Origin of the sequence: Spirosoma pollinicola, from assembly GCF_002831565.1 — a bacterium.
Classification (GTDB): Bacteria; Bacteroidota; Bacteroidia; order Cytophagales; family Spirosomataceae; genus Spirosoma; species Spirosoma pollinicola.
Map to the genome: position 1 here is coordinate 2,364,529 of NZ_CP025096.1, position 230,686 is coordinate 2,595,214.

The following is a 230,686-nucleotide window of genomic DNA, read 5'->3' on the forward strand; positions in this document are numbered from 1 at the left end:
GCGCATAATGGATACAATGTTCCGTCAATCTTCGACCAATACCCAAACCTCTATAATCGGGGTCTACTCCAAGTAAACGGATATAACTCCAATCGGCGGGAAAGATAGTAGTCGGATTCCCGCTAGGCATTAAGAAGATGACCCCCGCTAATTGATTACCGATTTCACAAACAAAGGCAGCGGCTTTGTCCAGTAACTCGACAAACAAGTGCTCCTGGGCTAGATTGGTTTCCATCTTTGTCCAATCAGCAGGCGCTAGAACCGCTTTATAATCGTGATAAGCACGTAACGTCAACCGAACGATATTGGGCGCGTCAGCAGGGTTTGCCCGACGGTACATCAAGGGATGATTGAGCATCTTAAGGGTTGTATAAGCACAAGTATATTACCCAATATACGAAAGTAAGGGCTATGTGCTCGTACATTATCATCTCTTTAAATGCTGGATTAATAAGGATAAGTGCTAGTAGATATTTTTGTATAGGTATGCAACCAACTGATTACTTGCTGCATCTCCTCAAAAAACAATAATAAAGACCATGACTAGCCAATCAAATCTATCCTTATCAGTACTCCTTTGCGTTACACTTTTGGCTGCTGTTAGTTCAAGTTCACTTGCTCAAAGTGGACTTAATGGGGGTAAACCCATCATTACCTATAATACGTATGGCCCTTTACCTACCATTAAAACACAGACTCCGCCTTCATTTCCAGGCGGAGAAGATAAGCTAAATGCATTTGTTCTCTGGCAAATTGAGGAAGCGGAAACGTCTTTAAAACTTGGTCGAAAAACTTGGTTGACAGCTACCCTTGATGGAACAGGTAAAGTTACCGAATTAGTCCCGACATATGATTCTGATCCAACATTGAAAAAAGAGGTGGCAGAAGTGGTAACCTCGATGCCACGTTGGAATCCAGGTACGATTAATGGCAAAGGGGTAGAGACAAAGTTCCAATTCCTACTTCGGCGATAATCCGAATTAGTTTCTCCTATTGCATATTCTCAATAAATGCTCCCATTTGAGACGAAGGAGCGTTTATATATCTGCTTTAAGAAACGGGTATTGGTAATGGCTGAATTGTGTTGGTGCGCCAACTTATCAATTGGGGTTTTGCAATTGGCTATATAACCATCAACTATTGATTACAAAACTCTTACTCTCTAATGTTGTTGATTCCTTTCCATGACTAATTAACATCAGCACAGTTCAACCACTACCCAAAATCCTATTCAAATGAAATTCCCTTCATATTTCATGCCTATTTGGCCGAGTTGTTTGCTTTCAATCGACCCAGCTGTTTTTACAAGCGATCCGTCTTCACGGTTTGTCCAGTCATTCAGGGGGTTAAGACAATGATGATCCGTAGGCCGAAAATAAGGCCGATAGGGTGTCTGAACAAGATGAGAAATCTTTTTGGCAACGGCTATTTAACGAAAGAACAGTAGTGACACCAGCTGATAAGGAAGATTTAAGAAAGGTAGGACGTTTATTAGGTCGGATGGGTCTATTGCTGTGCGTTAATGTGTTTGCCTGTTATTTTGTTCCTTTCTTTCTCGCGTATGCTCATGAGTACTTAAATGGGTTCTTTATTCCGGACTCTTTGCGCTGGGAAAATGAGCATATTCGAAAAGAGCTGACTCAATTTTACCAAGTATCTGGCTTTGTTATTTTGGTCGAATGGCTTGGTTGGCTGTATGTGCTTTATCGATATAACAGGTGGTACAGTTCTTTTCTTCCTTATCCTCAATCGTTGGCCACCACTTTATTAGCCACATTCATAACCGGCGTTTTGATAACGGCTTCTAGCTTAAAGTGGTTTGGCTACTTCTTTCAACACCTTTAATGGACGTATGCGACTAACTAGAATTTACAGTTATTAAAAAATAATCGTCTCAAAATACGCTCGTTCTAAGTAAGAACATACAAAAACTGATAAGGCCGCTAAAACCGTTTATAGCGCTCCATTTAAAGTCTCTATTGGAGTGCAATGCATTCAACCGAAATTAAAATACCAGCTGGAAAAGGCATCACCTGAGGGGTACTACGTGCAGGGGGATTAGCAGGAAAAAACTCAGTGTACACTTTATTGATAACACTAAAGTCATTACCGGCCACCATAAAGATGGTGGTCTTCACCACTTTGCTTAAGTCGCTTCCCGCTTCTTCTAAAATGATTTTGATATTTTGAAAACATTGTCGGGTTTGCTGTTCAAAATCATCACTAATGACTTGGCCGGAGCTAAGATCAAAACCAGGCGTTCCAGATAAAAAAATAAAGTTGTCAGCAACAACTGCTTGGGGAAACACGTGGCTCATCCGTGGAGCTTTAGGGGTGTTAAAATTTCGCCTTTCTGCCATGTTTTTTTGTCATTTGGCCACCGAGGTTACCGCTAACCCGCTGATTGATACAGTTTGCATATAAAAATAGGCGACGTCTACTTTCTACTATCTGTACTGAGGGAAACTAATAAATGTCGTTTTGGTGCTTTAAGAAGTAAAGTACGAAGAGGAAATTAGTCTGTTAATAAGCAAACAGTCTTTACCTGAATCTTATTTAACCCTCCTATATGAGACGAACGAGTCTTCATCTATCTGCTTCTTAAATGGGGCGTTTCAAGAGGCAGTTAATTAAGTGATGTTTTAAACGCCAGCAGGAAGTGCGACAGGTTAAATCGTTTTTACCACAAGCAAAATTGCTTACTTATTAAGGCTCACTAGCCCGAATTTCAGCCAGGTTTTTTCTAAGCGCTAACAGTCCGCTTGTACGATTTAAAATCGCAACGGCGTATCGGCGATAATTTTCGTAGTGCGTTGTTGTGTCCCGTTTCCACCTAAAATCATTAGTAGCATCTGATACACATACCTTTCTAATAAACGGATTCATTCCAACCAATGGGAGTAGAGTTGGGTCTTCCTGTTCAATTCGTAAAGTATTTAGTTATAACGATGTTTTCTGCCCTACTAATTTCCAGTTTATTGAGCTTGATTCAAGTAGGCGATGAGCCGAAGGTCAACTTTTCTTCAGGAAGTTTTCGTCAGATTTTGGCGCAAGCCACTCTTACACATAGGCCTGTTTTCATTGACGTATCAACCAGTTGGTGCGTTCCTTGTAAAAAAATGGAGAAAGAGGCCTTCAATACGCCATCCATTGCCAAGAAGATAAATGACCATTTTATCGCCTATAAAATCGATGCCGAAAAAGGAGAAGGAGAATCAATAACCAGAAAATATCACGTAACGGCTTATCCGACCTTATTAGTTCTAAACGAGGATGGCACCCTACGGCAGAAAACGGTAGGCTATACCACGATCGCGACGCTAGCCAGTCAACTCGATGCGGCTCTAAAATTGCCTCGGCAGGGGCTCACCTTAACGCAATTGGCCGCCAGCTATAAACGGGGCAATCGAGAGGCATCTTTTCTATATGCCTATTTAGAGGCCTTACGCCAAGTAGATCTTGATGGGGCCGATGTGATTGACGCCTATATCGCCACGCTTCCCTGTGATCGCGTGTATGCTCCGCCCACGTTAAGACTCATGACTCAGATGGTATCGACGTCCCATTCCCAAACGTATGATTTGTTGCAAACGTATTTACGGAGCCAGGGAAAGTTACCCATTGATGCAGACCGAAACAGTCAACTCATTGGTAGCTTTTCGACCGCCTTACGCCATGATCTACAGGAGGCTATTGAACGAAACGATGAGGATTTATTTCGGATTGTTCTTCACCGAAAGCTTCAATTCAGCAAGTTGCTGGAAAGCATTACCCCCGAACGGGAAACCCAAATCATCCAAAACGAAACGATCAACTTTTATAAACGAACGGGTAATTTTCCGCCCTATAAAGTGGCGATCAGACCGTATCTAACGCACCTCCTCACCCTACCCGATGAGTCATCTCGAAAAATGGATTCGCTGAATTTCACCCGGTACTTAACGGAAATAGCCTCCTTGCCTGACTCGATTCGAAAACAGCACTATGCGGCCTATCTAACCGATCGAACGGATACCCAAGCGTATTATACCGCGCTCGAAATAAGTGATATAGCACGCATGTATTTAACCTATGCGACGGATCGGGGGGATTTACTCGAAGCGATCAATTGGTCCCAAAGGGCCATTGCCTTAACCCCACACCCTGATTTTCTGATCACCTATGCGGGTTTGTTAGCCAAAACGGGTCAGGTAGAGCAAGCTAGCCTGATTCAGAAAAAGGCACTGGCTGAGGCTAAAAAACGAGGGTTAGCTAGCCAGCCTTATCAAGCGGCCCTCGACCAATTCAATCGATCTTTACGCAACCGGTAAACAGAGCAGGGGTTCGGAAGGGGAATGATGTGTATTTACGTTTGAGGCTTACCTTATCAATAACCTATTCACCATGAGTACATTAAGGTACTTTATCTATCCACTTTTCTTTTGTTTAGGGCTTAGTTTGACGAGTAGTCAAGGCGCTGATACCCTGATCATAACGCTCCATCGAACGTTTCTGACCGCGCCGAAGATTAATCTAACCTCGGTTGACATGATTTCCTCGGAATCAATTCCCATTGGCCATGTCCTGCACCAGGAAACAAACCGAGTGGTTCTAGAAGTAGTCATTCCTGGTCCACAATTCGCTCTCCTGGAGATGGATGGGACTTACCTGCCCCTTTATTTAGAGCCAAGGCGCGATTTACAACTCTACATGGGTATCGCCGACCCCGCATCCACTCGATTCGAGGGGCATAACGCCATCGCTAATGGGTATCTGGCGAAAGCTAATGCGATTCGCCAACAGGCCGAGCAGTCAGCTGGTAGGCATTACACTCAGTTATCGCTGACTGAATTTACGACTCATTTGAAAGCCGTTAGGGGACAGTATGAGCGGCTTGATCAAACGGTTTTAGCCAAAACCAACCTGGCCGACTCGCTAAAAGAAGTACTGGGCGCTCGTAACCAAGTCGGTTTGATATTTATACAACAGAATTATGTGCTCGCTCATTATGGGGAAAAACTAACCCAAGTTCCTGACCTGCTGAAAGCAGTTGTTCAATCCCCGCTCTTTAATTCCCGATTTGTTCGGTTTAAGATGTCGGAGTATGCGGATGTCGCCCATGTCTATGTTAGTTACATTCTCCGTAGCCTGCTTTCTACGCCTGAGATGATAAGTGATTCGACTACTTCAGCCGTCGATCGATTCATTCAAAAGGCCTACTATTCTTTGGCTGAAAAAGACTATTTAAGGGCTAAAAATTGCTACAACTGGTTAACTATCAAGGGGATTACGCCCGCTACTGACCAACTCATCATTCAGTATAAAGCCAGTTTCCCGCATTCGTTATACCTTTCTACTCTGGCCCAACTTTATCAAAAATGGTCAGCTCTGGCGTCGGGTCAACCAGCTCCGGATTTTTATGGCGTGACGCCCAGGGGGATACCCTAGCGCTAAGTTCGTTGAAAGGAAAAGTGGTGTACGTGGATGTGTGGGCTACCTAGTGTTTGCCCTGCCGCGCGGAGTTTCCCCAGGCGAAGCAATTGCAACAGCAATTCTCGAGTACTTCGGGGGTGGTATTTTTGTATGTATCCATTGATCAGAATCAGGTAGCCTGGAAAAAATTGCTTCAGGACGATACTCACCCGACAGGTGTTCATATTAATCAGGCCTCGGTGGAACAGGCGGGTTCGCTGTGGAAACCTTATTTACTGATGGGCATCCCCCGTTATATACTAATTGATCAAAAAGGCCGAATAGTCCAGGCCAATGCGGATCACCCCTCCTCGGGGAAAGTAGCGGCCGCCATTCAAAAGTTACTGCTCTAAATGTACTGCCAATCTTGGTAATATGTCTTGTAATAATGGTACTACCCTTAAACTTGAACAAATTTAAACGAACTATAAACCTCAGACTATGAGCATACGAGTATTGGCTATCCTGTTACTGTGTGGGTTGGCCCAATCGAGTTTCGGCCAAGCCAAACCCGTCCGGACCAAAACCAATCTAGCCAAAGAAATTACTGGCGTGTGGGCACTGGTGGACAAGCCCACGGATACCGCTTCGGCCGGGAGTCGCCTTAAATTTATCATTAATGGCCATTGGAGCATGACTCAAGCGGATACAATGAGTCATGTTACCACTTTCCATCATGGGGGCAGCTATACACTGGCGGACAGCACCTATAGTGAAACAATAGGGTACGCCAATGGCAATACGGCTAATTACATTGGTACAACGACAGTGTTCTCGGTTCGACTAAAAGGGAATACCTTGTACTTAAAAGGGATTGGGAACCCCTGGAATGAGGTTTGGAAACGTCTTCGTTGAATCGTTTTCCCTAACCGTTGAGAGTCAGGTTAACAAAGCGGCTAAAGGGAAAAGGACTATGGAACTACAGTAAATCAAGACAGCAAATCCGAACCTGTTTTACTATACTCCATAGTCCCTCGATCCCATGTCATTTAATCTCCCCAAACGGTTCAATGAGCCAACAGGAATGACAGGCATCTACAACGTTACTGGGCTTTCAGAAAGACGCTTATCTAGTAGACGAATTTACCGTTAATAGCGCTAGCACAACTCACCGCTCTGGGAAGATAGGTTAGAACGGCATCTTTGCAAAAGCAAACGGCCTTCCCTTAGCGTGTAAATACTGGGGTACCGATGAAAAACCGGCTCTCTTGGCAACTGTCTCTTTTGCTTGTTTTCTAAGAAAGCCAATTCATTGACCAAAAATCGCTACTAACTTATTTCTAAGTTTATCCCGTCTCAGATTTTTTCCAACGATTTTACCATTGGAATCAATCAAAAAGTTTGAGGGCATTCCCGGTACGTTGTAAATAAGTACGCCTCGATTGTAAGCTCCCTTTAAATCCGATACCTGAGGCCAGGGCAATTGGTCTTGTTCAACGGCTTTCTGCCATCTTTCTCGATCGGTATCTAGGGAAACGCCAACAATTTCAAGTCCCTGAGGGTGGTACTGCTTATATAACTTAACCAGCTCCGGATTCTCCGCTCGACAGGGTATACAACCCGATCCCCAGAATTCTAAAAGGATATATTTTCCTTTGAAGTCAGAGAGCTTAACCGGTTGACCTCCTAAAGTAATCTGGCCGAAATCAACATAGTGATCGCCAAGGCCAATGTTGGAACTATGTTGTAGATATTCTTGGATGCGCTCCCCAATGCTTGAGCGTTGTAACTTCGTAGACAAACCCTTATAAAGCCGTTGAATGGTTGGTTTAGTTAACTCTTTTGTCAGCGTAAAGAGACGAAGAAACTCAACACTCACAAAAGAGTCAGGGTATTGCTCAATGAAGTTGACTTTGGTTGCTTGAACTTGCTTTTCTAACTCGACAAAACTGTCTTCAACACCTTGTCGAGCCGTCGAATCCTTGAATTGTAGTTTTCTTTTTACCGCCGCCAGGCTATCGCGCTTGTGCTGGATAGGCAGTAGAAGCGCTTTATACTGAAGGTTTTCATCTTCCGTTTTCGACCCCTTTAGAACTGCCTGTTTGAACGTATTTACATTTCCCGTTAGATACACACTATCACGATCAACCCAGAAGAAACCTACTGCACGATAGTTTGGATAAGCAGTAGCGATCGCTAGTTGTTTAGGCTCATTGAAATTGCCTTGTAGAACAAATTTATTTCCTTGAGATAGAGCTGAATCAATAACCATTTGGGTATCATAGTCAAATAAGGAAAGTTTGGTATTGTTTTCTAATCCGTCAATGATACCAATTATTACAAAGTGGTGCTTCTTTGGATCATCACCCCGATTTTGACCAATGCAGATGCAGGTCAGTGTCTGACAGATTAGTACCGTAAGTATAGTTTTCAAGATCATGTTGCTCTCCATGTTTGTTAGAAGACCCGTACTAGGATAAATCGTTGGATTTACTGTTCTATAAGTGTCATGGCTGTGGCCCCGCACCGGCGGACCGGCCGCTTCTATGTTAACAAGTCAGTGAATGAGGGTAAACCCTAACCAATCTAGAGCATGTTCATATTCGGCTAGTAACATCTTTTCAAGCACCTTATTTCGACTCATTAATTCACGCATGGCTGGCCGGACAACCTGACGCCTATCATCTGGGGTGGTCAATTGGGCTGTCCTTGCTTCTAAGCTCTTAACTTCGGCATAAAAGTCCGGATCATAAGGAAACGAGATCCATTCGTTGGTGAATGACCAGTTTATGATAGCTTCACTGCAAAAGGCTTCGATTAAGGGTTGATTTTGCACTGTTGGGTTATAGTTCGACTGAGCTATATCCCGTTGATTCAAGTGCCAGATAATAAGGCCATTAGGTACAGTTTCTGATCGTTCAAAGAAGCGACTGGCGATCTGCATTAAGGCAGGCATCGTCAAAACGGGTTTAGCAGGAGGGATGAATCCATTTATGATTATGCCCTGGCCTTGTAAGTAATAAGCCGCCATTGTCAAAAAATGGCGATTGAACACGGTATCATTGGCTATAGCTTGATGATAGGCTTCATTGGCTTGGCTAAGAGACATTCCTGGAGTAATTAAGCTACTAGGCTTGACGGACGAATAATTAGCTGACAAATAGTTTATGTACTGGCTGTGGTTATTAATAAGCTTCGCTAGAGAATAAGTTGGTGCTATTGTATCGATTGTCGCCATCAATTGAGACCTGTTTTGACCGATAGGAAACTCGACGACCTTGAAGACATGGGGAATCTGTCTCTTAACGTCCATCACAGTGCTAGGCTGACCAAGCACCATTGCACCGTGAAGAAAAGTCAATCCAAAACATCCGAACCACTTATTCATAGCGAACTAGGGGCTATACAATTAAATGTTATGGTAACTCAGAAGCCGTTTTAAAGAGTATTTTATTCGTAACTAATGAGTCCAATTTATGAATAATAGATTAACATAATACCGGACTTTTTTTCCGCGCAACGGCCGCCCACTCCAAAAGACTAACCAGCCTGTTCTCACGGTTCCTATAGGGAGGTTGATCTTAGTGGAGCTGCTACATTTGACTGGACATTAAGTTAAGGACGATCTAACTTAGTGGACCATGAAAACAAGGAGACAGTACGACGACGAATTCAAAAAGATGGCCGTGGAGCTTTCAGAGGCAAAAGGTTCTTTAAAAGCAACCGCTGAAGAGTTAGGCATAACCCCACAAATTCTAACCCGATGGCGCAGAGAACGAGTGGTGACTCCAGGTACTCCAGCCGTTAGCCGGGCCCAAGTGAGCCAAGAGCAACAAGAAATAGCACGCCTGAAAAAGGAGCTTAAACAGGCCGAATTAGATCGGATCGCCGAAGCGACGCGATATTTTAAAATCCCTGTACAGCGCATCCGCTGTTGAATAGCCTCAACAACTTACGTTCCCGCCAGAAACCCTATTTTTGGTTGACTTTCTGAACCAAGCCCCCCGCTTTTACTGGTACTTCCTAAAGTCCTTCTTAAAATCTGGGCTGGAGCGTATGATGCCTTTCTACTCGGAAGGCATTTGGTGAATTCATTGGTGATCGCTTCGGCGAATCCCGTACAGAAAACTCTTACGATCCCGATACGCTCCCGGAAGTCATTAACTACTAATGCCTTATGGAAAGCAGCCAAACTTCATTCAAGATTATCCATCCCCGTGCGGCAGGTATCGACGTGGGTTCACGCAGCCATTTCTTGGCTATTGACCAGAATAAAGACAATGTGCGTGAATTTGGGGTATATACCAAAGACCATCAGGAGATGATCAGTCATCTGCACCAGCATGGAGTGACCACGATCGCTATGGAAAGCACGGGCAGTTATTGGCAGACTTTGTTCAATGCCCTTCAGCAAGCTGGTTTTGACGTATTACTGGTTGGGGGAAACCAGACCAAGAATGTAAAGGGTAGAAAAACCGATGTAATTGATTGCATCTGGATCCAGAAGCTACACTCGCTGGGACTCTTATCAGGCAGCCTATTGTTAAGTGACACCTTCCAGCAGTTACGCACCTACTATTACCATCACCTGCATTTGGTCCAACAGTCGGCCCGCTATAGCAACAAAATGCAGAAGGCATTGCGGTTGATGAACATTCGTCTGGATGTGGTGCTTAACGACATCACTGGCCAGTCAGGCATGGCCGTCATTGAGGCCATTCTGGCCGGACAGCGTGAGCCCGAACACTTAGTATCACTGGTTAGCCATCGGGTCAAAAAGTCTCGTCAGGAGATTGCCGATGCCTTACAGGGTTGGTGGCGGGAAGAACTGCTCTTCGAATTACAGGCTTCTCTCGATTTTTACCGGCTGTATGAAAGTAAGATCAAAGCTTGCGATCAGGTCATTGAAACATTTCTGGTGAAGTATGCTCCCCAAGTCGAGGTGTCGGTGGATGAAAAGAAACAATTGAAAACCAACCGTAAGAGGGCCGGCAAACACGCGCCTGGTTTCAATCTATCGCATCTGGCCTACCAATATTTCCGAACCGATCTGTTTGCCATATCGGGTATCAGCTACAATACCGTTTTGTGTTTATTAACCAGCATGGGGCATGATATTCATAAATTCCCAACGGCCAAAAGTTTTGCCTGCTGGTTAGGTCTCGTGCCCAATAACAAAATCAGCGGAGGGAAGGTCATTGGCAATCGAACGCCTTCGGGGAAGAATTATATCGCCAAAGCCCTGCGCCATGCGGCCAATTCAATTGGAAATCAGAAAGATCACGAGATGACTCCTTTCTTTAAACGAATCGCGTTCAAAAAAGGTAGGCTGGCGGCTATTATCGCGACGGCCAGAAAGTTGGCTGTTATTATTTGGAATATGATCGTCAAAGCCGAGCCCTATCAAAAGAACCAAGCGGAATTAAGCAATGAGAAGCAGAAGGCGATGAAGTTAAAGTACTTGGACAAGAAATTACATGCCCTTCAACTAACCAAAGAGGAACTGGAGAAGCTGTTTTTAAAGCATTCATTATCAGTGATATAATAATGAGTTGTACAGAAAAGGCGGTCGGCATCTTCTCCAGGAGCGACGGGAAATATTCGGATTTATAAAGGCTCACCAACGTGAGTTCCCCGTTGAGACCGGTCCGCCGGTGCGGATGTGTAAAGTCCTGCTAGTGAGCCGCAGTAGCTATTATTATTGGCTAGCCCAACGACCTACCAAACGGGCAAGTGAAAATGAAGCTATCACTCAATTAATCAGCAGCTTATTCACGGCTAGTAAAGGCCGGTATGGGAGCCCCAAAATCACGCGGGATCTGAAGGCCAAGGGCGTAAAGGTATCCCGGCCCCGGGTGGCCAGACTCATGAAGCAGGCTAATCTGAAAAGTATCATTCAGAAGAAGTATGTGGTCACCACTACGGATTCAAAGCATACCTACCCAGTGGCCGAAAATCATTTGAACCGCCAATTTAATCCGGTCAAACCGGGCCAGGCATGGGTTTCTGATCTAACGTATATCCGGACTGGTGAAGGCTGGCTCTATCTGACCATCATCATGGATTTGTATGATCGAAAAGTGATTGGCTGGGCCTTGAGTACGTCCATGAAAGCTACTGAGACAACTATACCGGCTTGGCAGATGGCGATAAAAAACCGGCCAATCGAGCGGGACTTAATCTTTCACTCTGATCGAGGAGTGCAGTATGCTTGTCATGCTTTTACAAAACTGCTGAAAAAACACCCGCTGGTATTGCAAAGTATGAGTGGGAAAGGGAACTGTTGGGACAATGCCGTAGCCGAAAGCTTTTTCAAAAGCCTCAAGTCGGAGTTGGTGTATCAGCAAGAATTCCCAACGCAAGCCATGGCTAAACAGGCAGTCTTTGAATATATTGAAGTCTGCGGGGCCGCCCTTTAGGTTTGTGGCGTGGTAAGATTCTAAGATTTGGTAGCTTGCCAACAAGTGAACAGGGTGGGCTACCCTAGGGGGCCGCAGAGTTCCAGCTCTATGCGCGGATTCAGGACCCACCCTGTTTTACTTGCTTAAAGGCTCGAATGGAAATTCGGGGATACTGCCCCATTAGCAAGGGTTTGAGCATTGAAGCAAGGACTTGTTGAACACGGCACCGGCCGGCCTAAATTACTATCTCTTATGGACATTTGCTATTTCATCGGTGTTGACGTTTCGAAAGCCACACCTAGCTAGCTAGGGGTGCATTTCAAATTGTCGCTACGCGGCCATTGCGTAATTGAAGGGTTCGATATGTTTTCTAACCAACTCCCAGCGTTCGCTCATAAAGCAAGTGCGTAGATTTAGCACATGTTGAGCACCGGCCACACTCCAGCGTTGGCCCGATCGCTTCAGCCTTTTTTGGACCACCGTCCGGTGGGCTGATTCAATGGCTCCCGAACCGATTAACAGACCCCGCTTTTGATAACCCGCATAGTCCATCCGGTCGCGATTGGACTCCAGATAAGAACAAACTGAATCCCGTAAGCTCCTCTTAATACGTAAGGCTTTAATGTGCGCCAGGACTGAGTCTAAATCACTGTTTAATAGTAACTTACGTTGCCCCTCTATCCACTCGGACTGGCTCTTTTGAGTACGGTAAGCCGCCATACCTACCGTACCGATGTAACTCATGAGGTGCCAAAAGTCTAAGATCAACGTAGCCTGTGGGTAATGCGTGTTCATCAGTTGCCGAAGCCAAACCGCCCCGTCACTGATGAAGATCAGGTCCGCTCCCAAGGGCTTATAGCCATCCAAATGCGCCCGAAACTTAGGCGTAAAGTCGGTGGCAGTACCCAAATGAGCGGTAAAAAGTGACAAATCAATATGACCACCCCGATCGGCTACCGGACTCTGTTTGAGGGAAGTAGCCTCAAAAATACGCGATAGTTTGTTCTCTTTATACCCATTATCAGTCAGCAACATGGCCCCATCAGCTTGCACATAGACAATGCCTGTGAGCGGTTGGTCAGTAACTACAGGCTGATCTAAATCCGCTTCGATGACCCCGCCATAGTGGTTGGTAAGTCGGTAAATCTGAGTGGATGCAATCTTAAGCCCTAACAGCGTTTGGGCCACTTGGGCGGCTTGGTCGTACACCTCTAACTGGCCGAGGAAAACCAGCTTTTCCTGTAGGTAGGGACTGATGCCAAATCCGTTGGGGTGTTGGCTAAATAATTCACTGTTAGCAATTTGTATCTGTCCGTAACGCGTTGTCATCTTTTTTTTTACGTCGGTCAGTTGGCACATCACTCAGGCTTTTTTCCAAGACTTGCCGACCCAATTCCTGCCAAATTTCATCGAACGACTTTTCATAGTCGTAGAAAGTTGGCTTGCTTTTAAGTTGTTGCAGGTCTTGATATTTTTGGCGGGCCAAGGCTATGTATTCATCTTCAGTCATGCCCTAAGCTAACGACATCAGGCGACAATTTGAAATGCACCCGTTGCAAACGCTGCAAAAGATGTACCGCCATAGCAGTATCATTACCACAATGGGCTATCAGTCGAACTTCACGACACAAGATTTAGATGATGCCCTTGATAAAGTTCTAAATAATAGGCCTTAAAATATATTATATTGACATAGTAGTGTGCGCGGTGTATAGATTTATATGTATTCCTAACTTTACTAGTTAGATCGTGGAGTGTTTCAATGAACAAATCTATAAAAGAGAAAACCAAAATAAAAAGAACATACTACGGAGATAAACAGCTAAAATCAGAGACACGAATCGTTAGTAATCTCGAGCACGGTGTTTGTCGAGTTTGGTACCCGAATGGACAAATTAAAGATGAGCGAATTTATACGTATGGCAAAATGAACGGTAAATGGAAAGAGTGGCATGAAAATGGACAATTAAGCTGGGAGTCGGATCAAACAAACGGGGAAAGCTATAATAGTATAGATAGGGGCTGGAACGAAGATGGTGTCCTAGTATACAGTTGTCCGTATAAAGAAGGAAAGATCCACGGAAAATACTATAAGCGTGACAGCACCGGTAAAGAAATTAGAGAATATTGGTTACACGATAAAAAACTAAAATATAACTCAGAGCACACTGAGCTTATGATCGATTTTCTGTCAAATTTAGGGTACGAGATTAAACCAATTAATAAAGCTGCTCCTACGCCAGGATGAATTTTTGGTCTCTCAAGTATCTTTGCTTACCAGCTTAATTTGATACTGAGTTGCATGATTTTTAAAGTAATTAATAATTGCTCGGGTAAGATCATTTCGTTTTTCTCTGTCTGTTAAATTAATTTTGACAGACACTTTTCTCTTAGAATTGTTCAAACGTCTTTTTATAATTAAGGCTCTGAAACTAAGAGGGTCATTTTTTGAATCGCTTAATCCCGAAATTATTCCTTCAAAATAATCATAACTATTAAATATCTCAAATGCTTTATCGTCAGCGCAGTTAGGAATTTTAAAGTTTAATAATATAAAGTTTCCAGAAGTTGATTTGTCTCTGTATTTTATTGATACATATTTTTCTTGTTCGCAAAAGACTTGAACTGTCGAATTCTCCCTAGCTATTTTTCCTCTAAAAATACTTTGAGTGAATATCTTTTTTGACTGAATATGCGTATCCTGCGTAAAGTGTTTATAGGTTGCATTAAATGCCACCGCATCGTCGTCGTAGTCAATATCTAAAGTATCAATTCGTATAAATTTTGCTATTTCATCTTCAAGTGAATTATCCTCTAGTGGTGCGCCTTTCTGCTGATTTTCAGTCAGTTTAGTAAGGTTAATAGCTTCGCCATAGAAGTAGCAAACATAGTATTTATCGACGCATGCGAGAAGCTTCTTGTCTTGATATATTGCAGCAACGCGTTCTTCAACCCAACCATGTAGCGACCTATCTTTATCATTGGGATTATCTAGATTTGATAGACCTCTTAGGGGTAAATTTAATCTATTATGTATCCTACTATATAAAAAACGCCTGATCGAAATAGGTATTGTTGTGAATTTATTATCGGCGTTTACCAAGTCTTCAGGTGAAAATGATTTATCAACTTTGTGCCATATGACAGTTTTAGTGATGAACCTTTCAAAGTGTATCGAGTAGTTTATGTAGTGACCAATAAGTAGTGATTGATTTTCAGGATCACGAACACGCATTACAAAAAACGAATTAGTCTCTGGGGTATCATTTTTTATCTTTGCATGTCGAATTAATTGTGCAATTAAATATTTACTATTTTTGTCATACGTAACTATTCCACTGCTTTCATATTCTTCTTCATTGTATTTTGACTTAAATAATATAGACGTGAAACCACGCTCATTTTGTTGGCTAATATAAATATGACTTTTTGCTATACCCCAGCTAGCTTTTGGGTTTTTGTTAGCATCTGTTCTTTCATAGGATTTCCAGTGAGAATCAGTAAAGGGATCTGGAATTGTATTGTTGCTTGCTTGACGCCAAAAACGAAGGTGATCATCAATTAATTTTAAATCTATATCTGCTGGTTTATTCTTTTCAGGCTTCGTTGGTAATTTGTCGATAATCTCCAATATCCGATTTATTTCTTCTACATCGTCGACATTATCTTTACAGGCAGATTTGGCCATGAGGCATAGGCAAATTGCTATTAAATCAGACACAGTAGAGTGTTCACCTATAGGCACTCCTGATTTAGATAGCGGGCTATTAACCTTCTCTTGTAATATAGTTCTTTCAGTAGCTGATTTTCCCCGGAAAGCTTTTAGGTAGTACTCTTTTATCCTTTCACCTAATACTACGTCAGTTTTACCAAGATCATGCCAGAGTTTGGGTATGATTAAACATATCTGGCTAATTGCTCCCGTTCGAATGTTGTATGCGAATTCATAATGAACGTTTGCCTTTTTTATAAAATTGCTTTCCTCAGTTGATAAATTAATTTTTTCAATATCAGTCTTTTCGATGGGTTCACTACGCAACCCACGTCTTATTCCTTTAATCTCATCTTTCCAGTATTGGGACTTATTAATTTGAGTTGGAGTGTATCGCAAAAGTACATACCAGGGTTTACGTAGATAGAATACAGGAACGTCCTTCATTGAGATAGGGTGGATGGTTAAGGTATTTCATTTGAAAGATAGATTAGGTGAAATGCATTCGCAAATTTTAAAAAAGAGAAAATAATAATATCGCCCCTCACTATTTCTCTTGTGCACTATATCCTTCATTTCAAGTAAAGTTTTTCTCCAAATGAAACTTAACGTTCCTATGAAACGCGATATGCTTCAATTTGTATCGTCGGAGCGCAAGTTGTTGAAGCAGCATCGGCCAGCATCAATATATGTATTAACCCGCACAAAATAACACCACTTATGATATACACATTCGTCGGTTCTTTTGCGCAGTCTTGCTCAAACGAACCAATTCTCATCAATCGCCCGAGGCCCATTATCTTTTTCGGAATGCCAAGAATGTATAACAATGAAACGCAAAACGACGATGAATTATGAATAACATCAAGATTATCCATAATCCCTACGGACTGCCCGACGCTGGGCGTGTCATTGAGTGGCGCGGCAACCAGCCAAGCCGTATCCAGCTGGCAACTGGACTGACTCTGCGGTTGAGCGAGGCAACCGGCCTCTACGTCCCAGAGGACTAACAGCATTGTCAAAAAAGATCATCCGGCAACCGATGACGGTTGCCGGATACACTCAGAGAAATAGCGGGCTAACGCCCCTACCATACTCGCCTGTGCACGGGTGGTCAGGCCACGTTGAAAAGCCTGAATGCTTCCAATTTTCAACCCCAACTTTCAAATATCTAAAATCATGACTGAAGAAAAAGATGCCAACAACGGTGGCTGGTCTCGCAACAGCGATGAAACGATGAGCAACCCGGACAGCGGTAGCAAGTTAGTCACCTACACAGGCGACACAGGCCAACTGTATGTCAAGCGTTTGGGTGAGGATGATGTCTATCAGCCTTACGATCCAAACAAGCATTAAGGTCGCATTCCTGATCAGACGTCATAGAGTCTGATCCTGGCTTCATGCCGGTTAAGTTCGAAGATGGGCTGGGCTGGCCACCCACCCGCTTTGGACAATAAATTCATAATTAGTATCATCAATTACTCATTTCACTCATGGATCGATACGATTTAGACACGCCCCTTATCGTCATGCCGTCTCCGTACGGCACCGACGTTTGGACGATCCGTCATGCCTGCTCCGGCGTGGCCGTATTCGGGGCAACATCCAGCGGAAAATCCAGCGGATCGGGGCGGCTGCTAGCCCTAAAATATCTTACAGCGGGGTTTGGCGGTTTGGTTCTTACAGTCAAACCAGATGAGGTAGAAACATGGCGTTCGTATTGTGTGATGACAGGACGGATAGATGATTTGGTGGTCATCGAACCGGGTGCCAAACACGTTTTCAACATACTCGATCATGCCGCTGGTCATGGCGGGGACGGGCTGGCCGCGACAGACAACATCGTAGAATTGCTTACTCAAGTGATCGAAGCAGGTCAGACGCAAGATAGCAGTAGAGGGGACGACTCCTTTTGGAACGATCAATTACGCTTACTGATTATTTTCACCATCGATTTAATAAAACTGGCTTATAACCGCGTGTCGGTACAGGATATTTACGACATCATCCAAACGATTCCGCATGCAGACGATGCACTGCAAAACACCGATGGTAAAACCAAGGCGTTTCATAAAGCCTTTGAAGCGGCTCAAATCAACGTCAACAAGCAGATCGAAAGCTGGGCCGCAAATCATACTAATGCTCAAAAAAACGCTTATCAGGATGAGGCTGTTTTTGAAAGCGCCTTGCTTGATGCCATACCAGATGCGCGGCTTCTCAAGTTCGTCGATGGCTATTTTATTGACGAGTTTATTCCGCTTGCTGGAAAAACGAGAAGCATCATCACCGTGTCCGTAAGTGCGTTCATGTTCAAGCTGTTGCGCGAACCGTTCTACTCACTGTTTTGCCGTACTGTCTCGACCATAACGCCCGAAAATTGTTATGAAGGTAAAATCGTCATCATCAATTTGCCGACAAAAGAGTATCATAAGGTTGGTCGGGACATACAAATGGCCGCCAAGTTATTGTTCGTCAGAGCATGGGAACAACGGGACGTTCGTATTAATCCTCGCGTCTGTTTCATTTTTATTGACGAGGCCCAAGAATTTCTGACCGAATTCGACGCAAAGTTTTTGACGACGGCTCGCAGTAGCCGGATCGCAACCGTTTATTTGTCGCAATCGCTGTCCAACTTTTACGCAGTTATGGGCGGTCAAAAAGCAGAGTATCGCGTCCGTAGCCTCATGGGAAATTTTGGAACAAAGATTTTTCATGCCAACACAGACGAGGCTACAGGGGAATATGCCAGCAAACTCATTGGAGACGCCTATTTCGAAGATCAAACCGAGTCCGTTACGGTCGCGCAAAACTTTTCGCAGACACGGGGACGGTCGCTGAAACTGGAACGGGTCGTTCGCCCCGAAGCCTTCACAAAACTGTTGACCGGCGGCCCCAGTAACAATCTGTGCGTCGAAGGCTACATTCACAGACAGGGACAAAGCTTCTCGAACGACTGGAGTCATCGAAAAATGATTTTCAGACAGGATTACAAACCCAAATAGTTTATCAGTTTCACTTTATCAATTTATCTCAAATGAAAAAGTCAGCTTATTTCCAAACTATGTACCGACGTCATAACGTCATTAAAGAAGCTCTGTTAAACTTTACGCTAGGGCTCAGTTCATGGCCACGCATGTTGCTGGAGGTAACGATCCGGCGCAATTTCGGCGAACGGTACTTCCAGGCGGCAACAGCCGTTAGTATCACGGTGTTACTGGCCGTGCTGCCGATGTTTCTAACCGGAGCAACGTCAAGCTTTGGAGGACACATCAGCATGTCGGATTTTCTCGAACGATTTTTAACGTGGTACATTTATCTGGTGGTATTCATGTACTACGCCTCTTTGCGGCAAGACGAGATTAAGCGTTTGCCAGGCGTGTTTGATTTTGCCCGCTTTAGCCTCTCGAAGGGCATCATTCATCCTCGTTTCAGGAACTTTGTCTTCAACGGCCAACGACTTGATGAGCGCACCATTGCAACTGTAGTGGAACCTGCCTTCTTCTTTTTTATAGGCCTGTTTCTCATGCTTATCGGTCAGCCTATTGGCTACGTGCTGTTAATAAGCAGCTTGTTTTATTCGTTCAGTTACGTTGCGGATTACCACGCTGGCGACAATTACTTGATGGATAAAATTGACGAGCAAATCTGCAACGAAGAGTTAGTGAAGACGTTCGTTGACGACGCTGAACCTGCCCATTCAAGAGGGTTCAACTTCTACGGCCGTCGTCCTGCCGACACAGATGCACGGCGTCGCGTCGCCGAAATGTTTCAGACAGACGAAGAAACTGTTGAGGCTTTCTGACCCTCTAGCAGTGCTAAGGGCAGATGCCTGATGTTAAATGTATAAACTTGCATGTGTTGATGCGTTGCACTGCCCGACACTCTTTATTGCTGACGCATGGCCGCTAACAGGGCGTGAAAGATGCGTCCGGTTGGCCGGGCCGGGTGTAAACTTTCGGTCATGATACGGATGATAGCCTCAAACAGCGCGGGTCATGCAAAGCAGTACTTCTCTGAAGCACTGTTGAAATCCGACTACTATCTGGATGACCAGGAACTGGCCGGACGGATGCAGGGCAAGCTGGCGGAACGGATGGGGCTTGCCGGGCTGGTCAACAAGGAAGTGTTTCATGATTTATGTGACAACATCGATCCGAACACTGGCAAGCCGCTGACGCCCCGCACGAAAGAAAACCGGATTACCGGGTATGACATTTCGTTTTCGTGTCCAAAGTCAGTCTCGATTCTGCATGGCCTCTCGAACGACGACCGTATCCTGACGGCCTTTCAAGAGTCGGTACGGCAGACCATGCAGGACATCGAGCGCGACAGTAAAACACGTGTTCGGCAGAACGGGGTGAGCGAGGACCGTGAGACCGGCGAATTGATCTGGTCGGAGTTTGTCCACCAGACCGCGCGGCCTCTAGATGGTAGCTTGCCAGACCCGCAGCTTCACGCCCATTGCTTTGTGCAAAATGCAACCTGGGACTCTGCCGAACAGCGCATAAAGGCTGCCCGGTTCACGGACATCAAGCGGGACATGCCGTATTATCAGGAGATGTTTTTCAAGCGGCTGTCCGACAGGCTGATGGATGGGGGCTATCAGATCCGGCGGACGGAGAAGAGCTTTGAAGTCGAGGGCGTGCCACAAAATGTGATTGATCTTTTCTCCAAGCGCACAGACGAGATCAACCGCGTCGCCAAAGAAAAAGGCATCGTTGATCCGAAAGAGGTCAGCGAACTGGGCGCACGGACACGCTCGAAAAAGCAGCGCGGTCATTCGATGAACGAGCTTAAGGAAAACTGGCGACAACAGATTATGGACCTTGGGCCACTCAAGGATGGTGAAGGGAAACGAACCCTCCGTCACGCGGCACCTGTCCAGGACAAAAGCGGTATTACCCCGCAGATATGCGTCGATCATGCAATTGACCACGGCTTTGAACGAGCGTCTGTACAAGGGGAACGCCGGTTGTTGGCATCGGCGTATCGGCACAGCATTGGCAATCGCTCGGTGTCATTGGATCAGATCACAGCGGATTTGAAAGACGATGCACGGCTGGTGCATGTTGAAGAAAAAGGCCGGACGTTTTCCACGACGAAGCAGGTTCTGTCCGAAGAACAACGGATGGTCACCCTTGCCCGTCAGGGACAGGGTAAGTTGAAGCCTCTTTACGACAAAGTGCCAGATCTGAAACTGGACGGCCAACAGGCGGAAGCTGTTCGGCACGTCCTCACCACCCCGCACCGCGTATCGATCATCCGGGGTGCTGCCGGGACCGGCAAGACCACGCTGATGAAGGAGGCCGTTGGCTTGATGGAACAGGCCGGTAAAAAAGTGACGGTTGTAGCGCCCTCCTCCCAGGCTTCACGGGGCGTGTTGCGTGAAGAGGGTTTCCAGGAAGCTGAAACCGTCGCCCGGTTGCTGGTCGATGAGAAGATGCAGGCGAATTTGCAGGGTCAAGTCATCTGGTGTGACGAAGCCGGGCTTTTGGGGACGAAGGATATGACGGCTTTGTTGGAGATTGCCACTAAGCAGAACGCCCGGTTGATTTTGGGGGGAGATACCAGGCAGCACTCAAGCGTCGTGCGCGGAGACGCTCTGCGTATATTAAATACCGTTGGCGGTATCAAGACGGCGGAGGTTAGCCGGATTTACCGGCAGCGTAACGCGGATTATCGCTCAACGGTCGAAGATTTGGCACAGGGCGACGTGGCAAAAGCGTTTCAAAAGCTGGATGGCATGGAGGCCATTCAGTCAATCGACCCGTTACAGCCAAATAGCCAGCTTGTGAAAGACTATGTCGATACGGTCAAAAAGGGCAAGTCGGCGCTCGTTGTCTCGCCAACCCATGCACAGGGTGAAGCGGTAACGGGCGATATCCGCCGGACGTTGCAGGAGCGCGGTCTGCTCTCGAAAAAAGAGGTGACAGCTTCCCGGCTAGTCAATCTCAATTTGACGGAAGCCGAGCGGGGCGACTGGCGCAATTTCAAGCCCGGTCAGGTGATACAGTTCAATCAGAATTTGACCGGTATCAAGCGCGGGAGTGTGTGGACGGTCGAAATAGCGACTGACAAAGGGGTGACCATAAAAGACGATCAGGGCCACGCCCTGCCCCTGCCAACCGTCAGGAGTCGCGACTATGACGTGTACCATCAAAGTGAAATTAGCCTTGCCAAAGGTGATGCCGTGCGTATCACGCGCAACGGCTTTGATCGTGATGGAACGCGAATGAATAATGGCCAGACGCTGGACGTACTGAAAGTGTCGAAACAAGGGGACGTGATTTTACGCAACGCACAGAGCAAAGTCGAATACCGGTTGGATAAGGAGTTCGGCCATATCGCACATAATTATTGTGTCACATCTCATGCCTCGCAGGGCAAGACTGTTGACGAAGTATTCATTTCGCAACCGGCTTCTACGTTCTCGGCAACGAACGCGAAACAGTTCTATGTTTCGGTTTCAAGAGGCCGCGATCGTGTCAGAATTTATACGGATGATAAGGAACAGTTGATGTTGCAGGCGTCCCAAATGGGCGACCGTCAATCAGCCCTTGAACTGGTCGGACGTAAAAACAGAACGACAGACCTCGTACAGCAACGCATCCGTGACGAACTAAACCGTCAGCCGGTCAATCGGGACAAGCCGAAAGACGTTGCAAAACCACCTCGCTTTAAAGATCGTGATTATGAACCAGGGCTTTAAACTCCGATTTGATCAGTTGCGCGAAAATGACCCAACCGAGCCAGCGGATGGGTCCGGTTTACTATTGATCGAGAATTACCCCGTGCAGGGTCATACGCGGAATGTCTGTCTGGTCTGGCCGGATGGCCGGAAGGCTTTTCTGAATTACGCCTATCTTGTCGTTGCAGACTTTGAGCCAAACAACGAAAAGAATGTTATCAAGCTGGGATTCTCATCGCACAACGTCACTTTACAGGGTTATAGTCTTGAAACGCTCTTTATTGCGTTGCTTGACCACCTGCCCCGCATCATCACTGCTATCGATCCGCGCTACGTGCTTGATGAGGATAAACAGAAAAGCGTGGTCATAGAAATTGTCCTGGAAAAAAGCGATAGCTAACCCTTGCCGTTCGGGAATAGCGGCAATAGAAAAGCCGGGCAAACTTACGTCTGCCCGGCTACGGGTTTATTCAGTTTTTGGCTTGTTGGGCCGAATTGTCAGGTTCACATCCTGGCCCAAGAGGTTAAGGATAAGATTTAGACCCTCCCCATCGCTATGCGCCCATGCGGCACCGACTTTAATCCACACTGCTTTGTCGGAACCGTCTTTCTGTTTGACACTGTATACGAAATGTGAGGGGGCTTTTGAGCTTGGGTTTTGGGTGGTGGTGGTCATCATCAAATCTCCTTTTCTGTGTTGTTGATGATGTCAGCAATTAAAACCGCCAACCTTGCGACCGCTCCCCGAAGGCAAAAAATCGATGCGAAGTGAAGCGGAGTGTCTATTTTTTGCCGAAGTCACAGAGCCTTTTTGCGTTAGCAAAAAGGAGGGATAAGCGTCGGAGCAAGGTTAGCGGTTAAGCTGACAGCATCAATCAACGGACACAGAAAAGCGGGAGTTGAAACCGGACGGAACATTACTCAATGCGTCCCGCCCGGCAAGTCGTCAATCAGGATGGTTGGAGCTTATGCAGATATTCAACGGCTTTCTGTGCATGGGATGCTGCTGAAAAGATCAGGCGTTGTTATTATTATATATAATCTTTATCCGAGAATGGATAAAGATCGGCATGTTTGGTTCCCGGCGTAGACTCAAAGCTAGGGTCTACTGCTAAAAATTAGGCACCATTGCTGTTTTTAATCAAAACGGCAGCGGTTTTATTTGAACCCTTGGGCTACACCAAGACAAAATTACTTTCAAATCTTGCACTGCCCACGTAGTTGACACGAGTAGAAGTTACTTAGTTAGCAGAGTCTCCAAGTTTTTTCTGCATTACAATAACTTCATTTAAGCTGTAGCCTATCGCTTCATAAAATTTAAGAACGGTATCGTTTTCTGGACGGATCATAAGCAATAGTTTCGGGACACCATGCTTAACAAGCCAGTTTTCAGCGGCTTGCATCATTGCTGCTCCAAATCCCCGTCCACGATGGGCGTCCTCTACTGCGAGATAGTAAACCCAACCACGATGACCATCAAATCCCACCATAACTGTAGCAATAACTGCTCCATCTAAACGGCCTGCTAGTACTGTAGATGATGGCGTGGCAAGTGCGAATTTAATATCAGCTTGAGGATCATTCCAAGGTCTTGTTAGACCTGCCGATGTCCATAAAGCAGTGGCGGAATCAATTTCTGATAAAGTTAAAGCAGATATTTCCATTTATGTCGAATCTTATATAGTAGATGTAGCGGGACGCGAAAAGGCTGACGGTGCAAATTCAGAGGTAATATAATTCCAAGTTTCTGAGAATTTGTGGTCTCTAAGTAAACCATATTTTTCAGTTAATCGCTTTCTTTCGGGACCGTATCTTATACTGAAGCATGTAACAGTCCAAAGTTCTATCTCTGAAGGTGAAAGTTGGACAATTAAAGCATCAATATACTCTTGTGATGAATCAGAGGTCATTGCATCTGCATATTTCATAAGAAGATCTAGGTTTCTGATGAGTACTCCCAAAACTGGTGCTTTACTTCGCGCATTTATTACAATTAAACGAGCCGTTTCTTTAGATAATGCTTGAGAGGATAGCGCCTCATGTGCATCTGTTAGGGCTCTTTCAATTGCATTCCTTCCATAAATTATATTGTTGGTTACTGCATCATTGTACCTAACGGAATCAACCATCCGATTATAATGATGAAGTAAATTGAAGAACATTACACCTGCTTGTTGTAGTCGAGCGGTAGTTACTTGTTCCTCCATGGCTTTCCTTTGCCCATGCATTTCGCGTCTAGATGCTCGGAGCTCCTGTCGCTGCAAATCAAGATCCATCTCTTGTAAGAGTAATTGTCTTCGTTGACCTAGAAAGGCAGCATACACAAGAGCGAATCCAGCGGCAGACCAAATAGAACTTACGGCTCCTCCGAGAAATGTTCCAAGATCAGCCATCTGAGATTTCTCTGTACCAAATATCATCCATCCAGCAGCGTACAAAACAAATCCTGATATAAACCCCGTCCACCCTAAAACTGGAGCCCAACGAAGTTGCCGGTCGATACGGCTAATTGATATATCACGCTGTAATCGTATATGCTTTCGGCGAGCAATCGTTACATGTGACGCTGTGGTTGCAGATTCAGCCATAACTACAAAATTATTCGAGCAGCCAGCTAAATGGATTACAAAATGTCGATCCATCCATCGCACGCAATATATATAATTAACAATTATATATACTTTATAAATCCAAGTTTAGAACGCAGAATGTACTAGTGAACGTCAAAAATTTTTATTAACTATATAATATTTGGTTAATTGAATATTAGATAGCATAATTTTACGACCCTATTAAGGCTTACCCACCCGCTCTTACAAGTACCTAGTTAGACTATAGGACGACTTTTCAAACGATTACTCTCATATTACACAAGAAGATTGCAGACTATACAGGTATTCGACGGCTTTCTGCGCATGAGATGCTGCTGAAAAGATCAGGCGTTTGTCGTTCTGCAAAGCCTGTAGCCAGGACTGGATATAGGCGGCATGTTTGGCCTCCGGCATCGGCTCAAAGCCAAGGTCAGCTGCTAAGAAACAGGCTCCCAATTCGGCAACCAGTTCTTCTCTGGCGTAACCGGCATCGCCATACACCTTGCGGCCTAAATCCCGGTCAAGACGGGTCGGGTGCCGCGTCCAATGAGTAATTTCATGGGCTAAAATCGCGTAGTAGCTCTCAACGCTTACAAAACTTTCGAACGGTGGCATCTGAACGCGGTCGGTCGAAATGGCATAAGAGGCTTCGCGTCCGGTATAGATGTCGGCTTTTGTTTCCGCAAAGAAGGTTTCAAGTTGCTGGTTACGTGACTTTGTATCAACAACCGCCGGTCCGGACCGTTTGTAAAAACGGTCGTCTAAACCGTCGATCTGGGCAGCGTTAAATACAGCATAGGGTTTGAGAAACGGGATCTGACTGGTTACGATTTCGTTGTTATCGGTCTTGTCTTCGACCGTGAATTTATCAGCATAGACAATCTGCGTTGCCTTCTCGCCTTTGCAAACGTTGGCCTTAAGCTCAACTGCCTGTTTATAGGTCATCCAGTAAGGCGAAGCGTAGCCCTGCTCGGCGGCTGTTCCCCACAGCAGGAGGGTATTGATACCCTGATAGGGAATGCCATTCCAGCGAAGCGGACGCATCACCTGACCGGCGAGATGGTCAGAATGCCACGGCTTGCGCCATGTCAGATTGCCAGCCTCAAGATCGGTGATGATTTTGCCTGTCACGCGGCTATAGACATCATTGTGCGTAGGCGATTCCGGCGCTGGTGTTGTTGTTTTGGTTTTAGAGTTCGTGCGGTGTTTATGGGTGGTGGTCGGCATGGTCTGTTCTCCACGGGTCAGGGTTACGGGGATGGCAAAACCCGGCTTTAAGCAAATAAACCGGCAAGAATTTTGGTTGGCGGGGAAGCGTGAAACGCTGGCGAAAATTCTTGTTGGTGGCGTGAGCGGGCCGGGTACAGTCCCGTCCTTAAGCCTGTTCTGTGGTGAATGACCACGCTCAATGGCTTCCACCGCAAACGCTCAGGAAACAACGAAAATAACAGCCTCAACTTGGCATCAGGCCGTCGTCTGCAAAGGAGCAATAGCTCCGGGGTGTTATGATCAGGTGATCGAGTACGGCAATATCAAGCAGCTTGCCACCCTCCTTCAGCTTGCGCGTCAGGGACTTGTCAGCTTCGGAGGGTTGCAGATTCCCGCTCGGGTGGTTGTGCGCCAGAATGATGGCGGACGCGCCAACCTTTAAAGCCGTTGCAAAAATGATCTTTGGATCGGCCGTACAGGATGAGATGCTACCTGAAGAGATGCCGGAAACGGCAAGGCAATTGTTCTTTTGATCGAGCAGCAGGATTTTAAACTGTTCGACCAGTTCCAAACGGTTTTCATCCCATGACGCCAGCAGAATTTCGTAAGCCGTTGACGACGAGGTGATCTGTAACCGATCCTGATACGGTATTTTGTTACGATAAACGATTTCGACTTCGTTGACTTTGAAGAGATGTTGCAACGTAAGCTGTTCCATGTTCCGCACTCCTACAGGGTTAGATCAAGCGTGTGCATGTGCCACGCGTTTACATCCTTGTGTGGCGCGTAAAGGCGGTTCATGCGCTGGTGCGTAAGGTCATTTTGCGTTGTGAGGAAGTCGGCAAGTGATGCTGTCGCCGTATCACCGGCCTTGTCGTTGTCAAACCACGAATAGGCAATCCGGTATCCATAGCCTTGAATGTATGGCGCGATCTGTTTCAGGTTCGACACAGAGTTGAGAACTATTGTATCGCCCTTGAAGCCCTCGCCCTGTAAACGCGCAATCGCAGACAGGTAGTCAAAATACCCCTCGAACAGATGGATGCTGTCGGGCTTCGGCTCTTTGCCGCGAATGAAAGAAATGGTTTTGGGGCCAAGAGATCCTTTAAAAAAAGGATTGCGCAGTTCGTAACCCCCCTCCTCATTGTCAAAGCCAAGCGCGAAAAAGCTTTTGCCGGAGCGCTGGTTCTTAACGTGAACTTCTTTTGAATGCTGACGGGCCAGCTCTAATGGAATGCCGCGCTTTTCGAGATAATGGATCAAACCTAAATGCTGAAGGGGCTTTGCCTTTTTCAATATCAGGCCCGGTTCTTCCGGTTCTGTAGGTTCTCGATGGACAGGCGTAAACTTATATGGTCCTAGCCCGATATTCTTGATCCAGCGCAACGCATCGGCGGTGGTGTCGGCCTCACGCGTGAATTTGAGAAAGGCACGGGCCAGGTCAACCGGATCTCCGCCCCGTCCATCGCCAAAGTCGTGCCAGCGGTTGGTTTTGAGATAGACATAGAAGCTCGGCGTTTTCTCCTCCCGGACGGGGGATAGGTAAAGGTGCTTGCCGGGGCTGGTCTTTTTGGGATGAATGTCCAACCGGCTCAAAATTTCGACAATAGGGATCTCTTTCGCGTCATGAATGTTCATGGCGATCTCCTCAGTTCAGGAATGGAAAAAGTTGTGTGGCCTCTTAAATACGCAAGGCCATTATCTGGCTATGATTTCCAAAGTCGGTCTTCGATAAACTTGTCTAGGCTGGAACGACGGTAGCGGACGGCGCGGCCAATCTTTATCGGTTCGAGGTTGTAGCGTTTGGTGCAGTCCCAGACGGCTAACGTGCCAGGCGAAACCCGAAGATACTTGGCAGCTGTTTTTCTGTCGAGTAAAGGTTCTTGATCAGTTTTCATTTTTTCCTCCTCTAACTTAAATATTAGCTATAAATGAGCATTAGGAATATATTCAGTATATGCATATTCATATCTAAGTGTATAGGAAAATCGTCCCATTAATGAGGAATAATTAATATGTATCTGGGATGGCTTGGGTTTAAAAATGAGCTTTACACTACTGAAGATCGTTCGCGCGTAGTCGCACCAGTAATGTTATCAAATTATTATTGCGCGGAAGCATCATGATTCTAGGTAGCACTTGAGTAGCACTAGAAAAAATCTATAATAATATAGATAAATTAAGTATCTGAAAAATTGGTGGGTGTAACAGGGATTGAACCTGTGACCTCTTCCATGTCAATTGGCGTAATTCATACGTACCGGTTTTAACCGTGATGTATCACGATTAATAGATCATTGATTTATATCGAAATAATACGAGCGATTATTAATCGCCATGTACTAAGTTGTACCCACAAAGTAGCAGTCTGGTAGCACTGTACAGTAGCAATTACACTGATTTAAAACCGGTTTGGCGCGTTTAACATCACGCCAGTCATACCTATTTCCAACGATCATAAACCAGTTTGGCGACTTGGGCGATGACAGCCTCGCGCTCTTTCGTCGACGCTGCCGAGTCTTTAATGAACACAGCGAGTGCAATGTGTTTATGTTCGTCGACTGTAATCAGGCCAATGTCGTTGGTCGCAGCTGTCACACCATTAGTGGTTTGCGAGGTACCCGTTTTGTGAGCGACCTTGACGCCTTGAGGGAGTTGACCTTTTAGACGGTTCAGCCCCGTTTCAGTTTCTGTCATTAACCGTAGCAAATAAGACCGGCTGGAAGCCGACAGACCAACCCCTTGTTGGAGCAGGCCTAACAACTTGACCGCTTCGACTGGCTTGGCCCAGTTACGGTACTGGCTGGTCGCATCAAGACCCAGCGTTCTCTCGGTATCTGCTACTTTGATATCCCGAACCCCTATGCTGTTCAGATAGGACATAACGACCGCTGGTCCGCCGGCCTGTGCCATCACGATATCACTGGCAGAACCGTCACTTTCAGAGACAGCATACCGCAGCAGTTCACTGATGGATATTACGGTTCCGTCTTGATACTCGTCCCGGATTGGACTGTGTTGTGGCTTAGCGATGTAATTGACTTTTTCAACATTGACTCGCTGGTCGAACTTCAGACGTCCCTCATCAACCTGATTCAGGACTGCCATGGCGATAGGTAGTTTATAGACGCTTTGCATGGGAAACTCGGCATTACCCTGCCATTGCACAACTTCACCAGTTTCAACGACGCTAGCCGCCACACCGACTCTGCCAGGTATGGATTTAGCAATGGTTGCAATCTGTTTTTGCAGGTCACCACCTATAGCAACAGACTGAGATGATGCAGGGCTTTGGTTAACCAGCATAAATATTACTCCGGATATAATGGTACTGAGACGTGTCATTGTTAGATCATTTCCTTTTGCAGTAGTGCTTATGCCTCGTTCTTTACAATCAATCGTATCTGAGCGATTAGCACACAATTGGCTAGCGAACATCATACTTTTTTTTGAAGCCCGAATAAGCTATTATTTATTCACCATTCAATTTATTAAGTTTAATTTCTGGACATCACACCATATGAAAACTATTGGCCCACTGCATCTGGAAGACTTGGAACCGCATCGCTTTGAAGATCTGGTTCGTCAACTTCTTTATGATTTTCGGACTTGGGCCCAAATTGAGGCTATCGGTAGATCTGGCTCAGATCATGGCTTCGATGTTCGGGCACAGGAAGTAACCACCCTAGACTTTGAACAAGTAGACAACCTCGATGACGAACCAGAGCAACCTGACCTGCAAGCTGCTGAAACCGGTCGAAACTGGGTTGTTCAGTGCAAACGGGAAAAGAGCATTACTCCCAAAAAGCTTGCCACGTATATGGATGAGCTTCCAGACGCTCAAGAGCATGAACTTTACGGTGTGGTCTTCGTTGCAGCCTGTGATTTCTCATTTGCAGCAAGAGATGTGTTTCGGCGCGCTGCACAAGAAAAAGGGTTTTCAGAAGCCCACTTGTGGGGCAAAGGTGAACTGGAAGACATGCTCTTTCAGCCGAAGAACGATTATCTGCTTTTTGCCTATTTCGGCATTTCTTTGCAAATCAAGAAGCGGAGTATCGCAACGTCAGTCAGGGCCAGACTGGCAACTAAACGAAAGGTCATCAGAATTCTGGAGAAAAACCATGTAGGTCGATACATATTGATCAGAGATGCAAGTGATGATCGGTATCCTTATGGAGGCGGAAGCCGAGAACAACCGATAAGAGGCCGCTGGCGTTTTGCGCAATATGAGCAAGCTATTGCGCAGGGAGTGTGGGTTAAGCTTGCCGAGAAGTTTGCCTATCTAGCTGATGATCGAGTGTCATGGGATTACATGGATAGCCTGAATATGAGTGTTCCTTCATCTCATGAAGACTATTGGACACCTGACACAGACGATCTTGATTCTTCTAAGCCGTCGCAGTTCGATTACTGGGAAGTGTGGAATGCACTACCTGACAACAACAAAGCTAATTATAAAGAATATGGTATAATACCCTACGAGAATATCATCGACATTGATGAAGCTGGTGATCAATACTTTGAGGGACCTCATCTTTATCTCATGCCATACGATGGTGCCAAAGGTCCTTTCAAAGATGGTAAACGACTTCGGGTTGAATTAGATCAGAGTTGGGATAACGTCAACATATATGCCAAATTAGAACATCGAATAACGTGGTTCAAGAATATTAAAGAGCTAGCCGAGAAGATTCTTCTTGAGCGGCAAGAAGAACGTCCGCAAAATTAATCATACAAGAAAGATATTTTCCGTTTGATAGCTTGGCATCAATAGCGCAAATACACCTTTTGTATTTTTATGTACTGATATACCCGCATTAGATAAAGAAGTTCTGTCGCTAGTTCAATAAGAAAAAGCGATTAGCACATTTACAAATAGATATAAATCAGATATTTATTTCATATATTGTACCAACCACACCATAGAATAAGTCATGAGTTATTTTGAAGAGAACTACGCAAATATTAGACTTGCTGTAGATAAAAGCACAGAAGAAACAAAAGGGCTTCGTAGAGCTCAACTCGGAGCGATTCACGCAATTGCTTCACATTTCACCTTACGTAACGACCCCGCCCTTGTTGTCATGCCAACCGGCTCAGGAAAGACAGCAGTTCTAATGATTTCGGCTTATATGTTACAGGCAAAGCGTGTCCTATGTGTAACACCCAGTAGACTCGTTAGAAATGACATTGCTCTTGGATTTCGTAATTTGACTACACTTATAAAGCTAAATGTCGTTGCGGAAACTATAGATCGACCTAATGTTCATGAACAGACGGACAAAATCTCATCTTTCGAAACTTGGGAAGATCTAAGAGCATACGACGTAGTTGTAGCAAGTCCATCAAGCATCAGTCCAGCTATAGATGGCATTCCTTCCCCACCTGATGATTTATTTGATCTTATTTTAGTTGATGAGGCTCATCACAGTCCAGCACGAACTTGGGATGAATTATTCAACGCCTTTCCAAATGCTAAACGTATACTCGTCACGGCTACTCCGTTCCGACAAGATAGACGTGAAATCAAGGGAAAGTTTGTATACGTTTATCCATTGAAGGAAGCTTATAAAGATGAGATCTTTGGCCGAATACAATTCGTGCCGGTTGACGCAGTGGGTGAGAACGGAGACGTTGCTATTGCTAAAAGAGCAGAGGAAGTTTTTAATTTAGATCGAGCTTCCGGTCTACATCATGCCCTCATGGTACGGACTGACTCTCGTAAAAGAGCAGATGCACTTAAGACAATATACGCAGATCATACAACTCTAAATCTTCGAACAATTCACAGTGATCATTCTTATAGTTTTATACAAGCAACTATTAGGTTACTCCGTGAAGGTGCTTTAGATGGTGTCATCTGTGTTAATATGATGGGCGAAGGTTTTGATTTCCCAAACCTAAAAATTGCAGCTGTCCATTCTCCCCATAGATCACTTGCAGTCACACTTCAGTTCATCGGTCGCTTTGCTCGTACAAATGCTGGCAACATAGATGTAGCAAAGTTTATAGCTATCCCTGCGGAAATCGAAATTGAGAGCACTAAGCTCTATAATCAAGATGCTATTTGGCAAGAAATGATTATTGATTTGTCGCGCAGTCGCATTGATGAAGAAGTCTTCGTGCAAGAAAGCATTCAGAACCTCCAAACACGTGAGCATGTTGCCTCAGATACATCTGACGTTTCAATTTACACTCTGAAACCTTATGTACATGTCAAAATATATAAAATAAAAGGAGATGTAGATTTAAGTAGAAAAATAAATCTCCCTACTAATTTTGAGATTGTGAATGCATGGGACGATAATGATTCGAACGTAACGGTCTTAATCGCAAAAGAAACAAGTCGCCCTAAATGGACTACCAGCGATAAATTCTTAAGTTCGGCTTATCAATTATTTGTATTTTACTATGATACTGAAAGTCAGCTTCTATTTATTAATTCCACTCTCAAGCAAGTTGAAATATACGAAGATCTAGCCCAGTCGTTTACAGATCAAACTCCTAGAATTTTACCACTCAATCAAGTTAATAAGGTTCTTTTAAGTCTTCGAGACCCATCTTTTTATAATGTTGGAATGAAGAACCGCCTGCAAAGCGCGAACGCGGAGTCGTACCGAAATGTAACTGGTCCAGCAGCTCAGAAATCCATTACTGAAAGCGACGGACAGCTTTATCATAGAGGGCATGTTTTTGGAGGAGACGAAAATTCAACTATTGGATTTAGCAGCTCCTCAAAAGTTTGGAGTAACGCCCGACTGTTAGTACCGAATCTAGTCAGATGGTGCCAAGATATTGCAAATCACCTCACCAGCAACTCTGAAGTACAAACACGGTCACCGCTAGATTACCTTAATGTTGGACAGGACATAGATACTTTTCCCGAAGGAGTAATAGGGGTGATCTGGAATCAAACGGTTTATAAAAATCCGCCCCGTATCCAGATCATTGAGGATGGAACCATTCGAGAAGCAAATCTACTTGATATTGATCTAGCTGTTGATCCAGCAGCATCTTCAGCCAACAACATACGTATTGTTGCTACATATGGGAGCTCAGCCAGGATTGAACTTGATTACCGGCTTGATGCGGATAATTTCTTTAATCCTATTGATCAAAATCAGCTTAACCAGATAACTGTTCTTAGAAGTCATAAAAATGTAACTATCGACAAATACCTGAACGCTAATTTACCTGAATTTTTCTTCAGTGATTTTTCTCGTCTCAATGGTTATGAGTTATTTCCAGGTCCAGGCGGCACTATGCCTTCCTTGAATGCAGAGCAACTAATCTTGATCGATTGGCTAAACAAAAATGTAGATATTACAAAAGAATTTGGCGATTGTGGAGATGGTAGAGTTTCTATTCATACTTGCTTAGAACAAGATTTGTTAGCTTTGGCTGATATAGTTTTTTACGATCATGGCTCGGGCGAGATTGCTGATTTTATCACGTTCGGCATTGAGGATGATCAGGTAATTATAGCTTTTTATCACTGTAAAGGATCTAGCGCTGACGAACCAGGTGCGCGTGTAAAAGACTACTACGAAGTATGCATGCAAGTAATAAAGTCGCTAAAATGGATAGAAAATAATCAGCGTCTGTTTAAGCAAATTCAATATAGAGAAAATAATACTGCTGCTCGTTTTATCAAAGGTAACCTTCAAGAATTAAACGGCTTTTTGATAGATACTCTTTACCTTAAAACAAACTTCAAATTGGTTGTTGTCCAACCCGGTATCTCAGCAGATGAAATGGATAATCTTTCAGTGCTATTAGCCTCGACAGGGCATTATATTGCTAAATCACGTGGACAACACTTTGAAGTGTGGTGTTCTTAGATGGATTGAAAATTTCATATCCCAATTAAACACGGTACAATATAGTATCACTACAGTACTGTCGTATTAGACTAATAGCTTCAATTAGATTATTTAAGTCATTGAAAGTATTGGTGGGTGTAACAGGGATTGAACCTGTGACCTCTTCCATGTCAATTGGCTCAATTGGCATTAATCAGTTTTACCCGCATTTGATTTACATTAATAAAACACTGTATTTGCTTGAATTTCTGATCATTCACGTTATTCTTGATGTATTGAATTATACCCACAAAGTAGCGATCCAGTAGCAACAGGAGTAGGCCGTGGCTGAGTATATTAATTTCACCAAGACGTATCTCGACAGCTTGTCGATTAGTGACAAACCTTTCGAAGTCGCTGATACAAAGGTTCCCGGTCTGCGTTTACGGCTCAATGCCAACGGCACCAAGACTTACTTTCTTTACCGCAAGGTGCTTGGACGCCCGCAACGGATCACGGTGGGCCGTTACTCGGACCTCACCCTGGAACAGGCGCGTAAGGAAGCACTCCGGCTCAACTCGGTGATTGCCCTGGGCGGCAACCCGCTGACCGACCGAAAAGAAAAACGGGCCGAACTTACCTTTAAACAGCTCTATGATCACTATTATCAGGAGTACGCCCTGCACCAGACCAAACGGCCTCTTGATAACAAAAAGACCGTAGACCACCACATCATGCCCGTGTTCGGCAATATGCGCCTGAGCGAAATCAGCCCTGAGAAAATTCAGCGGTTTCATACCAAACTCGGAGTAACCAAGAAATCGACAGCCAACCGTGTCATTCATGTGGTCAGCGCGGCTTTCAACTTTGGGATCCGTCAGGGCTACCATAAAGGTTTGAACCCCTGTGTAGGTATCCAGAAGTACAAGCTGGTCAGCCGGGATCGCTTTCTAAGTCGCGACGAGTTGAAAGAATTCTTTGCTGCGGTGTCAACAGAGAGACCGCTCTTTCGGGATTACTTTCTACTAGCTCTCTACACAGGAGCCAGAAAGTCAAATGTGCTCTCGATGCGCTGGACAGACATCGACTTCGATAATAAACGTTGGCGCATTCCAGCGTTCGAGGCCAAGAATGGCGACGTTAACATCGTGGTCTTGTCAAATACGGCTCTAGCTATCTTGCAGGAGCGACAAACTGCAAATCAAAAACTCGACACACCATTTTTGTACGTGTTTCCCGGCGATAATGACGCCGAGACACATCTGAAAGATCCCAAGCGGGCCTTTGAACGCATAAAAAACCGTATGGGCATATCGGACATCCGTATCCATGATCTACGGCGAACATTGGCCAGCTATATGGCTATTAATGGAGCCAGCTTGCCTATGATTGGCCAAGCTCTTAATCACAAAAGTCAAGTCTCGACCGCTATCTATGCCAGGCTATCACAAAACCCTGTCCTTGATGCTGTTAATGGAGCCGCTCATTTAATGTCGAAATGAATGAAAATTATATCAGCTTATTCTTTCATTTTCGTACGCGCCCGGCAAGCGATCTAATGATGGTAAAACAAATAAATGGGCAATCAAGTCTTTGCTTGATTGCCCATTTTAAAGATGCGATTCTATGAATCAAACAAAGCTGTTTACACTGACTGAAAGCCTGTCGCCATTCAAATCAGTTGCTTCAACAATCTGTCATTACAGACAAGAATCATAGCATATCAGTCGATCATTAGTAACCTAATTTCTCTCACAGGTTATGATATGGTATCTCTACCTATCTTGTACTCAAATTAGTTAATCTCAGTATACCTTGGATTGCAATCAACTGCCTTCATATCGATATATTTTTGAAATATATATTCTGGAATAAGCATAGATTTGGCTATGTCATTCACAGTTAAATTAACTGGCTGTTGCCCAATTTGTAATACCATCTTCATAACCTCTTCGCGATCATAAATTGGAATTATTAATTCGGTAGCTAAAAGTACTATGCACATTTCTTCATCCATATCATAAAGGTCCTCAAGTGAAGAAAAATCGAAATCCTTGAATTTAATGGTCTCCTCAAAAACCTTCTCAAGCGAGATGCGATAATTATGTTCTCTAACTATTTTGACATTCCGGCTTATTTCATCGTTGAAATCCATATACACATGAAAGAGTTCTTTCAAAACTGTAAATTTCTTCCAGCAATAATTCATTGTTGCATTAATGACAATATATATAGAGTTGTTATGTGGATATGTAGCATACATACCATTAATTGACCTGTCCTCAATGCCTGCGTCTTCCATGATAATAACTTTCATGACCTTTCCCTGTCCGTATTTTTTTGAAATTCTATCTACAAGCTCTTGGATGATTACGTCTTCATCTAAATGTTTAAAAGCTGGAGCATTTGTATATATATTATTTACTGTACTATAAGCTTTTTCACGCCCAACTATATCAACTATATCTTTTACAATTAATCGTAATTCATTTAAGGGTGTAGAATTTGCCATATTTTGTGAAAAAAAAAAGGGGTACAACCCACTATTAAAAATGGATTGTACCCCCAATGAAAGAATAATTTATCTATTTGTTGGAGTATAAGTCTTGATAGAGGTATACCGATGATCAATACCGTCTATCGAATTATTATTTTCAACAAATAGTTTTAATCTCTTTAACATACCATCTGCGCTTCCCATACAATCTTGAAGACTATACTGGGAGTCAAGAGCAAGCAAATACTTGACATTGGCAGGCCGGAAACTTTCTGATAAGTTATCCAAGCTTTCTGCACTCGCTTTAGATGGAATATTAATCTCACTCATCGTCGTTCTTTCGTTATAGGATGTGGTACTTAAATCGAGCCCGCGAAGGTAGTAAACTCCCTTCACTTTTACAACATTGAAAGCAAAAGAATGTTCAACTATTTTTAAATTGTAATCCAAGCTTGGTCAAGCCATTTTTCTTTTAAAGGAAAACAATGAATGCTTAAAGTTCCAAATTTGGGTATTCAAAATTATCTAATGGTACTTTTGAATTTTTCTTGCAAAAAATGTGCCAATATTGGTATAATTCATAAGATTATTAGTAAAGTAAAAACTGGTCGCTATAAATAGTAAACAAAATATGCCTAAAAGTAACATAATAATTTTCCTTAACAGAGACCCACATTAGTCAAGAACAGATACGTAGCGGAAAATCTCTTTGATAATTTGGTTGTCTTGAAAGTATGAGCTTTTGTACGTTTATTGAATTATCTTTTCTCTATTACATAATACTTATCCACTTTTACTCGCCGATGTACAGGTATACCTAGAAAACCATTTTAGGTTACGCTCATAAATAATTCTATTATTGTAAATATCCCGACAACTAACTTTCAGCGTTATGCGACTTAGTTGCTCTTTGACATGATTAAGGTCAATTTCATTCGCTTGATCGCCAAAATTTTTCTCAAAAATCGCTAAATGAGAATTAGGAAGAACAACCCGTTCGGCCAGATCATCCATAGCAATATGCATATAGGAACGAGCATCAAGATCTAGGCAATTCTTAATACTGGCATGGATAGCATTCCCCTTAATAAAGATGAGTTGGTCGATTATCAGCGGTCCTAAACCGTTATTGTAGAGATAGACTCCGATTATATTGCTATGATCGCTGAGGGTAACCTGTCCTAACGGTTTCAGGGACTTTTCGTTATGAAGCCGTTGTAGATGTAACTGAAAGAAGGTTGCCAGCAAGGCCAGCAACGGGATCAAGATTGAAATTGTGGCAACCAAGAGAGACCCACCATTCCTGAATAGAGAAAAGAGACGCTACATCATCCCGTAATACTGAAGCACTTTCAACCGCTCTCTGGCTTGCAACTCGTAAATCAGGGGAATGACCTTGTGATAAAGACCGCAGTGAGGGTCTTTGCCATTGATACGGTACACAGCACAGCCACTCGTACAAACCGATTTATACCGGCAGGACAGGCAATCAGGTGACTTCATGTCCTCATAGTGACTACCCTGCTCGATCATGTCTACCAGATCAAGGCCCGTTTCGAAAATGCTATGCGATAGCTGGGTTTCGTCGCCAAAATGAACATGGCAATAATTTAACGTCCCGTCGACATAGATTGCCCCGCCGGAGAAGCCAGATGCACAGGTCTGAAAACCCAGTTCATTTGGCTTGAGGTCACAGAATTGATGCCGGCTGGAGAAGCGCCAGCCGCCTTGAATAGCCTCGCCCATGATGGCATAGGATGTCAGCAAACACGTTTCCAACAACTCTGAGTCGATGGCTTCGCCCTTCACAATGGAATAACGGAATGGAATGTCCAAGCCGATCAGATAACGGGTCAGGCCGGGTAAACCCTCAAGATTGCAGTTGGTGACCACTGTGTTCGTGGAGACCGGAATGTTATGTGCTATAAGGGTACGAAGATTTCTATCAACAATGTTGAAGCTCCCTGTCCCGGACCGGAATGTCCGGGTCGCATCATGATCCGATGCCAGCCCGTCCAGGGATACCCCATAACTGATGTTGTGCTCTTTGGAAAAATCAACCATCTCGTCCGTCAGAATGGTCAGGTTCGAGATAAACGAAAATGTTAGGTCGCATCTTAACGCGTTTAAGGCGTTTCGGGCCTCGGGAATAAACGCCTGCCATGATTTGAACTGGGTTAAAGGTTCACCTCCGGCAAGCCTGAGTTTAATGCTGCTGAGTTCTCGTTTTGTGACGGTTTCTACCAGCTTGTTGAGCAATTGCCTCCGAGTGGTATCAATCATCCCACTGGTGGTATTCAGGGTTGAGATATAGCAGTAGCTACAACTGAGATTACAACGGTTAGTCGTGTGAATCCAGAAATTCAGTGATTTCGGGCTGGCTGGTTTTTTCGGTTCGCTGAACTGGTCGTCAAACCTGATGATCTCGGTTTGCGACAGCAGCCTCAGAAAACCATTCAAGGTATCGGTCGGGATGGAAAGTTGCTTACCAAGCGCTTTTACACTGGTCCGGTTGTCAATTGCCCTGATGATGTCGTACTGGGCCCTGTTCAGAACCCGTAAAGAGTTCGGATAGGCACAATTGACTGCATAAAAATAATTCTCATCAATGGGCCTGATCAACAGATGAGGAGACTTGAATGGTATCAACATCTTGAAGGTTTGCTGTTGAGGGATGACTTGTACAATCGCAGTCTATTGCGGGCGATGAGAGGTTGAAGACCTTCTGATCTACCAGTTTCGTCAGAATTGAAAAATCATCAAACAGAATGTCAGACTTGTGAATCGCTGTCATAATCGAGAGTTTTTAAGATCTTGTCTGCGATAAAGTTACCCGTTCAAACAGGGTCTATGATCATAACGCTGGTTGTATCGCACAAGACTTCTGCTTGTTTTTTACCAGAGTGATTTCACTTAGATTTGTGCATGGACACAAATTCAGTACATCACGGTCGCAACGTCAAACGAATTCGGGAAATGCTTGGAATCAAGCAGGATGTTCTTGCGAATACGCTGGGCCTTAGCCAGCAGGCCATATCTCAACTGGAGCGGAAAGAGATACTGGATACGACGGTTCTGGAAAAGGTGTCTAAAGCCTTGGGGATACCTGAAGAAGCAATAAGGAATTTTACCGAGGATGCTGCCGTGACAATTATTTCCAGTACCCTGCATGACAACAGTGGTAGCGTGAATTATTTTCCGACTTTCAACCCGGCCGATAAATGGCTTGAAGCGATTGAGGAAAACAAGAAACTTTATGAACGGCTCCTCCAATCCGAACGGGAGAAAAACGAGTTGTTGCAGAAACTTCTGAATTCAAAAGAATAATAAGCTACTGATATTACTGTAGATTTCAAAGTGACAAAAGCACTGAAACACATTTGAAAGATACTAAAAAAACCTTCAAAAACTACCTTTGGCTCACCACATTACGTTGAGAATTGACTAAGTAATCTAGCTTGGTTCAGGCCTTTTTAATATTAGGATAACTTACCTTTAACAAGTTCAAAAAGGTCTGAATACTTTATTAGAGTTCTACGTATTTCAATGCATCTTTCATAATCAAATTCTTCATTAGATCCTTTCAGAGTAGTTTTACCAGCTTCCTTTACTTCTTTAGCGTGCGCGAAAACATTACGAATTTTAATTACTTCTTTCGAGTAATTATCTGTAAAGTTCTTCAGTTCATCAATAACTTTAATTTTGCCAATTTTATTTAGTGCCTTTGATCTTACGATAGCACTAAATAATACCGTATCTTCAAGTAAACCTTCTATATTGAATTGTTCTTTGTACGCTGTGAAATCATCGGATTTCTCTTTTAAAGAATTTTCTATTGTCTTAAATATATATTCAACAACTGCGGATGAAGCCTCAGTACCTTCATTTATGAATGTACTAGTTATATCTAAAGATTTGTCATCTAGAATACTCGTTTCTGCCATTATTAACCCACGCATCGTATTTACTTCTTGAATTTTTTTTATTGTTGTCTTTACAACTTTTTCAAATTTATCTTCAATTCCATCTCTCCCAGAAGTATACACGCCTTCTAAACCTAATTCTTTAACACTGCTTCTTACATTATCTATATCTTGTGAATAAAAAAGCACATCTGTATAAATTTCGCTTTCTCGAAGTTTTTCAATTATTGTGTTGCCAGTCTGCGAATTCTGAAGATTGAAGTCTACTAGTATTAAATCAAAATCAGCAAATCCATTGTGTACAACTAATTCATCAATTTTATCTCCATCTTTGAAAGAAGTTGGATTTAAACGAAAACCAAGATCATCAATGCTTTCCTCGAAAAGCTTTTTTGTAGTGTCTAGCCACTCATGATCATCTTCAATCCAAAGAATATTGTAATCTAATCTCATTTTGGTAAATTTATAACAAGTTCAAATCCTTCCTTAAAAGCAGTATTAACAGAAATACTACCTTTCATATCTTTTATGATTTTGTTTACGTGAGAAAGTCCTAAGCCTGAACCATTTGTAGTTGTAACCCCTTCTTCAAAAATCGTTTTCCAATCAACGATAGCAGAATCAAGCGGTTTCCCAAAATCTCTAAAAATAATCACTAAACTATCGTCGTTTTTGATAAATTCAATTTGTAACTTAGTAGCTTTCTTTTTTCTAGAATTACTTACTAAGTTGTCTAACACAACTGAAATTTCAATTGGTTTAAAGTGAGTAATAAATTCAACTCTTGGATTTATGAAACTTACATTGAAGTCATCAAATAAATACTGGTAAATATTTTCAAAATACTCAACTATAAAATTTACAATATCTCCGTTTGTATCACTAGCGGCTTTTAAGAAATTACCCTTAGTAGTGAAAGTAGCAATAGCTCTTATTTTGTCGTTTGCTAAACTAATACTTTTTATAAAATCTAGCACATCTGATTTAGAGATGTCGGAGTTTTTATCATATTTCCTTTTAAAAAGAAGCAGTCTTTTTCTAATATTATCAGAATTAATTCCAATTATATGATTTAAGTCTCTAATATCATCGTATTCAATTGCCTTAACTGATTGAAGAAATCTAACTTGATTTTCTTTTACTTCTTTAGCCTTTTCAGCATATTTTCGAGCTTCTTCTTCTAATATTCTCTTTTTTTCGGCTTCAATTGCCCTTTGTTCAGCCTCCTTTCTTTTTAACTCTTCTTCTCTCCTTTGTAATTCTTTTTCCTTGGCTTCTAATTCTGCTCTCTGCTTATCTTTTTCTGCCTGTTGTCTTTCCCTCTGTGCTTCTTCCTTATCTTGTTTAGCCTGTTCTGCCTCTGCTTCTGCTTCCTTTCGCTTTCTCCTTTCTTCTTCAGCTTCCCTATCTGATCTTTCTTTTTCTTGTTTTAATTTATTATACTTTTCCTCTGCCGTTAATACTTGTAATTTGAATGTATTATCTTCCGTCTTGTCAGCTATCTTAATTAAAGATTTAAATACTTTATCAGAGACCTTTCCAATATCTCCTTCAAGCACATTTATTAAATCTTTATTATAGGATATAATTTCAACTTCTTTATTATCAGCTAACCTTTTAATAATTTCTATGATTTGAGTACGACCACCTAATGAAGATTCTATTATGTTGGTGTCTTCTTGATCCTTGTCGTCTCCTAGATTGCGATCTAACTTATAATTCCATTGAACATCAACAACGTACCTCTCTAAACGCTTCAGACATTTATCGAAAAAAGACGAGACAAGCTGTTCATACGCTTCGGTTTCTATTAAACCTCCATCCCTACTTGAAACTTCCTTAAACTGTTCGGGGTCGTCAGTAAAGATCTCAATTCTACCTAAAAGATCTCTTGTTCCTAAAAATCTTGCATATCCTTGTTGCTTTCTATGATCCATTCCAAGCTCATCGTCACCTGGATCACCAAAAGGGTAAACCCTGAAACCATTTTTAAATAAGAATACAGAGCCAAATTTAATAGGCTCAAGGCCCATCTGGCGAGTAAAATTATTTTTAGCGGCAGTATTCAGAAAGAAAAGTTGGTACCTCACATCCTCTAAATAATTATAATATAAATTGGGTTCCCTTATCTCGTATACTGGCGTGCCCCTATCAATTAATTTAGTTGTTATAAAGTTTTTATCAATAACACTGTTTATTTGTGTCGTTTTAACGTTTAAAGTTTCAAATATAAAGTTTTCTATAGGCCCATTGATTTTATCTCTGGCTATTTTTTCTTTTTTGTCTGTTTCTAGTTCTCTTTTACATTCAATAGATATAGAGAAATCGCTCTCAGAATTAGCAAAGGGATTTATTAATTTTTCTAATGAATGTCTTAGTTGTTTAATTTTGATACGATCCCAAGACGAACGTAATTCAGTTATTTCGATTGTAGTTCCATGTCCGAAATCGCTGTAAAATTCTTTCGGTAAGGTTTTGTGATCTACTTTAATATCTGCAAATTCTTCTGAGGAATCTTCCTCAAAATCTCCCCAATCTATATCAAGCTGTTCTATAGTATCACTACCTTTTTGCTTTGTAATAAGTCTTAGTCTTGACCCAAGTTTATCTGAAGAAAATCTGCCAATTCCTTTAGCACCTGCATAATATCGTTTATTGAGCTTATCTCGATAGTTACTGTCTTTAATTTCTATTTCTTTATCTTCAGTTCCGTCAATTTTTGCGGAATATGCAACAAATAACCATTTGTTTTTAAGATCCTCTAACGACATACCCTTCCCATTATCTTTTATGATTAAATAGTCGTTATTAAAAATAATATTTACATTTTTTGCGTAAGCGTCATAAGAATTTTTCACTAATTCAAAGACGGCTATAAAATCGTCTGTAATTAGATCCCTACCAATAATTTTTTTTAATCCTGTGCTTATTTTAAACGTAAGTTGATCTAACTGATTCATCAAAAAATATTTTTTAAAATTGCTCCAATTTGTTCAGCAAATAATGGTGGTATAGCATTTCCTATTTGAGTATACCTTGGCACTTCCCGTATTCTTCTTTCACCACCTGTAGTGTATTTCCCTTTGAATTCATACCAATCCGGAAAGGTTTGAATTCTAGCATATTCTCTTACTGTTAAAATCCTTGGTTCACTATAGTGTATATAGTCATCTGGCAGCGATGTAATAGTTGGAGATTTATGCATTCTATCTAAAACTACAATTCTGTGTTTTTTTATTGAAAACATTTCCCTAATCACTTCATCAATATGTTTGTTTTTTGCTGAATTGTTCAATATAAAGTCGAATTTATCAATTATATCTTGCCTATGGTTCACAAACCTGTGACTATCAATATTTGATGTTTCAGCATTTCCGCGCATTAAAGCTTGGAAACTGCCACTAATAGGACCATAAATTCCAGCTTTAAAGTTTTTACTATCTGGTGAATCTATAACACCATAATTTTTATTTAGATCTGATATTGCATCTCCCAAATTTGTTTCTAAAGTTATATTTAGTGTTTCAAGAAAAGATTGTTTTTGCTCATTAATAATCTTAAAAAAACCATTAATAAGTTCAGGTTTTGATCTCCCAATATCTTCTCTTATCCCGACTAGCAAAAATCGCACTCTTTTTTGAGGCACACCGAAATCACCAAAATTAGTTAGATTTTTGCTTATATAATATCCTGCTTTGTGAAGTTCACTAACGACGTACTCTGAATAGGCGATTCCTTTATCTTTGTTTTTTACAAAATCCATGGTAAATCCTTTAACATTTTCAAAAAAAATGATTTTGGGTTGTACCAATTTTATAAACTCGATATATGACTTAATGAGATTATTCCTAATATCATTTTCCTGTCTACGTCCTGCTATAGAAAATCCTTGGCACGGCGGCCCTCCTGCAACTAAATCTATTTCACCTCTTAAGGCTTTTAGTTCTTTTTTATAATTTTGAATTAAATTATCAATTTCTAAATTCGTTTTCGGTAGCCACTCTGGCCAATTAAAATGTTTTTTGTTTTCAATCAAATTATGTTTCAAAGTTAAAAAAGCATCTAAACTTTTTTCTACTGCGAAAACACCTCTCCACCCTGCGTTATGTAGCCCTAATGAAAGGCCTCCACAACCTGCAAACAGATCAATATAGTTATATTTCTTCTCTAACATTCCCTTTGTAAAAATTACAAAAATTTTTCGCTATCAAATTTTAAATAGTTGCCGATCGCATATCATCCTCCTGAACCCAAAAATGACGGATAAGAGAGCGGTTCACTTTCTGTTCGGCATGCCATACTTCATAATTTTTTTGTAGGTTTACCCAAAACTGCGTTGTGTTTCCGAACGCTTCGGATAGTTTCACAGCCAACTCTGGGCTAATACCAGCCCGCTCATTGAGAATGGCCGATAGATTCGGACGGGGTACTCCCAAGCCTTTAGCGACTTCGGTAATCGTCAAACCGCGCTCTTTGATATAGTCTTCTCGTAAAATTTCGCCTGGATGTACAGGCGGTAAAGCTCGTTTTACCATGGTTTTACCCTCCTAATGATAGTCCAAATAATTAATGTCGCTTACTTCGCCGTTGTCGAAACGGAAAATAATGCGGTAATTAGGGGACACTTTGATCGACCAAAAATTAGCCATATCCCCATTCAATTTATGGATGCCTGAACCCATCTGCTGGATATCACTAATTGACGTTATAGCATCTAACTGGTCAAGAATCCGATTGATTTTGCGTAAGTATTGGGGGGTAACTTTGCGCCACTGCCTTCCTCGTAATACTGCTGCAACCCCTTATGCTGGAAACTTACAATCATAATATTATTGTAGCATGTAATATTACATGCTACAAGTTATAAATCAAGTTTGACAGCAATTTTATATTATCGGCGCAGCGGTCATCGTGCAAAAAGGGTAATCTTGCCCGGGCTGGTCAGATAATTTACGACTATTGCCGTTGTTTTAAAGCTGCTGTGGCAATCATATCTGTTAAAAGTGGCGATTTATCAGCCTCGGCCTGTCCATCTTTTAACAGGAATTCGCGGTATTTAATGAGCGTCAAAGCTCGAATGTCATCCGGCGTCATTTCTTCTGGCAGATGGTAAGTATCATCGGCCATAATGTCCCGCATCCACATTTCAGCGATCAGCGAATGCTCAAGTTGCGGCACGTAACCTAAAAATCTGGTTAGCCGGTCCTTTACAGCATAACCGTAGGTCGAGAATGTCTTGTTGTAATTTTTATAGATGGCGTCGTCATACACTGGACTGACATTGTGTTTCATATCGGCATTGCGGATAATCTTAATGTGATGTTCCACCTGCTGAAAAAAATCGTCTTCGGCAATTGTGCCTTGCCAATAGCCTTGTACCAGAGCACGCAGGTAGGGCTCGTAGGGCAACATCACGTCATCAGGTGGCAAATAGCCAAGATTGATTTCGATCAGCCCCCTCCCCGTTTCCCTCAAATGGGTCAGGGTCGTGGCGTCGGCTATAAAGTCGTCCCAATGGATGGCATGCAAGCGACCTTCTGTGACGGCCTCGGCAAAATCACTCGGTTTACTGCTATACTGTATCTCTCCGGCATCTTGCAACCAAGCCATCTTACATCCTGTGGCAAATTATCTAACTGTTTATTATCTTAGCAGAATCACAAAGAAATTACAATCAAAACCAGCCAAAAACATGAACAAGGCGGATGAAAAAAAGCCCGTTTTTCCGGCGGGATATGAACATGTTGAAGAGAGTCTGGATGACACAATTCAACATGTGCAACAGCTCGAAGATCAGATAAATAATATCCCAAAAGAACAGGGACCAACGATCAAGTATAATCCTCCTTATTCGATTGGGCGTGTCGTACCAGGTACACGCGACCGAACCCGTTTGTTCCTAAAAGACCGGCAGCATGAAATTAAAATGGACACACTGTCGAAAACAGAAGACGCGACGCGTGATACGGATGGTCAGACAGGGCGTGTCGTACGGGATACTGTTCGGGAAAAGCTGTTTCCGAATCCATACCGTCAAGTTAGCCGGGAAGAAAGACTAGATGACAGGGATGCGCTCAAAGATATTGAGCAATCTCAGGATTACATGGATGCTGAACTGGTGGAGCGAGCGACTAAACGCAAGGATGCACCGAAGCCGGAAAAACCGGCAAAATCAGAAATGTCGATGTCAGCCCGTTACTCTCTATCGCTTGGTTACACGAAGGCAAGAGAAAACATTGAGAAATCACCTGCCCCTGTGCGGGACCGGCAACAGGATAAGGACCGGGACTAAACGTTACTCTCTGTCGGGTTCGATGTCCCGACCTTTTGTTTTGTCTGTCTTGCCCTGTTCTCTGGTTGAACGGTCGCCCTTTAACCAGGACGGCAAGCGCTCTCGCATCTGTTCTTTCTGAAATTGTTCCCGACCGGCTTTAAAGCCAACCAGACGAATAAAATCACTGTCGATGCTGGCCAGTTTCTCGGCCAGTTCCGGCTTGTGCTGGGCGATTGTGTAGCCTTCGTTGAACCCTTTCAGGTATTCCGGCTCAACCGTGTCCTGTTCTTCCATCGTTAGAAAGTGTTACGGGCGTTCTGTTCAAGATAGGTATTAATCGAATCCCGGTCATACAAAATGATTTTCTTTTGCGGCTGGGAGAAGCGGATTTTTCCCTCGTCACGTAATGTTTGCAACGTCGTCTTTGATTTGATGTTGAGGAGTTGCATGGCCTGTTCACCAGACACCCACTTATCCAGCTCTTGCCCCTGCTTCTCTTTCAACCGCGCAACGACCTCATCAATCAAGGCATAAAAGGCTTTATCTTCGAGACAGATAACTTGCATACTCAGGTGAATATTTTTATTCAGCGCAGTTTAAGTTGCAATAAATATAGATCATCTTCCTCACGACTGAAACAGATCTGGTTGAATTCATTAAGACACAACAGATATTCCGAAGTGACCAACCCAAGTATTTCAAGCTGCCATCCTAAGTTTAGTCTTTCTTGGAACGTTTAAATGACGGATGGTCAACCTTGTCAAATCCGACAAGGTAATAGTGAAAGATGATTTCAAGTGCAGTGTCAAAGTAAGTCTCGTCATCAGGTGTCTTTTCTCTCGTTCGCCACGATTCTCCCATGCTATAAGCACGGTTCGGCATATAGGGAGCAGTAACGATATGCCTGTAACCTTCATCGGTAAGTTCGAACATGCACTTATTGTACTTATCAAATGGATACACCCGACGAAAAGGGCAATGCAGGCTTGTCGTATTTGGTTGCTGTGGAAGAGTTCTAACAACAGACATTAATTCTGCATTCTGTTCAAATTTGGGAATTTCAGAATTAAGGTAATCCACCCACTTGAGTCGCACAAATTTGTTGGCTGCCGAATTGTATTTCTGTTCTTTTATCCAAAGATTTATAAAAGTGATGTGCTCCCTGATAAATTGCTGGTGTTCATTTATCATGTAACGTACCGTTGGATCAACCTCCTCAAAAAGAGGTAGTCTGGTCACATCTATCCGGAGCGGCACATCGTTCGAATGAGAAGATGTATCTTCATCTATCTTTTTAGACGTAAAAAAGTCTGCCAGTTTCTTGAGGAACATAAAAGTCGCTGTTTTAAAAACAGATATTTTACATGTCGATTCAGAATCTCAACCTTTGGGATGCGCGGAGCATCAAAGGCCCGTCTGACTAGTTACTGTTATAACCATGCTGTTTTGTTAGAAAAGCTTCCTTCCAGAAATTTTCACGGATGATGATCGTCTTATCATCCGTCTTGAACGGCCAGCATTCGATAAGCGTAATTTTGAAATTTGTTCGTGCGTAGGATGGGTCATTACTCGTCAATTTGACCAGTTCCTTATTCCAACCGTGGCCTGTATTCACGTAGCAGGCCCACCGCGCCCATATACCTGTATCACCATACGCCGAACCAACGTACTGTTTACCTGTTAGTTTGTCCGCAATGAGATAAATACCTTTCACACTTTCAAGTGCGGTCTTCCAGTCAGTGCGATTGTTTTTATAAATAATCTCTAACATAGACAAATCCAGAGATACCTTTTCGTACCCATCAAAAACCTTACCGGCGTATGGCGTTCTCAATAGCTCCGAGATTTTGAAGTTATCGTAAAAGGTTTCAAGTTTAAACGCTCGACCGCGTGGTAATGAACCGGTCAGTTTAAGTCTTCCAATTAAATCTTGTCCGTGATCTAAAAGTTTCACCACATAGCTATGGGCGTTTTTCTCAGGGCCACGTTCCTGCACCTCATATATGCCACCGAATAGCCATTCACCGTGTTCAGGATAGAAGTCGATCAGCGACAGGATCCTGTCGCGGTTAAACTCGTTCTTGTTTCTCTGCCAGCTATTCCATTGGTGCCATTCGCTTCGATCACGAAGAAAAGCGATTAAAGGTTCTACAGTGCCGCTCTTCCGCGCAGCGTGTAGCTTGTATTTGCTAAAGTCCGAGAGATGGAGGATAGAGCTTAATTCCATATTGATGGTTTCGAAGGGGTTTCATCGGTATGCTATCACCATTCAATGTTAAGTCTATTCAGTAATCATTATCGTTTTCGGAAGTACTAAAATAACATGCGCGTGCCCTTGTTCGGATTACCATGCGTTGTATCTTTTGTTGATGGGAAAAATAGTATGTGTACATACTAATGTTGGATTTTTATACTATACAGTAGATATTGCACTTTAATTTTATTCGTAATTAATGCAGAAGTATAGAGAGTCAGGTAGTTGAAAGTAGAATTGATGTAACACACAAAATGTAGTTACAACTTTGGCCGTAACCACCTGTTTTTAGTGAAGGTGATGAATGGTATTAGACTAACGATGAAAATTTTTGAGAATCTATTTTATCGCTTAATTTGACATTGTACTGTATAGCTTCCTTGATTATTCCCCAAGTCTGTATCATTAACCACTAAGTACAATGTACCTTCTGTTTGTACATCCAACTCATGCTCAGAGCCAACTAGAAACCACTCTCCATAACCAATTCGGCCGATAAGAGCACCGTGTTTAAATGATGGAATTTTACTATATGATTCATATCCATCATCAATGCCGTCTGGCCCGCCCGTTCCCGCAAACATGCCTAACTTAATTTGACCATTTGCTTGCAGACTGAGGTGGTCACCGGCTAATAATTTAATTGGGGTTATATTACTTGATGAATTCACTTCAACAGTTTCACTTATCGAAACCCCACCTGTCAATGAGTCCCAAATTCTTCCTAGCCAACTTCTTGAAGTATGTGTGGAAGAGGTCTTCACTGAAGCTTGTATTTTAGTGTGCGTGTGCAACTGCACATCATACAAATCGTGTCCTTCCTGTATTTGTCCGTCCACTAATTTAATTGTATTGAGGTCAAATGGATTAAGATCTGAAGAATTATCACATCTAAATGCATAGTTCACTTTAATCGGATCTCCACTATCATTCACAATGACGCCCCATATGTGGAAAAATAAATAATCAATCCAATTAGTCGTGTTGGGAACAATATGAGCAGTTCGGTTTAAATGCAGCTGCTGATTTGAAAATTGGCCAAATACAGAATTATAGGCGCTTAGTTGGATCATTCCTCTTTGATGGAAGCCATCTGATAATCCATCTTTAATGAAAGGTATCTCAGTTGGATCTGCTCCGCCTATGGTGGCAATTATACCTTTATTTGGATTGCTGTACGTTAGCACATCAGTAATTTGTGCTTCTTTTTTGCCCGATCCAATATTAAATGTACTTATGAGATCATGAGCTAAATCATTCGAAAAGCTATCTTTATTATTATCTGAGCAACTCAAAATGCTAAACCAACCTATGCTACAAACTCCGATAAGTGTTAGAATTTTAAATGTATTCATAGTTAAATGGTAATCAGAGAAAATGAAACTGAACAAGGTAACAGACTATATGTAATTGAAAAGTTTTCTCGTTGAATGGAAATTATATTCGCTTAAGTCGAGTAAACGAATTTATAAAGGCCACTTCAAATTAAGAAGTGGCCTTAGAATTTACACGATAAAATTACTTATGGAACAAGTCATGGTTACCATGGACATTATTTGCACAGTAACGAACACAAGCCAATGAGGACTTAGGATCGCCATCGCCAAGTATCCAGTTTGTCTCAATAGTATTCAGTAATGCAGAGCCTTTCTTTTCAGGCTTGATTGTTTGTACTCGACTAGCAACGTCGGTGTACTCAACCAGTACTTCATCGCTGGCGAGGTCGAAGTGCTTGTGCAAGAGCGTCACTCCAAATCGTTCTTGCCTACCATGCTTTTTGAGCACGTCACGGACTTCGGCTAAACAATTGTAGTCGCTGTCGTTTAAGGGCTCTACATCGTGGATGTCAGTCAATTCGCTTAACTGCGTAGCAGTTGCTTCTAAGGTTAATGGGTTCATTGGATTATAGTTAAACATGATCACTATTATGGTTTCCGTGTACATCTTTCCAGCAACGGGTATTACAGATAGTCATTGCAATTCTTTCACCATCACCTAGTACCCAGCTTGTCTCAATGGTGTTCAGTAATGCAGAGCCTTTCTTTTCAGGCTTGATTGTTTGTACTCGACTAGCAACGTCGGTGTACTCAACCAGTACTTCATCGCTGGCGAGGTCGAAGTGCTTGTGCAAGAGCGTCACTCCAAATCGTTCTTGCCTACCATGCTTTTTGAGCACGTCACGGACTTCGGCTAAACAATTGTAGTCGCTGTCGTTTAAGGGCTCTACATCGTGGATGTCAGTCAATTCGCTTAACTGAGCGGCAAACATGGATACGGTTGTTTCTAACTTCAGGGCTTCCATAAAAAGGATTTAAATTAAAAATTAAAAGAAATTTACTTTTCCGTTAGGTGATTATACCAGTTACTTTAATCTCTTTAAAGAACTTCCTTTTCCCAACACTTTACCAGTAAAATGGGAGGTAACGGCTGTTGTGACTACAGGCCCTACCAGTTCCAGTAAATCGCCAGCGGTGTCACCAACCTTGCTACTTACTGACATTTTTGTTTTAGCGGCATTTTCTTTTGCAGTTTGATTATCCTCCTTGTTTATCAGCGTTCTATATCTGTATTCTGTTGCACCTGCAACTGAACCAACAGCTGTGCCTATGGCAGATCCCATTTTTTTGAAAAGACTCATTGGAGTTAGAAGTTAGAAGTTAATACAAGACAAGTAGCTAGCAAATCCATATGCTTTATCGCTTGTTAAAGTTGTTACAAAAAATCAGCGTTCATTTTTTGAATTGTCCTTCGCACGGTGTTGAACATTGTGATGGCTATTGTTTATGGACTAAACTCATCTCTTAGAGCGACGAACCGGCATAATGTTAAGCATGATGAAAAAGATGTGGATAGTAAGTGAATAGTTGAACTGAAAACCAATCAAAAATCAGCTTTAGAATGTATTTAGAACTCCCTAGCTTAGGGAGAAAAATATTTCTTTTTTGTATAGTACTCTCCTTAAATCAATAAATTTGCTTTTACACACCTATTATCTATCCATCTGATTATGAGTTATACAGGTGACAAATCAAATGTTGAACAGGAGTTTCAGCAACTCAAAACCTTTGTTAGTAACTTATTTCCAGCTTCGAAAAACTTAGTGTTAAAAGTGACACGGGAACGGCAACAGCAGGAATTAGACACGTTGAGAATTGGTCGAAGGCCCGAACAATTTTTTTTTATAGTTGACTTCATTAATCTGTCAATCGTTGAGGCCGTTGGCTTAGAAGAGATTGGCTTTAACTCCGAGCGTTTCAGTTTTCGACAATATTTAGCGACTATTCCTGGAGGCAGTATGCGGCAATTCATCACACTACTAGGGAAACAAACCTTCATCCTATCGCATCAAGCTATACTCAGCTTCTTAAAGCCACAGTTTGTTGCGAACGTCCCAATTACCTGTGCTGATGGTCGGGTGTTGTTAACCAAACGAACTATTTCCCCATGGCAAATCAGTGAATCAGGGCTGATTACTGCTTACCTTTCTGAGTTTATCATTCTCAAGACCTATGAGGACGAGCCGATAAATCCGCGTTTTGTTCATCTTGATCCAGCTATCGAAATGGCTCTGAACCGTATGGCGTCACGTACCTTTGCTACCCTACCTAAGCAAAATAATTTGTTCACACCAAAAGAAATTATACTTATTAAATTATATGCTGAGACGAGTGAAGCAAATGTCAACGCAAATGTGTTAGCAAAGCAAGCTGAAATAGCCCTTAGTACTTTGCATTCTTATAATAAGAGTATTTTAATGAAAGCCAAAGAGATGTTTGGTGAGGCATTGCCCACAAAAACGGCTCGTGATGTGGCTATATATCTAAAGAAATGTGGTTTGCTTGGTTAATGTGACCTCTGCATAAAGCTCATTTTGGCTTTGTCATGGAGCCTGTATGCAGTGTTCAAGGTGCTAGCGATTCAAAAGCTTATTCATTACGTTTTTTAAAAACTTTGGCAAGAATAGTTTTATCAACACTACAACCACTCGCAAGCGAATGTGCTTCACAGGCGACATATAGAGTTTTAACAATGGCATTTCTTTCTTCACAAGTGATTGATGATCAGTACTGATAGGGCCATTATAAATAACTTGAGAAAGTAGCATTTGTTGAATTTTTTTAACGGGCTTTATAACTGACCCGCCCAAAAGAAGATGTTTGTTGAGTTGTTTTGCATGATTGGTTGCTTGCTCAATCATCTTAGCGTAATAGTATATTGTTTCGGGTATACTCAAGATTGAAGACTTCCAGTTTCCTGTAATTTCGAGGATATCAGACTCTTTTATATCTTCCTCAATTAGAAGTTGCTTATAGACCGGCTTATCGAGGTAAAAAAAGTATCGCAACGGATTCTGTTCAATCGTGTTAAAAATAAACCCGGCAACAGGTTCACCGCCTTTGTAGAACTGATAAACAAAAGCATTAGTAAGATAGGAGTTTGGTAGTGCGTTCCCTGACACATCAGCGTAGTGATCGATAAACTGCTTCAGTGCATGGTTATGTTGTATTTGCTCGCAATGAAGACGCCTGTCAGTTTCTGACTGAGGAATTTGATTAGACAGCATACGATTGAATATCGGTGGATGTGATCCGATAGCCCAAAGGGAATATTTACTGCTGTCCTCAAAAAATGAACTATTAGAATCCTATCAATGGTAACTCAAACATCCTGTTATAAGGCATAACTTGGTCAGATCAAAAAATAAAGAGTTCAAAATAGCTCACTAGGTTCGTGTTTAATAAGTAGGTGTTTAGAGTAAATTATGGATAGTTTAGATGATTGACTCTTTATCTAACCGCCTTGCATATAGTTTTGGCATATCAAGTGAAAACTACATTTACTGAAGACAACAAACTTACTGAATTACTTATGTGGCGGGCAGCAGTACGGATACTACATTTAAAGAGCAATAGATACTTATTTATAGGCATAATAGCTTTATTGTTTTTAACAGCATATACATTCGATGACTTCAGTACTAAAGAAATCATACCACTTTTATACATTATTCCGTTGGCATGTATATTTATGTTGGCAAGCGTCGTTTATGTATGCTTTTTTACTTTTGATGTGGTCCCACTACTACAGAAAAAAGAATACAAAGAATTTTTTAAAAATAAAATTAATTATCCTTTCTTGTGGATTTTTGTATGCTATGTGATGTGGATGGTTGTAATGACGGATAATACTATAAATACACATTCGTTAAAGCGGATAAATAATGATCCTCTCGTAAAACAATTAATTGCTTTATTACCTACTGAAATTGGAAATAATTTAAAGAAAGATATATTTAATAAGGATAAATACGAATATAGATTTGTATTCTCCTCATTTTTTCTTAATGATTTGATAGTGATTTTGATATTGTCGTTATTTAGTTTTTTGTATGGGATACGAAAACAAGTTGTTGGCCGCCCAGAATGGTTACAAAAAGGGATTAGTAAGTTATTCTACTATCAGCATAAACTTGTAGAATGGTTGACCATTCACAGAGATAAATTAGTTCACAGTTTTTTTTGGTTTGTATTAATTACCTATCTATGGGATGAATTTATTATTATTCACTCTATAATGTTGGCTACTATTCTCATTGGTGTTACTCTACTCTCTTTTTATATTAACATGGCAGTATTGATATATATATTGAATAGAAGAGGTAAACATATATCTATAATAATAATGGGACTAGTATTTTTCGATGGGGTGTTATCAGTCATTTTAATTGATACAGATATATTTGTTAAAGATCCAAATTCCCTGCTTAAGATACATACTTTATTTGAACAATTACTCTTGCCTCTATTTATAGGCGCTGGTGTTGCTGCGTTTGCCGAGAGAACGAATGGAATAAATCGTGACAAGACTAACGAAATTATAATGAAGCAACAGGCTGAGATTCAAGCCTTAACTTACCAGATCGATCCTCATTTTTTATTTAACAGCCTCACATTTATTTACTCTAAAAGCCAACAACATTCAGAAGACTTAGCGGAAGCAGTTTTGTTATTAAGCGAGATGATGCGTTATAAGCTACCAAAAGCCAACAATAACTATAATGTTGCATTGATTGATGAAGTTGAGCATTTACAGGATTATATACGTTTCGATCAATTAATTCATCCCCTTAATCATGTTGACTTCAAGCCACAAGGATCCTTCGAAAATTTAGAAATTGCCCCTAATTTATTGGATATTTTTGTGGAAAACGCTCTAAAATACGGCGATATTGAAAATGAGAATAGTCCCTTAAATATACGGTTAACGACAATTGACACTAGAATTACTTTTCGAGTTTATAACAAAAAGAGGAAGCGGGTAGTGGGATCAAGGGCTTCAACTCAGATGGGCTTACGAAATGCTCGTAACCGGTTGAACTTAATTTATTCAGGACGCTATGAATTATCTATTCTGGACGAACCTACTTCATACACTGTCTTACTGACAATTGACTTATAAAAATATGACTCTCAGTGTAGCTATTATCGATGACGAACAACATGCGATTGATAGTGTAGTTAGGTTAATCGAAGGATTACCTTACCTGCATTTAAAACAGATCTTCAAAGATCCACTACTTGCTCTTCAAGATGGAAGCTTGGATGGCATAGATTTGATATTTTTGGACATTAGGATGCCTGCCTTCCCTTACGATGGTTATGATCTAATCGATATGTTTGGCGGGAGATTCAAGATAATCGTTATGACTGCCCATGAGGAATATGCTCTTAAAGGATATGAATACGACATTGTTACATTACTACATAAGCCAATTACTCCTAAACGTTTCATCAGAGCAGTTCATAAAGCTTACCAGTTACCTGAGCCGTCATTTCAACCGGATGATCGCCCATCTGCTGCTACTCAATTGAAAGATTCTATTTTTCTAAAAATAGCTGCTACAGGAGGAAATTATTCATTCCGGCAAATTAAATTTTCAGATATTAGATTCATTCGAAGCCAATCACAGGCGATAGAAATATATCTTAAAGATAGTAGCAAAATAGTGCCAGCTGGTGATTTACCATTGACTAAATTTTACGAGGATGAGCTTCCACAAGATATATTTATACGGGTTCATAAAAGTTATATTGTATCAAAGTTATATATATATGAAGTCGCTGGCAATGAGATACTTATAAATCGGTACCCACTTGAAAAAGATTATGATAAAATTCCTATAGGAGATACCCATCGGGAAAATCTTATGGCTTTCATCAAAAATAACAGATCATAGTGCAATAGAGGAGTCAATCAGTAATTTATTATTTTAGTTTTGTAATAAATATTCTGCTACAATTACCTGACTTTTATAATATTGCTGATTTATAAATTCTCCATAACAGTAGACATCTGTTACTACTGCAAAATTATATACTGTTAAAGAGCTATAAAACAGTTGATATGGTTTTAGCTTGTCCACGTATAAACGTTCATCTTTATTTCATCGCAAGATATCCTATTATTCAATCCGTTTCGATCACGAAGGAAAGTGACTAACGGTTCTGCTAGTCCGCGTAGCCTGTAGTTTATATTTACTAAAGTCCGAGAGATGGCGGATATAGCTTAATTCCATGTTGGCACTTTAGAAGGGATTTCATCGGTATGCTATTACCAGTTGAATTTGGGTCTATTCAGTAATCATTACACTTCTAAGAAGTGCTAAAATAGCATATATTCTTCTTGTTCCGATTTGTATCAGTTGTATCTTTGCTGACGAAAAAATTAGTATGCATGCATACTAACAGCAAAGTTCAATAGTTTTACTGTATATGCTCACCTTTGATTTTATTCATCATTAACGCGAAACGTTCAAAAGGTAGATGGTTGAAAGTTGTAGTATTGTTGTAGCAATAAAAAAGGCAGCTACAACATTGAGTTGTAACTGCCTCTGTTCAAGGTGGTGATGGACGGAATCGAACCGCCGACACAAGGATTTTCAGTCCTTTGCTCTACCAACTGAGCTACATCACCCTGAAACGTGGGTGCAAAAGTACTTAAACATTGGCTTTTTGCAACACTTACCTACAAAATATTTTTAGTGCAGTATTGATGCCTGTAACAATTCATTGATTATCAGGTAAAATAAGTCCCCTAAACGAATGGAAATTTTTCAGCAAATTTTATTTGTCGCGGCTTTAGCGGCCGTGGCCTGGTTTATAACCCAGCGAATTCGGCTCATTTCCCGCGCTATTAACCTCGGTCGACCCGAAAACCGCTTCGATCATGCCGACGAGCGGCTGAAGACAATGCTGCTGGTGGCCTTCGGGCAGAAGAAAATGTTCACCAATTTATTGGTAGGAGTTATGCACTTTGTCATCTATGCCGGGTTCATCATTATCAATCTCGAAATTCTGGAAATTATTCTTGACGGTGTTTTGGGGACACATCGGTTGTTTGCTCCATACATTACTCCCGTTTATCCAATTCTGATCGATGTATTCGAAGTACTGGCCTTTGGTGTGCTGGCGGTTTGCGTTGTCTTTTTATGCCGTCGGTTTGTCGCAAAAGTGAGCCGGTTTCAGCAAGAACGTCACCGAGAAATGACTCGCTGGCCCCGAACTGATGCCGCTGTTATTTTGATCGCCGAGATTTTGCTCATGATTGCTTTTCTGACCTGGAATGCGTCTGACAGTGTTTTGCGTGATCGTGGGGTTGGCCATTATGGCGAGTTGCAGGGAATTGTGCCCGACTTTATCATCAGCCAATACCTCAAACCGCTCTTTACGAATTTTAGCGACACCGCTTTAATCGCTTACGAACGCACTGCCTGGTGGCTCCACATTCTGGGTATTCTGGCATTTGCGGTTTACGTAACCTACTCCAAACACCTGCACATTGCCCTCGGTTTTCCAAACGTCTACTTCTCGGATCTGCAACCGAAAGGCGAAATGCAGAATATGCCCGAAATTACCAAAGAGGTGCAACTGGCGCTTGGTTTACCGGTTACAACCGACGCCGATGGCTCACAGGCAAATGACAATGGCGAGCAGCCCGCTGAAATTGGCCGATTTGGCGCGAAAGACGTGCAGGATTTGAAGTGGATAAACCTGATGAACGCCTATAGTTGTACCGAATGCGGTCGCTGTACATCGGCTTGTCCTGCTAATATTACGGGTAAGAAGTTATCGCCCCGCAAGGTCATGATGGACACCCGCGACCGGCTCGAAGAAATTCAACAGGGCTGGAAAACCAATGGACCAGACTATCGCGACGATAAATCATTGTTAAACGATTACATCACCGCCGAAGAACTCAATGCCTGCACCACCTGTCAGGCCTGCGTAAATGCCTGTCCCATCAACATCAATCCGTTGGATATAATCCTCCAGTTACGCAGGTACCGGGTTATGGAAGAGTCCGACGCACCAGCCTCCTGGAATGCCATGTTCAGCAATATTGAAAATAATATGGCCCCCTGGAAATTCTCACCCAGCGACCGGTTTAACTGGGCTGAACAGGTGAATGACGATAAATAAGGTTGTGCCAAAGCAAAAATTAATCGAATGACACAGGAAGTAAAAACATACAAAGTACCAACGATGGCCGACATGGCGGCATCGGGTGAGGAACCAGAAATTCTGTTTTGGGTTGGTTGTGCGGGTTCGTTCGATGATCGCTACAAACGAGTCACGATCGCTTTTGTTCGTATCCTGAACCATGTGGGCATTAAGTTCGCCGTGTTGGGTCCGGAAGAGGGCTGTACCGGCGATCCGGCGCGTCGGGCGGGGAACGAGTTTTTGTTTCAGATGCAGGCAATGTCCAATATTCAGGTGCTGAACGGCTATAACGTTAAGAAAATCGTTACAGCCTGTCCCCATTGCTTTAATACACTTAAGAACGAATACCCTGAACTGGGCGGCAACTACGAAGTCATTCACCATTCCCAATTTTTACAGGGACTGATTAACGAAGGCCGCGTTCGGGTTAAAGATGGTGAATCGTTTAAAGGCCGCAGGATAACGTTTCATGACTCTTGTTATCTAGGTCGTGCTAACAAAGTATACGAAGCTCCCCGCGACGTACTGGCAGCCCTGGACGCTGATCTGGTTGAGATGAAGCGCGTTCGGGCCAATGGATTATGTTGTGGCGCGGGTGGCGGGCAGTATTTCAAAGAGCCTGAACCTGGTAAAAAAGATGTAAACGTCGAACGGGTTGAGGAAGCCCTCAGCACGGGTGCCGATACGATTGCTGTTGCCTGTCCGTTTTGTATGACAATGATGTCGGATGGTGTGAAGAACAAGAACAAAGAGGATTCCGTCCGCGTCTATGACATCTCGGAACTCATCGCCCAGGGGCAGGGGTTGTAGGATTAATGAATGATGTATAATGAATAGTGGTTGCTCAAGTTTAGCTATTCTACATTATTCATTCTACATTATTCATTAGACATGTACATAGATTTTGACAAATTGCCCGACACAGCCCGCGTTTGGGTATATCAGGCAGACCGCTCGTTGACAGACGGTGAGGTGAAAACGATTCAGGAAGCCTTTCAGCCCGCTTTGGGTCAATGGACAGCGCATGGGCAACCGTTATTAGCTTCGGCGAAAGTGGTTGAAAATCGCTTTGTGATCGTTGGTGTTGATGAAGATTACACCTTGCCAAGCGGCTGTTCGATAGATGCGTCTGTACGAACTGTGCAGGAAATTGGCCGTCAGATATTGGTAGATTTCTTTGATCGGTCTGCGGCTATTCAGTTTGCCGATGGTTCTGTACAAACATTTGCTTTGCCCGCGATCAAATCTGCCGTTGCAGACGGTATACTGACACCAGAAACCCCGGTCTTCAATACGCTGGTGAAAATAAAAGCAGAGCTTTTGTCAGATTGGCGCATTCGTGCTGCCGACACCTGGTTGAAGCGTTATTTTAAATCTGTAATCGTTTAAACAGCGTTTCCGCTGGATTAAGCCGGTCGTTTGCCATTACTGTTTAATGGCAAACGACCGGCTTTAACGTTGTCAGTAGTTGAAACGTTCACTGCCAAATAGTCATATTAGCCTGATTTTAAACCTTTTTTTGAACAAAGGATTGATTTTTGTAGTCACTCTCAGATACAGTCCAACGAATTGGTTTTTTCATAATTATTGAATTCGTTGGGGCCTGCCGACGGTAAACGGCAATTTACTCTTACTTTTATGGCGACTATACCCGAAGTTATGTCAGATACGCCAACTCGTGACGACCAGGACCGCTCCGGCGGACCGGCTGGACCAGACCAAATATTACCAGACGGCGACCCCGTTGAACAGCCCTCGGCTGATACACCCGCGCGTCGGTATACCGACGAGCAGAAATATCAGGTTTTCAATAAGGAGTTCATGCCACACATTGACTCCATGTACAACTTTGCCTTTCGCCTGACGACCGATGAGGACGACGCCAATGATTTGGTGCAGGATACATATTTAAAGGCATTCCGGTTTATTTCATCGTTTGAGCAAGGAACTAACGCAAAAGCATGGCTGTTTCGGATACTGAAGAACAGCTTCATAAACGATTATAGAAAGAAAAGTAAGGAGCCGGCTAAAGTAGATTATCAGGACGTTGAAACGACTTATAATTCTGAAGATGCTGAATCTGAACACACCGTCGACCTTCGGGCCGAGTCTGTTTCTGACTTAATTGGCGATGAAGTGGCAACGGCGCTAAACTCGTTGCCGGTTGATTTCAGAACGGTTATTATTCTCTGTGATATTGAAGGATTCACATATGAAGAGATGGCCAAGATTCTGGATATTCCGATAGGAACAGTACGATCTCGTTTGCACCGGGCTCGTAACCTTTTGAAAGAAAAATTGCGTGATTACGCATCATCAATGGGTTATAAAGAAGAAAGTGAAGAATAAACCGAACTTTTTCTAAGTCTATTTTGGTTCTGCTAATAACTTAACGGTATTATTATTCTTGGAATAAATAAAATTTTTCCAATGCAAACGTCGTCATCACTATCATCTTCTTCATCAGACTCCAAGCCACAGATGAAAGAACATTGCGACCATCAGGTCGACTGCTTGAAGATGATCCAGTTGATTCTGGATGGAGAAGCTACAGATCAGCAACTCGCCCGATTAAAAGCTAATCTGGTATCCTGTCAACCATGTATCCAAATGTATCACCTCGAACAAGAGGTAAAAGAGTTATTAACGAAGCGAATGGAGAAGAAATGCTGCCCCGAGAAATTAGTGGCAACGATCAAATCCAAAATCCTGACGTTTAGCTAATTCACGAAGACATTTGATTGGGGTAATTAAGGTGATGCTGTCAAAAGCCAACCTTGATTACCCCAATTTTATTATAGATCCAACCAATCGATATCCTGCCGTGGACGGTAAACTGATCATTTTTTCTGCCCCTTCTGGTTCGGGCAAAACGACCATCGTTAAACATTTGCTGGCCGAGAACAACAATCTCGGCTTTTCTATTTCGGCCTGCACCCGCGACCGTCGGGGCCGGGCCGAAGAGAATGGTAAAGATTATTATTTTTTAACACCCGAAGTATTCAAACAGCGAATTGATAACGACGAATTTGTTGAATGGGAAGAAGTCTACGTTGGCGCTTTTTATGGAACGCTTAAATCTGAAATCCAGCGTCTTTGGGATAGTGGCAAACATGTTTTGTTCGATGTGGACGTACAGGGCGGTCTGAAATTAAAAGAATATTACGGCGAAAAAGCGCTGGCCGTTTTTGTAAAAGTACCTGATGAAGAAACATTACGTCAACGCCTGATTGGTCGTGGTTCCGAATCCGAAGAAAGCCTATCGAAACGGTTATTCAAAGTCCATTTTGAAATGAGCTTTCAGAATCGTTTTGATGTCATTTTGGTAAATGACGATCTGGAAACATCGCTTCAAAAAGCGCAAACGCTTGTCGATGACTTTGTGAACGAAAATAAAGTGCCTGCTAAGGGAGAAATTATTTGATTGCTATTAATAAGCTTATGTAAAGCTATCAGTCACACATTTAGTTGGTGTGAAAGATTTTTAACCACAGAGGCACAAAGGTCTAATAACGTACTCTCTTCCTCATTAGACCTATGTGCCTCTGTGGTTAAAAATCTTAATCAAATAAAATGAGCTGGATTGAGAATAGAATCAATTATTCCCCTTGTTTAACTGTGCCAAAATTGGGAGTAACTGATTCCATTCTCAATCCTCGCACTGCACTATTATGAAGATTGGTTTATTTTTCGGCTCTTTCAATCCCATTCACATTGGCCATTTGATTATTGCCAATACGATGGCTACCTCGACGGATTTGGAGCAGGTGTGGTTTGTGGTGTCGCCCCAGAATCCGTTTAAGAAGACCAAGAGCCTGTTGCATGAATTCGACCGGCTCGACATGGTCGAACGCGCTATCGCCGACAATAACCGCTTAAAAGCCACAAATATTGAGTTTTCGATGCCAAAACCCAGCTACACAATCGACACGCTGACTCGTTTGGGCGAAAAGTACCCGCAGCATACATTTCGGCTTATAATGGGCGAAGACAATCTGGAGCAGTTTGCTAACTGGAAGAACTACGACAAGATTCTGGAATACTACGGCCTATACGTTTACCCGCGCCCTAAAAGTAAAGAGAGTGAGTTCAAGCTACATCCGAACGTTCGCCTGGTCGAAGCGCCGTTACTGGATATTTCGGCGACGTTTATTCGTGATAGTATACGGGCTAACCGCTCCATACGCTATATGGTGCCCGACGTGGTAGAAGAAATGATTGAGCGGAAGAAGTTTTATCTGTAGTGCCGACCGTCCCGGTCGGGTGTACTCTGTGGTTTTCACCCGACCGGGACGGTCGGCACTACACTACTCACGGAATGCCATTCTGAAACGTAATCTCTGTTGCCAGCCCAATAGCGCTCATGCGAATGGCTACCGAGCGACTCATGGATTTGCCAACCGGATAATTACACTGTGGTCCTTTTTCCAGGAAATAGATGTAAAATTTCTGATTTCGGTCGGCAATCTGGTTCACATCCGGTCGGCCTAGTAGATCGCCGATGGTGTTGGCTGTTTTGCCTTTCAGGTTTTGAATCTCGGCTTTAAAGGCTGGCTCAAGTGTAGCCCGAACGCCATTACAGCCGCCCCGGTCTCCGCGCCACTTTTTTAGATTAAGCTTACCGAACTGGTCGGGAGACGAATAACAACTGCTAACCAAAACAGCCACAAAGGCGGCATACAAAAATTTCATACTCAATTGATTTCAACCAAAAGCCCCGATCAAGCGGGGCTTTTGTGTGTATTATTGCTCGTTATAAAGCACTTGTAGTAACGTTTGACCAACGGCTTTCAACGTGCCCCGATCAATGTAGCGCATGTCGTCGGAAATGGTATGGTGAGCAGCAAAAAAGCTGCCCGTAACTGTATTAAGCTGAATTATGTCAATTGTTGGAATTTTAGCAATCAGGTTTGGGGCGACATGGTCGTCTGTAATTTGCCCGCCGGGCGTATCAATAAAATATTGACTATAACCTAATCGACTGGCTGTTTGCCAGACATTATTAACAATGCTCGGAGCAAACTGCATGGAATACCCTTCTTTGGGGAAAGTAGCTCCTTTCGCGCCAACCATATCCAAAAGAACGCCATAGTAGGCTGAGTAACCGGGTTTGTGTAGGTTTTTCGCCCAGTAGCGAGAGCCAAGGCCAAAACCTACATAATCAACATCCCCGCTTTCCTTTTCAAAGTCTTTATTTGCCTTTTCGCCATTTCCTAAGTCCTCCACGTCGAAGCAGATAAAATCAATACCAACGTTGGGCTTGGTTGCCGACTGGTGAATGGCTCTCGCTAATTCGAGCATTACCCCAACGCCACTGGCACCGTCATTAGCGGATGGTACCGGTTTTGTTCGGTTTGCGGGCAGACTGTCTGAATCGGCAATCGGGCGCGAATCCCAGTGCGAGGAAATGAAAATACGTTTGGTTGCTTTGGGGTTAATGCTGCCTATAATGTTTCGGGCATTAATTTTCTTGCCGTCCCAGGTCGTTGCCACAAACGTTTGTTCGGTTACCTCACAGCCAAATTGTTTGAACTTATTAACAATGTAGTTGCCCGTTTGAACATGAGCGGGGGTGTTGGGTACACGAGGCCCAAACGCTACCTGCCGATCAACATAGCTATACGCAGAATCAGCATTGAAAGCTGGTGCAGAAACTGTTGCTGGTTGTTCTGTAGTCTGGGTAGTGTCGCTTTGTGATTGCTTCGTGCGGCAAGCGCCCGCCGTTACTAACAATAGAGCCGGAACAAAGAGTATTGAATAGTTGGTCATTCTGATGCGTTTGGGCTAATCTCCAGATTGGCCCTATTCTTTATACTTTTTTATGGCTAGGCTGGAGCCTGGCCCAGACATTATTCTTCGTATGCCCAATCGATCTGATGCTTCATGTCTTTGATGGCCAGCCCCTGCGCCTTGAAGTACGAACGAATCTGGTCTACCTTGTCGTATTGCCGCTGCTCTTTATACTCGCGGTAAAGGGTCAATAAGCCTTCCAGTACAGGTTGGTTGTCATTTCCTTCTTCCAACAGGCCAAGTACCTCCTGCATAAAAGTCACAAACGACTCTTTTAGCAGGTTAAATACCTCTTCGCCCAGAGCAGATGCCTGAAGTTGGTGGAGGTAAAGCATGTTGATGTACTTCAGCAATGTAAACAACTGTGCAATGCCGACGGCGGTGTTGAGGTCGTCGTTCATGGCTTCGTAAAACTGCTGAACCGCCTGCCGGATATCCTGCTGTTTAGCTTCATCAACAGCACCTTCACCACCCTGATAGGTCAAGGTTTTAATGACGCGTAAACCATTTGCTAACCGACGATAGCCTTTTTGAGCCGCTTTAAGCGCATCATTCGAAAAATCGAGCGTACTGCGGTAGTGCGACTGCAACATGAAGAAACGTACCGTCATTGGGCTGTACGCCTGTTCGAGCAGGGAGTGGCTTCCGGCAAAGAGTTCGGCAGGTAAGAATGAATTACCCAGCGATTTTGACATCTTTTGGCCATTCACCGTCAGCATGTTGGAGTGCATCCAGTAGCGAACCGGATCAATGCCGGTCAGACCATCGCCCTGTGCAATTTCGCATTCGTGGTGAGGAAATTTTAAGTCCATGCCGCCCCCGTGAATGTCAAATTGTTTGCCTAAATACTTCGTACTCATGCAGGTACATTCGAGGTGCCAGCCGGGGAAACCTTCGCCCCAGGGCGAGTTCCAGCGCATCAGGTGCTCGGGCGAGGCATTTTTCCAGATAGCAAAATCGAGTGGGCTACGCTTTTCCGACTGGCCGTCCAGTTCGCGGGTTTCGTTCAGCAGGTCGTCCAGAATCCGTCCGGAAAGTTTGCCGTAATTGCCGCCCCGCTTGTTATATTCGTCAATGTTAAAATAAACCGAGCCATTCGATTCATAGGCCAGTCCTTTCGCTAAAAGCGACTGAACCGCTTCGATCTGCTCGACCATATGGCCCGTTGCCGTTGGTTCAATACTCGGCGAAATTGTGTTGAACTGCGCCATCACGGTATGAAAATCGTTTGTGAAGCGCTGCACAATTTCCATTGGCTCAACCTTTTCGAGCTTCGCCATCCGACCAATTTTATCTTCGCCCTCATCGCCATCGCCCACTAAATGGCCTACGTCGGTAAGGTTGCGAACGTACCGAACTTTATAGCCGATAAAAGTCAAATACCGATACAGCGTATCGAAGGTCAGGAATGTGCGGACATTGCCCAGGTGAACGTAATTATAAACCGTGGGGCCGCAAACGTACATACCAACATAGGGCGCGTTGAGCGGCTCAAATAGTTCTTTTTTGCGAGATAGGGTATTGTAAACCTGAAGTGGCTGCATTCTAGTTGTCGTCATATCTCCAGTCGGCCAATTTGGCGCAGGAGGAGTCTTTTTGTCCTGAATTGGCTGTTGCCGACGGTTTCTTATTAGGTAAACCCGCTTCCTGTCTATCTACCAAAAACAGTGCCCAAAGTTAGGGATTGTTCGCCGGAAAACGGTAGCCCGACGGGTTTTGGCTATATTCGCATTTTGTTTTCAAAATAGACCCGCTCAGGTTCTGAAATGCAGGTAGTTGAGGTAGGCGAAAACGCCCGGTATAAGAAAGAGTTCATTCAGTTTCCCGTACGGCTCTATCGTACTGATTCATGCTGGATTAGGCCATTGGACACCGATGTCGAAGAGATATTCGATCCAACGCGTAATAAGCGGTTCGAACATGGCGAGTGCGTCCGGTATCTGTTGTTAAGCGACAAAGGCGAAACCATTGGCCGGGTAGCCGCTTTCATTGACCATGAAATTGCGAACCTCGACAACGACCAGCCCACGGGCGGACTAGGTTTTTTTGAGTGTATCGAGGACCAATCGGCCGCTTTTGCGCTGTTCGATGCGGGTAAAACCTGGCTGCAAAGCCGGGGTATGGAAGCTATGGACGGCCCAATAAACTTCGGCGACCGCGACCGCTGGTGGGGTTTACTCGTGGATGGTTTCGACCGGGAGCCTAACTATTGCATGCCATATACCAAGCCGTATTATATTCCCTTCTTCGAAAATTACGGTTTCAAGGATTATTTCAAACAGTACACCTTCGGTATTCCAACAACCTGGTCGAAACTGACGGAGATGTCACAGGCGGTGAAAGACCGCGCCCAACGCATTTTCCAAAATCCGGATTATACCTTTCGGACGATCGACAAAAAACAGCTTCCCGCAGCCGCTGAGCAATTCCGGCATATTTATAACGCAGCCTGGGGGGGGCACAGTGGTGTAAAAGAAATGTCGGCGTCCCAGGCGCAGTTGCTTATGCAGAAGCTGAAACCGGTTATCGACGAGAAAATTATTTATTTCGCCTATTACCACGACGAGCCGGTCGCGTTTTTTGTGTGTTTGCCGGAGTTGAATCAGGTATTCAAGTATGTGAACGGCAAACTTGATCTGATTGGTAAACTCAAGTTTCTATGGCACATGCTTCTCAAGACGAACCGTAAAGCCTTTGGCGTCGTGTTTGGCGTAGCCCCCGAACATCAGGGAAAGGGCGTTGAGGCCGCTATTGCCCTCCGGATGCCGCACGAGGCCGAAAACAATCCTAATTTTCAATATACTGAACTGGAAATGAACTGGGTAGGGGATTTTAATCCAATTATGGTACGGTTCGTGAGTCAGTTAGGGTCGAAGATCGTGAAAACACACATTACTTACCGCAAGCTGTTTGACGAAACCAAACCATTTAAACGTTGCCCGGTCATTGGGCGGAAGAAATAGGGTTACGGTTTTCGGTTTATGGTATTCGGCTGGGTGGCGCATATGTTGCTTTCGCCGATCCGCTAGAGTGGTTAGCCAACCGAATACCGTAAACTGAAAACCGTAATCGTGCCCAAAAATATCATAAACCAAATTTAAAATGAGCTTACTTACCGTTGGTTCCGTAGCGTTCGATGCGCTGGAGACCCCGTTCGGCAAAACCGACAAAATTATTGGCGGTGCCGCTACCTACATCACGCTGTCGGCTTCGTACTTCACGAAAGAAAATAACTTGGTTGCCGTTGTGGGTGACGATTTTCCACAAACCATGATTGACGATCTCAATCAGCACGGAATCAATACGGACGGACTGGAAATTCGCGTGGGAGAGAAGACCTTTTTCTGGTCGGGTAAGTACCACAACGACATGAACAGCCGCGATACGGTAGAGGTGCAGTTGAATGTGATGGAGAACTTCGATCCAATCATTCCTGCGTCTTATCAGGATTGTGACTACCTGATGCTGGGTAATACGGCACCGGCTATTCAGCAAATGGTGATTAAGCGGCTGACCAAACGTCCTAAACTCATCGTACTGGACACGATGAACCTCTGGATCGAAATTGCCAACCCCGACTTGATGGGTTTACTCAAACTGGTTGATGTATTGGTTGTCAATGACGAAGAAGCCCGCCAACTGACGCGTGAATATTCGCTGGTAAAGGCAGCGGCTAAGATCCGGGCGATGGGGCCCCAAACGGTCATCATCAAAAAAGGCGAACATGGTGCACTATTGTTCAGCGAAGGTAAAATCTTCTTTGCTCCGGCGCTCCCGCTCGAAGAAGTATTCGACCCAACCGGCGCTGGCGATACGTTTGCCGGTGGATTTATTGGCCATCTGGCCCAAACTGACGATATCTCTTTCGACAATATGAAACGGGCAATTATTTACGGTTCGGCTATGGCGTCGTTTTGTGTCGAAAAATTTGGTGCCGAGCGTATTATGAATTTGACGCAGGAGGAGATTCAATCGCGGGTAAGCGAGTTTGTAACGCTATCGGCCTTCGGCTTGTAGCAGATCTCTATTTTTTATACATAAAGAAGCCGCTGGTAAAATTTACCAGCGGCTTCTTTATGTATAAAACAGGGATTCTGTTTTTCTTAGGCGAAGAATGGCGCCACAATAGCCAGAACCTGATCTTTATTCAGTGGTTCATCAAAGGCTTGAGAAACCATGTCCGCTGTGATGCGGCTATCGCCCGCTAATGCCGAAGCTAAATTAACACCAGCCTGGGTCAGGTTTTCTTCACCAGCATAACTAGCATTCACAACGGCAGGAAGACCCTGCATAGCGGCAGTACCACCTGTAATCCAGCCTTTTTGGCCACGCATATACCGAACGTTAGCTGCATGAGCGGCTTCTGTTGCGTGAATTTGTAAAGCCACCTGCAAAATAGCTGGCGCCACCATCAAATTAGCCGCTTGTCCTTTGTAGGCGCGAACACCAGTATCTTCAAACGTTTGGGCTACAGCCGAAAACGTACCAAAGTTGGTGAAGGTGTCTGTAAAGGTACCTTTTGCTGAGAAATCGAATTTAGGCATCGGAATAGCATCAGAGCCAAGTACCGACTTCAGCAATTTGACGTGCACTTCTTCATGCTGACGAATTACTTCAAAAGCGGCCTTGTAACTATCTGGAATCATAGCCAGATTATGGCCATAATCGTAGAATGTGTATTCTAAGTACTCTAATGCGAGTGCAAAATTGAGAACATCCTTTACGCCTTGTGGCAGTGAACTGGACTGGCCATAAGCTGTTGTCAGTGCAGAAGCCATAATGGCTGGCGCTGCCACGGCAATCGTTTTCTTGGTCAACGAGCTAAATAAGCTCCGACGTGAGACGTGTGCTAAGCGGTCAAAAATTTCGCCGTCCACTTTCTCAATTTCGCTAAATAGATTCTGTAAGTTCATTGGAGTTGAGTAGTTTAAGACAGGCTACCGGCTAATGCGCTGGCGTCGAGTGTTTCAAGAATATATTTCTGTGCGATTGGTAATACAAACGTTGGTTCGTAAGCAAGGTGTAATCCAGTATCGCTCGTTACGATGGTTGGGCCGGCAAAAGCATCTGAATGCGGGTATTGTAATTCACGCAGAATAGAGTGGTGACGCGTTTCGACTGATACAATTTTACCTGCCAGAGTTAGATAGTCAGCATTTTTGATGTACTTACCTGCACCGTTGTAAGCCCCTACACCTGTTTTTTCAAACGCTTCAGCGCTACTGATTACATCAGCCCGGTTGCTAAAGTCGATACTTGAGAAATCAAAAGTCAAGTCAGGAACTGCACTGCCCACAGCGGCTTTGAAAAGCGCACGGTGAATAATTTCATGGCCACGAATATCAGCCCACAGCATTTGATCGGCCGAAGACATATTTGGGTAAGGTTTTGCCAGCACCATTTCGTAGAAAGCAGCCTCAAGCTGTTCCAGTACATAAGCAAAAGCAAGAATACCAACATCACCTGTGGGTAATGAAACCACGGTACCAGCAGCACGGGCACCACTAGGTTGAACACGAATCTCATCCGCGTTCGAGCAAGCTGTTAGCAAGCCACCTGTTACAGCTGCTGCTCCCGCTACTCGTAGAAACGACCGGCGGCTGGCGGCCTCCGAAATCATCGCTTCTGGTCGATTTGTAACGTTTTTCATTGAGTAAAGATAGTTAAGTGATTGTCCCTGATTATTTGTCAACCAAGATGATGTATCTACGCTAATAAAAGAAAGGTAGATTTTTGTTAACTAAAATACCTTTATAAATGCTAAACTCATTTAGGATAAATGTCTGTAAATTAACAGATTAGAATATTTTTCTAATAGAAAATAAGAGGAAAAGTACAAAACTATAACGTATTTTTACAACACAGAAATGCCACGCACTCTATGCAAGCTGTGTAATAGGCGACCAACTAGAGTTGTAGAATTTACTGGCTAAAATGCATTTACCTACCTGGTGGTTTTATCCGGTGATTTCAGCGAAAAGAACAATAAACCACAGAATAGTCTTATTTTGGAGTCGGAGCAGAATTAGCCGAAATAGCATGTCGAATTTTACGAATCAGATTGCATTCATTACAGGAGCCGGATCAGGTATCGGGCGGGCAACAGCTCTTGCCTTTTCAACGTCAGGTGCGAAGGTGGTAGTCGCCGAAATTAATGAAGCTAATGGCTGTGAAACCGTTAACCAAATACAACAACTGGGAGGTGATGCCCTGTTTGTGCGCTGTGATGTGGCTGATCCTGCTCAAATCGAATCAGCGATTCGGCAAACCGTCGATACCTATGGACGGCTGGATATTGCCATTAACAACGCGGGTATAGGTGGAAAATTTGGGCGATTTATTGACCAAACGCCTGATGATTTCGACCAGATCATGGCCATAAACGTTGGGGGCGTATTTTACGGGATGCAAGCCCAGATCAGGCAGATGTTGCTACAGCAACAAACGGATCATTCAGCTCCTGATGGGACTCCAGCCGGGACCGGCCATTCTGCTGGGCGCATCCACGCGGGGGGGCGCATTGTGAATATATCGAGTATTGCGGGTGTTCGTGGCATGCCTATGGGGGCTCCCTATAGTGCATCGAAGCATGCTGTAATTGGATTGACCAAAACAGCTGCGTTGGAGTACGCCCGACAAAATATTCGTATCAATGCTGTTTGCCCGGTTTATACACACTCAGCTATGGTCGACGAACTCATTAATACGGCTCCCGGTATGGAAGAGCGTATGCGCCGAATGATTCCAATGGGCCGATTTGGAGAGCCTGACGAAATAGCCCAGACTATTTTATGGCTTTGTGCCGACGAAAATGCCTTCTGTACAGGGCAGGCCATCCAGTTAGACGGCGGCATGACAGCAGGCTAAAAAGGGCTTTTATTTAACGGGGATAGCTAATCTGCTTAACCATTCGTCTTCTTTGGCTCTCATCTGTGCAACTTCCTCGTCGGTTTTGTCGCCGTAGCCACAGAGATGTAACAGGCCGTGCGCAAGAACTCGACGCATTTCCTGTTCGGCAGTGATGGCTAATTGGCTGGCGTTGTCTAGTACGCGATCAACGCTAACGAAAATATCGCCCTCTATTTTTCCTTCCTCTTCGCTCTGGTCGAACGTAATAATGTCTGTGTAGTAATCATGCTGGAGGTAATCCCGGTTTACCTGCAGCACGTGCTCATCAGAACAAAAAATATAATTTAAGTCCCCAACTACATACCCCTCCACTTCAGCTTGTTGCTTTAGCCATTGGCGGGTTGCCTGCTTCTGAGGAAGTTTGTAAGGAACATCTTCATTAAAAAAACGAATCATAAAATTACACTATTAATAGGTTGCTGTGGAGTTGGTCGACCAGACCATCCTCAGCATATTACTTATCTTAAATTAACGTCTTTATATCCTGCCAAACGTACCGGTAAGCACCTGAATACCCACCGTCCGGGCTTTCCAGTGACATCAATTCATGATTAACGGCACCTAACTTCTCGTAGAATATTCGGGCATTTCGGTTTTCTGGCAACACCCATAAATAGAAGCCCGATGCTGTACTTTTACTGTAAGCCCAGTTAGCGGCCAACTTGATAAGCTGAGTGCCTATACCCTGTCCGTTCTGGTTCTTCAGAACATGCAGGTTGTCGAGTAACGTTCCCCAAACGGGGTCTTTATCGGCGTAGGTACAGGCAAAGCCACAAATGACCCCAGCCGATTCGGCGACAAGTACGTATTGATTGGTATCTGGCTGTTGCAGGCGTTTTCGCCAAACATCGCGTCTATTTTCGAGAACATGACCGTTCAAAAACTCATCTCTCCAAATACCTCTGTAGTTTTGTTGCCAGCTAAGGCTGTGTAACTGGGCAATTGGTTCGGCATCGTTGGCCGTTGCCTCTCTGTAATGTGTCATAGCCTACTGTTATTCATTGTCGCAAAGGTAAATTTACTTATGAGTTCCTTACTACCTAACCTGTATTTAAACACCAGTTCATGAAAGCCATCCAGTTAACCGAAAAAAAACAACCAGTGCAGCTGATCGACGCGCCTATGCCCACCGCCGGGCCGGGCGACGTGCTCATAAAAGTCGATGCTGCAGCTCTTAACCACCGCGATGTATTTGTTCAGCAGGGTATGTATCCGGGTATCAAGCTCCCGGCTATTTTGGGATCAGATGGGGCGGGTGTAGTGGTTGCGGTAGGAGAAGGGGTCGATACCGCCTGGCGCGGGCAGGCGGTTATTATTAATCCGGGGCTTAACTGGGGCGATAACCCCAGGTTTTACGGGCCGGATTTTCGGATTTTAGGTATGCCCGACAATGGCACGTTTGCTGAGTATGTAGTAGTCAATAAAAATTACATCCATCATAAGCCCGCCCACCTTTCGTTCGAGCAGGCAGCCGCGCTACCATTGGCGGGCCTAACTGCCTGGCGGGCACTTATGACCCGTGCGGCCTTACACACATCTGGCACACCAGAAAAAGTTCTGATTACGGGTATTGGTGGAGGAGCCGCCCTGTTCGCCCTTCAATTTGCAGTGGCTGCCGGAGCCGAAGTATGGGTAACATCTGGCTCTGAGGAGAAATTAGCCAGAGCTAAAGCCTTAGGAGCAACCGGAGGCATCAATTATAGAGATGCGGATTGGGCTAAAACGCTCATAACCGAAGCAGACGGTGGTCGCGTTGGTAATCCGGCCCGGGGTTATTTCGATGTTATTATAGATAGTGCGGGCGGGCCTGGATTTGCCAAATTAATTGATTTGGCAGCACCGGGTGGTCGCATCGCCTTCTTTGGGGGTACAACCGGTACTATCACTGATATTATTCCGCCGAAAGTGTTCTTTAAACAGTTGTCGATTTTTGGTACAACGATGGGCACCGAACACGAATTCGCGGCTATGCTTTCGTTTGTAGATACCCATAAAATTGTGCCTGTGCTGGATGAGGTTTTCCCTTTATTTGACATAGAACAGGCTATGAAAAAGATGGATGGTGGGAAACAGTTTGGGAAAATAGTTCTTAAAATAAATGGCTGACAGACCAGTTTGTTAGTTTATGGAGGGTATTTATACCTCATTCATACACTTTTATCGGCAAATGTATCCTTGAACGATAGTTATCCACATTGCAAATGTGGATAACTAGGTACTTACGCACATTTTAGCAATTGATGGTAAATTACCATTAACCAATCTGCTTCTGCGCTTTACCTTTGTTAATATGTTTACAGTAACACGCTCAGTAACCCAAACACTGGCCAACCGGTTGGCTGCTTATAAGCAGGAAGGCTTGTTGCGGCAACTCCGAACGGCCAATGACTCCGTGGATTTTTGTTCAAATGATTACCTCGGTTTTGCCCGTTCCGCGACGCTTAAAAGTGCTATTCAGCAAGCCGACTTGACTCTGACAAATGCCCGAACAGGGGCAACGGGTTCCCGTTTGCTGGCCGGACAAACAGCGCTGGCAGATGAGGTAGAACAGGAGTTGGCGAAGTTTTATAAAGCAGAAGCTGCGTTGGTATTTAACTCCGGTTACGATGCTAATATTGGCTTATTGGCCTGCCTGCCCAAAGCAGGTGACACACTCCTGACGGATGAGCTGATTCATGCGAGTATGATTGATGGGGCGCGGCTTAGTTATGCCACCCGCCATCGGTTCCGGCACAATGATTTGGCCGATTTAACAAGTAAACTTCAGCAGGCATCACAACAGGAGGGGCAAATTTTTGTAGCCGTAGAGTCCGTTTATTCGATGGATGGCGACATGGCTCCGCTTGTTGAGTTGGTTGATCTCTGCGACGAATACGGGGCCGCTCTGATCGTCGATGAAGCGCATGCTACGGGCGTGTATGGTTCCGGCCCAAATGGTCAGCAGGGCGAGGGGTTAGTCGTTTCGCTGGGTTTACAGGATCGAGTACTGGCCAGAGTGCATACGTTCGGAAAAGCGTTGGGCGTTCATGGGGCCGCTATTGTTGGCCCGGCTGTGCTTCGTGATTACTTAATTAATTTTGCCCGCCCTTTTATTTATACAACAGCGTTGCCTCCGCATAGTCTGGTGGCAATTCGTTGCGCTCATGAATACATAAAACAGAGTCCGGAGGCTTCGTACCAGCTTCACAGGCTACTTACTTACTTCCGTAATCAGGTACTTGATTTGTTGCCCGCCACAAACTGGTCAAATAGCCAGTCGCCAATTCAGTGTCTGCTCGTTCCGGGTAATGCTAACGCTCGGGCAGTGGCTATAGAAGCACAACGAATGGGGTTGGATGTACGCGCTATTTTGAGCCCGACAGTCCCGGCAGGGCAGGAGCGTTTACGGCTGTGCATCCATGCATTTAATACAACCGAAGAAATAGACAGGCTAATAACCATTTTACAGACTTCTTTAGGGAGCCATTCTACCCAATGAATCAGGTAAAATTAATTGTTGCCGGCATCGGCACAGAAATTGGCAAAACGGTTGCGTCGGCGGTTCTGGTCGAAGCGTTACAGGCCGATTACTGGAAACCCATTCAGTCGGGCGGTCTGGATGATTCCGATACAGATACCGTTCGGCGGTTAATTAGTAATTCAGCATCCTGCTTTCATACGGAAGCGTACCGACTTACCCAACCGCTATCGCCACATGCTGCCGCCGAAATAGACGGGATTACGATTGAGTTAGATGCGTTTGAAGTCCCTCAGACCCGGAGTAACCTGGTGATCGAACTGGCGGGAGGGCTTATGGTGCCCCTCAACAACCAGGATCTCACCATTGATCTGGTGAAAAAACTGAACTTGCCGGTAGTGTTGGTGTCGCGAAACTATCTGGGCAGTATCAACCACACCTTGCTATCGGTCGATGCCTGCCGTAGCCGCAATATTCCATTAATGGGAATTCTGTTTAATGGCCCTACTGTACCATCTACAGAAACGCTTATTTTAAATTATACGGGCTTGCCCTGTCTGGGTCGAATTGGTCAGGAGGAGGCTGTAACGAAGGCTGTAATAATAAAATATGCCGCAGGTATTTTACCACGACTGCACCAACTCATCGAAGCGTTCCAGCAAAAATTTTGATTTGGGGCCAACATGGCCGTTGCCGATAGTCAACTCGCCGACTTGAGTAATGGGTAGTACTTTTTTGGTTGAGCTGGTGGTAAATGCCTCATCGGCATCGTACAGGTCAGAAAGAAGCACGCTGCGCTCCTCAACCTGAAAATCGCTCTGGGCTAATTGAATGACTGTTTTCCGGGTAATGCCGTGCAAAATATGTTTATCGGGCGTTATCAACCGTTCTCCTTTAACAATGAAGAAATTGCTTCGGCTCAATTCGCTTATTTCGCCCCCTTTCTGATACAGCAAATCCGACGCACGCGCAGCCCTTATGGCTTCGGCCATTAAAATAACACGCTTGTAATCGGTGCTTTTAACCTCGGCCATATCCCGGACATAATCGTCCAGAATTACTTTAATACCCTGCTCATATTGCACCGCTGGCACCGGGTGAATCATCTCGGTCAGAATGAGCAGATTGGGTTTTTCAATGCTGATGCTATCGGCAGAATAACCACCCGTCAGAATAAACCGAAACGCTACATCAATAGGTGTGGCCAGTCCATTTTTACGACTCGCTTCATTACTTCTCTCCACAAGCTTCATAACGATAGCGTAGGTTTCGTCTTTGCTCAATGGTAGCCGCAAGTGCATGCGGGATGCTGAATTTTGAAATCGCTCCCAATACCAGTCCCATTGAAACGGCCGCCCATTGTAGGTCAGGAAATAGTCGAACAGCCCATACCCCCGAAGCAGGCTAAGGTCCGTAACGCCAACTGTAAGCTGGTCTGTAGAGGCAATAGTGCCATTGAAATAACCGTGGTACATAGGAGGAAGTGCAATGGGTAAAGGCATACTCAAAGATACACGAAATGAATAGAATGCCCTTTATACCGGCAGTAATGGACTTTTCTAGCTCACATCTTTAACAACAAGCTGTACGGTGTACCGGCTTTTTTGTTCCAGCAATAATTTCTTGTTGGGGAGCACCCGGTCTATCGTTCCCTGATCGTAATACCGAATTGTAATTAATTCAAGACCGTCGTTATAGCTTACCCGAAAATCCTCTTTCAATAACGCTAACAGGGCAGGCACCCGATCCGGGTTATTATCGACAACAACCGAGAAACTGATCGCCGTATTTTGCATCAAGTTAATTTTGACGCCCGCCTGAGCAAACCGACCAAAAATCCGGCTCAGATTATCCTCGGCAATAAACGAAAAGTCATTTGGATGAAGTGAAATTAAGACCTGATTGACTTTGAAAATAAAGGACGGAATGGTAAGATGACGCTCGTGATTGCCAATAACTGTTCCGGGTGCATCGGGTTTCAGAAATGACTTGACGTAAAGTGGGATACCTTTGTTCTGGAGTGGTTTAATGGTTTTCGGGTGAATGACCGTAGCTCCGTAATAAGCCAGTTCAATGGCGTCCTGATAGGTTAACCGCTCTAGAAGGACCGTTTCGTCAAACCACTTCGGATCGGCGTTCAGAACGCCCGGTACGTCTTTCCAGATCGTAACATTCGCGGCATTCAGGCAGTAAGCAAAAATAGCGGCCGTATAATCCGACCCTTCGCGACCAAGCGTCGTTGTCCGGTTGTCGGCCGACTGACCGATGAATCCCTGGGTTATATAAACTCCGCTCTTGGTTACAGCAGCCTTTATTTGATGGCTGGTTGTCTCCCAATCGACCCGGCCTTCCCGAAACGTTGTATCGGTTCGGATCAATTGTCGGGCATCGAGCCAGCGTGCAGCAAGACCGGTTTGGGTAAGATAGGCCGCAATAATCTGAGTTGACAGCAATTCGCCAACCGAAACAATTTGGTCGTAAACCTCATCGTAGAAAGCACTCGCCGGGCTTTTTAGGTGGATTTCAAGCTGAGTCAATGTCTGATGAACGAGGCTGAAGTCGCCTGTCAGTTCACTCATGATATTGGAATGATAGGCTAGTAGGCCAGCCAGATGTGTCCGGATACTATCTGGCTGTTGATCGACATAAGCCCGAACGAGGCTCTCAAGGGCATTTGTTGTCTTGCCCATTGCCGATACGACGATCACCGCGTCCTGCCCCTGCGTTCTGACTATTTCGGCCAGATTTCGGACCCCGTCTGCATCTTTCACCGAGGCACCACCAAATTTGAAAACTTTCATAGACTCTAAATGAAGAGAACGCGGATTAAACAGATTTGACAGACTTTAACAGATTATTTATCCGTTAAAATCTGCTCAATCTGTTTAATCCGCGTTCCTGTATTTTTAGACTGTAACTGCGCGGCCTGTGAATAGCAATTCACGAACGGCATCGGCAATACCTTGGGGGTCAAAGCCACATTCATGATGCAGCTCAAGCTGTTCGCCGTGTTCAATGACGGCATCGGGAATGCCCAAGCGCTTAACGCGGGCCATATAGCCATGATCGGACATGAATTCCAGAACAGCGCTGCCAAAGCCACCCATCACACACCCATCTTCAACGGTCAGGACACGATCAAAGCGACTGAAAATCTGATGCAGAAGCTCCTCATCCAGCGGTTTCACATAGCGCATGTCGAAATGGGCTGGGCGAATGCCTTCTTTAGCCAGCATGTTTGTGGCTTGAACGGCGTAATTACCAATATGACCAATAGTCAGAATAGCGACATCTTCGCCATCAGAAATCAGGCGGCCTTTACCAACTACCTGTTGTTCGAGTGGTGTACGCCAACTAGGCATAACACCCTCGCCACGGGGATAACGGATTGTAAAGGCATGTTTCCCCTGCTGAATTTCGTCAGATTGCGCTGTAAACATCATATTGCGCAATTCCTGCTCGTTCATTGGAGCCGCTACGATCATGTTTGGGATACACCGCATAAAAGCCAAGTCATAAGCCCCGTGGTGTGTTGGCCCGTCGGCACCGGCAAAACCGGCTCGGTCAAGACAAAAAATGACCGGCAGCTCCTGAATACAGACATCATGAATAACCTGATCGTAGGCCCGCTGCATAAATGTCGAGTAAATATTGCAGAACACGACTTCACCCTGCGTAGCCATACCCGCCGAGAACGTAACCGCATGTTGTTCAGCAATGCCCACATCGAAGGCACGGGTTGGCATCGCCTTCATCATCAGGTTCATCGACGAACCTGATGGCATGGCGGGTGTTACACCAACGATGCGTGGGTTCTTTTCGGCCAGCTCAACCAATGTATTCCCAAACACATCCTGGTATTTGGGCGGCTGGGGTGAATCGTAAATTTTCTTTTGAATAACGCCCGTTACTTTATCGAACAAACCAGGGGCGTGCCACTTGGTCTGGTCTTTCTCGGCGGGTGCATATCCCTTTCCTTTTACCGTCAGAACATGCAGCAGTTTCGGACCGGGAATGTGTTTTAAATCATCCAGCACACTAACCAGATGATCGATGTCATGCCCATCGATAGGACCAAAATAACGCAGGTTAAGTGACTCAAAAAGGTTACTTTGATCAAGCAGTGAACTCTTAATGCCCGATTGTACCTGCGATACCAGCTCCTGAGCAGTTTTGCCAAGCTTATTCATCTTGCCCAGCAAATTCCAGACTTCGTCTTTTACCCGGTTATAGGTTTGTGATGTAGTGATGTCAGTCAGGTATTCGCGCAGAGCACCCACATTGGGATCAATACTCATGCAATTGTCATTGAGAACAATGAGCAGATTGCTATCAGTAGCACCAGCATGATTCATACCCTCAAAGGCTTCACCCGCTGTCAAAGCCCCATCGCCAATTACGGCAATGTGATTCCGCTGCAAGTTGCCCTGTAACTGTGACGCTACGGCCATCCCTAAAGCGGCCGAAATAGACGTAGAGGAGTGTCCAACACCAAATGAGTCATATTCGCTTTCCTTGCGTTTTGGGAAGCCGGAAAGCCCTTTGTAGAAGCGATTTGTGTGAAACTTTTCGCGCCGACCCGTAAGGATTTTGTGTCCATAAGCCTGATGGCCAACGTCCCAAACCAATTGATCGTCGGGGGTATTGAAAACGTAATGAAGAGCGACAGTTAATTCAACTACACCCAGGCTGGCACCGAAGTGGCCGCCGTAAACCGATACATCGTCGATGATAAACTGACGCAATTCATCGGCGACCTGGGGTAAGCGGGATTTATCGAGTTTACGAAGATCTTCGGGGGTATTAATAGTGGCAAGAAGGTTGCCAGGGGTAATCAGCATGATGGTAGCAGATAAGCGTCTGTCTTACAACAACACACGTACAGAAACCTTTGTTCTACTGACAACTTGTCAATAGGTTTTGAAAAGCGAAGCTACTACAAATTTCAGTAATTATAAAAAATCTAAGCCTTCAGTTGCCTACATATATACGTGGGCACTAAAGGCTTAGATTTTTAAAGGAATTAATAAGTACTGCTCTACGCCATTCCAGTATGAATAAATCAGTAAATGACATTGATAAAGGGTGATAACCAGTTAATTCCGCTGGCTGGCACGGAAAAGTTTTTGCTTTTCCTCGCGGGTTAGACTCTCGTAACCGGAGCGAGAAATTTTGTCAAGAATCATATCGACTTCGTCCTGATCCGGTGTTGATGCCGAAGTAGCGGCTGCCCCCGCCGAGGCTACATAAGGGCTGGTTTGGGCGCTGGCGTTGCTCCGTTGACGGTAAGACACCTTAATGGCAGGCTTCGGTTTGAGTAAATTGCTCCACCCATCAAAAAGCCAGTAAATAGGCCGACCAAGATCGGTACCATTTTGCAGGAGCTTAACGTAGGCAAATCCCATCAACGCTCCCCCAAGGTGAGCTAGATGACCACCGGCATTGGTGCCAGCCGATTGAGCTACGGAAAGGATAATAAAGAAGAAAACGATGTATTTAATTCGAACCGGACCAAAGAATAACAGATGAAACGTGTAGTTTGGCAACAGGGTAGCAGCACCAACGGCTACCGAAAATGCGGCTGCCGATGCACCTAACATTTGAGCGGTACCAACTTGGTTCTGAAAATAAGGCACCAGGTTATACATTGCCAAATACAGCAGACCACCCGCAACACCGCCCATAATGTACAGCCCCATAAGCCGACGATTTCCCAGATACTCGTCAATCAATCGACCAAACCAGTACAGGAACAGCATGTTATAGAGAATATGGAAAATCTCTTCATGCGTAAAGAAATAAGTAAACAGTGTCCAGGGCTTATGCAGAAACGCATTTATTTCGCCTGGAATTGTTAACTGATCCTGAATAAAATCATACACCACAATGTTCTGGGCCATTGTCAGGCCGACCTTCGTCAGTAACAGCACCAGAAATATGACGACATTAACTAATATCAATTGCACCAACGTATTGTTGGGCTTATTGAATTCGCTCCGAAAATCATCGAACAATCCGCTCATCCCTAATAAAACGTTTTTCGTTGTGAACCCCAGTACTTCACCAGTATAAATGCAAACAACATACCGCCGATATGGGCGAAATGAGCAACGTTATCGGATTGCGCCCGATAAACACCCGAGTAAAGTTCAAGGGCTCCGTAAAAGATAACGAGGTACTTGGCCTTTACTGGTATAGGTGGAAACAATAAAAACAGTTGAGTGTTCGGAAACAATAATCCAAAACCCATTATTACGCCAAAAATTGCTCCAGATGCGCCAACCATGGGCTCATCAACCTGATTGGTAAAAATACGATTGACGATCGTAACACTGTCCTGAATGTTATTGCTATCATTCGGGAACGCTTTAAATTTTTCAATAAATGGTACCAGACCATCGTAGTAAGAACCTGCATGAAGATCAACAAAACTTAGAAACTCCTCGTAACCAGGATGAAGTCGATAATTTTGAATTGTTTCATATACGTCATGCATCTCAAAATAGTTTATTCCGGAGAATAAGAATGCAGCACCCAGGCCGGTAAAAAAGTAAAAAAACGTAAACCGACGAGGTCCCCAAAACTGTTCCAGCATAGGGCCAAACACCACCAACCCAATCATGTTACTGAATATGTGGTTAAAACCACCGTGCAGAAACATGTGTGTTAATAATTGAATTGGGTTGAATTTATCAGATAAAAACGAGTGTAGTCCAAATTGATCAATTATTGACTCATTCGTAACCAGAAAAACCAAAACGTTTATTATTAACAGAACGCGAACAACAGGAGAAAGTGAAAACATCTTATATTGACAAGTTATGCTGATTAACTCAATTATCAGCGAAATAGTCCCGCAATTTTATCCAACGATAATACAACCGTTACGGGTTCACCGGTGGGCGTATAACTGGGATTTACCGATGCAAATAATTGGTTTACTAATGCCTTTCGCTCCGTTGTGCTTAAACGGTTCACGTAACGCATAGCCGACCGTCGAGCCAGCGATCGAGCCATTGATTCAATCCGGTCTAATTTCAGTCGGCCCGTATCTGCCCGCAACTGTGCCAGCAGATTGGCAAATAGTTCTTCTTCATTTTCCCCCATAACCAGGGCCGGTACACCCCGAATAACGAAGGTATTGGCTCCCAACTCATCAAACTCAAAGCCTAGGTTCACCAGATCTTCACGCAGGTCGAGAGCCAGTTGAAAATCGACGGGCATCAGCGTAATTGTTTTTGGAAACAATAGTTGCTGAGAGGAGCCATTTCGTTTTGTCAGGGCTGTATGAAACTGGTCATACAGAATTCGTTCGTGGGCACGCCGTTGGTCAATCAGTAACATTCCTGACTTTATTGGCGCTAAAAGGTAACGATTTTGTACTTGAATAATCGTGTCATCATCAACCAACACCGGCAGGGCTTGTTCCTCCGCAGACTCTAAACCAACTTGTAGTTGATTCGCGCGGCTCCCCATAGTGATAGGTTCACTGTCCATTGACAGTTGGTCTACGACAGATGGCGATGGCTGTTTTGCCTCCCCCAACCAGTCACCTTCTTTGTCCGATGTGCCACCTGGGGTCACCGGCCGGGCGATTGATTCGGTGGGAGCTACACCTTCATATAAGGCCTGCCAATTGTTGACCGACGCTTTTTTAGGAATATCGAAACTACTGCCTGCCGCTTTATCCAGTGAATCATTCCGGGTTGAGCCCCGCTCATTCACCGGTTGCGTTGCGCCCGATGCCCATGATGGTGAAATGGGCCGTGCGCCATTTCGCTCAGGCAATGGTTGTTGTACGTCAGATTTTACGTCTGCCGTCGATGATTTTCCCGGACCCGGACGAACACCCGCCAGAAAGTTAACGTCTGAATCAAAATCGAGTGATGGCGAGAGGTTATAGAGCCCTACCGCTTTTCGAACGGCGGCCATCATAATCGCGTAAACAGACCGTTCGTCGTCGAATTTAATTTCTGTCTTGGTAGGGTGAATATTGATATCGATGTGCGACGGGTCGATGTCGATAAACAGCACATAAAACGGGTGGCTACCTTCGGGCAGGGTTCCTTCATACGCCCCTACTACCGCATGATGCAGATAGTTATGTTTTATGAACCGGTTGTTAACAAAGAAAAACTGCTCATTGCGGGCTTTCTTTGCCGACTCCGGCTTGCCTATGTAGCCATGCACAGTCACATAGGGTGTTTGCTCCTCGCAGAAATTCAGTTGCTCGCGGTAGCTCTTGCCAAACATATCAACGATACGACGACTCAACTTACCCGATGGCAGATTATAAATTTCCTGATCGTTATGAAAGAGGGAGAAGGCAACTTCCGGATTGGCGAGCGCTACGCGCTGAAACTCGTCAATAATATGACGCATTTCAACCGAGTTCGATTTCAGAAAGTTGCGACGGGCCGGTACGTTGAAAAATAGATTTTTAATGAGCAGGTTGGTGCCCGGCAGGCACGAAATGGACTCTTGAGCTTTAATGTCAGACCCTTCAATCCGAATGAGCGTACCCAATTCCTCTTCGGCCCGGCGTGTTCGCATTTCGATTTGCGCTACAGCCGCAATGGAGGCCAGTGCTTCGCCCCGAAAGCCCATAGTGCGGATACGGAACAGATCATCGGAGGTACGAATTTTAGAGGTAGCATGGCGTTCAAAACTCATGCGGGCATCTGTTTCTGTCATGCCCAGGCCATCGTCGACAATTTGAATCAAATTCCGACCTGCCTCGCGAATAATTACCTGTACGGATTTCGCTTTGGCATCTACCGAATTTTCCAGCAACTCCTTCACCACCGAAGCTGGTCGTTGAACGACCTCACCAGCGGCTATCTGGTTTGCAATCGAATCGGGTAGTAGCTGAATGACGTTTAACATAACGGATAAAATCTCCCTAAATGGCTATGTGCCGTAACGTACAATATACAAAAATAACCCGGTAAAAGCGCTTATAATTCATCGGTATGGTAAGGAAATTAGGCTTGATGCAAAATGCCGCAAGTTCGAAACGGGTCAGGTCTCGTACTTGCGGCATTTTTAGCCTTTAGCAGAAAATCGTTAGACTTTGATTTCTACATCAACGCCACTTGGTAGTTCGAGCTTCATCAGCGCGTCTACGGTTTTGGCACTGCTGCTGTAGATATCGACCAGCCGCTTGTAGGTACAAAGTTGGAATTGTTCCCGCGCCTTTTTGTTGACGTGGGGCGACCGCAGTACGGTATAAATTTCCTTGTTTGTTGGCAGAGGGATAGGGCCGCTTACGATGGCACCTGTCGATTTAACCGCTTTCACGATTTTCTCAGCCGACTTGTCAACCAGCATGTGGTCGAACGACTTTAGCTTAATGCGAATTTTTTGGCTCATTGTGTTTTGGTTCGTTATATGATAGTGCGTCGAAAGAACCATTTACTCCGACTGCACAAAAAATGGGCAGTCGGTCAAATTGACCCACTGCCCAATATTTTAGAGAGGCTTACGCCTTCACTGTACCTTTTTCTTTTGCTACAACAGTCTCGGCAAGGTTGTTTGGAACAACTTCGAAGTGCGCGAAGGTCAAGTTGGCCGTAGCACGACCCGACGACATCGTCCGCAAATCCGTAACGTAACCAAACAATTCTGAAAGAGGAACGTCAGCTTTGATCACCTGCGACCCTGCTTTTGTATCCATACCTTTCATTACACCACGACGACGGTTCAGGTCACCTGTGATTGGACCGGTATATTCTTCGGGTGTCAAGACCTCAACAGCCATGATCGGTTCGAGTAATTTCGGACCAGCCTGACGAGCTGCTTCACGGAAACCGATACGAGCGGCCATTTCGAACGATAGCGCATCGGAGTCAACGTCATGGTATGAACCGTGGAATATCCGAACTTTCATGCTTTCGAGCGGGAAGCCAGCCAGAGGACCGTTTTTCAACGATTCTTTGAAGCCTTTTTCGATGGCAGGGATAAATTCGCGAGGAATTACACCACCAACAATACCGTTTACGAATTCTAAGCCTGATGGAATTACACCAGTTTCGTCTTCGCCACGTGGTCCAAGTTCGAATACGATGTCGGCAAATTTACCGCGACCACCCGTTTGCTTTTTGTAAACCTCACGGTGTTCAACGTTCTTGGTAAGCTTCTCTTTATAAGCAACCTGAGGAGCACCCTGATTTACTTCTACCTTGAATTCACGACGCATACGGTCGATGATGATTTCGAGGTGAAGTTCGCCCATACCACGGATAATGGTTTGGCCGGTTTCTTCGTTCGACTCAACTTTAAGGGTTGGGTCCTCTTCAATCAGTTTACCAATAGCTTTCGAGAAGTTGTCCTGATCAGCCGATTTTTTAGGCTCGATAGCGTACCCGATAACTGGCTCTGGGAATACCATTGATTCCAGAATAATTGGGTGCTTCTCATCCGACAGTGTATCGCCGGTTTTAATATCTTTAAAACCAACTACGGCACCGATGTCGCCAGCTTCCAGACGCTCAATCTGGTTTTGCTTGTTGGCGTGCATCTGGAAAATACGCGAAATACGCTCTTTGTTGCCCGACCGGTTGTTCAGGATATAAGAACCCGACTCCAGCACACCTGAGTAAGAACGAACAAAGCACAAACGGCCTACGTATGGGTCGGTTGCAATTTTGAACGCCAAACCAGCAAATGGCTCGGAGGTGGATGGTTTACGCGAAATTTCTTCGCCTGTGTCTGGGTTCGTACCAATGATGCTTTCTTTGTCCAACGGCGAAGGCAATAAGGCCATCACATAGTCGAGCATCGTTTGTACGCCTTTGTTTTTGAACGACGAACCGCAAAGCATCGGTACGATTTTCATGGCGATGGTTGCTTTACGCAAAGCCGCCAGAATTTCGTCTTCCGAGATCGATGCAGGATCTTCGAAATATTTTTCCATCAGCGAGTCGTCAAATTCAGCAACAGCTTCAAGAAGTTTTTCACGCCATTCAGTTGCTTCATCCAGCATGTCCGCTGGAATGGGAACCTCCTGGAATGTCATTCCCTTATCGTCTTCATTCCACTGGATACCGCGGAAGTTAACCAGGTCAACTACACCTTTGAAGTTTTCTTCTTCGCCGATTGGCAACTGAAGGGGAACGGCGTAGCTACCCAGCATTTCCTTCACCTGCTTGCACACGTTCAGGAAGTCGGCGCCGGAGCGGTCCATTTTATTAACGAAGCCCAAACGAGCTACGTTGTAATTGTTGGCCAGACGCCAGTTGGTTTCTGACTGAGGCTCAACGCCGTCAACAGCACTAAACAGGAATACCAGACCATCAAGAACACGAAGCGAACGGTTAACTTCAACCGTGAAGTCAACGTGGCCGGGCGTATCAATGATGTTGATATGATACTTATTTTCGCGGTAGGTCCAGTCAACAGTTGTAGCGGCTGAGGTAATGGTAATACCCCGCTCTTGCTCCTGTTCCATCCAGTCCATCGTTGCGGCACCATCGTGTACCTCACCAATCTTGTGGCTTACCCCTGCGTAATAGAGAATTCGTTCGGTTGTGGTCGTCTTACCCGCATCAATGTGGGCAGCGATACCGATGTTTCTCGTGAAATTTAAATCGCGAGCCATTAGCTTGTTATACTGAGAGTTATGTAATTCTAGAGTCGAAGGAAGAAACCTCTTGCAATTGGCAGAAGGCTCCTTTGCAAATCAGGACGCAAAATTACTGAAAGTCAACGATAAAAGCAACCGATAAGCAAAGAATATAGAAGAAACTATTCGCCTTTTCTGACCATTTTAACAGGTAAATGCGTTAGGGAAATTAAGATCCTAACCTGGAATCATGCAAAACCCATACATTGCTCTGCTGCGGATCGCCTGGACCTATGCCCGGCACGAAAAGCGGCAGTATATACTTGTTTATTGTCTGTTTATTCTGGCCAATGTCGTATCTGCCCTGCGGCCCTTGCTGTACGGCTGGTTCGTTGGACAGCTCCAGCAACAGGGAACAGACGTTTTCAAACTGGTCTGGCTTTTTGTTGGTGCCTACATGGGTCTTGAGTTGCTGGAATGGGGGTTTCATGGCCCGGCGCGCATTATGGAACGACGGCTGGCGTTCAATCTAAGCCGTAACTTTCTGGATGAGCTATTCCACCAAACACTGCATTTGCCCGTTGGCTGGCATAAAGATCACCATAGCGGAGCCACCATCAACCGGATTCGGAAAGCCTATGACGCCCTGAAAAAGTTTTTTCAGGATGGCTTTATGTACCTTCAGGCCATCTCGAAGTTTGTCTTTTCGTTCGGGGCGATGTTGTATTTTTCCCCTGTTTTTGGTCTGGTTAGTGTTGCTCTTGGAGCCTTGACCATTTGGGTTATTCTACGATTCGATAGGCCGTTTATTAAGGCGCTCGATGAGACAAACGAGGGTGAACACGTCGTTTCGGCTACGCTGTTCGATAGTTTATCCAATATTATTACGGTTATCACGCTTCGGCTGGAAGAGCGCATACGAGCAGGGTTGGCTAGTAAAGTGGCGGCTGTTTTCCCGCCGTTTATGCGTCAGGTGAAAATTAACGAATGGAAGTGGTTTGCCGCTACGATCCTCGTAAGCGTGATTTACATCGTTATGACGATGGGTTATGTGTACCAGCATTATGTGCCCGGACAGGTTTTTTTGATTGGTGGATTAGTGACGTTATTGGGTTATGTTAACCAGTTTACAAGCGTCTTTCACGATGTAGCTTACCAATACACAGAAATCGTACAGTTTAATACCGATGTGCAGACGGCCCGTAGCATTAGTTATGCTTACGCAAAACACGAGCGCCCCGTACACGAAACACTACCCGATAAGTGGCAAACAATAGACATTGCCGGACTTAATTTCTCTCATGGACGATTAACAGGAAGAGACGAAAAAGTAGCCAACATACATGATTTGCAAATTAGTCTGAGCCGGGGCAAACGAATCGCTTTTATTGGGGAGAGTGGTTCCGGCAAAAGCACGCTGTTAACACTCTTAAGGGGTTTATATCTGCCCGAACCCGGTTTGTCTGTTCGGGTAGACGATCATGTTTTTTTCGATTTGAACGCGGTTGCCAACACCGTCACGCTGTTTCCGCAGGAGCCGGAGATTTTTGAGAATACAATTGCCTACAATATTACCCTCGGCCTACCTTTTGACGGTGAGACTATTCATGAGGTTTGCCAGATTGCTCATTTCAATGATGTCGTGAACCAATTGCCTAATGGTCTGGAAACGAATATTCAGGAAAAAGGTGTAAATCTATCGGGTGGGCAACGGCAACGACTAGCGCTGGCGCGGGGGGTGTTGGCAGCCCGTTCCAGCGATATTGTGTTGCTCGACGAACCGACTAGCAGCATCGACCCCAAAACTGAACTGGCTATTTACCGCAAATTATTAAATGAGTTTGCGGACAAGGCAGTTGTCTCCACGTTGCACCGCTTGCACTTACTGCCCCTGTTCGACTACATTTATATCATGCAGGACGGCAAGATCATTGACAAAGGCAGCTTCGCGGAACTACAAGTGCGGAGTGATGTATTTCAGGAGATGTGGGCCCACCAGAAAGATGTGATGGAAAAGCCAGTGCCGGTGTAACAAAAAAAAGAAGCGGATGAAACAGTCTGTTTTTGTCAATCCTCCGCGAAAGGCACGGGAAACAGGCTGTTCTGTTCTATTTAATTAATGCTTGCGTTTATGGTAAATGAATAGGCCAGTATACAGGTTAACTGACTGGTTTATACTATCAAAAATTGCATTTGGCGCAGACTCGCCGGTCGTTTAATTAGGACGTTTACTTTCATTAAATCGTTTAGTTAGCTCTACAATTTCATCTTGTGTTGCATACCCTGAATTTACTAAAAACTTAAAGGCCGATTCATCAGAATCTAGCTGTAAATTAATCATTTCGGCAATTGCTTTCTTTTTGTCTTTGGCCTTATTATAGTACGCTTTGCAAATTTGATTACCCATGAAATACCCGATGTCTCTTACTTTCTTGCCGTTAAATTCCTTATCAGCATAAAACCATTGTTTATTATCGGTTAGCGGAGAAAACAATTCCTGTTTGAATCTCTCCCAGATCAACTTTTCATGTTTATAGCCAAATTCATTATAATGGTTGGGATAAAAATTTTCTAATGGTCTGCCATATACCTTTTCTGCCATAAAATCAGCATTACCTTCCCAGATTGCATTGGCCAGAATTTGTGTTAACTGCAGGGGTTGTTTAGAAAAAATTTTATCAATATTCTTAAAAATCCATTGTTGGGTATGTGTATATTCGTGTAGCACGATAGGTAATGCCCACTCCCTGTTTTCACTGGCCATAACTTCGGCCCCGATAAGTAAATCTTTTCCGTTAGACTTTCCAACTATTATTTCTCTTCCAATTACGAAAACGATATTCCCGTCTACGAATTCAGGATAAAGTGTTTTGTATAGTTTAATCTTTTTTTCAATTATCTTCTTCTGACTGTCAATTGTGGAAGTGATCCACTGTCGCTTTCGAATATATAAGTCTTTATTTTTAGCAATATGCCGTAAAAGTGTTTTTGCACTTAGTTTTTCATTGTTCCGGTCAATGTCTAATTCAATAAATTTTTTTAACCCGGTACTTGCTTTGTCAAAATAATACGTTTGTAAATAGCTTTGTTGCTTAAGGGTATCTGTAGTTGTTTGTATACTGTCGAATGCAACATAAAAATTCGTAAGATCTACAGTATAAATGTTTACTTGTGCACTCATACGGTGAGTGACCAAGAGCATGAGGATAACTGAGATAAGCCGCATTGATAAGTTTTATGTAGAAGGCAAGCTTGTTACCGAAGGTCGCAGATTTGATAGCAGGTGCCAGAGTAAGAGCGCGTCTCTGAGACTTTACGCTCCTGCCCGGTTGGCCCGTATGTTGTCCGTTGGAATAGGCTGCCTGCTTTACTCTACCGGAGCTTCAACAATAGCTACAATTTTCCAAAGCCCCCGTATATCCTGCAAAGGAACGGTTACGTTGCCGCCATTGGGATTATCAGAGTGAAGTGTCAGGTATTTACGGGTTAAGAGCTCGTTGTCCCGAATGCGCTTCACAACGAAATAATCCCGATACATAACGGCATAGACCCCGCCCGACTGGTATTCCCAGTTGTTTTCGCTAACGGGTATGGCCAGCACTTTGGCACCATGAGCCAGTTGCGGGCTCATGCTACTCCCCGAAATTTCCAGGACAACGGCGTTTTTGTGCCCCTTCATAATGGGCTTCCGCACGCGGAAAGACTCCACATCAGTAGCACTAATACCATCACTGAAACTTTCAACGAACGTAGCATAGAATTTTACCGGCACAAAAGGCACCTCAATGGTATCCTCGTCGGAGGTCATCATGCGGGCGTTGGCCTGGGGCGAGTTCAATATCGGCGTAATACCCCGAATCAGGTAGTCAGCACTGATTTGAGGGTAGCAGGCCAATAAACTCATGATGGTATCGTATGAAGGCTTGGCCCGGCCGTTCAGGATGTTGTAAAATTTAGATGGGTTTTCGCCTAGCTCCTTGGCAATCTGATAAATAGTAATGCCTAAGGCATCGAAAACCTGCTTCAGTCGTTCTTGGACAGTCACGGGGGATGAATTTATTTTTAGACAATTTTCAACCATTGTCGTATGGATAGTTGGTAAATATAATACAAGTAAAATATATTGCGCTTGTATTACAGCAAACATAGTCAAAATATAGACGAGTTGCTGTCTTAAAAGATACTTTGTTATCCTAAAATTAATGAACCACAATCGACTTTCTACTGATACACGCTCAACGATTCTGTTTGTCGATATGAACAGCTTCTTTGCGTCCTGCGAACAGCAGGATAACTATTGGCTGCGGGGGCGGCCTGTGGGGGTTTGTGTTTATACGGGTCGAAAGGGGTGCGTTATAGCCCCTTCGGTAGAAGCCAAGTTGCGGGGTATAAAAACGGGTATGCGTCTGGATGAAGCGATGGTCCTCTGCCCGGAGCTGGTACCTATTGAAACTCATCCCGCTCGGTATAGAGAGTATCACGTCAAAATAATTGAGGTATTACGGACATTTTCGGACGATGTTGTGCCCAAGGGTATTGACGAAGCCGTTGTGGATTTGACTAATTATCAGTTGGTCTACAAAGACATGCAGCAAACGGCGACAGCCATTAAGCAGGCTATTCGCCAGAAAGTGGGCGATTGGCTGCGTTGCTCGATTGGGATTGCGCCAAATGTGTTTCTGGCTAAACTGGCATCGAACATAAAAAAACCGGACGGTCTGGCCATTATTACACCCGATACAATAGATAGTGTGTTACAAACCATGACGCTTACCGACTTGCCCGGTATTGGACATCGCATGGCGGCCCGACTACAGGCGGGTGGCATACATACACCGCTCCAGTTGCGGTATGCTTCCCCCGACCATCTGAAGGCAGTTTGCAAAAGTATTATTGGCTGGCACTGGCACCTGCGTCTGAACTTTGGGGGTGAAGTCGACCTGGAAACGAATGCCAGCAACAAAAGCATGTCGGCGATGCGCACGATCTCCTCAGACCAGCGCAGTACTCCCGAACGGCTGGAGGAGTTGTTGCAATCACTTTGCCTGACCCTCGAACGGCGAATGGTGCAGCAGGGCGTATTTTGTCAGGATATGTCGTTTTCCTGCCGATACCAAAATGGCAAGACCTACAACTATGAAGCCAGTTTTTCGGAGCCAAAGCAGGATGGTCCTGAACTGTATCGAATTATAAAAGAGCGTTTGGATAAATTTCAGGTAGCACACAAATGCGAGCCTGTCCTGAATGAACAGTTACGAAGCATGTGTGTCGCCGTTTTTCGGTTCATTCCAACGGAAGTTGTCCCGTTAAGCCTGTTTGGGAGCGATGATCGGAAGGGAAAGTTCCGGCAAACGCTGTATGATCTGAAAGCAAAATTTGGCGCAGACAAGCTCATTCGCGCCACCGAATTGCGCGATAATCCAGCGTATCGGGATGTTATCGGCTTCGGCAATATTAAAGATTTGTGAGAAGTTGTGGTAAGTAAATGGACAATATAAAATTGATAATGAATAACGCGAACAGCCCCAAATGATGAAAATCTGATTTGCAGACAACATTCTATCGTTCATTTTTCATTCTACATTGTCCATTTATTTAGACTGTAAGATTGAATAAACCCTACGTTCTACCACAGAAGCGATTAACTCAGCGAACCCATTCGGCCGGCCTGAAAATCGCTGAAGGCTTCCATGATTTCCTCCCTTGTGTTCATCACAAAAGGGCCATATACGGCTAATGGCTCCCGAATAGGCTCGCCGGATAAGATAAGAAACTTCGCTCCCGATGCAGTCGAAAGGGTAACAGTATCGCCATCAACATTCGTGAGGGCAAGCTGACCACGCTCAATGGGTTCTCCATTAATCGTTGCCTGACCACTTAGGACGTATACCATCAGGGAATGATCGGCAGGAACAGTAATCGTTTCTGACTGGCCGCCCGTCAATGTCAAATCGGCGACGGTTATCGGGCTGAAGGTGTTTGCCGGGCCATGTAGTCCAGCCAGGTCACCCGCTATAACGCGCAATTGACCGCCACCGGGTAGTGTACCCGTGGGGATTTTGGCAGACGCAATATCCTGATAGCGTGGTGGGCTCATTTTGTCTTTTGCCCGCAGGTTAACCCACAACTGGACAAAGTCGAGTTGACCACCTTGCCGGGAAAATTCCTGTTCGTGTTTTTCTTCGTGAATAATACCCGATGCGGCCGTCATCCACTGCACATCGCCGGAAAAAAGTTTACCATGGTTCCCGGCCGAATCGCGGTGCTCCAGGGCACCTTCGTAAACAATTGTTACGGTCTCGAAGCCTCTATGCGGATGCTGATCGACTCCTTTCGGCTTGTTGGTTGGCTGCACCTGCATAGGGCCATGATGGTCCAGTAATAAGAACGGATTGAATGGCCGGGCACCCTGCGGATGGAAAGCGTTCAACCCAATAAAGCCATCGCCTACGCTATTGGGTGTAGCGGTGCGTATATCGGAAATAGTACGTTGCGTTGTCATAATACGTGTAGATACATGTATTATGACAACGGACTAATTCGCGTACTAGTTCAATCCGTTGTATAACAAAATGAACTAGTGGGTATTTTGCTCTTTCGGGCATAAGAACGTTGTGCGACCACCCACAACGGAGCGTTCGATGCGGGTGTGGCAGCGAGGGCAAAACTTATGGGCTTCCACATCGTCGTAAGGAGAATCGTCCCACTCACGAACATGAATCAGAAAGCTATTCGGGAAATCGCGATAAGTAGCTTCATAGCGAATGGCCGTTTCCAGTACGAGCCGGATAGCACTGTGGAGTTCGCTCAGTTGATTGTCGGTGAGCGTATCGGCACGTTGTTCGGGGTGGATAAATGCTTGGAACAGCACTTCGTCGACAATCCAGTTTCCCAATCCGGCTACAACACTCTGATCAAGCAAAACGGGTTTAATGAACGCCTTTTTCCGTCGTACCCGCTCTGTCAGGGTGGCGAGTGAAATAGCAAGCCCATCGTCACCAATCTTTTTCCGCTGTAAAAACGCATCTATATTATCAATTAAACCAACCCGTTCAAACTTACGGGGGCATAGAAAGCCCAAGTTGAAGCCATTGGTAAACTCAAAAACAATTCGGGCAAAGCGGGGCCGGTCAAGCGATGCGTGGTAATATTCCAGGTCGCCGGTCATGCCAAAATGCATATGAACGATTACATCGGGCGCATCGGTCAGCACAAATAAGTTTTTGCCTACCCGCTGTGTGCCCGTAAACTGCTTCCCGATCAATAAGTTTTGTAAAGTTGCATAATCGGTGGTGAGAAGCTTTTTATCTTCAACCTCAATATGGCTTATTGGCTGATTGAGTGAGGATGTTTCTAGATATTGGCGTCTTATTTCAACTTCTGGCAGCTCTGGCATTGCTAATGAGTTTAGCTAACAACAGTTGGTCTATCCGGGTTGTTTTTCACCATTAGTTTGCTCGTTCAAGTAGGGTAGTTGGTTCTTTTAGAAAAAAGTATTTATTTTGCGGTACATTTAGCTAATAGTCAGCTAGCATTATTAGCATAATTACCAGCTACATTAAAAACATTTTAAGATAGCTACACGTTGAAGAGTGCAATAGGTTAGGGCATCGAACGTTCAGCTACTAGCCTATTCGCATCTCAAGCTGCCTTTGCCGAGTCGGATTTCATTTTCTTATTCACTAAAAAACCTCAGATGTAACAACCTCTACACAACCGCGAAAGCGGCTTTTTTTACAAGTCTGTGCATGTTCAATTGTTAAACTGAAAATTTTCAATGGAAAATAATTCGCAAAAGTCCAAAACAAACGGCGCTCTACTGGCCGCCCTCATTATTATGACAGGCCTGGCCGGCGTATCGAGTTATCTGTACTTCGATCAGAAAAAAGTCTCTGAGAATCAAGAAGTAACAATCTCTGAACGTGTTGAGGAACTCTCAACGACCCGCGTTAAGTTAGATTCGATCTCGACAGCACTGGACGCAAAGATTGCTGAAGTCCAGAAACTGGGTGGTGATGTTTCGGAATTAGAAAAAATGAAAGTGCAACTGGAGCAGGACAAGGCTTCATTACGGAAAGGCAACCGTATTTCAATTGCAAAATACGACGCAAAAATCAAGCAGTACGAAGCGTTTTTGGTTGAGAAAGATACACTCATAGCCAATCTGCAACGTGAAAACGTAACCCTGGCCAGCAACGTTAAGGTGCTGGACGAAGAAAATACGGGCTTGAAAGTAAAAGGCCAACAGTTTCGCGATTCGGTAACGACCGTTGTATCGCAAGTGCAGTCTCAAAATCAGGAATTAAGTACTAAGGTTACACGGGCTGCAGCTTTGAAAGCGCAAAACGTAAAAATATTTGCCGTTAATGCGAAAGGGAAAGTGAAAGATGACGATTCCTATAAAGCAAAACGCTTAGACAAAATCAAGTTGGTTTATACCCTGTTGGATAATCCACTGACGAAAGAAGAACCTAAAGACGTGTTTGTACGGGTACTTGACCCATCAGGAGCTGTTGTTTCAGATATGGCTAATGGTTCAGGCACGTTCACTGTAGATGGCAACGAAACCATTTACACCACAAAACAAACGGTGAATTATACAAGCAACGGTCAAAACGTTGAACTGCTTTATACACGTGGTCTTCCTTACAAACCCGGTAAATACACGGTAGAGCTTTATTCGGAAGGCTTCCGGATCGGTTCTGGTGAATTTGCGGTTCGCTAAGAACCTTGTAGCATATAAAACAAAAGCGCGGTACCTAACGGTATCGCGCTTTTGTTTTATATCCTGATGTAATTTTACTGCTTTATACCAGCAAAATATAAGAAATTCTCTGGCTCATTCTGAACATTGATCCGTAGTAGTTTACCCTGCTTTTCCATACCATTATCGGTAAAAATCCGGTCTGTCTGCATGCTGCCAATACTCGAATTGCCAACGCGCAGTTGAACGCCACCAGACTCACGAGTTAAGCTGACATTCTCAATAGAACGGCTTGTTTTCGTAGGGGATAATCGGGTATAAACGAGTGTAACTGTACTATCCGATTGTGCTTTCACCTCAGCATAAGGCATTTGACCGGCGGAAATAGCAACACAGGAAGGATCGAGATAAAAATTAGTTCGGTATGTACCAACTACTTCACTCGCTATTGAGGTCGAATTTGGTTGAATATCGCTCTCATGCTGGCATGCCGTTAGTATTCCTACTAACGAGCAGAAAAGCAGTCGTTGTTTCATGGTTAATTTGTTGTTTGATTCGTAGACCCGGCTGAGTTTGTAAGGGTTGGAGCCTCATCAGCTTTTTTTTCACTTTCATTTTGGCTGTTCTGAGCATCGTCAACCCAAACTTTCATCTCGTTGAGCGTCATCGAGCCAAATTGGGTTGTGAAAGCAACATCGGCGGCATCGCGTCCATAAGCGACCGTGATGCGGTTGCCAAGCGGCTTTGCCTGCGTGGCATCAAACGTAAACCAGCGGCCATCTACATAGGCTTCAAACCAGGCATGAAGATCCATTGGGTCAAGCTTATATAAGTAACCGACTACCATCCGGGCCGGGATATTTAGTGCCCGACAAAGAGATATTCCCAGGTGTGTAAAATCCCGGCAAACGCCAATTCGGCTGGCGGCTGTATCAACGGCCGATGTACTGGCATCGCTGGTACCATACTGATAAGTTACATTCTCCTGAATCCATTTGCGGATAGCTTCTGCCTGGTCGTAACCTGGTTCTGTATTCTCCGTAATTTGAGCCGCTAATTGGCCCAGCTGATCAGACTGGCAGTATCGGCTCGGAAGCGTATAGTGTAGTACGTCGTCGGGTAATTCTTCAACAGGCGTATAAGGCGCACCGGGAGCGGTATCGATTAGGTCAGCCGTTTGAACCGTAGCCGAGAAATGAATGGAAAAAGGACCTTCCAGGGCCACAACCCGTTGACAAAGATTACCGTACATGTCGGTAAACTCGGTAACGTTAACAGGGGGTGTAATTTGGTATTCTTCCCGAATGATCCACTGCCCGGCACCCGACCGGGGACGTAGCATTAAAATGAGCGGAGTTGGCGTTTCGGCGAAAAAAGAAAGTTCACAGCCAGCATTGAGTTGCATCTCTAGATATAAATAAGGGAAAATTGGGAGTTCGTTTAACTAGTAGATTAACAAGGGTTGACGCTGATAGTTAGTAAATAGTGATCTTTTTTAGCTCACAGATCAAAGACTTATTTTTTCACAATTACGAATTCTACCCGCCGGTTTTGCTGGCGCCCTTCGTCGGTATCGTTTGTGGCAACAGGTTTCGATTCACCAAAACCTTTACTGGCAACGCGGTCAGGCTCAATACCTTTGCTGATAAAATACTCGCGAACGGAATCTGCCCGGTCCTGCGAAAGTTTGGCATTTATCTCGTTCGAACCGGTATTGTCTGTATGCCCGCGAACTTCAATAACCATCTTGGGTGCTTCATTCAGAGTCGTAACCAATCGGTCGAGTTCGGGACCTGACTCTGGTCGAAGTTCAGATTTTCCGGTATCGAAGAAGATGTTGTTCAGGCGTACAATACCACCAACTTCAATAGGTGTCATTTTTAACTGTTTCCCCGTAATCTGCTGAAATCCTTTTGGTTGAGTCAAATCAATATTATCGCCTTCGGCAATGAAATCTTTGGCAACCGCCCGCATTGTGTATTTCTGGCCATAAGGCAACACAATTTTGTATTCGCCCGTGATGGGGTCAGAGGTTGCTTCGCCTGCTTCGGCACCATCGGGCAGGGTTTGATAAATGATTCGGGCTTCTACGGGCTTACCGGTTGTTTGATTAATGACCTTACCGCTAATTAGCGCTACTGGGTCGGGACGGGTGATATCGGGATTTGTCGCGACATCATTGCCACCACCCAATTTTCCGGGCTGGTTGGTAGGTTGGTCGTCGGCGAGTTTAACGCGGACAATATCACCTTTGCCGAGTGTATTTTTAAACGTTGTCAGATAAGCGTAATCGCCCGATGCGCCCAGCGTATAATAGGCGTCGTACCCATCGGTATTTACTTTTGGGCCGAGGTTAACCGGTTTCGACCAGTGTTTCCAGGTCTTATCGACACGTTTACAAACGTAAATATCATTACTGCCTTGTCCACCTTCCCGATCACTTGAAAAGTAGAGTGTAGCGCCGTCAGGAGCCAAAAAGGGGGTTGTTTCAGTGAATTTCGAATTTACTTCTGGACCAAGGTTCATTGGTTTGCTCCAAGCCCCATCTTTCAATCGAAAACTGACATAGATGTCATCCTCTTTGCTGTTCTTCTTCTCACTGAAAGCCATTAACAACACTTTCCCGTCGGCCGACATAAAGCCGCAGTCAAACTGACCTTTGCTCATCCCGACGTAATTAGGAATGTCCATTTTCTGCGGGGGCGACCAACCACTTGCTGTTTTCTTGCTCAGCGAAAAGCCCCGTGTTTCGTAGGTGCCGTTGTTATACTGGCCTTTGATGAGCATAGAATTGCCATCGGGCGTGATGCTGTAGGCGCAGTTATACTCGTCTTTATTGAGTGGAAAGCCCATACGCCGGGCGGGCCCCCATTTGCCACTGGCGGCATCGAGTTCGGAGTACCATATATCCTGACTCCCCTTGGTGCCGTGCGTGTTGTTGGGGTGGCTGATTCGGGCGAAATACAAGGTCTTTCCATCCGGTGCAATCATCGGATTTATCTCATTGTATTCTGAATTGACCTGATTACCCAGATTTTCAACATTGGTTGAATCTGACTTCGGCTGGCCACTCGCAAACAAGGAGGCAAGCGACAGAAAACAGGCGGCAAAAGTGCCAAAAACGTTCATGGATGTTACGAAGGACAGTGGGATGCTTTCAGCAAGAACGTTGAGGATGGATGGTTTTGTATGATGTAATGTCTACACCACTACGCGCAGTTTCGCAAAGCTTAGCAATAAGACTTTCTCTCCCGCTTTCTCGAAGGCAATCGTGGCCTTACGCTCTGTACCATTAACCTCTACAGCTTTAACCATGCCAAACCCGAATTTAGAATGCTCAACCCGCTGACCCGCCGTAAGTTCTGCCGTGCTGGTGGGCGCGAAATCGGCCGAGGGCGTGTGCGAAACAATGGGTTGCGGTGCCTGCGAACGAGCTGTTTTCTGCGCCAGTGACCGCACAAAACTCATAGATCCCGACGAGGTTGTTTCACTGCGATCCCGCTCCGGACGGTCGAAATCCAGTCGGCTGGGAGCCGACCGCTGTTTAGACATCTTCAGGTACTGCTGATCCATCTCCATCAGGAACCGGCTTGGTTCGCACATTTTAAGCCGACCATAATGATAGCGTGTCTCGGCATACGACATCGTCAGGCGTTTTTCGGCGCGGGTAACGGCTACGTAGAACAGACGCCGTTCCTCTTCCAGATCATTCCGGCTTTCGAGCATCATCTGACTCGGAAACAAATCTTCCTCCAAACCAACGATGTGTACGTTCTTGAACTCCAGTCCCTTCGCTGCGTGAATGGTCATCAGCGTTACTCTGTCGTTGTCGCCATCGTCCTCTTTTTCGTCGGCGGTGGTGAGTAGCGAAACAGATTGAAGAAACGTGCTCAGGCTTTTCTCTTCGTTGTCGGGGTTATCGACGAACTCCTTAATGGCGTTCAGCAATTCCTGAACGTTTTCGTAACGAGCCAGCCCCTCAACGGTTTTATCATCATACAATTCTTTAAGTAAGCCCGATGCTTTGGCAATGTGCGAGGCTACTTCAAACGCATCTTTCTGATCGAGCAGAAGCTTGAAGCTTTTGATCAAATCGGCAAATCCTTCAATCGCAATCGCCGACCGACCCGCCACGTGCTTCGTAATTTCGGATACAATTTCCCAGACGGAATCCTGCTTTTCGGCCGCAATGACGCTCAGTTTAGCGATGGTTGTGTCGCCAATGCCGCGTTTGGGAAGATTGATGATCCGCTTGAACGCTTCTTCATCCTGCTGATTGACCGTGAAGCGCAGATAACCAATCAAGTCCTTGATTTCCTTGCGCTGATAGAATGACAGGCCGCCAATAATGCGGTACTTGATGCTCACTTTTCGCAGGGCTTCTTCAAACGCCCGCGATTGGGCATTGGTCCGGTACAGGATCGCGAAGTCGTTGTTAACCAGCGAGCCGTTCATCTTCGCTTCAAAAATAGCTGACGCAATCAACCGTCCCTCCTCATTATCGGAAGATGCTTTGATTACGTCAATGAGTGTTCCGTCTTCATTGTCAGTGAAAACGTGTTTCTCCAACTGGTTCTTGTTGCGCGAGATAATGGAGTTGGCCGCCTGAACAATCGTTTTTGTGGAGCGATAATTCTGCTCCAGCTTTACGATCTTGACGTTCTCTTTACCATAGTCGCGCTGGAAGTTGAGGATGTTCTCGATGTTGGCCCCCCGGAATGCGTAGATACTCTGCGCATCGTCGCCCACGATACAGATGTTCTGATGAACAGCCGCCAGTTTGCGCGTGATGAGGTATTGGGAAACGTTTGTATCCTGAAACTCATCGACCATCACGTGCTGAAACTTGTGCTGGTATTTGTTCAGTATATCTAAATGATCGCGAAACAACACGTTGGTGTTGAACAGCAAATCATCGAAATCCATCGCGTTGGCCGCAAAGCAACGCAGCGCATATTGCCTGTATATCCGTCCGATATGGGGCATACGGGCCGCTTCATCGTCGGCCTGAATGACGGCGTTATTGATATAGTCTTCTGGTCCGATAAGCCGGTTCTTGGCGCCGGAAATACGCCCGAAAACGCTATTGACCCGATACACCTTATCATCGAGGCCCATCTCTTTAATAATACTACGCAGCAGCGACTTGGAGTCGTCGGTGTCATAAATCGAGAAATTGCTGGTGTAGCCGATAGCTTTGGCTTCGATACGCAGAATTTTGGCAAACACCGAGTGAAAGGTACCCATCCAGATGTTGCGGGCTTCGGTCCCAACAACTTTTTCGATACGACTCCGCATCTCACCAGCCGCTTTGTTGGTAAACGTCAGCGACAGAATGCGGAACGGGTCAACACCGGTTTCAATCAAATGGGCAATACGATAAGTAAGGACACGGGTCTTGCCCGAACCAGCCCCGGCTATAATCATCAACGGGCCGTTTCCGTGCATGACGGCCTCCCGCTGGGGGTCATTTAATCCAGAAATATAATCAACCATTCCGCTCGTTTCTCTTCCTTCTATAACAAGTAAAAGTACGAAAAAATTTGGTTGAGCCCGACAGACGTGCGGATTGGCGTGATGGAGTAAGGAACGCTAAAGACTACAGCATTTCGCCCATATCAACACTCATCACCTCCGAAAAAGACGAAGCGGTGGCCGCACCGCCGTCGCCTTTCCGGTAACGGAACCACTCATGGGATTTGTAGTTATAAACAAAGCCTTCAAGAATGCCGTAATCATCATCGTCAATCAGGTGAATCACTTTGCGGATGTCATGGTTAACACTTCGGTTGGTACAAACTTCAATAATAACACGGGTCTGTTCATCTTCTGGATCAAAAAGAATCACATCAGGAACGGGAAACCCCGGCCCTTCGTCTAATGGCGTTTCGGGTAGTGGAATGAGTTTAATTGTTTTTTGGTGGTAATACAGCACGCCTAATTCAACAGTCAGCTTGCTAATCACAAGCTGATGGCCAAACGGCGAATTGGTGCCATCGTCATGCACCATAAACGGCGAATTGTAGTTTTGTTTGTACATACTCAACGCATTGATTTATATCGCTAAGTTACAGAAAAACAGCGTTTAAGCGGAGAGCTGGCAGAAACGCTTATTTTTTCTGAATTATTGTGCAACGTTCTCAATTTTCCTGCCTCTTTCTAGCGTTAACAAACTAAATCACCCGAGACGCTTAACCTGTTGGAACCGAACCGAACCGTCGGGCCGTCATATCCGGACCGTCATGCTGAACTGGTCAAACGCTGCCAACAGGGTGAGCGACGAGCGCAGTATGAGCTATATCAGCAGTATGTGAAGGCGATGTATAACGTCTGTCTTCGGATTTTGAACCACGAGGCCGAAGCCGAAGATGTGTTGCAGGAAGCATTCATGGATGCATTCAGTCATATCAATTCGTTTCGGGGTCAAAGCACATTTGGGGCGTGGTTAAAACAGATTGTGGTGCATCGGGCCATCAACCATCTGCGTAGTAGGCGGTTAGAGTTAGTCGATATTGAATCGCACCGGCTGGGCGAAGATGATGGGCTGGATTACGCCGATACAGAGCCGTACGACGAAGACAATACATTGCTGGAAGTGGAACGGGTTCGAAAGGCGATGCAGCAACTGCCCGAAGGATACCGTGTGGTCCTATCGCTGTATTTATTTGAGGGTTACGATCACGAAGAAATAGGTAACGTTCTCAAAATTAGCGAAACTACATCCCGAACGCAGTATTTACGGGGTAAAAAACGATTGCTGGAATTATTGTAAATTGGCTGTTTTGAACAGCCAGAAAAGGAAGAGTACAACTAACAAATACGAACGACGGATCAACAACAGATTCGACACCATAAAAATGAAAAAAGATAATCTTGAACGCTTCGTTCGCGACAACCGCGAAGCCTTTGATGACAAGGAGCCACCCAACAATTTGTGGCAAAAAATAGAACTGGGGCTTGATAAGGAGCAACCTGAAAAGGAATTCCCGTTCCGCCAGATCCATAAAGATCCATCGCTGAATGGTGGGGCTCGTTTAGGCAGCAGGCAGATAGGCTGGCCTTTGCTCGATTGGCGAGTGGCGGCTTCCATTGCGGTACTGTTGCTGGCTGGTGCTTTTCTGTATATGAACCAGAAATATGGTGTTACGCATCAGCCCGATGTGGTGGCTGCCAGCCCCATGTATGCAAAGGAAGTGGTTCAATACACCCGCTTGATTGACGACAAAAGGGCCGAACTGAAACAGATGACGGAAGATAATCCGGCGCTGTATCAGGAGTTTGCCACCGACCTTGACCGGCTCGAAAAGTCATACACATCCTTAAAAGCTGATTTGCCCCAAAACCCGAATCAGGAAATGCTTATTCAGGCCATGATCCAGAATTTGCAACTCCAGATTAACCTGCTTAATGAACAGTTGCGCGTTATTCAGCGCATTAAACAACAAACCCATGAAAATCCTGTGTAGTATTTTGCTGTGTCTGTTACCACTGCTCACCTGGGCCGAGGATCCAATAGTCACGGGCGCCACTGAACGGAAGAAGACCATTATCAAATTGTTCGATGTGAGCAGTAGCGATAATTTAGTGATCGATAACCAATTCGGCCAGGTGTCGGTTGGGCAATGGGATAAAAGTGAAATTCGTGTTCAGATCACGATCATTGCCAATTCAGATTCTGACGAACGGGTCCAGAAGTTTTTGGATGCCGTCTCAATTGACGAAAAGCGGGTAGGTAGTCAAATTACGGTGCGCACCAACTTTAGCCAGAATAGTGTATCGAACTGGAGCCTGGGCAAATGGAAGGAAGGCGGTGAGCGTAATTTCGTCAAGATCAATTACGAGGTAATGATGCCTAAACAAAATGCGCTAACTGTGCGAAACAAGTTTGGGAATACAAGTATTCCGGCGTTTCAGGCCCCATTGACCGTCTATAGCCGCTACGGAAACTTCAGTGCCGATGATCTGACCAGCCACCAGAACGATATTGATGTGGCGTATGGTAAAGCCGATATTGGTAACTTCGGCCAGGGGAAAATTGATATGGCGTATGGCGACCTTGAGCTTTCTCGGGCTAATGTACTGGTGCTGACCAATAAGTTTGGTAAGATGAACATCGGTAACGTAGGCAAGCTCGATGCCGACATCAATTACTCAGGCGCTAAAATTGGCACCTTACGGGAGTCCGGTAAAATCAAGATCGAATTTTCAAGTGGTTTCCGTATTGATCAGTTACTTAAGTCGGCCGATAACTTGAATATTCAGGCAGCGTACTCATCGGTAGGGCTTCCTATAGATAGTGAAAATGACTGTGATTTCGATGTGACTGTGAGTTATGGGAATTTCAATTACGGATCGGGTTCGTCCATGCACTTTACTACGCAGCCCAACGATAATGATAGCCATCGCGGCCCACGCCTAACCAAGCAATACATTGGTAAAGTTGGTAGCGGCTCGGGCACCAAAGTACATGTGGTAGCGAAATTTGGGAATGTGAGCTTTAGGTAATCTAAACCGGGATTTTAACAAGATTTAAAGGATTAGATAAGATTATCCAATAGAGCTCTTCGAGCTGTTTAGACAGGAGAAGGACACTTTATCTATTGGATAATCTTATCTAATCCTTTAAATCTTGTTAAAATCCCGGTTTAGATTACCTATTACAGCCTTATGCTGAGGAAACTCGGCCAGTAAGCTTGTCCGACTAGCCATCTCGAAGTCGGCGAAGTCGAAACCAGGGGCAACTGTGCAGCCAACCAGAGAGAAATCAACGCCCTCCGCGGGCTTTGACCCAAACCAGCAACCCGCTGGCACAACGGCCTGAAAGACTTCGCCTTTCACGGGATCATTTCCTAACCGAATAACTGTCAGTTCGCCAGCCGGAGAAATGACGAAAATCTCCAGCGGTCCGCCCGCATAAAAATGCCAAACTTCGTCGGAGGCAATCCGGTGGAGCGCCGAAATGTGATGGCTTTCCAGCAGAAAATAAATAGCGGTACTGTACGGACGCGCTCCACTAAACCGCTCCGGCAAAGCCGATTGCGGAATCTGTTCGGCAGATCGGTACGTTTCGGCAAAATAGCCGCCCTCGGGGTGAGGCTGCATATTGAACGTCTGGACGTATTGGGCGGCTGTCATAGTGGCGAGAGAGTGAAAGAGCGAAAGGTGAAAGAGTAAAAAAGATGGCGATGCATAATCGCTCTTTCGCTCTTTAAAAATTATTGCGCTGCTTTTACAACCGTCAGGAAGTCGCGTGATTTTAGGGAAGCTCCACCAATAAGACCGCCATCCACATCGGGACGGGCAAAGAGCTCTTCGGCGTTCTGTGCATTGGCACTGCCACCGTATAGAATGGATATTTCCTGAGCTACAGAATCTCCGTATTGACTGGCAATGTGCTGACGCAGTTCAAAGTGCATATCCTGCGCCTGTGCCGATGAGGCCGTTAAACCGGTACCGATAGCCCAGATGGGTTCGTAGGCGATAACAATATTGGCAAACGACTCAGCAGAGAGGTGAAACAGGCTTTCGGTGATCTGGTCTTTCACAAAGCCAATGAAATCGCCGTTCTCGCGCAGATCGCGGGATTCGCCACAACAAAAGATAGGCTTCAGGCCATTTTCAAGCGCGATGTTCACTTTCTCGGCCAACTGGGCGTTGGTTTCTTCGAAATACTGCCGCCGTTCGCTATGGCCCAGAATCACGTACTCAACCCCGATGGACTGGAGCATCGGTGCCGAAATTTCGCCGGTATAAGCGCCCGACGCTTTCTCGTGGCAGTTCTGAGCACCCAGCGCAACCTTACCTCCGGCCGTTACGTATTGGCGTGCAGTTGCCAGATAAAGAGACGGGGGGCAAAGTACCACCTCAACATCACCCGTAACTTCATCCTTAACCATATTGATTACTTCCGAAAGAAGGGCCTTCGCTTCTTCGGCAGTCTTATTCATTTTCCAGTTGCCGGCAACAATTTTCTTGCGCATAATCAATTAATAATGAGGTCGAAACAAATTTTATAATCAGTAGAAACAGATGTTTCTATGTCAAATTTGGGCGAAATTAGAACATTTCAGCCGAACAGACGGTGAAGCGCGGTACTAATATTTGGTAATGCACTCACATGATGTATAAACCATTCATAAACGGCAAAAACCAATCACTAATTTCTTGTGTTATTCGGATAAAAAAATGCGTAATTTTAATGTAAGATAATCTCTATATGAAAACGCTGGCATTGATAATCGGGCTGTTAGCCGTCTGCGTAGCTGCGCGGGGAGACGATGACCAGCTCACACCTAAAAAAGACCGTACGCCCGATAAAGAACGGTACGGATTCTTCATTGCCGATAACCACGCCTGGACGCGCATACCCTTCCAGCTGCACTCGAACCTGATTATCGTTCCGGTAACCATCAATGGATCTGACACGCTCCGATTCATACTGGATACAGGTGTTAGCAACACTATTATTACCAACCCGAGTGCTTTTCGAAAAAAGCCGCTTACGCTAACGCGTAAAGTCAAAATCAGCGGAGCAGGCGAGGGCGGAAGCCTGACAGCCTCCATTGCCATTGATAATACCCTCACGATGGGTGGCTTGCGGGCGGCACACCATAACCTGGTTATTCTGGATGAAGACATTCTTAAACTGTCAGAGTATGTAGGCACGCCTGTTCACGGCATATTTGGTTACGAAATCTTTGCCAACTTCGTCGTAAATGTTGATTTCCAGCGTCGTGAAATAACGCTGATGAAGCCCGAGAAATATAGCTACAAGAAACGTAAAGGCGACCGTTACCCAATTACTATTCAGGATACAAAAGCGTATACTGATGCCCTGTCAGTCTATGATGGTGAAAAGATTCTGCCTTTGCGTGTCGTTCTGGATACCGGCGCTGGCCATGCGCTGTTACTCGACCGCTCGCGGAGTACGGCCTCTATGCCAATGCCCGTAAAAAGCATTCGGGCACAACTGGGCCGCGGACTAAATGGCGTAATAAACGGTGTAATGGGCCGAATCCAGAAGGTTCGGTTTGGTCGCTACGAATTAGATAATATCCTGGCCTCATTTCCTGATAGCCTGGGGTTTGGAATGAAATTAGTGGATATGCCCGAACGGCAGGGGAATGTAGGCTGTGAGCTGTTACGCCGGTTTAACGTAACGTTTAACTACCCGGATCGGTATATCGTTATGAAGCCGATCAAGCGGCTCATGAAGGAAGGCTTCGAGCATGATATGAGCGGCATGGAACTCCGCGCCAAGGGCGAGCGATTTCGCAATTATTATGTGGACAAAGTTCTTCCCGGCTCCCCTGCCGATATGGCTGGCCTAAAAGAAAATGATGAAGTGATGTTCGTTAATAATAGTTCTGCCAGCGATCTGACAGTCAGCGACATCTATAAGATACTTCAAAAAGGAGAAGGCAAAGAAGTATCCATCCTAGTTCGGCGAAACGGACAGATTATTATTACAAGCTTTGTTTTGAAGCGCCTTATCTGACTAGTAATGTGGGCGGTCGATCGCTCACGTTACGCCACTAGTCCATTCGTTCCATTTTGAACCGGAAGCTTGTTCCTTTATCGACTTTGCTCATGACCGAAATTTTGGACTTATGAGCATTCAGAATGTGCTTCACAATGGCCAGCCCCAGCCCTGTGCCGCCCCGGTCTTTCGAGCGACTTTTTTCGACACGGTAGAAACGCTCAAAAATTCGGCTTAAATGTTCGGGAGGAATACCGGGACCATTGTCGCGGATAGATACGACGATATGTTTCTTGTCGTCATCCAGATTAACCTGTACGTGACCGTTTTCATTGCCATACTTGACCGCATTTTCAATTAAATTGGTCATCACCTGCGTAATACGCTGTGAATCGGCTTTTACCCAGACAGGGCCGGGATGTTCGATTTTTAATTGAAGTGTCGTGCGTTTCGCGTGAGCTATTTTTTCTAATTGCTCGAATATTTCCTGTGTAATGTGCGCTAAATCGACTCGCTCGAAGTTCATGCGCACTTCTCCCGTTTCTAATTGAGATAGCGCAACGAGATCTTTTACCAGTGCATCGAGCCCATCAAGACTTTTAGCGGCTTTGGATAGAAATTTATCCCGCACGCGCTCATCGTCAACAGCACCGTCGATAAGGGTATGGATGAAGCCCTGGGCGGCAAAAATGGGCGTTTTCAACTCATGGGACACATCGGCCAGAAACTCCCGCCGAAACAGTTCCAATCGCTTCAATTCATCAATTTCCTTTTGTTTCTTGGCGACATACACAAAAATCTCGTCGTTGAGTTTCTTAAACGGATTCGTGTTTTTGATGATCGACTTGCGGGATATATTGAAGTCGCGAATTTTCAGTTTGTGGATGGTTTTATACATCTTGTTCACCTCGCGAAACACAAGGAGCTCGATGGCGTAGAAAACCAGAAAGAAGGAAATAATAAACGACGAAATACCTACCACAAAGAGCATGGTGCTGGTTACGCCTTCAACAGATGCCAGAAAGGCCAGCGTCAGCGCCGAAATCAGGCAGGCCAGTAAAAGCGCAATCAGGCGGGGGCTTAGGGACATAGGGCAAAGATAGAAAGGTTAAAGAGCGAAAGCATGAAAGAGCGAAAGAGTGAAAACTGGACTAAACCAATTTCACTCTTTCGCTCTTTCATGCTTTCGCTCTTTATTCTGGTTGATCCGTAAACATATACCCGACACCCTTAAGCGTACGAATGTGGGTGTCGCCGATCTTTTCGCGGAGTTTACGAATATGAACGTCTACAGTGCGTTCAAGTACGTAGATGTCGGCACCCCATATTTTTTGAAGCAACTCTTCCCGGCTACATACTTTGTTGGGATGCTGAGCCAGAAAAAACAGCAGTTCAAACTCCTTTTTAGGCAGAATTACCTGTTTATCATTCTGACTGACCGAATAGTTCTTCCGGTTGATAAGCAGGTCGGCAATGGCAATCTGTTCGCCTGGATCGGACTTCTGCGCTTCCCGCCGGAACAGCGCGTTGATGCGGCTCATCAGGGCGCGGGGCTTAATGGGCTTAGTGATATAATCGTCTGCCCCTACATCAAAAGCGGCTACTTCAGAATATTCTTCCGAGCGGGCTGTTAAAAAAAGGATATACGTCTGGCGCAATTCCGGAATATTACGTAGTTGCCGACCAGCTTCGATACCATCCATTACGGGCATCATGATGTCGAGTAGAACTAATTCGGGCAAGTACGTCTTTGCTATTTCGACGGCTTTACGGCCATCTGTAGCCGTACGGACATCATAACCTTCTTTATTGAGGTTGTATTCGAGCATTTCTACAATGTCGGCGTCATCGTCAACGACTAAAACGCGATGCAGAGGTTGAGCAGCTTTGGCAGCACTCATACGGAGCTTGGTTGATAAGAATGGTTTACCTTCCTGGTAAGTTACCGAATTATCGGCAGCCCGAAGTTACGTGGCTTATCCTCAACGTTACGAATAGAGAACGCATACTTAACAAAAACTTAACAGCCGGGCATACGCGTTTCTAGTTGCTCAGGTCTGAAAACTAGTTCGTTAATTACGGGTTAAGAATACGCTTCTTCCTGAACAAAGCCAACTTTTACGGGTTCGTTACATGATAATAAGTATAAACACGACCGAAATCACGTCTAAAATACGCAGTTGATTTTACTTACTCTATGAATATTCGCTCGCGGGAAATTGAACTCCCCTCTTACGCTAAGCTGGTCTGCGTATTACTTTCATTAGTTGTTATTATCTATGGCTTGCATGCCCTTCAGGGGTTGCTCATTCCGCTGGTCTTTGCCATTTTGTTTTCTGTCCTGCTGTTTCCGCTGGCCAAACGGCTCGAAAACTGGCGCGTGCCCAGGGTATTAGCGATTATTTTATGCCTGCTGTTGACATTGGGCGTTTTAACGGCACTTTTCTGGGGGATATCGATTCAGATCAGTAATTTTTCCGAAGTTATTCCAAAGTTTGTTGAGAAGGCAACGGCCTACGTAAATAGCATACGAACCTTTGCAGATGAAAAACTGAATATTGACCGGCAGCGGCAAACATCTGAAATAACCAAGTACCTGAATCAGGCTTTAGCCGAAGGGGGAACCATCCTGACCACAACGTTGCTGGCCACGACCAGTATTATCACGAACCTGTTTCTGATACTGCTGTTTGCCTTCTTTTTTCTGCTTTATCGTGACTTTTTTCGGTCATTCTTCTACAAAGTATTCGAAGATACCCGTCGGTCGAAGATTGACGATGTTATGGAAGGTATCTATCAGGTTGTAAAGGACTATCTGGCCGGGTTGGTACTGGTTATCCTTATAATTGGCACCCTTATGACCGTAGGATTACTTATTCTGGGCGTCGACTATGCTATATTCTTTGGTTTTTTTGGGGCATGCCTGGTATTGATTCCTTATTTCGGGATCTCGATGGGGTCGTTGCTACCCGCAGCCTATACTCTTGTTACGCAGGACAACCCCATTAAAGCACTGGGTGTCATTGGCATTTTCCTGTTTGTACAAACGCTGGAAGGCAACTTCATTACCCCGTATATCGTCGGTTCCAAAGTTAGTATCAATCCGTTGGCGGCCATTGTGGTCCTGATTCTCTGGGAAAACATTTGGGGTTTACCCGGTCTGGTACTGGCTTTACCCATGACCGCCATTCTGAAAGTTATTTTCGATTCAGTCGAGTCACTCAAGCCATACGGCTTCCTTATCGGCGAAGCGGAAAAACCGCGCCCACCCATAAAAAACCTTCAGGAACTGGCCGATCAACTGCCAAAACGCGCGAAGAAAGTAGGGCATGTGGAGGAGAAAAATTAGTTTTTAGTGAATTGGATAAATGGTGGAGTAAGTTGAGTGGGTGAAGCAAGTGACTACTCACTCCACTTACTTCACCATTTACCCAATTCACTCACTCCACTAAAAATTCAGCGGGTCCAGATTCTTGAAGTGACCGTTCAGGCTAATGCGCTTTTTGGTACGTTCCATATCCGACACCACGGGCAACACATTATTGAGGTGTTGAATCAGGAAAAGCTGGCGTTCGGCTTCGGTTTCGAGGGTCAGCAGTTCGTATTCCTGTTCAATAGACAGGCCAACTTTGTGCGCCACCCGATACGAAAGGTTTTCGGTTGTAGATGCATAGTCGGTTTCCATCTGCAATAGAAAGTATATCTGCTCCAGCCGTTCTATTAGTGCCTGAGAATGCGCGCTAAAACTATCGGTAGATGGAATCAGCTCCACTTCTCCACCAGCATAGAGCTTGCCGGGGAGCGGATTCTCGAAATTCACCAATCGAAAAACACCCAATCCTTTAGACTTAATATCCATGCGGCCGTCGGGGTAGCGCTTGTGCAGCGTTGTCACATGCATTTCGGTACCGTAGCCGGGTAGTTTATTATTGATAAAGGCTGGAATACCAAATGTTCGTTCTTCTTCCAGGCACTCGTTGATAAGCTGGCGGTATCGGGGTTCAAAAACATGCAGATTCAAATCCTCGCCGGGATAAACAATCAGGTTGAGCGGGAACAGAGCAAGCGTTTTTTCCATAGAGCCTAATAAGGTACAGGTTTTACTAAAAGTAAGCCACCCACTCGTTTCTAAACTGAGGGGGAGCTATGCGAAAATAGCGACCGATTCAACAAAGTGCACGTTTTGGGCACGCGCTTCGGCATAAATTGGATCGGCAAGGAAGCCCAGTCCTGTTACATCCGACATGCAATCGGTAACGACCACGAGCTTCGGCACCATCTCCGGCGCAAAGTCAATAATCTGTTTCAGGCTGTTAGCTACACAATGCGATTTAGCTTCGCCCATCAGGTAAACAGCATCAAAACTGCTCAGATCGGCAATAAGCGCCGTGTTGAGTTGCGTGTCGGAGATGGCCGGGTCTGGCACCTGCGCTCTAAAAACACCGAAATGCTCCGATAGCGGGTATAAACCCTTCTGCACCGCTACATAGTCGAGGTCGCGTTTGCGTGACCAATCTTTAAGTGCATCGAGCAGCGTGTCATGCAGAGCGGCCCCCTTTGACCCAATCAAGCAGTGTTCAGGCCAGATAAAGTGCGCAAACTGCCCATCGGCTTCCAGATCGTGAATATATTGTTTCGCTTTGTCGACCGAAAATCGGGGTATCCACCGACCAGCGTCGACGTCAGCGCCTGTAATCTGAGTAAATGGATTGGGGTGGTTTCCTGCGTCATCATGCCAGAACAGCGGGTGAGCAATGTCCAGTATATGATGTGTATCGAGAGTAACAACGATATGATCAATTTGTTGAGCGTGTTGCCGAATCAGATTGGCCATGCGTTCTACATCTTGCTCAGCCCCCGGCACAAATAAAGCACCTTCAGAATGGCAGAAATCGAACTGGGTATCAATGATAAGGAAAGCATTTTTCATAGAGTGACCGTCTGTTGTGAGGTACTTTCAACTAATAACGTCAGACTGTCAAATGTAAGGCCCGTTTGCCAATTTCATAACTGTGCACGAAGTCAGTTTCTGCCGGGATTACACGCCGGAACGACTTTTTAATTACTTGCCAAGGCCAATGATCGCGTTGATCCATCCTAATATTTTTGTTCTTCGAATTTGCGTATTGGATAAAATGGGAGCGATCTATCATCCTGCATGAGTACGGTATTTCATGTTTTCATGTATCTTGCCAGCACACTTCTTTTCCCTTTTATCAACGTATGAACTATTTCTATTCCTTGTTAATTGTACTTGCCCTGATGCCCGGCTTACTATCGGCGCAAGGCATTGTTTTTGAAAAAGGCGACTGGAGCGATGCCGTAAAGAAGGCCAAAAAAGAAAAGAAACTGCTCTTTCTTCACTTCGATAAGCCAGATTGTGGTATGTGTACCGAAGTGGCGTCGACCGCCTTCAATAGTCCGCTTATGAAGGAGAAATTTGCCCTGCATTTTGTGAGTTTCCGGCTTGACGGTACCACGGGTATTGGCAAAGAGCTGGCCGATCGGCTGGCAGTCGAATGCACACCCTCTTCGGTTTATCTGGACGCCGATGAAAACCCATTGGTCCGGTACTGTGGCAGTACAAGCTTTGACCGGCTCTATCTCGAAAAAGCAGAAGAAGCCTTTGCAAAGAGTCGGGAAAGACCCTTAAAATCAATGGCAGATGCTTACGCCAAAGGCGATCGCTCTTCGGCGCTGATGCGGGCGTATATCGATCGCCTGCGCGAACTGGATTTGCCGAATACCGAACCGCTGGAGGCCTATGTGATGAGCTCACCTGCCGATTCGCTACGGTCGGGTCAGGTGCTGCGGTTTATTTTTGAACAGGCTCCCGTTGTAGGCAGCAAAGCTGATTCCTTATTTCGAAGAGACTACCCTAAAGTAGATAGCCTATATAAAGCGGTGGGCTGGAACAAGGCCGTTGAGCTGAACAATAGGATTACGAATAACTCCCTGCGAAAGGCCATTAAAGAAAAGAACGTACAGCTAGCCAATCGAACAGCTTTTTTTCGGCAACGGACCTACAACAACGACTATAAAAATGGACTGGCTGCCCGCAACTGGGTGATGATGCGCTATTTTCGGGGCGTTAATGACACGCTTCAATACCTCATACTTGCGTCAGATTACTACGACAAACAATTCATGACTGCCCGGGTCGACTCTGTTCAAAAACTGGACGAACTGGAAAGCCAGCGTCGGATGCGGGGTGAATTTACCGGGCCAAATGGTACTGTTACGCGTCCATCGAAGCCCGGACAAATGGTGTCGGTAATGGCTTTCCCAAACACGCAACGATTTGTTAGTGCGCTCAATCAGGCCGCAATGGATTTTCAGGAGCTGACGCGCGATTCAGTTTATCTTACTAAAGCACTAAGCTGGTCGAAGCGCACGCTGGAGTATCGGGAAGATGGGGCACTGATGGACACATACGCACGGGTTCTGTACCGGCTTGGCCGAAAAGAAGAGGCTTTGGAGTGGCAGAATAAAGCCATTAAAAAAGAGAAAGAACGTAATTCGCCAATGATCGCTTCGCTGGAAGAGACCCTGAAGAAAATGAAAAACGATACGTTTTAAGGGTGTTACTTTGTTAGTTTCTGGAAGGGTGAGCCAAATGGCTTGCCCTTTTTCGTTACTTTGAGGTATGAATTATAGTGAACTCCAATTGCGCCTGTCGCCCGATTACACAGATATCCTTACGGCCGAACTGGCCGAACTTGGTTATGAGTCATTTGTGGAAACCGATGAAGGACTGAACGCCTACATTGTCGAGCCTGATTTTGATGAGCAGGCCATACAGGAATTGATTGCGAAATACGCCGATCAGACAGCAATAGCCTACGAAGTCAATTCGTTAGAAAAGCGGAACTGGAACGCTGAGTGGGAGAGAGATTATGAGCCGATAGAAGTAGCTGACCAAGTCCGGGTTCGGGCGTCCTTCCATGAGTCGGATGCCCGATTTCGTTACGACGTTGTTATTAATCCGAAGATGTCGTTCGGGACGGGCCACCACGAAACTACGGCCATGATGATGGAACAACAGCTTGGTCTTGATTTTGCTGGCAAAACGGTACTTGATGTGGGCAGTGGAACGGGTATTCTGGCCGTTCTGGCCGCTAAAATGGGGGCGAAGTCGGTGCTGGCGTTCGACATTGAAGAATGGGCCGTTGAAAACGCCCGCGAAAATGCCGAACTAAACGACTGCCCGCAAATTACGGTGTTCCAGGGGACGATTGATGACATAAATCCACCGGGCAATATGTTGGATTGGACGCCTGCGGTTTTTGACATTGTACTCGCTAACATCAACCGAAATGTATTGCTCCGCGAGGTTCCAATTTATGCCGATTTATTAAAGGAAGGCGGGTATTTGCTCGTCAGCGGTTTCTATGAACATGATGCGGTTGATATTGAACAGAAAGCGCGTGAAGCCGGTCTCACGTCTGTAAAAGGAATGTCGATTCGGGAGTGGACATCACTTGTCTTTCAACGGTCAACCTGGGTGCAAGGTGTTATGTAAACATCTGAAAGGATAAGTAACAAATCAATGGACGTCTTTGGCATTTTATAAGCGTTGAGAACGTGCTAATCACGTTTTTATTAGCTACCGGATGAATATGAATCAAGAAAGATATAAGTTCCTAGGGATTTTTACCACCCCCAACCCCCTCCTAAAACAGGAGGGGGCTAGAACAAAGGTAGCCCGTTTCAAAGCCCCCTCCTGTTTTAGGAGGGGGTTGGGGGTGGTAAAATGTACATTAGCTGTTGCCCTGTTTGCCCTTACCTTGTCCGTAAGCTTCGGGCAGGCGGTTCGGCTTTCCGACAAGCCCGATCAGTTTATGGCCGAGGTACAGAAATTGATGGCAACAGGCGGGCCGGTGGCCGTGCGGGCCGGAACCGATCTGCAGTCGCTATGGTCGGAAAGTAAGCTTACTGCACCGCAGCAGGAACGTGTAATGGCCCTCAGCCGGAAAATGAACCAGAAACGGCTTCAGCCAGCTACACATTTTGTGCCTTTTTATGAAGCCCTGTATCATGCCGTAAACGCTCCTCAACAAACGGCTGTCTCCGGTGCTGTTGATGGTATTTTGACCATATCCGAAAAACTGTTTGAGGCTAATGACCCTAAAGTATTTGCCCGTAGTCTTGAAACGGCCCGGCGCTTCCTGGAACGGCGTGAACTCTATACCAGTACCTACAACAAGCTCTATGCGCTGGGTGGAACGTTTCAGTTTCGTTATGTAGACGGTGTACAGCCCACGCAGCCGGGTGCTGTACAAACCCCCGCCGATTCGATTGCTTCAGCCAAAGCATCGGCCGAACGTTCACGTTTCGATGGTTGGGATACGCCCGCGTCTGATTCGACCCAACCCCGCCAGCTTGGCGCTCAGTTTGTGCCCCAGCGCCGGGTGATGCCCGCCGTATCGGGCGTGGTGCTGAGTCTGAACGATGTCGCGCTGGCGATCAAAGCCAATGGCGATTCGGCGGTACTGTCGAATACGGGTGGCGATCTGATGCTTAAAGACGGAACGTTCGTTGGCAAGGGAGGGAAATTTACGTGGGGAACGGTTGGCCGTCCCGATATCTTCGTAACCCTGAGCGATTACTCGCTGGCGACGATGACTCCGCGCCTTCAGGCCGACGACGTGACGTTAACATACGGGAGCAGCAAGCCTGTTAAAGGTGTTTTTGAGTATGTGAGTAAGAAAAAGGGCGGGCCGGTAACGTATCCGCGCTTTATGTCCTGGCAGAATGATGTTAAACTCCCCGATTTAGGCCCCGATGTCGATTACCGGGGTGGATTGGCTTTGTCGGGTACGCAGATGGTGGGCGCTTCGGCAAGCGGGCAACCGGCGCAGATCATAGTGAAATACAAGGGCAAACCAGCTTTTAAAGCCAGTAGCCGACGGTTTGATTTCGGTCTGAGCGACACGACCCGGTATGTTAGCACAGGGTCTGTGGCTTTGCGTCCCGATTCAACACAGGCCGGGCTGGCGCAGTCAGGGTTCAACACAACGGTAGAACCTGCCAAACCGGCGGCTAGCGCACGCCCCATGATTTCGGCGGCATCGGCTTCGTTTGTGGGGTACGTCGATACGGATTCGATTTCGCACCCATCGGTAAAGTTTCGGTACGACAAAAGCCAGCGTATTGCCTGGCTCGATCGCGAGCAGCGCACCGATTACGCCCGGGTTCCCTATGCCGATTCGTACCATAAGTTTTACATTTTGCCTGAGGTCGTGCGCTGGGATTTGCCGCGCCGGAAAGTAGATTTCTATCAGGTAGGCGCCAAACAGGAAGTGCCGGTTCGGTTTGAGTCGTACGATTACTTTCATCCCCAACGCTACAGCGATCTGACAGTTGATTATGGGTTTCACCCGCTGCAAATCGTAGCGAACTACATTTCGACCAAGAAGCAACAGACATTTCTGGACGATGACATTATCCAGTTTGCGAAAAATGTAAACCCAACATCGCTCCGGGGGGCGCTAAACCGCATGGTGCTGGAAGGGTATATCGACCGGGAGCCCAATACCGCTGTGATGCGCCTGAGCCGAAAAGGCTATTTATATGTGCTCGCCTATACGCAAAAGCGCGATTACGATAATTTCCAGGTGCAGTCGTTATTCGCTTCCAACGACAGCATTAAAAATGCGACGATAAACCTCGATGATAAAATTCTGACCATTCGGGGCGTTAACCGCTTTACGTTGTCCGATTCTCTTAAAATAGTTGGCTTTCCATCCGATAAAACCTTGCGGGTAGGAAAGGGGCGGAATTTTACCCTCAATGGCCAGCTCAAGGCTGGAACCTTACGGTATGCGGGACGTGATCTCAAATTCGATTACGACAAGTTTGGAATGACGCTTAATAAAATAGACTCCATCACGTTCTCCTCGCAGAAACTGGCGGCTCAGGGTAAAGAGGGTGAAATAGGGGGCGATATTAAATACGAAAATCCGGGTACAGTGTATCTGGGAAGCGCCGACAATAAATCGGGGCGAATTGCGGGTAAGAGAACCACCCAGCGACTGGTAATGCCCGAAGGGATGACGGTTTATTTTAACCAGCCCATTCGCGGAGATATCACCTACAATCAGAAAGTTTACTTCAAAATTCCGGTTATCGACAACGACAGCCTCGGCAAGGGCGATATCTCGTTTATCGGCACGTTCTATTCCGACGGGATTTTTCCGCCGTTCAAAGCCGAGCTAAAAACCATGCCCGACAACACGCTTGGCTTTGTGCATAAAGCTCCGGCAACGGGCTATCCGGTTTACAGTGCTAAAAAAGGTACGTTGCCATCGACGGTTAAGTTTACGGGCGAACTGACGATGGACAAAAGCGGGCTTCGGTCCGAAGGGGTTTTGAACCACCTGACCGCCAGTCTGAACGCCAAAGGCATTTTATTTATGACCGATTCGCTACTGGCTTCGGGCGATAAGGGCGAGGTGAAGGAAGGTTTGATTGGGAAGGCCTATTTCCCTCAGGTGCAACTGAATAATTACAGCATGAAGTGGTGGCCAAAGGCAGATAGCATGGTTATCACGACGCAAAAAAATAACTTCAATTTCTATAACGCCACCACCAACCTCGAAGGTGGGTTAGCCCTGCGTTCGTCGGGGCTGTTTGGCAATGGCACGCTACGTCGGAAAGATTCTGAAGCGGTTTCCAACAGTATCAAGTTCAATAAAGAAGGATTCATTGCCACAAATGCACAGTTCAAAATTATAGCCGATAAAGAAACCCCCGGTACTCAAATCGGTAAGCCTATTCTGTTAGGCGATGGTGTGAATGTAGATTTCAATCAGGTAAAAGGTATTGTTGGACTAGCGATCACGAAAAAAGAAAGCCTGGACGACTCCGCAAGTGCCAGTATGGAGTTTCCATTTGCCGCCTACAAAACCAATATTAACCGGGCGCAGTGGAATATCAATGCCAAGACCATAGCCATGAAGGGGGATGTGAAAACGTCGACCTTCACCGCTACGGCCGATGAGCAGGAGAAACTGACTTTCAATGGATCGGCCGCTTTGTATGACGTTGAAAAACGGATGCTCAATATTAGTGGCGTACCGTATGTTACATCGGCCGATGCCCGTATTTATCCCGACAAAGGGCAGGTAACTATTCGTCGGAATGGGGAAATGCTGGCCTTGAAAAACGCCAGGCTGGAATTAGACACCGTCAGTCTGTTTCACCGACTTAAAAACGGGAATATTCAAATACTTTCCCGAACCAAGTTCGCTGGCGATGCAACGTATCAGTTTGCTACCGCCAAAGGCGACACGGCCAGTATTAAAATGGGGAGTTTTGAATTAAAAGAAGCGCCCGCCGTAGCTGCTTCGACCCTAACCGCCGATGCAAAGAAGCCAGCTGATATAAAGAAGTCAGCGAAAAGTCGGCGGAATGTCCTGAAAACGGAAACCGTAACCTATTTCACGGTGGCTCGTGCTGAGGTTGACGAAGACGATAATTTGCAGCTGGCTCCCAAAATGCTGTTTAAAGGGAACATCACGATGCAGGCTCCGGCACCCGATCTGGCAATGGATGGCTTTATTAAACCAGCGCTGAAAAAACGGCAGGACCTTGTAGGCGGCTGGATTCCATTCAAGGAAAAAGTAGAAGAACGGCTGGAAATTAAGGTCGATAAAAACCTGAAAAATGAAGGCGCTCAACAACTGGTGGCGGGTATTCATTTCCGGGCGGGCGGGGCTGGTCTGTATCCAACGTTCCTATCGCCAAAAGAGGACAATAGAGACGATGACCTGTTCACGGCTACGGGTATTATGCGCTACGACGATAAAGATAAGGTGTATCGAATTGCGTCAAAGGGGAATGATCCTTTGCCTAGTTCGCCCGGTGATATAACGCCTGTTGCAGTTGCTGCGGATAGTGCGGGTAGTGTTGCCAGCGCCGATGAGGAGGTCGAGAACGCGTTTACGTTCAACGATGCCCGCGGCCTTATGACGTTTAAAGGCAAGTTGAATCTGTTGAATTCGGCCCCGCACGAGTACTTGTTGGCGTCTGGCTCGGCTCGGATCAATATTGACAGTAGCCAGTATCGGTTTAACACCCTCCTGGCCTTTGCTTTCCCAATTCCAGACCCAATCAATGCACTCATTTCTGATAAAATTGTGAAAGCAAATCAGGAAGAGAAAAACGACGAAGCCGCCGACGATGACTTGAACCGACTGTCAGATAAGCTGCTGCCCCTGATTGGTCAGCAAGCCGTGGACGCCTACCGGGTTAAAGCACAGAATGCACATGCACCACTCAACCAGGCCTCCCCGAAATTGACTGCGATGCTGGTGCTGGCCAATGCTAATCTCAGATGGTCGACCAAGTTCAGTGCATTCTACAGCACGGGTAAGTTGGGCGTATCGAACATGATGGCCACAGACGTGAATGCCCAAATGGATGGATTTGTCGAGCTCAGAAAGACTGGCAACGGTGATGAAGCGAGTATCTATCTGGAATCGTCGCCGGATGTGTGGGTGTACTACGATTATAAACCGGGCAGTACGCCAACTGCGCTTGGGCAATTGGCCATTGTAACGTCGGAGCAGGACATTAATGACCAGCTACTGGCAGGCTCTAAAAATTCATCTAAACAGACAATTGAACTGGTGGCAGCAACCGTCGATGAGAAAACCCTCTTCGTAGACCGGTATCTGGATCAGTACAAAACGAAAACCAAGCCTGTGCCGAAACCCAAGCCACAACCCGGCCAGAAAGTGGTGAAGGAGGAGAAAAAGAAAGACGAGAAGAAAAAAGACAAAGAGGCTGAGAAAGAAGGGTTTTAATGTTTTTTTGTCATTCCGACAAAGGAGGAATCATAAAGTCCCTCAGTAGGCAACTTTGAGATTCCTCCTTTGTCGGAATGACAAAAACAGCAACCCATACGTGAAAGCCCTCTGGCGCGACCTGCGCGACCATCTCCGTACCGACTTTCGTCCTGATCTCTATGCGGCTTCCGCTCTCTGGGCGGCACTGCTCATTACCGTCAATTTCTATTTCGATCTCGAAGACAAGTACATCGACTCGTTTCAGCGAAAGCCTGCCTGGGCTATCTTGTACTTCTGCTTGTATGCCACTGCTTATTATGTCAGTGTTTGGCTTTGGACACATTTTCATAAACGACCAGACGTCTGGAAAAGCCGGGCGTTCTGGGCGCGTAGTGGTGTTGCATTGATAAGCTATTCGATCTACAGCGGCTTCTATGAAGACTATGAGTGGAGCCTGAAACTCTTTGACGGCAAGATATACGTATATGTGTATTACTGTCTGCACAACCTGCAGTCGGTATTGACCATTGTCTTGCCGCTTTACCTATTCTATAAACTTGCAGACCCATATCCGTCAAGTTTCTACGGGATGGCTCCCAAGCGTAAAGGATTAGTTCTCTACGCGCTCATGCTGGCTCTGATGATTCCACTTATCACACTGGCGTCGTTTCAGCCCGATTTTCTGCAATCCTACCCGACTTACCACGACACGAATGCCAATGAGTTTTTTGGCGTGTCCGAGTGGGTAACCGCGCTCATTTACGAGCTTTGTTACGGCTGGGACTTTGTGCCAACGGAGTTGCTTTTTCGGGGCTTTCTTGTTATTGGAATGAGCCGGGTGCTGGGCCGTGGAGCAGTGTTGCCAATGGTTGTATGGTACTGCTCCATCCATTTCGGTCGACCTCTGGGAGAAGCCGTTTCGTCTTTGTTCGGAGGCTATATACTGGGCGTCCTGGCTTTGAGTACCCGGAGCATCTGGGGCGGGCTACTCATTCACATCGGCATTGCCTGGGGCATGGAGATTGCCGCCTTTTTGCAACGTCAGTAGTACCGACCGTCCCGGTCGGGCGAAATAGTAGTTAGTACACGGCCGACCGGGACGGTCAGTACTACATGTAAACAGTATCCTGCGCTGTCGGGCAGATTTTCAAACCTGTCCTCACAGAAGAAATTGATATAATTTCTTTGCTCACCTTGCGCTTTCCTTTGCGCCTTTGCGTTTAAAATAAAACGGTACATTCGTTATGACCCACTCAAATAAATCCACCCAGCCTCCCATTCCGTCCGGAAAGAAATTTGACGCTATTGTTGTCGGTTCAGGCATAAGTGGCGGGTGGTCGGCAAAGGAGCTTTGCGAGAAAGGGCTGAACGTGTTGCTGCTCGAACGAGGCCGCATGATCGAGCACGTATCAGACTATCACACGGCCACCATGAACCCGTGGGATTTTCCGCACCGCAACCAGAGCATGCCGCTGGATGAACTCAAAAAATACCCCGTTCAGAACCGAACGGGTTTTACTATTACCGAAGCCACGCACCAGCATTTTGTCAACGATCTGGACAATCCGTATGTCGAAGAGAAGCCTTTCGACTGGATTCGGGGGTATCATGTGGGTGGCAAATCGCTGATGTGGGGCCGGTACTCGTTCCGGTTCTCTGATCTCGATTTCGAAGCCAATGCCAAAGAGGGTATTGCCACCGATTGGCCCATTCGCTATAAAGACATTGCGCCCTGGTACGACTATGTCGAGAAATTTGCCGGAATCGCCGGTGACCGCGACGGACTGCCGCACCTGCCCGACGGTCAGTTTCAGCCCGCCCTGCCCGACAATTGTGTCGAAGCGCATTTGCGGAAAAGCGTAAACGGAATGTTCCCCGACCGGAAAGTGATCTCGGCGCGGGCCGCTCACTTAACGGCACCCACGCCAGAGCAAACGAGTCTGGGACGTGCCAAGTGCCAGTTCCGGAACTTGTGCATGCGGGGTTGTCCGTATGGAGCCTATTTTAGCACACAATCGGCCACGTTGCCTGCCGCCCGGCGAACCAAACGACTAACCGTTCGACCACATTCTATTGTCAACTCAATTATCTATGATGAAAAGTCTGGCCGGGCAACGGGCGTTCGGGTTATTGATGAACAGACGCACCAGTGGCACGAGTTTAACGCCAGCATTATTTTCCTGAACGCGTCGGCACTCGGGTCGACTTACATCCTGATGAACTCCAAATCCAATCGGTTTCCGAATGGGATGGACGACAGTGGGCAGTTGGGCCGTAACCTGATGGATCACCATTTTCATGTGGGAGCCACCGCCGACTATGAGCACGATCTGGATAAATACTATTATGGTCGGCACCCTGCCGGACTATATATTCCCCGTTTTCGAAATTTGCCGGGACAGCCAAATCAGCCCTTTACCCGAGGGTATGGCTTTGAAGTGTACACCAACCGCGAAAACTGGGACCACGCCCACCACGACGAAGGTTTTGGCGCTGATTTTAAAGAAAAGGCTACGCAGTTCGGCGACTGGAAAATCACGCTCGACGCCTTTGGCGAATGCATGCCCTACGAAGATAACCGGGTTTATCTGACCAGCGAGATCACTGACAAATGGGGTCAGCCGGTGTTGAAAATGGATGTTCACTACCGAGAAAACGAAACTCTCATGCGGAAAGACGCGCAGGAACAGGCTGTTCAGATGCTTGAAAAGTCGGGTTTCTCAAACATTAAAGGATTCGATGCACAGGCGCACCCGGGCTTGAGCATCCACGAAATGGGCACGGCCCGCATGGGTACATCACCTAAAAACTCGGTCTTCAATAAATTTAACCAGCATCACATCGTCAAAAACGTATTCTGCACCGATGGGGCATCCATGACTTCATCGCCCTGTCAGAACCCATCGCTTACCTACATGGCCCTGTCTGCCCGAGCTGCCGATTATGCCGTGAAGGCGTTGAAACGGGGTGATCTAAAACGATGACTTATGTGGCCCACCATCCACGCTACACAAACGTTAAATCCAAACAATTAAGCAAAATGGACAATGATAAAATCTGATTTCCAGATCGAAATTCATTCTACATTATTCATTTTACATTTAATTAACCCACTTTATCATGACCAGACGATTACTACTCCTGTTACCCCTGCTCCTATGTCTGACCAGCGTTGTACACGCACAGAACCTCAAATTGGATAAACTTCTTTTCGGGGTTGCCTATTACGATGAATATATGCCCTACGAGAGGCTGGACAAGGATATCGCGATGATGAAAGATGCGGGTATCAACGTTGTGCGTATCGCCGAATCGACCTGGAGCACGGTAGAACCGCAGGAGGGGACATTTGATTTTACCCACATCGACCGGGTGCTGAATGCCATGCATAAGGCAGGTATACAGGTTATTGTGGGTACGCCCACCTACGCCGTTCCTACCTGGCTGGTGCATAAATACCCCGATGTACTGGCTATTACTCCTCAAGGCCAGAACCAATACGGCCCTCGCCAGAATATGGATATTAGTAACTCTCATTTTCGAACGCATGCCGAACAGGTTATCCGGGCGATCATGAAACACGTAAAAGATCACCCGGCCATCATTGGCTATCAGGTCGATAACGAGACGAAAGCCTATAATACAACGGGGCCTAGTGTACAGAAGATCTTTGTTGCATACATGAAAGACAAGTACAAGTCGCTGGACGTGATCAACGAAATTTATGGCCTAGATTACTGGAGCAACCGAATCAATACATGGGAGGATTTTCCGTCAACGGTAGGTACTATCAACGCCAGTCTGGCGGCAGAGTTCGCCACGTTTCAGCGGAAACTGGTAACGGATTATCTGGCGTGGCAAACGGCAATGGTCAACGAATACAAGAAACCAGGCCAGTTCGTTACACAGAATTTTGATCTGGAATGGCGGGGATACTCATACGGTATCCAGCCCGACGTCGATCATTTCGCGGCTGCCAAAGCTCTGGATATTGCGGGCATCGACATTTACCACCCCACGCAGGATCAGCTTACAGGTACCGAAATATCATTTGGGGGCGACGTGACCCGGTCTATGAAAACAAATGCGTCGAACTATGGCAAGAATTATCTGGTGCTGGAAACCGAAGCACAGGGTTTTCCGCAATGGGTGCCATATCCAGGGCAGTTGCGGTTACAGGCATTTAGTCACTTGGCGTCGGGCGCGGTCATGCTCGAATACTGGCATTGGCATTCGATTCATAATTCGGCAGAAACCTATTGGAAAGGCTTGTTGAGTCATGATTTCGAGCCAAATCCTACCTATAACGAAGCCAAAACCATCGGAAAAGATTTCGCCCGGCTTAGCTCGCAGTTAGTAAATATCAAGAAAACGAATTCGGCAGCAATTCTCTTCAGCAACGTAGCATTGACCGGATTCAACGCCTTTAGTTTTGGCTGGGGTGCCCGCGAGAAGTATAATGATGTGCTCCGGCCCATGTACGATGCCCTGTACAAAATGAACATCGGCGTCGATTTTGTCGACCCGTCGAGTACCAATCTGGACCAGTACAAATTGATTGTTGTTCCGGCTCTATATGCCGCTTCCGATGCGTTGCTGGAACGGTTGAACCTGTTTGTGAAAAATGGTGGGCATATCGTTTACACGTTCAAAAGTGGTTTTTCGGACGAGAATGTGAAGGTGAGGACTACCCGCCAACCGGGTATTATCAGCGAAGCCTGCGGTATTTCGTACTCACAGTTTACCATTCCCCGGCAGGTTTCGCTGAAAAATGACCCCTTTCAGGTTGGCAAGGACAACAATTCGGTCAAGACCTGGATGGAATTGATTACGCCAACCACCGCGAAGGTACTGGCCTCCTACGAACACCCGGTTTGGGGACAATATGCGGCCATCACCCAAAACAGCTACGGCAAAGGCATAGCTACCTATATAGGTTGCATGACGAGCGATGCCGTTTTGCAAAAAGTCCTGGAAACTGCCGCTAAAAAAGCAAACGTCTGGGGCTTGGATCAACAATTGACGTTTCCTCTGATTACCAAATCAGGTGTTAATCAACAGGGCAAGGCGGTTCATTATTACTTCAACTATTCGTCTGTGCCAGCGTCTGTTACGTATCCGTATGCAAACGGTAAAGAGTTGATTTCAAGTAAGCCCGCGTTGAAAAACGCAGCCCTGAAATTGGGTGCCTGGGATGTCAAGGTTGTTGAGGAGAATTAAGGATTTATTATTGATCTGTACAACGGACGGGGCCGCCCGTTGTACAGATCAATAACACCGCACTTCCATAAGCGACGCGGGTACAAAATCAGCTTGCCCCATGCCATTCTTCTTTAAATGGATGGTCAGGTGGCTGGTCGTGATCGGTTGCTCAAACCGGATTGTATTGCTCGTCTGATGATTATCCGTTTGGTGAAAAATGCGCTTCTGTCGGTCATTGCACACGATGTATTCGGGTACACAAAACGGCGAAACGGTTTCTGGATGAATCATAATAACTGTTTCAAGCGGGTGGTCGAAGTCGGTATCGAAACGAAGTTCGACCCGGCTAATGCGCTGCGGACTTAGCCAGCTTAGGGTTAACGTTGGATTGGCGTCGTCTGTAGCGGCTACCCAGCCGTTGGGCTGGTTCGTTGGGCGTTGAACGCCGTTAATTACGTTTGCCGGACTAAACAACTGGATGCCGGACTGAATGCGCAACGCGATATTTTGACCCGCAGGCCGACGTTCGGGGCACCAGAACTCAAACGTATCGACGCCAATATCGTCTGTTGGCTCCTGCTTGCCGTAGTTCGAAACGGCGGGATTAATCTTGTTGAAAACCGACAACACGCCTGTTACACGCAACTGGCTGTACTGAAGTTGAACATGCTCATTCTTCATGAACATCACGAACACATAGCCTGACTCGTTCAACTGGCTATTGAATAGTAAAACCACATCCTGTTCCCCCTTCAAGAGTGGAATCGTCAGTGTTTCCATCGTCACATCGGGCGTATGGTTGAAGGACTTACTGCTACGTCGCAGTTCGACCGTTAATGTTGTCGGCTGATCGATGGTGGCGAAGGCGGTCATTTGCGGAATGGGCCCCGCAGGCAAAGGCAGCATCTGCGCCGATGAGTAGGTCAATGGTTGCAGCGGCCCATTGGGTGGCAGTTCGGTCAGGACAAATTCGCTGGATGCAGTTAGGGTTGCCTGCCGGGCAAGGTCATTTTTGTCATTTAGATACAGACCGGGGATGTGATGCCCGGTTTTCAATAGTTCCTGTTGTACCGTTGTTATCCGGGTCGGGTCCGTCAGGTCGCGCGGAATCAATCCTTCCCGACTACACACCGAAGCAGCCATACCGACAGCCTGCGCGACGTGTGCCCCCGTTGCCATGACCCTTGATGAGCCGAAGGCCACGTGCGACGCACTGATGATGCGCCCGGCCAGGAACAGATTCCTGATGTTTCGGCTATAGAGACACCGATATGGAATTTGGTATAAACCCTTGCTGTGCCACTGATTACAGCCCGGCTTCTCCGAAAAAATACCATCGGCCGGGTGCAGGTCGATAGACCAGCCGCCAAACGCCACTGCGTCGGAGTGGGTGCGCTGCTCGACTATATCCTGTTGGGTCAGCATGTAATCGCCTTCGAACCGGCGACTCTCGCGTTTGCCGGGTATCTGCCCGACCCATTCCAGCGTCATTGTCTCGGCTTCGGGAAACAGGCCTGAGTTTTTGATGTGGTGCCAAACGCCGTACACTACTTTCCAAAGTTCCCATTTGATGGTTTCGGTATCGTGCACCGTATCCAGACGCCCGCCATACTCGATCCACCAAAGCTGACAGCCGTATTCCTGCGCATTGAACCGTTTGTAACGGGGAATTTTGGTGATGTCGTCCAGCGCATAGGCGGGTGGTACAAAGCGCACCGGCCGACCTGTGTCTTTGGTGTAGAAATACAGCGAATGACCCAGCAGTTCGCCGTATTCGGCGGTGGGCGCAAACTTCTCACCGAATTCTTCCCGACTTTCGGCCCCCATCCGAAACGCAGCCCCCGCCTGAAACCCAACGATACCGTCGCCGGATGCGTCGCAGAAAAGCGGAGCTACCAGTTCATAACTGGTGCTGTTTTGGCTGCAAAAGGCTTTCAGGCCGCTGATAGTTTCGGCGTCAGCCTTTTCCACTTCATACACCGCTGTATTCAGTAAGAGTTTGATATTCGGTTCCAGTACCACTTTTTCGAGCAGGATGGTGTCGAAAATTAGCGGATTGCCTTCTGGATTTCGGTAAAGGTTTTCGAGGAGAAGTTCGTCGATAACACCCCCTTCCCGCGCCCAGCGGTTATTGTTGCCCATATGCGAGGTGGCGCCCAGCACCCACAGCCGCACTTCGCTGGACGAGTTGCCGCCCAGAACCGGCCGGTCCTGGACCAGAATAACGGTTGTCCCGGCACGGGCTGCCGTAATGGCGCAACAAACCCCCGACAAACCCCCGCCAACCACCAGCAGGTCGGCGTCGTGTCGAACAGTTTTTAAGGGTCGTTTATCGGTTGCTTGTTCGCGTATCATTCGTTGAGTCGATGGTTTGGGTAAGAATGGAAAAGCCGGTTGGTTTAATGACTTCGACGGTTAGGGTGTTGTCGAAACCACGAACCGGGAGGATCATCGTGGCACTTTGGCCCGGTTGTAAATCGGGAATGAGCATGGTTGTGGCCTGTGTTTTCAGTTGATACTTCTTGAGGGTATAAGCCGGGAAATCAGCACGGGCAGTTACCCGTAGTGTTACCGTATGAACACCCTCTTTTCCGCTAGTCCAGCTTACTTTTTCGACGGTGACGGGAGCCATGCCAGTCTGGTGCGCCTTATAGAGCAACCGTTTCGAGCGGTCGCCCCGAACGAGGCCCCACGGGCGGGTGCCGTCCGGATTCGTGCCGTCGTGCCGGCTCAGGTAATCGTTAAACGACCACCACGACGCGCCCACTACGTAGGGCAGTTGCCGAATATCAGTCAGGAATTTCTCGATGTGCGTCACCTGCCCGGCTTCGCCGTCTTTTCCATCGGCCCGCGTGCCGTATTCACTGATGAAAATCGGCTTGTCGGGGTAGAGGGAGTGAATGTGTTTCAGAATGTTGGTGTGGTTACCGTAGGTGTTTGTCGACACGAAGTCGCAGTACTGAGTAGCCTCATCTTCAGGTTTTTTGGGTAGTGTATTCAACCGCATCGATGCGAAGGTGTACAGGCGGGTAGGGTCGAGTTCGCGGGCGTAGGCAATCATATCTTTGGTCCACCGCTGCCCCGCCGGTTGTTCGGACAGGTACTCGTTGCCCACACTATAGGCAATCACGCTGGGGTGATTCCAGTCGCGTTCGGCCATCTCGCGAAACTGCTGCCGGAACTTGGTACGCATGGTGTCGTTGTCCATCTGTCGGGGGGTCAATTGCCAGTTGCCCGCTTCGCTGATGATAAGCATCCCGTTGCGGTCGGCCCAGTCATAAACGGTTTCGGAAGGCGTGTAGTGGGTAAGTCGATGGAGTTCCATACCCGCTTCTTTCATCAGACGCATATCTTTTTCCACCAGCCAATCGGGTTCCAGTGACCCCAGACCAGCATAATCGACTACCCTGTTCCCTCCCGCAACTTTAATCGGCTGACCGTTCAGCAGCAATTGCGCGTTTCGAACCTCCACTTTCCGAATCCCGAAGTGCGACCGGACGGTGTCACTCCCCATGATCACCTGTACATCGTATAACGTCGGCTGGTCGATGCTCCACAGCTTCACATCGGCGGCTTTCAGTACCGTTTCGGCTTCCAGCAAGACTGTTTGGTTAATCGATATCGTACCGGATGCCTGTTTCCAGGTCAGTACAACGGGTTTGCCGCTCTGCTCTACCCGAAAAGCCAGTCTGGGCGAAACTGTCTGCTTTCCGGCGTTCCGGATTCGGGTTCTGATTTTGAGGGAAGATGTGCCTTTTGAGAGGTCGGGTGTGGCTTCGACTTTTATGTTTTCAACGTATACCTCAGGCTCAACGGTCAGGTAAACCGGCCGAATAAGACCACCGTAATTGACCCATCCCGGAAAGGATTCGGGTAGGTTGTTGTCCTTCGATCCGGGGATGGTCGTTGTTTTCCACGTATTGTTATTAACCGAAATAGCGATTGTATTGATTCCGCCATTCGTCCGGTCGGGTTTCAGATAGTTGGTAATGTCAAACTGAAAGGGCGTGTAGCCGCCTTCGTGCGTCCCGACTTTCTGGTTGTTTATCCAGACCGTTGTTTCGTAATAGGCTGCATCGACGTGAAGGATGACACGTTTACCCGCCGTTGCCTGAAAGGGAAACGACCGCCGGTACCAGGCTGTCCCGGTATAAAATTGGTAGCGGGGATCGACCGAAAAACAATGCGGCACCGTCACTTTATCCCAGCGATTTAGCGAGGCATCATCGTTGTACCATTTTCCCCGCTCACCAGCATCAACGGGGTCGAGGGCAAACCGCCATTCGCCATGCAATGGAATCGCGTTCGGGTCGCGGATAGTGTATTGGCCAATACTGGGACGTGCCAGGATAACCAGTAATAGAAGTGTTAAGGCGTAATTTATTATTCTCATTTGTACGTATTTTGAAAGCCTATGAGGTCTTTGAGGCCTTATAGGTTTGGTTGGAATTTCTCTGTTTTTGGTGTTTCGGTCACCAACTGAACCCGCTGGGCCGCCCGCCAGGGAATCAGCGCCAGCACAAGAACTACTGCCGAAATTGTCGCCGTTATACCTGCGCCTTCTGTAGTCAGGAAACTCAGGCCACACAGCATCAGTGCCGTAAATACCAGTGAGCCCGAAATGACCCGCAACCCAAACCGGTTCTGTTTTCGTACCGCCAGCGCTTCTTCCGGCGATTCGGCCTGGGCGTCGTCGCGTTTTTGCTGGCGGGCAATCAGGTAGCTGTAATACTCCTGCGCGACGTTGTCTTTCGACCGCTGCCACAGCTCGTAGCCCAGCAACATCAGAAAGGGAAGTCCAATACCAACGATGGTTTCTTCGGCCCTTGTCAGCTTAAAACCGAGCAATAGGGGAGCCAGAATTTTGAAGAACAAATTGACGCTTAAGCTGATGCCGGTTATCCAGAGGGTAGCGCGGCTGGTCAGGCGTTTGGAAAACAGCGACCAGAGGGGAGGGGCCAGCAGCGGGCCGCCCGAAATAGACGAAATGCTCAGGACAACTTCTACAATACCACCAGCCGCCGGAACCATCAGCGCAATGCCGATCATGCCCAAACCAAATAGCCACGACGACCCGCGCGCCACCCGAATCAACTGTTTATCCGAAGCCGTTGGGTTAATCAACCCTTTGTAAATGTCATTCGTAAATACCGCCGAAACGACGTTTAAGGCCGTATTCGCACTGGCTGAGGTTGAGAAATACATGCCCGTGAGCATTAGGCCCAGCAAACCCGGTGGCAGCACCAGTTTACAGATCATCAGATATGCATTTTCCGTATCAAGACCGGTGAGGGATGGATTAATGACTCTGTAGATCATGGGCGGCAACATCCAGATAACGGGACTGATGAGGTACAAACCCGCAAACAGAAACGCTACTTTCTTTGCCGATTTCGGACTGTCGACGCTGGTGTACCGCTGCACAAACGTCCAGTTGCCGCCAATGTAGCAGATGTGGTACAGCACAAAAGCGGCCACGAAACCAAAGGTGTATTCGCCATTCAGGAGGTTGAAAAAATCATCTGGCACGGCTTTCAGAAATCCCTCGAAACCACCCACCCGGTCGAGGGACAGCGGCAGCAGAATGAACACCGCTGCCGACAGAACCACGAACTGCAAAATGTCCGTTACCATTACCGCCCAAAGCCCGCCAACGGCTGTGTAGGCAATCATGAAAAAGCCCAGCCCTATGGTACAGGGCACCAACGGCAAGTTGAGCGAAACACTCACCAGCTTCGCCACCGGGTACAGTACCGACCCTTTGATGAACAGCGATACCAGTGTAAAAATGAAGATGTACACTTTCTGAACCGTTGCCCCCAGCCGTTCCCGAATAAACTCGGCGGCTGTGAGGGCGCCCGTCTGCTTCCAGCGTGGAGCGAGGTATAAGCCCGTCACCAGTGCACCAATGCACATGGTCCACTGAATGGTGATAGCTACCCAGCCGTGTTTGTATGCAATAGAGCCCCAGGCCACGAACGTACCGGCCGAGAAAAAGCTCATGAACAGGGACAGCCCCCCAATAAACCAGGGCACCGCTTCGCCCCCCGCAAAGAACGATTTCAGGTTGCGGCCCGTCCGGGCAAACAGCATCCCTATGGCGAGCACAAAAGCCGAAAAAATGACGATGACCGCCGTATCAATAGTTGTATTCATAATTTTTAAGGGTGTTTACCCCACCTCCGGCCCCTACCCCTGAAAACAGGGGAGGGGTGAAAGCCAATGGTAGTAATCGCCCAGTTCCACTATTTGGAAGAGGGATAATTTACAAGAGCCACCCCTCTCCTTTTTTCAAGGGGAGGGGCCGGGGGTGGGGTAGATACAATTACCTCAAATCCACTTCCAGCACCCCTTGTCCGAAGCCCGGCAGATCGAGCGCAAAAGCATCCACCGAAATTGCCTGATTTGTGGGTAGCCAGCGGGCACTGGCAATGGTTTTTTGCAGGACTGCCGGATTTAGTCTTACCGTTGTCTTTGTTGCCTGCGCCCGGTTGTTCTGCAAAACGATAAATAGTTTTTTCTGGTCGGCAGAACGGGCCAGGATGTAGTCGATGACCGGGCTGCCGGGTTGAACCAGCCCATCCTGAATGAGCAGGCTGGCGGTTTGTCCGTAAACGGTCCCGGCACTGAAACCATAGGTCTGGTGCGGGCCAACCTTGGGCGTGACAAACCCGCGTGGGAAAAGCACTTTCCCATCGGAGCGCAATTCGGCTTCGGCCATCAGGTAGTCGGTGAGCCAACCAATTTGCCACCAGGCATGGTGTGGATACGGGCCGGACCCTTTGTTCATCCGCTCCCAGTAATAGGACGCAACACTCGTTTTCGGGTCGACAAACGCATCCCGACCGATAGCCCCCGCGCGGGCCATATCCGCAAAAATCGGCTCTTTCGTTAGCTGATACATGCGAATGAACAGACCCGCGTGACTGCACAACTGAATGGGCCCCAGCCGCGTGGCTGAGCCGAAGATGCCGCCGTGTTCGAAACTCAAGCCCGTCTGGCTGATCTCCCAGTCTTCGCGCGGAATGCCGTTAACCGTTTTGGGTTTGTGGCTGGCGATGGGATGCGTATAAATGGAGGTCGTGTAAATCTTGGCCGTCGTAATGGCCGCCCGTTGGTAGCGGGTATCTTTTGTTAAATCAAACAAATCCAGCAACGCCTGCGCCGACTGGCCGGTGGCAAAGTCGGGGGCGTAGCGGGCATCGCCACACACACCCAGAAAACTACCCGTTTCAACCGCGTTTTTGACAAACCAGTCGGCTCCTTTGCGGGCTGCCGCCAGATACTTCGGATCTTTCAGGATTCGGTAGGCAACAATCAGGCCGTAGAACGTAGGGCGCACATCCTGAATATCCGTGAAGATTTCTTTCTCCGTATTGCGGTCGTAAGCCACGGCCCATCGGCCATCGGGTTTCTGCCAGGTCAACAGGCGGTCGGCTCCCAACCGAAGCCGCTCCTTAAGTTCCGAATTGACCGGGTCGAAAAGGAGCATGTTGCCAATATCGAGCATGGTGTAATACGTCAGGCCAATCGGCTCGACAACGGAACCCCACTCTTCCACAAACTTCTTGGATTTTGCCAGATAATATTGCCCTTCGGGAGCGCCTTTGAAAAAACTGTTGCCGGTTTCCTGCTGCGCCAGTTTGAAGTTTTCGGCGTAGGGGAGCACGTTTTCGGTCAGGAGCGGGTCGTGGGTGGCGTTGGCTAGCATCCACATGGCGCCGTAATCCGAATTTTTCATAGCGTCTTTGTTAGAACCCACCACGCCACCCAGATACGACTGCGCCCCGAGCTTTTTACCCTCAAACTCTTCAACGTTCCATAATGACGTTTTGGGGTCGATGAGGTACTGGTGCATTTTCGAGATACGATCCGTCAGCGATTGTTTGGATTGCCGCAACGCCAGCGTTTCTTTAAACTGATAAACATCGTAAACCGCGTGATTCAGCGCCTTGAACCAGTCGCCGTCTGTCAGGCTGTAGCGAAAGGTGTAGCTGATGATCTGGCCGGGTTGCAGGCTTGACTTCGGCTCGCCCAGAACGGGGTAATAAAGCGTTGGCGAAAGCTGCGCCTTGCGGTTCATGTGCGACAGACCAATCTCCCAGTCAATCTGCGTGCTTTTGTCGACCGCCCAGGGGTCACGCGATAGCCCTGGCTCTGGAATGACCGAGAGCGTAACACCAGTTTTCGTCGTAATCATCGGACAAAGGGTGCTGGCACATCGCTCCCGGTACACCGCCGGTATCGTCGGAATGCCATGCCCGTAGGCGTAGGCCAATGCAAAGTTTGGCTGGAGTTTATTGCCCAGAAAGTAGCCCGGAATGGCTGCCCAGGCCAGGTTCTGTTCCGAAACACTAGCCAGCGTTGGACTTGCCAGTGAGAAATACCCCGGTTTTTTCGCCGTAACGGTCTGCTTGACAATAATATCGGACGGAAATTTAGGGTCAAATGACCAAAGCGTACTGATGGTAGCTGCGTCCGTTTCCTGCTGAAACGACAGGCTATTGCCACCCGTTTGCTTGGCGGTTTTCGGGAAGAAATAAAGAGCCGTTCCGGCTTTGTTCAGCGAAACGGGGCTGGTGCTTTCGGCCCATTGTTTCTGCTGGTAATGGTATTTTTCGGTAGGAAACTCGTTGCCTGTAATATCTTTAAAGGTCGTATCGGGCTTCTCGGAAGGTTTATCCGCAGCATACAGCAGCGTATTTTCGCCGGAGGGTGCTGGCATGGTCACCCAGGCCGCGCCTTTCCGAACGGCCACCTGCTCAATGACCCAGCCATTTGGCGTGTTTTTCCAGATGACCTTAACGCGCTCGTTCGCCAGTGATAGCGGCTGGTTTGATTGAGCCAGCACGGCCGTCCAACAAAGGGTTAAAAGAGCAATTTTCCAGATAGATTGCATTGAGTGAGAATTTATCGTACCCACGGGCTTCAGCCCGTGTTTTATAGTCAATAGTACCAAAGGAAACACGGGCTAAAGCCCGTGGGTACGGTTATTTCCAATCCGCATTTTGCTCCAGCTTCGGGTTGGCGTTGATTTCGTCCTGCGGAATTGGAAAATACTTATTCTTTGCCTGAACGGGCCGCGTGGGATACACGCTATTCACCGCCGTACTCAGTGCCGTAAGGTATTTGCCCGTTCGAGTGAGGTCGTACCAGCGGTCGCCTTCGCCGTATAATTCCCACGACCGTTCCTGAAGCACTGCGTCGATGAAGGCGTCTTTGCCCAAACCGGCTGTCAGGTCGGCCAGGCCCGCCCGTTTCCGAACGACGTTGATAAACCCATAAGCCGCTGAGGTAGCTCCATTTACCCGCGCTTCGGCTTCGGCGGCTATCAGGTACACATCAGCCAGCCGCAGGATTGGGATATTGGGAAGGGTGCCAACCGTTGAAATAGGATCCTGGTATTTTTTCATCAACACGCCCTGCGTCGTGATGGGCGTAATGTTGCGTTGCGAAACGATCTTGTTGCTCTTGTCCACGTAGGTCGTATCCAGCAGCAACCGCCGTTTATCGGCCGGATTGAATGAATTATAAAATGACTGGTAAACGAACATGGACCCAAACGTGGTTTTACCGTATTCGGGTCCGGTGCTCGCAGGTGGTCCAAGCAGCCCCGTCAACTGATGCCCCCGGCTGGGACTAAACCCGCCCTCCGATTCATACGCCCACATATTTTCGACACGGGCGGCATCTTCCCGGTCGTAGCGATACACGTCCCGTACATCGGCCATCAATGAATATTTGCCGGAATTGATCACCTCCAGTGCTTTCTTCGAGGCTGTTGCCCAGTCTTCGTTGTACAACGCTACTTTGGCATAAAGAGCCGATACGACTTCTTTCGATGGACGGCCCTTCTCAATGCCGGGACCGGAAACCAGCCCGGCACTCGTGGCCTGGTCGAGGTCACTGTAAATCTGCTTGTAAACATCCGCTTTCGGACTTTTACCAACAATGGCTTCAACCTGATTACTGCTGGCTTTTATTTTCACCGGCACGTCGCCAAAGTTTTTGGTCAGCATCCAGTGATAGAATGCCCGCAGGAAATACGCTTCGCCAATGATCTGTTTCTGGCGGGTGGCGTCCATTTTGGCGGCTGGCACTTTCTCGATAATCCAGTTTGCTTTCTCGATGCCATCGTAGCAGGATGACCAGATCTGCTGGGGCGACTCACTGACCCGGCCGGCGCTTTTCTGCGTCGTATAGTTCGGGTCGTAAGTGAACAGCGTGAGCGTGTTCCGACCAACTACCGCCCTGGGGTACGACTGGTCGGCGCTCAAATCCGACACGATGGTGAGTACGGGCCCAACGGCCATATCGGCAATCGGGTCATATACCGCAATAAGCCCTTTTTCGGCATCAGCCGCCGTTTTATAAAAGGCTTCGGTATAAATGGACGAGTAAATCGTTTCCTCCAGCTGGCAAGCCGCCAGACCGAAGATGAGGAGTATAGGAATGAGTATCTTTTTCATGAGTTCAAGAGTTGTCTGAACCGCCACGGCGGCCCGGCAGTATTTTTATGATTTTAAAGATTTACATGATTAATGAGTGCATCTAAACGTTTCCAGTAGAAATCATGTAAATCCTTCAAATCCTGTGAATCCCGGTCTAGAAAGTGACCTGTAAACCACCCAGAAACGACCGGGCAGGGGGATAGACTAAGTTATCGACGCCAATGACCGTGTTGCTGCCTCCGTAGGTGTTCACTTCGGGATCGAAGCCTGTGTAGTTGGTAAGCGTGAAGAGGTTGTTGCCGCTGGCATATACCCGAATGCGCTGAATGCCTTTGATTCTGGGTAGCGTGTAGCCCAGCGTTACGTTTTTGCAGCGCAGGTACGAGCCATCTTCCACAAATCGGTTGCTGACTGGCAAGCGGCTGCTCAGGGCCGCACTGGCATACTCCTGACTGGGGTTGGTGGGCGACCAGCGATTGACCACACCCGCATACAGGTTACGCTGACCCAGTGGCGTTTCGAAGGCAAACCGCGCCTGATTGAAAATATCGTTGCCCTGACTACCCGAGAAAAAGCCGCTCAGATCGAAGTTTTTATAAGCCAGATTAGTTGAAAAGCCGAAAATAAATTTCGGGTTTGGATTGCCCGTTACTGTCTGATCGGCTGCGGAGATAGTGCCGTCGCCGTTGAGATCTTTCACTTTATGCCCGCCTAACCGACCATCGTAGCCGGGCAAAATGGTTTCGCCTGTTTGGTTGATGCCGTCGAAAACGTAGGTTTTAAACAGACCCAGCGGTTGCCCGACACTCAGAATGCTGTAGGTTGTCACAAACCGTTCCTGCGTAGTGCCGCCGTCGAGGTCGAGAACTTTGTTTCGATTTATAGTCGCGTTAGCCGACACATCCCAGCGCAGCGGCCCCTGTAAAATCCGGGCGTTGGTGGCCAGTTCAATTCCTTTGTTTTCCAGCGAGGCAAAATTGCCGGTAATACTGCCGTAGCCCGATGAGAGTGGCAGGGTTTTGATATAAAGCAGATCGCGGGTCTTTTTGCTGTAGGCGTCGACCACAAAACTCAGACGGTTGTTGAGCAGGCTAATGTCCAGGCCGATGTTCGCCTGTGTCGATTTCTCCCAACGTAAATCGGGGTTGGCAATGCCCGATGGGTTGATGCCCGTCAGGTACACATGGTTGAACTGATAATCGCTGCCCGACGATGATACCGTTGCCAGGGATTGATAGGGGTTGATACCACCAGCATTGCCGGTCAGTCCGTAGCTGGCCCGTAATTTCAGGTCCGACAGCCAGCCGACGCTTTTCAGAAACGGCTCTTCGATGATGCGCCATGCGGCTGACACGGCCGGGAAGAATCCATACTTATGGTTTGCTCCGAACTTGCTCGACCCATCGGCGCGGGCCGTCAAATCCAGAAAATACTTGTCTTTGAAACCGTAATTTAGTCGGCCGAGGTACGAGTCCAGCCGCTCTTTGGTTCGGCTGCTGCTTACCGTGCGCGTTAGGGCCAGTTGCAGAGCCTCGTTCTCGGTGGCATCGTTCGGAAAACCCGTGGCGTTGATGGTGTTGCCGTTGGCGAGGTTGCTTTGCGTGCCAAACACACCGGTGAACTTAAGCGTATGATGCTGGGCAATGGTTCGTGTATAGGTCAGGATGCTTTCGTGAAGCAGTACCAGGCTGTTGGCGTTTATTTTAGCACCGGAGCCGGAGTTGTCGTTGAGGTCGGCCGCGTTCACGATGGCGCGGGGCGAGTACGTATTTCGAAGGCTATTCTGGATATCGACATTAAACGATGCCCGATAGGTCAGTCCCTGCGCCAGATTGACTTCTCCATATAGATTGGCCAGTGTGCGCTGAATGCCAATCTGGTTTTTGATGGCCGCCAGTCCCAGCGGGTTCGTTACTTCCCGATACTGGCCATTTGCCTGTTCGCCAAAGGGAAATAGACTACCGTCGGCGCGATAAGGCTGTAAATTCGGGGGAGCACCCAGGGCAGACCCAATAATGCTGCTGGTAATAAAATCGCCGTCGCCAAGGCTCGTAGTACCGTAGGGAACACCTTTGTTAATGGAGTAACTACCCAGAATACTCGTGCCGATTTTAATCCGGTCACTTACCCGATGGTCGACGTTGAGCCGGAGCGAGTACCGTTCAAAACCGGAGTTGATGATGACGCCTTCCTGATTAAAGTAATTGAGCGACAACGCCAGTTGTGTTTTCTCCGACCCACCGTTGATGGTTAACTGGTGGTTTTGGATGGGAGCTTGACGGAAAACAAGACTCTGCCAGTTTACGCCTTGACCCAGACTAGCCGGATCGGGATAATAATTGTTTTTGAATGCTTCGTTTTCCAGTTGCGCAAACTGGGCTGCATTCAGAACGGGTATCGTTTTTGAGACTTTCTGAACGCCGTAGTAGCTTTCGTAACTAACGCTGGTTTTGCCTGATTTACCCCGTTTGGTGGTAATCAGCACAACGCCATTAGCCGCTCGTGAGCCGTAAATAGCTGTTGCGGAGGCATCTTTCAGTACTTCGACCGACTCAATGTCGTTGGGGTTAATCGTTGACAGGGGGCTGATGTCCGTCAAACCGCCCCCGTTCGAAATCTGGATGCCATCCACAATGTAGAGCGGCTCGGATGTGCCATTTATCGAGTTCGTTCCCCGAATTCGAACGCTGACATTGCCGCCCGGTGCCCCCGAATTCTGCACAATCTGCACCCCGGCTACCCGTGCCTGTATGCCCTGCGCCACGTTGACAACGGGCGTTTGTACCAGATCGGCAGCTTTAATGGACGCAATGGAGCCAGTCGTTTCAATTTTTCGCTGCGTTCCATACCCTACCACAACGACTTCATTCAACGACCGGTCGTCGGCTTTCAGGGCGATGTCGATAGTACTCCGATTCGAAAGGGCTACCTCTTGTGTTACATAGCCGATGGACGAGAACGTGAGCGTGGCATTGCCGTCGGACACCGTTAAGGAGTACTGGCCATTCGCATTCGTCGTTGTACCCTGTTGAGCGCCTTTCACAACAACATTAGCACCCGGCAGTCCTTCGTTCGTTCCAGAGTCGGTGACCCGCCCTGTAATGGTAGTGATTCGGGGCGACTGTGCTAGTCCTATTAAGGAGAGTAGCATCAGGCTCATCAAGCCAACCGTTGTTCGTAAATATAGAATAGACTTCATAGGCAAAGCAGCGTTTCTGCTTTCTGAGTTTAAGGGATGTTAACGTAGAAAAATACAAAAATGAAAAAGGCTTATAGCTTTGACCGAGAAGGTAAACAGGTTGAGACTCTCAAGCGGTATTTCCCTTTAAAGAAGCCTAATCAACGTATTTAGCCGATTTTTACTTGATATTACGAGTAGGTAGTGATTCTGCAAAGATTTTTTTGACTTATTTTATTGGGAACATTCCCAAAATTTTGGGAATGTTCCCAATAAAATGATCTTTGCCATTGCCTTGCGAAAATCAATGCTAGCATTTATTTAGCTTAAAAATTAGAATTATTATACTTTTATGGCAACTCATCAGACAACAATTATTGATATTGCCAAGGCATTAGGCATATCTAAATCGACGGTCTCGCGCGCGTTGACGGGCCATGCCAATGTAAATGAGAAGACACGGCAGCGGATTCTGGATATGGCGGCTCAGGTCGATTATCAGCGGAATCAACTGGCTATTTCCCTGCTGACGAATCGCACCGGAACCGTGGGTATTATTGTCCCGGAGTTTATCAGTTTCTTCTTCCCGAAAGTCATCATTGGGGCACAGGAGGAAATGGCGAAGGCAGGTTATAACGTGGTTATCTGTCACTCCAATGAGTCGTACGAAACCGAGGTAGCGAATGCCAAAGCCCTGTTAGCCAGCCGGGTGGATGGTCTGATCGTGTCGCACACGAAAGAAACCCGCAACTTCGATCACTTCAAGGTGTTTCAGCGGAAGGGCATTCCTGTGGTTTTTTTTAACCGGGTGTGCGAAGAAATGAACGTCTCGAACGTGACGGTGGACGATTATAACGGATCATTTCGGGCGGTCGAGCACTTGATTCAAACCGGTCGGCGTCGGATTGCGCACCTCGCCGGACCCGATACACTCGCCAACAGCCGCAACCGGCTCAACGGTTACCGGGATGCTCTCCGGCACTACGGCCTACCCATCGACCCGGAGCTAGTGATTGCTTACGACCTCAATCTGGATAAGGCTAACATCTATGTAAATCACTTGCTCAACCTGCCTAATCCGCCCGATGCACTATTCGCCATGAATGACCCGACGGCGCTCGAAGCCCTGAACGTTGCTAAACATCGGGGAATATCAGTGCCCGACGATCTGGCCATTGTGGGCTTTAGCGACGACCCGATTTCCGCCCTGATCGAGCCGGGCCTGACCACCGTATCGCAGCCCGTTAATGAGCTGGGTCAGCAGGCGGCACGCCTGTTGCTGAGTCAGTTGGCCAATAAAGAAGATAATTTTCAGCCCGAGCGCATCGTATTGCCTACGAGTTTAATCGTGCGTGGGTCAACCGTGAAGTTACCACCTGTATCAGACAGCACCCGTAGAGCAGGGGCAGATTGCACGAATATATGAATCTGACGTTGATGTTTGTCTATCAAGATGTGAAAATTAGGCTATGAGTCAGCTTGTTCAGGGAGTAAGACTTTCTCAAACCCTTCTTTTGGTTTTGTTTCAAACTCATACTCCATGAAAAAGAAGCTCCTGATTCCGGGCTTGCTTTCGTTCTCAATGCTGGTCGTTACCTGCAAGGTCATTCAGCAGGCTCCGTCCGATACGGCCAAAAACACGACATTGCCCGATACCATACCCGCGTTTGTATCCAACCCTTCTCCCGTGCAACTCACGCCGGAGCAGAGTTTAAAAGCGTTTCGGGTGCCGAAAGGCTATCACATGGAACTGGTTGCCAGTGAGCCGATAGTTAAAGAGCCAGTCGCCATTGCCTGGGACGGGAACGCCAAAATGTACGTCGCCGAAATGGACACGTATATGCAGGATGCCGATGGTACGGGTGAACACGACCCCATAAGCCGGGTTATGCTGCTTGAAGACACGAATAATGACGGCAAAATGGACAAGAGTTCGGTCTTCATAGATAAGCTCCTGCTTCCCCGCATGATATTGTGCGTCGACCACGAACTGCTGGTCAACGAAACCGATACCTACGACATTTATAGCTATAAAGACACAAACGGCGATGGCGTTGCCGACCAAAAAAAAGCGGTTTATCAGGTTGGTAAAAAATCGCCCGGTAATCTAGAACACCAACGTAGTGGCCTGGACTGGAATATGGACAACTGGATTTATGTGACGGTCGATCCGGTGCGGTTTCGGTACACCAAAAACGGTCTGAAAGTCGATTCACTGCCAAGTGGCTCCAATGGCCAGTGGGGCCTGACGCATGACAATTACGGTCGGCTGTTCTTTTCGCGGGCGGGGGGCGAAATCCCGGCATCAGGTTTCCAGATAAACCCCGTTTATGGCGGCCTCGAATTTCCGGACCAGTATTCGGAAGAGTTCAATGCTGTGTGGCCAATCATGTCGACGCCTGATATTCAGGGAGGCTTAAATCGACTTCGCTTAACCGACAGTACGCTAAATCATTTCACGGCCAGCAATGGACAATCCATTTTTAGGGGCGACAAACTTCCTGCCGATCTGGTGGGCGATTACCTGATTGGGGAGCCCGTGGCCCGGATTATCCGTCGTGCCAAGGTTATTAACACCAACGGCAAGCTAACCCTCGAAAATGCCTATAAGCAACAGGAGTTCATTGCGTCGACGGATATGAATTTCCGCCCGGTAAACACCTACACCGGTCCTGATGGATGCCTGTATATCGTCGATATGAACCGGGGCATTATTCAGGAATCGCAGTGGACCCCAAAGGGTAGTTATTTGCGGCCTCAGATCGAGCGGTTGGGCCTGGACAAAAACATACAGCATGGCCGTATTTTCCGACTGGTACATGACGGTATGAAGCCGGGGCCAAAACCGCAGATGCTCGATGAGTCCAGTACAAAACTCGTTACTTACCTCGACCATCCAAACGGCTGGTGGCGCGATAATGCCCAAAAACAACTCGTTATCCTGAGCGACAAATCAATTGTACCTGTTCTGAAGCAGATCGCATCAGGTCAACAGGGGTCTTTGGCAAAACAGCCGTCGGCGCTGGGTCGACTACACGCTTTATGGACGCTGGAAGGGCTGGAGGCTATTGATAAAGATATTGTGTTTACGGCTATGAAAGATGCTGATCCGCAAGTGCGCCGGGCGGCTGTCTGGATTGGCGAGCGATACATCAAACAGGACGATGCTGATGTCATGGCCAGCTTACAGGCCCTTAAAAACGACCCAAACTACGACGTTCGAACCCAGATGGTGCTGTCTTTACACGCCAGCAAGTCGGCTAGTGCAAATGCCCTCGCTGGTGAACTGATCGAACAAAGCACCAACAACCAGATGCTGGCCAGCGCTCAGAAAAGTCTATTGAAAAACGATGCCGTTAAAACCTATGGCCTGCGCCTGGGCCGACTCGAACCCGAAGACCGGAAGATGGTTCTGGCTGGTGCCAACACCTTCAAAACTCTTTGTGCGAGCTGTCATGGTCCTGATGGAAAAGGCTTAGCCGTGGGTGGAACCAGCATGGTAGCGCCCCCGCTATTCGCATCGAAACGGGTTGTGGGTGATAAAGATGTACTCATCAAAATCCTGCTGAATGGCCTTTCCGGCCCTGTCGATGAGAAAACCTACCCCGATGTTATGCCGTCGATGGCGGCTAATGACGACGAATGGATTGCCTCCGTCCTGAGCTATATCCGCTACGAGTTTGGTTATACGGGTAATTTTCCGCCCTATACGCCACCGCCCGGACCACGGCCTTCGGGTAGTGGCCCGCCCCCGGAAATTCAGAAACGCCGGAGTTACAAGCCGTTTGTAAAAGCGGATGATGTAAAGCGAATTCGTGAGCAAACCACTGGCCGTACGAAGGCATGGACGCTGATGGATTTGGAGAAGGTAGGGGAGTAGGAGGTGGTTAACCGGGAAACTCAAAAAAATGTAGATAACTATAATCGCCCACTCATGAACGTCCGTCTTCTTACCATCGCTTACTTTATGGGCACCCTGGCTGCCTTGGCGCAACCCAATCCCGCCCGGCCTGATTTGTGCCAGGGGGCGTATTTTACCGAAGCAGAAGGGGCGGCAGCCTTAAAGACGTTCGCTCAAACGTATCATGACAAAGCTAGCTGGGAAACCCGGGCGGCACTTATTCGGAAGGGTATTCGCGATGGAATGAAGTTGCCAGATAAACCCAAGTTTGCTCCGCTTCAACCCATTCGGCATAGTGTGCGGAAGATGAATGGCTATTCCGTTGAAAACGTAGCTTTTGAGAGTTTGCCGGGTATTTTCGTAACCGGAAATCTGTATAAACCGCTAAACGCAACGGGCAAAGTGCCGGGCATTCTTTGTTCGCACGGGCATGGCGCAAACCTGAACAATCGCATGATGGAGTATACCCAACAGCGGTGCGCTACGTTAGCGCGTATGGGTGCTGTTGTCTTTGCCTACGATATGCTTGGTTACGGCGACTCGAAGCAATCGGACCATAAAATTGAGAATGCCCTGACATTGCAAACCTTAAATGGAATGCGTTCACTTGATTTCCTGACCAGCCTGCCCGAAGTCGATAAGGACAAGATTGCCATGACGGGCGAATCGGGTGGGGGAACGCAGACGTTTGTGCTTACGGCTCTTGATCCTCGTATAAAAGTCTCGGTGCCCGTTGTGATGGTGTCGGCGCACTTTTTCGGGGGCTGTAGCTGCGAGAGCGGAATGCCCATTCATAAACGGCCTACGCACCAGACCAGTAATGTAGAACTAGCCGCCCTGGCCGCGCCACGCCCCATGCTCCTGGTATCGGACGGCAAAGACTGGACAAAGAACACGCCGGACGTTGAGTTTCCGTATATCCAGAACATCTACGGGTATTATGGCGCCAAAGACCGGGTTGAAAATGTTCATTTGACTATCGAAGGTCATGATTATGGCCCCAGCAAACGCATAGCTGCCTACCGCTTTCTGGCCAAAGAATTGAAGTTGGATTTGAATCGGGTGATAAAAGACGGTCAGATTGACGAAAGCCCCAATACCGTGCTGGAGCCAGCAGCCTTAGCCGTTTTCGATGCAACTCACCCCCGTCCGGCCCGTGCCGTTGTGGGCGATGACGCCGTGATGGCTTTGCTAAAGTAATAGCCTGACTACGAATTGCGTGGCCATAAAGTAGTATATGTGCCTGATTGTATTTAGTGTTTATGGCTGTGTGTAATGGGTAAGTTCGCTGCACATTTAAACAGGCATCAAATCCGTTAAACTGAAACCATTTCACCCTAAAACCCGGCTCTGGCCTAAAACCTCAACTTGCATGCATATTTTCAATATCAATCGTCGTCGTTTCATACAGGGCACCACTGCGTCACTCGCACTTACCGCCTTTGGTGCCAATGGTCTGGATTTGATGCACCCCCCAAAAGCGTACCGTGTAGCTCTGATTGGTACCGGCTGGTATGGCAAAAGTGATTTGTTTCGCCTGATTCAGGTAGCTCCCGTAGAGGTCGTCGCGCTCTGCGATGTTGATAAGAATATGCTGGCAGGTGCGGCAAAATTGGTGAGCCAGCGGCAGAAATCAGGTCAGACGCCAAAGCTCTATGGCGACTACAAAAAAATGCTGGCTGAAAACCAGTTGGATATTGTGCTCATCGGCACCCCCGACCACTGGCACGCACTCCAAATGATTGATTGCGTGAAAGCAGGTGCACACGTGTATGTGCAGAAACCTATCAGCGTAGACGTAATGGAGGGCGAAGCGATGGTGGCGGCTGCCCGGAAATATAACAAGGTGGTGCAGGTCGGTACACAGCGTAAAAGTACCCCTCACCTGATCAGAGCAAAAAAAGAAATCGTTGATGCGGGGTTACTCGGCAAGATATCGCACGTAGAAATGTCCTGCGACCTCCACATGCGGAACAACGGTAATCCACCCGTGCAGGCCGTTCCCGATTTTCTGGATTACAACATGTGGACGGGTCCCGCTCCGCTTCGCCCTTATGATGGCTTGCCACACGTGCGCTGGTGGCGGACATTCATGGAATATGGTAATGGCATAACCGGCGATATGTGCGTTCACATGTTCGATACAGTTCGCTGGATGCTGGGACTTGGCTGGCCGAAACGGATTAGCTCACATGGTGGCATTTATGTTCAGAAAGAGGGTAAGTCGAATATTTCCGATACGCAATCGGCTCTGTTTGAATATGATGAGTTGAACTGCGTATGGCACCACAAAACCTGGGGAACAGCCAATAACCCTGATTATCCTTGGTCATTTACGCTCTACGGCGACAAAGGAACCTTATGGGGTAGTACGATGCAGTGCGATTTCATCCCGGATGGAAAAGGCGAAAAAATCCATATGGATGTCGTTTATGAAAAAGAGAAATATCCGGAAGATGTTACCGAAGATACCAATCCAAAAATTGAGCTGAATGCAGCCCCGGCTACCCGCCTGCATATGCTCAACTTCCTGGATGCCATTGAAAAGAGCAGCCGCCCCGTTGCCGATATCGAACAGGGACACATCTCAACATCAAGCTGTATTCTGGCCAATATGGCCATGAAGACCGGCCGCCCTATGGTTTACGACCCCGTGAAGCGCGAAGTCGTCGGCGACAAAGAAGCAACTAAAATGCTGGCCAGAGACTACCGCAGTCCATACGTCCACCCCGATCCAAAGAAGGTGTAATGAGTAGAGTAGTGCCGACCGTCCCGGTCGGGTGTGATTTTACATATATTTCACCCGAACGGGACGGTCGGCACTACTCTATTACCCCAAACTTACCAACTCTTTCAACTCATTATCACTCAGATCCCCCAACCAGGTTTCGCCGGTTTTGACGCTGAGGTCGGCCAGTTCGCGTTTGGAGCGGATCATGGCGTCGATTTTCTCTTCCAGTGTTCCCTGATTCATGAGCCGGTAGACCAGCACATTTTTGGTCTGGCCAATACGGAAGGCGCGGTCGGTGGCTTGTGATTCTACCGCCGGGTTCCACCACAAATCGAAGTGAATGACATGGTTCGCCTGGGTCAGGTTCAGGCCCGTACCACCCGCCTTGAGCGACAGAATAAACGTATGGTCACTTCGGTTGCGTTGAAATTGCTCCACCATCCGGTCGCGTTCGGGTCGCGAGGTCCCGCCGTGCAAAAACAGCGGTTGCATACCGAAAGCCTGTTCGATAAATTGAGCCAGCAACTCGCCCATCTCTTTGTACTGCGTAAAAATCAACACCTTCTCGTGGTTGGCGTAAATGGTTTCGAGCAGACTGAGCAATAAGGTAGCCTTGCCGGAAAGAGCCGGGGCCGAATTTCCTTTCTTCAGGTACTGATGCGGGTGATTTCCAATCTGCTTAAGGGCTGTCATGAGTTTCAATACCAGACCCCGACGGGCAATACCGTCTTTCTCTTCGATGGCCCGCAGGCTCTCCTGCACCACACTTTCGTACAGTGCTGCCTGCTCGGCGGTGAGTGTACAAAACTGGTTGTTCTCAATTTTGTCGGGCAGGTCACTGATAATCGTTTTGTCGGTTTTAACGCGACGAAGCAAAAACGGGCTTGTTATGCGCCGGAACTGATCGAGTTTCTGGTGGTCGCGCTCCTGCTGAATGGGCTTGCCAAACTCTTCGTTGAACTTGGTTAATCCGCCCAGATAGCCCTTGTTCACAAAGTCCATAATACTCCAGAACTCTGATAGCCGATTCTCGACCGGTGTACCACTCATCGCAATCCGGATGGGAGATTTCAGGGATTTAACGGCTTTCGTCTGTTCGGTATCGGCGTTTTTGATGTTCTGCGCTTCGTCAATAACGACAACCGCCCAGGTCATTTTTTTAAACGTTTCGAGATCACTGCGAATGACTCCGTATGTTGTCAATATGAGGTCGTACTCATCAGCCCGCTCGGTAGGTAGTTTACGGTTCGAGCCGTGGTAAATGCGGGCCTGTAATTCGGGGGCAAAACGGGCAATTTCCTTCTGCCAGTTAGTTAGCAAGGTCGTTGGCAGAACAATTAGCCCTTTCTGTTTTTTGAACCGACCTTCCTGCCGAAATTTGAGCAGCAGCGCAATCACCTGAAGCGTTTTTCCCAGGCCCATGTCATCGGCCAGCAGGCTACCCATGCCGAGGGCCGTGTTTTTAATCAGCCAGTCGTACCCCCGTTGCTGATAGGGGCGGAGGGTAGCATCGAGCGAATCGGGTAGGGGTTGAGATGCACTTTCGGTAAACTGTTTGACCAACTCCCGCACTTCGGTCGATAGTCCTAATCGCCCTCCTTTGTACTCTTCCGACAAAGCGGCCCGAAGCAGTTCGGTGCCCGTCAATTCGGGTGGATTTTCGAGTTGCTTATACAATTTGGTCAGATCATCAGGATCGACCAGCACGTATTGATCCTTGATTTTGACCAGCCCTGTTGTTCGGCCAACCAGCTTCTGAAACTCTTTTACACTAACCATTTCGCTGCCAAGCGCCACCTGCCAATCGAAGGTGAGCATGTCGTCCAGCCGCATAAACGCATTATTGGCTGTTACTTTGGCCTTGAGTCGTCCGCCAGCCGCAGGGCGAACCCAATGCCTGAGCGATTTGGGTAGTAAAAGGGAAATACCAAGCAATTGCATGCGCGGCAGCGTGTCGAGCAGGATTTTTACAAACTGCTCGGGCGAATAGGCCAGAAATGCAGGGCCGCCGGTTTTTGTCAGCTTGGCGAGGTCAGGAAAATGACGAGCCAGGACCAGTAAATCCTGCAAAACATCCATGCGAATACGCTTGTACGGGTCAATTCCCACGCTCTTATTGGTCAGTAAGTCCGTCAGCGGAATGGGGGCTGTAGGCGTTCCCTTAACGGTGGGTGCCTCGCGGTCGCGAATTAGTAAACTCAGCCGGAACTCATCGCCTAATTCACTGTCTTCAACGGCCAGAATGGGTACAAATCGTTTGTGAGTCAAAAAGAAATCATTGACCCAAAGCTGCATGGCCAGCGGCATTTCTTTCCGGCCGAAACCTTCAAATCGAACGATTTCCACACCAAAGAAGAGCCGGTCGGCATCTTCGAGGGGCCAGCGTTCCCAAAGTTCAATAGTGGCGGGTTTGATAACGCGACGCAGAAACAACGAGCAGAGCGTTAATACCTGTTGCTCGTCGGGCAGGGCCAGCCAGTCTTTTTGCCAGCGCACCGTAAGCAACGTTGGCGGCAGTTGGGTAGCCACCAGGTCAGTTTGTTTTTTGACCGTTTCATTGAGCATGGCCGGAAGCCACCGAACCCGGTATTGCTCCTCCGCAGGCCCCACGCGCAGCAATTGCGGCACGACGGCACCCCGACGCAACAGAGCCGCTGAGAACTGTTCTGTGAGGTATAACGCCCGCACCGAGTCGCTCATTTCGGGCCAGTCGGCTTCGGTAAGGGTATCGAGCCAGCCAATCAAATCACTCAGGTCGAAGCCGCTAATGGACCGTGGTTCGCCATGTTCGCTGAACATATTGATTTTCTTTACGGCCATAAACTCATCGAGTTGTAACTCGATGCTATCGCTGAAAGCCGGAACCCCGATGCTCGGGCGGTCTTTGGCAACTAACGTTTTACCCGTATCGGCAGGCTTACTGAACAGTTTGTAGGCGCGGGCCAGCGATTTATGGAAGTCGCCCTTTGTGAATGTCACATCGGTAGACAGCAAATCCAGTAACTGATCGGCCAAGGCCGGAATGGTGGCAAAGTCCAGGTTGGCCCGTGCTTTTTCATCTGGTCGCCAGTCTTCGTCGTCGGGCAACTCATCGGTGCCGATGTCTTTAAAGGACAAAACTGTATCCAGAACATTGCTCACCTCGCCAACCTGGAGTTTCTGAATTTCGGCCAGTATATCCAGCCCTTTTAACTGAAAAACCAGGAATGGATTTCGGTCAATTTCATTGGCAATCGTATAAATAACGGCTGCGAGGTGCTTGCAGGGAATGGCTTCGTCGGGGCAGGAGCAGCCCATTGTCAAATCCCGAAAAGATCGGGGAAACAATTGAATGTGCTTTTTCTCTGCAAACTCCATTAACTCGGGCGGCAGTTGCCGATTAAGGAGTTGAGCCAGTGTGGCCGGATTCTCGTTTATTTCGGTCAGTAAAGCCTCTTTTTCGTTGTCGGTAAACAGGGGTACCGACAGTTTTGACCGGTAAGGTCGTGGCGCTGTTCCTTTAATAGTGGCACTAATCTGGTTCTGCGAAATGGACAATCCCTGAACCGCCCCTTTGTTGGCGTAGGTTTTCCCGCGCGGCAATCGGTTGGCCATATCAATGCTCGTCAGGGCATTGAGCCATTGTTGCCCCCACCAGGTTTTGCCATACGTGATTCGTTCCGCCATTAGTCAAAAATCAAGTGATCTAAATATAAAATATCGGGCTATAAGGCATATTTCAGGCACCTGGCAAAACCATTGCCTCAGTCAAAACTAACAAGAAATGCCTAAGTTGGTTAGGTCAGAATTAGACTTATGGCCGAATAAATGAGTTGCTCGTATTAACAGCAACGCTGGCAGCGGTAAGAACATTACGGTTTATAAAGCTAAAAAAAGTAAATAAACAGCCTAAAAGAGATTGAATGTCCTCCATAAAACATAGTTTATGGATAGTTTCTCAAAGCTAAACTTTTTTGTCTGATGCCTTAATTGGACGACAGCACTAATAGAAGAGATTTTACTTATAAAAGAGCCCTTAGTATGCATAAAGAGGTGATTCTCGCCAAGTTGGGTATTAAATAATGGACCTTTTTTTCTTATATTTACCTACTCCCTATTGATCAGTTAAACTAGTATTCATATGGTTCTGGACGTACCGGCCACCAGTACCCCGCTTGGGCGTGGTATCAAACATATTGGCATTGGTAAGTATGGCAGCAAGCCACTCACCCCCGAACTACTCGCTGAGTGCCGTGTTGCGCTCGCCGATCCAATGTCGCACCCCTTGCAGCGCGGAGCCTTTTTAGGCGCGTTGCTGGCCAAAGGGCCAACACCGGAAGAACGAACGCTGGAAGATGTCATTGGCAAAGGAGCGTTCTCACACCCGACTTTTCTGATCAATAAAATCTGCCCCGATTTGCCGGAAGGGATGCTTCATATTGCTACCAAGCTGGTGCGGGGTGCCAACTTACAGGTGGCCGAAGCCGAACAACTGGGCGATTATCTGTTTAGTGACGGCTTATGCGAAACGTTTCGGGGGCTCGCGGCCAGTATTATGCGCGTGAGGCATGAAACCAATGAGGAATATCAGGGCCTGATGCGCGCTGCCGAACGGACATTTTCGCCCGGTTTCGGCCCCATGAGCTGCGCTGACCGCCCGTTGGTGCAAATCGCGGAACCCTTCGATGGGGTCGAGAATAGTTATCTCATTACGCCATTGCTGGCGCAGTTTTTTCAGAAACGGGGCTATGGTGCCATCTCTATGGTTGGACGGTCGGGTGGGCCAAAATTTACGCTCAACACGCTTGACTTGTACATGAATTTGGGCTGTCGGTTTTTGCAAAGCAATCATGAATTCGACACGCTCCAGGCATCCTATGGTTGGGTTCTCGATCAAAAAGCTTTGTCGCCTGCGCTGAATCGGTGGGTAGAACGTCGCCATATTATCATCAAACGCCCCTTTCTGGCAACACTCGAAAAGGTCTTGAATCCCTGCCACGCTCAAATTCTGGTTACGTCGGTGTTTCATATTACTTACCAGATGAAAATGGCCGAACTGGCCATGATGGCTGGATATGATGCCGTTATTGTGTTAAAACGTGGTCTGGAAGGTAGTTTAGCTCCATCAACAAGCCGGGCAACGGGTATTTTGTGCGCTGTTCGGACGCCAAAAGGCCATCTATTTTTTCAACATTTTGAGGGCGATGCGCCAGCGTTTGCCGCCTTTCGTACCGAAACCGAGCCCGAGTATGAGCAACCACAGGCCCTCGACAACGCCCGACTCATTCGGCAGTTCATGACCGATGGTAAAACAGGGAATGACGACTTCGATAATCGGGTTCGTTTTGCCTATGCGCTTTATGGTCGGGGGCTTGATTGGGTAGAGGGTCAGTTACGCTAATTGGCAGTGGTGCAGTACCTGATTTCTGTAGCGCGGAGTAATACTCCACGCTACAACACGCAAATTCTAAACAGCTTCACTGTACCTTTGTGATTCTTTCTTGGACTGTGCGATTATACAAACAAGCAAAGAAGGGCTCACTGAATAAAGCATGACAGACGTAGTAATTATTGGCGGAGGCATCGTAGGCTTGGCCACCGCGTTACAGGTAAAGCAGCAACGGCCGAATCTGACCGTCATTTTGATTGAAAAGGAACCGGCAGTAGCCCGCCACCAAACCGGCCATAACAGCGGAGTTATTCACTCCGGCTTATACTACAAACCCGGTAGCCTTAAAGCGACCAACTGCATCAAGGGCTACCATATGCTGATCGACTTCTGCGATGCCGAGGGGATACCCTATGACCTTTGCGGGAAAATCGTTGTGGCCACCAAACAGGAAGAGTTATCACAACTGGAAACCCTCTACCAACGGGGTCTGCAAAATGGTCTCGGTGGACTGAAGAAGCTCTCGGTGGCCGAAATGCGCGAAATTGAGCCACACGTTACGGGCGTTGCAGCTATGTTCGTGCCGCAAACGGGCATAATTGATTATAAGCAAGTATCCGATAAGTACGCTCAAAAGTTTTTGGCACTAGGTGGCGAAATCCGGTTTAACGAACGCGTAGAGCAGGTGACGCCGGGTACGAGTCTGAGCATTGTTGTAACGAATATGAACCGTTACGAAACCAAATTGGTCGTCAACTGTGCGGGCTTGTACTCCGATAAAATTGCCCAATTGACCCAGCGCGAGCCAGTTGATGTGCGTATTGTACCGTTCCGGGGGGAGTATTTCAAGATTCGGCCGGAGAAAGAATATCTGGTAAAAAACCTGATTTACCCCGTTCCCGATCCGAACTTCCCGTTCCTGGGTGTTCACTTTACGCGGATGGTTCATGGGGGAGTGGAGGCCGGTCCAAATGCAGTACTGGCGTTCCAGCGCGAAGGATATAAGAAGTCTGACATAAATCTGAAGGAATTATACGAAACGCTTTCGTGGCCGGGTTTTCAGAAAGTAGCGGCTAAGTACTGGGAAACAGGCCTGGGCGAAATGTATCGTTCGTTTTCTAAAGCAGCTTTTACAAAAGCGTTGCAGGGTTTGATTCCGGAAGTTCAGGAGGACGATCTGGAGCCGGGGGGCGCGGGTGTTCGGGCGCAGGCCTGTGATCGAACGGGAGGTTTGCTCGATGATTTTGCCATTCTGGAAAGCGACAAAGCCATAAATGTGGTCAATGCGCCATCACCAGCCGCTACGTCATCATTGTCAATTGGGCAAACTGTGTCTGTGAAAGTATTGGCCCGCTTTTAAGTGGTTTTTAACAAACAATATCAGATTTGTAGGGTTTTCTGTACACTGAGCTTATACGCTTACTAACTGATTAACCTTATGAAAGCTATAAATCAAACGGAAGTATTAGATACCCCATCTGATCTTAAAGACAAGGGCATACAAAAGGTTGCTGGGGCTGTTAACGGTCTGGTAGCCGACGCGTTTGCGCTCTATATCAAAACGAAAAATTTCCACTGGCATATGTCAGGCCGTCATTTCCGCGACTATCATTTGCTGCTGGATGAACAGGCCGAACAGATCTTCGCCACGATTGACCCACTGGCTGAACGCGTTCGGAAACTGGGCGAAAACACCATTCGGTCGGTAGCGCACATCGCGCAACTGCAACGGGTGAAGGACAATGATGAAGATTTCGTTGCACCGAAAGATATGCTGGTCGACCTTTTGAACGAAAACAAGAAGATGGCGAAAGCTATGCGCGACGCTCACAAGGTTGCTGACGATGCCGAAGATGTAGCCACCGCCAGCTTACTCGAAGTATATATTGACGAAACGGAACGCCGTACCTGGTTCCTGTTCGAAACGACACGGGAGTTGAATTAATAAGCGTTTTTTTAAATAAGAGAGGGCTGGATTCACTAGTGAATCCAGCCCTCTCTTATTTAAAAAAATCACACTAATCAATCATCTCAAACCCGCAATAAGGCACCAGTACCTTTGGAATCCTGATGCCTTGTGGTGTTTGGTTATTCTCCAGAATAGAGGCTAAAATACGGGGTAGCGCCAGAGCAGAGCCGTTTAGCGTGTGCATAAGCTGCATCTTTCCCTCTAATTTGCTCCGCAATTTAAGGCGGTTGGCCTGATAGGTTTCAAAGTTCGACACCGAGCTGACTTCCAGCCAGCGTTGTTGTGCCGCCGACCAGACTTCCATATCATAGGTAAGGGCCGATGTAAAGCCCATATCGCCCCCGCAAAGCCTTAACAGGCGGTAAGGAAGCTCCAGCTTTTGTAACAACCCCTGTACGTGCTGGCTCATTTCTTCGAGAGCCGCATACGAGTTTTCGGGTTTTTCAATGCGAACAATTTCAACCTTATCGAATTGGTGCAAACGGTTCAATCCGCGAACGTGCGCCCCCCACGAACCCGCTTCCCGACGGAAACAGGGTGTGTAGCCAACGTTTTTCACCGGCAACTGATTTTCGTTCAGAATCACATCCCGGTAAATATTCGTGATGGGGACCTCGGCGGTTGGAATCAGGTACAGTTTATCTTCCGTGGCGAAATACATCTGCCCCTCTTTATCAGGAAGCTGCCCGGTGCCAAAGCCCGAATCTTCATTGACCAGAATAGGCGGCTGTACTTCAACATAACCCGCTTTCAGGGCTTCATCGAGAAAGAAATTGATCATCGCCCGCTGAATCCGGGCACCCTTGCCTTTGTAGACAGGAAAGCCCGCACCTGTAATCTTAACGCCTAACTCAAAGTCGATGATGTCATACTTCTTGATCAGTTCCCAGTGCGGTTGTGCTGCTTCATGAAGCGATGGCTTGTCGCCATGTTCCAGCACAACTTCGTTATCCTCGGGCGTACGGCCTTCGGGAACGCTGCTGTGCGGAATATTGGGTATCGTAACGAGAACAGCCTGCAAATCAACTTCAACCTGACGAAGGCTATCACCAAGGTCTTTCGAACGAGCTTTCAACTCAGCGGTTTCGGCTTTAGCGGCTTCGGCAGCGGCTTTATCGCCAGCTTTCATGAGGGCTCCAATCTGGCTCGCTTTTGCGTTGGATTGCGCCAATACATCGTCAAGCTCACGCTGGGTATCACGCCGATTCTGGTCAAGTGTTAGTACGTCGTTGACCACCGTTTCGGCATTGGTAAAGTTTCGTTTACGAAGGCCAGCCAGAACGGTGTCTTTATTTTCGCGGATAAAATTGAGTTGCAGCATATTACTGATTAATGAGACGTTTAATCACGTCAATAAATTCTTGAGTTTGTGGGAGTAGTGGTAGGACGTCTTCTTCAACGAAGGATACAAAAGCACCATAATCACTTTCTTCCCGGTTATCCGATAAATCGATATAAAACTTACCCCACTTCTTTTCGATGCGCCCAGTTTTGATAAAATGTAATTCCAGCATCGCTTTAGCACCGGAGTGAGATTTTATACGAATACTCTCTTGAATCATTAATGCTGACACAGCCTGAAAGACAGCGTAGTATAGACGATTTACGGCTGATTTCCAGCGTTTTTCAGTGACAAGCGATCTGGCGTCACCCATCATCTCATCCGCACATTCAAGACGATAGGCGATAAGGGCTTGTTTCTCATCGTTCATAACCTTTTCCCTTCGTCCATTACATTCTGATATAAGTCTGTTACTATTAGAAAGGGGGCATCTCTTTTTGACTGAATGACAGTGCTAATGACGTAATTATTGTCAAATCCAACGTCATATAAGTGATCTCGTAGCTGACGTTTGTAGGTCCAATTAATAGACTTATCGGTCAACACAAAAAAATCCCAGTCCGAATCCGCGCGTGCATCTCCCCGCGCCCTCGACCCAAATAGCCATACTTCGGCTTGAGGATCAATTTCGCACACTTGCTTTTTGACTTCCTGTAGAAATTGTTCGTCGGTCATGGTTGCAGGGGATTAAGGTGTTTTCGATTTAATCTAGTCATACGCCATATCTTCAAGATATGGCGTATGACTAGATTAAATCGAAAACATGACAAAGTTACACCGAAAACAGTCCGTCGTTCAAGGCATTCAACGCTTCTGCTTTATAACGACCGTGAACGAGCAATGACAGGTTGCTTTCAGTTCCGCCATACGAAATCATCCGAATGGGGATGTTTTTCATCGCGTTGAATACGCGAACCGCTACACCCTCATTATCCGCACTGAAATTACCCACCACGCAAATGATCGTCTGGTCGTAGTCAGGTTCTTCGAGCGTACAGAAGGTGTTCAGTTCGTCGGTAATCTCCTGAATCCGTTCGGTATTGTCAATTGTCACGGATACCGACACTTCGGAAGTCGTTATCATATCGACCGGCGTTTTGTACTTCTCGAAAATCTCGAAAATACGGCGTAAGAATCCGTAGGCATTTAGCATCCGGGTCGAGTGAATGTACAATGCTGTGATGCCGTCTTTAGCCGCAATCGCTTTGAACACTTCACTTGAGGTGCGGTCGGCGATGAGCGTACCGGGAGCTGCGGGGTCCATCGTGTTTTTCAACCGAACGGGTACACCAAACATCCGGGCGGGCGTTATGGTGGATGGGTGCAGAATCTTAGCCCCGAAATAAGCCAGTTCAGCCGCTTCGTCGAAGGTCAGTTCGCGAACGGGGAATGTGTTTTTAACGATTCGGGGATCGTTGTTGTGCATCCCGTCGATATCGGTCCAGATCTGGATTTCTTCCGCGCGAATCGCACCGCCAATCAGCGAGGCTGTATAATCTGAACCACCACGCTTGAGGTTATCTACCTCACCGCGTGGATTCCGACAAATGAAGCCCTGCGTGACAATAATCTGTTTATCGGTGTGTACGGGCAATAATTCGGCTAATTTTTGCTCTGTGTACTGAATTTCCGGCTCGTTGTCGGCGTCGATGCACATGAATTCCAGCGCTGGTAATAGCGTCGATGGAACGCCTTCTTCGACCAGATACGCATGAAAAATCTGTGTGCTCAGCAATTCACCTTCAGCCACCAGCTCTTTTTCCTGTTTGAGCGTAAATGGTTTGACACCGGTTAATGACCGGATAAACGAAAACTCACTGTCCACGATCTTTTGGCCAGCCGCTTTACCGTCGGTCGTTTTATATAGTTCATCCAGAAAGCTGTCGTAATGGGCTTTCAGGGTGTCAATTTTCGCGTTGGCATCGGCATCATTGTTCGCTTTCAGCGATTCGCCAATGGCCAGTAGCGCGTTGGTTGTGCCAGACAAAGCCGACAGAACGACGATTTTACGTGTGTCGTCGCTGGTGATCAGCGTACGGATGGAGTGCATACGCTCGGGCTTCCCGACCGACGTGCCGCCAAATTTCCAGACGTGCATTTTTAATGAGTGAATTAGTGAATGAGCGAATGAGTGAATAAAATGGGCGAATGACGCAACCGCAACTATTCGCTCATTCTTTCATTCACTCATTCAGAATTAGAACTTACTATAAACCTGTTGCTGTAGGCCGATCATTTTGATGGCTGTGATGGCTGCTTCGTCGCCTTTATTCCCATGTTTGCCGCCCGCCCGGTCAATTGCCTGTTGTTGGTCATTTGGCGTCAGAACGCCAAAAATAACGGGCTTCCCGGTTTTCAGACTAACATTCGTCAAGCCCTGTGCTACGGCATGATTAATATAATCATTGTGTTTGGTTTCGCCCTGAATGACGCAGCCGAGCGCAATGATCGCGTCGATATCATCGCGCTGGGCAAACCACTGCGACGCTAACGTTAATTCGTAACTACCCGGCACATTGCCGCGAATAACGTTTTCTGGTTTTGCCCCATGCTCAAGCAACGTCTTATAAGCACCGTCAAATAGGGCTTCGGTCACTTCCGTATTCCACTCCGAAACCAGAATGGCAAAACGGTGGTGGCTTACGTCGGGAAGTTCGTCTGTTGAAAAGACGCTAAGATTTTTTAAGTCTGATGCCATCTAGACCGGGATTTTAAATAGATTTTAAAGGTTTTCTTGATTGATGCAAGCGACGTTAAGTTATTTATGTTAACATAATAGAATAGCTAATTATGTCAAAATGAGCAACTTAATTCCTGTCATGTATATTTTTATTGCTTACCGAAATCTTTTTAAACGATCGCGTAATCTTGCTAATCCTTTAAATCATCAAAAATCCCGGTAAAAAAAAAGGACAAAACCCCTCGGTTTTGTCCTTTGCAGTATTGATGTTTTCAAATACGCTTACGACTCACCGACAGTTGCGTCAAGTACGGATTTGTACTTCTTGGCACTGGCAGCTTCAGTCGATTGACCGTATTTTTCGATGATTTCGTTATAGGCTTCGATTGCCTTATCGTTCTGTTTCGCCTGCTCGTAGGCAACCGCTAACTTTAGCAGGTAGCCGGGCGTAAAGAATTTGTTCGATTTATAATCAGCCGCTTTACGGTAGTAATCGGCAGCTTCGTCAAAGCTTTTCTTCTCCATGTAGGCATCGCCGGTTAGCGCATATGCACGCGCCTGTACCAGCAAGTCAGAAGAGCTGAAGCTTTTAAGGTGGTCGATGGCTTCGTCGTATTTGCCTTCTTTCAGAAGACCAACACCAGCATAAAATTCGGCCAGATTACCGCCGGGGGTTGAGCCGTAGTTATCAGCAACCGCAAGCAGGCCAGGGTTTCTGCCATCGCCGTTAAGCGCTTTTTTCAGCGAATCTGCTTCCAGTTGGTATACCGACGGGAACAGTTCAACTTGTGCTGTTTCATCCTGCGTGCTTACGTAGTAGCGATAGCCAATGAAACCGGCTACTACAAGTACGATAGCGCCAAGGATACCCAGCACAATATTTTTGTTCTGTTGGAAATAATCACCAACATCTTCTAATCTTCCTTCTAATGCGTCCGGGTCTTCTAAAAAGTCCAGGCCTGGATTCTTCTTGCTCATGCTTTTGCAATTTGGAGTGCAAAATTAGGAATATTTACTATCATGGAAAAGGGTATGCATCAAAAGTTTACGATTCATTTTATTCCTGTAGCGTCATATCACGTACCGCCAACACTTCCGACGACCGAACGGGCCTGACTTGATGCGCCAATAGCGTCTCAATGGCGACAGCTTCGCCTGTTAGTGTTACAAATTCTACTTCAAATGCCTGACCTTCGTTGTAGACAGTTAAAATCGTGCCAACATCGCCAATTCTCAGGCGTCCATCAGCTATATCTTCTTCAAGTACGACTAAATCAAACTCGTTCATACGTCAATTTACTAGTTCAAACTAAAAACGACCAATGGCGAAACCTTGTTTTGTTAAAATTGAGTTAACTTTGTCCCGCTAATCTTCTAAGGGGTGCCCAAACCTAACGGGCTGAGATTATACCCATTGAACCTGCGCGGGTAATGCCGCGAAGGGAAATGAATTCACAGATTGTGTCTGTGAGTGTTTACAACAATCATACCTAACAAAAGGTAGGTTCGGCCCCTCGCCTATCGTCAAGCTTTTTCGTCATGAAAAAACCGACGACTACCTCTTTTCTGACCATAGCGCTCCTATGGCTTTTGACGCTGCCTGCCTGGGCGCAATTCACCATTTCGGGTACAGTCAGCGATGCTGATGGCGGCCAACTGCCCGGTGCCGCTGTGATACTAGAAGGTACGTACAAAGGTACCTTTACGGATGCTTCCGGTGCATTTCGACTCACCAATCTCAAGCCTGCTACCGTATCCTTACAAGTGTCTATGCTGGGTTATGAGGCTCAAAAACAGACGGTTGATCTAATTCAGAACGCTACTGTATCCATAAAATTATCAAAAACTGCCGTAGCGGTCGATGAGGTTGTGGTGAGTGCTACCCGCGCAAACCAGAAATCGGCCATTGCTTATACGGATGTGACGCGCCGGGATCTGAACAAATTGAACCTGGGGCAGGATATTCCGCAGTTGCTCAACTTCACCCCGTCTATCGTCACGACATCCGACGCCGGGGCTGGGGTTGGCTATACGGGCATACGTATTCGTGGGTCCGATGCTACGCGTGTTAACGTGACGCTCAACGGGATTCCGTACAATGATGCTGAGTCGCAGGGGACGTTTTTTGTGAACATGCCCGATTTTGCGTCGTCGGTCAGTTCGGTGCAAATTCAGCGCGGGGTAGGCACATCGACCAATGGTGCCGGGGCATTTGGTGCGTCGGTCAATATTCAAACCAACAAGCTGGAAGAGAAACCTTATGCCGAAGTAAACCTGTCAGGAGGCTCGTTTGGTACGAGAAAGGTGAACGTGCTGGCTGGGACCGGTCTGTTAAATAATCATTTTGTGCTGGATGCCCGACTGTCGAAGATTTATTCTGACGGCTACATTGACCGGGCTTTTTCTGATCTAAAGTCGTTCTATATCTCAGGCGGCTACTATACCAAAAAGAGTTTCTTTCGGCTGAATGTGTTTTCGGGTCAGGAAAAAACATACCAAGCCTGGAACGGTGTGCCCGAAAATCTCCTGAAGACCAACCGAACCTATAATTCATTTACGTATGATAACCAGACAGATAATTACCAGCAGGATAATTATCAATTGATCAGTTCGCATGAGCTAAGCAAAAACTGGCGGGCTAATTTGTCTTTCTTTTATACGAAAGGCAAAGGCTATTATGAAGAATACCGAACGGGTGATGCGTTTAGTAACTACGGTTTGCCAAATGTCGTTATTGGTGATTCGATTATTCGTCAAACGGATTTAATTCGGCGGCTCTGGCTGGATAATGATTTCTATGGTGGCGTTTTTTCGTTCGATTACAATAGTTTTGGGAAATTGACGGCCAATGTTGGTGGCGGCTGGAATGAATATAAAGGCATACACTACGGTGAAATTGTCTGGTCAAGAATCGCTGGAAACAGTAATATTCGGGATCGGTATTATCAGGATGATGCCACCAAACGAGACTTTAACCTGTATGCCAAAGCGTTTTATCAATTTACACCGAAGTTGAATGCGTTTGTCGACGCACAGATTCGCTCGGTCAATTATTCATTTCTGGGCTTCAACAGCCAATTGCAAAACGTTCAGCAAGATGCTAAACTGACGTTCTTCAACCCGAAAGCTGGATTTACCTACACTATCAACGACCGTAGCACTGTCTACGCATCAGTAGGGGTAGGGCAGCGGGAGCCAAACCGGAATGATTACACGCAGTCGACGCCCGAAAGCCGCCCAAAAGCAGAGAAGTTGATCGACTATGAAGCGGGTTATAAGGTTCAAAATGAGAAGCTGGCATTTACGGCCAACGCTTATTTTATGAATTACAAGAACCAGTTGGTGCTATCGGGTCAGTTGAACGACGTGGGGGCCTACAATCGGGTTAACATTCCAAACAGCTATCGGGCAGGTATTGAACTGGAAGTTGGTGCCAAACTAGCTAAACAACTCCGTTGGAATGTTAATGCTACCTTTAGTCAGAACCGGGTTAAAAACTTCACGGAGTATCTGGATAATTTCGATAATGGGCAACAGGAAAGTCGTCAATATGGCCAGACGGATATTTCGTTCTCGCCAAATGTTATTGTGGGATCGCAGTTGCTGTTCACGCCCGCCAAAGGGCTGGAACTGGGCTTTCTCTCAAAATATGTGGGCAAACAATACATGGACAACACCTCGAACGAAAGCCGGAAGTTAAACTCGTATTTTACGAACGACATCCGGTTGATTTATTCTATAAAGCCTAAGTTCGCTCAGGAAATCGTCTTTACGCTGTTGTTCAACAACGTTCTCAACGAATTGTATGAGTCGAACGGCTATACCTACGCCTACATTTCGGAAGGCAAAGTGACGGCCGACAATGGCTATTACCCACAAGCCGGCCGGAATTCTCTGGCCGGGGTTCGGGTACGTTTCTAGACCGGGATGTCTGAACCGGGATTTTAACAAGATTTAAAGGATTTTCAAGATTATTTGTTTCATTAATACAAGCACATAATCTTGAAAATCCTTTAAATCTTGTTAAAATCCCGGTTCAGCCAATTGCCTGCTCCAGATCCTGAATCAAATCCTCTACATCTTCAATCCCAACGCTGAGTCGGATGAGTGTGTCTTTCAGCCCATTCTTGTGACGTTCTTCTTTGGGAATGCTGGCGTGGGTCATGCTGGCAGGGTGCGTACAAAGCGACTCAACGCCCCCCAGTGATTCGGCCAGAGAAAACACCTGAAAGCTTTCCATGACTCGAACCGCTTCGGGCATCGAATCGCCCTTCAGTTCAAAGGAAAGCATACCACCAAAGTCGCGCATTTGTTTTTTTGCCAACTCATGGCCGATGTGCGATTCCAGACCCGGATAGTGCACCTGACTTACTTTAGGATGCTGCTGCAAATACTGCGCTACTTTCATCGCATTCTCGCAATGACGCTGCATCCTGACATGCAGGGTTTTGATGCCGCGTAACACCAGAAAACAATCCTGTGGACCGGGTACGGCTCCGCAGGCGTTCTGGATAAAGGCTAGTCGCTGGGCCGTTTCGTCGTCGTTCAGGATAATCGCGCCCATCACCGTGTCAGAATGGCCACCGAGGTATTTGGTTACCGAATGCATGACAATATCCGCCCCTAAATCGAGCGGGTTTTGCAGATAGGGCGACGCAAAGGTGTTATCGACGACAAGTTGAATGGTGCGCGGTTTCGTAATGGCAGCTACAGCTTCAATATCTACCAAACGCAGCAGTGGGTTTGTGGGCGTTTCAATCCAGACCATCTTCGTGGCGGGCGTGATAGCCGCTTCCAGCTTCGACGCATCGGATAAATCGACGAAGGTAAACTTCAGTCCGAATTCCTGAAAAACGCGCACCATAATCCGGTACGTACCGCCGTAAAGATCGTTGCTGGCAATGATTTCGTCGCCGGGTTTGAACAGTTTCAGAATTGCGTCTGTTGCGCCTAAACCCGATGCGTAGCAAATACCGTGTTTCCCGTTTTCTAGGGCCGCGAGGTTATTTTGTAGGGCATTCCGGGTAGGGTTCTGGGTACGAGCATATTCGTAGCCCTTATGTTTACCCGGCGATTCCTGAACGTAGGTCGATGTTTGATAGATGGGCGTCATAATTGCGCCCGTTGTGGGGTCCGGCTCAATACCGGCATGGATGGCTTTGGTTCCGAATTTCATAGTCAAATGTAACAAGAATGTGGCGTGCAGTGGGTACGCTACCCGATAAGTCAAACCACAACAGCCATTTGCCTGTTTGATAGAGTGTGAAGTTATCTATTCCTAAATCAGTGACCGGTCCGGCCCTTCTGGGGCTTCTCTTGTCGGTAACGCCAATTGTCTTTACCTCGCTACTGACCTACTTTGCCGTAGTTCATGAACAGACTATTGCGGGTTTCACCGCCTGGCAATGGGCGGGCATTACGGTCGCTTGTGCCATTACTTCAGCCGGGTTAACACCTCCAACGATGCTGGCTCTAATTTTTGGCTATTTTCTGGGTTGGCGGGCTGTATTGCCCCTCTTCGTTATTAATTTCGGGGGAATCCTATTCATTAACCTGCTTGTTCATTGGCTCGACCACGACCGATTTCTGGCTTTCCTGCGACGGAATCCCAAAGCGCAATCGGTGCTGGATCGTATTTTGAACAATGAGTTAGAGGTAATTTTCTTCGCCAAATTATCGCCCATTTTACCATTCGGCCTGACGAACCTGCTTTTTGCGCTATCAGGGGCACGGCTGAAGAATATCTTACTGGGTGGTTTTCTGGGCATGACCCCCCGCACGTTGCTGGCAATCTGGTCGGGGCACGAAGCCCGCGAAATTAAGGTGCTGTTAGAGAATCCTAATCAAAGCTCCTGGACCCAAATTGTTATTGTAGGCTTAATTATTGTTTCCATTGCCGGGCTTTGGCAGGTGATACAACGGTCTCTTAAGTAATTACCACCCCCAACCCCCTCCTAAAACAGGAGGGGGCTTTGTAACGGGGTATCCCTATCCCCTTACTTACAGGTGGAACCGAGAGAGGGATATCCTTCGGCATAGCCCCCTCCTGTTTTAGGAGGGGGTTGGGGGTGGTAACTTCTCCCCCGTCAACTCAATCAAATGATTGTGTCCCGTTTTAAAGACTGTCAGCTCATGATGCTGAAGTCGTTTTGTTAAAGGCAGAATATAGATGCCCGGTATAATACGGTCGTACGCACCCATAAAAAAACGGACCGGAACGGCATGGTCATTGAGCGATTGAGCAATTACAGCCAGATTAGGCCTAATCAGACGAAATTGTGTCCAGCTACGATAGACCAGCGCGCGCTGTGCAGGCGTACCTAATGAAATCTCGGCAAAACGCATAATCGTTCGATTTAACAGGCCGAGTCGCGTCAATAGGTGGCCAAATGTGGTTAGCATAGACAGATGCCGCATTACATATCGAAATAAACGACGACCCAGGCCTGTGCTGGTTGCCAACTGATACCAACCATTGCGCGTAACGCCATCAGACGCAATCAGAATAAGCTGGTCCAGTCGATTGGCAAAGCATTCGGTGGTTGTCAGCGCAAATCGTCCGCCCAGACTAAAGCCCATTAACGAAAATCGCTCGATCGAGTGCGCTTGTAAAAAATGGCCTATTAATTCACACCAGATAGATTTGGTTAAGAGCTTATTGCCCAGATAGTGGCTGTTGCCATGAAAAAATAAATCAATGGCATAAATGGTGTATTGCTTATAGAGCAACCGCTCTAACGGCTTAAATACATGCTTACTTTGACCAAATCCATGAAAAGCAAGCAATATAGCCGGGCCATTACCGTATGTTTGATAGGTAATGCGGCTATCGCTAAACGTAAATTCAGACATATTTGGCTTTTCAGATATATAGACAAAATTAAGCGCGATCACTGATAAACAATCTTGCCCGGTCCCTCTTATACACCATATATCCATCGTATCCTTATGAACACATTCGCTGATTTGGCTCATTTTTCGGCACATGCCGGGCAATCGCTGGGAGAAACCAACTACGTAGTGATTACCCAGGAGATGGTCAACCTCTTTGCGGAGGCTACCGGCGATTACCAGTGGATTCATACTGATCCTGAACGAGCCGCGTTGGAATCACTGTACAAAGTACCGATTGCGCACGGTTTTTTGACCCTTTCCCTGGCTCCGAAGCTAATGGCTCAGTTGTATCGAGTTGAATCGGTGAAAATGGGAATCAACTATGGCGCTAATAAAATTCGGTTCACAAATGCCGTTCCGGTTGGCAGCCGTTTACGAATGAAAGCGCGTTTGCAAACGGTCGAGGCTCAGGATAAAGGAGTACGGGCTATCATCGAATGTACCTTTGAGCTGGAACACGCTCCCAAGCCAGCCTGTATCGCCGAATTGATTGTGCTTCTATTCGAATGATTAGGTAGTATGCATGCATACTATTAATTCTTTTTCATTACTTTTACAGTATTCACAACAAACAGGTAACAGTAACTTAAATCAACGCAATTCGATGGCATCGGCAACGCTTGAATTACAGGGATTAAATTTTAATTTATCGGAAGAGCACCTTGCCGTGCAGGAGGCTGCCCGCGATTTTGCACAAAACGAACTATTTCCCGGCATTGTCGAGCGCGACAACGAAGCTCGGTTTCCTGCCGAGCAAGTCAAACGTATGGGCGAACTAGGCTTTTTAGGTATGATGGTGTCGCCCGATTATGGTGGTGGCGGCATGGATACCGTTGCCTATGTGCTGGCGATGGAAGAAATCTCTAAAATTGATGCGTCAGCTTCGGTTGTCATGTCGGTCAATAATTCGCTGGTATGTTATGGACTGGAAGCGTTTGGCACCGAAGAGCAAAAGCAAAAATACTTAACACGTCTGGCTTCCGGCGAAACGATAGGCGCTTTCTGTCTCTCGGAGCCTGAAGCGGGTTCGGATGCCACCTCGCAAGCCACCATGGCCGAAGACAAAGGCGAATATTATTTAGTGAACGGGACCAAGAACTGGATTACCAACGGTGGATCGTCCGGTATTTGTTTGGTAATAGCCCAGACAGACCGCGAAAAAAAACACCGGGGTATCAATTGCCTTATTGTTGAGAAGGGAACGCCGGGTTTTGTCGTTGGCAAAAAAGAAGATAAGATGGGTATTCGGGCATCAGATACGCACTCGTTGTTGTTCACGGATGTACATGTACCTAAAGAAAACCGTATTGGCGAAGATGGATTTGGGTTCAAATTCGCCATGTCTACGCTTAACGGTGGGCGTATCGGTATTGCAGCTCAGGCACTGGGTATTGCTGCCGGAGCATATGAGCTGGCCTTAAAGTACAGCCAGGAACGGAAAGCGTTTGGTAAGCAAATATTTGACCATCAGGCTATTCAGTTCAAACTGGCCGAAATGGTTACGAAAATTGAAGCGGCTCGTTTGCTGGTTTACAAAGCTGCCAGACTGAAGGACGAACATAAAGACTACGTTCAGGCAGCCGCAATGGCCAAGTTATTTGCGTCGGATGTAGCGATGTGGGCTACTACCGAAGCTGTGCAGATTCATGGTGGGTATGGCTACGTAAAAGAATTTCATGTTGAACGATTGATGCGCGACGCGAAAATTACTCAGATTTACGAGGGTACATCTGAAATACAAAAATTAGTTATAGCCCGCGAACTCATTCGTTGACCCTTTTCTTAGTAAAATAGAATTTTTCTAAAGGTGTAGTGCGTGTTCGATGCGAATACGCACTATTTTTTTTATTATTTGGAAACTTTTATACTTGTATTAGTTTTGTACAAATTATTAGTTTTGTGCAACTTTACGCACACACTCAATCTAAGAATACGCACCTTTCTGCTATGGAAGACTATAATAAAATAATAGAATCGTTGGGCGTTAAGTTTATTAAGGCTCGTAACATTCGGATTTTACAGCCTATCACCATCAAAAATTTCTACGATGTTGAGAATACACTGTTGATTTTGTTCAATGGTGATGTATCAATTGGCGATGAAAAAATAAAGGTGGATGTTGGGGATATGCTGTTTATTCCGGGTGGCAAACACGTTACTGTTACCTACGGCGATCCCACAAACCCGAAAACGGTCTCGAACGAAGAGTTCATGACGCACCGGGAAACGTACTGGGAAGGTAACCACGACCCCAAATTGATTGGTCATTTGCCTAATTCATTTGGCTACGTGTCGTTTGAAGCAAAGGTGTTCGACTCGGTTAACTTCTTTAATTCGCTCGACGTACCACCTTTCATCATTAAGCGGGAAGAGCATCTGGCCACGACCATCGACCAGATTCTGGCGGAAGAAATGACCGATCTGGCGGGTAAAGGGCGGATCATCAAGATTAAAACCGAAGAAATCGTTATTGAGGTCGTTCGGTATATTCTGAAGAATCATCTGTTTGTTGAGCAGCTCGTTACAAACAGTACTTACTTCAAAGACCCACGCCTGATTGATATTTTTGCGTATATCAAAGAAAATCTGGGTGGCGATCTGTCGAACAAAGTGCTTGCCAACGTTGCTAACGTTTCGGAAGATTATGTTGGGCAGTACTTTAAAATGCTGACAGGCATCAATCCACAGGATTATATCGAATACCAACGGATGGAAGCTGCCGTTGGGTTACTGCGCACGAGCAAGAAGAGTATTCGGGCTATTGGTGCCGAAGTAGGCTATAAAGACACCGCTTACTTCTGCCGCCGATTCAAGATGATGTTCGGTATTCCAGCCGGTAAAATGCGCCGTCGGGAATCGTTGATGAATGTATAGAAAGAAAAAAGGAAGAGCGGGAAGAAGGCCACAAAAGGATTTAATTGCATATCCTTTTGTGGCCTTCCTCCCGCTCTTCCTTTTTTCTCTACTGCATTGTCACCTCAATGGGTAGCGTGTAAAAGACAGATACGCGCTTGCCATCTACCTGACCGGGCTCCCAACGCGGCATTTTTTCAATAGCCGCAATGATGTTCATCATAAAAGCCTCCATACTCTTCTGTGTTTTCTTATCGAGTGGCTTCGTTGTTATTCTGACATCATGGACGTAGCCAACCTCATCAATAATAAACTTGGCTGATACCGGACCGGTATCATAGTTTTGGCGTGATAGTGAACCCGGTACGCGTATCGTTTCGGCCAAGTAGCGGCTCAAGGCTGCTTTCCCACCCGGAAACTCAGGTTGACGTTCGGGAACTGTATAAACTTTTCCGCTTCGAGATTGGGCAATGGAAACGGAACCAAAAGCGAAAAGCGAGAATGCCAGTAACAGTAAGGCTAAGAAAGGACGTTTCATAAATTAGGCTTGTACAACAGACTGGTTAAACTCGCGTATTACGGTCGATAATTGGGGCAATAAATCTGGATCGTTCTCAATCCCATTTCCCACAACGATCATATCGGCACCAGCTTTTAAAGCCTGATAAGCTTTTTCGCCAGAATCTATACCCCCACCAACAATAATTGGTATGTCTACAACGCGTCGAACAGCAGCGATCATGGCAGGAGATACCGGTTTGCGGGCGCCACTGCCTGCATCCAGAAAGATGAGTTGCAGACCGAGCATTTCACCCGCCATAGCCGTGCAAGCGGCTACATCCGGTTTGTCGTAGGGCAATGGCATGGTACCGCTGATATATGAAACGGTCGTTTGGGTACCGCTATCAACAACCATATAGCCTGTTGGTAGAATCTCTAAGCCACTTTTTTTCAAAAGCGGTGCAGCAATTACATGTTGACCGATTAGAAAATCCGGGTTACGCCCCGAAATAAGGGACAAAAATAGGATAGCATCGGCCGATGGCTCGATGTGAAGCGGATTTCCGGGAAAGAGAATAATTGGTGTCGTGGATTGACGACGAATAGACGCAATAACTTCTTTATGCGAGTAATCGGTTACCAAGCTGCCCCCAACCAGAAAAAAATCAACGGCATAGTCGACGGTTCGGGCAAGTAGCTTAGAAAATGAGTCTTGCTCAATCTTATCAGGATCGAGCAAGACAGCAAATGCTTTTTGGCCAGACAGCTTATAGTCCCGTAGTGTAGTCAACAGACTCCGTTGGGGCTTGTTTGTGGTATTGAGTCGGCTCGGCGGTTGGATTGATGGCATTATTTGTACGAATGCGGGCTAAAAATCCGGTTAGCTGCTCACGAGCGATGTTCGTTAGTACAGATGTTACGATCCCACCTATTAACCCACTCGCGGCTGCTGACTTCTGTATTTTGTTAGCCTGTTTCTTAACGGCTTTGTGAGCTGGCGGTTGAGTAGACAGTTCGTTTTCCTCATCGTCGTCGGTCTCATCATCGTCGAAGTCCTCGTCGTCTGGTTCGCCGTATTTTTCGGCGAACCGGTATTCGTCGGACTTAGGCAGAATGGCATTAACAACCAAATATACGGCTAAAGCGGCACCTGCTACAAACGCGGTTGTTTTACCAACTTCCGTTGCATCGCCTTTGATAGCTTCAACACCGTCGGTAATTGAGGTTTTGAACTGCTCTGTTGCGGCCATAAGCTGGGCCCGGCGAGCCGTTGTATCAGCAAAAGGTACTTTAGGATCTTCCATCTTGATTAATCTCGGGCTCTGTAAAATGAACCAATTTGATTTGATTTTCAGATTGAAAATCAAGGGTTTATGACTAATTTATTTCGTAGGGTCGTTACTACTCATAGAGGAGCGTGTTTGGGCCATTAATTCTTCAACCGCGTCTGATTTTTCTTCAATCTTTTTTTCCTGACTTTTCTTCAGGGCACTATAGGCGGCTACGCGAATTTTTGATTTGAAAAAATCTTTGGCAGCCATCCAAATTACAGTTAAAAGAAGAAAGAAACCGGCTACTATTAAAAAACCCAGGTATTTGCTGTTTGTTACTTCGTTCAAATAAGCCGCCAATAGACTAAACAAAAATATAATAGTCATTGTAGCTAACAGCGCGAGTACAACACTATGAATAGCAACTACAACACCTTCTTCAATTTTCCCCCGAATCTCCAGTGTAAATAGCTCGATGCGGGCTTCCAGATAACGGAATATATTCTCCCGAATTTCTTCCAGGCGTTCGAACATGCTTTCAGATAATTAAATTTTCTCTCTGCGATATTTACAAACAATCGGTCAATTTGTTTAAAAATATGAGGAAAATAAAAAAGCTCCAGCGCATTACGTGCTGGAGCTAGTGCAAATTCTATAGAATTTCGATGAACCTACTTGCGTTTTACCGGTTATTTTGATTGACGCAATTTGGCTTCGATTGTTTGCTGCGTATGGGGAACAGCCCGGAGACGTTCTTTAGGTATCAGTTTGCCGGTATCTTTACAGACACCGTACGTTCCGTTTTTAATGCGCACCATAGCAGCATCTAATTGTTGAATAAATTTCTGTAGCCGAGCTGCTAACTGACTTAAATTCTCGCGTTCGCTGGTATCTGCGCCATCTTCGAGTAATTTTGAATTGCCCGAAGTGTTGTCTGTGCCGCTGTCATTCCGTTTGCTGAGCGATTCCTTAATGTAGTTCAACTCACTACGCGTATCATCGAGTTTCTTGCCAATCAGCTCCTCGAACTCCTTTAAATCGTCCTCCGAATAACGTTTTTTTTCTTCCTGAACCATGTTAAGTACTCCGTTAGATGGTGTGTACCTTATTTAAACACAAAATTAATGCTTTGTACTCATTATTTCAATGAACGAACCCTCTATAATTTAATTTTTTTAAAATTGACCAAATTGACATTCACCCATTTATCGAACTAATATTCGGCTCAGTTCCCATTAAATAAAGATCTCTTTTGCTAGATGATTAAAGTGTGAATGATTATACGGTTTGGTAATATTAAATTAATCTCAGAAAAAATAGGCCTTTCACAATATGATTATTCATTTGTTAAGTTTGTAAGACACTTCACAATCAAATTAGTTTTAAGAAAGAAGTTAAAATAAAGCCATGGGATATATTGAACCAGCTCCAATAAAAGACAAAGAGAATCCGCTTGAATCAATGATGTCACGTTTCGATGCCGCTGCTAAATTGGTTGGCATTTCAGATGAAATGTATGACATACTCAAGGTGCCGGCCCGCCAGGTTATTGTTGGGTTACCGGTTACAATGGACAATGGGTCTATTAAGGTTTTTGAAGGGTATCGTGTTATTCACTCCAATATTCTGGGACCGGCCAAAGGAGGCATCCGGCTCGATCCGGGCGTACACCTCGACGAAGTGCGGGCGTTAGCGGCCTGGATGACCTGGAAATGCGCCGTTGTCGATATTCCGTATGGTGGCGCCAAAGGTGGAATTGCCTGTAACCCCCGTGAGATGTCGGCGGGCGAAATTGAGCGATTGATTCGCCAGTATACAGTGGCCATGCTCGACGTAATCGGGCCCGACCGCGATATTCCAGCGCCTGATATGGGCACCGGTCCACGTGAAATGGCCTGGATCGTGGACGAGTATTCCAAAGCCAAAGGAATGACCGTAAACAATGTAGTAACGGGTAAGCCACTTGTGTTGGGTGGGTCGTTAGGCCGCACCGAAGCAACAGGCCGCGGTGTAACAGTAGCGGCTCTTGCCGCCATGGACAAGCTGCGCATGAACCCATACCGCACAACGGCGGCCGTTCAGGGTTTTGGTAATGTTGGGTCATTTGCTGCCGAATTGCTCCATGAGCGGGGCGTTACCGTTGTGGCGGTCAGCGACATATCGGGCGGCTATTACAACAGCAACGGAATCGATATTACGGCTGCTGTAAGCTACCGAAACAACAATAAAGGAACCCTGGAAGGGTTTACGGGGGCCGAGAAAATTTCAAATGAAGAACTTCTCTCGTTAGCCGTTGATGTACTGGTGCCAGCCGCTAAGGAAGACGTTATTACGGAAGATAATGCCAACTCGATTCAGGCTAAAATGATTGTAGAAGGGGCTAATGGCCCAACCTCAGCCAGCGCCGACGAGATCATTAACAGCAAGGGTATTCTGGTGGTGCCCGATATTCTGGCCAATGCAGGTGGCGTTACGGTCTCGTATTTTGAGTGGGTGCAAAATCGCATCGGCTATAAATGGACACTTGATCGCGTTAACCGCCGAGCCGACCGCGTTATGAAAGATGCTTTCGACCGGGTCTTTGAAACCTCACAACGGTATCAGGTTCCATTGCGCCTGGCAGCCTACATTGTTGCCATTGATAAAGTCGCCAGCACCTATAAATACCGTGGCGGATATTGATTTACCACAAAATGTATGATGTATAATGTATGATGTATATTTTTGCTCATACTTGATGCATCAACATTACATCATACCGCACGGGCGATCCCGATTATACATCATACATTCTATTATGCGCTTACACCGCGAAGGTTACACAATTATGCTCACGACGGGGCTGGTTTTACTAGCTCTGAATCTGCTCGCATATTATTATTTGTTTTCCGATAATTCAACGGCCATTGTCTTGTTAGCCATAATAAGCCTGGTCCTGTTTTTATTGATCGTACAATTTTTTCGTATACCAACCCGGCTGTTAACAACCGGCGAATCGCAGGTTATTGCGCCAGCCGATGGTAAAGTAGTTGTTATTGAAGAAACCGTTGAAGGTGAGTACTTTAAAGATCGTCGTCGGCAAGTGTCCATCTTTATGTCACCGCTGAACGTACACGTCAACCGGAATCCTGTTACGGGTGTTGTTCGGTATTTCAAGTACTTTCCTGGCAAATATTTAGTTGCCTGGCACCCAAAATCAAGTACAGAAAACGAGCGTACAACGGTTGTTGTTGAGATCGCTAACGGAACACAGGTCCTATTTCGACAGATTGCCGGGGCTGTTGCCCGACGTATTATCTGGTATGTGAAGGAAGGCCAGCCGGTTAAACAGGGCGAAGAGTTTGGCTTTATAAAATTTGGCTCCCGGGTAGATATTTTTCTTCCGCTTGATGCCGAGATTAAAGTCAATATTGGTGATGTGACAAAAGGCGGGGTAACGGTTTTGGCCGAACTGCCGAGTTAAAATTTTATTCTTTCTCATCAGTCAATAGTCGTAGTGTGGACCATCCATGCTACGACTATTTTATTTATATATCCTGTCTGCCAGTTGACTTATTCGGAGAATTTATTGTGCTTTAGGCTTTGTATCTAGCCTAAAGTAACTATGGATTTCGATTATATAATTGTCGGTGCCGGTTCGGCGGGTTGCGTATTGGCGAATCGTTTATCGGCTGATCCAACAAAATCGGTTTTGTTGCTGGAAGCGGGCGGACCTGATACAAAAATGGAAATCCATATTCCAGCCGCTTATACCAAATTACACGGGTCGGCGGTTGACTGGGGGTTCTGGACAGAACCACAAATGGCGCTCAACGGCCGACGGATGTATCAACCCAGGGGTAAAACGCTTGGGGGCTGTTCGTCGACCAATGCGATGGCTTATGTGCGGGGTAACCGGCTCGACTACGATGACTGGGCAGCTTTGGGTAATGAAGGCTGGGGCTACAAAGATGTGTTGCCTTATTTTATACGCTCTGAGCACAATGAGCAGTACGACCGCCTTGATCCTGTTTATCATGGTAACTTCGGCCCGCTAAATGTTACGTATGCTACCCGCTTTCAGACTCCGCTGGCAGGTGCTTTTGTTAATGCCTGTACTCAGGCGGGAATTCGGCTCAATGCCGATTATAATGGGGCAGAGCAGGAAGGGACAGGATTTTTTCAATTTACCATCAAAAATGGCCAGCGGCACAGTGCGGCAACCGCCTTTTTACTGCCAGCGTTAAAGCGACCTAATCTAAAGGTAATTACACAGGCACATACAACTCAGATTCTGATCCAGAACGACCGGGCCAGAGGTGTCGACTTTATAACTGGCAAGAACCAGACGCAGCGGGCAACGGCTCGAAAAGAAGTTATTTTATCGGCAGGGGCATTTCAGTCGCCACAGTTACTTATGCTGTCGGGTGTTGGCCCGGCTGATGCGCTTCGGTCGGTGGGGATACCGGTGAAAAAAGAGTTGGTGGGCGTGGGTCAAAACTTGCAGGATCATCTGTTTTCGGGCGTTAGCAGCCTCAGTTCGCAACGGGCCAGTTCGGCCAATTTTCATCTCAAGCCGCTGAATCAATTAAAAGGACTGGTGCAATACATGATCAGCAAAAAAGGGCCGATGACCATAAGTCCACTCGAAGCAGTTGCCTTCCTGAAAACGGAACATGCCCGCACCAGCAAGGACTATCCTGATCGTATTGACATGCAGCTTCATTTTGCTCCCGTTCACTTTGGCGCGGATGGAAAGGCCGACTTCTACGATCTGTCGACCTATCCGGTCACGGATGGATTTACCATTCTGCCAACGCTGCTTAAGCCCAAAAGTCGGGGGTATATTGGGCTTCGCTCAGGAAATCCGCTCGATGCGCCTATTATTCAACCCAATTATTTATCGGAAGAAAGTGATCGGCAGGTGATGATCAGTGGCCTGCGGAAAACTATTGAGGTGATGAAAGCCGACGCTTTTCAGTCCTATAGCTCGGGTGTCAATGTGCCCTCCTCGTATGGGTCTGACGATGACCTTTGGCAACACCTTTTGAGCATTCTGGAAACGGTTTACCACCCGGTTGGCACCTGCAAAATGGGGGTGAATTCTGACGAATGGGCTGTCGTTGACGCCGATTTGCGGGTTCAGGGTATCGAGGGATTGCGTGTGGTTGATGCATCTGTGATGCCAACCATTGTTTCGGGCAATACAAATGCGCCAGTGATCATGATTGCCGAGAAAGCCGCCGATTTGATTTTAGGAAAATGATAAGTAGTTAATTGGTGGAGTGGTTGATTTGTGAAGTTATAGATTGGTTGATTTTGCAAGATACCATTCCACGAATCAACTACTCCACCATTTAACTTCCTATCGACTATTCAAAAGGTTGCCAATTGATAAATGTTACGTTCTACAACCTCAATAACGACAACTGATGGTCGTTCTGCTTTCACCAGGGCAGCGTCTAACTTACTGCCCCGCATAAAAAATGAGTTGCGAAAGTAACCGGGTAGGTAATGCATCATGCCGTGGCTGAAAGAATCGCCAACAAGGAATAAACGCCCCGATCCCGGCCCAGTAAATCGGGTAGAAGGGTATCCCATCGCTTCGTTAGGAATAACAGCCGTTTGATGGCCGCTGCGGCTCGGCTTTGGGGTAATGTAATAATAAATAGGATCTGTATGCTCATCCTGAAGCGTCAACATCTTAATGAGATCTCCGGCGGCACCATGCTGCCGCTCAATATGATAATCTGACAGTTGAACAGGCAAAATGCCTGGTTGATCGTGCCGCATGTAATTGAGTAAACTTGCACAGCCAATCAGGGTTCCATATTCATTCCAGTGAGTATCTGTCTGATAATAAACCACATGGTTTCGTTTAGCCGCGCGTAACGTATCTCGAATATCAACAAAATGGAGGTTAGTTTGGGCTACAGCCTGTTTAAGAATATCCAGACGCGAAGGCTCCTCGCTTTGTTGTAGTTGATCGGGCAGGTTCTCGGGGTAAATAGTGTGCGAATCGGGTGCAATAAATATATACAGCTCGGTACCTTGCCGGGCTAGCTGCTGTTGTATTTCCAGTAAGTGATTGGTAATACGACGGGCAGAATCGACGGAGAGTGGTTGCAGGCCCCGATGCTGATCGATAACTTTATTGTAGCTATTGCCGAGGTAGAGCCAGCCATTTTTGCCAACTACCACTTTTTCGGGTAGGGGAGATTGCTCAAGTATGTTGAATTTCCAGCGGCTATAGACATAAAACAGCGCATTTCGCCAACCAAAGTTCTCTTTGTAATATTGATCGAACTGTTTGACGAAACTGCGGACATGCGGGAAGTTCACCGCTGGCATACCCGTCAGTTGTCGATTTTCAGTACTGCTAAACCGGGATGACAGCCCCAGGAGTTGATCGAGGGCTGGCAAGAACAAGACAAGCGCAAAAACGACCGCAATTAGGCGGGTACGACTACTATTCATGTGGTTTGTAAGAACTATAACTGGCCTAGAGAGTCAATGTTCCGTTCAACAATCTCAATAACCACAATATCAGGGTGTTCACGTTTAACTAGGTTCATGTCGAAGGTGTGTGCCCGAACCAGATAGGACTCCCGGAAATACTCCGGTAAAGACGTAGTCATTGCAAAGCTAAACGAATCACCTATAAGCAACAACTTGGGCAACGTTGGCGAGTTGATAACGAACCGTTGGTACGGCAGTTCATTTACTATATGTACTGTTTCGGTATTTCGAGCGTGCAGAGGTCTGGCGGGGGTGAGTTTATAATCTATTGAGTCAACCAGTTCATGATGCAGCGTAAGCATTGTAACCAGATCGCCACCAACACCTTGTACAGGCTTAACGACAAAGTCGGAAAGCCGGGCTACGGGCAGCAGAGGGAAATCTTGCCGAAGCCTGTTTACCAGGGCTTGCGTAGCGACCAATGCCCCAAACTCATTCCAGTGCGTATCTGTCTGTTGATAGAGAACGTGGTCACTTTTAGCGGCTATCAATGCCTTTCGTACATCCACAACCGGAATGGTTGTGTGTTGACTCATATAGGCCTGAAAGCGGTCAAAATTAGACGACGGTAGCTTCTTCGGTAAAAAACTGGGTAAGTTCTCCGGGTAAATGGTGTATGAGTCGGGTGCAACGAAAACATACAATTTTGCGCCTTGCGCGTCACACTGGCGCTGAAGCTGGCTCAAATGGCGAGCAATTGACGCCAGTGTATCAACGTGTATTGGGGCCAAACCCCAGTGCTGATTTAAAATTTTATTCAGGCTGTTGCCCGGATAAAACCAGCCGTTTTGACCTATTAATACTTTTTCGGGTAAAGGTGAGGTAGCCAGTATCCTATATTTCCATCGACTGTAGACATAAAATAGGGCGTTTCGCCAGCCAAAATTCTCTTTATAGTATCGGTTAAATTGAGCGATGTATGTTTGAACATGCGGAAAGTTAAAGCTGGGCAATGGTGCCAACCCCCTCTTTTCGGAACTTTGAAAACCTGAGGACAACGTCAGCCACTGATCCAGTATGGGTAACGTTAGCAAAAGCCCAAAGCCCAGGCTGATCAACGTGGTTTTGAATCGCTGTGGTTTTCTGTTTTCTTCTCTTGAACGAACAACTTGAGAAGTGTCATCTGTAGGTGTTCTTTTTGCCATTGTTCTATCCTTACTCTTAAAATCGAAAATAGATGAAAGGATTGTAGGTATCAGCAGCCAGATACATAACCGCTAACACAAACAAGCCAAACAAGCCAACGACATATATTGAGTTTAATAAGATATGGATGGACACGAGTCGGGCTACCAGGCGCTCCCAGCCCCGTTGGAAGTAAGGATAAACAGGTGTGGCCAGTACAAAACCAATGAGTAGTGAAACAATCAGTTCGGCATTCAGAAAATAGGATGGTGGGTAAGCCATCATGGCTGTAGGCTGGCCTCCCAAACCGAGCATTTTTTGCAGGAAATGAATAGCTTCCGGCAAGGTTTCCGTTCGGAAAAATACCCAGCCAACCAGCACCGCCAAAATCGTATAGGCATGGGCAACAGGTGGCCATAATCGTTCTAGACGTTTGCCCAGACCGGCCCGTTCAATAAGCAGGAATAACCCATGATATAATCCCCATATAATGAAATTCCAGCTTGCCCCATGCCATAATCCCGTCACAAAGAATACAATCAACAGATTGCGATAGGTACGCATTTTGCTGGCCCTATTACCACCCAACGGAATATAGACATAATCCCGAAACCAGCTCGACAGCGAAATGTGCCACCTGCGCCAGAAATCCTGAATCGAACGGGCAACATAGGGGTAGTTGAAATTTTCCTTAAAATCAAATCCAACCATTTTTCCCAGACCAATAGCCATGTCGGAATAGCCGGAGAAATCGAAATAAATTTGGAGTGAATAGCCCACGATGCCCAGCCAGGCGGTTGCGGTTGGGTAAGTATCTGGAGGAGCGTTGAAGATGGTATCGGCCAGACTCGCGAAGGTATTGGCCAGCAGGACTTTTTTGGCTAGTCCCAGAATGAACCGTTCAGCCCCAATACCAAATTTTTCAATTGTTGTGGTTCTGTCGGCAAGTTCGGGCGCGATATCGGCGTATCGAACAATAGGCCCGGCAATCTGGTGCGGAAACATGGCCACGTAGGTCCCGTAATCTAAAAAACTGCGGTTGGCCTTAATGCGCCCCCAGTAAATATCGAGCGTGTAGGAAATGCCCTGAAATGTATAGAAGCTAATACCAATGGGCAGCGCAATGTGTGTGAGGGCCAAACCCGCTGGAACAGGTAGGGTAAAGGCTTTGGCAACACCCAAAACCGAATCGACAAAGAAGTTGGCATATTTGTAGTAGAAAAGTAACGACAAACTGCCAGCCAGCGATAGCCATAAACCAGCCCGACGACGCCCCTGCTCAATCAAACGGCCTGCAATGTAGTTTATAAGTGCAGACAGCAGCAGTACTAAAACAACCGGACCTTCTCCCCAGGCATAAAAACATAAACTAGCCGCAAACAAAAAAGCATTATGAAAACGCTTTGGGAGCAGATAGTAAATGAGCAAAAAGAAAGGTAAAAACAGAAATAAGAAGATTGCTGAACTAAACAGCATAGTATTTTAGGAAATGGGTGGGTACAAAAATACGTATTTTGTTGTATACAAAGTTTAGGAAACGCTACATTATGCAACATCCCTATCCTTCTTTTAGAAACCAACTATACTAAATATACACTATAGATGGATAAACAAAAATAATATAGGTTACTCTAAGATAGCTTTTCGTCAAGTAAAATGCTTTTGCCGCAAAAATATGTTTTTTTCGTATATCAGATTAAGAAATAGTCATATATGTAACCAAACGTTTAAATGAGTTATTCAAAAAGACTCTTGTTTCAGTATATTGTTCGGGGAGTCAATATGTACAGTTGTGTACTGGCAGTTGTCCTTATTGTACTTAGCTGCGCAACAGACTACCCGGCTCTGGTTGGTCCCAAAGCGGCCATAATCACAACTCCCGCATCGTCAACTGTCTGTCCATGTGCTACACTGCCGGTCAGCAGTACGAGTTCGCCTGTTTCGGTTACAGTGAGCCAGCCTGTTGCATTTGATACGCTGAAGGTTCCTCCCCCTCATTTTTTGCCAGATGGCGGGACGTTTTATATGAATACCCAGGTGCGGCTAACTGCCGACACATTGCCTGCTGGTGCTGTGATAGAGTACTCTGTAGATAACGGCGACAATTGGGTAACAGGCCAGCAATTTACCGTAACCTCGGGCGGTCCTATTCTAACCCGAATTCGTGCCGGGAATAAGTTATCCATTAATCGGTCTGCGCTGTTTGCTCTTTATTTTCAGCGAATGCTGATTATCGGGAACAGCATTATGAATCATGGGCCCGCTCCAGAACTCGGCTGGCTTAATAATAATGGCATGGCGGCCTCAGCGCCCGAAAAAGATTTCGTTCACTTACTTACCGGGCGATTAAAGGCGCTAAATCCATCTATGACCGTTACCCTCCAGTCGGGTGGTGACTTTGAGCGTCAATTTGGAACCGAAACCTACAGCCTGGATGAATTTAAAGAAACACTGCAACAACTCAAACCCGATTTAATTCTAGTCAGGATTGGTGAAAATATTGATCAGCAACAGGTCGCCAAGCGCGATTTTGAGAAGCAGTTTCGGCAGTTAGTGGATTATCTGGCTAACAATGGTCAGCCGGTGAGGCTCGTTTTTACAACCAGCGTTTGGGATCGACCGCAGTCTGACGCTATCGTTCGAAAAGTGGCAATCGAAAAAGGGCATGCCCTGGTTGACCTAAAATGTATGGTAGGGCAGGGCCAGTACTTTGCCAGCCAGTATGCTAACTCCGGCGTTGCGGCTCACCCAAACGATACAGGCATGCAGCGCATTGCCGATTTGATCTGGGCTAAAATTCAATAACGTATATTTTTGCCTTTTTATAGTTCGTACTTAGTAAGCATATAAACTACTAAAGTACTGTAATAGGCGATAACTGCAAATTGGCACAGTTTTGGTTAGGCCATGATAAGGATAAGATGGCCTACAGAAGTGAATAAAATTTCATACTACACTATACTCAACAACCTATCAAGACTATTTGCCCTTGCAGGCCTCTTGATAAGCTTTCAACCGGATAGTTACGCGCAAACAACGTCGCCTGATTGTGTAACAGGCTGCGTCCAGATAACTGTAACCCGTATCTCTGGCTACATAAAGACACCAACACCTTCCGTGACCGAACCAGTTGGTGGTTCTCCGGCAGCGCCATCAGTTCCTGAGCCAACGCCTACACCGCAGTCGTTGGCCGCACCCGTGTTCACGCCACAAAGTGGGGCTGTTGCATTTGGATCGACGATAACGCTTTCTGCATCAGCCTTACCCGATGGGGCTGTAGTAGAGTATTCCACTGACAACGGCACCACATGGGTGGCAGGTAATCAAATTATTGTTAATAATAAAATTGATTTGATAGGTCGAGTTCGCCTGGGTGACAAGACAACCGCTACTGGAAAAGTGAGTTTCATTCCTTATTTCCAGCGAATGCTGGTCATTGGCAATAGTATTATGAATCATGGCCCTGCTCCCGATTTGGGCTGGTTTAATAATAATGGCATGGCGGCCTCGGCTCCCGAAAAAGATTTTGTCCATTTATTGACGGGGCAACTGCAAACCTTATACGCTGGGGTTGCGGTTAAACTACAGTCGAGCGGAAGTCTGGAGCGTCAATACGGTATGTCAAATTATAGTATTGATGAGTTTAATGAACCTGTACAACAGTTCAAGCCCGATTTAATTCTGGTTCGGATGGGCGAGAACGTGGACGATAGCCAGGTACAGGCCCGTAACTTTGAAACTAGTTTTCGTGCGTTTCTGGAGCGGCTGGTTTTGTTGAGTGGCAGCCAACCGGTTAAAATCGTTTGTACAACAAGTGTCTGGTCTAATCCACAGGCCGATGCGGTTATCCGAAAAGTAGCCAACGAAAAAGGATATACGCTGGTTGATTTAAGCAGCATGGTAGGACAGGGGCAGTATTTTGCCAGTCAATATGCAAACGGTGCGGTAGCGGCTCACCCAAATGACGCCGGTATGCAACGTATTGATGAACTGATCTGGGAAAAGCTTAAGTAGGAATCTGGTTTTTTTATACAGAAAAGGCGTTCCCTGAATAAGGAACGCCTTTTTTGAACTACAGATAAATTAGTGTTAAAAGAACGATAACCGCAGTAAGAAAGGAGAGCCTCCGTAAACCTGATAAGAGATAGGGTCGTTTGCCTTGTAGTTGAGGTTGTACAGAGCCGTGATATTTACACCGAACCGGCGGCTTATGGGTTGCATATAGGTCAGCCCTAAAAATGGAGCGGCAATCGTTCCTGTATAGGCGGCTACTACCTGATCTACTTTTTGTTGATATGTATTGGTCTGTAATTCACCGTGCAGATACAGGTTCGCTAAGATGCTTGGAATAAACTCATACATGACAAAGCCCCTGGCCCCGTATTGGTTGATCGTAACGCCTTGAGTAGGATAAATATAACCGGGCTTGTAGCGAGTGTAGGTATAACTTCCGCCGACGCCAACAATCATTCGCTCGCTTGCCTGATAGGCAATAACCGGCGAAACACCCAGGCTAAATGGGTTGCCAAAACGAAAACCGGTAATGCCGCCCCCAAAACGTAATCGTTGGCCAAAGGGCAATGGTCGACCTTCCGGCGTTTGGGTACGAAGCGGATCTTTGCCCTGCCCCCGGCGATCATCCGGATCTTCAGTTATCTGTCCGAAGGCTACGCTACTCGTTAATAAAGCTGTGATAAACAGTAACTTTTGGATATGATTCATGGTGTTGTATACAAAAAAAATAACTCTTGGTAAGTAACGAAATCAGAAGGTAAATTCTTTTACCTCGGGGTCGGTTAGCAGACGTTTAATGCATTTTTCATGGTTTTGCTCGGCACCGTTAACGCGCCAGTGACCAATAATCTCAGTGCCAATACGTTGTTGCTGACTTCGGGTCGAATGAAGATCATACTCGTCGAAAAGCTCTTCGTATTGGTCCAGCGTTTTGTTTTGAAAGGCCGTTACAATTTTATAATCGCGTGTTTGATTCAGTTTCTGAATACGGTTGGCAAACCCCATTAACAAGAGCAACGACCCCAGAATAAAGACGAAACCAACCAGGGCGATATCGTATTGCCCTGCGCCCACACACATGCCCAGTGCCGATACGGCCCATACAGTAGCGGCCGTCGTCAGGCCTTTAATCCGGTTATCTTCCCTAAAGATAATACCTGCGCCAAGGAAACCGATACCATTTACAATATTGGCCGCAATCCGGTCGCCAGAGCCGCCAATCCGGCCCGATACCATCGTAAACAGCGCTGAACCAACGCAAATCATAATCATGGTTCGCAGCCCCGCCGACTTGCCGTGGTATTCCCGCTCGGCGCCAATCAGGCCACCCATTACGAGCGATACACTCAGCCTGATGATATCTTCCTGCGCAAAATTCATCTCGTTCGATAGCTAATACGGCAATTCATCGGGTCTCGTTGCAACACAGAATATTATTAGGTCTCGCAGCCCGTTTTAAGTAGGAGATAGAAACCATATTTTGATTTAAACCGTTAAAATTTAGATAGAGTTTACCCTCATTAATTAAGAATGACTCAGACCACGGAAACCGAACCCCGGAATCTCAACGGCGAACCGACTGGACCGCTACGTTCGGTTGACAATCTCGACCCCAAACAGTTTATTATTATTAAAGGGGCGAAAGTACACAATCTAAAAGGAATTGATGTTGCCATTCCGCGCAACAAACTGGTTGTTTTAACGGGCCTGTCGGGATCGGGAAAATCGTCGCTGGCATTTGACACCTTGTTTGCCGAAGGCCAGCGAATGTATGTCGAAAGCTTGAGTAGTTACGCCCGCCAGTTTTTGGGGCGTATGGAAAAGCCTGAAGTTGAGTATATTAAGGGTGTGTCGCCCGCTATCGCCATTGAGCAGAAGGTTTCGACACGCAATCCCCGCTCGACGGTAGGAACATCCACCGAAATATACGATTACCTGAAACTGCTCTTTGGGCGGGCCGGTGTTACCTACTCACCCATTTCGGGGTATGAGGTCAAGAAAGACACGGTTACGGATGTCGTTAATTTTATGTACGGCTTCGAAGCTGAGCCGGGTGGCGCTCCACAGCGTGTCATGATTATGGCACCGTTGCGCGTTCGGGAGGACAGAACGCTGGAATACGAACTGAACATCCTGCTTCAAAAAGGCTACACCCGTATTGTGGCCAATGGAGTGGTATTGCAGATTGAAGATATTTTGACGAGTGAAGAAGCAAAAGGGAAGAATGAAGTCTATGATGACCAGTATTCTTCACTCTTAACGGATCACCGTACGACGGCCCGGTCTTCACTAGAAATTCTGGTTGACCGCGGCACGGTACTCTACGACGAAAAGGGCGAGCCTGATGAAGATAACCTGTACCGTTTTTCTGACTCGGTGCAAACCGCTTTTAGCGAGGGCGACGGCACTTGTCGAGTAGATGTGGTTGGTAAAGAGTCCCGCGTTTTCTCGGATAAGTTCGAGCTTGACGGTATTGTGTTCGAGGAGCCGAGCGTGAACCTGTTTACCTTCAATAATCCATACGGTGCCTGCCGCCGATGCGATGGCTTTGGTAAAGTGCTGGGCATTGATCCCGATCTGGTAATTCCCGACAAGAACCTGTCTGTGTTTGAAGGGGCAATTGCGCCCTGGCGCAGCGAGAAGATGAGCGAGGAGTTTTTGAAACCATTGCTTAAAAACGGCATTCGCTTCGACTTCCCGATTCATCGGCCCTATAAAGACCTGACCCCTGCTGAACAAGAACTTCTCTGGAAGGGCAACACGTATTTCGACGGGATCAATGGGTTTTTTGATTTTGTCGAAAGCCAGACATTTAAGGTTCAATACCGGGTGATGCTGTCGCGTTACCGGGGCAAAACGACCTGTCCGGAGTGCCGGGGTTCCCGACTGCGTAAAGATGCGAGCTATGTTAAAGTGGGCGGAAAATCCATCACCGATCTGGTGCTGATGCCGTTGACACAAATAACAGCGTTCTTCCGCGATCTTGAACTTCCGGCTCACCAGCAACAGATTGCCAATCGGATATTGATTGAGATTCGTAATCGACTGGATTACATGGAGCGCGTTGGTCTGGGTTACCTGACACTCAATCGACTAACCAACACACTGTCGGGTGGAGAATATCAGCGTATTAAGCTGGCTACTTCACTTGGGTCAGCGCTGGTTGGCTCGATGTATATTCTGGATGAACCGAGTATTGGACTTCACCCGCGCGATACACAGCGGCTGGTAAGCGTGCTGGAATCCCTGCGCGACATGGGGAATACCGTTATCGTCGTTGAGCACGAAGAAGAGGTAATGCGGGCTGCCGACCAACTCATTGATATTGGCCCCGACGCCGGTACACTGGGTGGACACCTGGTGTTTCAGGGAACGTGGGCGGATATTGCTAATGAAAAATGGATAGTGAACAATGAACATAATGTTCCAGATAGTGGACAATCTTCCCCAGATCATTATTCATCATCCATTAACCATTATCCATTCCAATCCCACACAATCGATTTCCTTACGGGCCGCGAAATAGTTCCGGTACCAACTTTTCGCCGGAAAGCGACAAACTTCATTGAACTGAAGGGTGCTCGTGAAAACAACCTTAAAAGTGTAGATGCACGGTTTCCGCTTAATACGCTCACCGTTGTTACGGGCGTATCGGGTTCGGGCAAAAGTACCCTGATTCGGAAAGTACTATACCCGGCCCTCATGCGGCAACGGGGTGAGGGCACCGAAGAAGCGGGCAAATTCGATGGCTTAAGTGGCTCGCTCGACCGAATTTCGTCAGTTGAAATGATCGACCAGAACCCAATTGGTAAGTCTAGTCGTTCTAACCCGGTCACCTATATCAAAGCCTACGATTATCTTCGGTCTGTCATGGCCGATCAACCCGTGTCAAAATCACGGGCCTATAAACCAAGCCATTTTTCGTTCAACGTCGACGGGGGGCGTTGCGAAGTGTGCCAGGGTGAGGGCGAAGTGAAAATCGAGATGCAGTTTATGGCCGATATTTACCTCAAATGCGAAGGCTGTGGCGGTAAACGCTTCAAGCAGGAGGTACTGGAGGTGACGCTGCATGATAAAAATATATCCGATATTCTGGATATGACGGTCGATGAAGCCATTGTTTTCTTCCGCAAGGTTGATAACAAAATGGCCGACAAACTGCAACCGTTGCAGGATGTAGGCCTGGGCTATATTGGACTGGGGCAGTCGGCAAACACGCTATCGGGTGGCGAAGCCCAACGCGTGAAACTGGCGTCGTTCCTGGGTAAAGGGAATCCAAATAAGGGTAGTACGCTGTTTATTTTCGACGAACCAACAACTGGGCTGCACTTCCACGACATTCGAAAATTGCTCTCGGCCATCAATGCCCTCGTCGATCAGGGCGATTCGGTAATTATTATCGAGCATAATATGGAGGTCATCAAAAACGCCGATCATATCATTGACCTTGGGCCCGAAGGTGGCGAAACGGGCGGATACATAACCTTTACCGGCACGCCGGAGGAGATGGTAAAACTGACCGATGGCAATTTTACCGCCCAATATCTTAAGGGAAAAGTGTAGCTGAATTTGAGAAATAATAGGGGAGGGCGGATGGCAACATCCGCCTTTTTTTGTGCGTTACGCTCGCTTTGGCTAACTAGTCCGGCCTACATCCATTCACTAAATCAAACTTTCCTGTATTTTCGCATATATTTATATATCCACAGTATTAAATGTTTAGGGTTATTAAGTGGGCTTTTCTGTTTGTTGTTTGGCCGTTCTTTGCGTTAGCACAACTTCAACTTTCACATCCAATGCCACGCCTGGTGGTGCAGCGCGGGGCCGATGGCAATGGTCGCCTGTATTTGTCGGGGCGGTTTACAGGGGTTGTCGATAAGGTGGAGGCTCAACTGACGCCTGTTGCTGCCGGCCAGGGCGTTGCCACAGTCTGGCAAACAGTACAGGCCAATCCAACCAATCAACTTTTTCTGGGATACATCACGGGTGCCGGTGGCTGGTATGTGCTCACGGTGCGTACGCTCGTGGGCAGTACAGTTATAGAACAGGCAAGCGTTCAGCCGGTTGGCATTGGCGAGGTGTTCATTACGGCGGGCCAGTCCAATTCGCGCGGGCTGGGCATTGGCGACAACGACCTGGGTACACGTACCGACCGCGTAAATGCAATTGACTCCATCAACCATTACTATCCGGCTCCTCCCGCAGCCCCTGCTCTTTTATCATCCGGCGACCCATCGCCAGTGCCGGTATTCAAGGCCCTCACGGCTGGCCGTCGTGTGTTTCCAATGGCAGAGAGTTCATGGGGGTGGGGCGAATTGGGCGACTATATCGTTAATCGCTACAATGTGCCGGTCGCTTTTTTTGTGGCGGGTTGGGATGGGTCCACAATTGATAACTGGCAAAAAACCGCCAACGGAATTCCAGCCTGCAATGCCTATAACTGCGTAGCCAACTGGGAGAATCTTCAGCCTTATACGAACCTGAAAAATGTCCTGCAATACTATGGTTCCGTGTCGGGTGTTCGGTCTATCCTCTGGCATCAGGGCGAAGCGGAGGGCGATGTAGCCCGTGAGGCTATTCCAACCTACGCCGATCGTTTGCGGGACATTATTCAAAAGACCCGCCAGGACTTTGGTGGACGTAATGTACCCTGGATGCTGGCTCGTGCGTCGTTCAATGGGCAAAAAACAACACCTGAAGTCGTTACGCAACAGGAAAATGTAATTGCCACATCGGGCTTTAATGTGTTTCAGGGGCCTTATAATGACACAATTCAGAACCGGAATGCGGGCAGCATCGACGTACACTTTCGCAACGTAGAACGCCCAACTACCGACCCGCAATATTACCTCAATACGACCTCCGTTCCAGTCAATATGGGGCTGTCGCGTTTTGCCCGAAACTGGAACAATAGCATGACGAATGCTTTTTTTCAGAATGCGAAACCCGTTACACCGATTCAGTTTGCCGTAACGGGCAATCTGGCTACCTACGTATTGCCCGGTGCTACCTTGCCAGTCTCGTTCAGCACGCTCGGTACGTTTAACAGCGGCAATATCTGGCAGGTGCAATTGCTCGATTCATTGGGGCAATACAAAAGTGTTTTGGGGAGTGGCACCACCAGCCCCATCTCGGTAACCCTGCCGGCTGCTCTGCAAAGTGGTCGCTATCAGGTTCGGGTAGTGGCTTCATCGCCGGCTATGCCTGCTGTACCGTCAAATCTGTTCCAGATCACCCAGCAAGCCGACCTAAGTTTGGCAATGGGTATCAATCTGCGAACACCTTCACTGAACACTCCCGTAACGATTAGCCTGTTTGTTCGTAATGCCGGGCCGGGGGGCGCAAAAGGGGTGGTTGTCAGAAATCGTCTGCCCAATAATCTGGAATTTGTTTCATCAACAGATCTTGTTGTAAATGAAGGTGTATTGACCAGTGTACCCATTGATATTAATCCCGGTGCTACGCAAATACTGCGCTTTATGGCCCGACCAACAGCTTCCGGCACCTACCAGAACGCAGCTGAAATAGCGCAGGCGGCTACAATTGACCTTGACAGCCAACCTAATTCCGGTACGGGCGATGGTCAGGATGATGCGGCTCAACTGGATTTTCGGACGAGTCAGGGCAGTGCGGCTGTATTCACATCACCCAATCCGAATCAGGTCCCGCTGCCAGCTGTTAGTAGTAATCAACCTGCGCCTAACTCAGCCAAGGCCGATGTTAGCCTTAGCATGTCGGTAAATACGCGTACCCCCGGCGTAGGTGATACACTTTTATATACCCTTACGATTACCAATCAGGGCGGTTTGGCAGCAACAGGTCTGAGTATTGCGGCTTATTTACCCGCCAGCCAAACCTTTGTGCCGGGAAATGATTTTGCTCTATCCGGCGGAGTATTGGTTGGTGGGGTGAGTAGTTTGGCCGCAGGCGCCCGTGTCTCATTACAGTTTAAAGCCCGCGCTTCTACCAGTGGGCAAGGTGTCTGCACGGCTCAGGTGCAGGCGGCTTCCGTTCCCGATCCTGACTCTGTTCCCGGCAACGGAACGACCAACGGAGAGGATGATACGGCGCAGATAGACGTCCGTGTGCGCTAAGGTAGTCATTGGTTACTTCTTCATAATGAACAGATTATGTTGAATCTTCGTTAAAATAACAGCAACCTGAAAATTTAATAGTTACAAAAATCAATGTTCCTGCTTTTGGTAGCAGGCAACATCTTTATGTCTACGCTTTATGAAAATCAGGTGGGTTCTTTTGGGTGCAGTAGGTATCGGGGTCGCCTTGATGCTTTCGTCGTTTCTCGGTTTTTTTGAGAAGCGGGTGGACTACAACACCCAAATCAAACCGTTGCTGAACAAGAACTGCATTGTTTGCCACGGTGGCGTCAAGAAGGCAGCCAACTTTTCGCTGTTGTTCAAACAGGAGGCTCTGGCACCGGCTAAATCCGGCAAATTTGCCATTATTCCCGGCGATGCAGATGGCAGCGAAATGATTCGGCGGCTTACGCTGACGGACCCCGACGAGCGAATGCCGCTGAATCATCCGGCCCTGAAACCCGAAGAAATTGATCTATTGCGTAAGTGGATTGACCAGGGTGCCGAGTGGGGTGACCATTGGGCTTACCAGACTGTCCAGAAACCCGATGTTCCCGAAATTGGTACGTTCTGGAGCCGATTAGGTATCGCTGAAAATGACGAAACGAACTGGGCCAAAAATGAAATTGACCATTTTGTCATTGATAAACTTAAGCAGGAAAGTCCGGCCTCGGCACAAATGAAACCTTCGCCCGAGGCAGATCGTGCTACCCTGATTCGGCGGGTGTCGCTTGATTTGACGGGTTTACCTCCGACAGAAAAGGACGTGGCCGCTTTTATGGCCGATAAATCGTCCAATGCCTACGAGAAAGTTGTTGACCGGCTGCTGAAATCTCCTGCTTATGGTGAACGCTGGACGGGTATGTGGCTCGACCTAGCCCGTTATGCCGATACGAAAGGTTACGAGCGTGACCCCGGCCGGAAAATCTGGCGCTATCGAGATTGGCTGATTAAGGCGTTTAACGACGATAAACCCTTCGATCAGTTCGCTGTTGAGCAACTGGCGGGCGATTTGTTGCCAACACCCACCGACGATCAACTCATTGCAACGGGTTTCCACCGCAATACAATGACCAACGATGAAGGCGGGACGCAGGACGAAGAATTCAGAACGGCGGCTGTTATTGATCGTGTCAACACAACCTGGGACGTGTTTCAGGGAACGACCTTCGCCTGTATCCAGTGCCATAGCCACCCCTACGACCCATTTTTGCACGACGAATATTACAAATACCTCGCCTTTTTCAACAACTCCCGCGACGAAGATGTAACGAGCGATACGCCAACGCTTCGATTCTATAAAGCTGAAGATTCGCTCAAACTCGTTGATCTGCAGCACTACATTGCCGGTACGGTAAAGGACTCAAAGCAAGCGCAAGCATACACGAATCAGGTTACGCACTTACTCCGCACGGTTGAACCCAAAATCAACTCACACGACTTCGATCAATACGTCAATGCGTCGCTTCTGGATGCCAAATACTTTGGTTTTCAGGATAAAGGGGGGTGCCGTATTAAAGATGTGACCCTGACCGGACGCCCGCGCTTGTTAATGAAGTGGGGCACCAAGGCGACCAATGCACTAGTTACCGTTCGCCAGGACAAAGCGGATGGCCCCATTCTGGCGCAAATTCCTACACCAAAACCCGGCAAAGACACGGTTCAGATGATTCCGTTGCCACCAATTCAGGGGCGGCACAGCCTGTATCTATCGCTGAATAGCCTGGAAAAACCGAAAGATTGGGTTCAGATAAAATGGGTTGCCTTTACCCCCGTTTTGCCGGGTCAACCGCAAAATGCTATCGGCGAAAAAGACAAAATGCTGTTGGATCTTCTCAATGCCGATGTTGACCAAACACCCATCATGCTCGATGGTTCTGGCGATCTGGCACGGGAAACACACGTTTTCGAGCGGGGGAACTGGATGGTGAAAGGCAAACGTGTGACGCCCGATGTGCCTAAATCCTTTCCTGCCATGAATCCGAGTCTACCCAAAAATCGGCTGGGCTTAGCCCGTTGGATGGTTAGCCGGGAGCAGCCGCTAACGGCTCGCGTAGCCGTAAACCGGTTCTGGGAGCAGTTATTTGGTACTGGCATTGTCGAAACGGTAGAGGATATGGGAACACAGGGAATTCAACCAACCCACCGCGAGTTGCTGGATTATCTGGCCGTTGAGTTTATGGAAACCGATCACTGGAGCGTCAAAAAACTCCTGAAACGACTGGTTATGTCGGCCACTTATCGTCAGCAATCAAACGCAACACCGGCTATGCTGGCCCAGGACCCTTTCAATAGACTACTGGCGCGGGGGCCACGCGTCCGCTTATCATCTGAAGCCGTTCACGATCAGGCGCTGGCCGTAAGTGGTTTACTGAGTCAAAAAATGTATGGTCCCAGTGTGATGCCCGTTCAGCCCGATGGCATCTGGCAATCACCCTACGATGGCGAATCGTGGAAACAAAGCACCGGCGAAGACCTGAACCGACGGGCCTTGTACACTTACTGGAAACGTACCGCACCCTATCCGTCGATGGTTACGTTCGACAGCCCCAGCCGGGAGTTTTGCCAGCTACGCCGACTCCGGACCAACACGCCCTTACAGGCATTAGTGACGCTGAACGACCCGGTTTATGTAGAAGCCGCCCGAAAACTGGCCGAATACATGCAAGGTCACGGTAAATCGCCGGAGGGGCAAATTCAGGCTGGTTTCCGGCGGGTCATGTTACGCGACTTACCCCCGAAAAAATTGGCTGTACTGGCTCGTCTTTATCGAAATACCGAACAGTATTACCAGCAAAAACCGGGTGAGGCCGAGAATTTGCTGGATCGTCCGGGCGTAAACTGTTCCACCATTTCACCTCAGCTAGCGGCCCTGACAGTAACGGCGAATACGATGCTGAACCTGGATGAGGTGATCACGAAGGAATAGAGCAACAGCAACACTATGAACAAACTCCTTAAAGAACTCCAGCAGGCGGCTGCCGAACGCGAAACCCGGCGGCATTTTCTGCACACCTGCTCAACGGGCCTTGGTGCTATGGCACTTAGCTCTGTGCTGGGAAGCTGTGGCTTCTTCGGGAAAGATAGCCCGCAGGATAATACCGTTGGGTCAGCCTTGCCATCAGGCGAGCCTACCGCCCCACACCCGTCGCAGTATTTACCGAAGGCCAAACGAATCATTTATATCCACATGGCTGGTTCGCCGAGTCAGTTGGAGTTGTTCGATTACAAGCCCGAACTGGCGAAGTACAACGGGAAAGACTGTCCGCAGGCCTTGCTTGAAGGGAAGAAATTTGCCTTTATTCGGGGAGTGCCCAAAATGCTGGGGCCACAGGGGAAATTTGCGCAACATGGCCAGTCGGGGGCGTGGGTGTCCGACTATTTGCCTCATTTACAGGGCGTGGTGGATGATATTTCGTTCCTCAAAGCGATGCACACCGATCAGTTCAACCATGCGCCCGCGCAGTTGCTCATGCATACGGGCAGCGCTCGCCTGGGCCGACCCAGTATGGGCTCGTGGGTGACGTATGGCCTAGGTACTGAAAATGATAACCTGCCGGGATATATTGTGCTGGCGTCAGGCGGCAAACAGCCCGACGCAGGCAAGTCTGTTTGGGGAAGTGGCTTCCTGCCAACGGTCTATCAGGGCGTTCAATGCCGAACCGACGGCGACCCCGTCCTTTTCGCGTCCGATCCCCTGGGCATGAGCCGCGACGTTCGTAAACAAACCATCGACGCCATTAGCGAGATCAATCAGCAGCAATACGACGACGTAAAAGACCCCGAAATCCTGACGCGTATTGCTCAGTACGAACTGGCGTTCAGAATGCAGATGTCCGTGCCCGACGCGATGGCTATCAAGAGCGAGCCGCAATATATCTTGGACAGCTACGGTGTTGACCCAAATAAAGGCTCGTTTGCCCGAAACTGCCTGCTCGCCCGCCGGTTGGTTGAACGGGGAGTACGTTTTGTGCAACTGTTCGATTGGGGGTGGGATACGCACGGTACCAGTTCCGATGGGTCCATTGACATTGGTCTGAAAAAGAAATGCAAAGAGTCCGATCAGGCCGTAGCTGCTTTGCTGAACGATTTAAAACAGCGCGGATTGCTGGATGACACTCTCGTAGTTTGGGGCGGTGAATTTGGCCGGACACCCATGCAGGAGAACCGGGATGGCCAAACGCTGCCGTTTATGGGGCGCGACCATCACCTCGAAGCATTTACCGTCTGGATGGCGGGTGGTGGTGTTAAAAAAGGCTTTTTGTTCGGCGAAACCGACGATATTGGCTATTACGGCGTGAAAGACAAAGTCCATATTCACGACCTTCAAGCTACCATTCTGCACCTGCTTGGATTTGACCACACAAAGCTGACGTATCAGTTTCAGGGGCGACCGTTCAGGCTAACCGATGTGGCCGGAAAGATTGTAAAACCGGTTCTGGCGTAATCTACAGAGGAAAGAAAGCGTGATGCGGGGCCGATAGTAACAATTTCTTAATCGCATTGTTACTGTCGCAAGTTGCATTGAGGTGCGAATAGCCACTTCCTTTGTATCTGTTCACACTGGGTCATGATTACGCAAACTACTTTATCGTGGCTGTATCTGGTCGGTGCGGCCGCCTGCGAAATGGCATGGATGTACGCACTCAAGTACATGCGCTGGGATGATCTGAAAACTCTTCGCTGGAATACTTTCTATACTCTTGATACGGGTTTGCCTATCCTGTTGCCCTGGGTTGCCTACGTTGTTTTTGGGATCATCAATACAGTTCTGCTGGCCATTGCCATGCGCACCATACCCACAACAACGGCCTTTGCGGTTTGGATGGCACTAACACTGGTATTTTTGAAAGCTGCCGACGTTTTCTGGTTGAAAACAAGCTGGTCATGGACCGAATTGTTTTTTATCCTGCTTATCACCGTCGGTATCATTGGTCTCAAGATAGCGGGACCAGTAGACTAGCTGTGAAGCGCAGCACCAACTTATTCCAGTACTTTTGGAACCTCGAAAAACTGGTCGTCGTGTTGGGGCGCGTTCATAAGGGCCTGTTCACGGGGCAAGTGATTCGCCACAAAATCCTCTCGTAGTACATTCGTTTCGGCCGACATATGCGTGAGCGGTTCCACGCCTGTTGTATCGACCTCATTGAGTTGTTCCATCCAGGTCAGAACGCCATTCAGACTGTTAAGCAACGCAGCTTCTTCGTCGGACTTCACCTCAAGCCGCGACAGGTGAGCAATTTTATGCAGTGTTTCGTGATCTACTTTCATAAGCGAAAGAGTGAAAGAGTGTAAAGAGTGAAAGAGCGAATGGCCGAACCCCTGGATACGAATTACTAGGCCACTACTTTCTGTTCACTCATTAATTCCTTATTTATGATTTTATATGTTTCTTCTTTTAAGGGCTTGACATCTTCCTGGGTCATGCATGCCGTTTCGATGGGCGGATGAATGACGGCCCGAAGCGGATGCCAATAAAACCGGATGGGGCTTCTATCGGGCAAAATATGGTAATTAGTCAACAAAGTAATCGGCACAATAGGCACTTGCTGCTGAATCGCCATCGTAAAAGCTCCGTCTTTAAACGGTACCATTTGGGGTGGTTCCGGAGTGTGAATCCCTCCTTCGGGAAAAATCATAATACTTCGTCCCGATGCCAGCGTCCTGATGGACTTTGCCAGTGAATAAGCCCGACTATTGGGCTGTTTCCGGTCGACTTGCACATGTAGTTTCGCAAACATATACCCCAGCAATGGAATGTGCTTCACGTCGCTCTTGCCAACAAATGCGTAGTAATTATTCACGATTACGCCCATCGCAGCTATATCCAGATACGAGAAGTGATTGGCGCAGAATACATAAACCTGTTTCGGATCGGGCTGGAAGCGGTACTCAACCCGTACCGGTATGCCAACCCCAATAAAAAACAGTTTCCCCCACACACGGTTGATTTTGTGGGCAAGGGGCTTCCAGGCGTTACGCTGCAAAAACACAAACTGAATGGGGAACAGAACGATGTACAAAGCAACGAGATATGTAGCGCACCAGATTGTGTAGAGTAGTCGCATATGTCTGAACCGGGATTTGCCCAAGATTTAAAAGATTAAACAAGATTATCCGAACTAACTCTCCGAGTTATCAAGACCTTATTATCTGACTATTGGATAATCTTGTTTAATCCTTTAAATCTCGTTAAAATCTCGCGGGGCCGCCCGTGCGGTTAATGTTTAAAATGTCTCACGCCTGTTGTGACCATTGCCATATTGTGCTGGTTGCAATAATCGATCGAGTCCTGATCACGAATAGAGCCACCGGGTTGAACAACGGCCGTAACGCCTGCCTGACCAGCAATCTCGACGCAGTCAGGAAACGGGAAGAATGCATCCGATGCCATTACCGACCCGTTCAAATCGAAGCCAAATGAATGCGCTTTGTCAATAGCCTGCCGTAGCGCATCTACGCGGGATGTTTGCCCTACACCGCTCGCTAAAAGTTGACCTTCTTTCGCCAGAACAATTGTATTTGACTTGGTGTGTTTACACACTTTCAGGGCAAACTCCAGCGCCCGGTTTTCGCTATCCGTCGGCGCCTTTTCGGTCACAACCTTAAACTGTTCGGTTGTCTCGGTCTGGTTATCTTTATCCTGTTCCAGTACACCGTTCAAAATTGTTTTGAACATGACAGTAGGCAGGGCAATCGTATTTCGTTTAAGCAGAATTCGGTTTTTCTTCGACTTCAGCAGGGCGAGTGCTTCTGGCGCATAATCGGGCGCAATCAGAATTTCCATGAACAGTTTATTCAACTCTTCAGCCGTTGCCAGATCAACCGTTGCCGTTGTGATCACTACGCCACCAAATGCCGAAACCGGATCGCAGGCGAGGGCGTTCAAATACGCTTCTTTGGCCGTTGGGGCTGTGGCAATACCACAGGCATTGGTGTGCTTGATAATGGCGAAGGCTTCACCCGCTGAATCCGTAAATTCATCAATCAAATTTACGCAGGCATCAACGTCGACCAGATTATTATACGACAACTCTTTGCCATGAAGCTTGGCGAACATAGCTTCCAGATCGCCATAGAACGTGGCTTGCTGATGCGGGTTTTCACCATAGCGAAGATGGCTGGCGGGCATCGTTCTGAAATCGTAAACGGTTCCGGTCGCATCTGGTTTTGGGCTGGGTGAACCCGCGAAATAAGCCTGAATGGCGGTGTCGTAATGCGACGTAACGGCAAAGGCTTTACCGGCATACTCCCGACGATCGGTCAGGTCGGTTGCGCCATTTTTTTCGGTGAGCAAAGTGACTACATCGGCATACTGATTGCGCGAGGCAACAATCAGCACATCGTTGTAATTCTTGGCCGCTGCCCGAATCAGGGAAATACCGCCAATGTCAATTTTTTCGATAATATCTTCGTCCGACGCGCCCGATGCCACTGTTTCTTCAAAGGGGTACAGGTCAACAATCACCAGGTCGATAGGTGGAATCTGATGACGTTCGGCCTGTGCGAGATCTTCGGGCACATCCCGACGGTACAAAATACCGCCCATAACCGCTGGATGCAGGGTTTTTACCCGACCGCCGAAGATAGACGGATAGCCGGTAAGGTCTTCAACGGCTGTAACCGGAATGCCGAGTTGTTCTATAAATGCCTGAGTTCCACCCGTCGAATAGAGTTTGACATTCTGTTCGTGCAACAGCCGGACTAGGGGCTCAAGACCGTCTTTGTAAAAAACGGAAATCAGCGCAGAGGAGATTTTGAGAGACATGGACTTGGCCGAAACAGGCTCCGGCTGCTTCAATAGATAAGTAGCAATTTTCTTGAAACAGCCGGAAGCCTGTTTCAAGCTAGGGTGCAAAGATAACCAAAGGTCTTAACTTTGTCAGCCCGGTGGCTTGAAAGCCGAAACCATAAGGTGGGTATTTCTACATGAGTACGTTTAAAAAATTAGCGAGTGATACAGCACTCTATGGTGTCAGTACAATTCTGGGGCGGTTGCTCAGTTATTTGCTGGTGCCAATTCAAACCTATGCGTTTGCCCGCCCCAAAGACCTTTCGTCGAACGTTGAATTCTATAGCTATATCGCCTTGCTGCTGGTGGTGTATACCTTTGGGCTGGAAACGGCTTTCTTTCGGTTTGCGGCCCGTAAGCCGGAAATTCTGACCAAAACGTTTAGTGAGACGCTAAGCCTTGTTTTACTGATTTCTGGTGTAATAACGGCTGCTTTGTTATACCTCGCTCCCGAGATTTCGGTTTGGCTCAATTATCCGGGGCAAACGACTTTTATTCGCTGGTCGGCACTGATTGTGGCCATTGATGCCATTACTGCCATTCCCTTTGCCCGCCTGCGAGTCGAGAACAAAGCTCGGCAGTTTGTAAAAGTCAGAATGCTGAATATTGCCATTGTCATCGTCCTGAACGTGTTTTTTCTGGTTATCTGCCCCGATGTTATGCGGGGTAAATATTTGACGGCCCTGAAGCCGTTCATTAATTATGTGTATGACCCGGCCATTGGTCCCGGCTATATTTTTCTGGCCAACCTTCTCGGTAACTCCTTTTATTTTGTGTTACTGCGCAAGGCGTTTCGGGGCTTTCGGTTTCAGTTTAACTGGCCCGATGTTAAGGTGCTCTATATCTATGCATACCCCATCATGCTCACGGGACTTGCTAATGTGGTGAACAGCCTTACCGATCGACTTTTTCTGCGCCATTACCTGCCTGAAGGATTTTATACGGGAGCGAATGGGATGGCGCTCACCAGCGAAGATGCCCTTGGGATTTACGGTAACTGCTTTAAGCTTTCGGTATTTATGGCCCTGGCAACACAGTCGTTCCGCTTTGCCGCTGATCCGTTTTTTTTCTCCCGCGCTGAGGATAAAAACTCGCCCGAGTTATTAGCTCAGGTTACAAAATGGTTTACCATTGTATGCGTCGTGATCTGGGTAGGTGTAAGCCTGAATGTCGACATCATTGGCGCTGCCATGTTATCTCCGGCCTATCGACAAGGGTTGAACATTGTGCCGTTGTTACTGCTTGGCAACTTGTTTCTCGGCGTTTATCAGAACATCGGGCTTTGGTACAAACTCACCGACAAAACGAAATTCGGAACGCTTTTCACGCTGATTGGCGCGGCCATTACCATCGTCGGAAATATCCTGCTGATCCCTGTAATGGGTTATATGGGCTGCGTTGTGGTTTTCCTGACATCCAGTTTTGTCATGCTGGTGCTTTGCTATGTGCTGGGCGAAAAATATTACCCTGTTCCCTATGATATTCGATCGGCGGCAGGGTATATACTGGCCGCCGGGCTACTCATCTGGGTATGCTGGCAGTTTCCTATTGCCAACTTATGGATTGCGGTACCGGTGCATCTGGCACTATTCGGGCTGTTCATGGTAGCCATGCTGGTCGTCGAACGAAAAACCGTTCAACCCATGGTGGCCCGGTTTCGAAAGCGAAAGTAGTTGCTGCATTTGTGATGTATTTGTGACGTCAGGTTCTTAAACCTGACAAGATAGGTTTCTCAAAACCTATCGAATAGACTGTTAATTGAACGAGGTTTTGAGAAACCTCGCTCGTCAGGTTTAAGAACCTGACGTCACTGAAACCCAGTCTGACGCCACTGAAAAAAACAGGAAATTTTGCTCTATTCAAAAGACTAAGAACTGCACAAACTAGCACTTCCCAGTATTAAAAAGCAGTGTTCTATGATTTTGGGTATGTTTTATAGGTAAATTTGGGGATAATCTGCTTAGTCTGCCACCGTAAAACGGCACATTACTATTCATGAAACCACTCTCTCGAAATAGCGCCTGGGTGCTGCCCGTCGCATTTTTGTTCATACTCTCAGCCTGCCGCGAAAAACCCCTTTTCGAACGCCTTCAATCGTCGGATACCGGTATCACATTCGCCAATACCATCACCGACAGCGATACGCTCAACATCTTGAACTACCAGTACATTTACAATGGCGGGGGCGTTGGGGTTGGCGATTTTAACGGCGACAAGAAACCCGATGTGTTTTTTGCCGGGAACCAGGTATCAAATCGATTGTATATCAACGAGACCGAAGCGGGTGGGAGCATTCATTTTAAAGATATCACAAAATCCGCTGGTATTGGGGGCAGTGGCCGCTGGTGTTCGGGCGTGTCAGTCGTCGATGTAAATGCCGATGGAAAACTGGACGTGTACATCTCCACGACACTCCATAAAAAAGCGGCCCAACGGACAAATCTGCTGTATGTCAATCAGGGAAATGACGCCGACGGTGCGCCTAAATTCCGCGAAATGGCCGTCGATTACGGCATTGCCGATACAACCTTTTCCACCCATTCAGCCTTTTTTGACTACGATAACGATGGTGATTTAGACCTCTACGTGCTGGTCGACCAGATTTCTGACCCCAGAAAAACCGCCAACTTACTCACAAGAGAGAGCAATGCCTTGTCGCCTAATATCGACCGTCTTTATCGGAATGATTTCGACCCCAAACGCGGACACGCGTTCTTTACCGATGTAACGATACAGGCCGGTTTGATATCCGAGGGGTTCGGGCTTGGCCTTAATATCTGCGACATTAACCGCGATGGCTGGAAAGATATTTATGTAACCAACGACTTTGCCACCAACGATGTGCTGTATATCAACAACCACGATGGCACGTTCACAAATCGTGCTCATGAAGCGTTTAAGCATACAAGTTCTTCGGCGATGGGCAATGATGTGGCCGATATTAATGGCGATGGCCTTGCCGACATCATCGTGATGGACATGCTGCCCGAAGACAACCTCCGTAAAAAGAGTTTAATGGGGCCTAGTAGCTATTTTGCCTATCAGGAGTGGGATCGCCTGGGTTTTGAACACCAATATGCCCGAAATACACTACAGTTAAATCAGGGGGTCCGGCCATCCGGGGTCCGGCCGTCCGGGGGCCGGCCATCCGGGGTACGGCCCACAGATACGTCTCATGTTGGCATGCCCGTTTTTAGCGAAATCAGTATGCTGGCTGGCGTGGCCGAAACCGAATGGAGCTGGTCGCCTTTGCTCGCCGATTTTGACCATGACGGCTATCGGGATTTGATGGTAACCAACGGGTTTCCCCGTGATATTACCGACCGCGACTTTACGAATTATTACAGCTCGGTAAATACCTATCTGACCGATGCACTGCGGAAGGAGTTAACCGAAAAAATGCCGGCAGTAAAGGTGAGTGACTACGCTTATCGGAATCGGGGCAATGCACAGTCGGGTGGTCCCGCTTTTGAGAACGTAACAGACCTTTGGGGGCTAAGTGAGCCAAATTTCGCGAACGGTTCTGCCTATGCCGACCTTGATGGCGATGGTGACCTGGATTACATTGTTAACAACATCGACGACGAAGCTTTCATCTATCGGAACACGCTGGTCGATAAAAAGGGCGAACAGATACACTACCTGCGGGTTCAATTTCAGGGCGATGGGGCCAATCCTATGGGCTTGGGTGCTACTATTGAGTATGAATTGCCCGATGGTCGGAAAGAGTTTTACGAACACACGCCTTACAGGGGGTTCCTGTCCAGTGTTGAGCCAGTTGCCCACTTTGGCTTAGGAAAAACTACGGTTATTAAAAATCTGAAAGTGATCTGGCCGGGCGGCCGGGTGCAGATTGTTCCGAGCGTTAATGCCGACCAGACCATTACGCTCAAAGCAAGGGATGCAAAACCCGGCGAAACCAATGAAACGGTTCCAGTCATTAAACCGCTATTGCAGGACGTAACAGCCGCTTTGGGGATTACCTACCGGCATGAGGAAACGGATATTATTGATTTTAACGGGCAGAAAACCCTCCTGCACAAACTCACCGAATATGGCCCGGCGCTGGCGGTGGGCGATGTAAACGGCGATGGTCTGGCCGATATGGTCGTGGGTGGCAGCTCAAAATACTCGACGGAGTTGCTGCTGCAACAGCCGTCAGGCCAGTTTGTCCTGAAACCAATGCCCACAAAACTGGCCGAGGATACTGGCCTGTTATTGTTCGATGCCGACGGGGATGGCGATCTGGATTTATATGCCGCCAGCGGAAGCCCCGAATTTTCGCCCGAGCAAATGGCCGAAGCCATGCGTCACCGGCTTTATGTGAACGACGGGAAAGGCAATTTTACGCTGGACCCCAACGCACTGCCCAATTTTCGGGTTAATGGCTCCTGCGTAAAAGCCGCTGATTTCGACAACGACGGCGACCTTGATCTATTTGTAGGGGGACGCGTTGAACCTTACAAATACCCAATGGGCGTGCCAAGTTATTTGCTTCGGAATGATCGATCTACCGTCGCGGGCCAGAAGGGAGGAAGCCCGAAATTTACCGACGTAACGGCGCAATTAGCGCCATTCATTGCCAAAGCCGGACTAACCTGTGATGCGCTCTGGACAGATTACGACAACGATGGGTATGTTGACCTGATGCTGGCCAGCGAATGGGCACCGGTAACCATACTTCATAATGTAAAAGGCCATCTGCAACCGCTCGATAACAGCGGATTAGCCGATAAAGTGGGTTTCTGGAACTCCTTGACGCCCGGCGATTTTGATAACGACGGTGATATCGATTATCTGGCCGGCAATATGGGGCAAAACACTCTGTTTCGGGCCAGCACCGAACGCCCTGTGCGCATCTACGCGGGCGACTTCGACAACAACGGGTTTTATGACGCGTTCCCATCCGTGTATTTCAAAAATGCCAAAGGCCAGTATGATGAATACCCGTATTTCGGCTGGGACGATATGGTGAAACAGATGATTGGTATTAAGCGCCGGTATCTTAAATACGCGCCCTTCGGCGAAGCGACCATGAGTCAGGTTTTAACTGAAGACGAACGCAGTCAGGCCTTGAAACTGTCGGCCAACTACCAGTCGAGTAGCTACATTGAAAATAAGGGTAATGGAAAGTTTGCCGTCCACCCACTGCCACTGATGGCGCAAACGGCTCCCGTATTTGGTATGCTGGCGCAGGATGTAGATGGCGATGGTAATCTGGATGCGGTGCTGGTCGGTAACGATCACGGCAGCGATTTAGTGGCCGGACGAATGGATGCGATGAACGGACTAGTGCTGAAAGGTGACGGAAAAGGCGGTTTCCTGCCATTAACTATGGCAAAGTCTGGTTTTTATGTGCCCGGCAACGCAAAAGCACTCGTTAACTTACCCGATGCCAAAGGACACAGTCTTTTTGCCGCCACCCAAAACCGGGGCCCCTTACTCGTATTTTCTGTACAACAGCCGCAAACCTTTACGCCCGTCAATGCAGCTACAACCGTTGTGAACATACGCTTAAAAAACGGGCGTACCCGTCGGCAGGAAATTCCGTTTGGTACAACCTTCTACGGGCAATCGGCGCGGGGTGTCTGGCTGCTGCCGGGCGAGCAGATCGTCAAGAAATAACTGTGTCTGGGCTAAGCTCCAGCTTGGCCGTGCATATCGCAGACTCACGGGCTAAGCTGGAGCTTGGCCCAGACAAGTATGAGATCAATAGCCCCGCTTCTAATTTTATTGACCGTTGTTGCCTGTTCTCCGGCTCGCCGAATTACTCGTGAGCTGCAAACAAGCCCGATATATACAGATCACTTCACGGGTGTTGCCTTGTACGACCCGGTTAAAAAGCGGTCGTTGATTCAGCATAATGCTGACAAGCCGTTTACGCCAGCGTCGAACACAAAATTAGTTAGCTTCTATGCGGGGCTGCTGTCTCTGCGCGACTCGCTGCCCGTGTTGCGTTATGCCATTCGGAACGACTCGCTGATTTTCTGGGGAACCGGCAACCCCCTTTTGCTTCACCCTGATTTGCCTGATACAACGGCGCTAGCTTTTTTACGAAATCGCCCGGAGCGGTTATTCTTCTCTGCGGCAAACTATACCGGCCCACGCTTCGGGGCGGGTTGGTCCTGGGATGATTACAACGACGACTATTCAGCGGAGTTAGCTCCGTTGCCCATTTATGGCAATGTTGTCCGCTTCGATAAGGATAAGGTCAGTCCTCACCGATTTATTGACAGCACGAAAGCACTGCCTAATGTAGCCAATAGCGTACATCGGTCGGAATTTAGTAACCAGTTTGTTCGGGCAGTTGATGAAAAAGCCACGCGTCAGGATGTGCCGTTCAGGTGGTCTGCTGCGTTAGCGGCTCAACTACTGGCCGATACGCTGCATCGGCCAGTTGGCGTCGTAAATATAGCTTTACCAACAAATTCCCGACTTCTGCGTGGAACCTCTACCGACTCGCTCTACAAACGAATGCTGCATGTTAGCGATAATCAGTTTGCCGAGCAAGTTCTGTTCATGGCCTCCGCAGAGGGGAATTCAGTGCAGCTCAATCCTGTAGGTGAGATACGTCGACTATTTGATAGCCTTCATTACTCAACCGCACCGGGAAGTCCGGCCAAATGGGTCGACGGGTCGGGACTGTCGCGCTACAATTTATTTACGCCCAATATTCTCATCAACTTACTAGGCCATATTTACGCCAAAGTGCCTCAGCAGCGGCTATTTACCTTGCTGCCGGCCGCCGGGCAATCGGGCACATTGCGAAGTCTTTCGATAGATGGCAAACCCTATATTTTTGCCAAATCCGGCTCCATGACGGGCGTGTATAACCTAAGCGGCTACGTGTTGACCCGGCAAAATAAGCTCTTGTATTTCAGCATCATGCACAACAACTTCACCCAAACCGTCAGCGAAATGCGTCGCCGAACGGCGGAGTTACTAAAACAAATTCACGAACGGTTTTAAGATTTCCTCGTCTAGTATAGCCGTCTGGCGACTGTTGCGGTGAATAACAGGTTTAATCACCGCATACTATGCTGTGATTAAGGTTTGTTGCATAGTAAATATACATGATACGGGCAGAGTCAGGCGGGCGAAGTACCAGTTACCTATTAGCTGATCGGATATGATCGCGTCGTGGTAAATTGACGGGTATTATCCCTTATTGCTTGATCAACAAATACACTGGATAACTCACCGCAATGAACCCGAGCGCATACAAGCTACTCGAAAAATCGCCGATTACGACGCCGACTAGAAAGGCTATGGATGCAAAAAGCAATGTCCAGGTTGAAAACGGGTACCCCCAGGCATGTACCGGCCGGGCAAGTTCGGGCTCCGTTTGCCGTAAGCGAATAAGCGCAGCAAAAGCCGAAGCATAGCAAAGCACGAAAAAAAACGTAGCGATGTCGGAGAGTTTGCTGTACGTATTGGTTAGAATCATTAAGATCGACGCACCTGCGGTCAGCATGGTTGCGTTCAGCGGTGTACCCCCCGAATTGACCTGTGTAACAAAACGGAAAAACAGGCCATCGCGACCCATCGCGAAAATAACACGCGGGTTAAACATGATCTGGGCATTGATAATCCCCATAATAGAGATCATCAGCAGGAATGTGACCACCTGGGCGCTGCCTGGCCCAAACAGCACCTGGACTGCATCGGCAGCCGGAAGTTTTGACCCCGCCAGCGCTGATACGGGCAAAATGTATAGTAAGGCAAGGTTTACCAGCACGTAAATGCCGATAATCAGCAGCACCCCACTAATCATAGAACGAGGCAAATTGCGGCTCGGATCAACGTCTTCCTCGGTGAAATAGGCCGCCGTGTGCCAGCCATCGTAGGTATAAAAGACCGCTTGCAGCGCAGCAAGTACACCCAGCCAGATTCCGCCTTCTGCCAGTGGCCGGATAGTATCAACAGAAGCGACTACGGGCTGGTCGGGCTTTATAACAAAGCAAACAACCACAAATACCAGTAAACCGACGCCTTTCAGCACGCTCATTACCTCCTGTGCCCGGCTGGCCAGCCGCACCCCAACGGAGTGAAATGCCACGAAGGCAACCAGAATACCGATGGCCGTTATCTTTTGATAGTCAACAAATGAAGGAAATAATAAGCTGATATACTCGCTCATGACAGCGGCCCCAAACGCCATAGCCGATACGCTGCCCAGCCAGCTACTGATGCCAATAATAAATCCCGCGTAATTGCCGAAGGCCCGTCGTGCATACACATACCAGCCACCCGCTTTGGGGAGCATGGTGCCCAGTTCCATGACGGAGAGGGACCCTGCTAATGCATAAACACCCACTATAAGCCAGACGGCAATAATTAAAATCGGGTTGCCAATATCCTGCGCAATGGGGCCGGGCTTACGTAAAATGCCCGTGCCAATGGTACCACCAATCGTAACGGCCACGCCGAAACCGACGCCTAATAATTTTTTGAGTTGGTTTTGAGCCATAGTCAGGCAGGAAAAAGCTACGTTTCGGAATGGGGTATTTTACAATGATAGCGAAAAAAGCGGCCCATCTGTGATTCTAATGCTGGTTCTGGCCGTCGACGTTGCTGTTTTTCGTAAGTTTGCCAATATGAGAGCCTTGCTGATGCATCCGTATGCGCTGGTTTTTTTTGGGGGTGGCGCAGGGAGCTTGCTCCGCTACGTCACCGGTCGGTTTGTACCGGCCACGATCATAAACACCCCTTTTCCAAAGGCTATTTTATTGGTCAACATTGTTGCCAGCTTCGTTCTTGGTGCTATTGTTGGGCTGGTGATGAGTAAATCGGCAAGTGAGGAAGCCCGTCTGTTGATCGGCGTAGGCTTTTGCGGGGGGCTCAGTACGTTCTCAAGTTTTAGTTATGACACGGTTGTACTAATACAAACTGGTCGTTTTGGGGCGGCCTTACTTAACATCGGCCTTAATTTGGTATTCTGTTTAACGGCTGCTGCCGGTGGACTTTGGCTTGGACAAAAAATAGGATGAAGCTATCCCTGATTATCCCTTTATTTCTAATGTATTCTACTCATTTGCAAGCTCAGGAAGAATCCCGCCGGTTACACGACGCCCACGATATCTATAAAGAAAAAGCCTTTACACACCGGCGATTTAAACATGCCGATATGGTACCTGTGCTCAATGCACTGAGTCAGCCGATGTCGGTGAGTCAGGTAGGAGAGTCGCTGGAGAAGCGGGCTATCTACCAGGTCAAGGCCGGAACGGGAACGACCAACGTACTTTTGTGGAGCCAGATGCACGGCGACGAAGCCACCGCTACCATGGCTCTGTTCGACATATTCAACTTTCTGAGCGGTAAAAATGACGGATTTGATGAACTTCGGCAGGCAATTCTCTCCAAAACGACGCTTTACTGCCTGCCGATGCTCAACCCGGATGGAGCCGAACGGTTTCAACGCCGGACAGCAACGGACATTGACATGAACCGCGATGCGCTGCGTCTTCAAACGCCTGAAGGAACCTTGCTCAAGCACATGCAGCAAACGCTGAAACCCTTGGTCGGGTTTAATCTTCATGATCAGAATCCGCGCTATAGTGTTGGGAAAACAGGCAAACAGGCCGTTGTGTCTTTTCTGGCAACGGCCTACGACGAAGAGCGGAACATCAACGACATTCGGCAGCGATCCATGCAGCTCATTGTGGGAATGAACCGCGTATTGCAGCAATTTATACCGGGGCAGGTTGCCCGCTATGACGATGAGTTTGAACCCAGAGCGTTTGGCGATAATATTCAGAAATGGGGTACTACCTTGATTTTGATCGAATCGGGAGGCTATAAAGGTGATTCAGAAAAGATGACGATTCGGCGTCTGAATTTCGTCGCGATCCTGTCCGCCCTGAAAGCCATTGCCGATGGTTCGTATAAACAGGAGAGTAATGGGGATTATCAGGCCATTCCGGAAAATGGCCGCGCCCTGTTCGACGTCCTGATTCGGAACGCCACTGTTCTGCGTCAGGGCAAACAAGTCAGGGTCGATGTGGGCATCAACTATAACGAGGTCAATGATAAGGATGCCAAAACCTTTCAGTACAAGAGTATCATTGACGATATTGGCGATTTGTCTACATTTCACGGCCTTGAGGAAATCGACGCCACAGGCTTGACATTGGTGCCCGCTCGCCTTTATCCCGAAACGCTCGAATCGGCTTCTGATCTCGACAAACTTGATGTGCCTGCTCTCCGGCGTGATGGCGTCGTTCTCTTTAAGGTTCGGCAGAAATTAACCGATTCTTTCCCCACTCAGGCAGTACATTTATTGACTGAAGGTGAGTTGCCGGGTAAGCCGCTTCAGTTGGAGCAGATTCCAACTTTCCTGTTAATGAAGGGGAAAGAAATAAAATACCAGTTTGTAAATGGCTTCTGGAAAGACAGTAAAGAGGGGGTGACAAACGGCGTTATTGAGTAGGGTAATACAAGCGTAATACCAGCATAATATTGGTGTAACGCCATCGACTTACTTTTACATACAGATCAGGCTTGCCAATTAAGCACTCATCTAAATCCTCATATTGGTGTCGCCAGAAAAAACCAGAGCCCTGTTCTGGTTTTTTCTTTTTGTTGCCCATACTTTCCCTTCGTGACAATTTTGCCTGCACTGGATTGGAAGTCTACTATTCCTGGTTGTGGTAAATGAAGGTTAACAAAACGGTGTTTATATATCGAAAAAAATTCATAAACGCTTTATTATATGTTCATTAGAGTAAGATAATAGTCTATGCTCGTTTTACATTCATACCGCAAGGATAAGTCAACTCGACACCATGAAAAAGAGCTGTTCTGTACTATTCGGCCTATGGCTAATTGCGAGTCATTTAGTGCTCGGGCAATCGCCAGCCGATGTACTGAATCTGCCTATCACTGTCAGAAAGGGCTATGGGCCTTTCGGTGTTGGCTTTTCCCGATTCACCCCGGATGAACACGATGATTCGAACTGGAGTAAACTGAAATTGCCGGTAAAAGGCATACCGGCAACATGGACCAACGTTCAAAAAGGGATGGGCAGACTCAATACCTGGCAACTCATTTATCAGAATACACAGGCAGGTAAAGTACCCAGAACATGGTATGAAGGCTATTTGCAAAACAGACAGCTATCGCTTGACGAGACAAGATTCTCCAGACAGCCTATCAAATGTTACGTCTACTTACTAAAAGGCTTTGATCAAAAGAGGGGAAAATGGGTAGTCATGGTTGACACCAATAACAATCTTGATTTCAGCGACGAAACACCGTTCGAACCAGAACCGATTAAACCCGGAGTTATATCCGAGGGTATAGACGATGCCCATCTGGTTACCTATCAGACCTTTCAAAAAGGAAAGATAATAACCTCGCAAATACCGATAGTTGTTAAACGGATGGGCGATGATCTATTTTTTAACTTTCCTCAATATGCCGAGACTTCCCTGAAACAGGGGGCTGAGCAAATTGATCTAGTCATCTCCAACGGCTTCCTAGGATTGAACTTTGCCGAAATCACTACTATTGCCAGAAAACCCCGGTGGTTTTGGCAAACCAAGATAGATCCTTCTTTATTTATAGAAATAGGTGATATCATCACAATAGGCGGTCGACGATACAGAAATAAAGGCGTCAATACCTATCTTAATACATTGGAACTAGCCGCAGTCACTACTCAGTCCAACGTTTATTCATTAAAACCTGGTGAGTACTTTTTGCCGTTTGTGGCGCCTGAATTTAGCACAGGCCGATCTATATCCCTGACCAGTGTAAAAGGGAAATGGGTCTATATTGACTTTTGGGGTACCTGGTGCAAACCCTGCGTAGAAATGATTCCTACCTTAAAAAAACTCTATCAGGGTTTAGATAAAAGCCGTTTTGAATTTATCGGTATTGCCGGAAACCAGTCGCCCGAGCAGTTAAGAAGGTTTATCAAAAAAAACGAGTTAACGTGGCCGCAGATCTTATCCACAGATAATAAGCAATTGATCGCACAGTATCATATCAACAGCTACCCCACGAGTGTTTTACTTGATCCATCAGGTAAGATAATTGCCAAAGATTTGAGCCTGGAGAGCCTGTCTGCAAAGTTGAAGGAGTTAAACCGGTAGAATTTCGCATGATGATCTACTTATAGCCTAAAATGTACGCTTGTTCAGGTAAGGTATGTTAAGCCAACATTACGAAATGGCGTTTTGACTCGTGAGGCCACATGACCTGATAATAGAGCAAAATTTACGCTTAAATCGCTCGTAAAGAGGGTATGAACCTGGTTTTTTAGTTGTAATCACGCGATTAATCACAGCATAACCCCACAGTTGATAGAGGCTATGACAATTTACATTGGTGTACTGTTGCCAAATTAAAATAGAATATATCCGTGTTTTGAAAAATAATATATGGTAGGATCTTGGTTTGCCATTCAAAAAAGTGCCTTATTACACGTCAGGCATAAGTCTAACGGTCAGCCAATTGTGTTATTATCGGTCAGTTAAAAGTTAATATTCGTGTAACATTGAGGTAATATTGAGCGGGTAGTTTTGCAGCGCTAAAAGCGATACCAAAACATAAAAAATGAACCGCAACGTATTACTTATCCTCTTCTCCCTATGGTCTACTGCCGCCCTTGCGCAGTCCGGCACAGTTCGGGGAACCGTCAAAGACGGCAAAACAAAAGAATCTCTTATTGGCTGTACCGTACGTATAGATGGTACCCAACTTGGCAGCACAACCGACATTGAGGGTAATTTTAGCCTGGCTAATGTTCCGGCTGGTATCCATAAAGTAGTTATCTCTTACGTCTCTTATAAAACGAAAGAAATTCCCGGCGTTCGGGTGGAGTCGGGCAATACGACGGCTATCGAAACCGAACTGGACGAAGAAGGAACTGCCCTTCAAGAAGTAGTTGTTCGGGCCAGCAAGGCGACCAACACCGAAATCGCCGTTATCACCGAAATCAAGCAACTCAAGCCTATCGCTGTCGGTATTTCGGCCCAACAGATTCAGAAATCTCAGGATCGCGATGCCGCAGCCGCCATTCGCCGGGTGCCAGGCGTTAGTATCGTCGACAATCGGTTTGTACTGATTCGGGGACTGGCTGCCCGGTATAATTCGGTACTTATCAACGATGTTATTACGCCATCAACCGAAGTCGATACCCGTTCGTTTTCGTTCGATCTGGTTCCCAGTAATATCATTGATCGTATGATTGTCTACAAATCGGGTTCTGCCGAATTGCCGGGCGATTTTGCCGGTGGTATCGTTAAAATATACACGAAGCGTCGGCCCGACCAGAATTTCATGGATGCCGGTCTGACACTCGGCTACCGGGGCAACACAACCTTTCAAACGGTGCAGTCACAGACCCGTTCAGGACTGAATGCACTGGGACTTTGGGATGCCAGCCAGCAGCTTCCAGCCAGTTTTCCGGGCAAAGCGAGCGAGTTCAATGCGTTGAACCCATTACAGCGGGCTGCTTATGCTAAATTGCTGCCTAATACATGGGGTCTTAAAGATATGACGCTCTCGCCCGATATTCGGTTTGCCCTGAATATGGGCCGCCGGTTTGATGTGGGCAATGTGCGTGTCAGCAATCTAACGAGTATCAACTACTCGATGACAAACCAGTTCTCGAACATTGATCTTAAGTTATATGACAATGGCACAATTGCCAATGCCGTTACCCAGCAGTATAACGATGCTAACTACGCCCGCCAGACACGGCTGGGTATTCTGCACAACTGGTCGGCTCGTTTCTCGCCCGGCTTTACGCTGGAGTGGAAAACGCTGTTCAATCAATTAAGTACGACAGAAACGGTTGTTCGTTCGGGTGCACAGGTAGCTGAGGGCTACGACGTTCGGAGTTACTCGGAGCGTTTTGAAAACCGGAGTATCCTGACAACGCAACTGGCTGGTGAGCATTCCATCAGTCCGCTCACAAAAATCAGTTGGGTTGGTAGCTTTGGCTACACAGGCCGTTGGGAGCCAGATTGGAAACGGGCTCGTTACCTGCGGGCAACTGGCTCAACCGGAGCCGATGGCCAGCCAGCTCCTTTCCTGATTGCTACGCCAAATGACCCGACACCAACTGAAGTAGGGCGGTTCAATTCGAAATTGCACGAGTATGTAATCTCGGCCATTGCCAATGGTGAACACACCTTTGGCAACCCAACCGATCGTGAACCAAACAAAATCCGGTTTGGTGTGTATGCCGAACAGAAAAACCGTGATTATGCTGCCCGTTTCTATGGCTATCAGGCCATTGGCGGTGCATCGGCTGCAAAACAGAGAGACATTGCTACCGCGTTTGCACCAGAAAATGTGACTGGTTCTGACGGTAGCTTCTCCCTGCTGGACGGTACCCGCGACCGCGATGCGTATAAAGGTCTGAACACTTATCTGGCGGGTTATGTAAGTGGTGACGTCTATTTCGGACCGAAAGCTAACCTGACACTCGGTTTCCGGGGCGAATACAACGATCAGGGCATTAAGTCAAACATCAACGGCGTAGAGACCCGGCTTGTAACGAACCGGATTTTCAGTCCGTTGCCATCCCTCAACTTTACCTATAAACTGAGTGATCGTACAAACCTGCGTTTCGCCTATTCGTCGTCGGTTAACCGGCCTGAGTTCCGCGAGCTGGCTCCGTTCAACTATTACGACTTCAACCTACTGGCCGATATTCAGGGAAATACAACCTTAACAACGGCTAAGATTCAGAACCTGGATGCCAAATGGGAATTCTACCCAAGCCCTAACGAGTTGATTTCGGTAACGGGTTTCTACAAGCACTTTACCAATCCTATTGAGTCGTACCTGCTATTTCAGGGGAATGGATTAGCCTATACCTTCACCAATGCCCAGTCGGCGCAGAACTATGGAATTGAGCTGGAGTTCCGGAAGGGTTTCCAGAATTCGGCTAGTGCGTTTCTGCAAAACCTGTCGGTAGTGGGTAACGTCTCGCTCATCAAAAGCCTGGTTAACGTGGGTGATATTGTTACTGCCCCCGACTTGAGCGGTACCATTCAACAGTATGACATTCGCGGAATTGCCGATACGAAACGTGCGCTGGCCGGTCAATCGCCCTACCTGATCAATGCCGGTGTTTATTACGCAGCGCCTAACTCGGGCTGGCAGTGGAATGTACTGTACAACGTGTTTGGCCAGCGGATTTTCACGGTGGGCAACAGCCAGAACCCAACGGTCTACGAAATGCCACGCCAGGTGATTGACCTCAACCTCACCAAACAGTTTAACAAGAAAATCGAACTACGCCTGGGTATTCAGGACCTTTTGAATCAGTATGTTCGGTTCGCTCAGGATTTTAACCGGGATGGTAAAATCGGCAGTGATGTAACGTCACAAACAGCCGGTGCCGATCAGATGCTTCGTAAGTTCAAGCGGGGAAGCTACTATACCGTAAGTGCTATTTACACGTTTGGCCGCCGGACGGTTATCCCTTAAGAGTAATTACCAATCTGTACAATACCTGTTTAATTTAAAGCAATTTTTATGCAATTTTCTCAATTAGGTCGTCGAGCTTCGCTGTTAGTAGTATTGGTGCTTGGCCTGTTTGTTGCGGTGATGTCCTGTAAAAATGAGGATACACCAGCTCCAGTTCTGAGCATCACAAGTTTCTCGCCGTCATCGGCTCCGGTCGGGTCAACCGTCGTTATTACGGGTACCGCCTTCAGTGCAACACCCGCCAGCAACACAGTAACGTTTGGTGGTGTTCCGGCCACTGTAACAGGTGCATCGACAAGCTCATTGACCGTTGTTGTACCCACTGGTGCCGGTACGCCAATCGCTGTAACATCGGGTGGCGCTACCGTAACGAGTACTACGGCGTTTCAGCTTGGAAACAAGCCCATCGTTGAAGTAACCGGCGACATCTCTGCCGATACCAAATGGACCGCCGGTACCATTTATTACCTGCGTGGTTTTGTCCAGGTAAAAGCACCGGCTACGCTGACTATTGAAGCCGGTACGATTATAAAAGGGGGCGGTAAAGAAGTTGACCCGGCAGGCAAACAGCAGGGTGCTACCCTGATTATTCTGCCCGGTGCTAAAATCAATGCCGTTGGTACTGCCACTTCGCCTATCGTGTTTACTTCTGTTAAAGCCGCTGGCTCGCGTAATTACGGCGATTGGGGTGGTGTTGTAATTTTTGGTAAAGCGCCTGTTAATCAGCCAAGTGCAACGGGTTTTGAAGGTGGTCTGCCCGGTACGGTAGGTACCTACTCCGATGTGAATGATAACTCTGGTGCTTTACAATATGTACGTATCGAATTTGGCGGTATCGCTCTGCTGGCCGGTAGTGAAATAAATGGTCTGTCTCTATATGGTGTAGGCGCTGGTACTACCCTTGATCACATTCAGGTATCCTATAGTGGTGATGATTCGTACGAATGGTTTGGCGGTACTGTCAATGCCAAAAACCTGATCGCTTTCCGGGGTTGGGACGATGATTGGGATACCGACTGGGGCTGGTCCGGTAAAGTACAATATGGTGTATCACTCCGCGATCCAGACGTAGCTGACCAATCAGCGTCGAACGGGTTTGAGTCAGATAACTTTAACCCAGGTTTGCCTGCAACCGGAACCAACGCTGGTTTGCCCTTAACGGCTGGTGTGTTTGCTAACATGAGCAACTTCGCCTTTAGCGGCACACCGTCAAATGCGCCTTCGTCAAAAGGTAGTGGTGCCTATCAATCAGCCATGCACCTTCGCCGGAATACATCGCTTAGTATTTTCAACTCATTGATGGTTGGTTATCCTGAGGGTCTTCGATTAGATGCGCCAACGGGTACCACAGGAACGCTCGATAATGCCACAAATGGCGGCTTACAATTGCATGGCGTTGTAGTGGCTAATACTACCATTCCTGTAAGAGGTGCAGGCGCTATTACAGATGCACAGGCACAGGCATTCTTCAACACGGCTGCTTATAAAAATCAGATCATTCCAAGCACAGGTGTTGCTGCATTATTACTTAATGCAGCCAGTTTCAACCTGACTGCCCCTAACTTCCTGCCTCAAACGGGTTCACCCTTGCTGACAGGCGCTATCTGGGACGGTAAAGGTGCTGATGCTTTCTTCACGAAAGAAACGTTCATTGGCGCATTTGGCACAACCGACTGGACGAAAGGCTGGGCAAACTGGGATCCGCAGAACGCTAACTACGATAAATAGAGTAAACAATTAATTTATATTGGTGTCGCAAAAAAGGCCGGGGCTCTGCACCGGCTTTTTTTTTGTATATCATCTATTAATAAATGACTACGCATGGTTTTGTCGTCTAACTGCACTTTATTAAGCCGTTATAGTAAATTAATGTTACTTTGTATCGGTCTGACAGTCTTATACCCAACTAAATCCATGAACTTTTAGGTTGTTTGTCAATGTTTGGCAATAAATTTGTCCTTACTAAGCAGAATGAATAACTAAGCGGATTTTAGTTACTTTTTCTTTATAGAAAACAGCCTACTTTTTGGCTGATAATTAAGCACTTATTAATTTGCCCTTGATGCTGATCAAAAGCAGTGTAAGTACCCGCTCTGTCACTATAATCACTCTTAGTCACCGTAACAATGATCTCTAAAAAAGCTAAGTATGCCATCAAGGCCCTCAAGGTTTTGACTGAAGAGTATGGGAAAGGACCCGTACTGATTTCCTATATTTCGGCAAAGGAGAATATCCCGAAGAAATTTTTAGAGGCCATTTTGCTGGAACTTCGTAATCACGGAATCCTGCAAAGCCAAAAGGGAAAAGGGGGCGGCTATCTGTTACGGGTTGATCCGGGTCGGGTCAATTTGGCTCAGGTACTGCGGGTAATTGACGGACCTATTGCACCTACCCCGTGTGTGTCCTTTAACTTCTACGTCAAATGCGATGACTGCAATGACGAAGTGGCCTGCGCATTACGGCCAATTATGGAACGCGTTCGGGATGCAAATTTAGGGGTTTACGAAAATACGACCCTGCTAACATTCCAGAACATGGGTTCGCTTGAAACAAAAGAAATAGCCATCGGGACCAAAGGCCCCGAGTTGACTGAAGAGCCAACAAGCCAGATGTCAGCCTAGGTTTTAGTTAGTACGTTATTGGGTTATTGAGTTAATATGTCTGTGTATCAGCCCACACGCTAACTCAATAACCCAATAACTTTTCAACCAATTATTAACCAGGTTGATGCTCTTTCCGCAACAGATCGTTCACCGTTTTAACCGGGTTGAACGTAATAAGCGGCACTTCCACAAATATCGTGTTCCAGTCGGCCATAGCGCCGTTCCAAAGACCCGGCAGCTCCTGCGCTTTGAGGTCTTTTCCATCTTTCGATTTCGCGGTGATAAAACCTGTGAGCGGGTCACGATAGGCTGGTAAATCATATTTACGACCGTGATGATCTTTTAACCCACACACTAGATCAACGGGATTAAAGTGAGTGGCTTCGTCAAAAATGGCTTTCTGACCTGCATCGGTTAAATCAATTTGTGCCGACTCAACCACTTGCAACGATACCGAGCCATCCTGATTTCTGGCCCAGAACGGCCCGCCACCCGGTTCGCCAACGTTTTTAACCATGCCACAGGCACGAACGGGCCGGTCTAATTTCCGGCGTAAATAGTCCAGTTTTTCGGCTTTCGGCATATTGTCAAAGCCATCAGGAGGTAACGTATAGAGGGTACGGCGAAGGAGTTCGTCGGCTTCCGCCAGATACCCATCGCTCACCTCTTTTTCGTCTAATAAGCCCTGCAATTTGGCAATTTGCTGTTGGGCATCAAGCAGTACAGCCGCCAGTACTTTCTTGTATGTAATGGTTGGCTCCTTAATTCCGTCGGGAACTACATTGTCAATATTCTTGATAAAAACGATATCGGCATCGATGTCGTTAAGGTTTTCGATCAGCGCCCCGTGACCTGCCGGGCGGAATAGCAACGAATTGTCCGCGTTTCGGAATGGCGAATTGTCCATGTTTACCGAAATCGTGTCGGTAGCCTTTTTCTGCTCCGAAAAACTAATGTCGAAGTTTACACCAAGCCAGGCTTCATAGTCGGCTTTCTGCTCCTGAATGAGCGTTTCGAAACGACTGCGGTGTTCGGGCGAAACGGTAAAGTGAATTTTAACCAACCCGTCAGAATTGGCATAAGCAGCACCTTCTACCAGGTGTTCTTCTACCGGTGTTCGCGGGCCGTCGGCGTAGCGGTGAAATTTCAACAAACCTTTTGGCAGGCTACCATATTCCAGACCCTCTTCGGTCAATAAAAATTTCAGGACGGTTACCCGATCATTGTCGGCAACGGCTTTGTCTAAATCCTGTCCTTTGGCAGCCATGGCGGCTTTAAGGTCTTCGTAAAAAGCAAAGTCGGTCAGACGGGCAAATACCTCATCGACGGATTTATCGAATTTGCCATCCAGTGCTGAAAACAGTGATTTAAACATTCGTGTAGCAGCACCCGAAGCGGGCACGAACTTCACGAGGTCAAGCTGGTGAGCAGCCTGGTCGAACCGGTGGATGTGCGCTGCCAACTGGTCTTCGGCAACGCGAACGATACCATCGCCAACGGTAGCCGCTTTGATAACATTCAGGTATGGAAAACCGTCAACAAAGTGTTTTATCTGTTGGTCGATCTGGTCGAGAGAAACGCCCTGTACCAGAATCTGGTCCTGATCTTGCTCTGTAAACTGCATAGGGTTAACGGAAATTATTGCGTTAGGAACGGGGGGCAAATTGCGGATTAAAGTAATGGTACGCAAATCAATTTAATGTAAAAGAGAGGTAACAGAATAAGATTATGCATACCTACTTATCTTTGTTTCTCCTAAACCTTTCACCCTTACGCCCATGAAACTAATCGCTTTTGACGCCGACGACACCCTTTGGGCCAACGAACCTAATTACATCGATGTAAAATTGAAATTGTGTGAAATGCTCTCGCATCACATTGATGAAGAGACACTTTCGCAACGGTTTTATGACGCGCAGATTCGAAATCTTGCCGTATTTGGCTACGGTGCCAAGAGTTTTATGCTCTCGATGATTGAAACAGCTATTGAATTGACCGATGGAGCCATTACCGGATCGGAAATTCAACAGATTATTGATACTGGACGGAAGCTGCTGGATTTTCCTGTTGATGTACTCGACGGGGTAGGCGAGGTGCTGGAAACGCTGTCCAAAAATTTCGATTTGATGGTGCTTTCCAAAGGCGATCTGTTCGATCAGGAAAGTAAAATTGCCCGATCGGGCTTGGGGCATTACTTCAAGCACGTTGAAATTGTAAGTGAAAAGAATGAACAGACTTATCAGCGTATTCTACATAAATACAAGGTGCAGCCTGCTGACTTTTTGATGATTGGTAATTCGTTGAAGTCTGATGTGTTACCCGTTGTCCATATTGGTGGCCGGGCCATTCATATACCGTTTGCAACGACCTGGGCACACGAAATGGTTACGGATGAGCAACTAACCGGTAAGTCATTTACGACTTTAGGCAGCGTTCGGGAATTGCTGGAGTTGCTCGAAAATGTCAAGAAAACAGCGTAAACGAGTCGGCGTCCAGATTAGCCGGAAATTTCGTCCGGAAGGCATGCAACTCATCCAGTGAGAGCGTTTGTTGATGAATTATTTCCGTATCGGAATGCCTGAATAAGACATCGCCCTTAAAGTCGATTACGGCTGAGTCGCCGGAGTAGGAATGCCCGTTGTTATCCTGACCCACCCGGTTTACACCGACTACATAGCTTAAATTCTCGATAGCCCGGGCTTGTAGTAATATATTCCAGGGGTTACGCCGGACGGCTGGCCAGTTGGCTACATACAGTAAGAGGTCGTACTCAAAATTCCGGGAGTCATCCGCACATACGTTGCGGCTCCAGGCCGGGAACCGAAGGTCATAGCAAACGAGCGGACAAATACGCCAGCCCTTCCACTCTTTTATGATTCGATGAGTCCCTGCCGTATAAACGGTGTCTTCGCCCGCTATCCGAAACAAATGACGTTTGTCGTAGGTGTCAAACTGCCCATCAGGTTGCATCCAGATGAGCCGGTTGAAAAAATTGCCGTTTTCTTTTACGACATAACTGCCTGTTACCACAGCCCCCGTTTGGGCGGCCATCTGCTTCATCCAGCGAAACGTAGCCAGACTCATGGGTTCGGCTACAGCACTGGCGTCCATCGTAAAGCCCGTTGTGAACATCTCGGGCAGAACGATCAGATCCGTAGGTTCCGGCAGATTGAAGATGCGCTCCTCCAGCATAGCCCGATTGGCCACAGGGTCATGCCAGTAAAGATCGGCTTGGAGGAGGGTTATGTTCATGAAAACAATGTAAAATGGATAATGTAAAATGAATAATTCCTTTCGGGCTAATACCCATTATGCATTATTCATTTTACATTATCCATTACTTTGGAAATTTCATTTTATAATCGGTGTCCGTTTTGCCCTTCGAAATGTCGGATAGCTTTTTCTTGATAAGCGTCCGACGGAGGGAGGGTAAGTAATCGGTGAAGAGTTTCCCGTCGAGGTGGTCATATTCATGCTGAATGATGCGGGCGGCCATGGCTTCGTATTCTTCTTCGTGTTCGTTCCAGTCGGTATCGAAGTAGCGAATAACGATGATTTCGGGCCGGAACACTTCGCCCCGAATGCCGGGAATACTCAGGCAACCTTCCTCAAAACCCCAGTCGTCGCCCGCTTCTTCAAGAATTTCTGGATTGATGAACACTTTTTTGAAGCCAATCAGGCTTTGGTCAATGTCTTCTTCCGCTTCGTCTTCGTTAAGCGGCTCACCATCAACCACAAACATACGAATGCTCTGACCGATCTGCGGAGCTGCCAGGCCAACGCCCGATGCCGCATACATGGTCTCAAACATGTTCTCGCTCAGTTTTTTAACGTCGAGACTACCGGGTTCAATATCTTTTGCCCGCTTCCGCAGAACCGGGTCACCGTAGGCAATAATTGGGAGAATCATAATTCTAATGAATAATGAATAATGTAAAATGAATAATGGTGTCGAAATGCGTTATCCATTTTACATTATTCATTATCGTTTGCTTTCCATGTATGACTGAAGAATGATGGCAGCACTAACTTTGTCGATGTTGCCTTTTACCCGCCGATCTTTTTTTGTACTGCCGTAAGCGATCATCGCCTGAAGGGCCATAACAGACGTGAATCGTTCGTCATGCCAATAAACCGGAATGTCGGGCAGTGCGTTCTGCAAATGCGTGACGAACTTCCTGACGCGTGGGGTATTGTCGGTGTCAGCACCGTCAAGGCCTTTGGGAAGCCCAACAATAAAGGCTTCGACCGGTTCCCTGACGATGTACGCTTTCAAAAACTTGAGCACTTCATGAGAGGGAACTGTTTCCAGTGCCGACGCAATGAGTTGCAAAGGGTCCGTAACGGCAATGCCGGTGCGTTTCATACCATAGTCAATTGACAGAAGTCGTGCCATTTCACCCGTAAAGGTACGAAGGAAAGGGCAGAGGGCATAGGGGTATATAGTGCTTCAGGTCATCATTCACCGTCCTGATCTATATGCTTTATACGCTGTGTTCCCCGCCACGCGTCTACATCCTGCCAGGTGTCGAGGTCAATGGCGGCAAGCGGGAAAGGAATTTCGGTACAATCATTCGCGTATTGCTGGATGAGTTTGCGGGCACCCGTGTCGCCGGATAAGTTCATGAACTCAGATCTATATCGGATGTCGAACAGAGCCGGAACGCCGAGATGACCAAATTCGCCGTATCGGCAGGCAATGATGCCCCTGCCAGTGTGTTGCTGTGTCGAGATTAATTGCTGGAGCAGTTCGGCTGTAACGTAGGGCTGATCCGTCAGAACTACCAAAAAAGCATCGACAGGCTCATCGCATAGCCTGTTCAGGCCCACTCTCAGGGAGGAAGCCAGACCTTCGCGCCAATCGGGATTGATGGGGATATAAACGGGCAAGTCGGTAAGTTCGCTGAGGATACGATCCTGATTGGCACCCAGCACAACAAGAACCGGACCCGTCTGCAACGACAACGCAGCTTCGGCCATATGCCGGACTAATGTTGTCCCGTCTTTTGTGAGCAATTGCTTAGGTTCGCCACCCAGGCGGGTTGAGCCGCCAGCGGCTAAAATAATCGTCGCAATCGTCATCGTTAAGCTTATGGTAAATTGCATGAAGTAGTTGGTATTCGGTTTACGGTTTATGGTAGGCTGGCGCATGAACGTTCACGCACCAGCCTACCATAAACTGTAAACCGAATACCATAAACCAACTACCGGTTTATACTTTTTCCAAATCAAATGGTAACCGACGGATGCGTTTGCCGGTAGCGGCAAAAACAGCATTGGCCAATGCAGGGGCTAACGGTGGAAGCCCCGGTTCACCGACGCCTTTGATTGTTGGACCACCTTCGGCCAGTATATGAACCTCAATTGCAGGCATTTCATTGATCCGCAACATCCGGTTTTTATCGAAATTTGACTGAACGGCTCGGCCATTTTCAAATGTAATTCCGTCTTTGGTCGCGGCCGTTAACGCCATCGCAATGGCCCCTTCAACTTGCGCCTTCACGGTATCGGGGTTAACAACGGTGCCGAGGTCAATAACGCAATACACCTTATCGACTTTTACACCCCCGTTACCATCTTTTGATACCTCGACCACCTGACCGGCCAACCCGGCAAAAAACTCCCATTGAGCAACGCCACGGCCTTTTCCGGCGGGTAGGGGTTTGTCCCAGCCCGATACGTCTTTCAGTTTCAGGAGCACCCGCTTTGCATCGCTGTCTTTTGTCAGCATAGCCAGCCGGAAGGCAAGCGGGTCCTGACCGGCTTTGTGGGCCATTTCGTCGATGAAACATTCGTGCGGGAACGCCAGCGTCGAACTCGTTACCGACCGCCAGTAGGTGAGCGGAATGTGAATATCGGCGTGGACGTAGCGCGTGTTGAGGTTCGGAATCTCGTATTTCTGTTCGTTGGTGCCTTCGAGCATGGTACCGTCGGGCTTTGTCTTGTCATATTTTTCGTTCATCGTCGCGTCGATAGACGGCGAGATGACTTTATGCTGGAGGGCAACGGATTTGCCATCGGCAGACAACGCCCCGCGCATGGCCGAGAACGTCATGGGTCGAAATGGGCCGAGCAGGGTATCGTCTTCGCGCGTCCAGATCACTTTAACGGGCTTCCCAACGGCCTTTGACAGCAACACGGCTTCGGTAGCAAAATCCTGCGTTAACCGCCGACCAAAACCGCCCCCGTTGAACAGGATATGAACCGTAATGTCGTCGGCAGGAACCTTAAGGACTTTGGCAACTTCGTCCCGAACCAAATCGCCCCCTTGCGAGGATACCCAAAGCTCAATTTTACCATCCGGCTTATACTGTGCCAGAGCGTTCATGGGTTCCATCGTCGAATGGCTCACGATGGGCGTTTCATAGAAGGCTTCCAGCTTGCTCGGCGCATCGGCAAAGGTTTTGTCGAAATCTCCGGCATTATGGCCCTGTACACCGTCGGTTTTTGCTAATTCCCGAAGGCTCTTCTCAAAATCGTCCGAGTTGAACGTATCGTGATGATTATGATCCCATGTCACCTTTAGTGCCTTCCGGCCCTGCATGGCAGCCCAGTAATTGTCGGCAATAATGGCAATTCCTTCATATCGATTTTTGCCAACCACACGCTCTACTTTTACGGCTTTCTGAACGCCTTTGATTTTTAAGGACTGGGCCGCGTCGAAACTCACCAGCTTGCTGCCAAATACCGGACAGCGCTCGATGGATGCATACACCATACCGGGAACCTTCGCGTCTATCCCAAACGTCGCTTGCCCCGCTACTTTCATCGGAACGTCGGGCCGGGGCATTGGTTTCCCGAGCATCGTAAACTGTTTTGGGTCTTTCAGCGCAGGCTCTTTAGGAACGGGTAGTTTGGCTGCTGTTTCGGCTAACTGTCCGTAGGTCAGCTTTTTACCTGTCGATTTATGAACAATCGTCCCGTTTTCGGCAACACATTCGGCTATGGGAACGCTCCACTGCTGGCTGGCGGCCTGAATGAGCATCTCGCGGGCCGACGCGCCTACTTTGCGCATCTGCGTGTAACCGCCCCGAATAGAGCCGCTACCACCCACTGCCTGCGACCACATGCCGCCGTACTTGCTTTCGCCCCCGGTTTGCCGGATTACAACTTTATCCAGCGGCACTTCCAGTTCCTCGGCAATGAGCACCGGAACGGATTGGTACGTTCCCTGCCCAATTTCGGGGCGGGGATTCATGATGATGATACGCCCCGATTTCTCGATGAGTATATAGGGTGTTAGCTCGACTGATTCGGGCAGGGCCAGACCGCTTAAGTTCTGAACGGGGCTGGCAAGGGTATCTGTTGATGAGAAACCAAGAGCAAAGGCCGCTCCGGTAAGTCCCGCAGCTTTTAGGAAATTCCGGCGGCTCGTGCCAGCATTAATTCCGGTAGGGGTGGGAGTTGTGCTCATCGCTTGCCAATTTTAGGAGTTGATTTAGGCATTTTTGGTCCGCTGGCCATATCGGCAGAAGCTGAGTGAATGGCTTTTCGGATTCGTTCGTAGGTACCACAACGGCAGATATTGCCCTGCATGGCGGTATCAATATCGGCGTCGGTCGGTTTGGGGTTTTGTTTCAGCAAAGCCGCTGCCGACATGATTTGGCCGGACTGGCAGTAGCCACACTGCGGAACCTGGTGCTCGATCCAGGCTTTCTGTACAGGGTGATCAATGTTTTTCGACAGCCCTTCGATGGTTGTAATTTTATGACCCGCAGCTGCCGATGCTGGAAAACTACACGAACGAATTGGGGCACCATCGAGGTGAACCGTGCAGGCTCCACATTGAGCAATACCGCAGCCAAATTTGGTGCCGGTCAAGCCCACCACATCGCGGATGGCCCACAGAAGGGGCATCTCGGGATCAATGTCTACTGTATGGAGTTGATTGTTAATGGTCAATTTTACTAAAGCCATAGCCTGACAGGGATAAGGAATACGTGGTGAGTCGTGCTAGTGTTTCGGGAAGAGTTGTGTGAGAGAAACAAAATCGAAACTAAAATTAATGATTTTAGACGATATGTCAGATATGCAGACTTTTTACCTGTAAAGGTCTCCACTGAACAGGGTAAAGAGTAAAGCGTTTTTATGAAGAGTAGGAGTAAAGGTTGCTTAAATCATAAATTGCCGATAATTATATACGATTTCCTTTATTATGTCATAATGGCAAAAGAAAATCATAAACAAGCATGACTTATTCTGACAAGCTGATAAATTATTACGAAACCGTAGCACGTGAATGCGTACTGGGCTTATCGCTCGACTGCGTTATCTTTGGTTTTCATGACACTCGGCTTAAAGTCTTGTTGGTTCGTTGGCGGGGTACGAAAGAGTGGTGTTTGCCGGGAGGATTTATTTACAAAACAGAGTCTGTAGATGCTGCGGCTGGCCGGGTTCTCTATGAACGAACAGGCTTGACTCAATTGTTTTTACAACAATTTCACCTCTTCGGTGATGCGGTTCGGTATGATGTGGAGAATACATGGCAAAGGCAGAAGATGCCCATGCCGTTTGGGAGCGGGACATGGCCAAGCCGTACGATTTCGATGGGGTATTATGCGCTGGTTGACTACACGAAAGTGACACCCACAGCCGATTTTCTGTCTGACGAATGTGACTGGTTTGATGTATTCGAACTTCCCTCGCTTCTCTACGACCATCGTCAGATTATCAATGTGGCGTTAAAAACGCTTCGGCTACAATTGAACTGGCAGCCGATTGGCCTGAACCTGATGCCCGAAAAGTTTACCATACCCGAGCTTCAACGCCTGTATGAAGCCGTGCTGGGCAGACCGCTGGATGCCCGAAACTTTCATAAGAAGATATCGAGCCTTAGCATTCTGACGCGCTTAAACGAACGCCGAACGGGAGGAGCGCATAAATCGCCCTACCTCTATCAGTTTGATTTGACCAATTATCAAAAAGCACTCGTCAATGGCAATCTGATTTTTGTTTAAGGTAAATAGTGCCCTGTGCCTTATCTTTGCCTATCAAACTCTCGTGTCAAAAAACTTTTCATGACTGCTTTCGAGACCGCATCCCAGTATTACGACGCGTTTAACCGCAAAGACTGGCAGGCTATGCTTAGCCTGGTTCACCCCAATGTTCGCCACGATAGCAATCAGGGCGCTACTTCTACAGGTAAAGATAAATTCAGTCAGTTTCTCCAGCACATGGACGACTGTTATGATGAAACCCTAACCGATTGGGTCATCATGACAGAGCCGACAGAAACACGAGTTGCCTGCGAATTCGTGGTGAACGGGGTCTACAAAAAAACGGATGGTGATCTGCCAGCAGCTACCGGGCAGTCGTATGTATTGCCCGCCGGTTCGTTTCTGGAGGTTGCCGATGGCCAAATCACCCGTATAACTACCTATTATAATCTGCCACTCTGGGAATCATTAGTCCTGGGTAATCAATAGTGTTTTGTCAGGAATACAACCTCATTCATCACTTACCTTTCTTCGGCTGTCAGACTCCGCGTTTCTGGCTGTTTTTGATGATTTGGCTGCCTTGCGAATGACTGTTTTTTACGACTTTCCTTATTTGTATGAGGGGTCGGTCGATTACGAGAAAAGATATCTGGAGACCTATGCCCGCTCAAAACGTTCGTTTTTGCTGGCCGTCTATGATGGTAATAAACTAGTTGGTGCTACAACGGCGCTGCCCTTGCGCGACGAGACGCCTGAGGTACAGGCCCCCTTTACAGTAGCGGGCTACGATCTGGACACAATCTTCTATTTTGGTGAGAGTGTTCTGCTGCCCGCCTATCGGGGCCGGGGTATTGGCGATCAGTTTTTCGATGAACGGGAAGCTTATGCCCGTCAGTTTGATCAGTACAAACTAGCGTGCTTTTGTTCTGTACAACGCCCCGAAGATCATCCATTACGTCCCGTCAATTATCATCCGCTTGATGCCTTCTGGACTCGCAGAGGTTATAAACGTGATGGAAGTCTGCAAAGTAAATTCGTTTGGCTTGATCGAAACGAGGCTGTCGAAACAGCTAAACCCATGATTTACTGGACGCGGAAGCTGGATTGAAGCGGCCGTTGATACTATTCTAAAGTCAATATTCCCAACATTAACCCTTGCAGGTAGTTGTCTCTTATGAATACAACCGCATAAGAGTATGGAAGCAACCGCGCAAAACGAACGCGAAATCGGAATTGGAGTTATTGGCATGGGTGGCTTTGGGCTGTTTGCCGTTCAGCAATTTGTACAGACACCGCATACGAAACTGGTTGCTATTGCCGGATCAAAACGGGAAGAGGCCATCCGAACAGCCAAACGGTTCGGAGCCGAGCAACTGGGTAGTCTCGAAGAGTTGGTTAACCATCCCGACGTCGATGTAGTTTATATAGCGACTCCCCCTTTTTTGCATTATGAACAAGCCATGCTGGCTCTCCATGCCGGGAAGCACGTCATTTGTGAAAAACCACTGGCCATGAACCCCGAACAGGGGGCAGAAATGCTGGCGCTGGCGAAAGAAAAAGGCTTGTTGATGGTCACGAACCTGATGCAGCGCTACAATCCAATGTTTGCCCGTATCAAACACCTGATCGACAAAAAACTGCTTGGTGACTTTTTGCACGGATACTTCGAGAATTATGCCGGTGACGAGGGACTTTTACCTGACCACTGGTTCTGGGATCGTACCAAAAGTGGCGGGATTTTTATCGAACACGGGGTTCACTTCTTCGATATGTTTGCCGGCTGGTTTGGCAACGGTATCGTGAAAGCCGCTCAGGTAATCAAGCGGCCCAACAGCAATGATATAGAGGATCAGGTACAGGCCGTTGTCGAGTATGGCGACGACGAAACAGGCCGAAAACTGGTTAATTTCTACCACGGGTTTACGCAAACCGGACGTATGGATCGTCAGGAAATGCGGCTGGTATTTGAGCGGGGCGACGTCACGCTGTTTGAGTGGGTACCTACCCGAATGATCCTTCGGTGTGTTGCCGATGAAGAAACAAGCCGTGCGCTGATGGACCTCTTTCCGGGGGCACAACTCAATGTGACGGCCAACATTAGCGGGAAAGACTTACCCTTGCACGGTCGGCACAAAGCATTCGACGCGTATCAGCAAATCGAGATTCGCTTTGGCTTTGGCGATGAGAAACAACACCTCTATGGCGAATTGCTCCGACTGATGTTTCGTGAACAGGCCAGCACTATAAAATTTCCGGGAACGCATCGGCTTATTACCGAAGAAAATGGCTTGCATTCTTTACAAACCGCAACTATTGCCGACCAAATTGCCCGCCAATAATATGACAACCGTATAATTTATATTAATAAAAAAATTTAAAAATCTTGGTTTCGTCTCCCTGATCCGTTAAAAGCTACCTGATTTTTTTCGACCTTTGTGCTGTCTCATCTTTTCTCCGCACAGCGCATCATGATTACGGAGTCTCCATTACTCGACAACCCGGACGGACATATTCCGGGCACAGCACTCACAGGTGGCCCAATTCATTCGGCCATCACGTATGAAAAAATCCCGACCCACATCTATGCCGATGCAAAAGATGCGTCGCTGGCGGTGGCTCAGGAAATTGCCGAACTGATTCGTCAGAGACAAAACGAGGGGAAACCCTGCGTATTAGGTCTGGCAACTGGTTCATCACCCAAAACAGTGTATGCCGAACTTATTCGGATGCACCGCGAAGAGGGTTTGAGCTTCCATAATGTCATTTCGTTCAACCTGGACGAATATTATCCCATGGAACCCGACTCGCTACAGAGTTACTGGCGGTTTATGCGGGAACAACTATTCGACCATGTTGACATTCCGGCGGGTAATTATCACGTTCCGGATGGTACGCTCCGGACGGATAAAGTGAGAGAGTTCGCCAGACACTATGAGTCCGAAATTGAAGCCGCCGGTGGCCTTGACTTCCAACTGTTGGGTATTGGCGGTAACGGTCATATCGGTTTTAACGAACCGGGGTCATTGATCAATTCGCAAACTCGTCTGATGATGCTCGACAACTCAACGCGGGCTGCTGCATCGGTGGACTTTGGTGGCTTACCAAAAACACCCCGTAAGGCCATTACGATGGGCGTTTCGAGCATTTTAGGGGCCAAACGTGTTGTGCTGCTGGCCTGGGGTGAGCGCAAGGCACCCGTTATAAAGAGCGCGGTTGAGGGGCTTGTAACGGAACTGAATCCGGCTTCGTATCTTCAAACGCACCCGAACGCCTTATTCGTAATCGACGAAGCGGCCGCTTCGGAGTTAACCCGCATGAAAACACCCTGGTTGGTGGATTCTGTTGTTTGGGATAACAAAATGAAGAAAAAAGCCGTCACCCATTTGTCGTTAACCCTCGGAAAGCCAATTCTTAAATTGACTGACCGCGAATATAACGACAACGGGATGAGTGACTTGCTGGCTCAATATGGTCAGTCGTATGACATCAATATCGACGTTTTCAATCAATTACAACATACCATTACAGGCTGGCCGGGTGGCAAACCCAATGCCGATGATACCAATCGGCCAGAGCGGGCCTTACCCGTTCAGAAACGCTGCCTGATTTTTAGCCCTCACCCTGATGATGATATCATCTCGATGGGAGGCACGTTCCAGCGTCTGCGCGATCAGGGGCATGATGTCCACATCGGTTATCAGACTTCGGGTAATATTGCCGTTGCTGATGATGAAGCGCTTCGTTTTGCCGATTATGTGGTCGATTTTAACTCAAAATTCGGCATTAAAAGTCCCGAAGCTACCCGGATTTTTCAGGATGCGGCTACGTCGTTGCGAGAGAAAAAAGACTCCTCAATGGACACCGCCGAGGTGCGCTATGTGAAGGGACTGATTCGGATGGGTGAAGCCAAATCGACCTGTCGGTTTGTGGGCATCCCGGTCGAGCATGCGCACTTTATGAACATGCCGTTCTACGAAACCGGAACCGTAGCCAAAAAGCCGCTCAGCGAAGAAGATATTAAAATCACAATGGCATTGATCGAAGAGATCAAGCCGCATCAAATTTACGCTGCCGGTGATTTGGCCGATCCACACGGAACGCACAAGGTTTGCCTGGATGCCATCCTGGAATCTGTTCGGCGGCTGAAGCATAAAAACTTCATGAAAGACTGTTGGGTATGGCTTTACCGTGGAGCTTGGGCCGAGTGGGATATTCACGAAATTGAAATGGCAGTTCCTATGTCGCCCGATCAGGTGATGAAAAAACGGCTTGGCATTTTCAAACACCAGTCTCAAAAAGATGGCGTTGTGTACCAGGGCACCGATTCGCGCGAGTTCTGGCAGCGGGCCGAAGAGCGTAATGGTGCTACGGCTGGCCTTTATAATAAGCTGGGTCTGGCGGAATATGAAGCAATGGAAGCCTTTGTTCGCTGGCGTTTTTAGTTATTAAACGTACTTAATTATCCTAAACGGATTGCGAAGCCACCCTCTCTCAGGGTGGCTTTTTTTGTATATAGTTTATTGAATGCTACATATATAGCATTCAATAAACTATATAGTTTCAGATGTATTACTTTGACTAACAGCCGTTTAGTATATTTTATATACTCTTGTTAACCCGTAGAGTCAAAACATATTATTTAGATGGAAATACGATCCACACTCTTTAAACGATTGATTAGATGAACGTTTCTTTTACCGGAATTCGATTCTGCTTCTGGGCTTTTGCCCTGTTTTTTTGCTATACGGCTCAGTTTACCATCTTCGCTCAAAGTATACCAACGGGTTTTCGGAATGTTAAAGTGCAGGAGGGCTATACCAGTCCAATGGGTATGGTATTTACTCCCAACGGGCAAACGCTTTTTGTTTGGGATAAGGCTGGCCGGGTATGGGCTTCGGTTTGGAACGGCAGTCAGTATGTAAAGCAAATTACGCCGACACTCGATATTAGTGATGAGGTAGGCAACTGGCGTGATTTTGGCCTACTCAGCATCTGCCTGGATCCAAATTACAAGCAAAATGGGTTAGTGTATCTTTTCTACGTAGTGGATCGATACCACCTGTTCAATGCCGGAACGAGCACGTATAACCCGGCAATGAATGAGTATAATAACGCGAGCATAAGCCGGGTTACCCGGTATCAGTTTCAGGCAGTGAATGGAAATATAAATGCCGATAATGCCAGCCGAAAAGTGCTGCTTGGCGAAACGCGTTCTACGGGCGTTCCACTCACCCACAACTCGCACGCGGGCGGAACAATCTTATTTGGCCGTGATGGCTCACTACTCATCTCGACCGGCGATAATGCTAATTTCAATGGTATTGACATGGGTAGTTCTAATGGAACCTACTTTCAGACAGCCATTAACGACGGCATTATGCGTGCCAACGAAAACGTAGGTGCATTTCGGGCGCAACTGGTAAATTCGTTGTGTGGCAAAGTGTTACGGTTAGATCCTGCTACCGGCGACGGGCTGAATAGTAACCCTTTCTACGACACCGCTAATCCACGTTCGGCGCAATCCCGGGTTTGGGCCGTGGGCTTTCGAAACCCATACCGCATGGCCATTCAGCCTAACACCGGGAGTACATCGATCTCCGATGGGAATCCGGGTACATTATTGGTTGGCGACGTAGGCGCAGATACCTGGGAGGATTTGCATGTTATAAAGCAGGGGGGCGAAAATGCTGGCTGGCCCATGTTTGAGGGGATGAATGAACACCCTCAATATGGACCAGCCAGCCGGACAATGGCCAATAAAGATGAACCCAATCCGGCCAATACCTGTGGTGTGCCCTTTCTGCGTTTCGGCGATTTGCTGAAACAGTCAGCTAATCCTGACATGCCTGCCATACAGGCGCTCAATCCGTGCAGCTTGCAGCCCCTGCCTGGCTTGCAACGACGGTATTTTCACTCCCGGCCTGCCCTTGACTGGAAGCATGGTGAAGATATAACCCAAATACCTATATTCAACGGCAGTGCCGCCACAGGTACAACCATTAGCCCTACTGGCACCCCGACGCTTGGTAAACCGTTCAGGGGCTATGCGTTAACGGGGGGAGCCTACTATGCCGGAACGGCATTCCCGGCGGCCTATCGGGATACATATTACTTTGCTGATTATACGCTGAACTGGATTCGGGCCGCTACACTAAACAGTAATGGGACAATTCGGGAAGTGCGGGAATTTATGCCCCAAAATACGGGGAAGGGTATTGTAGATATTGAATATGGTGCACACGATGGCGCTTTGTACTACGTGAACATCAACAGCGGGGAGATTATGAAGGTCGCTTTCGGGGGTAATCAGCCGCCCATTGCGGTGCTATCGGCCGATAGGCAAAATGGCGGCTCGCCCCTGACCGTTAATTTTCGGGCCAGCAACTCCAGCGACCCTGACGGCGATCCGCTTACCTATGCCTGGGACTTTGGCGATGGAACGACGTCTACACTACAAAATCCAACGAAGATTTTCTCGGGAAGTGCCAGACAGGGATTTACGGTTCGGCTCACTGTTTCTGACGGACAGGGATTAACGGATACTAAAACGACGGTTATTTCAATTAATAATGCGGCCCCAACGGCCAGAATTACCGCTCCCGTCAACAACACACAGTACCTGCTCGATCGGCAGACAAATTATAGACTCACGGCAACTGTGGGCGATGAAAACCCTAACAGCTTAACCTATGCCTGGCAGGTCACCTTGCGCCATAATAACCACGAACATCGGGAACCCGTCGTGACCGATGCCTCACCGACCGTTGCTATTTCGCCGGTGGGCTGCGACGGCGAAACCTATTATTATCTTATTACCCTTAAAGTGACCGATAATGGCGGCTTGACGGCTTCTGATTCTGTTAAAGTCTACCCGAACTGCAACTCCGTTAAACTAACTGTAACCAATGCGAAAGCGACGCCAGATATCAACGCTATGCTGGTATCATGGACAAACCCAACGGTATCATACGATAACGTCCTGGTTGTTGCCAAAGCCGGGTCAGGTTTCTCCGATGTACCCAAGCAGACAAGTTATGCGTTCAATGCCAGCTTTACGGGTAATGGGGCCGTATTGGAGGGTGGAAAAGTAGTTTATCAAGGCAGAAATCAGTCGGTACTGATTACGAATCTTGTGGGCGGACAAACATACTTTTTTCGGATTTATACCCGTAATGGCGTTGTCTGGACAGGAGGTATGGAGGTCAGTGCAGTCCCAACGGCTATATCGTTCGACCCGTCGGCCTGTTACCGCTTCATCTCGCGGGTGAGTGGCGAAGTGCTGGGTGTGGAGAACGGCGGCATCACAGAGGGAGCCATTGTTAAGCAGCGCACCGATGCCAATCTGGCCTGGCAACAGTGGAAATTGACGGCTACGGGCGATGGGTATCACCAGCTGACAGCCAGCCATAGCGGAAAGGCACTTGCTGTAGTCGGTATGTCCATACAGAATCAGGCGACATTGGAACAGTCAGCTTATACGGGCCAGCCTCATCAGCAATGGGCTATCCAGCGGGATGCGCAGGGCTACTATCAGTTTGTGGCTCGTCATTCAGGAAAATTGCTCGATGTGGAAGGCAGTAACCGAAATCAGGGGGGTAATGTGATTCAGTTTACGGCGAATGGTGGCCAAAGCCAGCAGTGGAGTATTGAGCAACGAACCTGTGCGGTACCGGTTCCCGTTTCATTCGATCCATCGGCCTGTTACCGTATCACGTCGCGGGTGAGTGGCAAAGTGCTGGGTGTGGAGAGCGGAAAAACGACCGATGGTGCCCCTGTCAAGCAACGCACCGATGCCAATCTGGCCTGGCAGCAGTGGAAGTTAACGGATGTAGATGGTGGATTTTACCAGATAACAGCCAGTCACAGTGGAAAGGCGCTCGACATCGTGGGCGCGTCCAGGCAGGATCAGGCGTCACTGGAACAGTCCACTTATACGGGCCAGCCCCATCAGCAATGGGCTATCCAGCGAGATGTTCAGGGTTATTATCAGTTTGTGGCCCGGCACTCGGGCAAAGTGCTCGATGTGGAGGGAGGCAATCGAAATGAAGGTGGTAATGTGATTCAATTTACGCCAAATGGTGGCCAGCCGCAGCAATGGACCGTTACTGCCGCCACCTGCGCAGTTGGGTCGGCTCGTTTTAGCACAGAGCAGGCCGCCAGCGTGAGCACCGACGTTCGGGAGTTAACGCCAGATGCATTTCGTCTTTGGCCAAACCCCGCTCGTGATTACGTATTGATCGACCTACGATATGCCGCTGGACAGCCGGCCGATGTCGCGGTAGTTGATGGTACCGGCAAGGTGGTACACCAGGCGCTGGTTCAGACGGAGACCGAGCCTATTTACCGAATAAACACCACCTTGTTTAACGACGTTCGTTACTTCATAACCGTTAAAGCAGATGGGCGGCCAATGACTACATTGCGTCTTTTATTAGTAAAGTAGGGCTATATTAATTAACTAAGAAAGCCACTCCGACTTAGGAGTGGCTTTCTTAGTTAATTAAAAATTTGTTTTGATACGCCTTATGATATAAAAATTGAATATAATTGCATTTATATACAATACTTGTATTATAATCTGGCGCTTTCCAATCCTATGACAAGACAGAACAAACAACGAACGCTTCGGCTGTTTGCCTTACATGAGTTTATTCAGGATCACTTCACCAAGTCGGACTGGATCAAGGTGGCGTACCTGACCGATAGCCTTGAATTGATTGAAGATCACCCCCGGTTGTTGCGGAGTCTGGACTTCAAAGATGATGATTATGAGGGCAATAGCTTGCAGGTTCTGTCGAAGCTAATCAGTGAAAGTACAAGCAATCTATACGAAATCGAACACTTTATCGAAGCAAAAAAAGCAACAATGAATCGGCCCGTTCGGGAAGTGCCCGATTTTATTTCCACCGTTCATGCCGTTACACCTGAGCGGGTCATCACATTCGCGCCGGATGTATTTCGGATTCCGGCCAAACCGGTCGGGATGAATGTTCTGTCGGTAATGATGCCTTTTGAAAGTAAATTTTCGGGGACGTACACGGCCATTCGGAATGTGTGTGCCCGGCTTGGCATCGACTGCAAACGAGCCGACGATATTTGGGACAATAGCATCCTGATTCAGGACGTATTCGACCTGATTTTTACATCCCGCGTTGTCATCACCGACTTTACGGACCGAAATCCTAATGTGTTTTACGAAACGGGAGTGGCACATACCCTCGGCAAACTCGTCATTCCAATTACACAATCGGTTGGCGATATTCCATTCGATTTACGGCATCACCGCGCCCTTACGTATTTGTCTAATACGGAAGGCCTGCTGAAACTGGAAAACGATTTAGAGAAAAAGTTGATGAAGGTATTTAGTTGATGTATGTACCCACGGGTTTTAACCCGTGATTATGGCAGTAGTAATTACCACGGGTCAAAACCCGTGGGTACGTTTAGAGTTACTTATTTATCAAATTTCGTCAGAGTCAGGAGTAAACCTGTAAGCTGATGAAGATAGAATATACCCGTAATCTGCCCCATCTTCAATACGTTGGGGCTACTTTTTTTGTGACGTTTTGCCTGAAGGGCGCCTTGCCTGCTCATGTTGTGCAAGAGCTTATAGCCGAACGAGAGCGAACAATAAAGCATCTGAAAGAAAAAAAAGCAGATGATACCGCCGATGTGGTTTATCGGGAACAAAAACGGTATTTTGCTCGTATCGAACGTACACTTGATGCCTGTCAACATGGTCCTGACTGGCTCAGAAACCCGAGTATTGCTGCTGTTGTCGCTAATAAGATACGGGAGGCCAATGGTAAAAGTTATGAATTACTTGCTTACTGCATTATGCCAAATCATGTCCATTTGGTTGTTGATACCGCGAATCAACTGGAGACACTAGAGCCTGATG

The 230,686-nt window shown here is 47.0% G+C and carries 190 protein-coding genes, 1 tRNA gene and 1 pseudogene (2 of these 192 running past the window's edge); 91 read left to right on the forward strand and 101 right to left on the reverse strand.

Annotation, left to right across the window (positions count from 1 at the left end; translation table 11 throughout):
• Nucleotides 1-358: the 5' portion of a GNAT family N-acetyltransferase gene (locus tag CWM47_RS10050; protein WP_100987851.1), read on the reverse strand. It extends 149 nt beyond the left edge of the window; 358 of the gene's 507 nt are visible here — the first part of the coding sequence; the start codon lies at nucleotides 356-358; its stop codon lies beyond the left edge, outside the window.
• Between the two features lie 181 nt (nucleotides 359-539).
• On the opposite strand from CWM47_RS10050, the gene CWM47_RS10055 reads away from it, so the two are divergent.
• Complete coding sequence (locus tag CWM47_RS10055) at nucleotides 540-974, forward strand: hypothetical protein (RefSeq protein WP_157815934.1); 435 nt, start codon at nucleotides 540-542, stop codon at nucleotides 972-974.
• Between the two features lie 415 nt (nucleotides 975-1,389).
• Nucleotides 1,390-1,845, forward strand: a complete 456-nt coding sequence (locus tag CWM47_RS10060; protein ID WP_157815935.1) for a hypothetical protein — start codon at nucleotides 1,390-1,392, stop codon at nucleotides 1,843-1,845.
• 131 nt (nucleotides 1,846-1,976) lie between these two features.
• Here CWM47_RS10060 and CWM47_RS10065 read toward each other — a convergent pair whose 3' ends face one another.
• Nucleotides 1,977-2,360 (reverse strand): RidA family protein, encoded by a 384-nt coding sequence (locus tag CWM47_RS10065; RefSeq protein WP_100987854.1) that lies wholly within the window; start codon nucleotides 2,358-2,360, stop codon nucleotides 1,977-1,979.
• Between the two features lie 588 nt (nucleotides 2,361-2,948).
• Here CWM47_RS10065 and CWM47_RS10070 point away from each other — a divergent pair.
• From CWM47_RS10070 to CWM47_RS10085, 4 genes are all read left to right on the forward strand, one after another.
• Nucleotides 2,949-4,310 carry a thioredoxin family protein gene (locus tag CWM47_RS10070; RefSeq protein WP_157815936.1) on the forward strand — a complete coding sequence of 454 codons (1,362 nt, stop codon included), beginning with the start codon at nucleotides 2,949-2,951 and terminating at the stop codon, nucleotides 4,308-4,310.
• 73 nt (nucleotides 4,311-4,383) lie between these two features.
• Nucleotides 4,384-5,427, forward strand: a complete 1,044-nt coding sequence (locus tag CWM47_RS10075) for a hypothetical protein (RefSeq protein WP_157815937.1) — start codon at nucleotides 4,384-4,386, stop codon at nucleotides 5,425-5,427.
• A 56-nt stretch (nucleotides 5,428-5,483) separates the two neighbouring features.
• Nucleotides 5,484-5,804, forward strand: a complete 321-nt coding sequence (locus CWM47_RS10080; RefSeq protein ID WP_100987857.1) for a TlpA family protein disulfide reductase — start codon at nucleotides 5,484-5,486, stop codon at nucleotides 5,802-5,804.
• 88 nt (nucleotides 5,805-5,892) lie between these two features.
• Nucleotides 5,893-6,306 (forward strand): hypothetical protein, encoded by a 414-nt coding sequence (locus CWM47_RS10085; protein WP_100987858.1) that lies wholly within the window; start codon nucleotides 5,893-5,895, stop codon nucleotides 6,304-6,306.
• A 394-nt stretch (nucleotides 6,307-6,700) separates the two neighbouring features.
• Here the strand turns inward: CWM47_RS10085 and CWM47_RS10090 are convergent, their stop codons facing one another.
• The gene (locus CWM47_RS10090) at nucleotides 6,701-7,843 is read right to left on the reverse strand and encodes a TlpA disulfide reductase family protein (protein WP_100987859.1); all 1,143 of its coding nucleotides are present in this window, start codon (nucleotides 7,841-7,843) and stop codon (nucleotides 6,701-6,703) included.
• Between the two features lie 105 nt (nucleotides 7,844-7,948).
• The gene (locus CWM47_RS10095; RefSeq protein ID WP_100987860.1) at nucleotides 7,949-8,779 is read right to left on the reverse strand and encodes a hypothetical protein; all 831 of its coding nucleotides are present in this window, start codon (nucleotides 8,777-8,779) and stop codon (nucleotides 7,949-7,951) included.
• 253 nt (nucleotides 8,780-9,032) lie between these two features.
• Here CWM47_RS10095 and CWM47_RS10100 point away from each other — a divergent pair, with 253 nt between their 5' ends.
• The 3 genes from CWM47_RS10100 (at nucleotide 9,033) to CWM47_RS10110 (ending at nucleotide 11,810) form a co-directional block, all read left to right on the forward strand.
• A complete protein-coding gene (locus CWM47_RS10100) occupies nucleotides 9,033-9,329 on the forward strand; it encodes a transposase (protein ID WP_100987861.1) in 297 nt (98 codons plus the stop codon).
• Between the two features lie 239 nt (nucleotides 9,330-9,568).
• On the forward strand, nucleotides 9,569-10,936 hold the full coding sequence (locus CWM47_RS10105) for an IS110 family RNA-guided transposase (RefSeq protein ID WP_100987862.1): 1,368 nt from the start codon (nucleotides 9,569-9,571) through the stop codon (nucleotides 10,934-10,936).
• A gap of 7 nt (nucleotides 10,937-10,943) precedes the next feature.
• On the forward strand, nucleotides 10,944-11,810 hold the full coding sequence (locus CWM47_RS10110) for an IS3 family transposase (RefSeq protein ID WP_157815939.1): 867 nt from the start codon (nucleotides 10,944-10,946) through the stop codon (nucleotides 11,808-11,810).
• A 312-nt stretch (nucleotides 11,811-12,122) separates the two neighbouring features.
• On the opposite strand, the pseudogene CWM47_RS10115 reads toward CWM47_RS10110, so the two are convergent.
• Nucleotides 12,123-13,302, reverse strand: a pseudogene (locus tag CWM47_RS10115) (ISLre2-like element ISRsl1 family transposase).
• A gap of 252 nt (nucleotides 13,303-13,554) precedes the next feature.
• Here CWM47_RS10115 and CWM47_RS10120 point away from each other — a divergent pair.
• Nucleotides 13,555-14,040: a toxin-antitoxin system YwqK family antitoxin gene (locus CWM47_RS10120; RefSeq protein WP_100987864.1), complete on the forward strand. Its 486-nt coding sequence runs from the start codon at nucleotides 13,555-13,557 to the stop codon at nucleotides 14,038-14,040.
• A gap of 12 nt (nucleotides 14,041-14,052) precedes the next feature.
• Here the strand turns inward: CWM47_RS10120 and CWM47_RS10125 are convergent, their stop codons facing one another.
• Both CWM47_RS10125 and CWM47_RS10130 read right to left on the reverse strand, forming a co-directional pair.
• Complete coding sequence (locus CWM47_RS10125) at nucleotides 14,053-15,951, reverse strand: hypothetical protein (RefSeq protein WP_100987865.1); 1,899 nt, start codon at nucleotides 15,949-15,951, stop codon at nucleotides 14,053-14,055.
• Nucleotides 15,952-16,118: 167 nt separating this feature from the next.
• Nucleotides 16,119-16,520: a hypothetical protein gene (locus CWM47_RS10130; RefSeq protein ID WP_100987866.1), complete on the reverse strand. Its 402-nt coding sequence runs from the start codon at nucleotides 16,518-16,520 to the stop codon at nucleotides 16,119-16,121.
• 163 nt (nucleotides 16,521-16,683) lie between these two features.
• On the opposite strand from CWM47_RS10130, the gene CWM47_RS38075 reads away from it, so the two are divergent.
• The 5 genes from CWM47_RS38075 to CWM47_RS10150 all read left to right on the forward strand — a co-directional run bounded on the left by CWM47_RS38075 (nucleotide 16,684) and on the right by CWM47_RS10150 (nucleotide 22,592).
• A complete protein-coding gene (locus CWM47_RS38075) occupies nucleotides 16,684-16,860 on the forward strand; it encodes a hypothetical protein (protein WP_157815940.1) in 177 nt (58 codons plus the stop codon).
• Between the two features lie 137 nt (nucleotides 16,861-16,997).
• Nucleotides 16,998-18,506 (forward strand): type IV secretory system conjugative DNA transfer family protein, encoded by a 1,509-nt coding sequence (locus CWM47_RS10135; protein WP_100987867.1) that lies wholly within the window; start codon nucleotides 16,998-17,000, stop codon nucleotides 18,504-18,506.
• A 59-nt stretch (nucleotides 18,507-18,565) separates the two neighbouring features.
• Entirely contained in the window at nucleotides 18,566-19,306 is a 741-nt protein-coding gene (locus CWM47_RS10140; RefSeq protein WP_157815941.1) for a hypothetical protein, read from the forward strand.
• Nucleotides 19,307-19,474: 168 nt separating this feature from the next.
• Entirely contained in the window at nucleotides 19,475-22,213 is a 2,739-nt protein-coding gene (gene mobF, locus CWM47_RS10145; protein ID WP_100993817.1) for a MobF family relaxase, read from the forward strand.
• Complete coding sequence (locus CWM47_RS10150) at nucleotides 22,197-22,592, forward strand: hypothetical protein (protein ID WP_100987869.1); 396 nt, start codon at nucleotides 22,197-22,199, stop codon at nucleotides 22,590-22,592. Before mobF ends, CWM47_RS10150 begins: the two co-directional genes overlap by 17 nt.
• Before the next feature lie 841 nt (nucleotides 22,593-23,433).
• Here CWM47_RS10150 and CWM47_RS10160 read toward each other — a convergent pair.
• From CWM47_RS10160 to bla, 7 genes are all read right to left on the reverse strand, one after another.
• On the reverse strand, nucleotides 23,434-23,856 hold the full coding sequence (locus CWM47_RS10160) for a GNAT family acetyltransferase (RefSeq protein ID WP_100987870.1): 423 nt from the start codon (nucleotides 23,854-23,856) through the stop codon (nucleotides 23,434-23,436).
• Nucleotides 23,857-23,868: 12 nt separating this feature from the next.
• The gene (locus CWM47_RS10165) at nucleotides 23,869-24,780 is read right to left on the reverse strand and encodes a hypothetical protein (protein WP_157815942.1); all 912 of its coding nucleotides are present in this window, start codon (nucleotides 24,778-24,780) and stop codon (nucleotides 23,869-23,871) included.
• Between the two features lie 273 nt (nucleotides 24,781-25,053).
• Nucleotides 25,054-26,010: an ArdC family protein gene (locus CWM47_RS10170; RefSeq protein WP_100987872.1), complete on the reverse strand. Its 957-nt coding sequence runs from the start codon at nucleotides 26,008-26,010 to the stop codon at nucleotides 25,054-25,056.
• Between the two features lie 226 nt (nucleotides 26,011-26,236).
• On the reverse strand, nucleotides 26,237-26,710 hold the full coding sequence (locus CWM47_RS10175; RefSeq protein ID WP_100987873.1) for a JAB domain-containing protein: 474 nt from the start codon (nucleotides 26,708-26,710) through the stop codon (nucleotides 26,237-26,239).
• A gap of 11 nt (nucleotides 26,711-26,721) precedes the next feature.
• Nucleotides 26,722-27,630, reverse strand: a complete 909-nt coding sequence (locus tag CWM47_RS10180) for a toprim domain-containing protein (RefSeq protein WP_100987874.1) — start codon at nucleotides 27,628-27,630, stop codon at nucleotides 26,722-26,724.
• Between the two features lie 68 nt (nucleotides 27,631-27,698).
• On the reverse strand, nucleotides 27,699-27,890 hold the full coding sequence (locus tag CWM47_RS10185) for a helix-turn-helix domain-containing protein (protein ID WP_100987875.1): 192 nt from the start codon (nucleotides 27,888-27,890) through the stop codon (nucleotides 27,699-27,701).
• A 544-nt stretch (nucleotides 27,891-28,434) separates the two neighbouring features.
• Complete coding sequence (gene bla, locus CWM47_RS10190) at nucleotides 28,435-29,298, reverse strand: class A beta-lactamase (protein ID WP_100987876.1); 864 nt, start codon at nucleotides 29,296-29,298, stop codon at nucleotides 28,435-28,437.
• 214 nt (nucleotides 29,299-29,512) lie between these two features.
• Between bla and CWM47_RS10195 the strand changes: the two genes are divergently transcribed.
• The 4 genes from CWM47_RS10195 to CWM47_RS10205 all read left to right on the forward strand — a co-directional run bounded on the left by CWM47_RS10195 (nucleotide 29,513) and on the right by CWM47_RS10205 (nucleotide 35,296).
• Complete coding sequence (locus CWM47_RS10195) at nucleotides 29,513-30,721, forward strand: restriction endonuclease (RefSeq protein ID WP_157815943.1); 1,209 nt, start codon at nucleotides 29,513-29,515, stop codon at nucleotides 30,719-30,721.
• Between the two features lie 205 nt (nucleotides 30,722-30,926).
• A complete protein-coding gene (locus CWM47_RS10200) occupies nucleotides 30,927-33,833 on the forward strand; it encodes a DEAD/DEAH box helicase (RefSeq protein WP_100987878.1) in 2,907 nt (968 codons plus the stop codon).
• 149 nt (nucleotides 33,834-33,982) lie between these two features.
• Nucleotides 33,983-34,123 (forward strand): hypothetical protein, encoded by a 141-nt coding sequence (locus CWM47_RS38080; protein WP_157815944.1) that lies wholly within the window; start codon nucleotides 33,983-33,985, stop codon nucleotides 34,121-34,123.
• Between the two features lie 15 nt (nucleotides 34,124-34,138).
• Nucleotides 34,139-35,296, forward strand: a complete 1,158-nt coding sequence (locus CWM47_RS10205; protein WP_100987879.1) for a tyrosine-type recombinase/integrase — start codon at nucleotides 34,139-34,141, stop codon at nucleotides 35,294-35,296.
• A gap of 293 nt (nucleotides 35,297-35,589) precedes the next feature.
• On the opposite strand, the gene CWM47_RS10210 is transcribed toward CWM47_RS10205, so the two are convergent.
• The 4 genes from CWM47_RS10210 to CWM47_RS10220 all read right to left on the reverse strand — a co-directional run bounded on the left by CWM47_RS10210 (nucleotide 35,590) and on the right by CWM47_RS10220 (nucleotide 38,943).
• Entirely contained in the window at nucleotides 35,590-36,306 is a 717-nt protein-coding gene (locus CWM47_RS10210; protein WP_100987880.1) for a hypothetical protein, read from the reverse strand.
• Between the two features lie 69 nt (nucleotides 36,307-36,375).
• On the reverse strand, nucleotides 36,376-36,621 hold the full coding sequence (locus tag CWM47_RS38085; protein ID WP_157815945.1) for a hypothetical protein: 246 nt from the start codon (nucleotides 36,619-36,621) through the stop codon (nucleotides 36,376-36,378).
• 453 nt (nucleotides 36,622-37,074) lie between these two features.
• Nucleotides 37,075-37,557 carry a hypothetical protein gene (locus CWM47_RS10215; protein WP_240625828.1) on the reverse strand — a complete coding sequence of 161 codons (483 nt, stop codon included), beginning with the start codon at nucleotides 37,555-37,557 and terminating at the stop codon, nucleotides 37,075-37,077.
• A 57-nt stretch (nucleotides 37,558-37,614) separates the two neighbouring features.
• Entirely contained in the window at nucleotides 37,615-38,943 is a 1,329-nt protein-coding gene (locus tag CWM47_RS10220; protein ID WP_100987881.1) for a radical SAM/SPASM domain-containing protein, read from the reverse strand.
• Between the two features lie 273 nt (nucleotides 38,944-39,216).
• Between CWM47_RS10220 and CWM47_RS10225 the strand changes: the two genes are divergently transcribed.
• Entirely contained in the window at nucleotides 39,217-39,618 is a 402-nt protein-coding gene (locus CWM47_RS10225; RefSeq protein ID WP_100987882.1) for a helix-turn-helix domain-containing protein, read from the forward strand.
• A gap of 152 nt (nucleotides 39,619-39,770) precedes the next feature.
• Here the strand turns inward: CWM47_RS10225 and CWM47_RS10230 are convergent, their stop codons facing one another.
• The 6 genes from CWM47_RS10230 to CWM47_RS10255 all read right to left on the reverse strand — a co-directional run bounded on the left by CWM47_RS10230 (nucleotide 39,771) and on the right by CWM47_RS10255 (nucleotide 45,824).
• Nucleotides 39,771-40,667: a response regulator gene (locus CWM47_RS10230; protein ID WP_100987883.1), complete on the reverse strand. Its 897-nt coding sequence runs from the start codon at nucleotides 40,665-40,667 to the stop codon at nucleotides 39,771-39,773.
• Complete coding sequence (locus CWM47_RS10235; protein WP_100987884.1) at nucleotides 40,664-43,174, reverse strand: ATP-binding protein; 2,511 nt, start codon at nucleotides 43,172-43,174, stop codon at nucleotides 40,664-40,666. The genes CWM47_RS10230 and CWM47_RS10235 overlap by 4 nt, the downstream gene beginning before the upstream one ends.
• The gene (locus CWM47_RS10240; RefSeq protein ID WP_100987885.1) at nucleotides 43,174-44,388 is read right to left on the reverse strand and encodes a DNA cytosine methyltransferase; all 1,215 of its coding nucleotides are present in this window, start codon (nucleotides 44,386-44,388) and stop codon (nucleotides 43,174-43,176) included. Before CWM47_RS10240 ends, CWM47_RS10235 begins: the two co-directional genes overlap by 1 nt.
• 40 nt (nucleotides 44,389-44,428) lie before the next feature.
• Nucleotides 44,429-44,749: a HigA family addiction module antitoxin gene (locus CWM47_RS10245; protein ID WP_100987886.1), complete on the reverse strand. Its 321-nt coding sequence runs from the start codon at nucleotides 44,747-44,749 to the stop codon at nucleotides 44,429-44,431.
• A 12-nt stretch (nucleotides 44,750-44,761) separates the two neighbouring features.
• Entirely contained in the window at nucleotides 44,762-44,953 is a 192-nt protein-coding gene (locus tag CWM47_RS10250; protein WP_317046740.1) for a type II toxin-antitoxin system RelE/ParE family toxin, read from the reverse strand.
• 217 nt (nucleotides 44,954-45,170) lie between these two features.
• Nucleotides 45,171-45,824 carry a hypothetical protein gene (locus CWM47_RS10255; RefSeq protein WP_100987887.1) on the reverse strand — a complete coding sequence of 218 codons (654 nt, stop codon included), beginning with the start codon at nucleotides 45,822-45,824 and terminating at the stop codon, nucleotides 45,171-45,173.
• 82 nt (nucleotides 45,825-45,906) lie between these two features.
• On the opposite strand from CWM47_RS10255, the gene CWM47_RS10260 reads away from it, so the two are divergent.
• Complete coding sequence (locus CWM47_RS10260) at nucleotides 45,907-46,506, forward strand: hypothetical protein (protein ID WP_100987888.1); 600 nt, start codon at nucleotides 45,907-45,909, stop codon at nucleotides 46,504-46,506.
• Between the two features lie 3 nt (nucleotides 46,507-46,509).
• On the opposite strand, the gene CWM47_RS10265 is transcribed toward CWM47_RS10260, so the two are convergent.
• From CWM47_RS10265 to CWM47_RS10300, 8 genes are all read right to left on the reverse strand, one after another.
• A complete protein-coding gene (locus CWM47_RS10265) occupies nucleotides 46,510-46,782 on the reverse strand; it encodes a hypothetical protein (RefSeq protein ID WP_100987889.1) in 273 nt (90 codons plus the stop codon).
• 2 nt (nucleotides 46,783-46,784) lie between these two features.
• Nucleotides 46,785-47,054 (reverse strand): helix-turn-helix domain-containing protein, encoded by a 270-nt coding sequence (locus CWM47_RS10270; RefSeq protein ID WP_100987890.1) that lies wholly within the window; start codon nucleotides 47,052-47,054, stop codon nucleotides 46,785-46,787.
• Between the two features lie 151 nt (nucleotides 47,055-47,205).
• Entirely contained in the window at nucleotides 47,206-47,820 is a 615-nt protein-coding gene (locus tag CWM47_RS10275) for a hypothetical protein (protein WP_100987891.1), read from the reverse strand.
• Nucleotides 47,821-47,908: 88 nt separating this feature from the next.
• Nucleotides 47,909-48,715, reverse strand: coding sequence for a GIY-YIG nuclease family protein (locus tag CWM47_RS10280; protein WP_100987892.1), 807 nt, complete (start codon nucleotides 48,713-48,715; stop codon nucleotides 47,909-47,911).
• Nucleotides 48,716-49,086: 371 nt separating this feature from the next.
• Nucleotides 49,087-50,097, reverse strand: coding sequence for a hypothetical protein (locus tag CWM47_RS10285; protein ID WP_100987893.1), 1,011 nt, complete (start codon nucleotides 50,095-50,097; stop codon nucleotides 49,087-49,089).
• A 163-nt stretch (nucleotides 50,098-50,260) separates the two neighbouring features.
• Nucleotides 50,261-50,641, reverse strand: coding sequence for a hypothetical protein (locus CWM47_RS10290; RefSeq protein ID WP_157815946.1), 381 nt, complete (start codon nucleotides 50,639-50,641; stop codon nucleotides 50,261-50,263).
• 10 nt (nucleotides 50,642-50,651) lie between these two features.
• Complete coding sequence (locus CWM47_RS10295) at nucleotides 50,652-51,044, reverse strand: hypothetical protein (protein WP_100987895.1); 393 nt, start codon at nucleotides 51,042-51,044, stop codon at nucleotides 50,652-50,654.
• A gap of 60 nt (nucleotides 51,045-51,104) precedes the next feature.
• Nucleotides 51,105-51,380, reverse strand: a complete 276-nt coding sequence (locus CWM47_RS10300) for a hypothetical protein (RefSeq protein WP_100987896.1) — start codon at nucleotides 51,378-51,380, stop codon at nucleotides 51,105-51,107.
• Between the two features lie 369 nt (nucleotides 51,381-51,749).
• Here CWM47_RS10300 and CWM47_RS10305 point away from each other — a divergent pair, with 369 nt between their 5' ends.
• Nucleotides 51,750-52,589, forward strand: a complete 840-nt coding sequence (locus CWM47_RS10305; protein ID WP_100987897.1) for a hypothetical protein — start codon at nucleotides 51,750-51,752, stop codon at nucleotides 52,587-52,589.
• Nucleotides 52,590-52,652: 63 nt separating this feature from the next.
• On the opposite strand, the gene CWM47_RS10310 is transcribed toward CWM47_RS10305, so the two are convergent.
• Complete coding sequence (locus tag CWM47_RS10310; protein WP_100987898.1) at nucleotides 52,653-53,306, reverse strand: hypothetical protein; 654 nt, start codon at nucleotides 53,304-53,306, stop codon at nucleotides 52,653-52,655.
• Between the two features lie 260 nt (nucleotides 53,307-53,566).
• On the opposite strand from CWM47_RS10310, the gene CWM47_RS10315 reads away from it, so the two are divergent.
• Both CWM47_RS10315 and CWM47_RS10320 read left to right on the forward strand, forming a co-directional pair.
• Nucleotides 53,567-55,201 (forward strand): sensor histidine kinase, encoded by a 1,635-nt coding sequence (locus tag CWM47_RS10315; protein WP_157815947.1) that lies wholly within the window; start codon nucleotides 53,567-53,569, stop codon nucleotides 55,199-55,201.
• A 4-nt stretch (nucleotides 55,202-55,205) separates the two neighbouring features.
• The gene (locus CWM47_RS10320; protein WP_100987900.1) at nucleotides 55,206-55,979 is read left to right on the forward strand and encodes a LytR/AlgR family response regulator transcription factor; all 774 of its coding nucleotides are present in this window, start codon (nucleotides 55,206-55,208) and stop codon (nucleotides 55,977-55,979) included.
• A gap of 664 nt (nucleotides 55,980-56,643) precedes the next feature.
• Here the strand turns inward: CWM47_RS10320 and CWM47_RS10325 are convergent.
• Nucleotides 56,644-56,716: transfer RNA gene (locus tag CWM47_RS10325), tRNA-Phe, on the reverse strand.
• A gap of 128 nt (nucleotides 56,717-56,844) precedes the next feature.
• Between CWM47_RS10325 and CWM47_RS10330 the strand changes: the two genes are divergently transcribed.
• The 7 genes from CWM47_RS10330 (at nucleotide 56,845) to nadD (ending at nucleotide 62,486) form a co-directional block, all read left to right on the forward strand.
• Nucleotides 56,845-58,221 (forward strand): 4Fe-4S dicluster domain-containing protein, encoded by a 1,377-nt coding sequence (locus CWM47_RS10330; protein WP_100987901.1) that lies wholly within the window; start codon nucleotides 56,845-56,847, stop codon nucleotides 58,219-58,221.
• A 27-nt stretch (nucleotides 58,222-58,248) separates the two neighbouring features.
• Nucleotides 58,249-59,052 (forward strand): (Fe-S)-binding protein, encoded by an 804-nt coding sequence (locus CWM47_RS10335; protein WP_100987902.1) that lies wholly within the window; start codon nucleotides 58,249-58,251, stop codon nucleotides 59,050-59,052.
• 81 nt (nucleotides 59,053-59,133) lie between these two features.
• The gene (locus tag CWM47_RS10340) at nucleotides 59,134-59,631 is read left to right on the forward strand and encodes a hypothetical protein (RefSeq protein WP_100987903.1); all 498 of its coding nucleotides are present in this window, start codon (nucleotides 59,134-59,136) and stop codon (nucleotides 59,629-59,631) included.
• 249 nt (nucleotides 59,632-59,880) lie between these two features.
• Entirely contained in the window at nucleotides 59,881-60,591 is a 711-nt protein-coding gene (locus CWM47_RS10345; protein WP_394341990.1) for a sigma-70 family RNA polymerase sigma factor, read from the forward strand.
• 132 nt (nucleotides 60,592-60,723) lie between these two features.
• Nucleotides 60,724-60,966: a hypothetical protein gene (locus tag CWM47_RS10350; protein WP_100987904.1), complete on the forward strand. Its 243-nt coding sequence runs from the start codon at nucleotides 60,724-60,726 to the stop codon at nucleotides 60,964-60,966.
• A gap of 100 nt (nucleotides 60,967-61,066) precedes the next feature.
• The gene (gmk, locus tag CWM47_RS10355; RefSeq protein ID WP_100993821.1) at nucleotides 61,067-61,666 is read left to right on the forward strand and encodes a guanylate kinase; all 600 of its coding nucleotides are present in this window, start codon (nucleotides 61,067-61,069) and stop codon (nucleotides 61,664-61,666) included.
• 247 nt (nucleotides 61,667-61,913) lie between these two features.
• A complete protein-coding gene (nadD, locus tag CWM47_RS10360) occupies nucleotides 61,914-62,486 on the forward strand; it encodes a nicotinate (nicotinamide) nucleotide adenylyltransferase (protein ID WP_100987905.1) in 573 nt (190 codons plus the stop codon).
• 67 nt (nucleotides 62,487-62,553) lie between these two features.
• Here nadD and CWM47_RS10365 read toward each other — a convergent pair whose 3' ends face one another.
• The 3 genes from CWM47_RS10365 to cysS form a co-directional block, all read right to left on the reverse strand.
• Nucleotides 62,554-62,934, reverse strand: coding sequence for a hypothetical protein (locus tag CWM47_RS10365; RefSeq protein WP_100987906.1), 381 nt, complete (start codon nucleotides 62,932-62,934; stop codon nucleotides 62,554-62,556).
• Nucleotides 62,935-62,985: 51 nt separating this feature from the next.
• On the reverse strand, nucleotides 62,986-64,011 hold the full coding sequence (locus CWM47_RS10370; RefSeq protein WP_100987907.1) for a M28 family peptidase: 1,026 nt from the start codon (nucleotides 64,009-64,011) through the stop codon (nucleotides 62,986-62,988).
• Between the two features lie 80 nt (nucleotides 64,012-64,091).
• The gene (cysS, locus tag CWM47_RS10375; RefSeq protein ID WP_100987908.1) at nucleotides 64,092-65,576 is read right to left on the reverse strand and encodes a cysteine--tRNA ligase; all 1,485 of its coding nucleotides are present in this window, start codon (nucleotides 65,574-65,576) and stop codon (nucleotides 64,092-64,094) included.
• A 222-nt stretch (nucleotides 65,577-65,798) separates the two neighbouring features.
• On the opposite strand from cysS, the gene CWM47_RS10380 reads away from it, so the two are divergent.
• Together CWM47_RS10380 and CWM47_RS10385 are read left to right on the forward strand one after the other, a co-directional pair.
• Complete coding sequence (locus CWM47_RS10380) at nucleotides 65,799-66,995, forward strand: hypothetical protein (RefSeq protein ID WP_100987909.1); 1,197 nt, start codon at nucleotides 65,799-65,801, stop codon at nucleotides 66,993-66,995.
• Between the two features lie 139 nt (nucleotides 66,996-67,134).
• Nucleotides 67,135-68,049, forward strand: a complete 915-nt coding sequence (locus CWM47_RS10385) for a PfkB family carbohydrate kinase (RefSeq protein ID WP_100987910.1) — start codon at nucleotides 67,135-67,137, stop codon at nucleotides 68,047-68,049.
• 86 nt (nucleotides 68,050-68,135) lie between these two features.
• On the opposite strand, the gene CWM47_RS10390 is transcribed toward CWM47_RS10385, so the two are convergent.
• Nucleotides 68,136-68,945 carry a ferritin-like domain-containing protein gene (locus tag CWM47_RS10390; RefSeq protein ID WP_100987911.1) on the reverse strand — a complete coding sequence of 270 codons (810 nt, stop codon included), beginning with the start codon at nucleotides 68,943-68,945 and terminating at the stop codon, nucleotides 68,136-68,138.
• Nucleotides 68,946-68,959: 14 nt separating this feature from the next.
• On the reverse strand, nucleotides 68,960-69,682 hold the full coding sequence (locus CWM47_RS10395) for a ferritin-like domain-containing protein (RefSeq protein ID WP_100987912.1): 723 nt from the start codon (nucleotides 69,680-69,682) through the stop codon (nucleotides 68,960-68,962).
• 389 nt (nucleotides 69,683-70,071) lie between these two features.
• Here CWM47_RS10395 and CWM47_RS10400 point away from each other — a divergent pair, with 389 nt between their 5' ends.
• Nucleotides 70,072-70,899, forward strand: coding sequence for an SDR family NAD(P)-dependent oxidoreductase (locus CWM47_RS10400; RefSeq protein ID WP_100987913.1), 828 nt, complete (start codon nucleotides 70,072-70,074; stop codon nucleotides 70,897-70,899).
• Between the two features lie 9 nt (nucleotides 70,900-70,908).
• On the opposite strand, the gene ybeY is transcribed toward CWM47_RS10400, so the two are convergent.
• Together ybeY and CWM47_RS10410 are read right to left on the reverse strand one after the other, a co-directional pair.
• The gene (ybeY, locus tag CWM47_RS10405; RefSeq protein ID WP_100987914.1) at nucleotides 70,909-71,337 is read right to left on the reverse strand and encodes an rRNA maturation RNase YbeY; all 429 of its coding nucleotides are present in this window, start codon (nucleotides 71,335-71,337) and stop codon (nucleotides 70,909-70,911) included.
• A gap of 67 nt (nucleotides 71,338-71,404) precedes the next feature.
• Nucleotides 71,405-71,926, reverse strand: coding sequence for a GNAT family N-acetyltransferase (locus CWM47_RS10410; protein WP_100987915.1), 522 nt, complete (start codon nucleotides 71,924-71,926; stop codon nucleotides 71,405-71,407).
• Nucleotides 71,927-72,006: 80 nt separating this feature from the next.
• On the opposite strand from CWM47_RS10410, the gene CWM47_RS10415 reads away from it, so the two are divergent.
• The 3 genes from CWM47_RS10415 (at nucleotide 72,007) to bioD (ending at nucleotide 75,069) form a co-directional block, all read left to right on the forward strand.
• Nucleotides 72,007-73,047 carry a zinc-binding dehydrogenase gene (locus tag CWM47_RS10415; RefSeq protein ID WP_100987916.1) on the forward strand — a complete coding sequence of 347 codons (1,041 nt, stop codon included), beginning with the start codon at nucleotides 72,007-72,009 and terminating at the stop codon, nucleotides 73,045-73,047.
• A gap of 184 nt (nucleotides 73,048-73,231) precedes the next feature.
• A complete protein-coding gene (locus CWM47_RS10420; RefSeq protein WP_100987917.1) occupies nucleotides 73,232-74,419 on the forward strand; it encodes an aminotransferase class I/II-fold pyridoxal phosphate-dependent enzyme in 1,188 nt (395 codons plus the stop codon).
• Entirely contained in the window at nucleotides 74,416-75,069 is a 654-nt protein-coding gene (bioD, locus tag CWM47_RS10425; RefSeq protein ID WP_100987918.1) for a dethiobiotin synthase, read from the forward strand. The genes CWM47_RS10420 and bioD overlap by 4 nt, the downstream gene beginning before the upstream one ends.
• Here bioD and CWM47_RS10430 read toward each other — a convergent pair.
• The 8 genes from CWM47_RS10430 to fusA form a co-directional block, all read right to left on the reverse strand.
• Complete coding sequence (locus CWM47_RS10430; RefSeq protein ID WP_100987919.1) at nucleotides 75,022-75,873, reverse strand: aminotransferase class IV; 852 nt, start codon at nucleotides 75,871-75,873, stop codon at nucleotides 75,022-75,024. The two genes, bioD and CWM47_RS10430, sit on opposite strands and share 48 nt — an antisense overlap.
• Nucleotides 75,874-75,957: 84 nt before the next feature.
• Nucleotides 75,958-77,199: an aspartate kinase gene (locus CWM47_RS10435; RefSeq protein WP_100987920.1), complete on the reverse strand. Its 1,242-nt coding sequence runs from the start codon at nucleotides 77,197-77,199 to the stop codon at nucleotides 75,958-75,960.
• A 105-nt stretch (nucleotides 77,200-77,304) separates the two neighbouring features.
• Nucleotides 77,305-79,239: a 1-deoxy-D-xylulose-5-phosphate synthase gene (gene dxs, locus CWM47_RS10440; protein WP_100987921.1), complete on the reverse strand. Its 1,935-nt coding sequence runs from the start codon at nucleotides 79,237-79,239 to the stop codon at nucleotides 77,305-77,307.
• A gap of 255 nt (nucleotides 79,240-79,494) precedes the next feature.
• Nucleotides 79,495-80,421: a rhomboid family intramembrane serine protease gene (locus tag CWM47_RS10445; RefSeq protein ID WP_100987922.1), complete on the reverse strand. Its 927-nt coding sequence runs from the start codon at nucleotides 80,419-80,421 to the stop codon at nucleotides 79,495-79,497.
• Between the two features lie 2 nt (nucleotides 80,422-80,423).
• Nucleotides 80,424-81,203, reverse strand: coding sequence for a rhomboid family intramembrane serine protease (locus CWM47_RS10450; RefSeq protein WP_100987923.1), 780 nt, complete (start codon nucleotides 81,201-81,203; stop codon nucleotides 80,424-80,426).
• A 35-nt stretch (nucleotides 81,204-81,238) separates the two neighbouring features.
• Complete coding sequence (gene mutL / locus CWM47_RS10455) at nucleotides 81,239-83,284, reverse strand: DNA mismatch repair endonuclease MutL (protein WP_100987924.1); 2,046 nt, start codon at nucleotides 83,282-83,284, stop codon at nucleotides 81,239-81,241.
• Between the two features lie 180 nt (nucleotides 83,285-83,464).
• Nucleotides 83,465-83,770, reverse strand: coding sequence for a 30S ribosomal protein S10 (gene rpsJ / locus CWM47_RS10460; RefSeq protein ID WP_012930032.1), 306 nt, complete (start codon nucleotides 83,768-83,770; stop codon nucleotides 83,465-83,467).
• Nucleotides 83,771-83,879: 109 nt separating this feature from the next.
• On the reverse strand, nucleotides 83,880-85,997 hold the full coding sequence (gene fusA, locus CWM47_RS10465) for an elongation factor G (protein WP_100987925.1): 2,118 nt from the start codon (nucleotides 85,995-85,997) through the stop codon (nucleotides 83,880-83,882).
• Between the two features lie 214 nt (nucleotides 85,998-86,211).
• Between fusA and CWM47_RS10470 the strand changes: the two genes are divergently transcribed.
• A complete protein-coding gene (locus tag CWM47_RS10470) occupies nucleotides 86,212-87,993 on the forward strand; it encodes an ABC transporter ATP-binding protein (protein ID WP_100987926.1) in 1,782 nt (593 codons plus the stop codon).
• 183 nt (nucleotides 87,994-88,176) lie between these two features.
• Here the strand turns inward: CWM47_RS10470 and CWM47_RS10475 are convergent, their stop codons facing one another.
• A complete protein-coding gene (locus CWM47_RS10475; protein WP_157815948.1) occupies nucleotides 88,177-89,142 on the reverse strand; it encodes a hypothetical protein in 966 nt (321 codons plus the stop codon).
• A 186-nt stretch (nucleotides 89,143-89,328) separates the two neighbouring features.
• The gene (locus CWM47_RS10480; protein WP_100987928.1) at nucleotides 89,329-90,042 is read right to left on the reverse strand and encodes a LexA family transcriptional regulator; all 714 of its coding nucleotides are present in this window, start codon (nucleotides 90,040-90,042) and stop codon (nucleotides 89,329-89,331) included.
• A 121-nt stretch (nucleotides 90,043-90,163) separates the two neighbouring features.
• Here CWM47_RS10480 and CWM47_RS10485 point away from each other — a divergent pair, with 121 nt between their 5' ends.
• Nucleotides 90,164-91,429 (forward strand): DNA polymerase Y family protein, encoded by a 1,266-nt coding sequence (locus CWM47_RS10485; protein WP_100987929.1) that lies wholly within the window; start codon nucleotides 90,164-90,166, stop codon nucleotides 91,427-91,429.
• A 173-nt stretch (nucleotides 91,430-91,602) separates the two neighbouring features.
• On the opposite strand, the gene CWM47_RS10490 is transcribed toward CWM47_RS10485, so the two are convergent.
• Entirely contained in the window at nucleotides 91,603-92,463 is an 861-nt protein-coding gene (locus tag CWM47_RS10490) for a pirin family protein (RefSeq protein ID WP_100987930.1), read from the reverse strand.
• A gap of 75 nt (nucleotides 92,464-92,538) precedes the next feature.
• Entirely contained in the window at nucleotides 92,539-93,357 is an 819-nt protein-coding gene (locus CWM47_RS10495; protein WP_100987931.1) for an Fpg/Nei family DNA glycosylase, read from the reverse strand.
• A 381-nt stretch (nucleotides 93,358-93,738) separates the two neighbouring features.
• On the opposite strand from CWM47_RS10495, the gene CWM47_RS10500 reads away from it, so the two are divergent.
• The gene (locus CWM47_RS10500) at nucleotides 93,739-94,686 is read left to right on the forward strand and encodes a hypothetical protein (protein WP_100987932.1); all 948 of its coding nucleotides are present in this window, start codon (nucleotides 93,739-93,741) and stop codon (nucleotides 94,684-94,686) included.
• Nucleotides 94,687-94,760: 74 nt separating this feature from the next.
• On the opposite strand, the gene CWM47_RS10505 is transcribed toward CWM47_RS10500, so the two are convergent.
• From CWM47_RS10505 to CWM47_RS10525, 5 genes are all read right to left on the reverse strand, one after another.
• On the reverse strand, nucleotides 94,761-95,201 hold the full coding sequence (locus CWM47_RS10505) for a hypothetical protein (protein WP_100987933.1): 441 nt from the start codon (nucleotides 95,199-95,201) through the stop codon (nucleotides 94,761-94,763).
• Nucleotides 95,202-95,203: 2 nt separating this feature from the next.
• Nucleotides 95,204-96,070: a transglutaminase family protein gene (locus CWM47_RS10510; RefSeq protein WP_100987934.1), complete on the reverse strand. Its 867-nt coding sequence runs from the start codon at nucleotides 96,068-96,070 to the stop codon at nucleotides 95,204-95,206.
• A gap of 110 nt (nucleotides 96,071-96,180) precedes the next feature.
• Nucleotides 96,181-97,794 (reverse strand): OmpA family protein, encoded by a 1,614-nt coding sequence (locus tag CWM47_RS10515; RefSeq protein ID WP_100987935.1) that lies wholly within the window; start codon nucleotides 97,792-97,794, stop codon nucleotides 96,181-96,183.
• 72 nt (nucleotides 97,795-97,866) lie between these two features.
• Nucleotides 97,867-100,161: an ATP-dependent helicase gene (locus CWM47_RS10520; protein WP_100987936.1), complete on the reverse strand. Its 2,295-nt coding sequence runs from the start codon at nucleotides 100,159-100,161 to the stop codon at nucleotides 97,867-97,869.
• Nucleotides 100,162-100,264: 103 nt separating this feature from the next.
• Nucleotides 100,265-100,705 (reverse strand): hypothetical protein, encoded by a 441-nt coding sequence (locus CWM47_RS10525; RefSeq protein ID WP_100987937.1) that lies wholly within the window; start codon nucleotides 100,703-100,705, stop codon nucleotides 100,265-100,267.
• A 159-nt stretch (nucleotides 100,706-100,864) separates the two neighbouring features.
• Between CWM47_RS10525 and CWM47_RS10530 the strand changes: the two genes are divergently transcribed.
• The 3 genes from CWM47_RS10530 (at nucleotide 100,865) to CWM47_RS10540 (ending at nucleotide 103,170) form a co-directional block, all read left to right on the forward strand.
• On the forward strand, nucleotides 100,865-101,437 hold the full coding sequence (locus CWM47_RS10530; RefSeq protein WP_100987938.1) for an RNA polymerase sigma factor: 573 nt from the start codon (nucleotides 100,865-100,867) through the stop codon (nucleotides 101,435-101,437).
• A gap of 85 nt (nucleotides 101,438-101,522) precedes the next feature.
• Nucleotides 101,523-102,131 (forward strand): RasGAP domain-containing protein, encoded by a 609-nt coding sequence (locus CWM47_RS10535; protein WP_100987939.1) that lies wholly within the window; start codon nucleotides 101,523-101,525, stop codon nucleotides 102,129-102,131.
• The gene (locus CWM47_RS10540; RefSeq protein WP_100987940.1) at nucleotides 102,115-103,170 is read left to right on the forward strand and encodes a hypothetical protein; all 1,056 of its coding nucleotides are present in this window, start codon (nucleotides 102,115-102,117) and stop codon (nucleotides 103,168-103,170) included. The genes CWM47_RS10535 and CWM47_RS10540 overlap by 17 nt, the downstream gene beginning before the upstream one ends.
• Before the next feature lie 117 nt (nucleotides 103,171-103,287).
• On the opposite strand, the gene CWM47_RS10545 is transcribed toward CWM47_RS10540, so the two are convergent.
• Together CWM47_RS10545 and tpiA are read right to left on the reverse strand one after the other, a co-directional pair.
• A complete protein-coding gene (locus tag CWM47_RS10545) occupies nucleotides 103,288-103,800 on the reverse strand; it encodes a cupin domain-containing protein (protein WP_100987941.1) in 513 nt (170 codons plus the stop codon).
• Between the two features lie 80 nt (nucleotides 103,801-103,880).
• Entirely contained in the window at nucleotides 103,881-104,645 is a 765-nt protein-coding gene (gene tpiA / locus CWM47_RS10550; protein WP_100987942.1) for a triose-phosphate isomerase, read from the reverse strand.
• A gap of 236 nt (nucleotides 104,646-104,881) precedes the next feature.
• Here tpiA and CWM47_RS10555 point away from each other — a divergent pair, with 236 nt between their 5' ends.
• Complete coding sequence (locus CWM47_RS10555) at nucleotides 104,882-106,162, forward strand: aspartyl protease family protein (RefSeq protein WP_100987943.1); 1,281 nt, start codon at nucleotides 104,882-104,884, stop codon at nucleotides 106,160-106,162.
• Nucleotides 106,163-106,199: 37 nt separating this feature from the next.
• Here the strand turns inward: CWM47_RS10555 and CWM47_RS10560 are convergent, their stop codons facing one another.
• The gene (locus tag CWM47_RS10560) at nucleotides 106,200-107,234 is read right to left on the reverse strand and encodes a sensor histidine kinase (protein WP_100987944.1); all 1,035 of its coding nucleotides are present in this window, start codon (nucleotides 107,232-107,234) and stop codon (nucleotides 106,200-106,202) included.
• Between the two features lie 103 nt (nucleotides 107,235-107,337).
• The gene (locus tag CWM47_RS10565; RefSeq protein ID WP_100987945.1) at nucleotides 107,338-108,045 is read right to left on the reverse strand and encodes a response regulator transcription factor; all 708 of its coding nucleotides are present in this window, start codon (nucleotides 108,043-108,045) and stop codon (nucleotides 107,338-107,340) included.
• A gap of 296 nt (nucleotides 108,046-108,341) precedes the next feature.
• Here CWM47_RS10565 and CWM47_RS10570 point away from each other — a divergent pair, with 296 nt between their 5' ends.
• Nucleotides 108,342-109,493 (forward strand): AI-2E family transporter, encoded by a 1,152-nt coding sequence (locus CWM47_RS10570; protein WP_100987946.1) that lies wholly within the window; start codon nucleotides 108,342-108,344, stop codon nucleotides 109,491-109,493.
• A gap of 99 nt (nucleotides 109,494-109,592) precedes the next feature.
• Here the strand turns inward: CWM47_RS10570 and CWM47_RS10575 are convergent, their stop codons facing one another.
• Together CWM47_RS10575 and CWM47_RS10580 are read right to left on the reverse strand one after the other, a co-directional pair.
• Nucleotides 109,593-110,222, reverse strand: coding sequence for an LON peptidase substrate-binding domain-containing protein (locus tag CWM47_RS10575; protein ID WP_100987947.1), 630 nt, complete (start codon nucleotides 110,220-110,222; stop codon nucleotides 109,593-109,595).
• A gap of 66 nt (nucleotides 110,223-110,288) precedes the next feature.
• Complete coding sequence (locus CWM47_RS10580; protein WP_100987948.1) at nucleotides 110,289-111,074, reverse strand: cysteine hydrolase family protein; 786 nt, start codon at nucleotides 111,072-111,074, stop codon at nucleotides 110,289-110,291.
• A gap of 293 nt (nucleotides 111,075-111,367) precedes the next feature.
• Between CWM47_RS10580 and CWM47_RS10585 the strand changes: the two genes are divergently transcribed.
• The 6 genes from CWM47_RS10585 (at nucleotide 111,368) to CWM47_RS10610 (ending at nucleotide 124,155) form a co-directional block, all read left to right on the forward strand.
• Nucleotides 111,368-112,723 carry a thioredoxin family protein gene (locus CWM47_RS10585; RefSeq protein ID WP_100987949.1) on the forward strand — a complete coding sequence of 452 codons (1,356 nt, stop codon included), beginning with the start codon at nucleotides 111,368-111,370 and terminating at the stop codon, nucleotides 112,721-112,723.
• Between the two features lie 67 nt (nucleotides 112,724-112,790).
• Complete coding sequence (prmA, locus tag CWM47_RS10590) at nucleotides 112,791-113,666, forward strand: 50S ribosomal protein L11 methyltransferase (protein WP_100987950.1); 876 nt, start codon at nucleotides 112,791-112,793, stop codon at nucleotides 113,664-113,666.
• Nucleotides 113,667-113,763: 97 nt separating this feature from the next.
• Nucleotides 113,764-118,953 (forward strand): hypothetical protein, encoded by a 5,190-nt coding sequence (locus tag CWM47_RS10595; protein WP_240625830.1) that lies wholly within the window; start codon nucleotides 113,764-113,766, stop codon nucleotides 118,951-118,953.
• A gap of 100 nt (nucleotides 118,954-119,053) precedes the next feature.
• The gene (locus CWM47_RS10600; RefSeq protein WP_100987952.1) at nucleotides 119,054-119,983 is read left to right on the forward strand and encodes a CPBP family intramembrane glutamic endopeptidase; all 930 of its coding nucleotides are present in this window, start codon (nucleotides 119,054-119,056) and stop codon (nucleotides 119,981-119,983) included.
• 196 nt (nucleotides 119,984-120,179) lie between these two features.
• A complete protein-coding gene (locus CWM47_RS10605; protein WP_100987953.1) occupies nucleotides 120,180-121,919 on the forward strand; it encodes a GMC oxidoreductase in 1,740 nt (579 codons plus the stop codon).
• 136 nt (nucleotides 121,920-122,055) lie between these two features.
• Nucleotides 122,056-124,155: a beta-galactosidase gene (locus CWM47_RS10610; protein ID WP_206170633.1), complete on the forward strand. Its 2,100-nt coding sequence runs from the start codon at nucleotides 122,056-122,058 to the stop codon at nucleotides 124,153-124,155.
• Between the two features lie 48 nt (nucleotides 124,156-124,203).
• Here the strand turns inward: CWM47_RS10610 and CWM47_RS10615 are convergent, their stop codons facing one another.
• The 6 genes from CWM47_RS10615 to CWM47_RS10640 form a co-directional block, all read right to left on the reverse strand.
• The gene (locus CWM47_RS10615; RefSeq protein WP_100987954.1) at nucleotides 124,204-126,492 is read right to left on the reverse strand and encodes an FAD-dependent oxidoreductase; all 2,289 of its coding nucleotides are present in this window, start codon (nucleotides 126,490-126,492) and stop codon (nucleotides 124,204-124,206) included.
• Complete coding sequence (locus CWM47_RS10620) at nucleotides 126,467-128,530, reverse strand: glycoside hydrolase family 2 protein (protein ID WP_100987955.1); 2,064 nt, start codon at nucleotides 128,528-128,530, stop codon at nucleotides 126,467-126,469. The genes CWM47_RS10615 and CWM47_RS10620 overlap by 26 nt, the downstream gene beginning before the upstream one ends.
• Before the next feature lie 38 nt (nucleotides 128,531-128,568).
• Nucleotides 128,569-130,293 (reverse strand): sodium:solute symporter family protein, encoded by a 1,725-nt coding sequence (locus tag CWM47_RS10625; protein ID WP_100987956.1) that lies wholly within the window; start codon nucleotides 130,291-130,293, stop codon nucleotides 128,569-128,571.
• 169 nt (nucleotides 130,294-130,462) lie between these two features.
• Nucleotides 130,463-133,036 carry a glycoside hydrolase family protein gene (locus CWM47_RS10630; protein ID WP_100987957.1) on the reverse strand — a complete coding sequence of 858 codons (2,574 nt, stop codon included), beginning with the start codon at nucleotides 133,034-133,036 and terminating at the stop codon, nucleotides 130,463-130,465.
• 91 nt (nucleotides 133,037-133,127) lie between these two features.
• The gene (locus CWM47_RS10635) at nucleotides 133,128-134,606 is read right to left on the reverse strand and encodes a RagB/SusD family nutrient uptake outer membrane protein (protein ID WP_100987958.1); all 1,479 of its coding nucleotides are present in this window, start codon (nucleotides 134,604-134,606) and stop codon (nucleotides 133,128-133,130) included.
• A gap of 136 nt (nucleotides 134,607-134,742) precedes the next feature.
• Complete coding sequence (locus CWM47_RS10640) at nucleotides 134,743-137,748, reverse strand: SusC/RagA family TonB-linked outer membrane protein (RefSeq protein WP_206170673.1); 3,006 nt, start codon at nucleotides 137,746-137,748, stop codon at nucleotides 134,743-134,745.
• Nucleotides 137,749-138,118: 370 nt separating this feature from the next.
• Between CWM47_RS10640 and CWM47_RS10645 the strand changes: the two genes are divergently transcribed.
• From CWM47_RS10645 to CWM47_RS10660, 4 genes are all read left to right on the forward strand, one after another.
• On the forward strand, nucleotides 138,119-139,192 hold the full coding sequence (locus CWM47_RS10645; RefSeq protein ID WP_100987960.1) for a LacI family DNA-binding transcriptional regulator: 1,074 nt from the start codon (nucleotides 138,119-138,121) through the stop codon (nucleotides 139,190-139,192).
• A gap of 114 nt (nucleotides 139,193-139,306) precedes the next feature.
• Complete coding sequence (locus tag CWM47_RS10650) at nucleotides 139,307-141,646, forward strand: DUF7133 domain-containing protein (RefSeq protein ID WP_100987961.1); 2,340 nt, start codon at nucleotides 139,307-139,309, stop codon at nucleotides 141,644-141,646.
• A 54-nt stretch (nucleotides 141,647-141,700) separates the two neighbouring features.
• Nucleotides 141,701-142,867, forward strand: a complete 1,167-nt coding sequence (locus tag CWM47_RS10655) for an alpha/beta hydrolase (protein ID WP_100987962.1) — start codon at nucleotides 141,701-141,703, stop codon at nucleotides 142,865-142,867.
• 172 nt (nucleotides 142,868-143,039) lie between these two features.
• Nucleotides 143,040-144,416, forward strand: coding sequence for a Gfo/Idh/MocA family protein (locus CWM47_RS10660; RefSeq protein WP_100987963.1), 1,377 nt, complete (start codon nucleotides 143,040-143,042; stop codon nucleotides 144,414-144,416).
• Between the two features lie 81 nt (nucleotides 144,417-144,497).
• Here the strand turns inward: CWM47_RS10660 and CWM47_RS10665 are convergent, their stop codons facing one another.
• Nucleotides 144,498-148,064, reverse strand: coding sequence for an SNF2-related protein (locus CWM47_RS10665; RefSeq protein ID WP_100987964.1), 3,567 nt, complete (start codon nucleotides 148,062-148,064; stop codon nucleotides 144,498-144,500).
• Between the two features lie 454 nt (nucleotides 148,065-148,518).
• Here CWM47_RS10665 and CWM47_RS10670 point away from each other — a divergent pair, with 454 nt between their 5' ends.
• From CWM47_RS10670 to CWM47_RS10680, 3 genes are all read left to right on the forward strand, one after another.
• The gene (locus CWM47_RS10670; protein WP_100987965.1) at nucleotides 148,519-149,778 is read left to right on the forward strand and encodes an anthranilate phosphoribosyltransferase; all 1,260 of its coding nucleotides are present in this window, start codon (nucleotides 148,519-148,521) and stop codon (nucleotides 149,776-149,778) included.
• Between the two features lie 151 nt (nucleotides 149,779-149,929).
• The gene (gene lhgO / locus CWM47_RS10675) at nucleotides 149,930-151,126 is read left to right on the forward strand and encodes an L-2-hydroxyglutarate oxidase (protein WP_100987966.1); all 1,197 of its coding nucleotides are present in this window, start codon (nucleotides 149,930-149,932) and stop codon (nucleotides 151,124-151,126) included.
• A 78-nt stretch (nucleotides 151,127-151,204) separates the two neighbouring features.
• Nucleotides 151,205-151,711: a Dps family protein gene (locus CWM47_RS10680; protein WP_100987967.1), complete on the forward strand. Its 507-nt coding sequence runs from the start codon at nucleotides 151,205-151,207 to the stop codon at nucleotides 151,709-151,711.
• A 73-nt stretch (nucleotides 151,712-151,784) separates the two neighbouring features.
• Here the strand turns inward: CWM47_RS10680 and serS are convergent, their stop codons facing one another.
• The 7 genes from serS to CWM47_RS10715 all read right to left on the reverse strand — a co-directional run bounded on the left by serS (nucleotide 151,785) and on the right by CWM47_RS10715 (nucleotide 157,045).
• A complete protein-coding gene (gene serS, locus CWM47_RS10685; RefSeq protein WP_100987968.1) occupies nucleotides 151,785-153,056 on the reverse strand; it encodes a serine--tRNA ligase in 1,272 nt (423 codons plus the stop codon).
• Nucleotide 153,057: 1 nt separating this feature from the next.
• On the reverse strand, nucleotides 153,058-153,447 hold the full coding sequence (locus tag CWM47_RS10690) for a HEPN domain-containing protein (RefSeq protein ID WP_100987969.1): 390 nt from the start codon (nucleotides 153,445-153,447) through the stop codon (nucleotides 153,058-153,060).
• Nucleotides 153,444-153,752 carry a nucleotidyltransferase domain-containing protein gene (locus CWM47_RS10695; protein ID WP_100987970.1) on the reverse strand — a complete coding sequence of 103 codons (309 nt, stop codon included), beginning with the start codon at nucleotides 153,750-153,752 and terminating at the stop codon, nucleotides 153,444-153,446. The genes CWM47_RS10690 and CWM47_RS10695 overlap by 4 nt, the downstream gene beginning before the upstream one ends.
• A 97-nt stretch (nucleotides 153,753-153,849) precedes the next feature.
• The gene (locus CWM47_RS10700; RefSeq protein WP_100987971.1) at nucleotides 153,850-155,175 is read right to left on the reverse strand and encodes an aspartate kinase; all 1,326 of its coding nucleotides are present in this window, start codon (nucleotides 155,173-155,175) and stop codon (nucleotides 153,850-153,852) included.
• A gap of 99 nt (nucleotides 155,176-155,274) precedes the next feature.
• On the reverse strand, nucleotides 155,275-155,775 hold the full coding sequence (gene ribH / locus CWM47_RS10705; RefSeq protein WP_100987972.1) for a 6,7-dimethyl-8-ribityllumazine synthase: 501 nt from the start codon (nucleotides 155,773-155,775) through the stop codon (nucleotides 155,275-155,277).
• Between the two features lie 264 nt (nucleotides 155,776-156,039).
• Nucleotides 156,040-156,735 carry a tetratricopeptide repeat protein gene (locus tag CWM47_RS10710; RefSeq protein WP_100987973.1) on the reverse strand — a complete coding sequence of 232 codons (696 nt, stop codon included), beginning with the start codon at nucleotides 156,733-156,735 and terminating at the stop codon, nucleotides 156,040-156,042.
• Between the two features lie 79 nt (nucleotides 156,736-156,814).
• On the reverse strand, nucleotides 156,815-157,045 hold the full coding sequence (locus tag CWM47_RS10715) for a DUF4926 domain-containing protein (protein ID WP_100987974.1): 231 nt from the start codon (nucleotides 157,043-157,045) through the stop codon (nucleotides 156,815-156,817).
• 251 nt (nucleotides 157,046-157,296) lie between these two features.
• Between CWM47_RS10715 and CWM47_RS10720 the strand changes: the two genes are divergently transcribed.
• Complete coding sequence (locus CWM47_RS10720; RefSeq protein ID WP_100987975.1) at nucleotides 157,297-159,678, forward strand: TonB-dependent receptor; 2,382 nt, start codon at nucleotides 157,297-157,299, stop codon at nucleotides 159,676-159,678.
• Nucleotides 159,679-159,793: 115 nt separating this feature from the next.
• Here the strand turns inward: CWM47_RS10720 and CWM47_RS10725 are convergent, their stop codons facing one another.
• Complete coding sequence (locus CWM47_RS10725; protein ID WP_100987976.1) at nucleotides 159,794-160,933, reverse strand: cystathionine gamma-synthase; 1,140 nt, start codon at nucleotides 160,931-160,933, stop codon at nucleotides 159,794-159,796.
• A gap of 86 nt (nucleotides 160,934-161,019) precedes the next feature.
• Here CWM47_RS10725 and CWM47_RS10730 point away from each other — a divergent pair, with 86 nt between their 5' ends.
• Entirely contained in the window at nucleotides 161,020-161,691 is a 672-nt protein-coding gene (locus tag CWM47_RS10730; protein ID WP_100987977.1) for a TVP38/TMEM64 family protein, read from the forward strand.
• 117 nt (nucleotides 161,692-161,808) lie between these two features.
• Here the strand turns inward: CWM47_RS10730 and CWM47_RS10735 are convergent, their stop codons facing one another.
• Nucleotides 161,809-162,609 carry an alpha/beta fold hydrolase gene (locus CWM47_RS10735; protein ID WP_100987978.1) on the reverse strand — a complete coding sequence of 267 codons (801 nt, stop codon included), beginning with the start codon at nucleotides 162,607-162,609 and terminating at the stop codon, nucleotides 161,809-161,811.
• Between the two features lie 96 nt (nucleotides 162,610-162,705).
• Between CWM47_RS10735 and CWM47_RS10740 the strand changes: the two genes are divergently transcribed.
• From CWM47_RS10740 to CWM47_RS10750, 3 genes are all read left to right on the forward strand, one after another.
• Nucleotides 162,706-163,161, forward strand: coding sequence for a MaoC family dehydratase (locus CWM47_RS10740; protein ID WP_100987979.1), 456 nt, complete (start codon nucleotides 162,706-162,708; stop codon nucleotides 163,159-163,161).
• A 94-nt stretch (nucleotides 163,162-163,255) separates the two neighbouring features.
• On the forward strand, nucleotides 163,256-164,425 hold the full coding sequence (locus tag CWM47_RS10745) for an acyl-CoA dehydrogenase (protein WP_100987980.1): 1,170 nt from the start codon (nucleotides 163,256-163,258) through the stop codon (nucleotides 164,423-164,425).
• Nucleotides 164,426-164,598: 173 nt separating this feature from the next.
• Nucleotides 164,599-165,525: an AraC family transcriptional regulator gene (locus tag CWM47_RS10750; protein ID WP_100987981.1), complete on the forward strand. Its 927-nt coding sequence runs from the start codon at nucleotides 164,599-164,601 to the stop codon at nucleotides 165,523-165,525.
• Between the two features lie 88 nt (nucleotides 165,526-165,613).
• Here CWM47_RS10750 and CWM47_RS10755 read toward each other — a convergent pair whose 3' ends face one another.
• The 5 genes from CWM47_RS10755 to CWM47_RS10775 all read right to left on the reverse strand — a co-directional run bounded on the left by CWM47_RS10755 (nucleotide 165,614) and on the right by CWM47_RS10775 (nucleotide 168,352).
• Nucleotides 165,614-166,042, reverse strand: a complete 429-nt coding sequence (locus CWM47_RS10755; protein ID WP_100987982.1) for an energy transducer TonB — start codon at nucleotides 166,040-166,042, stop codon at nucleotides 165,614-165,616.
• Between the two features lie 3 nt (nucleotides 166,043-166,045).
• Nucleotides 166,046-166,855, reverse strand: a complete 810-nt coding sequence (locus CWM47_RS10760) for a geranylgeranylglyceryl/heptaprenylglyceryl phosphate synthase (RefSeq protein WP_100987983.1) — start codon at nucleotides 166,853-166,855, stop codon at nucleotides 166,046-166,048.
• Nucleotides 166,773-167,309: a hypothetical protein gene (locus CWM47_RS10765; RefSeq protein ID WP_100993823.1), complete on the reverse strand. Its 537-nt coding sequence runs from the start codon at nucleotides 167,307-167,309 to the stop codon at nucleotides 166,773-166,775. The genes CWM47_RS10760 and CWM47_RS10765 overlap by 83 nt, the downstream gene beginning before the upstream one ends.
• 78 nt (nucleotides 167,310-167,387) lie before the next feature.
• Nucleotides 167,388-167,810: a phage holin family protein gene (locus tag CWM47_RS10770; RefSeq protein WP_100987984.1), complete on the reverse strand. Its 423-nt coding sequence runs from the start codon at nucleotides 167,808-167,810 to the stop codon at nucleotides 167,388-167,390.
• 155 nt (nucleotides 167,811-167,965) lie between these two features.
• Nucleotides 167,966-168,352, reverse strand: a complete 387-nt coding sequence (locus CWM47_RS10775) for a TraR/DksA family transcriptional regulator (protein WP_100987985.1) — start codon at nucleotides 168,350-168,352, stop codon at nucleotides 167,966-167,968.
• Nucleotides 168,353-168,683: 331 nt separating this feature from the next.
• On the opposite strand from CWM47_RS10775, the gene CWM47_RS10780 reads away from it, so the two are divergent.
• The 3 genes from CWM47_RS10780 (at nucleotide 168,684) to CWM47_RS10790 (ending at nucleotide 172,521) form a co-directional block, all read left to right on the forward strand.
• The gene (locus CWM47_RS10780) at nucleotides 168,684-169,958 is read left to right on the forward strand and encodes a Glu/Leu/Phe/Val family dehydrogenase (RefSeq protein ID WP_170069422.1); all 1,275 of its coding nucleotides are present in this window, start codon (nucleotides 168,684-168,686) and stop codon (nucleotides 169,956-169,958) included.
• A gap of 115 nt (nucleotides 169,959-170,073) precedes the next feature.
• Nucleotides 170,074-170,739, forward strand: a complete 666-nt coding sequence (locus CWM47_RS10785) for a phosphatidylserine decarboxylase family protein (protein WP_100987986.1) — start codon at nucleotides 170,074-170,076, stop codon at nucleotides 170,737-170,739.
• A 141-nt stretch (nucleotides 170,740-170,880) separates the two neighbouring features.
• Nucleotides 170,881-172,521, forward strand: a complete 1,641-nt coding sequence (locus tag CWM47_RS10790; RefSeq protein WP_100987987.1) for a GMC family oxidoreductase — start codon at nucleotides 170,881-170,883, stop codon at nucleotides 172,519-172,521.
• Nucleotides 172,522-172,631: 110 nt separating this feature from the next.
• On the opposite strand, the gene CWM47_RS10795 is transcribed toward CWM47_RS10790, so the two are convergent.
• Genes CWM47_RS10795 through CWM47_RS10805 form a run of 3 tightly spaced genes read right to left on the reverse strand, consistent with a single transcriptional unit; the run spans nucleotide 172,632 to nucleotide 176,375 of the window.
• Nucleotides 172,632-173,732 (reverse strand): alginate O-acetyltransferase AlgX-related protein, encoded by a 1,101-nt coding sequence (locus CWM47_RS10795; protein WP_100987988.1) that lies wholly within the window; start codon nucleotides 173,730-173,732, stop codon nucleotides 172,632-172,634.
• Nucleotides 173,733-173,746: 14 nt separating this feature from the next.
• On the reverse strand, nucleotides 173,747-174,919 hold the full coding sequence (locus tag CWM47_RS10800) for an alginate O-acetyltransferase AlgX-related protein (RefSeq protein ID WP_100987989.1): 1,173 nt from the start codon (nucleotides 174,917-174,919) through the stop codon (nucleotides 173,747-173,749).
• 16 nt (nucleotides 174,920-174,935) lie between these two features.
• Nucleotides 174,936-176,375, reverse strand: a complete 1,440-nt coding sequence (locus tag CWM47_RS10805; RefSeq protein WP_100987990.1) for an MBOAT family O-acyltransferase — start codon at nucleotides 176,373-176,375, stop codon at nucleotides 174,936-174,938.
• 255 nt (nucleotides 176,376-176,630) lie between these two features.
• Between CWM47_RS10805 and CWM47_RS10810 the strand changes: the two genes are divergently transcribed.
• The gene (locus tag CWM47_RS10810) at nucleotides 176,631-177,704 is read left to right on the forward strand and encodes an SGNH/GDSL hydrolase family protein (RefSeq protein ID WP_240625832.1); all 1,074 of its coding nucleotides are present in this window, start codon (nucleotides 176,631-176,633) and stop codon (nucleotides 177,702-177,704) included.
• Nucleotides 177,705-178,016: 312 nt separating this feature from the next.
• Nucleotides 178,017-178,913 (forward strand): SGNH/GDSL hydrolase family protein, encoded by an 897-nt coding sequence (locus CWM47_RS10815; protein WP_240625834.1) that lies wholly within the window; start codon nucleotides 178,017-178,019, stop codon nucleotides 178,911-178,913.
• A 75-nt stretch (nucleotides 178,914-178,988) separates the two neighbouring features.
• Here CWM47_RS10815 and CWM47_RS10820 read toward each other — a convergent pair whose 3' ends face one another.
• Both CWM47_RS10820 and CWM47_RS10825 read right to left on the reverse strand, forming a co-directional pair.
• The gene (locus CWM47_RS10820) at nucleotides 178,989-179,621 is read right to left on the reverse strand and encodes a hypothetical protein (protein ID WP_100987992.1); all 633 of its coding nucleotides are present in this window, start codon (nucleotides 179,619-179,621) and stop codon (nucleotides 178,989-178,991) included.
• 42 nt (nucleotides 179,622-179,663) lie between these two features.
• Entirely contained in the window at nucleotides 179,664-180,293 is a 630-nt protein-coding gene (locus tag CWM47_RS10825; protein WP_100987993.1) for an MgtC/SapB family protein, read from the reverse strand.
• 150 nt (nucleotides 180,294-180,443) lie between these two features.
• Here CWM47_RS10825 and CWM47_RS10830 point away from each other — a divergent pair, with 150 nt between their 5' ends.
• From CWM47_RS10830 to CWM47_RS10850, 5 genes are all read left to right on the forward strand, one after another.
• On the forward strand, nucleotides 180,444-183,476 hold the full coding sequence (locus CWM47_RS10830; protein WP_100987994.1) for an excinuclease ABC subunit UvrA: 3,033 nt from the start codon (nucleotides 180,444-180,446) through the stop codon (nucleotides 183,474-183,476).
• 233 nt (nucleotides 183,477-183,709) lie between these two features.
• Complete coding sequence (locus CWM47_RS10835; RefSeq protein WP_317046728.1) at nucleotides 183,710-186,007, forward strand: sialate O-acetylesterase; 2,298 nt, start codon at nucleotides 183,710-183,712, stop codon at nucleotides 186,005-186,007.
• A gap of 139 nt (nucleotides 186,008-186,146) precedes the next feature.
• A complete protein-coding gene (locus tag CWM47_RS10840) occupies nucleotides 186,147-188,936 on the forward strand; it encodes a DUF1553 domain-containing protein (protein ID WP_100987996.1) in 2,790 nt (929 codons plus the stop codon).
• Nucleotides 188,937-188,951: 15 nt separating this feature from the next.
• Nucleotides 188,952-190,454 (forward strand): DUF1501 domain-containing protein, encoded by a 1,503-nt coding sequence (locus CWM47_RS10845; RefSeq protein WP_100987997.1) that lies wholly within the window; start codon nucleotides 188,952-188,954, stop codon nucleotides 190,452-190,454.
• A 123-nt stretch (nucleotides 190,455-190,577) separates the two neighbouring features.
• Entirely contained in the window at nucleotides 190,578-190,970 is a 393-nt protein-coding gene (locus CWM47_RS10850; RefSeq protein WP_100987998.1) for a DMT family transporter, read from the forward strand.
• A 20-nt stretch (nucleotides 190,971-190,990) separates the two neighbouring features.
• On the opposite strand, the gene gatC is transcribed toward CWM47_RS10850, so the two are convergent.
• The 3 genes from gatC to purH form a co-directional block, all read right to left on the reverse strand.
• Nucleotides 190,991-191,278: an Asp-tRNA(Asn)/Glu-tRNA(Gln) amidotransferase subunit GatC gene (gene gatC, locus CWM47_RS10855; RefSeq protein ID WP_100987999.1), complete on the reverse strand. Its 288-nt coding sequence runs from the start codon at nucleotides 191,276-191,278 to the stop codon at nucleotides 190,991-190,993.
• Between the two features lie 65 nt (nucleotides 191,279-191,343).
• Entirely contained in the window at nucleotides 191,344-192,075 is a 732-nt protein-coding gene (locus CWM47_RS10860; RefSeq protein WP_100988000.1) for a lysophospholipid acyltransferase family protein, read from the reverse strand.
• Between the two features lie 152 nt (nucleotides 192,076-192,227).
• Entirely contained in the window at nucleotides 192,228-193,775 is a 1,548-nt protein-coding gene (purH, locus tag CWM47_RS10865) for a bifunctional phosphoribosylaminoimidazolecarboxamide formyltransferase/IMP cyclohydrolase (protein WP_100993826.1), read from the reverse strand.
• A 161-nt stretch (nucleotides 193,776-193,936) separates the two neighbouring features.
• On the opposite strand from purH, the gene CWM47_RS10870 reads away from it, so the two are divergent.
• The 3 genes from CWM47_RS10870 (at nucleotide 193,937) to CWM47_RS10880 (ending at nucleotide 200,768) form a co-directional block, all read left to right on the forward strand.
• Nucleotides 193,937-195,472, forward strand: a complete 1,536-nt coding sequence (locus CWM47_RS10870) for a polysaccharide biosynthesis C-terminal domain-containing protein (RefSeq protein ID WP_100988001.1) — start codon at nucleotides 193,937-193,939, stop codon at nucleotides 195,470-195,472.
• Between the two features lie 322 nt (nucleotides 195,473-195,794).
• Complete coding sequence (locus CWM47_RS10875) at nucleotides 195,795-199,424, forward strand: FG-GAP-like repeat-containing protein (RefSeq protein WP_100988002.1); 3,630 nt, start codon at nucleotides 195,795-195,797, stop codon at nucleotides 199,422-199,424.
• 78 nt (nucleotides 199,425-199,502) lie between these two features.
• A complete protein-coding gene (locus CWM47_RS10880; RefSeq protein WP_100988003.1) occupies nucleotides 199,503-200,768 on the forward strand; it encodes a D-alanyl-D-alanine carboxypeptidase in 1,266 nt (421 codons plus the stop codon).
• Between the two features lie 196 nt (nucleotides 200,769-200,964).
• Here the strand turns inward: CWM47_RS10880 and CWM47_RS10885 are convergent, their stop codons facing one another.
• Entirely contained in the window at nucleotides 200,965-202,269 is a 1,305-nt protein-coding gene (locus CWM47_RS10885) for an APC family permease (protein WP_100988004.1), read from the reverse strand.
• 79 nt (nucleotides 202,270-202,348) lie between these two features.
• On the opposite strand from CWM47_RS10885, the gene crcB reads away from it, so the two are divergent.
• The 6 genes from crcB (at nucleotide 202,349) to CWM47_RS10915 (ending at nucleotide 211,867) form a co-directional block, all read left to right on the forward strand.
• Nucleotides 202,349-202,789 (forward strand): fluoride efflux transporter CrcB, encoded by a 441-nt coding sequence (gene crcB / locus CWM47_RS10890; RefSeq protein WP_240625836.1) that lies wholly within the window; start codon nucleotides 202,349-202,351, stop codon nucleotides 202,787-202,789.
• Between the two features lie 29 nt (nucleotides 202,790-202,818).
• Nucleotides 202,819-204,228, forward strand: a complete 1,410-nt coding sequence (locus CWM47_RS10895) for a M14 family zinc carboxypeptidase (protein WP_240625838.1) — start codon at nucleotides 202,819-202,821, stop codon at nucleotides 204,226-204,228.
• A gap of 355 nt (nucleotides 204,229-204,583) precedes the next feature.
• The gene (locus tag CWM47_RS10900; RefSeq protein WP_100988006.1) at nucleotides 204,584-205,894 is read left to right on the forward strand and encodes a TlpA family protein disulfide reductase; all 1,311 of its coding nucleotides are present in this window, start codon (nucleotides 204,584-204,586) and stop codon (nucleotides 205,892-205,894) included.
• 463 nt (nucleotides 205,895-206,357) lie between these two features.
• On the forward strand, nucleotides 206,358-209,246 hold the full coding sequence (locus tag CWM47_RS10905) for a TonB-dependent receptor (RefSeq protein ID WP_100988007.1): 2,889 nt from the start codon (nucleotides 206,358-206,360) through the stop codon (nucleotides 209,244-209,246).
• A 48-nt stretch (nucleotides 209,247-209,294) separates the two neighbouring features.
• Nucleotides 209,295-210,974, forward strand: a complete 1,680-nt coding sequence (locus CWM47_RS10910; protein WP_100988008.1) for an IPT/TIG domain-containing protein — start codon at nucleotides 209,295-209,297, stop codon at nucleotides 210,972-210,974.
• A gap of 398 nt (nucleotides 210,975-211,372) precedes the next feature.
• Nucleotides 211,373-211,867, forward strand: coding sequence for an RrF2 family transcriptional regulator (locus CWM47_RS10915; protein ID WP_100988009.1), 495 nt, complete (start codon nucleotides 211,373-211,375; stop codon nucleotides 211,865-211,867).
• A 94-nt stretch (nucleotides 211,868-211,961) separates the two neighbouring features.
• Here CWM47_RS10915 and CWM47_RS10920 read toward each other — a convergent pair whose 3' ends face one another.
• Nucleotides 211,962-213,473, reverse strand: coding sequence for a DUF4301 family protein (locus CWM47_RS10920; RefSeq protein WP_100988010.1), 1,512 nt, complete (start codon nucleotides 213,471-213,473; stop codon nucleotides 211,962-211,964).
• A 154-nt stretch (nucleotides 213,474-213,627) separates the two neighbouring features.
• Between CWM47_RS10920 and CWM47_RS10925 the strand changes: the two genes are divergently transcribed.
• Nucleotides 213,628-214,329 carry an HAD family hydrolase gene (locus tag CWM47_RS10925; RefSeq protein ID WP_100988011.1) on the forward strand — a complete coding sequence of 234 codons (702 nt, stop codon included), beginning with the start codon at nucleotides 213,628-213,630 and terminating at the stop codon, nucleotides 214,327-214,329.
• Here CWM47_RS10925 and CWM47_RS10930 read toward each other — a convergent pair.
• The 6 genes from CWM47_RS10930 to CWM47_RS10955 all read right to left on the reverse strand — a co-directional run bounded on the left by CWM47_RS10930 (nucleotide 214,313) and on the right by CWM47_RS10955 (nucleotide 219,766).
• A complete protein-coding gene (locus CWM47_RS10930) occupies nucleotides 214,313-215,101 on the reverse strand; it encodes an amidohydrolase (RefSeq protein WP_100988012.1) in 789 nt (262 codons plus the stop codon). The genes CWM47_RS10925 and CWM47_RS10930 overlap by 17 nt on opposite strands.
• 85 nt (nucleotides 215,102-215,186) lie before the next feature.
• Nucleotides 215,187-215,759, reverse strand: a complete 573-nt coding sequence (gene def / locus CWM47_RS10935) for a peptide deformylase (RefSeq protein ID WP_100988013.1) — start codon at nucleotides 215,757-215,759, stop codon at nucleotides 215,187-215,189.
• 72 nt (nucleotides 215,760-215,831) lie between these two features.
• Nucleotides 215,832-216,245: a Holliday junction resolvase RuvX gene (ruvX, locus tag CWM47_RS10940; protein ID WP_100988014.1), complete on the reverse strand. Its 414-nt coding sequence runs from the start codon at nucleotides 216,243-216,245 to the stop codon at nucleotides 215,832-215,834.
• A gap of 62 nt (nucleotides 216,246-216,307) precedes the next feature.
• Complete coding sequence (locus CWM47_RS10945; protein WP_317046729.1) at nucleotides 216,308-216,955, reverse strand: nucleotidyltransferase family protein; 648 nt, start codon at nucleotides 216,953-216,955, stop codon at nucleotides 216,308-216,310.
• 106 nt (nucleotides 216,956-217,061) lie between these two features.
• Nucleotides 217,062-219,263: a xanthine dehydrogenase family protein molybdopterin-binding subunit gene (locus CWM47_RS10950; RefSeq protein WP_100988015.1), complete on the reverse strand. Its 2,202-nt coding sequence runs from the start codon at nucleotides 219,261-219,263 to the stop codon at nucleotides 217,062-217,064.
• Nucleotides 219,260-219,766: a (2Fe-2S)-binding protein gene (locus CWM47_RS10955; RefSeq protein ID WP_100988016.1), complete on the reverse strand. Its 507-nt coding sequence runs from the start codon at nucleotides 219,764-219,766 to the stop codon at nucleotides 219,260-219,262. The genes CWM47_RS10950 and CWM47_RS10955 overlap by 4 nt, the downstream gene beginning before the upstream one ends.
• Before the next feature lie 272 nt (nucleotides 219,767-220,038).
• On the opposite strand from CWM47_RS10955, the gene CWM47_RS10960 reads away from it, so the two are divergent.
• The 8 genes from CWM47_RS10960 to CWM47_RS10995 form a co-directional block, all read left to right on the forward strand.
• The gene (locus CWM47_RS10960) at nucleotides 220,039-220,806 is read left to right on the forward strand and encodes an NUDIX hydrolase (protein WP_100988017.1); all 768 of its coding nucleotides are present in this window, start codon (nucleotides 220,039-220,041) and stop codon (nucleotides 220,804-220,806) included.
• Nucleotides 220,807-220,866: 60 nt separating this feature from the next.
• Nucleotides 220,867-221,274, forward strand: coding sequence for a ketosteroid isomerase-related protein (locus tag CWM47_RS10965; RefSeq protein ID WP_100988018.1), 408 nt, complete (start codon nucleotides 220,867-220,869; stop codon nucleotides 221,272-221,274).
• A gap of 4 nt (nucleotides 221,275-221,278) precedes the next feature.
• Nucleotides 221,279-221,893 carry a GNAT family N-acetyltransferase gene (locus CWM47_RS10970; protein ID WP_394341992.1) on the forward strand — a complete coding sequence of 205 codons (615 nt, stop codon included), beginning with the start codon at nucleotides 221,279-221,281 and terminating at the stop codon, nucleotides 221,891-221,893.
• Nucleotides 221,894-221,981: 88 nt separating this feature from the next.
• Nucleotides 221,982-223,124, forward strand: coding sequence for a Gfo/Idh/MocA family protein (locus CWM47_RS10975; RefSeq protein ID WP_100988019.1), 1,143 nt, complete (start codon nucleotides 221,982-221,984; stop codon nucleotides 223,122-223,124).
• A gap of 129 nt (nucleotides 223,125-223,253) precedes the next feature.
• Complete coding sequence (gene nagB, locus CWM47_RS10980) at nucleotides 223,254-225,227, forward strand: glucosamine-6-phosphate deaminase (RefSeq protein WP_100988020.1); 1,974 nt, start codon at nucleotides 223,254-223,256, stop codon at nucleotides 225,225-225,227.
• Between the two features lie 239 nt (nucleotides 225,228-225,466).
• Nucleotides 225,467-229,228, forward strand: a complete 3,762-nt coding sequence (locus CWM47_RS10985; protein ID WP_100988021.1) for an RICIN domain-containing protein — start codon at nucleotides 225,467-225,469, stop codon at nucleotides 229,226-229,228.
• A gap of 153 nt (nucleotides 229,229-229,381) precedes the next feature.
• A complete protein-coding gene (locus tag CWM47_RS10990) occupies nucleotides 229,382-230,155 on the forward strand; it encodes a hypothetical protein (RefSeq protein WP_100988022.1) in 774 nt (257 codons plus the stop codon).
• A 128-nt stretch (nucleotides 230,156-230,283) separates the two neighbouring features.
• Nucleotides 230,284-230,686: the 5' portion of a transposase gene (locus tag CWM47_RS10995; protein ID WP_100988023.1), read on the forward strand. It continues 254 nt past the right edge of the window; only the first 403 of its 657 coding nucleotides appear in the window; it begins with the start codon at nucleotides 230,284-230,286; its stop codon lies beyond the right edge, outside the window.

Excerpts from the sequence above, each read along its gene's own strand:
- CWM47_RS10070 (WP_157815936.1), top strand. The coding sequence starts at position 2,949 with ATGTTTTCTGCCCTACTAATTTCCAGTTTATTGAGCTTGATTCAAGTA.
- CWM47_RS10985 (WP_100988021.1), top strand. The coding sequence starts at position 225,467 with ATGAACGTTTCTTTTACCGGAATTCGATTCTGCTTCTGGGCTTTTGCC.
- CWM47_RS10160 (WP_100987870.1), bottom strand. The coding sequence starts at position 23,856 with ATGGAAATATCTGCTTTAACTTTATCAGAAATTGATTCCGCCACTGCT.
- CWM47_RS10715 (WP_100987974.1), bottom strand. The coding sequence starts at position 157,045 with ATGAACGAGTTTGATTTAGTCGTACTTGAAGAAGATATAGCTGATGGA.
- CWM47_RS10055 (WP_157815934.1), top strand. The coding sequence starts at position 540 with ATGACTAGCCAATCAAATCTATCCTTATCAGTACTCCTTTGCGTTACA.
- CWM47_RS10125 (WP_100987865.1), bottom strand. The coding sequence starts at position 15,951 with ATGAAGGACGTTCCTGTATTCTATCTACGTAAACCCTGGTATGTACTT.
- CWM47_RS10925 (WP_100988011.1), top strand. The coding sequence starts at position 213,628 with ATGAAACTAATCGCTTTTGACGCCGACGACACCCTTTGGGCCAACGAA.
- CWM47_RS10780 (WP_170069422.1), top strand. The coding sequence starts at position 168,684 with ATGGGATATATTGAACCAGCTCCAATAAAAGACAAAGAGAATCCGCTT.
- CWM47_RS10885 (WP_100988004.1), bottom strand. The coding sequence starts at position 202,269 with ATGGCTCAAAACCAACTCAAAAAATTATTAGGCGTCGGTTTCGGCGTG.
- CWM47_RS10755 (WP_100987982.1), bottom strand. The coding sequence starts at position 166,042 with ATGAAACGTCCTTTCTTAGCCTTACTGTTACTGGCATTCTCGCTTTTC.
- CWM47_RS10430 (WP_100987919.1), bottom strand. The coding sequence starts at position 75,873 with ATGTACCACGGTTATTTCAATGGCACTATTGCCTCTACAGACCAGCTT.
- CWM47_RS10745 (WP_100987980.1), top strand. The coding sequence starts at position 163,256 with ATGGCATCGGCAACGCTTGAATTACAGGGATTAAATTTTAATTTATCG.
- CWM47_RS10670 (WP_100987965.1), top strand. The coding sequence starts at position 148,519 with ATGGTTCTGGACGTACCGGCCACCAGTACCCCGCTTGGGCGTGGTATC.
- CWM47_RS10350 (WP_100987904.1), top strand. The coding sequence starts at position 60,724 with ATGAAAGAACATTGCGACCATCAGGTCGACTGCTTGAAGATGATCCAG.
- fusA (WP_100987925.1), bottom strand. The coding sequence starts at position 85,997 with ATGGCTCGCGATTTAAATTTCACGAGAAACATCGGTATCGCTGCCCAC.
- CWM47_RS10085 (WP_100987858.1), top strand. The coding sequence starts at position 5,893 with ATGAGCATACGAGTATTGGCTATCCTGTTACTGTGTGGGTTGGCCCAA.
- CWM47_RS10450 (WP_100987923.1), bottom strand. The coding sequence starts at position 81,203 with ATGTTTTCACTTTCTCCTGTTGTTCGCGTTCTGTTAATAATAAACGTT.
- CWM47_RS10680 (WP_100987967.1), top strand. The coding sequence starts at position 151,205 with ATGAAAGCTATAAATCAAACGGAAGTATTAGATACCCCATCTGATCTT.
- CWM47_RS10320 (WP_100987900.1), top strand. The coding sequence starts at position 55,206 with ATGACTCTCAGTGTAGCTATTATCGATGACGAACAACATGCGATTGAT.
- CWM47_RS10605 (WP_100987953.1), top strand. The coding sequence starts at position 120,180 with ATGACCCACTCAAATAAATCCACCCAGCCTCCCATTCCGTCCGGAAAG.
- CWM47_RS10690 (WP_100987969.1), bottom strand. The coding sequence starts at position 153,447 with ATGAACGATGAGAAACAAGCCCTTATCGCCTATCGTCTTGAATGTGCG.
- CWM47_RS10570 (WP_100987946.1), top strand. The coding sequence starts at position 108,342 with ATGAATATTCGCTCGCGGGAAATTGAACTCCCCTCTTACGCTAAGCTG.
- CWM47_RS10825 (WP_100987993.1), bottom strand. The coding sequence starts at position 180,293 with ATGAATTTTGCGCAGGAAGATATCATCAGGCTGAGTGTATCGCTCGTA.
- CWM47_RS10285 (WP_100987893.1), bottom strand. The coding sequence starts at position 50,097 with ATGAATACATTTAAAATTCTAACACTTATCGGAGTTTGTAGCATAGGT.
- dxs (WP_100987921.1), bottom strand. The coding sequence starts at position 79,239 with ATGCTGATTACCCCTGGCAACCTTCTTGCCACTATTAATACCCCCGAA.
- CWM47_RS10975 (WP_100988019.1), top strand. The coding sequence starts at position 221,982 with ATGGAAGCAACCGCGCAAAACGAACGCGAAATCGGAATTGGAGTTATT.
- CWM47_RS10505 (WP_100987933.1), bottom strand. The coding sequence starts at position 95,201 with ATGAAACAACGACTGCTTTTCTGCTCGTTAGTAGGAATACTAACGGCA.
- CWM47_RS10920 (WP_100988010.1), bottom strand. The coding sequence starts at position 213,473 with ATGCAGTTTACAGAGCAAGATCAGGACCAGATTCTGGTACAGGGCGTT.
- CWM47_RS10875 (WP_100988002.1), top strand. The coding sequence starts at position 195,795 with ATGAAACCACTCTCTCGAAATAGCGCCTGGGTGCTGCCCGTCGCATTT.
- CWM47_RS10760 (WP_100987983.1), bottom strand. The coding sequence starts at position 166,855 with ATGCCATCAATCCAACCGCCGAGCCGACTCAATACCACAAACAAGCCC.
- bioD (WP_100987918.1), top strand. The coding sequence starts at position 74,416 with ATGAATCAGGTAAAATTAATTGTTGCCGGCATCGGCACAGAAATTGGC.
- CWM47_RS38085 (WP_157815945.1), bottom strand. The coding sequence starts at position 36,621 with ATGAGTGAGATTAATATTCCATCTAAAGCGAGTGCAGAAAGCTTGGAT.
- CWM47_RS10615 (WP_100987954.1), bottom strand. The coding sequence starts at position 126,492 with ATGATACGCGAACAAGCAACCGATAAACGACCCTTAAAAACTGTTCGA.
- CWM47_RS10330 (WP_100987901.1), top strand. The coding sequence starts at position 56,845 with ATGGAAATTTTTCAGCAAATTTTATTTGTCGCGGCTTTAGCGGCCGTG.
- mobF (WP_100993817.1), top strand. The coding sequence starts at position 19,475 with ATGATAGCCTCAAACAGCGCGGGTCATGCAAAGCAGTACTTCTCTGAA.
- CWM47_RS38075 (WP_157815940.1), top strand. The coding sequence starts at position 16,684 with ATGACTGAAGAAAAAGATGCCAACAACGGTGGCTGGTCTCGCAACAGC.
- CWM47_RS10130 (WP_100987866.1), bottom strand. The coding sequence starts at position 16,520 with ATGCTGTTAGTCCTCTGGGACGTAGAGGCCGGTTGCCTCGCTCAACCG.
- CWM47_RS10185 (WP_100987875.1), bottom strand. The coding sequence starts at position 27,890 with ATGAAAACTGATCAAGAACCTTTACTCGACAGAAAAACAGCTGCCAAG.
- gatC (WP_100987999.1), bottom strand. The coding sequence starts at position 191,278 with ATGAAAGTAGATCACGAAACACTGCATAAAATTGCTCACCTGTCGCGG.
- CWM47_RS10575 (WP_100987947.1), bottom strand. The coding sequence starts at position 110,222 with ATGGAAAAAACGCTTGCTCTGTTCCCGCTCAACCTGATTGTTTATCCC.
- CWM47_RS10175 (WP_100987873.1), bottom strand. The coding sequence starts at position 26,710 with ATGGAACAGCTTACGTTGCAACATCTCTTCAAAGTCAACGAAGTCGAA.
- CWM47_RS10475 (WP_157815948.1), bottom strand. The coding sequence starts at position 89,142 with ATGAGTGCACAAGTAAACATTTATACTGTAGATCTTACGAATTTTTAT.
- CWM47_RS10595 (WP_240625830.1), top strand. The coding sequence starts at position 113,764 with ATGAATCAAGAAAGATATAAGTTCCTAGGGATTTTTACCACCCCCAAC.
- CWM47_RS10800 (WP_100987989.1), bottom strand. The coding sequence starts at position 174,919 with ATGGCAAAAAGAACACCTACAGATGACACTTCTCAAGTTGTTCGTTCA.
- CWM47_RS10765 (WP_100993823.1), bottom strand. The coding sequence starts at position 167,309 with ATGGAAGATCCTAAAGTACCTTTTGCTGATACAACGGCTCGCCGGGCC.
- CWM47_RS10260 (WP_100987888.1), top strand. The coding sequence starts at position 45,907 with ATGAACAAGGCGGATGAAAAAAAGCCCGTTTTTCCGGCGGGATATGAA.
- CWM47_RS10410 (WP_100987915.1), bottom strand. The coding sequence starts at position 71,926 with ATGACACATTACAGAGAGGCAACGGCCAACGATGCCGAACCAATTGCC.
- CWM47_RS10810 (WP_240625832.1), top strand. The coding sequence starts at position 176,631 with ATGAGTTATTCAAAAAGACTCTTGTTTCAGTATATTGTTCGGGGAGTC.
- CWM47_RS10495 (WP_100987931.1), bottom strand. The coding sequence starts at position 93,357 with ATGCCAGAGCTGCCAGAAGTTGAAATAAGACGCCAATATCTAGAAACA.
- CWM47_RS10930 (WP_100988012.1), bottom strand. The coding sequence starts at position 215,101 with ATGAACATAACCCTCCTCCAAGCCGATCTTTACTGGCATGACCCTGTG.
- CWM47_RS10860 (WP_100988000.1), bottom strand. The coding sequence starts at position 192,075 with ATGCGACTACTCTACACAATCTGGTGCGCTACATATCTCGTTGCTTTG.
- CWM47_RS10775 (WP_100987985.1), bottom strand. The coding sequence starts at position 168,352 with ATGGTTCAGGAAGAAAAAAAACGTTATTCGGAGGACGATTTAAAGGAG.
- CWM47_RS10840 (WP_100987996.1), top strand. The coding sequence starts at position 186,147 with ATGAAAATCAGGTGGGTTCTTTTGGGTGCAGTAGGTATCGGGGTCGCC.
- CWM47_RS10310 (WP_100987898.1), bottom strand. The coding sequence starts at position 53,306 with ATGCTGTCTAATCAAATTCCTCAGTCAGAAACTGACAGGCGTCTTCAT.
- CWM47_RS10990 (WP_100988022.1), top strand. The coding sequence starts at position 229,382 with ATGACAAGACAGAACAAACAACGAACGCTTCGGCTGTTTGCCTTACAT.
- CWM47_RS10525 (WP_100987937.1), bottom strand. The coding sequence starts at position 100,705 with ATGTACAAACAAAACTACAATTCGCCGTTTATGGTGCATGACGATGGC.
- CWM47_RS10820 (WP_100987992.1), bottom strand. The coding sequence starts at position 179,621 with ATGAATCATATCCAAAAGTTACTGTTTATCACAGCTTTATTAACGAGT.
- CWM47_RS10415 (WP_100987916.1), top strand. The coding sequence starts at position 72,007 with ATGAAAGCCATCCAGTTAACCGAAAAAAAACAACCAGTGCAGCTGATC.
- CWM47_RS10090 (WP_100987859.1), bottom strand. The coding sequence starts at position 7,843 with ATGGAGAGCAACATGATCTTGAAAACTATACTTACGGTACTAATCTGT.
- CWM47_RS10965 (WP_100988018.1), top strand. The coding sequence starts at position 220,867 with ATGACTGCTTTCGAGACCGCATCCCAGTATTACGACGCGTTTAACCGC.
- CWM47_RS10750 (WP_100987981.1), top strand. The coding sequence starts at position 164,599 with ATGGAAGACTATAATAAAATAATAGAATCGTTGGGCGTTAAGTTTATT.
- CWM47_RS10255 (WP_100987887.1), bottom strand. The coding sequence starts at position 45,824 with ATGGCTTGGTTGCAAGATGCCGGAGAGATACAGTATAGCAGTAAACCG.
- CWM47_RS10635 (WP_100987958.1), bottom strand. The coding sequence starts at position 134,606 with ATGAAAAAGATACTCATTCCTATACTCCTCATCTTCGGTCTGGCGGCT.
- bla (WP_100987876.1), bottom strand. The coding sequence starts at position 29,298 with ATGCTGGTTAACCAAAGCCCTGCATCATCTCAGTCTGTTGCTATAGGT.
- CWM47_RS10720 (WP_100987975.1), top strand. The coding sequence starts at position 157,297 with ATGAAAAAACCGACGACTACCTCTTTTCTGACCATAGCGCTCCTATGG.
- CWM47_RS10340 (WP_100987903.1), top strand. The coding sequence starts at position 59,134 with ATGTACATAGATTTTGACAAATTGCCCGACACAGCCCGCGTTTGGGTA.
- CWM47_RS10165 (WP_157815942.1), bottom strand. The coding sequence starts at position 24,780 with ATGGCTGAATCTGCAACCACAGCGTCACATGTAACGATTGCTCGCCGA.
- CWM47_RS10265 (WP_100987889.1), bottom strand. The coding sequence starts at position 46,782 with ATGGAAGAACAGGACACGGTTGAGCCGGAATACCTGAAAGGGTTCAAC.
- CWM47_RS10955 (WP_100988016.1), bottom strand. The coding sequence starts at position 219,766 with ATGGCTTTAGTAAAATTGACCATTAACAATCAACTCCATACAGTAGAC.
- CWM47_RS10630 (WP_100987957.1), bottom strand. The coding sequence starts at position 133,036 with ATGCAATCTATCTGGAAAATTGCTCTTTTAACCCTTTGTTGGACGGCC.
- CWM47_RS10565 (WP_100987945.1), bottom strand. The coding sequence starts at position 108,045 with ATGAGTGCTGCCAAAGCTGCTCAACCTCTGCATCGCGTTTTAGTCGTT.
- CWM47_RS10660 (WP_100987963.1), top strand. The coding sequence starts at position 143,040 with ATGCATATTTTCAATATCAATCGTCGTCGTTTCATACAGGGCACCACT.
- purH (WP_100993826.1), bottom strand. The coding sequence starts at position 193,775 with ATGTCTCTCAAAATCTCCTCTGCGCTGATTTCCGTTTTTTACAAAGAC.
- CWM47_RS10105 (WP_100987862.1), top strand. The coding sequence starts at position 9,569 with ATGGAAAGCAGCCAAACTTCATTCAAGATTATCCATCCCCGTGCGGCA.
- CWM47_RS10895 (WP_240625838.1), top strand. The coding sequence starts at position 202,819 with ATGTATTCTACTCATTTGCAAGCTCAGGAAGAATCCCGCCGGTTACAC.
- CWM47_RS38080 (WP_157815944.1), top strand. The coding sequence starts at position 33,983 with ATGTCAATTGGCTCAATTGGCATTAATCAGTTTTACCCGCATTTGATT.
- ybeY (WP_100987914.1), bottom strand. The coding sequence starts at position 71,337 with ATGATTCGTTTTTTTAATGAAGATGTTCCTTACAAACTTCCTCAGAAG.
- CWM47_RS10710 (WP_100987973.1), bottom strand. The coding sequence starts at position 156,735 with ATGAGCAAGAAGAATCCAGGCCTGGACTTTTTAGAAGACCCGGACGCA.
- CWM47_RS10065 (WP_100987854.1), bottom strand. The coding sequence starts at position 2,360 with ATGGCAGAAAGGCGAAATTTTAACACCCCTAAAGCTCCACGGATGAGC.
- CWM47_RS10645 (WP_100987960.1), top strand. The coding sequence starts at position 138,119 with ATGGCAACTCATCAGACAACAATTATTGATATTGCCAAGGCATTAGGC.
- CWM47_RS10485 (WP_100987929.1), top strand. The coding sequence starts at position 90,164 with ATGAACCACAATCGACTTTCTACTGATACACGCTCAACGATTCTGTTT.
- CWM47_RS10665 (WP_100987964.1), bottom strand. The coding sequence starts at position 148,064 with ATGGCGGAACGAATCACGTATGGCAAAACCTGGTGGGGGCAACAATGG.
- CWM47_RS10900 (WP_100988006.1), top strand. The coding sequence starts at position 204,584 with ATGAAAAAGAGCTGTTCTGTACTATTCGGCCTATGGCTAATTGCGAGT.
- crcB (WP_240625836.1), top strand. The coding sequence starts at position 202,349 with ATGCTGGTTCTGGCCGTCGACGTTGCTGTTTTTCGTAAGTTTGCCAAT.
- CWM47_RS10880 (WP_100988003.1), top strand. The coding sequence starts at position 199,503 with ATGAGATCAATAGCCCCGCTTCTAATTTTATTGACCGTTGTTGCCTGT.
- tpiA (WP_100987942.1), bottom strand. The coding sequence starts at position 104,645 with ATGCGCAAGAAAATTGTTGCCGGCAACTGGAAAATGAATAAGACTGCC.
- mutL (WP_100987924.1), bottom strand. The coding sequence starts at position 83,284 with ATGTTAAACGTCATTCAGCTACTACCCGATTCGATTGCAAACCAGATA.
- CWM47_RS10905 (WP_100988007.1), top strand. The coding sequence starts at position 206,358 with ATGAACCGCAACGTATTACTTATCCTCTTCTCCCTATGGTCTACTGCC.
- CWM47_RS10725 (WP_100987976.1), bottom strand. The coding sequence starts at position 160,933 with ATGAAATTCGGAACCAAAGCCATCCATGCCGGTATTGAGCCGGACCCC.
- CWM47_RS10560 (WP_100987944.1), bottom strand. The coding sequence starts at position 107,234 with ATGTCCCTAAGCCCCCGCCTGATTGCGCTTTTACTGGCCTGCCTGATT.
- CWM47_RS10480 (WP_100987928.1), bottom strand. The coding sequence starts at position 90,042 with ATGGTTGAAAATTGTCTAAAAATAAATTCATCCCCCGTGACTGTCCAA.
- CWM47_RS10290 (WP_157815946.1), bottom strand. The coding sequence starts at position 50,641 with ATGAACCCATTAACCTTAGAAGCAACTGCTACGCAGTTAAGCGAATTG.
- CWM47_RS10830 (WP_100987994.1), top strand. The coding sequence starts at position 180,444 with ATGACTCAGACCACGGAAACCGAACCCCGGAATCTCAACGGCGAACCG.
- CWM47_RS10220 (WP_100987881.1), bottom strand. The coding sequence starts at position 38,943 with ATGTTGATACCATTCAAGTCTCCTCATCTGTTGATCAGGCCCATTGAT.
- CWM47_RS10100 (WP_100987861.1), top strand. The coding sequence starts at position 9,033 with ATGAAAACAAGGAGACAGTACGACGACGAATTCAAAAAGATGGCCGTG.
- CWM47_RS10380 (WP_100987909.1), top strand. The coding sequence starts at position 65,799 with ATGCAGGTAGTTGAGGTAGGCGAAAACGCCCGGTATAAGAAAGAGTTC.
- CWM47_RS10210 (WP_100987880.1), bottom strand. The coding sequence starts at position 36,306 with ATGGCAAATTCTACACCCTTAAATGAATTACGATTAATTGTAAAAGAT.
- CWM47_RS10395 (WP_100987912.1), bottom strand. The coding sequence starts at position 69,682 with ATGAAAAACGTTACAAATCGACCAGAAGCGATGATTTCGGAGGCCGCC.
- CWM47_RS10235 (WP_100987884.1), bottom strand. The coding sequence starts at position 43,174 with ATGAATCAGTTAGATCAACTTACGTTTAAAATAAGCACAGGATTAAAA.
- prmA (WP_100987950.1), top strand. The coding sequence starts at position 112,791 with ATGAATTATAGTGAACTCCAATTGCGCCTGTCGCCCGATTACACAGAT.
- CWM47_RS10230 (WP_100987883.1), bottom strand. The coding sequence starts at position 40,667 with ATGAGATTAGATTACAATATTCTTTGGATTGAAGATGATCATGAGTGG.
- CWM47_RS10390 (WP_100987911.1), bottom strand. The coding sequence starts at position 68,945 with ATGAACTTACAGAATCTATTTAGCGAAATTGAGAAAGTGGACGGCGAA.
- CWM47_RS10295 (WP_100987895.1), bottom strand. The coding sequence starts at position 51,044 with ATGGAAGCCCTGAAGTTAGAAACAACCGTATCCATGTTTGCCGCTCAG.
- CWM47_RS10200 (WP_100987878.1), top strand. The coding sequence starts at position 30,927 with ATGAGTTATTTTGAAGAGAACTACGCAAATATTAGACTTGCTGTAGAT.
- CWM47_RS10515 (WP_100987935.1), bottom strand. The coding sequence starts at position 97,794 with ATGAACGTTTTTGGCACTTTTGCCGCCTGTTTTCTGTCGCTTGCCTCC.
- CWM47_RS10435 (WP_100987920.1), bottom strand. The coding sequence starts at position 77,199 with ATGAAAGTTTTCAAATTTGGTGGTGCCTCGGTGAAAGATGCAGACGGG.
- CWM47_RS10150 (WP_100987869.1), top strand. The coding sequence starts at position 22,197 with ATGAACCAGGGCTTTAAACTCCGATTTGATCAGTTGCGCGAAAATGAC.
- CWM47_RS10655 (WP_100987962.1), top strand. The coding sequence starts at position 141,701 with ATGAACGTCCGTCTTCTTACCATCGCTTACTTTATGGGCACCCTGGCT.
- CWM47_RS10490 (WP_100987930.1), bottom strand. The coding sequence starts at position 92,463 with ATGACAACGCAACGTACTATTTCCGATATACGCACCGCTACACCCAAT.
- CWM47_RS10945 (WP_317046729.1), bottom strand. The coding sequence starts at position 216,955 with ATGCAATTTACCATAAGCTTAACGATGACGATTGCGACGATTATTTTA.
- CWM47_RS10345 (WP_394341990.1), top strand. The coding sequence starts at position 59,881 with ATGGCGACTATACCCGAAGTTATGTCAGATACGCCAACTCGTGACGAC.
- CWM47_RS10850 (WP_100987998.1), top strand. The coding sequence starts at position 190,578 with ATGATTACGCAAACTACTTTATCGTGGCTGTATCTGGTCGGTGCGGCC.
- nagB (WP_100988020.1), top strand. The coding sequence starts at position 223,254 with ATGATTACGGAGTCTCCATTACTCGACAACCCGGACGGACATATTCCG.
- CWM47_RS10305 (WP_100987897.1), top strand. The coding sequence starts at position 51,750 with ATGAGTTATACAGGTGACAAATCAAATGTTGAACAGGAGTTTCAGCAA.
- ribH (WP_100987972.1), bottom strand. The coding sequence starts at position 155,775 with ATGGCATCAGACTTAAAAAATCTTAGCGTCTTTTCAACAGACGAACTT.
- CWM47_RS10365 (WP_100987906.1), bottom strand. The coding sequence starts at position 62,934 with ATGAAATTTTTGTATGCCGCCTTTGTGGCTGTTTTGGTTAGCAGTTGT.
- CWM47_RS10700 (WP_100987971.1), bottom strand. The coding sequence starts at position 155,175 with ATGCACGTCTGGAAATTTGGCGGCACGTCGGTCGGGAAGCCCGAGCGT.
- CWM47_RS10445 (WP_100987922.1), bottom strand. The coding sequence starts at position 80,421 with ATGAGCGGATTGTTCGATGATTTTCGGAGCGAATTCAATAAGCCCAAC.
- CWM47_RS10270 (WP_100987890.1), bottom strand. The coding sequence starts at position 47,054 with ATGCAAGTTATCTGTCTCGAAGATAAAGCCTTTTATGCCTTGATTGAT.
- CWM47_RS10240 (WP_100987885.1), bottom strand. The coding sequence starts at position 44,388 with ATGTTAGAGAAGAAATATAACTATATTGATCTGTTTGCAGGTTGTGGA.
- CWM47_RS10120 (WP_100987864.1), top strand. The coding sequence starts at position 13,555 with ATGAACAAATCTATAAAAGAGAAAACCAAAATAAAAAGAACATACTAC.
- CWM47_RS10870 (WP_100988001.1), top strand. The coding sequence starts at position 193,937 with ATGAGTACGTTTAAAAAATTAGCGAGTGATACAGCACTCTATGGTGTC.
- CWM47_RS10960 (WP_100988017.1), top strand. The coding sequence starts at position 220,039 with ATGACTTATTCTGACAAGCTGATAAATTATTACGAAACCGTAGCACGT.
- CWM47_RS10740 (WP_100987979.1), top strand. The coding sequence starts at position 162,706 with ATGAACACATTCGCTGATTTGGCTCATTTTTCGGCACATGCCGGGCAA.
- def (WP_100988013.1), bottom strand. The coding sequence starts at position 215,759 with ATGATTCTCCCAATTATTGCCTACGGTGACCCGGTTCTGCGGAAGCGG.
- rpsJ (WP_012930032.1), bottom strand. The coding sequence starts at position 83,770 with ATGAGCCAAAAAATTCGCATTAAGCTAAAGTCGTTCGACCACATGCTG.
- CWM47_RS10795 (WP_100987988.1), bottom strand. The coding sequence starts at position 173,732 with ATGAATAGTAGTCGTACCCGCCTAATTGCGGTCGTTTTTGCGCTTGTC.
- CWM47_RS10370 (WP_100987907.1), bottom strand. The coding sequence starts at position 64,011 with ATGACCAACTATTCAATACTCTTTGTTCCGGCTCTATTGTTAGTAACG.
- ruvX (WP_100988014.1), bottom strand. The coding sequence starts at position 216,245 with ATGGCACGACTTCTGTCAATTGACTATGGTATGAAACGCACCGGCATT.
- CWM47_RS10470 (WP_100987926.1), top strand. The coding sequence starts at position 86,212 with ATGCAAAACCCATACATTGCTCTGCTGCGGATCGCCTGGACCTATGCC.
- CWM47_RS10095 (WP_100987860.1), bottom strand. The coding sequence starts at position 8,779 with ATGAATAAGTGGTTCGGATGTTTTGGATTGACTTTTCTTCACGGTGCA.
- CWM47_RS10910 (WP_100988008.1), top strand. The coding sequence starts at position 209,295 with ATGCAATTTTCTCAATTAGGTCGTCGAGCTTCGCTGTTAGTAGTATTG.
- CWM47_RS10140 (WP_157815941.1), top strand. The coding sequence starts at position 18,566 with ATGTACCGACGTCATAACGTCATTAAAGAAGCTCTGTTAAACTTTACG.
- CWM47_RS10245 (WP_100987886.1), bottom strand. The coding sequence starts at position 44,749 with ATGGTAAAACGAGCTTTACCGCCTGTACATCCAGGCGAAATTTTACGA.
- CWM47_RS10420 (WP_100987917.1), top strand. The coding sequence starts at position 73,232 with ATGTTTACAGTAACACGCTCAGTAACCCAAACACTGGCCAACCGGTTG.
- CWM47_RS10620 (WP_100987955.1), bottom strand. The coding sequence starts at position 128,530 with ATGAGAATAATAAATTACGCCTTAACACTTCTATTACTGGTTATCCTG.
- CWM47_RS10180 (WP_100987874.1), bottom strand. The coding sequence starts at position 27,630 with ATGAACATTCATGACGCGAAAGAGATCCCTATTGTCGAAATTTTGAGC.
- CWM47_RS10735 (WP_100987978.1), bottom strand. The coding sequence starts at position 162,609 with ATGTCTGAATTTACGTTTAGCGATAGCCGCATTACCTATCAAACATAC.
- CWM47_RS10520 (WP_100987936.1), bottom strand. The coding sequence starts at position 100,161 with ATGGTTGATTATATTTCTGGATTAAATGACCCCCAGCGGGAGGCCGTC.
- CWM47_RS10580 (WP_100987948.1), bottom strand. The coding sequence starts at position 111,074 with ATGAAAAATGCTTTCCTTATCATTGATACCCAGTTCGATTTCTGCCAT.
- CWM47_RS10610 (WP_206170633.1), top strand. The coding sequence starts at position 122,056 with ATGACCAGACGATTACTACTCCTGTTACCCCTGCTCCTATGTCTGACC.
- CWM47_RS10545 (WP_100987941.1), bottom strand. The coding sequence starts at position 103,800 with ATGACAGCCGCCCAATACGTCCAGACGTTCAATATGCAGCCTCACCCC.
- CWM47_RS10950 (WP_100988015.1), bottom strand. The coding sequence starts at position 219,263 with ATGAGCACAACTCCCACCCCTACCGGAATTAATGCTGGCACGAGCCGC.
- CWM47_RS10075 (WP_157815937.1), top strand. The coding sequence starts at position 4,384 with ATGAGTACATTAAGGTACTTTATCTATCCACTTTTCTTTTGTTTAGGG.
- CWM47_RS10915 (WP_100988009.1), top strand. The coding sequence starts at position 211,373 with ATGATCTCTAAAAAAGCTAAGTATGCCATCAAGGCCCTCAAGGTTTTG.
- CWM47_RS10225 (WP_100987882.1), top strand. The coding sequence starts at position 39,217 with ATGGACACAAATTCAGTACATCACGGTCGCAACGTCAAACGAATTCGG.
- CWM47_RS10535 (WP_100987939.1), top strand. The coding sequence starts at position 101,523 with ATGAAAAAAGATAATCTTGAACGCTTCGTTCGCGACAACCGCGAAGCC.
- serS (WP_100987968.1), bottom strand. The coding sequence starts at position 153,056 with ATGCTGCAACTCAATTTTATCCGCGAAAATAAAGACACCGTTCTGGCT.
- CWM47_RS10650 (WP_100987961.1), top strand. The coding sequence starts at position 139,307 with ATGAAAAAGAAGCTCCTGATTCCGGGCTTGCTTTCGTTCTCAATGCTG.
- CWM47_RS10770 (WP_100987984.1), bottom strand. The coding sequence starts at position 167,810 with ATGTTCGAACGCCTGGAAGAAATTCGGGAGAATATATTCCGTTATCTG.
- CWM47_RS10540 (WP_100987940.1), top strand. The coding sequence starts at position 102,115 with ATGAAAATCCTGTGTAGTATTTTGCTGTGTCTGTTACCACTGCTCACC.
- CWM47_RS10835 (WP_317046728.1), top strand. The coding sequence starts at position 183,710 with ATGCCACGCCTGGTGGTGCAGCGCGGGGCCGATGGCAATGGTCGCCTG.
- CWM47_RS10555 (WP_100987943.1), top strand. The coding sequence starts at position 104,882 with ATGAAAACGCTGGCATTGATAATCGGGCTGTTAGCCGTCTGCGTAGCT.
- CWM47_RS10695 (WP_100987970.1), bottom strand. The coding sequence starts at position 153,752 with ATGACCGACGAACAATTTCTACAGGAAGTCAAAAAGCAAGTGTGCGAA.
- lhgO (WP_100987966.1), top strand. The coding sequence starts at position 149,930 with ATGACAGACGTAGTAATTATTGGCGGAGGCATCGTAGGCTTGGCCACC.
- CWM47_RS10785 (WP_100987986.1), top strand. The coding sequence starts at position 170,074 with ATGCGCTTACACCGCGAAGGTTACACAATTATGCTCACGACGGGGCTG.
- CWM47_RS10170 (WP_100987872.1), bottom strand. The coding sequence starts at position 26,010 with ATGCCGACCACCACCCATAAACACCGCACGAACTCTAAAACCAAAACA.
- CWM47_RS10385 (WP_100987910.1), top strand. The coding sequence starts at position 67,135 with ATGAGCTTACTTACCGTTGGTTCCGTAGCGTTCGATGCGCTGGAGACC.
- CWM47_RS10500 (WP_100987932.1), top strand. The coding sequence starts at position 93,739 with ATGGAAAATAATTCGCAAAAGTCCAAAACAAACGGCGCTCTACTGGCC.
- nadD (WP_100987905.1), top strand. The coding sequence starts at position 61,914 with ATGAAGATTGGTTTATTTTTCGGCTCTTTCAATCCCATTCACATTGGC.
- CWM47_RS10195 (WP_157815943.1), top strand. The coding sequence starts at position 29,513 with ATGAAAACTATTGGCCCACTGCATCTGGAAGACTTGGAACCGCATCGC.
- CWM47_RS10300 (WP_100987896.1), bottom strand. The coding sequence starts at position 51,380 with ATGAGTCTTTTCAAAAAAATGGGATCTGCCATAGGCACAGCTGTTGGT.
- CWM47_RS10845 (WP_100987997.1), top strand. The coding sequence starts at position 188,952 with ATGAACAAACTCCTTAAAGAACTCCAGCAGGCGGCTGCCGAACGCGAA.
- CWM47_RS10280 (WP_100987892.1), bottom strand. The coding sequence starts at position 48,715 with ATGGAATTAAGCTCTATCCTCCATCTCTCGGACTTTAGCAAATACAAG.
- CWM47_RS10585 (WP_100987949.1), top strand. The coding sequence starts at position 111,368 with ATGAACTATTTCTATTCCTTGTTAATTGTACTTGCCCTGATGCCCGGC.
- CWM47_RS10805 (WP_100987990.1), bottom strand. The coding sequence starts at position 176,375 with ATGCTGTTTAGTTCAGCAATCTTCTTATTTCTGTTTTTACCTTTCTTT.
- CWM47_RS10625 (WP_100987956.1), bottom strand. The coding sequence starts at position 130,293 with ATGAATACAACTATTGATACGGCGGTCATCGTCATTTTTTCGGCTTTT.
- cysS (WP_100987908.1), bottom strand. The coding sequence starts at position 65,576 with ATGCAGCCACTTCAGGTTTACAATACCCTATCTCGCAAAAAAGAACTA.
- CWM47_RS10135 (WP_100987867.1), top strand. The coding sequence starts at position 16,998 with ATGGATCGATACGATTTAGACACGCCCCTTATCGTCATGCCGTCTCCG.
- CWM47_RS10275 (WP_100987891.1), bottom strand. The coding sequence starts at position 47,820 with ATGTTCCTCAAGAAACTGGCAGACTTTTTTACGTCTAAAAAGATAGAT.
- CWM47_RS10790 (WP_100987987.1), top strand. The coding sequence starts at position 170,881 with ATGGATTTCGATTATATAATTGTCGGTGCCGGTTCGGCGGGTTGCGTA.
- CWM47_RS10510 (WP_100987934.1), bottom strand. The coding sequence starts at position 96,070 with ATGCAACTCAATGCTGGCTGTGAACTTTCTTTTTTCGCCGAAACGCCA.
- CWM47_RS10640 (WP_206170673.1), bottom strand. The coding sequence starts at position 137,748 with ATGAGCCTGATGCTACTCTCCTTAATAGGACTAGCACAGTCGCCCCGA.
- CWM47_RS10400 (WP_100987913.1), top strand. The coding sequence starts at position 70,072 with ATGTCGAATTTTACGAATCAGATTGCATTCATTACAGGAGCCGGATCA.
- CWM47_RS10335 (WP_100987902.1), top strand. The coding sequence starts at position 58,249 with ATGACACAGGAAGTAAAAACATACAAAGTACCAACGATGGCCGACATG.